We start from the raw sequence: 189297 nt of genomic DNA, 5'->3' as shown, positions 1-189297 counted from the left end.
CAACCTCTCCAACTACCGCCTCCGCATGCTCCTCGTCGCAGGCGGACTCAACACGTGATCCCCACCGGAAGTCCGAAGAGCCCGTAAACGTTACACAGCCGTCAAAAAGACCGGGCGAAATGCGTGCAATAATCCTGCCTATCGTTCATACGTGACCGAGGCCACATCTGCTCGTTCACAGCCGAGATGGAAGGCGCAATTGTGAAGCAATTGACCGCGCAGTTCAGTGCGGCCCGGCGGTGGAGAGCGGGCGTGATCCTCGCTTTTCTCGCCGCGTTCGCACTGCTCACCGCGGCCCCCGCGGCCTCCGCCGTGCTCGCTCAGGGCACGGAGGACGAGGGCGGCTCGTACAGCATCCGGGGTACGCTCCGGGCCGACGGGGAACCGGTGGAGGGCGTCCGGCTGACCGCGGAGGGCGAGGGCGGCTCGGGCGAGACCGTCAGCGACGAGGACGGCCGCTGGCAGATCTCCCTTCCCGTCGGCGGCGTCTACACGCTGGAGCTGGACGAGTCCACCCTGCCCGAGGGCGTCTCGCTGGCTCCCGGCCAGGAGAACCCCCGCGAGGTGGACTTCGGCACCACCAGCAACGCCGGCGTGATCTTCCAGTTCGGCGACGGAGCGGCGAGCCCCGCACCCAGCCCGCAGGACGAGGGCACGGACACCGGCGCGGCGAGCGAGTCCTCCGAGCAGGCGGTCGACGAGGTCACCGGCACCCCGGAGCGGCCCGGCCGCAACTTCGGCGTGGTGCTGGGCGAACGCGCGCTGGCCGGCCTGACCTTCGGGCTCATCCTCGGTCTCGCCGCCGTCGGACTCTCCCTGGTCTACGGCACGACCGGTCTGAACAACTTCTCCCACGGCGAGACGGTGACCCTGGGCGCCGTGCTCGCCTTCTTCTTCGTCGCGGCGGGCGTGCCGTTCTGGGTGGCGCTGGCGCTGGCGGTCCTGGGCGGCGCCGTGTACGGCTATCTCAACGACACCGTCATCTGGAAGCCGTTGCGCGACCGGCGTGCCGGCCTCGTGCCGATGATGATCGTCTCGATCGGCTTCGCGCTCACGATGCGCTACATCCTGCAGTTCTTCTTCGGCGGCCAGACCAGGCATCTGCCGTTCGCGCAGAGCTCCGTCATCAGCGTCGGGCCGTTCTCGATCACGACGAACAACCTCACTTCGATGGTGATCGCCCTGGTCATCATCCTGGGCGTCTCCGCACTGCTGATGTACTCCCGGCTGGGCAAGGCGACCCGCGCGGTGGCCGACAACCCCGCGCTCGCGGCGGCCTCCGGCATCGATGTGGACCGGGTGATCCGGCTGGTGTGGATCCTCGGCGCGGCGCTGGCGGCGCTCGCCGGCATCCTCTACGCGTACTACCGCCCCGGCGTGACCTTCAATATGGGCCAGCAGATCCTGCTGATGATCTTCGCCGCCGTCACGGTCGGCGGGCTCGGCACGATATTCGGCGCCTTCATCGGCGCGCTGTTCGTCGGCCTGCTCACCGAGATCTCGACCATCTGGCTCGCCGCGGACCTGAAGTACGTGGGCGCGCTGTTCATGATGATCCTCGTGCTGATCTTCCGACCGCAGGGGCTCCTGGGCAGAAAGGAAAGAATCGGCTGAGGCCGGATTCGAAGAGGAAACCATGGACTTCTCAAGCATTCTGACCAACGCCCTCTGGGAGATCATCAACCCCAATACGGCCGCCTACGCGCTGGCCGCGCTCGGGCTGGCACTGCACTTCGGCTTCTCCGGGCTGCTCAACTTCGGCCAGGCCGGCTTCATGGCCGTCGGCGCCTACGGTTTCGCCATCTCGGTGCTGACCTTCGATGCGCCGCTGCTGGTCGCCGTCGCGGTGGCGCTGTGCTGCTCACTCGTGCTGGCACTGATACTGGGCCTGCCGACCCTGCGGCTGCGGGCGGACTACCTGGCCATCGTGACGATCGCGGCGGCGGAGATCATCCGGTACGTGGTCACCACGCACCAGCTGACCCATATCACCGGTGCCGCCAACGGCCTGTCCGCCTTCGAGCGTGACTTCTACGCGCTCAACCCCTTTGAGGCGGGCCAGTACGCCATCGGCCCGCTCACCGTCTCCGCCCGCTCCCTGTGGATGATCGTGGTCTCCTGGAGCATCGTCATCATCGTGGCGGCCATCGTGTTCGTCATGGTCCGCAGCCCCTGGGGCCGGGTGCTCAAGGGCATCCGCGAGGACGAGGACGCGGTCCGCTCGCTGGGCAAGAACGTGTACGCCTACAAGATGCAGGCGCTCATCTTCGGCGGCCTGCTCGGCACCACGGCCGGCATGATCTTCGTGCTCGCCACCGGCTCCGTCCAGCCCGCCCGCTTCGGCACCGAGCTGACGTTCTTCCTGTGGACCTGCCTCCTGCTGGGCGGCATGACCACGGTCCTGGGACCGGTGATCGGCGCCATGATCTTCTGGGTGGTCCTCTCGCTCACGCAGGGCGTCCTGGTCGGGCTCGTGGAGTCTGGCACCGTGACCTTCATCTCGACCGTCCAGGCGGGCCAGCTGCGTTACATCATGGTCGGCCTGGCGCTCATGCTGCTGATGATCTATCGGCCGCAGGGAATCCTCGGCAACAGGAAGGAGCTGGCGTTCTCATGACCACCGGCCCGCACGCCCAGAACGACGCCGCTCAGCCGACAGGCACCGCCACCGCGGGAGAGACCGCCGACTACGCGCACTGGGCGGACAACCCGTATATGACCGATGTACGTCCCATCGTCTCCGACGGCGCCGCGCCGACGCCCGGCTGCGCCAAACGCGACCCGATCATCGTCGCCGACGGGGTCACCCGGCAGTTCGGGGCGCTCAAAGCCGTGGATGTGGCGCATCTGGAGATCCCGCGTCACAAGATCACCGCGCTGATCGGCCCGAACGGCGCTGGCAAGACGACGCTGTTCAACCTGCTGACCGGGTTCGACACGCCCCAGAGCGGCCGCTGGTCCTTCGACGGGCACTCCCTGGCCGGCGTCGCCCCGCACAAGGTGGCCCGGCTCGGCATGGTCCGCACCTTCCAGCTGACCAAGGTGCTGGGCAAGCTGCCGGTGATCGAGAACATGCGGCTCGGCGGCGCCGCGCAGCCCGGGGAACGCATCTACATGGCACTGTTCCCCTGGCTGTGGAAGGCCCGGGAGAAGGAGCTCACCGAGAAGGCCGACCGGCTGCTGGCGCGTTTCAAGCTCGACGCCAAGCGCGAGGACTACGCCGCGAGCATGTCCGGCGGGCAGCGCAAGCTGCTGGAGATGGCCAGGGCACTCATGACGGAGCCCTCGCTGGTCATGCTCGATGAGCCGATGGCGGGCGTCAACCCCGCGCTCAAGCAGTCCCTCCTGGACCACATCAAGGACCTCAAATCCGAGGGCGTGACCGTGCTCTTCGTGGAGCACGACATGCACATGGTCCGGCACATCGCCGACTGGGTGGTGGTCATGGCCGAGGGCCGGGTGGTCGCGGAGGGACCACCCGACGAGGTGATGAAGGACAAGGCCGTCGTCGACGCCTATCTGGGGGCCCACCACGACGTCGACCTGGGTGACTCCGCGGGCGTGGCGGAGCTGGAGGCTGAGCTGGCCGAAGACGAGGAGTCCGTCGTCGGCACGCAGGACGCCGGGCTCCTGGGCGAGGAAGAACACGAACGCGAGGAGAAGGCATGAGCCCGACAGCACCCGCATCCGCCCCGCAGCAAGCCGGCGGCCCCGGCGGCCCGGAGGCCGTGGTCACCGTCACGGATCTGGTGGCCGGCTACCTGCCGGGCGTGAACATCCTCAACGGCTGCAGCATCGAGGCCCGCGCCGGGGAGCTGATCGGCATCATCGGCCCCAACGGCGCGGGCAAGTCGACCCTGCTGAAGGCCATGTTCGGCCTCGTCAAGGTGCACTCCGGGACGGTCGTGGTCAAGGGCGAGGACCTCACGGGGCTGAAGGCCAATAAGCTCGTCTCCCGCGGGCTGGGCTTCGTGCCCCAGACGGAGAACGTCTTCGCGGCGCTGACCATCGAGGAGAACCTGCAGATGGGCCTCTTCCAGCGGCCCAAGGTCTTCGCGGAGCGCTTCGACTACGTCACCGGCCTGTTCCCGGAGCTCGGCCGGCGCCGCTCCCAGCGGGCCGGCTCGCTCTCCGGCGGTGAACGGCAGATGGTCGCGATGGCCCGCGCCCTGATGATGGACCCCGCCGTGCTGCTGCTGGACGAGCCCTCGGCCGGCCTGTCCCCCGTGCGCCAGGACGAGACCTTCCTGCGCGTGCACGAGATCAACCGCGCCGGGGTGTGCGTCATCATGGTGGAGCAGAACGCGCGCCGCTGCCTGCAGATCTGCGACCGGGGCTATGTCCTGGACCAGGGCCGGGACTCCTACACCGGCACCGGCCGCGAGCTGCTGGACGATCCCAAGGTGATCCAGCTCTACCTCGGCGACCTCGCCGAGCAGGTGGAGGGCAAGGACAACCGGAAGGACGGCGGCACCGCCTGAGGCTCGCTCAGGCGCCGCCGGGCAGCAGAGAGCACAGAGAACAGCACGAAGGCCGCTTCGCACCCGCGAGGCGGCCTTCACGCTGTGCTGGGGGCATCCAGTGTGCGCTGGTCCCGCTGGTCCTGGGGGTCCTTGGGGGTCGTCCTGACGGCATGACGGCATGACGGGCAGGGCAAAGGCCCCGCCTCCCGGTGCGGGAGACGGGGCCTCGTGTCCGGCCGTGGCCGAAGTGGATCAGAGTTCGCCGAACTCCTCGAACTCCGGGTGCGGCACATTGTCGCCGTCGTAGACGTAGATGCCGATGGTCGCGGCCGTCACATCGCCCACATCGGAGAACTCGATCGGGCCGGAGTAGCCCTCGTAGTCGATGTCCGCGTCCGGATCGGCTTCGAGCAGTTCCCGGCACTCGGTGAACAGGAAGCACTGCTCGCCGCCGCTGGAGATGCCCTGCATCTCGTCCCGGATGGCCGTCGGATCGGTCGAGCCGGCCTTGATCGCCGCCAGCGCGACCAGTGCCGCCGCATCGTAGGACTCCGCCGCGTAGCTGAAGGAGTCCAAATCCGGATCGATCTCCAGCAGCCGCTCCTGCATCTCGCCGTCGGCGAAGGCGCCGGGCTGCGAACCGGAGGCGCCCTCCAGGGTGCCCGGATCCAGATCGCCGCTGTAATCGGCGGTATTGCCGTCCACCATGAACAGATTGGTCGGCTCGACACCACGTGCCGTCAACAGCGGGATGATCGAGGTGGCCTGATCGAAGCTGATCAGCACGACCGCGTCAGGATCGGCCGCCACGACCTCGTCCACCTGGGAGGTGAACTGAGAATCGCCCTCGTTGAACAGCGACTCGGCGACGATCTCGCCGCCGGCGCCCTCCACGGCCTCGGTGATGTTCTCCGCCAGGCCGGTGCCGTAGGCGTCGTTGAGCACGATCATGCCGACCGTCTGGTGCCCCTCGGAGACGATGTAGTTGCCGAGCACGCGGCCCTGCAGCACGTCCGAGGGCGCGGTGCGCCAGTAGAAGCCGTCGTCGTCCCACTCGCTGAACTCCGGCGAGGTGTTGGCCGGGGAGATCTGGAGGACGCCGGCGCCCGTGATCTGGTTGATCACGGTCTGGGAGACACCGGAGGAGGCGGCGCCGATGATGGCGGCCACTCCCTCGTTGAGCAGATCCGTGGTGGACTGGCTGGCCAGGTCCGTGGTGGTGTCGCCGGAGTCGCGGTGCAGCACCTCGACGTCCTCGCCGTTCACGCCACCGGTCTCGTTGATCTCCTGGATGGCCAGGTCGACGCCGGCGATCTCCGGCGGGCCGAGGAAGGCCAGGGCACCGGTCTGCGGCAGCAGGGTGCCGATGCGCAGGGCGCCGCCTTCGCCGCCGCCCTCTCCGCCACCGTCACCGCTGTCGTCGCCGCCGCCCGTCGCGCAGGCGGAGACGCCCAGCAGGAGCGCCGCCGCGATTCCCGCGGCTTTCACGCCCGCGCCGAAGCGGCCGTTATTTTTCCGAATGAGCATATTCTGCCTCCCTGAATTCACGGGCACCGCGCCCGCGAGATTATCGGCTAGTGACCGAGATCACTGCGCCAAGATTAATCCAGATTAGAGGGAGGCGACGTTTCGTGGAGGAAAAATCGGGATGCGGTTCCGTCACGAATCCATAACGCGGGTATACCGCACGGCGCGGCCGCCACCGCCGGGCCGGCCTTGGGCCCGCCACCAGCGGGCGAGTAGGCTGACGGTGCACAACCCAATCACGAGGAGGAACGCCATGGCACTCATCAGCAAGGCTCAGACCGTCTGGCAGGGAACGCTCCAGGAGGGCAGCGGCCGCGTCAGCCTCGACACCTCGGGCGCGGGAACCTTCGACCTGGCGTGGGCCTCGCGCGCGGAATCGCATCAGGGCAAGACCAACCCGGAGGAGCTGATCGCCGCAGCGCACTCGGCCTGCTACTCCATGGCGCTGTCGAACATCCTGGCCGGCAACGGGACCCCGCCGGAGGAGATCAACACCGGCGCCGATGTCACCTTCGACCTGGAGAAGGGCGGGATCGCCGGGATCCACCTCGTCGTGGTCGGCAAGGTCCCGGGGCTGTCGTCCAGCGAGTTCGAGGAGCTCGCGGAGAAGGCCAAGAAGGAATGCCCCGTGAGCAAGGCCCTCAAGGCCGTCGACATCACGCTGAGCGCCTCGCTGGGCTAGAGGTCTCCCCTAGGTCCGGCGGCGCGCTGCAAGGCGGCGCCGCCGGGCCGCCAAGACGGCGGCGCCGGTACGGATCCGCCCGCGCACCAGGGCGTCCACCTGCCGCTCGAGATCTTGACGGCTGCCGGAATTGTCGAGGATGACGTCGGCGGTCGCCATTCGCTCCGCGTCCGTGGCCTGCGCGGCGATCCGCTGCCGGGCCTGTTCCTCGTCCATCCCCCGGTCCTCCACCAGCCTGCGCAGCCGCTCGCCGGCCGGCGCATGCACCACGACCACCAGGTGATAGTCCCCCTGCATCCGGTTCTCCACCAGCAGGGGGACGTCATGCACCACGACCGCGCCGGGATCCTCCGCGCGGATCTCCGCCAGCCGCTCAAGGAAGAGCCGCCGCACCTCGGGGTGGACGATCCGCCCCAGCGCCTCACGTTCTTCCTGGTCCGCGAAAACCCGCGCCCCCAGCGCGGGGCGGTCCAGGCTCCCGTCGGCGGTCAGCACCCCGGGGCCGAAGTGCCGGGCGATGCCGGCGAGCCCCGCGCTGCCGGGCTCGACCGCCTCGCGGGCCAGCACATCGGCGTCGATCAGATGCAGGCCGTGCGCGGCCAGCCGCGCCGAGACCGTCGACTTACCCGCGGCGATCCCGCCCGTCAGTCCGATCAGCATGGTCACCATGCTACGAGACGCACGAAGGGGGACCCCGTCACGGGATCCCCCTTCGTCATGCGGCCGCGCGCCTTTCAGGCGCTGACGACCAGGCCGTCAGTTGCCGGCGAGCTTCTCACGCAGCGCGGCGAGCGCCTCGTCGCTGGCCAGCGTGCCGGCATCGCTCGGAGCGGGCTCCGAGCCGTAGCTCGACTGCGACGACGACGAGGAGGAGCCGGAGCCCTCCACGGCAGCCTCCGCAGCGGAAGCGGCATCGGCGGCCAGAGCCGCGGCAACCTGCTTCTTGTGCTCTTCCCAGCGGGCCTGGGCCTCGGCGTACTGCCGCTCCCACTCCTCGCGCTGGGCCTCGTAGCCCTCGAGCCACTCCTCGGTCTCCGGATCGAAGCCCTCGGGGTACTTGTAGTTGCCCTCTTCGTCGTACTCCTGGACCATGCCGTACAGCGCCGGGTCGAGGAACTCCTCGGCGTCCGGGTCCACGCCCTCGTTCGCCTGCTTGAGCGAGAGGGAGATGCGGCGGCGGTCCAGGTCGATGTCGATGACCTTGACGAAGATCCGGTCGTCCACGGACACGACCTGCTCGGGCAGGTCGATGTGGCGCACGGCGAGCTCGGAGATGTGCACCAGGCCCTCGATGCCGTCCTCGACGCGGACGAAGGCGCCGAAGGGGACGAGCTTGGTGACCTTGCCCGGCACGATCTGCCCGATGGCGTGCGTGCGGGCGAACTGCTGCCAGGGATCCTCCTGGGTGGACTTCAGCGAGAGGGAGACCCGCTCGCGGTCCATGTCCACGTCGAGGACCTCGACGGTGACCTCGTCGCCCACCGAGACGACCTCGTTCGGGTGGTCGATGTGCTTCCAGGACAGCTCGGAGACGTGCACCAGGCCGTCCACGCCGCCCAGATCGACGAAGGCGCCGAAGTTGACGATCGAGGAGACCACGCCGGGGCGCACCTGGCCCTTCTGCAGGGTCTGCAGGAAGTCGTAGCGCACGGCCGACTGGGTCTGCTCCAGCCAGGCGCGGCGGGAAAGCACGACGTTGTTGCGGTTCTTGTCGAGCTCGATGATCTTCGCCTCGACCTGCTGGCCGATGTACGGCGCGAGATCCCGCACCCGGCGCATCTCCACGAGGGAGGCCGGCAGGAAGCCGCGCAGGCCGATGTCGACGATCAGGCCGCCCTTGACGACCTCGATGACAGTGCCGGTGACGACGCCGTCCTCTTCCTTGATCTTCTCGATGTCGCCCCAGGCGCGCTCGTACTGCGCGCGCTTCTTGGAGAGCATGAGACGCCCCTCTTTGTCCTCCTTCTGGAGGACGAGGGCCTCGATCTCGTCGCCGACGCTGACCACCTCGGCCGGGTCGACATCGTGCTTGATTGACAGCTCACGCGAGAGCACGACGCCCTCGGTCTTGTACCCGATGTCAACCAGGACTTCGTCGCGATCGACCTTGACGATGGTGCCCTGCACGATGTCGCCATCGTTGAAGTACTTGATCGTCTCGTCGACGGCGGCGAGGAAATCATCAGCAGATCCGATGTCGTTGATCGCGACCTGCTTGGGTTCGGCCGTGCCCGGCGTAGTGGTGGTCATAGAGATAGGGGCTCCGTGAATGGATGGTCTCGTAGTGGACGTATGGACATTTCAGCTGCGTGCGGGCCTTCATGACGCCGTGCTTCCCGGGGCGGACACGAGCCGCTCATGATGTGGCACCATGGTGGAACAACGTGAGGCCCAGGCATGCAGGCACGACGGAAGCCGCGTGCAATGTCAAGCTTATCAGCAAAGAAGGCGGGTTGGGTACTTGCCATGACGCAGGAGGATCCAGTGGACCGAGTGGACGACGTGGACGATATCGTCGTCGGCGGCTATCTCGCCATCGGGGCCGAGGAGTCCGTGCGCGCCAACCGCAGCTACTGGGACGGCTCTGCCGAATCGTATCTGGCCGAGCACGGCAGCTTCCTGGGCGCGGCCGACTTCATCTGGTGTCCGGAGGGCATCCACGAACGCGATGTGCGGCTGCTGGGCAAGGTGCGCGGCCGCCGCGTGCTGGAGGTGGGCTGCGGCGCGGGCCAGTGCTCCCGGTGGTTGGCCGAGCAGGGCGCCCAGGCCACCGGCGTGGACTTCTCCTCCGCGATGCTCCAGCAGGCCAGGCGGCTGCAGCAGGAGCATCCGCTCACGCAGGGGGCGACGCCGCCGACGTTCGTCGAGGCCGATGCCCGGCATCTGCCCTTCGAGGCCGGCAGCTTCGACATCGCCTTCTCCGCCTACGGCGCGCTGCCGTTCGTCAAGGACGCGCAGAGCGTGCTGGCGGAGGTCGCGCGGGTGCTCAAGCCCTCCGGCCGCTGGGTGTTCTCCGTCACGCACCCCAATCGCTGGATGTTCCCGGACGTTCCCGGTGAGGCCGGGCTGACGGTGGAGTACTCCTATTTCGACCGCACCCCGTATGTGGAGCTCGACTCGCAGCAGCGTCCCATCTACGCCGAGCACCACCGCACGATGAGCGACTGGGTGGCCCTGATCAACGGCGCCGGCTTCACGCTGACCGGGCTGATGGAACCCGAGTGGCCCGCCGACAACGACAAGGCCTGGGGCGGCTGGTCCCCGCTGCGCGGCGCGCTGATGCCCGGTACCGTGATCTTCCAGTGCCAGCTCAAACCGGAACCGGACTACTCCATCTGAACCCGCCACTGCGCCGCCACCAGCGAGAGGCGCTGCGGGCCTGGCGCCGCGCCCACGACTCCGGCGCGCGCCGGAGCTGGATCGTCCTGCCGCCCGGCGCCGGCAAGACCCGGGTCGGAGTGGAGGCGGTGCGCGCCAGCGGGCGCAAAGGCGTGGTGTTCTCCCCCAACACCGCGATCCAGGCGCAGTGGGCGGCGGCGGACCCCGCACTGCGCTCGCTCACCTATCAGTCCCTCGCCGTCTTCGACGCCGAGCGTGAGGACCGGAACGGGGACGATGACGACGGTGGCGGCTCCGAACTGTCCAGGCTGCATCCCAACGGGCTGCGGCTCGTGGAGGAACTCGCCGCCGCGGGCGACCTCATGCTGGTGCTCGACGAGTGCCACCATCTGCTGCGCACCTGGGGACGGCTGCTGGCCGAGGTCCTGCAACGGCTACCGCAGGCGCACGTCCTGGGCCTGACCGCGACGCCGGCCGCGTCGATGACCGCGGCCGAGGCGGCGCTCGAGGCCGACCTCTTCGGCGGCGTGACGTATCAGGCCCAGATCCCCGAGGTGGTCCGGGAGGGCGATCTCGCGCCGTACCTCGAACTGCCGTGGCTCACCACGCCGACCCCCACCGAGCGCGACTGGCTGCGCCGGCACGATGCGCGCGTCCAGGAGTTCCTGGCGCACCTGGGCGACCCGGAGATCGCCAGCGTCCCGCTGCTGGAATCGCTCGACGCGCTCACCGCCGGCACCAGATGGGCGGATCTGGAAGCCGCTGAGCCCGAGCTGGCCGATGCCGTGGCGCGGCTGGCACACGCCGGGACGGCCAGGCTGCCCGAGGACGCCGTGCTGCGGGAACGGCACCGCCAGGATCCCGGCGTGGCGGACTGGATGCGCATCCTGGAGCACTGGCTGAAGCCCCTGAACGAGAGCGGTGACGGCGACGATCCGCGGGACCGGGCGCTCATCGACGAGGTCGCCGGGCTGCTGCCCTCCCTCGGCTACCGCTGGACCCGGCGGGGAATCGTCCGGTCCACGCCCACGGCCGACCGGGTGCTGGCGCGCAGCGGCGCCAAGGCGCGGGCCACGGCCGACATCCTCGGCCACGAGTCCGCCACCCTGGGCGAGGAGCTGCGCGGCCTGGTGCTGTGCGACTTCGAATCCGCTGCCACGCTGCCGCGGACGCTGCACGAGGTCGTAGACCCGGCCGGCGGCTCTGCCCGCGCGGTGCTCCGGGCGCTCCTGGATGACCCCGCGACCGCGGAGCTGCGCCCGCTGCTGGTCACCGCCAGGACGGTGGCCGGCGAGGAGCGCACCCTGCGCGCCCTGGCCGCTTTCGCGAAGGACCGGCTGCCGGAGCACACGGCCGCGGCGCTCGTGGTCGAGCATTCCGCTGGCTCCCCCACGCTGGAAGGCTGGAACGCCCGGCAATGGGTTCCGGTGATCACGGAGTTCTTCGCCCGGGGCGGCAGTCGCGTGCTGATCGGCACGCGCGGGCTGCTCGGCGAGGGCTGGGACGCCCGATGCGTGAACACGCTGATCGACCTCACCTCCGCCACCACGCCGACGGCGATCGTGCAGATGCGCGGCCGCGCGCTCCGCCTCGATCCCGCCCAGCCGGGAAAGGTCGCGGCGATCTGGACCGTGACCACCCTGGCGGAGGGCCTGCTCGCCGACGGGGACTGGCAGCGGCTGGTCCGCAAGCACGACGGGCACCTGGCCCCGGATTCCACCGGCGAGCTCGTGGACGGCGTGGCCCATCTGGACGATGGTTTCAGCGCACACCACCCGCCGGCCCCGGACCTGAACGACGAGGTCAACGCCCGTGCGGTGCGGCGCTCCCAGCGCCGGGAGGAAGCCGCTCGGCTGTGGCGCAGCGCCCTCGCGGCCGGCACGCATCAGGTCTCGGTGGTGCGGGCCCGGGAGCGGCACCGCGCCGCCCGCGCCGGCACCGACGGCGGCCGGCCCGTGCAGCCGGTACCGCGCACGGCCCCGTCGCCGATCTGGAGGGTGGCGCGGATCAGCGTACCCGTCCTGGCGGCGTTGGCGCTGATCCTCGTCCTGGCCGGTTTCCCCGCGGCGGGTGCGGGAGCGCTGGGCGCCTGCCTGGTGGCCGGCACGGCCGTCCTGGTGCAGGTCCGTCGCCGGCACCTGGAGCTGGCGCGCCCGCCCGGGATCGTCGCAGTGGCCGCGGCCGTGGCCGAGGCCATGCACGAGGCGGGACTGCTCTCCCGGGGCGCCGAGGCGATCAGCGCGCGATTCGGCGGATCCGAGGGCGAGTTGCGCTGCCGGATGACGGGCGTGCCGGCAGAGGAGTCGGCGCGGTTCGCCGCCGCCCTGGACGAGGCGGTGCAGCCGCTGAGCAGCCCCCGCTACATCGTCTCCCGGAGCACGGTCGCCGCCCCCACCGCCTGGGCCGCGATGCGCGCGACGCTCTCCGGCCGGGATGGCCAGGCGAGCACCTGGCATCCGGTGCCGGCCGAGCTGGCCGGCCGCCGCGAGACCGCCGAGCTGTATCTGCGCGCCTGGCGCCGCTGGGTGGGCGAGGGCGAGCTGCTCTACGCGAAGAGCCCCGAGGGCGCGGGCGTCGTCGCGGCCGCGCGCGGCGACGACCCGTGGCAGGTGTCCACGGCGATCCGCCTGCACTGGGCCTGACGACCGGGCGGCGGCCTCAGTGCGCTGCGGCGTGCCAGGAGGCGCCGGAGCCGATGTTGACGTCGAGCGGGACGTCGAGTTCGGCGGCCGAGCCCATCTGCTCGCGCACGATGGCCGCGGCCTGCTCGTACTCCCCGGGGGCGATCTCCAGGATGAGTTCGTCGTGCACCTGCAGCAGCACCCGGCTGCCGAGCCGCTGTCCGGTCAGCTCGCGGTCGACGCCGATCATGGCGCGCTTCATGATGTCCGCCGCCGAACCCTGGATCGGCGCGTTCAGCGCCGCCCGTTCGGCCATCTCGCGCCGCTGGCGGTTGTCGCTGCTCAGATCCGGCAGGTACCTGCGCCGCCCGAACAGCGTCTCGGTGTACCCGCTGCGCCGGGCCCGGTCGACCACCTCGTCGAGGTAGCGCTTCACCCCGCCGAACCGCTCGAAGTACCCGGTCATGAGGGCGCGGGCCTCGTCGACGCCGATGCCCAGCTGCTTGGACAGGCCGTAGGCGGACAACCCGTAGGCCAGGCCGTACGACATCGCCTTCACCCGGGCGCGCATCTCCAGCGTGACGTCCTCGGCGCCGACGCCGAACACCTGGGCGCCGACGTAGTTGTGCAGGTCTTCGCCTTCCCGGTAGGCCTCCTGCAAGCCCGCATCGCCGGACAGGTGCGCCATGATGCGCATCTCGATCTGCGAGTAGTCGGCGGTGAGCAGCCGCTCGTAACCGGGCCCGGCGATGAACAGCTCGCGGATCCGGCGGCCCGCCTCGGTCCGCACCGGGATGTTCTGCAGATTCGGGTCCGTCGAGGACAGCCGTCCGGTGGCGGCCACCGTCTGCTGATACGTCGTGTGGATCCGGCCGTCATCGGCGATGGAGCGGCCCAGGCCCTCCAGGATCTGCACCAGCTTGGTGGCGTCCCGGTAGGCCAGCACATGCTCCAGGAAGGGGTGCTGGGTCTCGGCGTAGAGCTCGGCGAGGGAGTCCGCGTCAGTGGTGTACCCGGTCTTGGTGCGCTTGGTCTTGCGCATGCCGAGGGTCTCGAACAGCACCACCTGGAGCTGCTTGGGCGAGCCCAGGTTGATCCGCTCCCCGATCGCCTCGAAGGCGGCCTCGGCGCTGCGCTCGCCGCGCGCCCGGTAGTCGGAGACGAGTTCGCCGAGCAGTTCCCGGTCGATCTGCACCCCGGCCAGCTCGGCCTTCGCCAGGATCGTGACGGTCGGCACCTCCAGTTCGCTGAACACCGCGCGGGTGCCCTCCTCCTGCTCCAGCCGCGCGGCCAGCTCGGTATGCAGGTCCAGGACGGCACGGGCGCGGCGCGCCAGGGCCAGCAGCTCGGCCTCGCCGCCGTCGAGGTCGAGGGCGAGCTGCTCGCCGTCCGCGGAGTCCGGCTCCAGGCTGCGGCCCAGATAGCGCGCCGCCAGATCGTCCAGGCCGTAGCCACGCAGTTCCGGCCGCAGGACATAGGCGGCTAGCTCGGTGTCCAGCGGCGCCTGCTCGGGGTTGAGCGCAGCCAGATCGATCAGGCCCCGCTCGTGGAACGCCTTCAGCTGCGTCTTGGCGCCGTGGAAGACCAGTCGGCGGGGGTTCTCGGTGAGCAGCCGTGCGAGCGCCTGTTCCGCCGCCGGGTCCAGATCCGCCAGCTCCACCGCACCGCCGGGATGTGACTCCTGATCCAGGGTCTCCTCGAGGGCGGCGCGGGCGATCGCCAGCCGGGTGACGTCCCCGTGCCCGAGCGCGTAGTGCCCGTCGCCGGCGAGAGCCACGATCTCCTCGGGGCCGATGCTCTCGATGAGTTCCCGGAAGCCGGCCGCGTCGAGCACGCGGGGCGGGATCTCCTCCTCCGGCTGCGAGGCGTCGCCGCCGGTGCGGTCCGGGGCGCCGAAGGCCCGCTCGAAGCGCTCTTTCAGGGCCCGGAACTCCAGAACGTCGAACAGCTCCTCGACGACGGCGAAATCCGCCTCCTGGCGCCGGGTCTCGGCGACGCCGACGGGCAGCGGCAGAGCCGTTTCCAGGCGGTTGAGCCGCTGGTTGCGGACCACCTGGTCCAGGTGCTCGCGCAGACGCTCGCCCGCCTTCCCGCCGATCTGATCCGCATGGGCGATGACCCCGTCCAGGTCGCCGTGCGCGGCGAGCCACTTCGCCGCCGTCTTCTCGCCCACGCCGGGAACGCCGGGAAGGTTGTCCGCGGTCTCGCCGACCAGCGCGGCCAGTCCCGGGTAGTTCTCCGGGCTGACACCGTACTTCTCCTCCACCGCCTCGGGCGTCATGCGGGCCAGATCGGAGACGCCGCGCTTGGGGTACAGCAGGGTGGTGGAGTCGTTCACCAGCTGCATGCAGTCGCGGTCGCCGCTGATGATCAGGCTCGATATGCCCGCCTCCCGCGCCTGCGCGGCGAGGGTGGCGATCACGTCGTCGGCCTCGTGTCCCTCCAGGGTGACGATCGGGACCCTGAGCGCCTTCAGCAGATCGATGAGCAGGTCCACCTGGCCGGCGAACTCGGGCGGCGTGGGTTTGCGACCGGCCTTGTACTCCGGGTACTGCGCCAGCCGCACGGTCGGCTTGCCCAGATCGAAGGAGACCGCCAGGTGCGTCGGCTCCTCGGCGGCCACGACGTTGAGCAGCATGGACATGAAGCCGTAGACGGCGTTGGTGTGCTGCCCGGTGCTGGTGGTGAAGTTCTCCACCGGTAGGGCGTAGAACGCACGGAAGGCCAGGGAGTGTCCGTCGATCAGCAGCAGGGTATCGGCGTTGGCGGTGCTCACGGGCCCAGCCTAGCCGAACTAAGCTGGGCGACTATGGACGACGCCTTCTCCATCCCCTCGGACCTCGAAGCGCTCACACCGGCCTGGTGCGAGGCCGCCGTGGCCAGGCTCAACGCCCTCAACGACGACCCGGCCGCAGCCCAGCTGGCGGGCCTGCTCGGCATCCGGTTCCTGGATCTGGACCGGGACTCGATCTCGGCGCGGATGCCGGTGGCCGGGAAGCTCCAGCCGGCCGGCCTGCTGCACGGCGGCGCCCATCTGGTGCTGGCCGAGACGCTGGGCTCGGTGCACGCCTGGCTGCTGGCCGGCGGAGCCGACGTGGTGGGGCTGGACATCAACGCGACGCATCTGCGTGCCGTGCGCTCCGGCACGGTGAGGGCACGCGCCGAGGTCGTGCACGCCGGCGGCACCGTGATCAGCCATGAGGTGCGCGTCCGGGACGAGTCCGGCGCGTTGCTGTCCACCGCGCGGATCACCAACCTGGTGCGCCGCCGCGCTGCCGGCGGCCGGGAGGAGCGGACGTGACGGCCGAACGCTGCCTGCTGCTCAAACACGGGGAGCTGTTCCTCAAGGGCGCCAACCGGCCGGCCTTCGCCAGGCGCCTGGTGCGCAACGTCCGGGCCGCGCTGCCGCCGGAGTGCGGGCGCGTCCGGGCGGAGGCGCGCAACGGTTTCACCGTGCTCTATCCCGAGCGGGGACCGGAGGCGCTCGCGGCCGGTATGCGGGACATCGCGGGGGTGAGCGTGATCGATGTGGCGCTGCGGGTGGACAAGACCGCCGAGGCGTTCGGCCCGGCCGCACTGGCCGAACTACGGCGGCGGTTCGGCCAGCGGCTTCGGGACACACCGCGGTCCTTCGCGGTCGTGGTGCGGCGGCGGGACAAGACCTTTCCGCTGACCTCCGCCCAGCTGGCGGCACGTCTCGGGGCGGAGCTCCAGGCCGCCACTGGCTGGCCGGTGAACCTGGGCGAACCCGAGGTGACGGTCTCGGTGGAGATCGACCGGCACGAGGCGTTCGTCTCCGCCGAGCGGCTGCGCGGGCTCGGCGGGCTCCCGGTGGGTTCCAGCGGCACGGCGCTGGTGCTGCTCTCCGGCGGATTCGACTCCCCCGTCGCCGCCCACCGGGCCATGCGGCGCGGCCTGCGCTGCGAGTTCATCCACTTCAGCGGCGCGCCCTACACCGATCCCAGTTCGACCTACAAGGCCTATGCGCTGGTGCGCGAGCTCACCCGGTTCCAGCCGCGGGCACGGCTGTGGGTCGCGCCGCTGGGACCGGCCCAGCGCACCCTCGCCTCCTCCGCCGATCCGGCACTGCGCACCATCGCCCAGCGCCGACTGATGGTGCGCATCGGCGAGGAGCTCGCCGGCAGGGTCGGCGCGGAGGCGCTCGTGATGGGCGACAGCCTGGGCCAGGTGGCCAGCCAGACGGTGAGCAATATCGCCAGCGTCGACGAGGCCTGCGCCCTGCCCGTGCTCCGCCCGCTGCTGGGCTGGGACAAGGAGGAGATCATCACCGAGGCGCGGCGGATCGGCACCGCCGAGATCTCCGCGCTGCCGGACGAGGACTGCTGCCGGCTGCTGGCGCCGCCGCGTCCGGCAGTGCGCTCTGATCCGCGCATCCTGGCGCGGGCTGAGCGCCGGGCCGGCGTGGACGAACTGGTCGGCCAGACGCTGGACCGGCTGCAGGAACACCTGGTCTCCATCGCGGACCGCCGGGCCGGCCTGGTGCCGCCGGCCGCTGGCTGACCGGGCGGCTGCCCGCTCAGCTGGAGGCGCGGCCCCGCTTCCAGTAGCCCATGAAGGAGACCTGCTTCCGGCTCAGCCCCAGGTCCTTGACCATATGGCGGCGCAGCGCAGTGATGACGCCGGCTTCGCCGGCGAGCCAGGCGTACTCGCGGAAGCCCTCCGGCTCGGAGACCTCCCAGAGCGGGTCCTCGGCGCCGATCTCGGCGAACTCCTCGCCGCCTCCGGCGGCGCCCTCGCTGCGGCGGCGGCCCCAGTCGCGCACCGCCGCGGTGAGCGGCTCGCCCAGGGCCGCCCCGTCCCGTGGCAGCCAGTGCACGGCGACGGCTGAGGCGGTGCGCACCGGCAGGACGTCCTGCTCCGAGGGCACCTCCAGATAGGCCTCGCCGGTGAAGGTCTCCGGCAGCGATTCGAGGATGGCGCAGATGGCGGGCACGGCGGTCTCGTCGCCGGCCAGGAGCACCTCGGTGGCGGTGCCGGGGCTCCATTCGATCCCGGCGCCCGCGTTCTCATGCCGGCCGTCCGGGCCGATGACGATCAGCTCGTCGCCAGGGGCGGCGCTCAGCGCCCAGGCGGAGGCCGGGCCTTCCGTGCCGTGCACGACGAAGTCGACGTCGATCTCGCGTTCGGCCGGGCGGATGTCCCGGACGGTGTAGGTCCGGATCGGATTGCGCTCGGATTCGGCCAGCGCCCGCCAGGCGTTGTACCACTCCATCAGGCTCGGCTGAGGCTCCCGCCACAGGCCGAGATCGGGGAAGGTCCCGTCCGGGCGCGGCAGGAACAGCTTGATGCGCTGATCGAGCCCGCCGGTGTGGAAGTGGCGCAGCTCCTCATCGGCCAGGGTGAAGCGGACGAAATGCGGGCTCATGCGCCGCACGGCAGCGACCCGCGTGGCATAGGCCCGGCTCATGCCTGACCGCCCAGGGAGTCTTCGATGAGCGGGACGAGCTGGTCCAGTGCATAGCCGCGGGCCTCGGGGGTGCCGAGGGAGAACGCCCGGGACAGCTCACCGGTGATGACGAGGGCCCGTCCCTCGGCGACGGCGGGAATCGCGTTCCAGCTCGGATCCTCGGTGATCTCCTCCTCCCCGATGAAGATGGGGAAGGCGACGATGAGATCCGCATCGACCGTGCTCAGCTGTTCGTCGGAGAGGCTGACGCTCCACTCGCCCTCGGCGCCGAGCGCCTCGATCTCCGGGTTCAGGGTGAAGCCGAGTTCCTGCATGAACTCCACCCGACCGTCCTGGGTGTAGGCGCCCCAGCCCTCCGAGGTGCGGGTCACCACGCTCACAGTGAGGTCCTGCCATTCGGGATGCTGGCCGGCCGCCTCGGCGAACGCCTCTTCCTGTTCCTGCAGGATCTCCTCGGCGCGTTCGGCCTGCCCCAGCGCCGTGCCGATCATCCGGACCTGCTCCTCGCCGGTGGTCAGGTAGTTGGCGCCTCCCGGCCCCACGCCGACGGTGTCGGCGATCGCCGCCAGCCGCTCGTAGCGCTCCTGCTCCCCGGAGCTGTTCACGTCGAGGATCAGATCCGGTTCCAGCGCGGCCACGGCCTCGTAGTCCAGCTCCATGGTGCCGAGGATCTCCGGGGACTCGCTGTAGGTGTGCTCCACCCAGGGGCCGATGCCGTCGACGTCCTCCCCGAATCCGATCCAGTCGGCGGCGCCCACGGGTTCCACGCCGAGCTGCAGCGCGATCTCGGCGTCGCCCCAGCCCAGTGCGACGACCCGTTCCGGCCGTTCCTCGATGACGACCTCGCCGAACTCGGTCTCCACCGTCGCGAAGGCCTCGTCCTGGCCGCCGCCTTCGCGCCCGTCATCGCCCCCGCCGGCCGCGCAGCCGCTGAGCGCGAGGAAGCACGCGGCGAGCGCCGCGATGCCAGAGCGAGAGGGTGAGGGACGGGACATGGATATCTCCTGAGGTGACACGGGTCTAGGGACGCCGGCGCAGGACGCCGACAGTAAGTAAGGCTAGACTACCCCAACATGACGGCGCCGGCGGAGTGATCTTCACAGCTCGATCCGGCGGCCTGGGCCAAGGTCGTCGATGAACCTCTGGTCGTGGCTCACCACGAGGAGCGCACCCCGGAAAGCCGCCAGCGCCTCGGTCAGGTGCCGGACGCCGGCGAGGTCCAGGTTGTTGGTCGGTTCGTCGAGGACGAGCAGCTGCGGGGCAGGCTCGGCCAGCAGCAGGCAGGCGAGGGTGGCTCGCCACCGCTCGCCTCCCGAGAGCGTCCCGGCGGGCCGCCGCACGGCCTCCCCGCGCAGCAGGAACCGCGCCAGCCGGTGATGGATAGCGCCGGGGTCAGCCCCCGGGGCGAACCGGCGGACGTTGTCGATGACGTTCGCGTCCGGGTCGAGCAGATCCAGGCGCTGCGGCAGATACCGCATGGGCACCAGCACCTCGGCACTGCCTTCGGCGGGCTCGGTCTCGCCGGCCAGGCACCGCAGCAGGGACGTCTTGCCGATCCCGTTGGGGCCGGTGAGCGCGATCCGCTCGGGGCCGCACACGGACAGATCCAGCCGTCGCTCCTGCCAGGCGGTGCCGTGCGGCGCGCGCAGCCCGGCGGCGCGGAGCACCTCCCGCCGGCCCGGCACCTCGGTGCCGGGCAGGTCGATGCGGATGACATCGTCCTCGCGCAGGCGGGTCTCGGCCTCCTCGAGCGTCTCGCGTGCGGAGTCGAGCCGCTGCCGATGCACGGCCCTCAGCCGTCCCGCGCTCTCCTGTGCCCGGCGCTTACGCGTGCCGGCGAGGATCGGCGGCAGCGACTCGGCCTGCGTTCGGCCCTGCTTGTCCCGGCGCGCCTGCTTCGTCTGCTGCTCGGCGAGTTCGCGCTTCTGCCGCCGCACGCCGTTCCGGGCGCTCGCCACGGCCTGCGCCGCAGCCTCCTGTTCGGCGGCGACGGTTTCCCGGTAGTGGGTGAAGCCGCCCCCGTACCAGCGGACCGTCCCGCCGCGCAGCTCCCCGATGTCGTCCACCAGGTCGAGCAGCTCGCGGTCGTGGCTGACGACCAGCAGCGTGCCGGCGAACGCGGCGACGGCGTCGTAGAGCCGGTGACGGGCCGCACGATCGAGGTTGTTCGTCGGTTCGTCGAGCAGCAGCACGGCCGGCCGCCGGAGCAGCAGGGCGGTCAGCGACAGCAGTGTGAGCTCCCCGCCGGAGAGCGTCCCGGCCGGCCGGTCCAGTGCCAGGCCCGAGAGCCCGAGACGCGACAGGTGCGCGTCGAGCCGCTCGGGAAGATCCCAGTCATCGCCGACCGTCTCGAAGTCCTGCTCGCGCACCGAGCCGGCCTCGATCGCGGCCAGGGCGCGCATCGTCGCCTGGACGCCGAGGAGCGCAGCGACCGGGCGGTCCGGTGCGGCGGCCGGGTCCTGCGGCAGATAGCCGAGCTCCCCGTGCGCCCGGACCGCGCCGGAGTCCGGGCGGAGCAGGCCGGCGACGATCTTCAGCAGGGTCGATTTGCCGGTGCCGTTGGCGCCGATGAGCGCGTGCCGGCCGGGGCCGAGCCCGAAGGACACGCCGTCGAGGACGGCGGGGCCGTGCGGGAGGCGGAAGGTGATCTCGCTCAGGATCAGGGATGCGGGGGTCTGCGGCATGATGGTCTCCATGGTGCTGGCGGTATGGAATCACGTATGGAGACGCTGCGCGGTGCGCATGGAACATAGAGCATGTGCCGACGGGGTCGGCCGGCGGAGGATATCCGGGCCATCAGGTGCGTACGCTCGATGAGGTCGTCACACGGCGGGCGACCGGGCAGAAGCCGGCGGCGCGCTGCGCAGGTCTACGGACCTCAGAGCTTCAACGGGCACCTCGTGGTAGGCGGCAGGACCAGCCCAGTCTAACCCGCGCGCACGTCCGCGACTACCTCGTCACTGAGCGCGGCGCGGACGCAGGCGGCGGCGAAGCGAGGCAGGTTATCGCGCTCGACCAGCCGGCTCAGCCGGTCAGGATCGTCCGGCAGCCCGAGCTTCCGTGCCCCGTCGAGTACTTTCTGATCCAGGCAGGGCGCCAGCTCCGGCCAGACTCCCTGCGCCTCGCGGCAGAAGATCGTGGCCCCCAGCGGCCCGATCCCCGGGAACTCCTGCAGGGCGGCGTGGATGCCGTCCGGCTCGCCGGCCTGATCCCGCAGGCGCCGCAGGTCCCCGCGATAGCGGTCCAGGAGCAGCACGGCGCCATCGCCCAGCATGGTCGCGGTGCGCTCGTCGTATCGGCGGTAGCCGCCCTGGCCGAGCGCGTCCACGCGCTGCTGCCAGCTCGCCTCCGCCATCCGGGCGGGCGTGCGGTACCCGGCCGAGGAAAGCGCCCGGGCCGCGCGAACGGCGATGTCGCCGCTGATCCGGGCGGAGAGCAGCAGGCTGAGCACCAGCAGCCGGTAGAGCGGGGACGGGGTGTCCTTCAGAGTGATGCCCGCCTGCTCGGCATAGCTGCGTCCGTGCCGGTGAAGAAGGATCCGGGCGGTCTGCTGCTGCGTCATGGTGCTCACCTGCCTTCGCAGGTCGAGGTTACTGCGCGTACTCCTCCCAGTCGAACTCCTCCCCCGCGTCCCGGGCGTTGAGGGCGTAGGCGATCTGACCGTCGAGGGTCTCGCGGATCAGATCGGCGTGCCCGGCGTGCCGCGCGACCTCGGCGATCAGGTGATGCGCGACCCAGCGGACGCTCCAGGAGCCGATGTCCGCGGGGAACCACGGCGCATCCGGCACCGGCACGCGGGCGTCGAAATCAGCGTGCGCGAGCACTGGCCGCACCAGGGCAGCGGCCCGCTGCAGGCGCTCGCGGAGCTGCGCACCGTCATCCGGCGGGATCTCGGCACCGGAGAAGAAGCCCGCCAGCTCCATGTCGAAGTCCTGCGCGCTCAGGCCGGAGGTCTCCGCTCCGCCGCCGTGCGCGTGGATATAGGAGAGCCAGTTCGCGGTGGTCTGGGCGATATGGGCGAGCAGGCCTGCCAGGCTCAGCGCGGACGTGGTGGGCACGGCGCGCAGCTGGTCCTCGTCGAGGTCGAGGGCGGCGATGCGCACCTGCTCGAGTTGCTGGGCGAGGAAAACGATATGGGCGTCGCGTTCGTCGGTGACTCCGGGGGCGAGGAATGGCATCACGGCTCCTTGGGTGCCTCGGCGGGCCGTCGCCGGGTCCGGCGACACCTCCAGCCTGGCAGCCCCGGCGGACACGATCTGTCCGCGACCGGATCTAGGCTGGTGTCATGACCGACACCGAACCGCTCGGCCGGTGCCTGCGCCTCCTGGGCATCCTGCAGGCACGTGCGGCCATCGGCGCGCAGGACCTCGCCCGCCGGCTGGGCGTGACGACGCGGACCGTCCGCCGGGACGTCGAGCGCCTGCGCGCCCTCGGCTACCGCATCGACTCCGCTGCCGGCTCCGGCGGCGGATACCGCCTGGCCTCCGGCCCGCAGACGCCGATGCTGGTGCTCGAGCCCGATGAGGCCGAGGCAGTGGCGCTCGCGCTGGCCCAGGCCGCGGACTCGGGCCTGTCGGGCATGGATGAGCCGGCGCTGAGCGCCCTGCTGAAGATCCGGCGGACCATGCCGCCGGAGCTCGCCGCGCGCGCCGAGCGCATCCATCGCAGCACCGCCGTGGCGCAGGCCGACGGGGATCCGCCCTCCTATGCGGATGTCGCGCTGCTGGCCGAAGCCGCCGCCACCGGCCGGAGCGTGCGCTTCAGGCATCACGGCAGAGAGGGAGCGGACCAGGAGCGGCGGGTGGACCCCTATCGCGTGGTGGTCTTCGCCAGGCGCTGGTATCTGTTCGGCTGGTGCCTGCTGCGCCAGGACTGGCGGACGTTCCGGATCGACCGGATCACCGGACTGCACGTCACCACGTTCCCGGTGGGCGAGCGGCCGGTGCCCGATCCGGTGGCGCGGGTGCGCGAGGCGGTGCTGCGAGCGCCCTACCCGGTGCTGGCCCGCGTCGTCGTCGCGGCCTCCCCCGGGCGGCTCCGCGAGCTCATCCCGCCGAACGCGGCGCAGGTGGAGCCATGGGAGGCGGACGGCACCGGGGACCACGCGCTCGTCACGACCGGCGCCGAGGACGCCTCGCTCCTCGCTCTTCACCTGGCCCGGCTGGGCCTGCCGATGCAGGTGATCGACCCGCCGGAACTGCTCGGCGAGCTGCAGCGCCTCGGCGAGCAGCTGCGCGGCACCGGCATGGCCTGAGCGCCCGGACCGGGCTTAGGGCGCGATCAGCTCTTCTGCTTCTCGCCGATCTGCTTGATGACGGTCTCAGCCACCTCGCGCATGGTGAGCCGGCGGTCCATGGAGGTCTTCTGGATCCAGCGGAACGCCTCCGGCTCGGTCAGTCCCATGGAGGAGATGAGCAGGCTCTTGGCGCGGTCCACGAGCTTGCGGGTCTCGAACCGCTCCTGGAGGTCCGTCACCTCGGCCTCCAGCGCGGAGATCTCCGTGTGGCGGGACAGCGCGATCTCCAGCGCCGGCACCAGGTCATTGGCGGTGAAGGGCTTCACCACATAGGCCATCGCACCGGCGTCCCTGGCGCGCTCGACGAGTTCCCGCTGGGAGAACGCGGTCAGCAGCACCACCGGGGCGATCCGCGCCGAGGTGATCCGCTCGGCGGCCGAGATGCCGTCGAGCACGGGCATCTTGATGTCCATCACCACCAGGTCCGGGCGCAGCTCCTCCGCCAGGCGGATGGCCGACTCGCCGTCGGCTGCCTCGCCCACGACGTCGTAGCCAACCTCGCGCAGCATCTCCACGATGTCCAGGCGGATGACCGCCTCGTCCTCGGCGACGACGACCCGGCGGACGGGACGCCCCGCCGTAAGCGTCTCTTCGCCGTTCTGATTCTCTTCGCTCACGCGCACCATCCTAGTAGTCCCGTCACCGCTGTCCTCCCAGCCGGTTTGGCGCCGGCCGGTCCGTCAAGGATATGCTTGGCCCCAGTCATCCTGTGAGCCGGATTGGCGGAATTGGCAGACGCGGTGCACTCAAAATGCATTGTCGAAAGACGTAAGGGTTCGAGTCCCTTATCCGGCACCAGACCCTCGTACGGCCCTCATGCCAGCCGGCCGGTCTCCGGCAGATATCCCCTGGTCGCCTCATCGGCGTCCGAATCGTCTCGATAGGCCGGCGCCGCACCCTTGATGGCATCGCCGAGCCGGTGCACCCGCAGGGCGTTCGTCGAGCCGACGATGCCCGGAGGGGACCCCGCCACGATCACCACGAGCTCGCCCTCCTGAGCGCGGCCCTCCCCCAGCAGCACGGTGTCCACCTGGCGTGCCATCTGGTCGGTGTGCTTGACCGTGTCCACCAGATAGGTCTCCACGCCCCAGGTGAGGGCCAGCTGATTCCGGACGTCCTCCTCGGGCGTGAAGGCCAGCTGCGTCTCCTTGGCGCGGAGCCTGGACATCCGGCGCACGGAGTCGCCGGACTGGCTGAACGTGCACAGCAGGCTGATGTCGAGCTGCTGCGCGACGCGCAGCGCCGCCGCCGTGATGGCTCCGCCGCGGGTGTGCGGCTGGGTGCCGAGCGGCGGGATCCGGTCCATGCCATGCTCTTCGGTGGACTCGATGATGCGGGCCATGGTCCGGACCGCCTCCACCGGGTACTCGCCGACCGAGGTCTCCCCGGAGAGCATCAGCGCATCGGCGCCGTCGAGGACCGCGTTGGCGCAGTCACTCGCCTCGGCGCGGGTGGGCCGGGGGTTGGAGATCATCGACTCCAGCATCTGGGTGGCGACGATGACCGGCTTCGCCTGCCGGCGGCACAGCTCGACGGCGCGCTTCTGCACGATCGGCACCTGCTCCAGCGGGAGCTCGACGCCGAGGTCGCCGCGGGCGACCATGATGCCGTTGAAGGCGTCGACGATGGCCCGGAGGTTCTCCACCGCCTGCGGCTTCTCCAGTTTGGCGATGACGGGGACCCGGCGGTCCTCCTCCGCCATGATCTCGCGGACGCGGTCCACATCGGAGGCGTCCCGGACGAAGGAGAGCGCCACCCAGTCGAAGCCCATCTTCAGGCCCCAGCGCAGGTCCCGCTCGTCCTTCTCCGACAGCGCCGGCACGGTCACCGCGACGCCGGGCAGGTTCAGGCCCTTGTGGTTCGACAGGGTGCCGGGCACCTCCACCGTGCAGACCACGTCGGTGTCGGTGACCTCGATGGCGCGCAGGCGCACCCGCCCGTCGTCCAGCAGCAGGGGGTCGCCGACGTTGACGTCCTGGGGCAGCAGCCGGTGCGTGGTGCCGACCTCCTCGGGCCCGCCGGGAACGTCGCGCGTGGTGATGGTGAAGGTCTGGCCCTCGGACAGCTCCACCGGCCCGGAGGCGAAGGTGCCCAGCCGGATCTTCGGTCCCTGCAGGTCCAGCAGCACGCCCACGGCCCTGCCGGTGTCGGCGGCGGCCTGGCGCACCCAGCGGTAGGCGCGCTCATGCGCCTCGTAGTCACCGTGGCTGAGGTTGAAGCGGGCCACGTTCAGGCCCTCATCGATCAGCGCGCGGATGTCGTCGTAGCTTTTCTGGGCGGGGCCGAGCGTGGCGACGATCTTCGCTTTCCTCATGGCTTCATCCTATCCGGGTTCGAAGGACCTGGGGCGGCCACTCGACTTAGTTGTCCGTACTTTTGGGGCGATCCTCCGTAGGACTGTCATCGCCGACGGAGTCCGGCTCGGCAGTCCCCGGCTCATCGGTCCCCGGATCATCGGTCCCCGGCTCGGGCCGGTCAGCGGCCCCGGCCGTTGTCTCCGGCACGATCCGGATGTTCGAGGTCATCGCACCGTGCGCGCCGAAGCGGTGCTCCGGATCGTCCTCGCGCTCGGGATCCTCCGGCGGCGACGCCTCCAGGGAGGACTTCTCGGCGGTCTGCTCGCCGTCGGGAGATCCAGTCGCCGGCTCCTGGGAGGCGGCATCCGCCTCGGTGGCGGCGGCATCGGACGGGGCATCAGATGAGGCCTCGGACGCGGCATCGCCGGACGGGACATCGCCGGACGCGGCATCGCCGGCCGTCTCCCGGCCCGGCAGGTAGATCTCGTCGCCGGCGCCCCGGTGCTTGCGCCAGGACAGCGCGAAGACCACTGCGGCCGCGAGGAACACCAGGATGGACACCCACACATTGAGGCGCACGCCCAGGATCAGCTCGGCGGTGTCGATCCGCAGCGCCTCGATCCACACCCGGCCGAGGGTGTAGTAGCAGATGTAGAGCAGGAACACCTGACCGTGCGCGAGCTTGAGCCGGCGATGCAGCCAGATCAGCAGCAGCGCGCCGGCGACGTTCCACAGTGACTCGTACAGGAACGTCGGGTGGAAGACGGTGCCCTCGGGCACCCCGGCCGGCCAGTTGGGGTGGGTGTAGTCGATCTGCAGGCCCCACGGCAGCGTGGTGGGCGCGCCGAAGAGCTCCTGGTTGAACCAGTTGCCCCAGCGTCCGATCGCCTGCGCCAGGATGAGGCCCGGCGCGGCAGCGTCCAGGAAGGCGCCGATGCTGATCTTGTGCCGTCTCGCCGCCCACCAGGCCGCCAGCGCGCCCAGCACCACGGCGCCCCAGATGCCCAGGCCGCCGTTCCAGACGTACAGCACGGCCATCGGATCGCCGTCCGCGCCGAAGTACGGCCGCGGCGTGGAGATGACGTGGTACAGCCGGCCGCCGATGATGCCCGCCGGGATCGCCCACATGGCGATCACCCAGAGATCGTCCTCGCTGCCGCCCCGGGCCTGCCAGCGCCGGTTGGTCAGCCACAGCGCGGCGATGATCCCCAGGATGAGGCACAGCGCATAGGCGTGGATCGTGATGGGCCCGAGCGAGAAGCCGCTCCAGCCGGGTGAGGGGATCATGCCGTCGCCTTTCCGCGTACGCCCGCCGCGAGGGCGCCGGCGAGTTCCTCCACCGCTTCCACGCCGCCTTCGCCGAGCGCGCGCACGAGCGCCGAGCCGACGATCACGCCATCGGCGTATCCGGCGACCTCGGCCGCCTGGGCCGGGGTGGAGACGCCCAGGCCGACGCAGACGTTCTGCGCGCCGGCCGCGCGGGTGTCCGCCACCAGCTGCGCGGCGGCCTGGTCCACCTCGGCACGAGCGCCGGTGACGCCCATCGTGGAGGCGGCGTAGACGAAGCCGCGGCTGTGCTCTGCGGTGTAGGCGAGCCGCTCGGGCGTGGAGGAGGGCGCGACCAGGTAGATCCGGTCCAGGCCGTACGCGTCGGAGGCGGCCTCCCATTCGGCGGCCTCGTCGGGGATGAGGTCCGGGGTGATGAGGCCCGATCCCCCGGCGGCGGCCAGATCGCGGGCGAACCGCTCGACGCCGTACTGGTAGACGATGTTCCAGTAGCTCATCACCACCGCCCGGGCGCCGGCGTCGGCGACGGCCTCCACCATCGGGAAGAGGTCACGGGTGCGCACGCCCTCGGCCAGGGCCGTGGTGCCGGCGTGCTGGATGATCCCGCCGTCCATGCCCGGATCGGAGTACGGCATGCCGACCTCGACGATGTCCGCGCCACCGCGCACCAGCGCGCGGGCGGCCTCGATCGACGTGGCCACGTCCGGGTAGCCCACCGGCAGGTAGCCGATGAACGCGGCGCGGCCCTCCTGGCGGACCCGGGTGAAGACCTCAGCCGTGCTGTGCGTGCCGCTCACCTGTCTCCGCCTTCCTGACCGTCCAGCAGACCGAACCAGCGCGCCGCGGTGTCCACGTCCTTGTCGCCGCGGCCGGAGAGGCACACGCCGATCACGGCGTCCGGGCCGAGCTCGCGGCTCAGGTCCAGGGCACCGGCCAGCGCGTGGGAGGACTCGATCGCCGGGATGATGCCCTCGGTGCGGCACAGCAACCGGAACGCCTCCATCGCCTGCGCGTCCGTCACCGGACGGTACTCGCCGCGCCCCGAGGTGTGCAGCCAGGCGTGCTCGGGCCCGACGCCCGGGTAGTCCAGGCCCGCGGAGATCGAGTGGCTCTCGATGGTCTGGCCGTCCTCGTCCTGCAGCATGAGCGAGCGGGCGCCGTGCAGCATCCCGGGAGTGCCCCGGGTGATGCTCGCAGCGTGCCGCGGGGTGTCCACGCCCTCGCCGGCGGCTTCGCAGCCGATCAGGCGGACATCGGCGTCCGGGATGAAGGCATGGAACATGCCGATGGCGTTGGAGCCGCCGCCGACACAGGCGACGACGGCGTCCGGCAGCCGGCCCAGCTGCGCCAGGAACTGCTCGCGGGCCTCGACGCCGATGATCCGCTGCAGCTCGCGCACCAGCCCCGGGAAGGGGTGCGGACCGGCGACGGTGCCGAACACGTAGTGCGTGCGGCCGACGCTGGCGACCCAGTCGCGGAACGCCTCGTTGATGGCGTCCTTGAGGGTGCGCGAACCGGACTCGACGCCGATCACCTCGGCGCCGAGAAGCCGCATCCGGGCCACGTTGAGCGCCTGCCGGCGGGTGTCCTCGGCGCCCATGTAGACCGTGCACTCCAGGTCCAGCAGGGCCGCGGCGGTGGCCGTGGCCACGCCGTGCTGCCCGGCACCGGTCTCGGCGATCAGGCGGGTCTTGCCCATGTGCTTGGCCAGCAGTGCCTGCCCCAGCACGTTGTTGATCTTGTGCGAGCCGGTGTGGTTCAGGTCCTCCCGCTTGAGGAAGATCCGGGCCCCGCCGGCCGCCTGCGCGAACCTCGGCGCCTCGCTCAGCAGGCTCGGCCGCCCGGTGTACTCGCGGTGCAGTCGCCTGAGCTCCTCCGTGTAGGAGGGGTTCTTGAGCGCCTTGGCGAAGGCGTCCTCGATCTCGTCCAGGGCGGCGATGAGCGCCTCCGGGACGAAACGGCCGCCGAACTGCCCGAAATAGGGCCCGGCGTTGCGGCTCTCCACATCGAAGAGCTCGGCATCGGTCATGGTGATCCTGTCTTCTTCGCGAACGGGCTTCCGGCCGCCTCGCGGCCAGCCTGGGTGAACTGCGCGAGAGCGCGCTCCGGCTCGCCGTCGGTGACGAGTGCCTCGCCGACCAGCACCAGGTCCGCGCCGTCGGCGGCGTAGGCGGCCACATCGGCGGCCGAGGCCACACCCGATTCGGCGACGAGCCTGGGCTGCGGGATGCCCGCGGCGGCGGCCCGGTCCCGGATGTAGGGGGCCAGCCGGCCGAAGGCCGAGGTATCGACCTGGAGGGTCTTCAGATCCCGGGTGTTGACGCCCAGCAGCGACGGGGACAGCGCTAGGGCCCGGTCGGCCTCCTGCTCGGTGTGCACCTCCACCAGCGGGGTCATGCCGAGCTCGGTGATCAGGCCGTACAGCCGGGCGAGGACCTCGTCGTCGAGGGCGGCGACGATCAGCAGCACGAGATCCGCGCCGTGGGCGCGGGCCTCGAACACCTGGTACTCGCTGACGATGAAGTCCTTGCGCAGCAGCGGGGCCGCCACGCGCGCCCGGACGGCGTCGAGGTCGGCCAGCGAGCCGCGGAAGCGCCGCTGCTCGGTGAGCACGCTGATCGCGGCGGCGCCGCCGGCCTCATAGGAGGCGGCGAGTTCCGCGGGATCGGGGATCTCCGCCAGCTCGCCCTTGGACGGCGAGGACCGCTTGACCTCAGCGATCAGGCCGAAGCCGGCAGCGGGAAGCGGCCGGGCGGCCGGGGCGGCGTCTGCGTGCCGGATCAGCTCCGTCAGGCGCAGCGCCGCCTCCCGCGCCGCGAGGTCCTCCCGGACCCCGGCCACGATGGAGTCGAGCACCGTCATCGCGTGCTACAGCGTGCGGTGGCGGCCCTTGCCGGCCCGCCGCAGGAGGTAGCCGACCACCAGGCCCACGGCAGCGACGCCGAAGCCCGCGAAGAACACCGGCCAGGAGTCGAGGATATTGCCGATCAGCGAGATGATGCCACCGAAGAGCATGATGAAGACGCCGGTCCAGGCGGCCACGGTGTTGCCGTGCCCGGGGTCCGCGATCGCCTCGTAGTCGATCTTGTCCTTATCGAGGTCGGTGGCGGGCTGACTGGACGATGCTGACATGTCACTCCTTCTTGGCCTTGGCAGGTCGTGTCTTCTTCTAGGGACCATTCTCGCATGAGACGCCTCGCGCGCGCTCACGGACCGGTGGGGTCCTCCCCGCGGCTGAGGGCGTCCCACGAGTCCACCGCGTCATCGGCGCCGGTGCGGTCCGTGCCGCCCCCGCCGACGCCGGAATCCCCGTCCTTGCCGCGGGACTTCTGCCGTTCGAAGCGCCGTCCCGCACTCGACCAGGCGCGGCCGCCGACCGCCGCCAGCACGGCGAAGACGATGAGCAGCGCCGCGGCTGCCATGCCCAGCCAGGGCCAGGCGGTCAACTGAGCGGACTCGGCGGTGCGGATCAGCCCGGTGGCCTCGCTCAGGGCGCTGCCCCCGACGGCCCGCGGTTCCCGGATCACCTGGAGGGCCGAGGCGATGTAGCCGATCCCGGCGAGCACCAGGACGATGCTGGCGGCCCAGCGGCCGATCCGGCCGGCAAGGCTCAGGAACAGCGCGGCGGCACCGGCGGTGGCCGCCATCGCGGTGAGGACTGGCTGGGCGTCGGCGCCGCTGATGGCCGCCCCCTCCCCCGCCAGCTGGGCATGCACCCAGGTCTGGGACGCGGCGAGATAGAGCGCCGCCGCGATAAGCAGCAGGGCGGTGACGGTCAGGCCTTTGGGGACGGCGGGCCCCTTGGCGGCGGAGGTCATGACGGCTCCGGCGGGCGCAGGGTCGCGGCGGCCCGGGCGGCGCGCAGCACCGCCGCCGCCTTGTTCTCCGACTCCTGGATCTCCAGCTCCGGCACCGAGTCGGCGACGATGCCGCCGCCGGCCTGCACCGTCATCCGCCCGTCCTTGAGCACGCCGGTGCGGATGGCGATGGCCAGGTCGAGGTCCCCGGAGAACGAGAGGTAGCCCACGACGCCGCCGTAGATGCCCCGGCCGACCGGCTCGAGCTCGTCGATCAGCTGCAGGGCCCGTGGCTTGGGCGCACCGGAGAGGGTGCCTGCCGGGAACGTCGCCTTGAGCACGTCGATCCCGGTCACGCCGCGCGCCAGCCGGCCGGTCACGGTCGAGGACAGATGCATGATGTGGCTGAAGCGCTCGATCTCCATGAACTCCACGACGTCGACCGTGCCGGGCACGCTGACCTTGGCCAGGTCGTTGCGGGCCAGATCGACGAGCATCAGATGCTCGGCCCGCTCCTTCGGATCGTCCAGCAGCTCCTTCGCCAGCAGCGCATCGTCCTCCGGGTGGGCGCCGCGGGGCCGGGAGCCGGCGATCGGGTGGGTGTAGACCTCGTTCTCCTTGACGGTGACGAGGGCCTCCGGGGATGAGCCGATGACGGCGAACCCGGTTTCCTCCGTGCCCTGCAGGTTCAGCAGGTACATATAGGGACTCGGATTGGTCCGGCGCAGGGCCCGGTAGACCTCCAGCGGCGCGGCCTCGCAGGCGGTGGTGAACCGCTGGGCGAGCACCACCTGGAAGGCCTCGCCGTCGACGATCGCCCGCTTCGCGGCATGGATCGCCTCCGTGTAATCCGCCCGCTCGGAATAGTGCTGCACCTCGGGCACCGCGCTGAAGTCCCCGGCGACCACCGTGGCCGGGGCCGGGGCGAGCAGCGCGCGGGTCATCCGGTCCAGCCGGGCGGCGGCATCGGCGTGCGCGGCGTCCACCCGCTCGGCCGAGCCGTCCATGTTGATGGCGTTGGCGACCAGCACGACCTCGGCGGTGTAGTGGTCGTAGATGGCCAGGTCGCCCGGGATCATGAGCGCCAGCTCGGGCACGCCGAGCTCGTCGTCGGCGCCCGGGCCCAGCTTCTCCCAGCGGCGCACCGCGTCCCAGCCGATGTAGCCCACCAGCCCGCAGGCCAGCGGCGGCAGGTCCCCGTGGAGGCCGCCCAGCGGGCTGGCCAGCTGCCGCAGCACGCTCTCCGCGGTCGCCAGCGGGTCCCCGTCCACGGGCAGGCCGGCCGGCGGGGTGCCCAGCCAGTGCGTCTGGCCCTCGCGTTCGCTCAGGGTGGCCACGGCCGAGGCGCCGATGAAGGAGTACCGGGCCCAGGCGCCGCCCTGCGCGGACTCCAGCAGGAAGGTGCCGGGCCGGGCCGAACCGTCGGCATCCAGCGCCAGCTTTCGGTACAGGCCGACGGGGGTCTCGCCGTCGGCGATCAGGCGCCGGGTGACGGGGATGACCCGTGTGCCGCGCGCCAGGACCCGGAACTCGGCCAGGCCCGGGCTGATGGCGGCATGGTCCCGGCTGTGCGGTGCGGCGCTCACGTGCTCGGCTCCTGGAGAGATGTCTCGGCCGGCAGCTCCCGGCCGGTGAAGCAGGTGCGGGTGCCGGTGTGGCATGCCGGGCCGATCTGCTCGACCCGCACCAGCAGGGCGTCGCCGTCGCAGTCCAGGCTGACCCCGCGCACGTACTGCACATGACCGGAGGTGTCGCCCTTGCGCCAGTACTCCTGCCGGGACCGGGACCAGTAGGTGGCCCGCCCGGTGGTCAGGGTGCGCCGCAGCGCCTCGTCGTCCATCCAGCCCAGCATGAGCACCTCGCCGGTGTCGTGCTGCTGGACGATGGCCGCGACGAGCCCGTCGCCGGTGCGCCTCAGGCGGGCGGCGATGTCCGGATCGAGCGCAGGGGCGTTCACCGCACGCTCACCCCTTCCGCACGCAGGGCGTCCTTGACCTCGGCGATGGTGACCTCGCCGAAGTGGAAGATCCCAGCGGCCAGGAGTGCATCCGCCCCGGCCTTGACCGCCGGCGGGAAGTGCTCGGGCCGTCCCGCGCCGCCGGAGCCGATCAGCGGCACCGTGACGGCGGCACGGACCGCGGCGATCATCTCCAGATCGAATCCCGCCTTGGTGCCGTCGGCATCGATGCTGTTGAGCAGGATCTCCCCCGCGCCGAGGGCTTGCGCCCGGCTGGCCCAATCGACCGCGTCGATGCCGGTGCCGCGGCGGCCGCCGTGCGTGGTGACCTCGTAGCCGCTGGGCGTCTGCGCCTCGCCGGGCAGGCAGCGGCGGGCGTCCAGGGAGAGGACGAGCACCTGGTTGCCGAAGCGCTCGGCGATCTCGCGGATGAGCTCGGGCCGCGCGACGGCCGCCGTGTTGATGCTGACCTTGTCCGCGCCGGCGCGCAGCAACCGGTCCACATGCGCGACCTCGCGCACGCCGCCGCCGACGGTCAGCGGGATGAATACCTGCTCGGCGGTGGCGGAGACGACGTCGAAGACGGTGTCGCGCTCCGAGCTGGAGGCGGTCACGTCCAGGAAGGTGAGCTCGTCGGCGCCGGCGGCGTCATAGGCGCGGGCCAGCTCCAGGGGGTCGCCGGCGTCCCGCAGCCCGGTGAACTTCACGCCCTTGACCACCCGGCCGGCGTCGACGTCCAGGCAGGGGATGATGCGCACTGCCAGGCTCATGCACTCTCCTTGTGAATTGCGTCGCTGCGAAGGCTGTGAAGGCGGCGCGCTCGCGCGCGTCCTAGAGCCCCAGCCGGCGATACTTGGCCAGCCGCCCATGATAGCGGACCGTGGCCGGCTGGCGCATGAGGCGGATCACCTCGTACTCCAGCCAGTGCCCCACCCGGCGGCTGAACTCCACCGGCTCGTCGGCGGCGTCGCCCTCCCCGCCCGGGTGCTCCTCGATGATGTGATCGACGATCCCGGCGTCCTTCAGGTCCATCGCCTTGACCCCCTGCCGGCGGGCCAGCTCGGGAGCGTGGTCCGTGTCGCGGTGCACGATGGCCGAGGCGCCCTCGGGCGGCAGCGGGGAGAGCCAGCCGTTCTCGGCGCTGAGGACCACATCGGCGGGGATCAGGGCCAGCGCCCCGCCGCCGGAGCCCTCACCGAGGATGAGGGAGACGGTGGGCGCGTTGATCGTGACCAGATCGGAGAGCGAGCGCGCGATCTCCCCGGCCAGCCCGCCCTCCTCGGCTTCCTTCGACAGCGCCGCGCCGGGCGTGTCGATCACGGTGACCAGCGGCAGTCCCAGCTCGCTTGCCAGCCGCATGCCGCGGCGGCCCTCGCGCAGCGCGGCCGGGCCCATCGGATGGTGCCGGGCCTGCGAGCGGCGGTCCTGGCCGAGCACGATGCAGGGGGCGTCGCCGAAGCGCGCCAGGGCGAGCAGCAGGCCCGGGTCCTTCTCCCCCTGGCCGGTGCCGTTGAGCGGGAGCACATCGCGCGCGGCGTGGCGCAGCAGTTCCCGCACCCCGGGCCGTTCGGCCTTGCGGGAACGCTGGATGGCCTCCCAGGCGTCCTGGTCCGCCACCGGGCGGTAGTCGGGCCGGACCGGGAGGGAGGGAAGCTCGCGGGCGCCCAGGAGCACATTGAGCGCCCGGTCCACGATGGCCGGGATCCGCTCCGGCGGGATGACCGCGTCGATCAGCCCCCTGCGGTGCAGGTTCTCCCCCGTCTGGACGTTCTCGGGGAAGCTCGAGTGGTACAGCGCCTCATAGACGCGCGGGCCCAGGAAGCCGATCAGCGCACCCGGCTCGGCCACCGTCAGGTGCCCCTGCGATCCCCAGGAGGCGAACACGCCACCGGTGGTCGGATGCCGCAGGTACACCAGGAAGGGCAGGCCCGCCTCGCGGTGCGCGGCGACGGCCGCGGAGATCTTGACCATCGACAGGAACGCCGTGGTGCCCTCCTGCATCCGGGTACCGCCGGAGGCCGTGCCGGCCAGCAGTGGCAGGCCCTCGACGGTGGCCCGTTCGATCGCCTGCACCAGGCGCTCGGCCGCGGCGACGCCGATGGAACCGGCCAGGAACTTGAACTCGCAGGCGACAACCGCCACCCGGCGCCCCTTCACGGTGCCCTCGCCGGTGAGCACGGCCTCGTCGACGCCGCTGCTCTCCCGGGCCCGGGCCAGGTCCGCCGCGTATGCCTCGTCGATGCCGGCCGCCGGCACCACGGGCTCGGTGTCCCAGGAACGCCAGGAGCCCTCGTCGACGACGATCTCGATCAGTTCGCGGGCGTTGAGCCGTTTCACCTTACGGTCCCCTCGTCAGGAGCTCTGGCCGAGCCACTCGCGGATGCTCTGCTCGTGCTCGCTGAGCAGCGGCGGCGCGGTGTGCTCGGTGCGGGTGGTCTCGCGGTCCCCGTCGAAGAACCGCAGCGGGGAGCCGGGGAGGTCGAACTCGCCGAGCACCGGGTGTTCCACCGTGATCTTCAGCCGCTGGGAGAGCGCCTGCTCCCAGGAGTAGACCTCCTGCAGGGTGCGGACCTTGCCGGAGGGGATGCCCGCCTCGGCTAGGCGTTCCAGCAGGGCGGGCGCCTCGTAGTCGGCGAACGCCTCCTCGATCGCGGCGATGACGCGTTCCCGGTTGGCGACGCGCTCGGCGTTGGTGCTCATGCCCTCGCCCTGCGGGTCCAAGCCGAATGCCTGGCAGAACCGCTCCCACAGCCGGTCGCTGCCGACCGCGATCTGCACCGCGCCGTCCTTGCAGCGGAACAGCCCGTAGGGCACGAGCGAGGGATGGTGGTTGCCGCCGGGACGGGGATCCTGCCCGGCGACGGTGGCCCGGGTGCCCTGGAAGGCGTGCACGCCGACGATCCCGGCGATGAGCGAGGTGCGCACCACTTTGCCCTTGCCGGTGCGCTCGCGTTCCAGCAGCGCCGCGAGCACGCCGTAGGCGCCGTTCATGCCGGCCAGCAGATCCGCGATCGGCACGCCCACGCGCTGGTAGTCCTCCGGCCCGGAACCGGTGAGCGACATCAGGCCGGCCTCGCCCTGGGCGATCTGGTCGTAGCCGGCGCGGCTGGCCTCGGGGCCGTCGTGGCCGAAACCGGTGATGGAGAGGATGACCAGCCGGGGGTTGAGCTCGTGCAGGCGCTCCACCGTGAAGCCCAGCCGGTCCAGGACGCCGCCGCGGAAGTTCTCGATCAGCACATCGGCGCGCTCGACCATCGCGGTCAGGGTGTCCCGGCCATCGTCCGACTTCAGGTCGAGGGCGATGGACTCCTTGTTGCGGTTGCAGGACAGGTAGTAGGTGGCCTGCGGATCGTCGTCGGGCCCGATGAAGGGCGGCCCCCAGGACCGGGTGTCGTCGCCGCGGCCGGGGCTCTCCACCTTGATGACGCGCGCCCCCAGATCGCCGAGCATCATGCCGGCGTGCGGGCCGGCCAGCGCACGGGACAGATCGACTACGGTGTAGCCGCTCAGGGGGAAACTGTCAGGGGCGGTCATAGGAGAGCCTTCCTTCGACGACGTCGGTGTCCGTCGTCATCCTAGCTCAGCCCTCGCCGCCGGCCTCGGGCCCCGGTCAGCCGTAGCGGGCGATGAGCTCCCGGAGCCGGCGCACCTCCGCCTGGGCCCGGGCGCCATCGGCGGCCTGGATGCCCATCACCTGGACGGTGGTCCCGTCGGTGAGGTCCAGGCTGACCCAGGGGTCCCCCGCGGGGAGGTTGAAGCTGGCACCGATGATCTGCGGCCAGGCCAGGCGACGGCTGCGCAGGACGTTGCGCACCGTGAGACCCTCGGCGTCCGGGACTGCCTGCACGAAGCCGAAGCGCAGGCCGATCCCGCCCAGCAGCACGCCGATGCCGATCATCCAGATCATGTCCCAGGCGTGCCAGGGCTGCCAGCCGACGCCGGTGACGGCGACCGCGAGGACCACGAACGCGATCACGATGCCGGCGGACAGGGGGATGCAGACCAGCCGCATCAGCGTCGGCCGGAAGGGACGCAGGTCCGGATCAGATGCGGCAGTAGCCAATGCGGGTCACCAGGATCGCGCGGGCGCCCTTCTCGTAGACGGTGTCCATGACGGTGTTGACGTCGTCGGCGGGCACCATCGTGCGGACCGCCACCCAGGCGGGATCCTTCAGATCGGAGACGGTGGGCGATTCCATGCCGGGAGTGACGGCGAGGCACTCGTCGAGGTGCTGCCGCTGCACGTCGTAGTCCATGATCACGTAGCGGCGGGCCACGAGGACGTTCTTCAGCCTCCGGCCGAGCACCTCGGCGGCCGGGCTCAGCTCCGCGCCGGAGCGGGCGATGAGCACTCCCTCACTGTGCATGAGCGGTTCCCCGAAGGTCTCCAGGCCGGCGGCGCGCAGGGTGCTGCCGGTCTCCACGACGTCCGCGATGGCATCGGCGACGCCCAGTTCGACCGAGACCTCGACGGCGCCGTCGAGTTTGACGGTGCGCGCTTCGATGCCGCGCGCGGCGAGGTCCCTGTCCACCAGGTTCGGGTAGCTGGTGGCGATGCGCTTGCCGCGCAGGTCCTCGATCCTGGTCATGGTGCCGGCCGGGGCGGCGTAGCGGAAGGTGGAGCGGCCGAAGCCCAGCGCCAGGGTCTCCTCGGCGGTGGTGACGGAGTCGCCGAGCAGATCACGGCCCGTGATGCCCAGGTCCAGGATGCCCTCGCCGACGTAGACGGCGATGTCGCGGGGGCGCAGATAGAAGAACTCGACCTCGTTGCGCTGGTCGCGGTGGACGAGGGACTTGGGCTCACGCCGCATGGCGTAGCCGGCTTCCTTGAGCATGGAGATGGCGGACTCGGACAGGGAGCCCTTGTTGGGGACGGCGACGCGGAGCATGGGGTCCTTTTTCTAGAGTTCGGTGTAGACGTCCTCGAGGCTCAGGCCCTTGGCGACCATGAGCACCTGGAGGTGGTAGAGCAGCTGGGAGATCTCCTCGGCGAGGGCACGGTCGGATTCGTACTCCGCAGCCATCCAGACCTCGGCCGCCTCCTCGACGACTTTCTTGCCGATGGCATGCACGCCGGCGTCCAGCTGGGCGACGGTGCCCGATCCCTCGGGGCGGGTGGCGGCCTTGTGCTGGAGCTCGGCGAAGAGCTGCTCGAATGTCTTCACCCGACAAGCATAGGACACCGCGAGGGGCGCTTCAGGCGCCGAGGTCGCGGGCCGGTCCCTGCGGGAACGCGGCTCTGCGGGTGCTGCGCCGGGCCCAGTCGCGCAGGCCGATGAGGACCATGATGAGGAAGATGAAGTACACCACACCGGAGAACACGAGCCCGCCGGCGATCGCCAGCGGGATGCCCACCAGATCCACCGCCAGCCAGACGAACCAGAACTCCACGATGGCTTTGCCCTGGGCGTACATGGCGACCACGCTGCCGACGAAGATGTAGGCGTCCGGGATCGGGTTCCACGACCAGTCTCCGGCATGCAGGATCGCGGCGAACGCAGCCGTACCCAGCAGCAGCGCGGCCAGCAGGATCAGCCGCTCCTTCCAGGTCGCCCAGCGGACCACCACTTCCCCGTCGTTCTGCGCCTTGGCCTTGCGCCACTGGGTCCAGCCCCAGATGGCCGCAGCGATGATGACCACCTGGCGGGAGGCGTTGCCGCCCAGATGCGCGGAGACGCTGGCGGCGAACAGCAGCACCGAGCCGAGGATCTGCACGGGCCAGGCCCAGATGCTCCGGCGCAGTGCGAGCACCACGGTGCCCAGAGCGCAGATGTTGCCGAACAGATCGGAGTAGGGCACCGGCCGCCCGGCCAGTTCGAAGGCCGGATGGTTCAGCCAGGACAGCAGCTCGATCATCGCTGCTCGGCGCGGGTGCGCAACTCGGCGATGGCGGCGGCCGGGTCCTCGGCGCCGTAGACCGCGGAACCGGCGACGAGCACGGTCGCCCCGGCATCGGCGGCCTGGCCCGCGGTTTCGGTGGAGATGCCACCGTCCACCTGGAGGGCGGTGCTCAGCCCCGCGGCGTCGATGGCGGTGCGGAGCCGGCGGACCTTGGCCATCATCGACGGCAGGAACGCCTGTCCGCCGAAGCCGGGCTCGACGGTCATCACGAGGATCTGGTCGAACTCGTCGAGGATGTCGAGCAGCCCGTCCACCGGGGTGGCCGGGCGGATGGCGACGGAGGCGCGGGCGCCGCGGCGCCGCAGCTCCCGGGCGGTTCGGATGGGCGCGGCGGAGGCCTCCAGGTGGAAGGTGACGGAGGCGCAGCCGAGGTCCGCATAGGCCGGGGCGTGGCGGTCGGCGTCGTTGATCATCAGATGCGCGTCCACCGGGATCGGCGAAGCCTGCACGATGCGCTCCACCACCGGGGGGCCGAAGGTGAGGTTCGGCACGAAGGCGTTGTCCATCACATCGGCGTGGACGGCATCGGCGGTGCTGATGCGCTGCACCTCCTCGGCGAGCCGGCCGAAGTCGGCGGACAGGATGCTGGGGTTGATCGCGATAGCCACGAGCGAAAGTCTAGTGGCCGCCGGACGCCGGCCGGTCCTCAGCGCTTGCGCAGCAGAGCCAGGAACATCCCGTCGGTGCCGTGACGGTGGGGCCACAGCTGGGCGAGCCGGCCGGTGGCGGGTGCGCCATCGGGGCCCGGCTCCTGACCCGGGGCGGTTTTGGCCACGGAGGCGAAGGATTCCGGCTCCGATCCGGTGACGTCGGCGAGGACGGCCGGGGCGTCGAGGACCTCCAGGACGGCGGGGCCGGTCTGCGTCCCGGCCTGTTCACCCCCTTGTCTGCCGAGGACGTCGTCGACGACGGCGATGGTCTCGGCGGGATGGGGCGAGCAGGTGGCATAGGCGAGCACCCCGCCGGGTGCCAGCGCGTTCAGGCCGGCGGCGAGGAGCTCCCGCTGGAGTGGCGCCAGCTGCGGCAGGTCCTTAGGCGAGCGGCGCCATCTGGATTCGGGCCGGCGGCGCAGCGCCCCGAGTCCGGTGCACGGGACGTCGACGAGCACGCGGGAGAAGCGGCCGGTGTTGGCGGCGCCGAACTCGCGCCCATCGGCCTCATGCACTTCCCAGCCCTCCAGCGCGCGGAGCGAGTCCCGGACCAGCCGGGCACGATGCTCGGACGGCTCCACCGCGGTCAGGGTGACGCTCCGGCCGGCGCCGATCGCGGCGAGCAGCGCGGATTTGCCGCCGGGGCCGGCGCAGAGATCGAGCCATTCGCGCTCCTCGTCCAGGGCCGAGGAGGCGTGTGCCAGGGCCAGGGCGACGAGCTGGGAACCCTCGTCCTGGACGCGGGCCCGGCCGGCGGCGACGGCGGGAAGATCGGCGGGGGCCTGCCCGCGCAGCCGCTTGGCGACCGGGGAGAGCCCGGTGGTCTCCCCCGGCAGCTCGGCGGGGTCGATCAGGCCGGGCAGCGCGGCGAGGACGGGGTCCGGCGCGGCGTTGTCAGCCTCCACCAGGGCGGCGAGTTCGCTCGGGTCGCTGCCGTGAGCCACCAGCGCCTGCCGGAAGGCGCGCAGGATCCAGGCGGGGTGCGAACCGGTGATGGCGAGGGCATCGAGGGCGCTCTTGCCCTCCGTGACGCGCTGCCGCCACTCCTCGGCGGAGCGCTCGGCGATGCGGCGCAGCACGGCGTTGGCGAACCGGGCCGGGCCGGCGGAGACCTCGTAGCGGACCAGGCCGACGGTGGAGTCGACGGCCGCGTGGGCGGCGACCCGCATACCCAGCAGCTGGTGGGCGCCCAGGCGGAGCGCGTCGCGCACCTCGGGGTCGATGCGGCTGCCGGGTGTCGCCGCCGCGTCGATGACGGCGTCGTAGAACCCCTGCCCGCGGAGTGTGCCGTAGGTGAGTTCGGTGGCGAAGGCCGCGTCGCGGCCGTGCAGACCGGCGCGGCGCAGGCGGGCGGGGAGGATGAGATTGGCGTAGGCGTCGTCGGCGCTCACGGAACGCAGCACGCCGTAGGCAAGGGAGCGGGCCGGATCCGCCGGCCTGCGCCGCGGAGGACGGGAGTTCATGCGGGGTCTCCTGTTTGTGTCTCGGTGCCGGTTCCGGCGCTGGGACCAGTGCCGGAACCGGCACCGGTCTCGAAGCGCGCGCCGGGACGGCCGCGGAGGAAGTCGGCGGCGGGCATGGCACGTTTACCGGGCGGCGCGATGAGGCGCAGTTCAAGGGCGCCGTCGGCGGCCCCGGCGAGCACCCGCCCGTCGTGGACCAGCAGGGAACCGGCAGGCACCTCGGGAGACCCGGACGGCGCGGGCATGAGCTCGATGAGCTTGGCGCGGCGCTGCGGTTCCGGTTCGCCCCCGGCCAGCAGGGTCCATGCGCCGGGGGCAGGCGTGACGCCCCGGTAGCGGTTGTAGACCTCCGCGGCGGGATCGCCGAAGTCGAGGCGGGCATCGGCGCTGCCGAGTTTGGGTGCGTGGCTGCCGGTCACCGGTTGAGGCTGTTCCTCCAGACCGCCGGAGGCGAGCAGATCGACGGTGCGGAGCAGGTCGCCGGCGCCCTCGGCGGCGAGCCTGGCCAGGAGCTGCCCGGCGGTCTCGTCGGGGCCGATGGGGGTGGCGCGCTGATGCAGGATGGGGCCGGTGTCCATACCCGAGTCGAGTCGGAAGACCGTCACTCCCGTGGTCTCGCGGCCGTCGATCACGGCGTGCTGCACCGGTGCGGCTCCACGGTAGTCCGGCAGCAGGGAGAAGTGGAGGTTGAGCCAGGGGGCGATGGCCAGGGCGCGGGGACCGGCCAGGGCACCGTAGGCGACGACGGCGATGAGATCCGGGGCGAGCTCTTCGAGCGTGGTGAGGACGTCTCCGCGTAGACGGTCGGCTTCGAGCACCGGGATGCCGAGTTCCAGGGCGGCCCGTTTCACCGGGCTAGGCGTCAGGACGCGCTTGCGGCCGAGAGGGGCGTCGGGCCGGGTCAGCACGGACACCACCTGATGGGAGCTGCCGGCCAGTGCGCGCAGCGAGGGCACGGCCGGCTCGGGGGTTCCGGCGAAGACGATTTTCACGCGGTCCAGCTTAGAGGGTCATCGGTTCCGCTCAGCAGTCTGGACCACCGGGGTTCTGCACGCAGTCCTCGTCGACGAGATACCGGTGGTAACGGTAGATGGTCATCTGCACCGGTTCGGAGGCGATGGCGGCGCGGCCGGCAATCGGCATCCAGCCTCCGCCGTCAACGGAGAACTCACCGCGATAGACGGTGGTGAGGCGAACCGTGTACGTGCCGGCTTTGCGGTAGACATGGGCGAATGCCGGATCCTCGCCTTCGCGCGGCCGCGCCCCAGCGGAGTTCGTCGTCTCGCTCTGGCCGTCGCCGAAGTCCCAGCGGTACTCCACCGGAGTCGCCCGGACACGCACCGGCACCCCCAGCAGCGTCATGTCGAATTCGCGGGTCGAAGAATCCGCCCAGAATCCGGTCTTGCGCTGAGAGACGCCCCACCCGTCGGGTGACGAGTGGATGACCGACGGCGGGATATCGAAGTTCTGGAATTCCTCACGGACGATGTCCGGAAGGCTGATCTGCACTTGTTCCCCGCCGGAGGGGCCGCCGCCACCCGGTTCCGCATCGGGACACCGGAAAGTCGCGTCGCCGTATTCCTGGTTGCACTGCAGCTGCGGGCCACCATCCCCAGCCGGGGAACTCCCTGGCCCGCGCCCGCTCTCCCGCCCCGTACCACCACCAGCCTGACGGCCCGATTCCCGACCGGATTCCCCGCTGCCCGAGCGGTCAGGGTTGGGGCGGGGGATGCGGTCTTTATTGTGGCACTGTCCGATATGAGTAATCCGGCACTGTGGACTGAACGCTACCGCCGGGGTTACCGCCTCAAAGAGCGCGCCCAAAAGTGCCACGGACAGGAAAACCTCGAAAACCCATAACAAAAGTCGCCTGCACTTACTGACATGCATCCGACATCTCAACAATCTCAGTGAGTTTCCACGCACCTCTCGCAGATGTCAAGCTGACTTCCGCATAGACTTCGTCGCCACTTTCCCCAGCGTCCACCTCGGAGTCAAGTTCGTCAAGAACCAAGAGATCACTCATGTCGAAGCAATAAGAAGCACGAACACTTACGTCGTTATCCACGTCGCTTGAGATCCCCTCAAGACGCAAGAATTCATACGACAACTGACCCGTACGCTTATATCCCTCCTCCTGGTAGGTGCGTGAAAACAACTCAAACTCAGCCAACGCTTCCCCCGAATAAACATCACGCGGATCACCAGGGGGAACGCCACCATTCCGTAACGCGGCGTCCTCAAAGTTGAGTGCCGCTCGTAACGCCTCAACCGCTTCCTCCGCGGCCGCTCGCTCTTCCGGCGTGAGTTCCAACCCCTCGGCAACGGTCATCTCCACGCCATCGGCCGGCCCCGGTAGAACCTCCGGTTCCGCAGACGTGCTCGACTGCTCGGTGACAGGGGGTACGTCTGCCGGCTCTTCGGCAGCACAGCCAGCAGCAAGACCCAGCACGAGCACAGCGGACATCGCAGCCGCCGCTCTGCTGTGGAAGCAACCCGGCCTGCGCACCGAATGGGGATCGTTGCGCGCAGGCCGGGTTGCCCGTGGGGACCAGTTCGGGGAGAACATACCCGAAAAAGTAATCGACTTTCGTCCCGAACGGAAGACCCTGTTGTCACCTGTGGACACCAGACTCCCGCGGATCATCCCCCGCCCTTGCAACGAATCGAGTAGCCGTCACATTTTCATGGGCACCCGTATTCCCAGGTCGGAGCCCATATCTACTGCGCGCTACCGACCGAGCATCCGTCAGCAGTCGTCCTGACCGGTCAGATGATTGACGAGCAGCTGGCGCAAAGCTTCCTCAGCGCAGCTAGCCGACGCCCCTGCTCGTAGCTCGCCACGTTGGACCTGATCGTCTGGTCGGGTCAGATCCTGTCGCAGGATCTGATGTTCTTCCGGCTTCACCGGCGCCGTCCCGCCGGAGGGTAGCGTCCACCCCCATCGGCGGTCCGGACCGGACAAGCGCACCGGACGGATGACTCCCATGGTCTTCCATCGATGATGTTTCCGGCACAGCGCCCAGAGGTTGCTGCCCGACGTAGCGCCGTGCGGCCATGCCGACCGGTGGTCAAGATCGCAGACCGCAGCCGCTGCAGGGCATCCGGGCACGCTGCAGGTGCCATCGCGGAAACCGATCGCCACGCGCAAGGTCTCCGGCGGGAACCGGCCGGCGTACTCATGAGCGAGGACATCACCGCTGCGTCCCAACAGGATCCGATGCCAGAAGACACGTGGATCACTCCGTCCCGCGCTCTCCCTTCCTGCCAGTTCCCGCAGCTGGGACAGGGGGACCACCCAGCTTCCGTCCTCGCTGACCACCGGCGCCTCAGCGTCCCCGGCCAGCGCTTCGGCCGGCACGGTCACCCCGATGTGCACGCGCACATCCCTCAACGCCTCGATGCCGCATCCGGGACGACGGTGCTCCACGGTGCCCCGCGCGTGCGCCGGACCGAACGAAGCATGACCGTCATGACACACCTCGTCGCTCTGCCGGCGGCCTTCACGGTCTGACTGTTTCAACGCCTGTGGCGGAACCGTGGGCCGATCACCGGGCTTGGCGAATGGAGGCTCCACCACCGGACGCCCATGACAGGCACACACCGGGATGCTCTCGCTACCGCGCTTCGCTTCTGGCTCCGGTCTCTCTGGCTCCGGCCCCGGACCTCTACGCTCTGCCACCTCCGGCCCCGGACCTCTACGCTCCGGACCCACTGTCCGCTGCACGGCGGCCGGCAACGGCACCGTTCCGCCGGTCAGCGCATCGGCTAGCACGTCCGCCCGCGCCTGCGCTACCGTCACACCCCCGCCGGCCAGCTTCCGGCCGGCTTTCGTGAGTGCCTGATCGATCATCGCCGCGTGCATCGTCGGCAGCAGCGCCCACAGCTCGCTCACCCCGTCATCGCGGTGCTCGACGCACACGCGCCGTTCGGCAAGGGCCATGCGGGCGCGCTCTTCGCCCTGGTCCGACTCGAGTTCGGCGATCAGGCGGCGAGCCCATGCGCGCAACTCGCCCACCGTGTGCCGCGGCGCGTACTCCACCGCACGGCGGTCGAGGACGTCACGAGAGTCCTCGCGAAGCAAGCGGCCGGCGGCATCGGCCAGGACATAGATCCGGGCGGCGTCCACTCCCCCGTCCAGAAACAGCTCCCAGACAACGGGCAGAGATTCGCGTGCGCGCACCGCGCGCGACAAGCGCAACGACGCCTGGGCTGGGCTCCATCCCAGCGCGCGGCCGATCTCATAGAGCACCGCACCCCGCTCTGCCTCGGCGATCTCCCAGCGGCCGCACCGCTCGGCTCCGGCTGCCCGGTGACCGTCGCGATCAGTCCGCGCCCCGCGCTCGATCCGGGCGCATTCCGCATCCAGGTGCTCCAGCGCCGCCGAGAGTTCCCTTGCCTCCGCCGCGGCACGATCCCGGCCGCGAGCAGACAGGCCCGCCAGGCGTCCCGCCGCGTCACGACGCAGAGGACCGCCCTCCCCCGCCGGCGGGTGATGACCCGCGACGGGAGGCGTCTGGTTCCCTCTCCGGCTCTCCATGCGATCACTCTACGAGCCGGCACGGACAACGCTCTGTGCACCGCTCATGCCCGCGCCGATGACCAGGCGCATACGACGCTTCCCGGCACCTCAGCCGTCCCGTGCGTCCACGCGCACGTAGACCGGCTCCCCCGCCCGGCGTGCCGATCGCTCCGCGGTGATCTCCGCGAGCCTGCGGGTGATCCCCGGCGCCGCCCGATGCGGGAACCGCAGGGTGAGCGACGGCGGCTCCCCGACCGGGCCGCGCACCAGCACCTCGGCGGGAGGATCCAGCCGAGCAAGAACGTCATCCAGGTCGCGTTTCTCCCCGGTCAGCACTGCCTGGCGTCCTGCCGGCGGCAGCAGCAGCTCCGCCCGCTCTGCCAGTTCCGCGCCCGCGAAGCCCTCAGGGTCCCAGCGGGTCATGACCCGGGCGATGAGCGGGTTCTGTCCCACCAGCAGCAGCCGGCCTCCCTCCGCGGCCCCGGCGACCAGACCCCCGATGCGAAACCAGGCGGAAACCGTCTCCTCGACCGCCCGCAAGCCCGGTCTGGCCAGGGCGGAGTCGGCGTCCAGGACGACGGCGGCGCGGTAGCCGCCGTCGACGAGCGGTTCCGCACCGGTGGTCGCCACCACGATGCCCGGGCCCGGATCGATGCGGTGCAGGATGTGGTCGCCCCAGGAACGGAGCACCCGTGTCCCCGGGAACGCGCGGCCCAGCTCCTCATGCGTGCGATCGACCCCGATCACGGCCGAGCGCACCCGCCGGCTCCCGCACTCCGGGCAGCTGAACCGCCTGAGCTCGTGCCCCGCCGGGCACTTCATCGGTGCGTGCGGGCTGCGCTGCGACACCGGCTCCCCGCAGTCGGGGCACAGGATGCGAGTACGGCACCGCGCGCAGCTGAGCACCGGGATGTATCCCGCCCGCGGCACACTGATGAGCACCGGCCCCGGCGATGGCGGTTCCTGCCCGGCGCGGGGCTTCTCCCGCCCCAGCGCCGCGCGGATGGCGCGGAAAACGTCCTCGGGGATGCGGCCGACCTGACCGGGCCGGTCCACGGGAGCAGCCAGCGGAGCCGCCTGACGCAGCAGATCACGGGGCGCCCGGACGTCACCGGCCCAACCGGACTCCACCAGCCGCTGCGCCTCCGGACTGCGTGAGTAGGACAGCATCAGCAACGCGCAGCCGCTCAGCGCCGTGCGGGTCAGCGCCACCTCCCGGGCATGCGGATAGGGCGCGCGCTGCTCCTGATACGAATCGTGGGCATCGTCGAAGACGATGATCATCCCGAGGTCCTTCATCGGCTGGAACGCCGCGGCGCGCGTGCCCACGATGAGCCGCGCGGTACCGTACAGCCCCGAGAGGAACGCCGTGCAGCGGGCCTGCGGTCCCTGCTCGGCCGCCACCGAGGTGCCGGCGCCGTCCAGCGCTGAGAACACCCGCTCGGCTTCCAGCAGATCCCTGTGGTCGGGCACCAGCACCAGCACCGATCGGCCGTGGCGCAGCACCGCCGCGGCCGCAGCGCTCGCATAGCCGGCCCAGCCGCTACCCGGCTGCCCGGCCGGCAACACCGTCATCACCGCCCGCGGCCCCGGGAGCCCGCCCTCGGCCGGGCCCAGCCAGTCCTGCAGTGCCCGCGTGAACTCGTCGAACGCCGGCAGCACCGGCTCGGGTCGCGTATCCGGTAGCGGTGCGGTCGCCGCGAAGTCCCTGGCCGTGGTCGCCTCGGATTCCAGATCATGGGACAGCATGCGCTTCTCGGCCGCGGCATGCCTGGCCGGGATCGCCAGCCGCACCACATCCGGGAGGGTGCCTGCATAGCGGTCCGCAACCGCACGGCACAGCTGCAGCGTCTCCGGGCCGAGCACCGGCACCGGTGAGACGACCCGCTGGACCGGCGAAAGCTCGCCAAGGAAATCGGTGTCCGGTTTGCGCGCGATGACGTACCCGGTCGTCAGCTTGCCGGCGAAACGCACCCGGGCGCGCACGCCGGGACGGCAGTGGGCATCGAGTTCCGCGGGCACCGCGTAGTCGAACTCGCGCGCCAGATGGGGTACCGCCGACTCCACCAGGACCGATGCCACCGGATCCGTCTCCGCCGGCGTGACCCCGCCGCTGAGCCGCAGCTCGCCCGGTTGCGGGACGAGAGCCGGTTCAGCAGCGAAGAGCGGTTCGGACATGGGCCGATCCTCTCACGCGGCACGGACAGGACGGGCGCCGTGCGAGGCTGCGCTCAGAGACCGAGCTGCCGGGCGAGCTCAGCAGCGCGATCGGTGCGCTCCCAGGTGAACTCCTCGAGCTCCCGGCCGAAATGCCCGTAGGTGGAGGTCTTGCGGTAGATGGGCCGCAGCAGGTCCAGATCGGCGATGATGCTGGCCGGCCTCAGGTCGAAGGTCTCCCGGACCGCGGCGGCGATCTTGACCGGATCGGTCTTCTCCGTGCCGAAGGTCTCCACGTACAGGCCCACCGGCTCCGCCGATCCGATGGCGTAGGCCACCTGGATCTCCGCCCGGTCAGCCGCACCGGAGGCGACCACGTTCTTCGCCACCCAGCGCATCGCGTAGGCCGCGGAGCGGTCCACCTTCGAGGGGTCCTTCCCGGAGAAGGCGCCGCCCCCGTGGCGGGCGAACCCGCCGTAAGTGTCGACGATGATCTTCCTGCCGGTCAGCCCGGCATCACCCTTGGGGCCGCCGATGACGAACGGCCCGGCCGGGTTGATGTAGGTGGTGTAGGCGGAGACGTCCAGGCCGGTCCCGGACAGCACCGGGTCCAGCACGGCCTCCCTGATATCCGCCGCGAGCTGTCCCTGATCCACGCCCGGCGCGTGCTGGGTGGAGAGCACGACGGCTTCGAGACGTACGGCGGTGTCGCCGTCGTAACCGATCGTGACCTGCGTCTTCCCGTCCGGGCGGAGATAGTCGAGCGTCCCGTCCTTGCGCACCTCGGTGAGGCGCTCCGAGAGCCGGTGGGCCAGCCAGATCGGCAGCGGCAGCAGCACCGGGGTGGAGGTGTCGGCGTAACCGAACATGAGTCCCTGGTCGCCGGCGCCCAGGGACAGCCCCGGGTCGTCGGCGTCCCCGCCGTCACGCACCTGGAGCGAGGAATCCACCCCGGAGGCGATATCGGAGGACTGCGAGCCGATCGACACCGAGACCCCGCAGGAGTCCCCGTCGAAGCCCTTCGCGGAGCTGTCGTAGCCGATCCTGGTGATGACGTCACGGACGATCCCGGCGACGTCGGCGTACGCCTCGCTGCGCACCTCGCCGGCCACATGGACCAGCCCGGTGGTGACCAGGGTCTCGACCGCCACCCGCGACTGGCTGTCCTGAGCCAGGAGGTCGTCCAGGACCGCATCGCTGATCTGGTCGCAGATCTTGTCCGGGTGACCCTCGGTGACGGATTCGGAGGTGAACTGACGCAGATGAGGCATGCCGGGGACTGTCATGGGGCTCAGTCTAACGGGAGGGTCCGGAGGTCACGACGCGGGACAGGACCCACTGCGACACATCCGCTTTGCTGCCCCGGCGCTCCCCGATCACTTCCGCGGAACCGTCCCGCGCCGCCACCAGCGTGACGGAGTTCTCCGCGGTGCCGAAGCCGCGCCCGGCACCGACCTCATTGACCACCAGGAAGTCCGCGCCCTTGCGCAGCAGCTTGGCTGAACCGTACTCCAGGACGGTGCCGTGCTCGTCGCCGGTCTCCGCGGCGAAGCCGACGATACGCTGCCCGGCAGGTGCCGTGCCGGCGGCGCGCTGAGCCACCAGATCGCGGAGGATGTCGGGATTCTGGACCAGCTGCAGCGTCAGGCCGTCGTCGCCCTGCTTCTTCAGTTTCGTCTCAGCCAGCGAGGCAGGCCGGTAGTCGGCGACGGCCGCGGCCATCACGACGATGTCGGCCTCCGCGGCCAGCTGGAGCATCGTCTCGCGCAACTCCAGCGCGGACTCCACGCCCACGACCTCCAGACCGGCTGCGCTGCCGGGGGCGCCGAGCCCGGCCTCACACAGCACATCGCGCTCGACATTGGCGGCGACCAGGGTGACCCTCGCCCCGGCAGCCAGCGCGGCGGCGGCCATGGCGGTGCCCTGCCGGCCGGAGGAACGATTGCCGAGGAACCGCACCGGGTCGAGCGGCTCGCGGGTGCCTCCCGCGCTGACCAGGACGCGCTTACCCTGCAGCAGTCCCGGGGCGGGCTCGCCCGGCGACGCCAGCAACTGCTGCACGGCGGCGAAGATCTCCTCCGGCTCGGGCAGCCGGCCGGGCCCGGAGTCGCTCCCGGTCAAGCGGCCTTCGGCGGGATCGAGCACATGCACGCCGCGATCACGCAGCACCCGGACATTCTCCCGGGTGGCGGCGTGATGCCACATCTCGGTGTGCATCGCCGGAGCCATCAGCACCGGGGCGGCCGTGGTCAGCAGGGTCGCGGTGAGCAGATCGCCGGCCAGCCCGGCCCGGGCGGAGGCCAGGACATCGGCGGTCGCCGGTGCCACCACGACGAGATCGGCTTCATGGCCGATCCGGACATGGGCCACCTCGTCGACCTGCTCGAAGACGCTGGTGGTGACCGGCTCCCCGGAGAGCGCCTCCCAGGTGGCCTTGCCGACGAACTGCAGGGCCGCGCCGGTGGGCACGACCCTGACGCTGTGCCCGTGCTCGCGCAGCAGCCGCAGCAGCACGGCGGACTTGTAGGCCGCGATGCCGCCGGCCACGCCGAGCACGATGCGTGCCATAGGGCGAGGCGGACTAGGCCTGTTCGCCGGTGTCGAAGGTCGGCTCGCCGAACGGGTTCGGCTCGGCCGGCGCAGCGGGGCCGCCGAAGCCCTCGGCCTCGGCTTCCCGGGCGGCCAGGGCCGCGGCGAGGTCTTCCTCGGTGGGCTGGCGGCCGACGACCTTGCCCTCGTTGATCTCGCGCAGCGCGGTGGACAGCGACTTCTCGTTCGGCTTCGGCGTGACGAGCGGTCCCACGTTCTCCAGCAGGCCCTCCTGCAGCTGCGAGTAGTACGCGTTGATCTGCCGGGCGCGCTTGGCCGCCTGGATCACGAGCTCGTACTTGGAATCCGTGACCGCGAGGAGATCGTCGATCGGCGGGTTCGTGATGCCTTCAGGCGTGACGGACACTGAATATGCTCCCTAGGAAGTCCGGGTTGAAGAGATACCCATCAATGATACGAGTTCTTGCGCGGCTTCGCGAACGTCGTGGTTGACGACGCTGACGTCGAACTCCGATTTCGCCGCCAGCTCGGTCCGGGCGGTGGCCAGCCGGCGTTCCCGTTCCTCCGGCCCCTCGGTCCCCCGGCCGACGAGCCGGCGCACCAGCTCCTCCCAGCTGGGCGGCTCCAGGAAGACGAAGAGCGCCTCCGGCATGGTCTGCTTCACCTGCCGGGCGCCTTGCAGGTCGATCTCCAGCAACGGCGCCTTGCCCGCGGCGAGCGCGTCGAGCACCGGCCCGCGCGGGGTGCCGTAGCGGTGGCGGCCGTGGACGACCGCCCATTCGAGGAGCTCCCCCTCACGTTCCAGGCGGTCGAACTCCTCTTCGCTCACGAAGTGGTAGTGCACGCCGTCGACCTCGCCAGGGCGCCGCGGACGGGTCGTCGCGGAGACCGACAGCCACACATGGGGATAGTGCTCGCGGATATAGGAACTCACAGTGCCCTTGCCCACCGCGGTGGGACCGGCCAGGACGGTCAGGCGTGCCACGTGGACTATGAGAACCTCGCTTCGAGCGCGGCGCGCTGGTGGACTCCCAGACCCCTGATCCGGCGGGACTCGGCGATGCCCAGATCCTTCATCACGGCAGTGGCACGGCGCTCGCCGATGCCCGGGATGGCCCGGAGCAGATCCACCACGCGCATCTTCCCGAGCGCCTCACTCTTCTCGGCCGCGGCGATCACCTCCGCGACCGTCTTGGTGCCTGCCCGTAGATCCGCCTTGGCCGCGGCGCGTTCCTGCCTCGCACGGAAAGCCTTGTCGAGGGCAGCCGAACGCTCTTCCGGAGTCAACGGTGATAGCGCCACGATTATCTCCTCTATTGACCGGAGCCGGTGTATCCGCCGGTCCCAGCCGCAATCTAGTGAGTGTTGTCGACGGGAAGTGAGCCCAGTCTACTCAATCACCGCGCAAATGCCGTAGCGAGTTCGCGCGCGCTATCACGGGCGGCCTGCCGCAGCGCATCCGGGTCCGGCCCGGCGGCAAGGATCCCGCGGGAGCTGGGTACCAGGACGCGGCCAGCCGCGGCCAGCGGTCCGAACAGGGCGGCGATGTCCCCGGCCGAGGCGCCCTGCGCGCCGTAGCCCGGTGCCAGCACGGTGCCCGTGAAACCGGTCAGATCGATGCCGAGCCGGTCCAGCGCCGCGCCGACGGTCGCGCCGATGACCACCCCGTGGCTGCCCGGGACGTCCCGGGCACCGGCCGGCACGTCCTGATTCCGGTCGGAGACCTGGCTGATCATCTCCCCGCCCAGGCTACCGCCGGCGGGGACCGCCGCGTGCTGTACCCCGGCGGCCTCCGGATTCGAGGTCAGCGCCAGGACGTACAGCCCCCGGCCGGTGGCGTCGGCCAGCTCGAACGCCGGATCCAGGCTGCCCAGGCCGAGGTAGGGCGACACCGTCAGCGCATCCGCGCGCAGTGGTGCATCGTCCGCCAGGTAGGCCTCGGCATACGCGCCCATCGTGGAGCCGATATCGCCGCGCTTGGCGTCCAGGATGGCCAGGACGCCGGCATCCCGGGCAGCGGCGAGCACCGCCTCCAGGGCCCCCACGCCCGCGGCCCCGAAACGCTCGAAGAACGCGGACTGGATCTTCACCGCCGCCACCTCCCCGGCCAGGGCGCCGATGGTCGCCGTGCCCAGCCGCTGCGCGCCGGAGGCCGAGTCCGGCAGCCCCCAGGCGGCCAGCAGCCCGGCATGCGGGTCGATGCCCGCACACAGCGGGCCGCGCGCGGCGATGGCGGCGGCCAGCCGGGCGCCGAACGGGGCATGGTTGCCGGCACCGGTCACAGCAGCGCCGCCCACTCCTGCAGCGGGGTGACCTCGAATCGGCCGGCCCGGACCACCTCGATCGCGGTGACCGCCGCGGAGAACTCCTGCAACGTCGTGATCAGCGGGATGTTCGCGCTGGTCGCGGCGGCGCGGATCTCGTAGCCGTCGGCCCGGGAGTAACGACCCGAGGGGACGTTGACGACCATCTGCACCTGGCCCTCGGCGATCTCGTCGAGAACGGTGCGCTCCTGCTCACCGGCTTCGAAGTGCTTGCTCTGGCGGGTCACGGCGATGCCGTGGCGGGCCAGGACATCGGCGGTGCCGGAGGTCGCGACCACCTCGAAGCCGAGGTCCACGAGCCGCTTGACCGGCAGCACCAGGGCACGCTTCTCGCGGTCGGCGACCGAGACGAAGATGCGTCCTTCAGTGGGCAGACCGGCGCCGGCGGCGAGCTGGCCCTTGGCGAACGCCGTCGGGTAGTCCCGGTCGATGCCCATCACCTCGCCGGTGGAGCGCATCTCCGGGCCCAGCACGCTGTCGACCACCTTGCCCTCCGGGGTGCGGAACCGGCGGAAGGGCAGCACGGCCTCCTTCACCGCCACGGGTGCGTCCAGCCCGATCCGCGAGCCGTCGCCGGCGGCCGGAAGGATCCCGCCCTCGCCGCGCAGCTCGCCGATCGACCGGCCGAGGGCGATGAGCGCGGCCGCCTTGGCCAGCGGGGTGCCGGTCGCCTTGGAGACGAACGGCACGGTGCGCGAGGCGCGGGGATTGGCCTCGATGACGTAGAGCACGCCGGCGGCGACGGCGAACTGGATGTTCAGCAGGCCGCGCACGCCGGTGCCCGCGGCGATCGCCTCCGTCGCCCGGCGGACCTCCTCCAGGACGGCTTCGCCCAGGGTCACGGACGGCAGCACGCAGCCGGAGTCGCCGGAGTGCACGCCGGCTTCCTCGATGTGCTCCATGATGCCGCCGATGTACACCTCCTGGCCGTCGTACAGCGCATCGACGTCGATCTCCACCGCCTCGTCCAGGAACCGGTCGACCAGGACCGGCCGGGTTGGCGAGACCTCGGTGGCGGACTCCATGTAGGCCAGCAGCTGCTCGGTGTCGTAGACGATCTGCATGCCACGCCCGCCCAGCACGTAGGAGGGCCGGACCAGCACGGGGAAGCCGATCTCCTGGGCGATCTTCGCGGCGCCCTCGTAGGAGATGGCGGTGCCGTGCTTGGGGGCGGTCAGCCCGGCGGTGTCGAGCACCTCGCCGAAGGCGCCGCGGTCCTCGGCCAGGTCGATCGCCTCCGGCTGGGTGCCCAGCACCGGAACGCCGGCGGCCTTCAGGTCCGCGGCCAGGCCCAGCGGCGTCTGCCCGCCCAGCGTGCAGATCACGCCCAGCAGCGGGCCCGCCTGCGACTCGGCGTGGTAGACCTCCAGCACGTCCTCCAGCGTGAGCGGCTCGAAGTAGAGCCGGTCGGCGGTGTCGTAGTCGGTGGAGACCGTCTCGGGATTGCAGTTGACCATGATGGTCTCCACCCCGGCCGAGCGCAGCGCGAGGGTGGCGTGCACGCAGGAGTAGTCGAACTCGATGCCCTGGCCGATCCGGTTGGGACCCGAGCCGAGGATCATCACGGCGGGACGCTCGCGCGGGCGCACCTCGGACTCCAGGTCGTAGCTGGAGTAGTGATACGGCGTGTGCGCCTCGAACTCGCCGGCGCAGGTGTCGACCGTCTTGTAGACCGGGCGGACCCCGAGGGCGTGCCGCACACCGGTCACGACCTCGGTGCTCAGGCCCCGCAGCGCGCCGATCTGCCCGTCGGAGAAGCCGTGGCGCTTGGCCAGGCGCAGCGTGCTCACGTCTAGGGTGGGGGCGGCGGCGAGAGTCTCGGCGGTCTCGTTGATGAGCTGGATCTGGTCCAGGAACCACGGATCGATATCGCAGATCTCGTGCACCTCGTCGATGCTCATCCCGGCGCGCAGCGCCTGCTGCACCGCGAGCAGGCGCTGCTGGGTGGGCCGTCGCACGGCCTCCTCCAGACGCGCCCTGGCCTCGTCGTCGGAGAGGTCGACCGGCTCGCCGTCCCAGTGGAAGGTGGTGTCCTTCTGCTCCAGGGACCGCATCGCCTTCTGCAGCGCCTCGGTGAAGCTGCGGCCCAGCGCCATCACCTCGCCGACGGATTTCATCGTCGTGGTGAGGGTGTCGTCGGCGGCCGGGAACTTCTCGAACGCGAACCGCGGGATCTTCGCCACGATGTAGTCCAGCGTCGGCTCGAAGGACGCCGGGGTGACCTTCGTGATGTCGTTGGGGATCTCGTCCAGGGTGTAGCCCACGGCGAGCTTCGCGGCGATCTTGGCGATCGGGAAACCGGTCGCCTTGGACGCCAGCGCCGAGGACCGGGACACCCGCGGGTTCATCTCAATCACGACGATCCGCCCGGTGTCCGGATCGACCGCGTACTGGATATTGCAGCCGCCGGTGTCCACGCCGACCTCGCGGATGATCGCGATGCCGATGTTCCGCAGCTCCTGGTACTCCCGGTCGGTGAGGGTCAGGGCCGGGGCGACGGTGATCGAGTCGCCGGTGTGCACGCCGACGGGATCGACGTTCTCGATCGAGCAGACCACGACGACGTTGTCGGCGCGGTCGCGCATCAGTTCGAGCTCGTACTCCTTCCAGCCCAGGATGGACTCCTCCAGCAGCACCTCGTGCGTGAGGGAGTCCTGCAGGCCGGCGCCGGCAATGCGGCGCAGATCGCGCTCGTCGTACGCCATGCCCGAGCCCAGGCCGCCCATCGTGAAGGAGGGCCGCACCACGAGGGGGTAGCCGAGGTCCTCAGCGGCGGCGAGCGCCTCGTCCATGGTGTGCGCGATGTGCGAGCGCGCCACCTCGGCGCCGCAGCGCTCCACCACGTCCTTGAACTTCTGCCGGTCCTCACCGCGCTGGATCGCCTCGACATTGGCACCGATGAGCTCCACGCCCAGGCGTTCCAGGACCCCCGCCTCGTACAGGGCGATGGCCGCGTTGAGCGCGGTCTGACCACCCAGCGTCGGCAGCAGCGCATCCGGCCGCTCCTTCTCCAGGATGGTGGTCAGCACGGCAGGGTCGATGGGCTCGACGTAGGTGGCGTCGGCGATCTCCGGGTCCGTCATGATGGTGGCCGGATTGGAGTTCACCAGGATGACGCGCAGCCCCTCCTCTCGCAGCACCCGGCACGCCTGGGTCCCGGAGTAGTCGAACTCGCAGGCCTGCCCGATGACGATGGGCCCCGACCCGATCACCAGGACGGATCGGATGTCCTCACGAAGCGGCAACGTTAGTCTCCTTCGCTCATCAGCGTGGTGAAGCGGTCGAACAGATAACGCGAGTCGTGCGGCCCGGCCGCGGACTCGGGGTGGAACTGCACGGAGAACGCCGGCAGGTCCAGGCAGCGCAGGCCCTCGACGACATCGTCGTTGAGGCTGATGTGGCTGACCTCCACGCGCCCGTAGCGGCCGTCGCCATGGGGGGCCGTGGAGACCTCGTCGATCGGCGCGTCGACGGCGAAGCCGTGATTCTGGGAGGTCACCTCGACCTTGCCGGTGGTGCGGTCGAGCACCGGCTGGTTGATGCCGCGATGGCCGAAGGGCAGCTTGTAGGTGCCGTAGCCCAGGGCGCGGCCGAGCAGCTGGTTGCCGAAGCAGATGCCGAAGAACGGGATCTTCTCGTCCAGCACCCGCCGCAGCAGCTCCACCTGGTGGTCCGCGGTCTCCGGGTCGCCGGGGCCGTTGGAGAAGAACACGCCGTCGGGCTCCACCGCCGCCACCTCCTCGAAGGTCGCGGTGGCCGGCAGGACATGCACCTCAATGCCGCGTTCGGCGAGCATCCGCGGGGTGTTCGCCTTGATGCCGAGGTCCACCGCGGCGACCCGCCAGCGGGCCTCGCCCTCGGGGCGGACGACGTACGCCTCCTTGGTGCTGACCTCCTCGGCCAGCTGGGCGCCCTTCATCGGCGCCTGAGCCCGCACCTCGGCCAGCAGTTCGGCGGCAGGGCGCTCTGCCGCCTCGGCGGAGAAGACGCCCATCCGCATGGCGCCCTTGTCCCGCAGGTGCAGGGTCAGCGCTCGGGTGTCCACGTCCTGGATGCCGACGATGCCCAGCCGGTCCAGGCGCTCGCCGAGCGACTCGGTGGCCCGCCAGCTGGAGACCCGGCGCGCGGCGTCACGCACGACGTAGCCGGCGATCCAGTAGCCCAGTGACTCGTCGTCCTCGTCGTTGACGCCGGTGTTGCCGATGTGCGGCGCGGTCTGGATCACGATCTGGCGGTGGTAGGAGGGGTCCGTGAGGGTCTCCTGGTACCCGGTCATGCCGGTGACGAACACCGCCTCGCCGAGTGCGGTGCCGGTGGCACCGTAGGGCCGCCCCTCGAAGACCCGTCCGTCCTCCAGGACGAGGACGGCCGTCTGCGTATCAGCCACGGGCTGGTTCTCCTTCGTGCTACATGCTGCTGTCAGTGTCATGATGCGGCCAGCGTCCTGATCTCCTCGATCAGCCGCGGCCGGTCGGCGGCCGCGCGGGGCCGGAATCCGGTGTCCACGCTGGTCTCCCCCAGCGTCCAGGTGACGACCACGAGGCCGTCCTTCTCCACGAACTTCCCAGCCATCCCGGATTCGGCGCGCACTCCCGTGATCGCCTCCCGGGGGATGAAGAAGTCCGGCACCCCGGCGCGTTCGACGATCACGCCGCGCTCACAGGGGAACACAGCGCCCTGCGTGCGGATTCCCAGTGTGTGCACCGCCACGCGTTCGAGCCGCTGGCGCTCCAGCGTGGTGGCCACGTACATCGCCGGGATGCGGTCGCCGGCGCCGTCGAGCTCGGCCGGGACCTGCGGCGGCGCCGGGATGTGGCTCTGCCCTCGCTTGCGGGAGCGCCAGCCGTACCAGGCCAGGGCGAACAGGCCGACGGTGAGGACGACGGCGATGATGGCGCCGATCAGATAGGCGGTGGTCACAGCGGCCATGTGTCCTCCTTGGAGGCCGGGTGGGGGGCTTGCAGCTCGCCGTCCAGGACCACGGGATGCCCGTAGAGGAAGGTCGAGTGGACGGCGGTGTCGACCTCGGTCCCGGCGAACGGATTGTTCCGGCCCAGACTGGCGGAGTCCGCCGGGTCGATGGTGTGCGGGGCGCCCGGGTCCACCAGCACGATATTGGCGTGCGCACCGGGCTCGAAGCCGTGTCCCTGGCCCGGCAGTCCCGCGATCCGGGCCGGGTTTCGGCTCATCAGCCGCGCCACCTGGTCCCAGCCGAAGCCCTCCTCCTCGCGCATCGCCAGGCGGACCACGGCCAGCGCTGTCTCCATGCCGACCATCCCCATGGCCGCGGCGGTCCACTCGCAGCACTTGTGCTCGGCCGGGTGCGGGGCGTGGTCGGTGGCGATGACGTCGATGGTGCCGTCCAGAACGGCCTGCCGCAGGGCGGCGGCGTCCTCGGCGGTCCGCAGTGGCGGGTTGACCTTGTAGACCGGATCGTAGCTGCGCACCAGGTCATCGGTGAGGATCAGGTGGTGCGGGGTGACCTCCGCGGTGATCCGTGCCCCGCGGGATTTGGCCCAGCGGATGATCTCCACGCTGCCGGCGGTGGACACATGGCAGATGTGCAGGCGGGCGCCCACGTGCTGGGCCAGCAGCACGTCCCGGGCGATGATGGCCTCCTCCGCCGCCGCGGGCCAGCCGGGCAGACCCAGTTCGGCGGAGACCACGCCCTCGTTCATCTGCGCGCCCTCCGTCAGCCGCGGCTCCTGGGCGTGCTGGGCGATCATCCCGTCGAAGCCCTTGACGTACTCCAGGGCACGGCGCATCAGCAGCGGATCGGACACGCAGTGCCCGTCGTCGGAGAAGATCCGCACGCCCGCCGCGGAGCGGGCCATCGCGCCGAGTTCGGCCAGCCGGGTACCCTCCAGGCCGGCGGTGACGGCGCCGATGGGCTGCACCTGCGTCCAGCCGGACTCCCGGCCGAGCCGCCACACCTGTTCCACCACGCCCGCGGTATCGGCCGTGGGCTGCGTGTTCGCCATCGCCAGCACCGCGGTGAAACCGCCCCGGGCGGCGGCGCGGGAACCGGTCTCGACCGTCTCGGCGTCCTCCCGGCCGGGCTCGCGCAGGTGCACGTGCATGTCCACCAGGCCCGGCAGCGCGATCAGGCCGTCGGCGTCGACCGTGAGGTCGGGCCGGCCCGCCGAGCCCGGCTCGGCCAGACGGCCGTCGGCGATCTCGATGTCCTGCGCCTGTCCGCCGAGCACGCGCGCGCCGGCGATCCTGATCCGCATCAGTGGCTGTCCTCTCCGGTGAGCAGATGGTAGAGCGTGGCCATCCGTACCGCCACGCCGTTGGCGACCTGATCGAGCACCAGGGCGCGGGGCGAGTCGGCCGCCGCCGCGGAGATCTCGACGCCGCGGTTCATCGGCCCCGGATGCATCACCCAGGCATCGGCCGGCAGCGCATGCAGCCGGGCGGCGCTGAGGCCCCATAGCCGGGTGTACTCGCGGGCATTGGGGAAGAAGGCCTGATGCATCCGCTCCAGCTGAATCCGCAGCATCATGACGGCATCCGGAGCGAACTCGGCGATGGCCTCGTCCAGGTCGTAGCGCACCTGGCAGGGCCAGCTCTCCACCCCCCAGGGCAGCAGCGTGGCCGGGGCGACCAGGACGACCGAGGCGCCCAGCGTGTGCAGCGTCCTCACATTCGAGCGGGCCACCCGGGAGTGCAGCACATCGCCGACGATCATCACGGTGGCCCCGGCCAGGTCCTTGCCGTCGGCTCCGGTGCCGGCGGCGCCGCTGGCCGGCTCCCCGTGCAGCACCCGGCGCAGGGTGAAGGCGTCCAGCAGCGCCTGGGTGGGGTGCTCATGGGTGCCGTCGCCGGCGTTGATGATGGGCGCCTCCAACCAGCCGGCCTGCGCCAGCCGGTGCGGTGCGCCCGAGCCGGGATGCCGCACCACCACGCCGTCGACGCCCATCGCCGCGAGGGTCTGCGCGGTGTCCTGCAGGCTCTCGCCCTTGGAGACGCTGGAACCTTTGGCGGCGAAGTTGATCACATCGGCCGAGAGCCGCTTGGCGGCCGCTTCGAAGGAGATCCGGGTGCGAGTGGAGTCCTCGAAGAACAGGTTCACCACGGTGCGCCCGCGCAGGGCGGGGAGCTTCTTGACCTCGCGGCCGGCCACCGTGGCCATCTCCTCGGCCAGGTCCAGCAGCTCGACCGCGGTGCGGCGGTCCAGATCGGAGGCGGAGAGCAGGGAGGTCAGCGCCATCACTCCTCCCCGCCGGTGATCAGGACCTCGTCCCCGGTGAAACCGTCCGCGGCGTCCGTCTCGCGCAGGCGCACGTCGACGCGCTCGCTGGCGGCGGTGGGGAGGTTCTTGCCGACGTGGTCGGCGCGGATCGGGTACTGCCGGTGCCCGCGGTCCACCAGCACCGCCAGGCGCACCGCGCGCGGCCGGCCGAGCGCTGCGAGGGCGTCCAGGGCCGCCCGGATGGAGCGGCCGGAGAACAGCACGTCGTCCACCAGCACGACCGTCTTGTCGTCGATGCCGGCGGCAGGGATGCTGGTGGCGTGCACCTTGCGGCGACCGCTGCGACGCAGGTCGTCACGGTACATGGTGATGTCGAGGCTGCCGGTGAGCTCCTCGGCGTCGACGCCCGGCTCGATGCCGGCGATGCGCTCGGCCAGCCGCCGGGCCAGGGGCACCCCGCGGGTGGGGATGCCGAGCAGCACCAGATCCTGCGGCCCCTTGTTGTGCTCGAGGATCTCGTGGGCGATACGGGTCACGGCGCGCGTGATCTCGTGCTCGTCGAGCACGGTGCGCTGGCGCATGGGCCCCCCTTTCCCGCCTCACGGGACGGTGATTAAAGGTGGTACGGGTATGACTCTACTATCCCCCGAGAGCCGGTTTCACCTCGAGGACCCGGCTGAGCAGTCCCGAGACGAACTTGGGGCTGTCATCGGTGGAGAACTCGCGGGCCAGTTCGGTGGCCTCGCTGATCGCGACCTTGTCCGGGATGTCGTCGTTGTGCAGCAACTCCCAGACGCCGATCCGCAGCAGCGCGCGGTCCACGGCGGGCATCCGGTCCAGCTCCCAGCCCAGGGAGTAGCTGGTGATGACCTCGTCGATCTCTTCCTGCAGCGCGGCCGTGCCGGAGACGATCTCCCGGGAGTAGGGCCGCATCGGGTATTCCGGATCGCCGCTGCGCTCCTGCAGCAGGGTCAGCGGGTCGATGCCGCGCTGCTCGGCCTCGAACAGGATCTCCAGGGCCCGGCGACGGGCACGACGGCGGGCGCTCACTCCTTGACGCGGCCCAGGTAGTCGCCGTTGCGGGTGTCGACCTTGACCTTGGTGCCGGTCTCCAGGAACAGCGGGACCTGGATCTCGTACCCGGTCTCCAGGGTGGCCGGCTTGGTGCCGCCGGAGGAGCGGTCGCCCTGCAGGCCGGGCTCGGTGTGGGAGATCTCCAGCACCACCGAGGCGGGCATCTCCACGTACAGCGGGGTGCCCTCGTGGAAGGCGACCTGCAGGCTCTGGTTCTCCAGCAGGAAGTTCGCGGCCTGGCCGACGATCTCCTCGCTCAGGGAGACCTGGTCGTAGTCGGACTCGTCCATGAAGACGTAGTCGTTGCCGTCGTGGTAGAGGTACTGCATGTCCCGGCGGTCGACGGTGGCGGTCTCCACCTTGGTGCCGGCGTTGAAGGTCTTGTCGATGATCTTCCCGGACAGGACGTTCTTGATCTTCGTCCGCACGAAGGCCGGGCCCTTGCCGGGCTTGACGTGCTGGAACTCCAGCACCTGCCACAGCTGGCCCTCCAGGTTGAGCACCATGCCGTTCTTCAGATCGTTCGTGGTTGCCACGCGCGCACGCCTTTCGTCGTCTCGTTCGCGGCCGCTCGCGCGGCCCGCACAATGGTATCAGCGTCCCAGGGATATCGTCGGCGAGTCCACGCCGATCTCCTGGTAGGCGGTGTAGAGCAGCGAGGTGTCGATGCCCTCGGCGATGACCGGCCGGGCGGTGTCCTCCAGGACGACGAAGCGCATGAGCGAGCCGCGGGACTTCTTGTCCCGGCGCATGGTCTCCAGCAGCTGCGGCCATTTGTCGCCACGGTAGCCGGTGGGCAGGCCCAGCTTCTGCAGGATGCTCCGATGCCGCTCGACGACCGCGTCGTCGAGGTTCCGGGTCATCCGGGACAGCTCGGCGGCGAACATCATGCCGACCGCCACCGCGGCGCCGTGACGCCACTGGTACCGCTCGGTGCGCTCGATCGCGTGCCCCAGGGTGTGCCCGTAGTTCAGATGCTCCCGCCTGCCGGACTCCTTGAAGTCGTCGGAGACGATGTCCGCCTTGACCTTGACCGCGCGCTCGATCAGCTCCGGCAGCACCGGCCCGGCGGCGTCCTTGATCTCCTCCAGGCTGTGCGCCTCCAGCAGGTCCAGGATGACCGGATCGGCGATGAAGCCCGCCTTGACCACCTCCGCCATGCCGGTGAAGAGCTCGTTGTCCGGCAGCGTCGCCAGACTGCCCAGGTCCGCCAGCACGCCGGCCGGGGCGTGGAAGGCGCCGACGAGGTTCTTGCCCTCGGCGGTGTTGATGCCCGTCTTGCCGCCGACGGCCGCATCGACCATCCCCAGCAGCGTCGTGGGCATGTGCACGACCTTGATCCCGCGCAGCCAGGTGGCGGCGACGAAACCGCCCAGGTCGCTCACCGCTCCCCCGCCGACGGTGACGATGGCGTCCGAGCGGGTGAAGTCCGACTGCCCCAGCACCTGCCAGCAGAAGGAGGCCACGGTGACGTGCTTGGCCTCCTCGGCGTCGGGGATCTCCGCGGCGATGCCCTCGTAGCCGGCGGCGACGAGGTCCTCCCGCACCAGGTCCCCCGCGGTGCGCAGCGCCCGGGGGTAGATCACCAGCACCTTGGCGACCTCACGGCCCAGCAGCTCCGGCAGCCCGCTCAGCAGGCCGGTGCCGATCCGCACCGGGTACCCGGTGCCGCCGCCCACGGCGACCTCTCGTGTGTCTGTCATGGCTCTTCGTTCCCCTCGTACCGGTACTTGGCGTATTCGTGGGCCCGGGCGTCTTTGCTCAGCCGGTCGACGATCCGGTTGACGGCCGTCACCGGTGAGGAGTCGGAGCCGTGCACCGTGACGTCGGCGACCTGCTCGTACAGCGGCCGGCGCTCGTCGACCAGCGCCCGCCAGCGGGCGACGGCCGCCTCCGGGTCCCCCGCCAGCAGCGGCCGGGACGGATTCCCCAGTCGCTGGGCCACGGTCTGCTCGTCGATCATGATGAGCACGACGGTGAGCGCCGGATGCCGCAGCTGGGCCCGGGTGCCCTGGTTGAGCACCGCGCCGCCGCCGAGCGAGACGACGCCGGGCCGGTCCAGCAGCTTGCGCAGGGCCCGCCGGACCGCTTCGCGCTCGATCTCGCGGAACGCCGCCTCGCCGCGGTCGCGGAAGATGTCCGGAATGGGCCCGTAGCGGTCCACGATCATCTGGTCCGTGTCGAGCATCGGCATGTGCAGCCGCTCGGCGAGGATCCGTCCGATGGTGGACTTGCCCGCCGCCGGCGGCCCGACGAGCACCACCCGGGCGGTCTCGGCCGGAGCGGGGTTGAGTCTGGGAGCCGGGCGTGGCGTCGGCGCGCCCGGGATCTCCGGGGTCACTGGTCCACGGTGCCGGGCGCGCTGCGCAGGGTCTCGGGCAGGGCCTGGCGGTAGCTCTCGAGGTTGCGGGCCAGCTCCGCGACCGAGTCGCCGCCGAACTTCTCCACCACCGCGTCGGCCAGCACCAGCGCGACCATGGCTTCGGCGACGACACCGGCGGCGGGGACGGCGCACACATCGGAGCGCTGGTGGTGCGCGGTGGCGGCCTCCCCGGTGCTGGTGTCGACCGTGCCCAGGGCGCGCGGCACCGTGGCGATGGGCTTCATCCCGGCGCGCACGCGCAGGGGCTCTCCGGTGGACATGCCGCCCTCCGTGCCGCCGGAGCGGTTGGAGGCGCGGACGACGCCGTCGGGACCCGGGCGGATCTCGTCGTGGGCGGCTGAGCCGCGGCGGCGCGTAGTGAGGAACCCGTCGCCGATCTCGACGCCCTTGATCGCCTGGATCCCCATCAGGGCACCGGCGAGACGGGAGTCCAGGCGCCGGTCGAAATGGACGTGGGAGCCCAGCCCCGGGGGCAGGCCGTAGGCGAGGACTTCCACGACGCCGCCGAGGGTGTCGCCGGACTTCCGGGCGTCGTCGACCTCGGCGACCATCCGGGCGGAGAGCTCCGGATCGAAGCAGCGCATGGGATCCGCGTCCAGCCGCTCCACGTCGTCCGGTGCCGGCAGCGGGCCCGGCGCCTCCGGGTCGCCGCTGACCGGTCCGATCGCGACGGTGTGGGAGACCAGGCCGATGCCGAGTTCGCGCAGCAGGCCGGCGGCGACCGAGCCGAGCGCCACCCGGGCGGCGGTCTCACGCGCGGAGGCGCGCTCCAGGATGGGCCGGGCCTCGTCGAAGCCGTACTTCTGCATGCCCACGAAGTCCGCGTGCCCGGGCCGGGGGCGGGTCAGCGGGGCATTGCGGGCCTGGGCGGCGAGCACCTCCGGATCGACCGGGTCGGCGGACATCACCGTCTCCCACTTGGGCCACTCGGTGTTACCGATCTCGATGGCCACGGGACCGCCCTGGGTGAGCCCGTGGCGGACGCCGCCGATGATGCGGACCTGGTCCTTCTCGAATTTCATCCGGGCGCCGCGGCCGTAGCCCAGGCGGCGCCGGGCCAGGGCGTCCTGGATCCTTTCCGTCGTGACGGGAATGAAGGCGGGAAGTCCCTCGATGATTCCGACCAGGGCAGGGCCATGCGATTCCCCTGCAGTCAACCAGCGCACCATTCGGCCCATTCTACAAAACGCCAGAGGCGGCGCCCGCCCACATCCCCAATATGAGATGCGGGCCATAGGCGATCCGGCTGCGCAGTCCCAGCCGGCCACGCAGCAGACCTGCGGCCACGACGACCCCGGCGCTGAGCGCCGTCACCGCCAGCGCCACCAGCGCCCCGCCCCAGTGCAGACTCACGGCGACCTGAGCGACCACGGGCATGAACTTCACATCGCCCAGGCCCACTCCGGCAGCGCCGGTGAGCATCAGCGGCAGCGCCCAGAGCACGAGCGCCACTGCCGTGGCCACCAGCGCGGCGGTGAGCATCCGGCGGGCCGCGCCCTGCTCGGCCGGTGCCAGCGGGAGCATCGCCGCGAGGGCCAGGAGGCCGGTGAGCGTGCCGGCGGCGGGCAGCACGATGCGATCCGGCAGCCGGTGCAGCACGAGGTCGATCCGCAGCAGCCAGACAGAGAGCCCGGCGGCCACGGCGAGCACGATCCAGGCGGCCGCGGTGATGCGGTGCGGGCCCTCGGCGGCGGTGAGGGCGCCCAGCAGAAGCGGCGGGACGGCGGCAGCCACGGGCGTGAGCGCGGCGCCTGCGCCGCGCCGGGCGCGCCTGGCATAGGCGCTCGCGACGAGGTCGCCTGCCCGGTCCGGTGAGCGCAGCAGCGGCTCCAGCAGGAACAGGATCAGCGTGGCCAGGCCCGCGGCGCCGGCCGCGGCCAGCAGGGGCTCGAGCCATGCCTGCCCGGTCATGGCTGGGCGCGGATGGTGTCCGTCATGGCGGCGGCGACCCGCTCGCGCAGATCCGCCGGCAGCGGCACGGGATGCTGCCCGGCGTCGACGGCGGCGCGGGCGAACAGCGCGAACTGCTCCACCGCCTGCCCGACCAGCATCTGCTCGCCCCGGGCGGCACGTCCGCCGGCGCGCTCCCAGGCCGCCGCCAGCGCGGAGGGGCCGTGCGAGTAGGCCGCGTTGAGGAGCGCCGCGCCGGCCGGGACCTCGCGCACGGCCCCGGCGTAGGCATCGGCGGCGTCCCCGGGAAGCGTGCTGACGACGATGCGGCTCTCCGCCGGGTTCCACTCCTGGAGCCGGTGCACCTCCACCTCGACGCCCATGCCCTCGGCGGCCGCGCGCACCGCTGAAGCCCGTGCGGGCTCGCGCACGAAGGCGCGCAGCAGCCCGACTCCGCGCCCGGCGCAGGCCGCCAGCGCGGAGGCCGCCGTGGCACCCCCGCCGAGCACATCGGCGAAGGCCGCCGTGTCCCAGTCGGCGCCGGCCAGGCCGAGGGCCGCGTCGATGCCGGCAACGTCCGTATTGGCGATCAGCACGCCATCGGGGAACCGCACGAGGGTGTTCCCGGCGCCGGTGCGGGCAGCCGTCCGCTCCGCGCGCCAGCCGCGGGCCGCCGCGAGGCGGAGCACTTCGGCTTTGAGCGGCATGGTCAGGGAGAATCCGATCCGGCTCCTCTCCCGCTCCAGGACGCCGGCCAGCTCGGCCTCGCCCGCCTCGATCCGGTCGTACGACCAGCCGTCCCAGCCCAGCGCCCGGTACGCGGCGGCGTGGAGCGCCGGTGAGAGCGAATGGGCGACGGGGCGCCCCAGTACGGCGGCGGAGGGCACCGGCTCAGCCCTCCCCGTCGTCCTGGCCGGAACGGTGCTCGCGCAGCCACTGCTGGTAGAGCTCGACGTTGCGCTGATGCTCCGGGTAGGTCTCGGCGAACCGCGTCTCCCCCGTGTCGGGGTTGACCGCGACGAAGTACTGCCAGGGGCCGTCGGCGGGGTTCAGAGCGGCCTCGACCGAGGCCCGCCCGGGTGAGTTGATCGGGCCCGGAGGCAGGCCCGGATGCCGGTAGGTGTTGTACGGATCGTCGCTCTGCCGCTCCTCGGCGGTGGTCGACGCGTCGGAGCGCGAACCGTAGATGTAGTGCACGGTCGCATCGGACTGCAGCAGCCCGTTCGTGTCGCTGTGCTCGCCCATCCGGTTGAGGAAGACCCGGGCGACCTGGGAACGGACCTCATCGTCGCCCGGGGACTCGATCTCCACCAGGCTGGCCAGCGTCAGGACCTCCAGCGCCTCGTCGTCGGCGATGCCCAGATCGTCGAGTTCCTGCCTGGTGCGGTCGGCCATCTGCTGCACCATGTCGTCGGGCGTCAGGCCGGGACGGATCTCGTAGGAGGCCGGGAACAGCAGGCCCTCCAGGCTGGGGAAATCCTCCGGCAGGCCGAGTTCGGCGGGGCTCTGTTCCAGGGCCGCGTCCACTGAGGCCGGCTCGAATCCCTGCTCGACCATCCGGTGATTGATCTGGGAGAGCATGAAGCCCTCGGGGACTACCAGGAGCCGTGGCGCTTCCGGGTTGAGCAGCAGTTCCAGCGCCGCCTCCCCGCTCATCCGGGTGCGCATCGTGTAGGTGCCCGCCTGCAGCGAGGCGCCGGAGTCCTCGAGCGCGTCCAGGAACGGGGTGGTGGAGGCGATCACATCGTGCTCGACGAGGATCGAGGCCGCCTCCCGGCCGGAGGCGCCCGGCGGGATGGTCACGATGACCTCTTCCTCACCCGTGCCCTCGTAGTCCTCCGAGCCGAAGAGATCGGTGCCGAGCGAGCGCAGCGGCCCGATGGCCAGGACCGTGCCGCCGCCCAGGAGCAGCAGCGCCGTGAGAATCACCGCCACGGCCCTGCGGCGGCGCGCTTTCATGCGCTGCTGCCTGGCACGGCGTTCGGCGCGGGTCTCCCCGGTACGGTCGAGTGCGATCAGGTCGTGCTCCCGCTCGGGTGTCATGGACTCCCTTCCTGCCCGAACAGCTCACCGGCCGGGCGTCCCGTGGTCTTCTCCGCGTCGAGGGCCTGCTGAAGGATGAGAACGGCGGCCTGCGAGTCGACGACGCCGCGCTGCTTCCGGCTGTTCATCCCGGCCTGCTGCAGCTGACGGGCGGCCCCTGCCGTGCTCAGCCGTTCGTCCACCAGCCGGATGGGCAGCGCGAGTCGCTGGGCCAGCAGGGCAGTGAACTCCCGCGCCGTCCGCGCCGAGGCGCGGTCCTGGCCGTCGAGGGACTTCGGCCGCCCGACCACGAGCTCGAGCGGCTCGTGCTCGTGGACGTAGGCGGAGATCTCCGCCACAGCGGCTGCGTCGTCCACCCGCTGCACGGTGCCCAGCGGGGTGGCCAGGATCCCGTCCGGATCGCATAGCGCGAGCCCGATCCGCACGGATCCCACGTCCACGCCGATGCGCCTGCCGCGGCGGAAACTCATGCCTCGGCTCCTCTCAGGACCCGCCAATGGCGTGCCGGACGGCTGCCAGCGCCTGCCCGGTGGCCTGCGGGTCGGTGCCGCCGCCCTGTGCGAGATCGGGCTTTCCGCCGCCCCCGCCGCCGAGTTCCTTGGAGGCGAGCCGGACCAGATCGCCGGCCTTGTGGCCCTTCTCGCGCGCCTCCTGGGAGGTGGCGACCACGACGACCGGCCTGCCCTTGGCCACGCCGGTGAGCGCGACCACCGCGGCGCCCGAACCGGCCTGCGCCAGCCGTTCGCGCAGATCCTGGGCGATGGCACGGACGTCGTCGGCGCCGCTCACCTGGCCGAGGTCCTCGGCGATGAGCGTGACCCCGCCGAGCTGCGCGGCCTTCGAGACCAGGCGGCCGGCCTGGGCGAGGGCCTGCTCGCGGCGCAGCTGGGCGATCTCGCGTTCAGCCTGCCGGACGCGTTCCATCAGGCCGGCGACCCGGTCGGGCACATCGCCGGAGGGCACCTTGAGCAGTTCCGAGAGCTGCTGCATGAGCGCGCGTTCCTTGGCCAGCGAGGTGAAGGCCTCGAAGCCGACGCTCGCCTCGATCCGGCGCACGCCGGATCCGATGGAGCTCTCGGAGAGCAGGGAGATCGGCCCGACCTCGGCGCTGGCGCGCACATGCGTCCCACCGCACAACTCCCGGGACCAGGGGCCGCCGATGTCCACGACCCGCACCACGGAGCCGTACTTCTCCCCGAACAGCGCCATCGCGCCGGACTTCCGCGCCTCGTCCAGGGGAAGGTACTCGGTGCCGACCTCGATGTTCTTGCGCACGGCCAGGTTCGCGATCTCCTCGATCTCCTGCCGGGCGGCCTCGGAGAGCACGTCCGGGTAGGAGTAGTCGAAGCGCATGTAGCCGGCCTGGTTCATCGAGCCGGCCTGCACCGCACCCGGGCCGAGGGTCTCGCGCAGCGCCGCGTGCACCAGGTGGGTCGCGGTGTGGGCCTGCTCGGCGGAGAGCCTGCGGTCCGCATCCACGCGGGCCAGCGCCTCGGTGCCGGCGCGCAGTTCGCCCTCGACGATCTCCACGCGGTGAGCGGCCAGGCCCTTGACCGGATTCTGCACGTCCAGGACCCGGGCGGTGAAGCCTTCTCCCGAGATCAGGCCGGTGTCCGCCTTCTGTCCACCGGATTCGGCGTAGAACGGGGTCACGTCCAGGACGAGGCTGACCTGGTCGCCCGCGGTGGCGATCTCCGCCTGCTGACCGTCCTTGACGATCCCGCGGACGGTGGCGCCGGCCTCCAGGGTGTCGTAGCCGATGAACTCGGTGGTGCCGCCCTCCAGCAGCCGGCTGTAGGCGGAGACGTCGGTACGGCCGCCAGCCTTCTTTGCCTTGGCGTCGGCCTTCGCGCGGTCGCGCTGCTCGGCCATGAGTGAACGGAACCCGGCCTCGTCCACCTCGATGCCGTGCTCGGCGGCCATCTCCAAGGTCAGGTCGATCGGGAAGCCGTGGGTGTCGTGCAGTTCGAAGGCGACCTCGCCGCCGAGCTTCTGCCCCGGCGCGAGTTCCTTCACGGCGGTGGAGAGCAGGTTCGTCCCGGCGCCGAGCGTGCGCAGGAACGCGTTCTCCTCCGCATAGGCGATCCGGGAGATCCGCTCGAAGTCCGTCCCCAGTTCCGGGTAGGAGGCCTTCATGGCGTCGCGGGAGACCGGCAGCAGGACCGGGAGCACCGGCTCGGTGACGCCGAGCAGGCGCATCGACCGCACCGCGCGGCGCAGCAGGCGGCGCAGGATGTACCCGCGGCCCTCGTTGCCGGGGCTGACGCCGTCGCCGATGATGATGAGCGCGCTGCGTACGTGGTCGGCGACGACGCGAAGGCGGACGTCGTCCTCCTCTTTCTCGCCGTAGCGCTTGCCGGCGAGCTCCGCCGCGGCCTGAAGGACCGGGAAGACCTCGTCGATCTCGTACATGTTCTCTTTGCCCTGGAGCAGGAAGGCGACCCGCTCCAGGCCCATGCCGGTGTCGATGTTCTTGGCCGGGAGCTCGCCGGCGATGTCGAAGTCGGTCTTGGAGCGCACCGCGGAGAGGGCGAACTCCATGAACACCAGGTTCCAGATCTCCAGGTACCGGTCCTCATCGGCCTCCGGGCCGCCTTCGACGCCGTAGGCCGGGCCCCGGTCGAAGTAGATCTCGGAGCAGTAGCCGCCTGGACCGGGCTGGCCGGTGTGCCAGAAGTTGTCCGCATTGCCGCGGGACTGGATGCGCTCGCGCGGGATGGAGGTCTCCTGGAGCCAGAGATCGATGGAGGCCTCGTCCTCGTGGTGGACCGTGGCCCACAGCCGCTCGGGATCGAACCCCAGGCCACCGGACTCCTGGGAGCCGGTGAGGAACTGCCAGGCGTAGCGGATCGCCTCGCGCTTGAAGTAGTCCCCGAAGGAGAAGTTGCCGTTCATCTGGAAGAACGTGCCGTGCCGGGTGGTCTTGCCGACCTCCTCGATGTCCTGGGTGCGGACGCACTTCTGCACGCTCGTCGCCCGCGGGTAGGGGGCGGGCTCGCGGCCGGTCAGGTACGGGATGAACTGGACCATCCCGGCGACGTTGAACAACAGCGTCGGATCGTCGCTGATGACGGAGGCCGAGGGGACGACCGTGTGCCCCCGCTCCTCGAAGAACGCCAGCCAGCGCCGCTTGATCTCCGCTGTCTTCATCGATTCCCTTCCAGCTGGACAGATGGGGTGGTTTTCCCGGTCTACCATATCGGTTCTTGCCCGCGGACGGCGCGCAGACGGCGGCTCCCTGCGGACGCCCGGGAGTCCACCGCGAGGACGACGACGCCCCTCGTCGCGCAAGGCGGCGAGGGGCGTCGGAACGCTGGGCGAGGCGATCGCCTCGAGATCAGCGCGAGTAGTGCTCGACGACCAGCTGGACGTCGCAGGTCACGGGGACCTCGGCACGCTTGGGCCGGCGGACCAGGCGGGCCTGCAGCCGCTCCAGGTCCACGTCCAGGTAACCGGGCAGCGCGGGCAGCACATCGCGGTGCGCACCGGCAGCGGCGACCTGGAAGGGATCCATCTTCTGGCTCTTCTCGTGCACGTGGATGAGCTGGCCCTCCTTCACGCGGAAGGACGGGCGGTCCACGCGCTGGCCGTCGACCAGGATGTGGCGGTGCACCACGAGCTGGCGGGCTTGTGCGATGGTCCGGGCGAAGCCGGCGCGCAGCACGAGGGCGTCCAGGCGCTGCTCCAACAGCTCGACCAGGTTCTCACCGGTCAGGCCGGGCTGGCGGCGCGCTTCCTTGTAGACCTTGAGCAGCTGCGCCTCGCGGATGCCGTACTGGGCGCGCAGACGCTGCTTCTCCTTCAGCCGGACCGAGTAGTCGCTATCGTTGCGACGGCGGGCACGGCCGTGTTCACCTGGCGGGTACGGGCGACGCTCGAAGTACTTGGCTGCCTTAGGTGTGAGAGGCAGGCCAAGCGCCCGGGACAGCCGGGCCTGACGCCGCGTACGAGATGGTGCGGACAAGTTGGTTCCTTCCGGATCTTCGTTCCTGGACCCTTCCGGCGGTCCGGCCCCTGATGGGCCTCGCCTCAGCCGCTGCCGGAAGAGAAAGAGGTGTGCGAGCACACCGACTCACTACTTTAACAGGTTCTCGCGCCCGCGGCTTTCGCCGCTCAGCCGCCGCGGGTGATGCGGCGCAGGCGTTCCAGGCGTTCGGCCACCTGGCGTTCCATGCCGTTCTCGGTGGGCCGGTAGTAGTCCTTGCCGGCCAGCTCGTCCGGGGCGTGCTGCTGCGGCGCCACGCCGTGCGGGAAATCGTGCGCGTACTTGTAGCCCTCCCCGTGTCCGAGCGCCTTCGCTCCCGGGTAGTGCGCGTCGCGCAGCGGCGGCGGCACCGGTCCCGCCTTGCCGGCGCGGACATCGGCGATCGCCTCGTTGATCCCCATATAGGCGGCGTTCGACTTCGGCGCGCAGGCCAGATAGACCACGGCCTCGGCCAGCGGGATGCGTCCCTCGGGCATTCCGATCATCTGCACCGCCTCGGCGGCGGCCACCGCCAGCGGCAGCGCCTGCGGATCGGCCATGCCGATGTCCTCAGCCGCGGAGATGATCATCCGCCGGGCGATGAACCTGGGGTCCTCCCCCGCCTCGATCATCCGGGCCAGGTAGTGCAGCGCGGCATCGGGGTCCGAGCCGCGGATGGACTTGATGAACGCGGAGATCACATCGTAGTGCTGATCGCCGTCCTTGTCGTAGCGGACCAGGGCGTGGTCGATGGCCTGCTCCGCATCGGCGGTCTCCACCGTCTCCTTGCCCTGCGCCAGCGCCACCCCGGCCGCGGCCTCCAGGGTGGTCAGCGCCCGCCGGGCGTCACCGCCGGCGACCGCCACCAGGTGCTTCTTGGCGTCTTCGTCGAGCTCCACGCTGCCGGCCAGTCCGCGCGGCGACTCCACCGCCCGGTCCAGCAGGGCCGCGATGTCCTCGTCCTCCAGGGGTTGCAGGGTCAGCAGGATCGACCGGGACAGCAACGGCGCGATCACGGAGAACGACGGATTCTCCGTGGTGGCGGCCACCAGCACCACCAGGCGGTTCTCCACCGCCGGCAGCAGCGCGTCCTGCTGGGCCTTGGTGAAGCGGTGGATCTCGTCCAGGAACAGCACCGTGACGACGCCGTTGAGATCCCGGTCGTTGCGGGCGTTCTCGATCACCCGGCGCACGTCCTTCACACCTGCCGTGATGGCGGAGAGCTCCACGAAACGCCGGCCCGGGGCATGCGAGATCACATGGGCCAGGGTCGTCTTGCCCACTCCGGGCGGGCCGTAGAGGATGAGCGAGGTGGGGCCGACACGGTCCCCCTCCTGCGCCTCCACCAGCTGCCGCAGCGGGGAGCCGGGGAACGTCAGGTGCTGCTGGCCAACGAGCTCGTCCAGGCTGCGCGGGCGCATCCGCACCGCCAGCGGCGCGCCAGAGGGCGTGCCAAACCCGGCGGCGCCGGCGGTGCTGCCAGGCTCGCCGGCGCCGGACTGGTCGAAGAGGTCAGCCATCGCGCATCAGGAGTCGCCGTCGTCCTCGGGCTCGTAGTCCACGCCGGCCTCCGCGCGCTGCTCGGGCGTGATCGGCGCGGGCGCGGCCGTGAGCGGATCGAAGCCGCCGCCGGACTTCGGGAAGGCGATCACCTCGCGGATGGAGGACTCCCCCGCCAGCAGTGCCACGATCCGGTCCCAGCCGAAGGCGATGCCGCCGTGCGGCGGCGCGCCGTACTTGAACGCCTCCAGCAGGAAGCCGAACTTCTCCTCGGCCTCTTCCGGCGCGATCCCCATCACGGAGAACACGCGCTCCTGGACGGACCGGTCGTGGATGCGGATCGAACCGCCGCCGATCTCATTGCCGTTGCAGACGATGTCGTAGGCGTAGGCGAGCGCGCTGCCGGGATCCTGATCGAAGCTGTCCAGGTATTCCGGTTTCGGCGCGGTGAAGGCGTGGTGCACGGCGGTCCAGGCACCCGAGCCGACCGCCACATCGCCGGCGGCGGTGGCATCCTCGGCCGGCTCGAACATCGGCGCGTCCACCACCCAGACGAAGGACCAGGCGTCCTCGTCGATGAGGCCCGTGCGATGTGCGATCTCCTTGCGCGCCGCGCCCAGCAGGGCGCGGGCGGCCGCGGGCTTGTCCGCCGCGAAGAAGATGGCGTCCCCGGGAGCGGCGCCGGCGGCCTCGGCCAGCCCGGCGCGCTCAGATTCGCTGAGGTTCTTGGCCACCGGCCCGCCCAGGGTACCGTCCTCGCCGACGAGCACATAGGCCAAGCCCTTGGCGCCGCGCTGCTTGGCCCACTCCTGCCAGCCGTCCAGCTGACGCCTGGGCAACGAACCACCGCCGGGGTAGACCACCGCGCCGACGTAGGGGGCCTGGAAGACCCGGAACGGGGTGTCGGAAAAGTAGCCGGTCAGCTCGGTCAGCTCCAGGCCGAAGCGCAGGTCCGGCTTGTCCGTGCCGTACTTCGCCATCGCCTCGGCGTAGGTGATCCTTGGGATCGGCCGATCGATCTCATGCCCGATGAGTTTCCACAGCGCGGCGAGGATCTCCTCGGCCAGGAGGATGACGTCCTCCTGGTCCACGAAGCTGGCCTCGATGTCCAGCTGCGTGAACTCCGGCTGCCGGTCGGCCCGGAAGTCCTCGTCCCGGTAGCAGCGGGCGATCTGGTAGTACCGCTCCATGCCGGCCACCTGGAGCAGCTGCTTGAACAGCTGCGGCGACTGCGGCAGGGCATACCAGCTGCCGGGCTTGAGCCGGGCCGGGACCAGGAAGTCGCGTGCGCCCTCGGGCGTGGACCGGGTCAGCGTCGGGGTCTCGATCTCCAGGAAGCGGTGCTGCTGCAGCACCTCGCGGGCGGCGCGGTTGACCTCCGAGCGCAGCCGGATGGCCCGGGCCGGACCCGAACGGCGCAGATCCAGGTAGCGATGGCGCAGTCGGGCCTCCTCGCCCACTGTGCCGGAGTCTTCCGCGTGATCGGAGACCTGGAACGGCAACGGCGCGGCCTGCGAGAGGACCGTCACCTCGGTCTCGGTGATCTCCACCTCGCCGGTGGGCAGCTGCGGGTTCTCGTTCCCCGCGGGACGGCGGCTGACCGTGCCGGTCACCTGGACGACGGTCTCGCTGCGGAGCGCATCGGCGTCCTCGTCCCGCACCACCACCTGGACGATGCCGCTGGAGTCGCGCAGATCGATGAACGCCACGCCGCCGTGGTCGCGCCGCCGGTCCACCCAGCCGGCCAGTCGCACCCGGGTTCCGGCCTGGCCGGCACGCAGCTCTCCTGCCTCATGGCTTCGCAGCACGCAGTGACTCCTTCACAAGTTCGTCCGCCGTATGGCACGTAAAAAGGCGCGAACGCGCCAGGGCACTATGATAACTCTCCATGATGGCAGAGCAGTCGGCCGAGCAGCCCACCGATGCGCAGGTGCAGGTGGCTGCCGAGACATTCCGGCTGCTGGCCTCACCCACGCGGTTGCGGATCATCTGGCACCTGGTCGGCGCCGAGCACGACGTCTCGCAGCTGGCGACTGCGGCGGAGGCCTCCGTGCCGACCGTCTCCCAGCACCTGGGCAAGATGCGCCTGGCGGGGCTCGTCTCGGCCCGGCGCGAGGGCCGCCGGATCTTCTACTCCGTCACCGATCCGCATGTGGTCACGATGGTCCAGCAGATCTTCGCGCACATCAGCCCGGACGGCTCACTGGCGCCCGACGGGGTGTGACGGCGCGCCGCCGACCACGCGCGGCCAGAGGTCCTCGGCCGGCGGCTCCCAGCTGCCGGCATCGGCGCCGGACTGCTCACCGGAGCGGATGTCCTTCACCTCACCGGCGAGACCCGTGCCCGGGAACCAGACGAACGGGATGCCGCGGCGGTCGGCGTACTTGATCTGCTTGCCGAACTTCGCCGCGTCCGGGGACACCTCCGCCGGGATGCCGCGGGCCCGCAGCGCGTCGGCGGCGCGGTCCGCGGCCGGGCGGGACTCCTCGTCGGTGACGGCGACCAGCACCGCGGCGGGCACCTTGCGGCTGGCGCGCAGCCCCTCGGGACCGATCAGCCGGCTGAGCAGCCGGGACAGGCCCAGGGAGAAACCGACCCCGGGGAACGTGCGGGAGCCGAGGCTGGCGAGGCTGTCGTAGCGGCCGCCGGAGGCCACCGAGCCTAGATCCTCGTGCCCGTGCAGCACGGTCTCGTAGACCGTGCCGGTGTAGTAGTCGAGCCCGCGAGCGATCTTCAGCTGCGCGCGGACCGTCCCCGGCGCGCGCTCGGCAGCGGCACGCACCAGCCGGGCCAGCTGCTCCAGGCCCTCGTCGAGCATCGGGTGGCTCACGCCGAGGGCGCGCACCTGCTCGACGAAGCCGTCGTCCTCGCTCTCGATGGCGGCCAGGGCCAGGCACAGCCGGGCCTGGCGGTCATCGGCGCCGGCCTCGGCGAGCAGAAGCTCGTGGACGCGGTCCGGGCCGATCTTGTCCAGTTTGTCGAGGCTGCGCAGCACCGCCGGCACGTCCTCCAGGCCGGCTCCCCGGGCGAAACCCTCGATCAGCCGGCGGTTGTTCACCAGGATCGTCGCCGGCGGCAGCCCCAGCGGCCGCAGCGCCTCGAACGCCTTGGCGATCACCAGCGCCACCTCGGTCTCGTAGTGCTCCGGGAGGGCGCCATCGCCGATGACGTCGATATCGGCCTGGATGAACTCCCGGAACCGGCCGTCCTGGGGCCGCTCCCCGCGCCACACCGGCTGGATCTGATACCGCTTGAACGGAAAGTCCAGCCGGCCGGCGTTCTCGGTCACGAACCGGGCCAGCGGCACGGTGAGGTCGAAGTGCAGGCCCAGCGGGTTCTTCGACTCGGCCTCGCCTGCGCTCAGCCGCCCGACGGTGAAGATCTCCTTGTCGATCTCACCGTTCTTGGCCAGCCGGCTCAGCGGCTCCACGGCGCGGGTGTGCAGGGGCGCGTAGCCGTGGAGTTCGAAGGTCCGCCGCAGGATGTCGATCACATGGTTCTCCACGAGGCGCTCGGCGGGGAGCCACTCGGGGAAACCGGACAGGCGGGCGGGCTTGGACATTCTTCTCCTCGGTCGGCGGTGAACACGCACAGCCATACTAGTCCTTCCGCACGCGCGCTCGCCGGCCCATATCCGGTCCGTGATCAGGCCCCTGCACGCGGGTCTCTTGGATATGCTGGTCCGTGACCCGACCCGCCTTTCTCTAGTGATGGTGAGACCATGGACACCCCGTCCAAGAAGCCAGTGCCCAAGCCGGGCCCGCCCCGTCCCGAGGGACGCGTGGCCGTTCCCAAGCCGACCGCCCTGCGCCCCGCCAGGCCGGGCCAGGCCGTTCCCGTCCCGGCCGCGCCCGCCGCCCCCGTGCAGCCGGACGGCGACTTCCCCGAGGCCGCCATCACGGAGGCCGTCGGCTTCGGCCGCGCCGAAGAGGACGGCACCGTCTACGTCCGCGGCGAGGAGGGCGAGCGCCGGGTCGGTCAGCTCGCGAACGCCACACCGGAGGAGGCGCTGCGCTACTTCGCCCGGAAGTACCTGGAACTGGCGGCCGCCATCGACGTGCTCGAGCAGCGGATCGCCGGCGGCGCCCCCGCTGCCGATGTCCGCAAGACCGCGAAGGAGCGTCTCCAGGCCCTGCCCGAGGCGGCCGTCGTCGGCGACACCGCGGCACTCACCGCTCGCCTGGAGGCGATCATCGAATCGACCGCCGAGCTGGAGGCGGAGCAGCGCCGCCGCGCCGAGGAGGCCAAGGCGGAGGCGAAGGCCGAGCGGGAGAAGCTCGTGATCCGGGCGGAAGAGCTCGCCGCCACGGACCCCGAGCGGATCCAGTGGAAGAACGCCACCCGCGAGATGAACCAGCTCTTCGAGGACTGGAAGGCCATGCAGGCCTCCGGGCCCCGGCTGCCCCGTTCGGAGGACCAGGCGCTGTGGAAGCGGTTCAGCCACGCACGCAGCACCCTGGACAAGCATCGCCGGGAGTTCTTCGCCAAACTCAGCGAGCGCAATCAGGAGGGCAAGCGCGTCAAGGAGCAGCTGATCGCCGAGGCCGAGCAGCTCTCCGTCTCCACCGAGTGGCGCGAGACCGCGCAGGCCTACCGGGCGCTGATGGACCGCTGGAAGGCGGCGCCGCGGGCCGAGCCGAAAGAGGACGACCGGCTGTGGGCCCGGTTCCGGGCCGCGCAGGACGCCTTCTTCGCGGCCCGCGACGCCTACAACGCCGAGCTCGACTCCGCCTACGCGGAGAACTTGAAGGTGAAGGAGCAGCTGCTCGCCGAGGCGGAGTCGCTGTTGCCGGTGAAGGACCTTGCCGCGGCCAAGCAGCGCCTGCGCGATATCCAGGAGCGCTGGGAGGAAGCGGGCAAGGTGCCGCGGGCCGATGTCCGCCGGGTCGAGGACGGCCTGCGCCGGGTGGAACGCGCCGTCGCCGATGCGGAAACGGCCGAGTGGGAACGCACCAACCCGGAGGCACGCGCCCGCGCGAACAGCGCGCTGGCCCAGGTGGACGAATCCATCGCCCAGCTGGAGAAAGAACTGCAGGCGGCACGTGACGGCGGCGACAGCCGGAAGATCGAGCGCGCCGAGGAGGCGCTTGCGGCGCGGCGCGCCTGGCGGGAGCAGATCGAGAAGGCGGCCAGCGACTTCTCCTGACCACCCGGGCCACACTGTTCGTCCACAGCCGGGCGCGGGCCCTTGAACAACGGGGTCCTCGCCCGTCATCGTGGTGGGCATGCCCCCGACCACGCCGGCGACCGCACCAGCCACCGGGCCCGCCGTCGCGCCGGTGATCCTCAGGCCCGGTCCTCAGCCCGATGGCACCGGCGGGCTCGACACGCTCCAGCTGGAGAGCCTCCGCCTGGACGGCCTGCTGCGCCGGATAGCGCCGCGCTGCTGGGCCGGGCGGGAGGCGGTACTCACGCCGGCGCTGAAGGCCGGGGTCGTTGAGTTCCCGCCGTTGCGGGACCTGGCCGTCTCACACGCATCGGCGGCATGGGTCTGGTGGGGCGAGGACGAGGCTCCCGCGCCGTGGGAGTTCTCCACCCTGAACCGGCGCCGGGTCCGCGGGCAGCGGGAATGCACCGTGCACGAAGCCACCGTGGCGCCCGACGACCTCGCCCATCCCGGGGGCGTGCCGGTGACGGGGCCGGTGCGCACCCTCGTCGACCTGCTGCACGCCACGGCCGCTGACGGCGATGGCGACGCCGGCCTGCCCCGGGCCGCCGAAGAGGCTCCCGCGGTGGCGCGCAGAGCGGCCCGGGACGCTATCGACCGGATGAGCCGACGGCCGCATCTGCGAGCCATGCGCGCCCTCGCCGGGCGACTCGCCTCCGGCTGAGCGCGCCAGCCGGCACAGCCGCCGCTGCAGCCCTCGCTGATTCAGCCGCCGTTGATGCGGTACACGTCGAAGACGCCGTCCACCTTGCGCACCGCGGCCAGGACCGAGCCCAGATGCGAGGGGTCGCCGATCTCGAAGACGAACCGGGACTGCGCCACCCGCGCCTTCGAGGTGGCCACCGTCGCCGAGAGGATGTTGACGTGGTTCTCCGAGAGAACGCGGGTGATGTCGAACAGCAGCGCCGGGCGGTCCAGCGCCTCCACCTGGATCTGCACCAGGTACACGCCGGCCGCTCGATCGTTCCAGGACACCTCGATCTGCCGCTCGGGTTCCTTCATCAGGCCCTTGACGTTGCTGCAGTCCGAACGGTGCACGGACACACCCGAACCGCGCGTCACGAAGCCGACGATCTCATCGCCGGGCACAGGCGTGCAGCAGCGTGCCAGCTTGACCAGGACGTCATCGGCGCCGGCGACCATGACGCCGCCGGTGTCGGAGTGATGACCGGAGGACTTGCCGCGGTAGTTGTTCGGCTGCGGGAGCTCGATCTCCTCCTGCTCCTCCGCCACCTCCTTGGCGAGCATCTCCACCACGTGCTGCGCGGACATGTGCCCGTTGCCGATGGCGGCGTAGAGCGCCGTCACGTCCGCCAGCCGGGCCTCGTTCGCCACCACCACGAGCGCTTCCTGGCTCATCAGCTTCTTGGCCGGCAGGGACTGCCGGCGCATCGCGCGGGCCAGCTGGTCGCGGCCGTTCTCCACCGCCTCCTCGCGGCGCTCCTTGGAGAACCACTGCCGGATCTTGTTCCGGGCGCGGGCGCTCTTGACGAACGCGAGCCAGTCGCGGCTGGGGCCGGCGTTCTCGTCCTTGGAGGTGAAGATCTCGACCACGTCGCCGTTCGCGAGCGGCTGCTCCAGGGACACCAGGCGGCCGTTCACGCGGGCTCCCATGGTCCGGTGTCCCACCTCGGTGTGCACCGCGTAGGCGAAGTCCACCGGGGTCGAGCCGGCCGGCAGGGAGAGCAGATCGCCCTTGGGGGTGAAGGCGAAGACCTCCTTGGCGCCGACCTCGAAGCGCAGCGAGTCGAGGAACTCGTCCGGATCCTGGGTCTCCCGCTGCCAGTCCAGCAGCTGCCGCAGCCAGGCGACGTCGTCCAGCTCCCCGGTGTCGCGCACCCGCAGCGTCGCCCCGCCCCCGGCGCCGCTTCCGTTCGTACGCTGGGCGTCCTTGTACTTCCAGTGCGCCGCGACGCCGTACTCGGCACGGCGGTGCATATCGTGGGTGCGGATCTGGATCTCCACCGGCTTGCCGCCCGGGCCGATCACCGTGGTGTGCAGCGACTGGTACATATTGAACTTCGGCATGGCGATGTAGTCCTTGAACCGCCCCGCCACCGGGTTCCAGCGGGCGTGCACGGCGCCGAGCACCGCATAGCACTCGCGCACGGAGTCCACCAGCACGCGCACGCCCACCAGATCGTGGATCTCCGCGAAGTCGTGCCCGCGCACCACCATCTTCTGGTAGATCGAGTAGTAGTGCTTGGGCCGGCCGGTGATCGTCGCGCGGATCTTGGCGTCCTTCAGATCGGCGGTGATCTGGTCGCTGACGACCTTGAGGAACTTCTCGCGCTCCGGCGTCCGCTCGGCCACCAGCCGGACGATCTCGTCGTACACCTTGGGGTGGAGCACGCCGAAGGCCAGGTCCTCCAGCTCCCATTTGATCGTGTTCATGCCCAGCCGGTGGGCCAGCGGGGCGTAGATCTCCAGCGTCTCCTTGGCTTTGCGCGCCGAGGACGAGGGGTTGACGTACTTCCAGGTGCGGGCATTGTGCAGCCGGTCCGCCAGTTTGATGACCAGCACCCGGACGTCCTTGGCCATCGCCAGGACCATCTTCCGGACCGTCTCGGCCTGGGCGGCGGCGCCGTACTCGATCTTGTCCAGCTTGGTCACGCCGTCGACGAGCATGGCGATCTCGCGGCCGAACTCACCCTCCAGCTGCTGCAGGGTGTAATCGGTGTCCTCGACCACATCGTGCAGCAGCGCCGCCGCCAGCGTCGGCGGCATCATGCCCAGCTCGGCCAGGATGGTGGCCACCGCGATGGGATGGGTGATGTAGGGCTCGCCGCTCTTGCGGCGCTGCCCGGCGTGCGCGGCGCGGGCGACGTCATAGGCGCGGCGGATAATCGCCACGTCCGCCTTCGGGTGATTCGCGCGCACCGCCCGCAACAGCGGCTCGAGCATGGGCGAAGAAGACGACTGCGAGCGGCCCGTCAGCCAGGCCAGGCTCGCCAGCCCGAGCCCGCGGCGCGAGGACGTGCCGGTGGCCCCTTTACTGGTGCGTGCCTGCTTGTCCTCGACGGCCATCGGGCGTCCTCCCCTCCGCTGTGTGCTCCGCTACCCCTTCAATGGTGGTTCATGTTACAAGAACAACACCCCGCGGCCGGATTTCTTCCCCGCCAGTGGCGCGGCGGGCCTAGCCGGCCAGGGCCCCGCGTTCCTTCAGCTGCTCCTCGGTCTCGAACAGCACCGGCGGGATGTCCGGCAGACCACGCCGCTCACGTGCCTCCTTCACCCGCTGCTCCTGCTCGCGCACCGCCGGCTCGCGGGAGCGCAGCAGCGCGTACAGCGGCGAGGCCACGAAGAGGGAGGAGATGAACGCGACGACCTGGCCGATGAACAGGGCCAGGGCGATGTCCATCAGCGTGGCCGCGCCGAAGACGAACACGCCGATGAACAGCACCGCGGCGACCGGGAGGGTGGAGACGACCGAGGTGTTGATCGAGCGCACGGTGGTCTGGTTCACCGCCAGGTTCACCAGCTCGGAGAACTTCATCCGGGTGTTCTCCTGGAAGTCCTGGGTGTTCTCCCGGACCTTGTCGAAGACCACCACGGTGTCGTAGAGGCTCAGCGCCAGCACCGTCAGGAACGCGATGACCGCCGCCGGGGTGATGTTCAGCCCGGTGATCGAATAGATGCCGACGGTGATGATCATCACGCTGAACAGCCCGCCGATGGCTGCCGCGGACATCTTCCAGGTGCGGAAGTACAGCGCCAGCACGAGTGCCGCCAGGGCGATGAAGACCACCAGGCCGGTGAACATCCGCTCGGCGATGTCCTGGCCGAAGGTCGGGCCGATGTAGGTGAAAGTCACGTCGTCCGTGGCCACGCCGTAGGCCGCCACCAGGTTGTCGGCGATGGACTGCATCTGGTCATTGGAGAGCTGACGGGTCTGGATCCGCACCGAGGTGTCGGAGGTCGGGACCAGCTGGGCCTCGGCCTCGGGAGCCACCTCGGAGACGGCCTCCTCGCCGATGGCGGCGGAGGTGTCCTGCACATTGGAGACCGCGAAGGACGAGCCGCCGGTGAACTCGATGCCCAGGTTGAACCCGCCGCGGAAGAACGGCAGCACCGCGGAGAGCACGAGCACGCCGGCGGCGATGCTCAGCCACAGCCGCGCCTTGGGCACGAACGGCAGCGAGGTCTCACCGCTGTGCAGGCGGTTGCCCCAGGAGAAGAACCTGTCCATCATGACTCGTCCTCGTTCCCGCTCGTGCCGTCCTTCTTACCGCTGCCGGTGCCACCGCCGGACCGCGCCGCGGCGGCCGCGGCCTCACGCCGCTCCACGATGGTCTGGCGGCGCCTGGCCTCCTTGGCGGAGCCGCCCCGGCCGCGCTTCTCGCTCACCGTGCGGGCCTTGTCCAGGTCGATGTTGAGCGCGCCGCGGTAGGCGGCCTTCTTCACCCCGAGCTTGCGCGGATCCATGCCCGACCAGGGGTGCCCGTCGCCGAAGAAGCGGGTGCGGGCGAGCACCTGGAACATCGGGTGGGTGAAGAGGATCATGATCAGCACGTCGACGATCACCGTCAGGCCCATCGTGAACGCGAAGCCGCGCACGCTGCCCACCGCCAGGAAGTACAGGATCACCGCCGCGAGCATGTTGACGGCTTTGGAGGCGTAGATGGTCCGGCGTGCGCGCTCCCAGCCGACCTCGACCGCGGACCGCAGCGCTCTGCCGGACCGCAGTTCGTCGCGGACGCGTTCGAAGTAGACGATGAACGAGTCGGCGGCGGCGCCCAGGCCGATGATCAGGCCGGCCATGCCCGCCAGCGAGAGCCGGTAGCCGTAGCGCCAGCTGACCAGGAGCAGCAGCAGATACGTCAGCGCCGCGACGACGCCGATGCTGGAGACCGTCAGCAGGCCCAGGGTGCGGTACTGCAGCAGGGCGTAGCCGATCACCAGCACCAGGCCGATGCCGCCGGCGATCAGCGCGCTGCGCAGGTAATCCGCGCCCAGCGTCGGGGAGATCTGCTCCTCGGACTGCACCTGGAAGCTGATCGGCAGGGAGCCGTTCTTGAGCTGGTTCGCCAGGGTCTCGGCGGAGTCGCGGGTGAAGCTGCCGCTGATCTGCGCCCGGCCGTCGGTGATGATCGCCTGCGAGACCGGGGCGGAGACCACGAGCCCGTCGAGCACGATCGCGAACTGGTTGTACGGCGGCTGCATATTCGTGATCCGCTGGGTGACCTCGCGGAACTGCTCCGTGCCCTCGCGGTTGAACTCCAGGTTCACCACCGGCTCGTTGGTCTGCGCGCCGGTGGAGGTGACCCGGTAGCCGAAGCTGGCGTCGGCGATGGTGGCACCCGAGACCTCCATCGGGCCCAGGATGAACTTCGTGCTGCCGTCCTGCGAGCACGCCACGAGCGGGGCGTGCGGATCGTCCGTGCTGCCGCCGATGAGGTTCTCCGGATCGGAGCAGTCCAGCGCCTCGTACTCGGCGTAGAGCTCCTCGGTGATCTGGGAGGGATCGGAGGGGTTCTCCATCGGCGCCGGCTGGTCCTCGCCGGGGCTGCCTTCCGGGTTCTGACCGGCCGGGCCGGGCACATCGGCGGGCGGCGCCTCGCCCTCGCCGGCACCCTCCTCCGGCTGCGGAGCGGCGACCTGCGTGGCGGCGCCGCCAGCCTCGGGATCGCTCTCCTCGGCGGGGGCATCCTCCGTCCCGTCCGCCTCCTGGGAGCCTTCCGCGTCCTGGCCGCCTGTGAGCTCCTCCAGATAGCGCTGCCCCTCTTCGGAGAGCCCCTCGCTGGGATCGGGCTGCTCCTGGGCCGGGTCCTCCTGCTGCACCACGGCCGGCTGCCCGGGCCCGGTCATGAGGACCGGCCGGAACCGCAGCTGCGCGGAGGCGCGCACCAGCTCACGGGTGCGGTCGTCCGGGTAGACCGGCAGGTTGACGACGATGTTCCGGCCGCCCTGCGTGTTGATCTCCGCCTCGGAGACACCGGTGGAGTCGATGCGCTGGCGGATGATCGCCACCGCCTCGTTGAGCTGCTCGGGGGTGACGTTCTCCCCCTCGTCCAGCTGCGGCTCCAGGATGATGGAAGTGCCGCCGCGCAGGTCCAGCGCGAGTTCCGGGGTGGGCGTCGCGGTGGACCAGACGATGCCGGAGCCGACGATACCGCTCAGCAGTACGAAGATGAATCCGAGCCAGAGGAAGCGGGGTCCGGGCCGGGATTCCGACCCCTTGTACCCGGCCTTCGGCCGGTCGTCCGGCTGGGTTTCAGGCATGGGAGATGACACGGGCTGGTCGTTTCCTACTTCTTGTCTGTGCTGTCTGTGGGCTCGTCGCCGGCCGGACCCTCGTCCGGCCGGTTCTCCCCGGCCGCGGTGCCCGGCTCTGCCGGCTCCACAGCGTCCCCGGCGTCGGGGGCCGCGGCCTCATCGGCCTCGTCGACGGCGACCTCGTCGGCGGCCGGCTCTTCCACCGGGGTGATCTGGCTGATCGCCTGGCGGTGCACCACCAGGCGGGTGCCCGGGGTCGGCTCGATGACGACCTTGTTGTTCTCGGAGTCCACCTCGACGACGGTGCCGAACAGGCCCGCGGAGGTCATGACCTCACGTCCCGGGACGAGGTTGGAGGCGAGATTCGCCTGCTGTTCCTTCTGCTTCCGGCGCGTGTTCATGATCATGAAGATCAGCAGGGCGCCGAGACCGAGAACGAGAATGAGTGAGGGGTCCAAGAAACGTCAGCCTTTCGAAGTCTGTTCGCGTGCCAGCGCCGCGTCAGGTAGTCCAGCACACCACTGTACTGGGTGCGGCGAGTCCTGAGCCACTTCCCGGAACGGTCCTGTGCGCGAGCTGGTCCCCATCCGGATCTCATCCGGGCGCGGTGAGCCCCAGATGGGCCCACGCCGCGGCGGTGGCGACCCGTCCGCGCGGGGTGCGGGCGATGAGTCCCTCCCGCACCAGATAGGGCTCGGCGACGGTCTCCACCGTGTCCGGTTCCTCCCCCACGGACACCGCCAGGGTTCCCAGTCCGACCGGTCCTCCGCCGAACCTGGTGCACAGCATGGTCAGCACGGCGCGGTCGAGGCGGTCCAGCCCGAGCTCGTCCACCTCGTAGATACCCAGCGCCGTGCGCGCCGCAGCCAGATCGATCCGGCCGTCGCCGCGGACCTGGGCGTAGTCGCGCACACGACGCAGCAGCCGGTTGGCCACCCGGGGCGTGCCCCGGGAGCGGCCGGCGATCTCGGTGAGACCCTCCTCCGCGGCGGTCACGCCCAGCAGCGCGGCCGAGCGGCGCAGCACCACGGCCAGGTCCTCGTCGGAGTAGAAGTCCAGATGGCCGGTGAAGCCGAAGCGGTCCCGCAGCGGCGCCGGCAGCAGGCCCGAGCGGGTGGTGGCCCCGACCAGCGTGAACGGCGGGATGTCCAGCGGGATCGCGGTGGCGCCGGGCCCCTTGCCGACGATCACGTCCACCCGGAAGTCCTCCATCGCCACGTACAGCATCTCCTCGGCCGCGCGCGCCATCCGGTGGATCTCGTCGATGAACAGCACCTCGCCCTCCTCCAGGGAGGACAGGATCGCGGCCAGATCGCCGGCGTGCTGGATGGCCGGCCCCGAGGTCACCCGCAGGCCGGTGCCGAGCTCATGGGCGATGATCATCGCCAGGGTGGTCTTGCCCAGCCCGGGCGGGCCGGACAGCAGCACATGGTCGGGGGCCCGCCCGCGTGCCTGCGCGGCGCGGAGCACGAGGGAGAGCTGATCGCGGACCTTGGGCTGGCCCACGAACTCATCGAGCCCCTTGGGCCGCAGCGCGGCCTCGGCGGCGCGCTCGTCCTGGTCGGCGGTGTCGATGCGGGCGTCGATCAGGCGCTGGGCCTCCGCGCCGGCCGTGCCCTCGCCGAAGTCGACCTCGTAGGACTCCTCGCTCATCCGCGCACTCCCCTCGTGGCCGTCATGAGGCGCGGTTCATCCGCTTGAGCGACTCGCGCAGGAGGTCCTGGGTGCTGGCCTCCCCCAGGTCCTGCTGCGCGGCGGCGACGACCTCCGCGGCCTTCGCCTGCGGCCAGCCGAGCCCGGTGAGCGCCTCCACCACCGAATCCGCCGCCCCCGCCGGCGCGATGCCGGGAAGGCCCGCGGGGGCCGCCGCCTGCAGCGCGCCCAGTTTGGTCCCCAGTTCCAGCACCAGCCGCTGCGCGGACTTCTTGCCCACTCCGGGCACCCGCTGCAGCGCGGTCAGATCGGCATCCGCGACGGCCCGGTGGATCTCCTGCGGCGTGAGCACCGAGAGCATCGCCAGGGCCAGCCGGGGGCCGATGCCGGAGATGGTCTGCAGTGTCTCGAACACGCCCCGGGACGCCTCGTCCATGAACCCGTAGAGGGTCATCGAGTCCTCGCGCACCACCAGCGAGGTGTGCAGCTGGAGCTCCTGGCCGCCGCGGACCTCGGCCAGCTGCGAGGCGGGCAAGTAGACCAGATGCCCCACGCTGCCGCCGAGCAGGATGAGGGAGTCGGCCCGCACGGCCTGCACCGTGCCGGAGAGGAAGGCGATCACGTGAAGTCCTTTGCGCGAGCGTGCCGGTTCCGTACCGGGCGGATCCGGCATAGAACGTCCGTACGATTATCAAGCATAGCCGTCGCGCGGACGGATGCCGGGCATATCGGCCTGTGTCAGGACGATGCGGCCCGGATGGCCTCGGCCCAGGCCTGCTGCGCCTTGGTCAGGCCGGCCCCGGCCGGGCGGGCGGCCAGGCGCGCGTCCACGTCCTTGGCCGCGCCCGGGGTGGAGCCGCTGCTGGCGGCGCCGCGCCACAGATGGCAGATCGCCAGTGCCAGCGCATCGGCGGCGTCGGCGGGCTTGGGCGGGCTCTCCAGTTTGAGGATGCGGGTGACCATCCGCGTCATCTGCTTCTTGTCCGCCCGGCCCGAGCCGGTCACAGCGGCCTTCACCTCGCTCGGCGTGTGCATCGCGACCGGGATCCCCCGGCGCGCCGCCAGGCCCATCGTCAGGCCGGAGGCCTGCGCCGTGCCCATGATGGTGGAGACGTCGTTGCGGGCGAAGACCCGCTCGACCGCGACGACATCCGGGCGGTGCTCGTCCAGCCAGCGGTCGAACGCGTCCGCGAGCAGGCCCAGCCGGACGTCGACATCGGCGTGCGACGGCGTGCGGACCACGTCGACGGCGACCAGGGCCGCCTGCCGGGCCGGACGCGAGTCGATCACGCCCAGCCCGCAGCGGGTCAGGCCCGGGTCGACGCCCAGGATCCGCATCGGAAGCCTCCTGCCTGTGCCGGCTCGTCCTTCAGTCCTCGTCGGACTCCAGCTGGGCCATGACCTCATCGGTCACGTCCGCGTTGGAGTACACGTTCTGCACGTCGTCGCTGTCTTCGAGGGCGTCGATGAGCTTGAACACCTTCTTCGCCTGCTCCGCGTCGAGCTGGACCTCCAGATTGGGCACGAAAGCCGCCTCGGCGGAGTCGTAATCGATCCCGGCGTCCTGCAGGGCGGTGCGGACCGCCACCAGATCGGTGGCCTCGGAGATCACCTCGAAGGTGTCGCCGTTGTCCTTGACCTCCTCGGCACCGGCGTCCAGCGTGGCTTCGAGGATGGCGTCCTCATCGGTGCCCTCCGCCGGGACCGTCACGACGCCCTTGCGGGAGAAGTTGTAGGACACCGAGCCGGGATCCGCCATGCTTCCGCCGCCGCGGGTGACCGCCACGCGCACCTCCGAGGCAGCCCGGTTGCGGTTGTCCGTGAGGCACTCGATCAGCAGCGCGACGCCGCCGGGGGCGTAGCCCTCATACATGATGGTCTGGTAGTCGACCCCGCCGCCGTCCAGCCCCGCGCCGCGCTTGATCGCGCGGTCGATGTTGTCATTGGGCACACTGGACTTCTTGGCCTTCTGCACCGCGTCGAAGAGCGTCGGGTTGCCCTGCAGGTCCGCTCCGCCGTTGCGGGCCGCCACCTCGATGTTCTTGATCAGCTTGGCGAAGAGCTTGCCGCGCTTGGCATCGATGGCCGCCTTCTTATGCTTGGTCGTCGCCCATTTGGAGTGACCTGACATGTACGTCATGTTCCTTTCGTGTGTGCGTTCCCCGCGACGAGTCTACTCGCGGCTACTGGCCGGGCTCGCGCAGCAGCGCCCGGCGCACCGAGACCATGCGCTGCCCGATCGTCACCAGGCAGGCCGCGACGAGTGCCGCCAGGCCGATGCTCAGCACCAGCGGAGGCAGCCCCAGGCCCACCAGCCCGGTCAGCACCAGCGCGACCAGCAGCCGGTCCGCGCGCTCGGCGATGCCGCCCTTGGCCTCCACCCCCAGTCCCTCCGCCCGAGCCCGGACGTAGGACACCACCGAGCCGGTGACCAGGCAGAACAGGGCGATGACAGCGGAGAGGCCGTCCTGCTGGTGGGCGACGAACCAGATGGCGATGCCGATGAAGACGCAGGAGTCCGCGATGCGGTCCATGGTGGAGTCCAGGAACGCCCCCCAGCGGCTGCTCCGGCCCGTCTGGCGGGCCATGATGCCGTCGAGCATATCGCCGATCACGAAGAAGGTGATCACGAGCGTGCCGGCCAGCAGCTGGTCCAGCGGGAAGAAGACGAGCGCCCCGGCGCACACCCCCAGCGTGCCGATGACGGTGACGGCGTCCGGCGAGAGCCCGAGCCTCAGCAGCAGCCTGGCCACCGGGGTGAACAGGCGGGTGAAGAACGCCCGCGCCAGCGCGTTCAGCATGGCCCGGTAGTCTCCCGCTCCTGGCGCGACCACTCGCGGCTGAGCGCCTCCTGCACCTGGGCATGAACCTGAGGCAGTGCCTTGGTGCGGGCGACGATGGGCAGGAAGTTCGCATCCCCGCCCCAGCGCGGCACGATGTGCTGATGCAGGTGCGCGGCGATCCCGGCCCCCGCCACGGCGCCCTGGTTCATGCCGAGGTTGAAGCCGTGGGGCGAGGACACCGCCCGTACCACCCGCATGGCGCGCTGGCTCATGGTGGCGATCTCCACCGTCTCCTCCGGCGTGAGGTCGGTGTAGTCGGCCACGTGCCGGTACGGGCACACCAGCAGATGCCCGGGGTTGTACGGATAGAGGTTCAGCACGACGTAGGCGTGATCGCCGCGGGCCACGATGAGGCCTTCCTCATCGGGCTTCTCCGGTGCCCGGCAGAACGGGCACTCGGTGTCCTCAGCGCCGGGTGCCGGCCGGGACTCCCCACCGATGTACACCATCCGGTGCGGAGTCCACAGCCGCTGGAAACCGTCGGGCTCGCCCGGGAATCCCGCCGCCGCCTCAGGTTCCGGCACGCCGGCGGGACCGGCGTCCCCTGTGCCGCCTGTACCGCTCATGCCGTTACACCTGCGCCTTGTCCTCGATGGCCTGGAGGATCCGCGCGACGGCCTCGTCCACCGGCACGCCGTTGTCCTGGCTGCCGTCCCGGAACCGGAAGGACACCGCCCCGGCGGCCTGGTCCTCGGCGCCGGCGATCAGCTGGTACGGGATCTTCCGCTTGGTGTGGGTGCGGATCTTCTTCTGCATCCGGTCGTCGGAGTCGTCCACCTCGACGCGCACGCCGTGGCGCCGCAGCCGCTCGGCCACCTCGTGCAGGTGGGGCGCGTACTCCGCGGCCACCGGGATTCCCACCACCTGTACCGGCGCCAGCCACACCGGGAAGGCACCGGCGTAGTGCTCCAGCAGGATGGCGAAGAACCGCTCGATGGAGCCGAACAGCGCCCGGTGGATCATGATGGGCCGTTTGCGGCTGCCGTCCCGGTCGGTGTACTCCAGGTCGAACCGCTCGGGCAGGTTGAAGTCCAGCTGCACGGTGGACAGCTGCCAGGAGCGGCCGATGGCGTCGGTGACCTTCAGATCGATCTTGGGGCCGTAGAACGCCGCCTCGCCGGGTTCCTCGGTGAGCTGGAGCCCGGTGGCGCGGGCGACCCGGCGCAGCGCCTCCGTGGCCACCTCCCAGACCTCCTCCTCGCCGATCCACTTGGACTTCTCCTCGTCCCGCATGGACAGCTCGAGCCGGAAGTCGCTCAGGCCGAAGTCCTTGAGCAGGGACAGCACGAACTCCAGGACCTTGGCGGTCTCCTCCTCCAGCTGCTCGCGGGTGACGAAGAGGTGCGCGTCGTCCTGGGTGAAGCCGCGGACCCGGGTGAGGCCGTGCAGGGCGCCGGAGAGCTCGTTGCGGTAGACCGTGCCGTTCTCAGCCAGCCGCAGGGGCAGATCGCGGTAGCTGCGGGCCCGCTCCCGGTAGATCAGGATGTGCATCGGGCAGTTCATCGGCTTGAGGTAGTAGTCCACCCCGGGCTTGGTGACGTTGCCCTCGGCGTCGCGTTCCTCGTCCATCGTGATGGGCGGCCAGATGCCGTCGGCGTAGGTCACCAGGTGGTTGCTCGTGACGAACAGGTCCTTCTTGGTGATGTGCGGGGTGTAGACGTAGCTGTAGCCGTTCTCGATGTGCCGGCGACGGGCGTGCTGCTCCATCTCACCGCGGGCGATGGCGCCATGCGGGTGCCACACCGAGAGCCCGGAGCCGATCTCCTCGGGGAAGGAGAACAGATCCAGTTCGCGGCCGAGCCGCCGGTGGTCGCGCCGCTCGGCTTCAGCCAGCCGGTCCTGGTAGGCCTTGAGATCCTCCTTGGACTTCCAGGCGGTGCCGTAGACGCGCTGCAGCGCCGCCTTGGCCTGATCCCCCCGCCAGTAGGCGGCCGAGGACCTGGTCACGGCGAAGCCGCCGCGGATCGGCTTGGTGTCCGGCAGATGCGGGCCCCGGCACAGGTCCTGCCAGACGACCTCGCCGCGGCGGTCGAGGTTCTCGTAAACGGTGAGTTCGCCGGCGCCGACCTCCACGCCGGCCTCCCCCGTGTCCCCCGTGCTGGCGCGGTCGTGGATGAGTTCCAGCTTGTAGGGCTCATCGGCCATCCGCCGGCGCGCCTCCTCCTCGGAGACCACGACACGGCGGAACCGCTGACCGGACTTGATCAGCTGCTGGGCCTTCTTCTCGATGGCCTTCAGATCCTCCGGGGTGAAGGGCTCCGCGGTGTCGAAGTCGAAGTAGAAGCCGTCCTTGATGTACGGCCCGATGCCCAGCTTGGTGCCGGGGAAGAGCTCCTGCACGGCCTGGGCCACGATGTGGGCTGCCGAGTGCCGGAGGATGTCCAGCCCCTCGGGCTCGTCCAGCGTGATCGGCTCGACGGCGTCGCCGTCGCTCAGCTCGCGGTGCAGATCGGCCGGGACCCCGTTGAGCCGGATGGCGATCGCCTCGGGCGTGTCCGTGAACACCTCGGCTCCCGTGGTGCCCGCAGGCACCTCTCGCCGGGTACCGCCGATGGTCAGCTCGATTACGGACACGTGCGGGTGCTCCTTCTTCTCATGCGAAATCGTTCACAACCGTCCACAACCGTTCAGGGACGAGGGAAAGTCTAGCGGTCTTCGCGCGCTCACCAGGTGAAGCGGTAGTCGTCCTGGGAGCTGAAGTCCGGCGCGCTCATCGTGATCGTCAGCTCGCTGCTCTCGGCGGCATCGTGCGGCACGGCGAACGCCAGCTCGACCGTGGCGGTCTCCCCGGCCGGGACGGCCGACCAGCTGAGGATGCCGCTCCAGCCGTCCGCGGCGGAGAAGACCTCCTCGGCCTGCTCGCCCCCGGAGTGCGTCATCGCCGCCAGCGGCAGGCCGGGCTCGAACTCCTCGCCGCTGGTGTTCTCGATGACGACCTCCGCCACGACGACCTCTCCTCCGGTGGAGTCCGCCCCCACCGAGGTGTCAGCGGCGGTATCGGTGCGCATGGTGACCGTCATCGTGACCCCGTCGGCGACCTCCTCGGTCTGCCCGCCGGAGGCCTCGCCGCCGGAGCCGCTGCCCTGCTCGTTCCCCTCGGTGGCTTCTCCGCCGCTGCCCTGTTCCGTCGCCTCTCCCTGGCCGGAGCCCTCGTCCTGCTGTTCCGGTGCGGTGCTCTCCTGCGAGGACGACGGGCTGTTCTGCTCGGCCTCGCGGGCGAGCATATTGAATCCCGCCACCGCCAGGATCGTCATGGCGATCGCCAGCAGCACCGAGATACCGCCGGTGATGATGCCGGTCAGGCTCATGCCCTTGTTGGTGGCCTTGCCGGCACCGACCGCGCGGAAGCCCAGGATGCCCAGCACGACCGCTGCCCCGCCGGTCAGCAGAGCCAGCAGCCCGATGAAGGGGATCCAGGCGAACAGCAGGGTCGCGATGCCGGCGATGAGGGCGATCACGCCCAGGAAGTTCTTGGAGGTGTCCGGCGGCTGCTGACCCTGCTGCCATGCCGGGTCGCCGTAGGGCGCCTGGCCGTACTGACCGTAGGCCTGCTGCCCATAGGGATCCGGCTGGCCCTGGCTGCCGTACTGCCCGTACTGCTGGCCCTGCTGGGCGTACTGCTGGCCCTGCTGATAGGGGTCGTACTGCCCGCCGCCCTGGCTGCCGTACTGCTGCTGACCCTGCTGATACGGGTCGTACGATCCGGGCTGGCCCTGCTGGCCGTAGGGATCAGGCTGGTACTGGCCATGCTGACCGTGCTGGCCGTAGGGATCGGGCTGCTGGCCGTAGGGGGGCTGCTGAGGCGGGACGGACATGATGCTTCCTTGAGGGGCGAGAAAGAACGACGTGCGGACCCCCTTAGCCTACGCGTCTTCTCCGTCCATCAGGCCCCCGGCACGGCCCCGGTGCCAGGACCGCTACGTACCGGACGGCCACATGCTGCGGCCCCGGGGTTACCGCCGGGCTCACAGGCAGAGTTCGTCTCCGGCGCCGCGAAGGCAGATCGGCAGGCTGGTCGTCTCGGTGAGCTCGAAGCCGTCCCCGGCCTCGGCGATCACGACGGTGTACCGGTGCCCGGCCACGCTGTCGTCCCCCATGCCGCCGGTGACGTCCACGGTGTACTCACCGCCGCCGTGCCCCTCCGGCACGGCCGCCACCACCCACTCCGCCTCTCCGGGCGTGCCGCCGTCCTGCTGCCGCTCGGCGGCGCGGATGCCCACCCCAGAGGCGATCTCGAGCGGGTCCTCGGCGGGAGGCACATCGGAGAAGTCGGCGGTCTCGCCCTGACCGGCCTCGGGAAGATAGCCGAGGAACTGCGTGCTCACCCAGCCAACGCCGTCGCCGAGGCGGATCTCGGCCCAGGACCCGCCTTGGCCCTCGTCGTCCAGCACCCGCTCGCGACCGGCCAGGGTGACCTCCGCGGTGGGCGGGAGCGCGCCGAGCTCCTCGCCGTCCGCGCCTGGCACGCCACGGACCACGAGACCGCCGTCCGGGTCGTCGTGCGCGACGCCCACGACGTGGGCCACGCCATCCGCCTCGGAGAAGTACGCGGACAGCTCCTCGCCCGGCAGCTCGGCATCGGGCACCGGCTCGGTTCCCTCCAGCGGTCCGGCACCGGTGCCGTCTCCGTTGGACTCGCCGTTCTCCGCGGTCTCGGTCACCGCCTCGGGGACGGTGGGCTCATCGCCGGACGGTTCCACGGAGCCGCCGCAGGCCGAGAGCATCAGGACGGCGGCCAGGGTCAGGGCGGGCAGCGGGCGTGCGATGCGGTGCACGGGACCTCCAGGCATTCCGGTGACGGGCGACACATCCAGGCTGTCACACCCGGGTTCACGGCGCATATCCGCCCCCGGGCCGAAGCCGCCGGTCCGGGGCCAAGGCACAGCGAAGGCCCGGAGCCGAGGGCTTCCGGGCCTTGTGTGCTGGTGCGCGATACTGGGATCGAACCAGTGACCTCTTCCGTGTCAGGGAAGCGCGCTACCGCTGCGCCAATCGCGCTCGAAGGGTTCGAGCACCCTTATGCAGCGGGCCCGTACGAGTACGCACCCGCGTTTTCCTTGTCCTGCCGGGGAACCCCCGGCCTGTGCGCGATACTGGGATCGAACCAGTGACCTCTTCCGTGTGAAGGAAGCGCGCTACCGCTGCGCCAATCGCGCTGGTGCCTCAAGTCGCCGACACGAGGACTTCGAGGTGGAGATGGGATTCGAACCCACGTATACGGCTTTGCAGGCCGCTGCCTCGCCTCTCGGCCACTCCACCGCGAGACGATAGTACACCTGTCTTGCGAGCGGACGACGGGACTCGAACCCGCGACCCTCACCTTGGCAAGGTGATGCTCTACCAACTGAGCCACGTCCGCATGCTTCGAGGAGATTTTCCCGGGCTTTCCCCGGTGCTTTCCTCGCTGCAACGAGTCTTAACTGTACACGCCATCCAAGGGAATGCAAAATCCGCCGGTGACCTCGGAACTCGCTCGTGGCGCGGGCACAGGATTCCATAGGATGAAGGCCGATGGAAGCGCATCCCCGGCCCCGCCGCAGACCGCCCCGGCTCTACCGACTGAGCCGGCTCCAGGCGTTGCGCGCACGCGAGCGGGTGCGCGCCAACCGGCACGTGGACCGGGGTTACCGGGCCCTCATCGGCGTGCTCGGGGGCTGCATCGTCGTCCTGGGGCTCATCATGGTCCCGCTGCCGGGGCCGGGGTGGCTGGTGGTGATCGCCGGCATCGCGCTCATCTCCACCGAGTTCCACTGGGCCCGCAGGCTGTTGCGGTTCACCCGGCGCAAGGTCCTCGCCTGGGGACGATGGGTGGCCGCACAGCCGCTGTGGGTGCGCGGCGTCCTCGGCCTGGGCACCTTCCTGTTCGTCAGCGCCGTGGTCTACGGCCTCCTGCTGGTCACGCGGTTGCACGAGTCCTTCCTCCCGGCGGGACTCCTACCGGAGTGGACCGGTCTGTAGACCTGCCCCTCCCGGTCACGGCGCGACCGAGCAGCGGGGAGTGCGCTAGCCGCGCTCCCCGCCCTCGCGCGCCAGGGCCGTGAGGCGGGAGAGGCAGCGGAGGTATTTCTTCCGGTAGCCGCCGGTCACCATCTCCTCGGTGAAGAGGTCGTCCAGGGGAACCCCGGAGGTCACGAGCGGCAGGTTCCGGTCGTACATGCGGTCCACCAGGGCGACGAGCCGCAGGGCCACGCTCTGGTTGCTCACCGGGGCCACGCCCGTCCAGTACACCTCGGCGACGCCGTCGAGCAGCTTGCCGTAACGCGAGGGATGCACCTTCTCCAGGTGCGTCGTGATGCCCTCGAAGGAGTCCAGCGCCACCTGGTGCTGCGCTGCCCGGCGGTGCGCCCGGGCCGCGACCTCGTCATCGCTGAGCGGCTCGGGGGGCGTCGGCAGGCCGCGGTGCCGGTAGTCCTCGCCGTCGATCCGGTAGACGGTGAACTGCGCGGCCAGCGCCTGGATCTCCCGGAGGAAGTCCTGGGCCGCGAACCGGCCCTCCCCGAGGGCGCCGGGCAGCGTATTGGACGTCGCGATGATCTTCACCCCGGCGTCGGTGAGCTCCCGCATCAGCCGGGACATCAGCACCGTGTCGCCCGGATCGTCGAGCTCGAACTCGTCGATGCACACCAGCTTCATCTCCGAGAGCCGCTCACGCGCCTGGGCGAAGCCGAGCGCGCCGACCAGATTGGTGTACTCCACGAAGGTGCCGAAGGCGGCCGGCTTGGCGTGCGCGTGCCAGGAGCTGGCCAGCAGGTGGGTCTTGCCGACGCCGTAGCCGCCGTCCAGGTAGATGCCCCCGCCGGACGGCGAACGCCCGGAGCCGAAGAGCTTGGCGAGGAAGCCGCCGGACTCGCCGCCCTTGCGGTCGACGAACGCCTGCAGCTGGTCCCTGGCCTGCGCCTGGGACGGCTGCGCCGGGTCCGGCCGGTAGCTGTCGAAGGAGACGTTCGCGAAATGCGGAGGAGGCACCAGTCCGGTGAGAAGCTCCTCGGGCTGCATCTGCGGGATCCGGTCCACCAGATGCATGGGCTCTGCGGTCGTCTGCTCAGTCACGATCCATGATTCTACGTGACCGGGCTCGCACGGCTAGAAGCCGAGGCGCCCTAGCTGCTTGGGATCGCGCTGCCAGTCCTTGGCGACCTTCACGTGCAGGTCCAGGTAGACCGGGGTGCCCAGCAGCGCCTCGATGCCGGTGCGGGCCTGGCTGCCGATCTCGCGCAGCCGCGAACCGCCCCGGCCGATGATGATGGCCTTCTGGCTGGGCCGCTCGACGAAGACGTTCACCCGGACGTCCCACAGCGGCCGGTCCGCCGGGCGGTCCTCCCGCGGGAGCATCTCCTCGACCACGACGGCCAGCGAATGCGGCAGTTCGTCGCGCACGCCCTCCAGGGCGGCCTCGCGCACCAGCTCGGCCACCATCCGCTGCTCCGGCTCGTCGGTCAGCTCGCCCTCCGGGTACAGCGGCGGCGAAAGCGGCATCTGCTCGGCGAGCACGCCCTCGAGCACGTCCACCTGTTCCTCGGCCACCGCCGAGACCGGGACCAGCGCGGCGAAGTCCATGAGCTCCTGAGCGGCGAGCAGCGCCTCGGCCACCCGCTCGCGGGAGACCCGGTCGGTCTTCGTCACGATGCCCACCACGGGAGTCCGCGCGATCCCGGCGAGCTTCTGCGCGATGAACCGGTCGCCCGGCCCGATCTTCTCATCGGCAGGCAGGCAGAACCCGATCGCGTCGACCTCCGCCAGGGTCGCCATCACCAGCTCGTTGAGCCGCTCGCCCAGCAGAGTGCGCGGCCGGTGCAGCCCCGGCGTGTCCACCAGCACGAGCTGATGGCTCTGCCGGTGCACGATGCCGCGGATGGTGTGCCGCGTGGTCTGCGGTTTGGACGAGGTGATCGCGACCTTCGTGCCCACCAGGGCGTTCGTCAGGGTCGATTTGCCCGCGTTGGGACGGCCGACGAAGCAGGCGAAACCCGCCCGGTAGTCCTCAGGCACGTCCGTGCGGAAGATGGGTGAGGTCATCGCGGTGCTTCTTCCTGCTGGTGTTCCTCGCGGCGGACGATGAGGCTGGTGACGCGATGGCGGCGCCCGGTGCCCGGCAGCGCCTCGATCCGCAGCCCGTGGGTGACGGCCGTGGAGCCGGCGATCGGCACCCGGCCGAGCGCCTTGGCCAGCAGGCCGCCGAGGGTGGTGACGTCCTCGTCCTCCAGCCGCATGTCCCACAGCTCGGCGAGCTCGTGCAGGTGCATCCGGGTGGAGATCCGGTAGGAGCCGTCGCCGAGGTCGACGATGTCCTCGTCGACCGCGTCGTGCTCGTCGTCGATGTCGCCGACGATCTCCTCCACGATGTCCTCGATCGTGATCAGTCCGGCGGTGCCGCCGTACTCGTCGACCACGATGCACACATGCGTGGCCTCGCGCTGCATGTACCGCAGCAGGTCGTCGATGGGCTTGGTCTCGGGGACGAAGGAGACCTTGCGGGCGAGCTCGGCGGCGGTCACGGTCTCCCCCTGCTCGGGGTGCAGGTGCAGGCGCCGGGCCACGTCCTTCAGGTAGAGCACCCCGAGCACATCGTCCTCGCTCTCGCCCACCACCGGCACGCGGGAGAACCCCGAGCGGTGGAACAGCGAGACCGAGTCGTGCAGCGAGGTGTCCGCGCCGACGGTGACCAGATCGGGCCGGGGCACCATCACCTGCCGTGCCGTGGTGTCGCCGAGCTGGAAGACGGACTGGATCATCTCCCGTTCCTCGTCCTCGATCACGTCCGAGGCCGAGGCCCGCTCCACCAGGTCCCGCAGCTGCTCCTCGGTGACGAACGGCCCGTCCTTGAGCACCTTGCCCGGCGCGAGCATATTGCCCAGCCAGACCAGGATGCGCGCCAGCGGTCCGAGGCCGCGGCGCAGGCCGTGCGCGAGCCAGCTCAGCAGCAGCGCCACTTCCAGGGGACGGCCGCGGCCGATGGTGCGCGGGGAGACGCCCGCGACGGTGAAGACGAGCACCGCGGAGACGCCGAGCGCCAGGAAGAAACCGCGCCAGCCCATGTCGACCAGTTCCACCAGGATCATGGTGATGGACACCGTGGCGCCGGTCTCGCAGAGGGTGCGCATGAAGACCAGGACGTTGATGTGCGTCGGCAGGTCTTCCAGCACGGCTTTCAGGGATCGCACGCCCCGGCGGCCCTCCTCCTCGCTCTCCCGGACCCGCTGGTGCGGGACCGAGGTCACGGCGGCCTCCTCCGCGGCCAGCACGGCGGCGAATCCGAGCAGGCCCAGCGCCAGGAGGATCAGGGCGAGGACCAGCGGGTCAGGCATCGGCGGCCTGCCCGCGGCCGGCCAGGAAGGTCAGCAGGAGGGTCCGCTGCAGGCCGAACATGACCTTCTCCTCCTCCGGCTCGGCGTGATCGTAGCCGAGCAGGTGCAGGATGCCGTGGACGATCAGCAGCAGCATCTCCTCCTCGGCCGAGTGCCCGGCGCGCTGCGCCTGGGCGGCGGCGACCGGAGGGCATAGCACGATGTCCCCGAGGATGCCCTCGCTGGGGCGTTCCGGGGAACCGGGCCGCAGCTCGTCCATCGGGAAGGAGAGCACATCGGTGGGCCCGGGCAGGTCCATCCATTCGATGTGCAGCCGCTCCATCTCGGCCTCGTCCACGTAGGTGAGGGTCAGCTCGGCGGCCGGATGCACGTGCATCTCGGCGAACACGTGCTCGGCCAGCGCGACGGCCTCCTCCATCGGGGCCTCGTGCTCGGTCTCGTTGTGCACCTCGACGCTCATCTGCTCAGCCCCTCGCTCCACTGGCCGTAGGCATCCACGATCTGGGAGACGAGCTTGTGGCGCACCACGTCCCGGCTGCCCAGCTGCGCGAAGTGCACGTCATCGAGGCCGCCGAGGATGTCCTGTACCACGCGCAGTCCGCTGGCCGCCCCGCCGGGCAGGTCGACCTGGGTGGTGTCGCCCGTGATCACCATGGTGGAGCCGAAGCCCAGGCGGGTCAGGAACATCTTCATCTGCTCCGGCGTGGTGTTCTGCGCCTCGTCCAGGATGATGAAGGCGTCGTTGAGGGTCCGCCCGCGCATGTACGCCAGCGGGGCCACCTCGATGGTGCCGGCCTCCATCAGCCGCGGGATGGTGTCCGGGTCGAGCATGTCGTGCAGCGCGTCGTACAGCGGCCGGACGTAGGGGTCGATCTTCTCGTTCAGGGTGCCCGGCAGGAAGCCCAGGCGCTCGCCCGCCTCCACCGCCGGCCTGGTCAGGATGATCCGGGTGACCTCCCTGCGCTGCAGCGCCTGGACCGCCTTGGCCATCGCCAGATAGGTCTTGCCGGTACCGGCCGGGCCGATGCCGAAGGTGATGGTGTGCCGGTCGATGGCGCGCACGTACTCGTGCTGGCCAAGCGTCTTGGGCCGGATCGATTTGCCGCGGGAGGAGAGGATATTGGCGCTGAGCACATCCGAGGCGCGGGTGCCGCCGGCGGCCTGCGCCTGGACCGCCGCGGCGCGCTCGACCGTCTCCGGTCCCAGCGTCAGGCCCTCGTCCAGCAGCCGCCGCAGCTCCCCGATGAGCGCGACGACCTCTTCGACGGCCGGTTCGGCGCCGCGGATCTCGATCTCGTGGCCCCGGCTGAACACCTCGATGCCCGGGTACAGGCGTTCGATGGTGCGGATGGTGCTGTCATGGGCGCCCAGCAGGGCCAGCATGTCGATGGATGCGGGAATGGCGAGCCGCGCCGTGCTGTCGGTGCTCAGCAGAAGGTCCTCTCGTCGATGTGCTCTTGGCCCATTCTATGCCGTCCTGTCCCGCGCCGGCCGGGCACGCCGGCCGGAGCGGATCAGCCCCAGCGTCCCAGCCGCTCCTGCAGCAGAGCGCACGCCACCGGGCCCGCGGTCGAGGCGCGCAGCACGGTGGGGCCCAGCTTGACGATGCGGGCCCCGGGCACGGCGGAGAAGACCTCCAGCTCATCCGGGTGCAGGCCGCCCTCGGGACCCACGACGAACACGATCCGGCGTGCCTGCCCCAGCTCTGCCGGGTCCAGCGAGGTGAGCGGCTCCGTGGCGGATTCGTGCAGGACCAGCAGCAACGCTCCCTCCTCGGCGGCACGGGACGCGATCTCCCCGGCGGTGGAGAGCCCGGCCAGCCGGGGGATGCGGGTCCTGCGGGACTGCATCCCGGCGGCATGCAGGCGCTGGCTCCACTTCGCGGCTGCCTTGTCCCGCCGCTGCGCCGGCCAGCGCACGATGGACCGCTGCGCCTGGAACGGGATCACCTCGTCGACGCCGACCTCGGTGGCCGCCTCGATGCCCTGCAGGTCCCGGTCGCCCTTGGCCAGGGCCTGGGCCAGGACCAGCGCGGGCGTGGGGGCGGGCTCATGCTCCAGCCGGCTGAGCCGCACGATGCCCCCGGCTTCGAGCACGCCGTGCGCGCGCAGGCCGTTCCCGTCGGAGAGCTCGATCGGCTCGCCCTCCCCGTGACGGCGGACCCGCAGCGCGTGGTGCGCGACGTCCTCGCTCAGGACGATCCGCTCGTCCACCGGGCCGTCGCCCGCACCGGCATGCTGGGCGCACTGCCCCAGGGCGGCGGGATCGTAGTAGAGCGGGTGGGTCACCGGCCCGCGAACCTCTCCCGCAGCCGGGAGAACGGGCCCCGCGCGGTATTGCCCATGGATGCCTGGGGCACGGCCTCGCCGCGGAGCTCGGCCAGCTTCTCCAGCAGCTCGCGCTGCTTGCCGTCGAGCTTGCCGGGCGTGGCCACCTGCAGCCGCACCTTCAGATCGCCGCGGCCCTGCCCGCGCAGATGGGTCACGCCCAGACCCGGAAGCACGATGGTCTCGCCCGACTGGGCGCCGGCCTCGATGTCCAGAGCCTGCTCACCGTCGAAGGTCTCGATCGGCATGGAGGCGCCCAGCGCGGCGGCGGTCATCGGCACGGTCACGGTGCAGTGCAGGTCGTCGCCCTTGCGGCTGAACACCTCATGCGGCTCGATGTCGAACTCGACGTAGATATCGCCTGGGGGCCCTCCGGCCATGCCGACCTCGCCCTGCCCGGAGAGCCGTATCCGGTTGCCGCTGTCCACGCCGGCGGGAATCCGGATGCTCAGCTCGCGGCGCTGGCGCACCCGGCCCTCACCCTGGCAGGAGTGGCAGGGCGAGGGGATCACGGTGCCGAAGCCCTGGCAGTGGTTGCACGGGGCGTTGGTGACCATCTGGCCCAGCAGGGTGCGGGCGACGCGCTGCACCTGCCCGGTGCCGTGGCACAGCGGGCAGGTCTCGATCGAGGTGCCCGGCTCGGTGCACTCGCCGCGGCACGTCTCGCAGAGCACCGCGGTCTCCACCGTGACTTTCTCGGTGCCGCCGAAGACGGCCGTGCGCAACGGGATCCGCACGTGCAGCAGCGCGTCCTGGCCGCGCTGCGTGCGGGACGGCGGGCCGGACGGGGCACCGCCCCCGCCGCCGAAGAAGGTCTCGAACAGGTCGCTGAAGCCGCCGAACCCCGCGCCCGGGCCAGCGGTGCCGTTGGCGCTGCCGCCGAGGTCGTAGTTGCGCCGCTTCTCGGGGTCGCTGAGCACGTCGTAGGCGTGCGAGACGCGCTTGAACTCGTCCTCCTTGCCCGGGCTGACGTCCGGGTGGAGCTTCCGGGCGAGTTTCCGGTACGCCTTCTTGATCTCGTCGGCAGTCGCGTCCCGGCTCACACCGAGGGTTTCGTAGTGATCGCTCACGAGGAGTGATTCGTCCTTCCCTTGAGGGGCGATGATGTCATGGAGAAGAGGATGTCAGCGGCGGCGCTCCAGCGCATCCGTGACGTACTTGGCCACCGAACGCACCGCCGCGATGGTGCCGGGGTAGTCCATCCGGGTGGGGCCGAGCACCGCGATCCGGGCACCGCTGTCGGTATCACTGCCGTAGCCGGTGGAGATGACGGAGGAGGTGGCGAAGGAGCGGTGGGCGTTCTCTTCGCCGATCCGCACCGACACCTCCTGGGCGTCATCGGCCATCGAGGCCAGCAGCCGCAGCAGCACCACCTGTTCCTCGAAGGCTTCCAGCAGCGGGCCGATGGACTCGCCGAAGTCGCGCCCGGCGCGGGCCAGGTTCGCGGTTCCCGCCATCACCACGCGTTCCTCGCGGCTGCCGCGGGCGATGTCCTCCAGCACGAGCGCCACGGAACGGGCGAGTTCGGCGTCGGCCGCCGGCAGGGTACGTTCCAGTCCCCGCAGCTGACGGCCCACATGGTTCACCAGGGCGCCGTCGAGCAGTTCGTTCACCCGATGCTTCACCCGGGCGATACCGTCGAGGAACTCGCGTTCGGGCGCCCGCTCGGCGCCCGGCGGAGGCGAGACGTCCACGATGCGCTGCTCCACCCGGCCCTCGTCCGTGATGAGCACGGCCAGGCAGCGGCTGGGCCCCAGCTCCACCAGCTCGACGTGCCGCACCCGGGCGGAACTGAGCGCCGGGTACTGCATGACCGCGACCTGATGAGTCAGCTGTGCCAGCAACCGCACCGAACGGTCCACGATGGAGTCCAGGTCGATGGGCCCCTCCAGCACGGTGGCGATGGCCCGCCGTTCCGCCGGCGAGAGCGGGTTCAGCTCCTCGATGTGATCGACGAACTCCCGGTACCCCTTGTCCGTGGGCACCCGCCCGGCGGAGGCGTGGGGCTGCACGATCAGCCCTTCGCGCTCCAGCTGCGCCATGTCGTTGCGCACCGTGGCGGGCGAGACGTCCAGTTTGTGGCGCTCCACGAGCGCCTTGGAGCCAACCGGGTCCTGCGTGCTGACATAGTCCTCCACGATGGCCCTCAGGACACGCGCCCTGCGCTCCGCGCTCATCACCGTCACCCCCTCATGCAGATTGGCACTCGGCCTTTCTGAGTGCCAATTCTACGCCTCCCCGGCCTGTCCCGTCAGGTTCGCCCCGCCCGGGCCCTACCCTGGTGCACTGTGTCCGGCTTCAATGATCGCTACGGCCCCGATGTCCTCGCCTCCGGTATGCACCGGCGCGCCTCCCTGCCGAAGGTCCCGGCCGAACGCGGCCTGGTCGTGGAGGAGACCGCGACCGGCTGGGTCGGCGCGGTGGTCCGCGTCGAGCGGATCGGACCTGAGCGGATGGCGGTCCTGCAGGACCGCCACGGGCGCGAGCGCGCCTTCCCGCTGGGGCACGGCTTCATGGTCGACGGCAGGAACGTCGAGCTCACCCGGCCGCAGACGCCGCCTGGTGCCGCTGCCCGGACGCCGCGCCGCACCGCCTCCGGCTCGATCGCGGTGCCGGGCGCCAAGGCGCGCACCGCACGCGCCTCCCGCATCTGGGTGGAGGGCAGGCACGACGCCGAGCTGATCGAGAAGGTCTGGGGCGACGATCTGCGGATCGAGGGGATCGTGGTGGAGCCGCTGGGCGGCATCGACGACCTCGCCGAGGCCATCGCCGCCTTCTCCCCCGGCCCAACCCGCCGCCTGGGCATCCTGGTCGACCATCTCGTCGAGGGCTCAAAGGAGTCCCGCATCGTCGCCCGGGCCATCGCCGATGCGGGTCCCGCAGGCGAGGCGGTGCTCGCCCTGGGCCATCCCTTCGTCGACGTCTGGGAGGCGGTCCGGCCCGAACGCGTGGGCTTGCGCGCCTGGCCGCAGATCCCCAAGGGGCAGGATTACAAGCGCGGCATCCTGGCCGCACTCGGCTGGCCGGCCGAATCGGCCGCAGATGTCGCCTCCGGATGGCAGCGCATCCTCGGCACCGTGCGCACCATCGCCGACCTCGATCCGGAGCTCTCCGGGCGGGTGGAGCATCTGATCGACTTCGTCACCCAGCCCGCCGGGCCCGGGTGATGCGTAGACTGGGCAGCAGCACGACCCGTCCATCGAATCCCCCTTCACACGTCGAGGAGGCGTCATGACACAGCCCCCCACCCCGGATCCCCAGCAGCCCGACCCGCACGCCGGCGGTCAGCCCGGCCAGCACACCGGCGGTCAGCCCGGCGGCTGGGCGCAGCAGGAACCCGCACCGCAGCAGCCGCATCAGTACGGACAGTCAGGGCAGCAGGATCAGCCCGGCCAGTACGGCTACCAGCAGCCCGCAGGCCAGCCGGGACATCCCGGGCAGCCGGGCGCACCGGCCGGCGGGATCGACGAGAACGCCAAGCTCGCGGTCATCGCGGCGCACCTGGGCGCCCTGCTGACGAGCGTCGTGCTGCCGCTGATCATCTTCCTGGTGTTCAAGGACAAGAACCCCCGCGTCCGCGAGGAGGCCCGTCAGGCCCTCAACTTCAACATCACCATGCTGATCGCCGCGATCGGCCTGGGCATCGCCACCGGGATCCTGGGAGCGGTCACCTTCGGCATGCTCGGCTTCCTCGTCATCCTGGCCTACGCGCCCACCATCATGGTCTGGATCTTCGGCATCATCGCGACCGTGACCTTCCTGAAGGAGCCTGCGGGCGGGCGCGAGCCGTACAAGTACCCGCTGAGCTTCGAACTGGTGAAGTGATCCAGCGTGAGCGTTCCGCCGCAGGGGCCGCCTAACGGTCCTCCGCCCCAGCCGGGACAGCAACCCTACGGACCGCAGCAGCCGCACCAGGGGTTCGGGTTCGCACCCGGCTATCCGCCGCAGGGGTTCCCGCCGGGCCAGCCGCAGACGGGCTATCCGCAGCCGCAGCATCCGCAGGGCTTCGCGCCGGGTTATCCGCCGGCGCCCACGCCGGACGAGCGGCAGACGGCCATGTGGTGCCATCTGGGCCTGGCGCTCTTCGGGCTGCTGGTCCCGCTGATCTTCTTCCTGACCAACCCGAGCTCCCCCTTCGTCCGGGAGAACGTCCGGAACGCACTGAACTTCGGGCTCACCTGCTTCGGCGCGAACCTCATCATCACGATCGTCTCCATCCCGCTCATGTTCGTGCTGGTGGGCATGTTCACGATCTTCCTCGTGTTCGTCGTCGTGATCGCCGCACTCGTCCTCGGCATCATGGCCGCCATGGCGGCCAACCGCGGCGAGGTCTACCGCTACCCGATGGCCATCGAACTGGTGAAGTGACCCGGCGCCGCTGGCGGGGCCGGGCCTCCCGGTCAGCCCGCCAGCGCCCGCACGACGGTGTCGGCCAGGAGCCGCCCCTTGCCCGTCAGCACGATCCGCCCGCCGGCGGCCGCGTCCCTCTCGATCAGGCCATCGGCCAGCACCGTCTCCAGGGCGCCGGCCGCCTCGCCCGCCTCGCGCATATCCAGGCCCTCCGCCGTGCGGATACCCAACATGACCGTTTCCAGACGGCGGGCCTGGGCGTCCAGCAGCTCCCGGCCGTGTGCCGGGGATTGGCCAGCCATCAGCCGGGCCGCCCAGGGCCGGGGATGCTTGACGTTCCACCAGCGCACGCCGCCGATGTGGCTGTGCGCTCCGGGCCCCACGCCCCACCAGTCGCCGCTGCGCCAGTAGAGCCGGTTGTGCTCGCAGCGGGCCTGCGGGCCGCGGGCCCAGTTGCTCACCTCGTACCAGCGGTAGCCGGCCGCGTGCAGGGCAGCATCGGCGATCTCGTATTTCCGGGCCAGATCGTCCTCGTCCGGTGCCGGGAGCTCGCCCCGGGCCACCTGCCGGCCCATCCGGGTGCCCGGCTCGACGATCAGCGAGTACGCCGAGACGTGATCCGGCTCCAGCTCCAGGACCGTCTGAAGGCTGCGCTGCCAGTCCTGCACCGTCTCCCCCGGCGCGCCGTAGATGAGGTCGAGGCTCACCTGCATGCCCGCATCGCGGACGGCGGCCACGGCCTGCGGGACGCGCGCCGGGTCGTGGGTACGGTCGAGGACCGCCAGGACATGCCCGACCGCGGATTGCATGCCGATCGAGACCCGGGTGACACCGGCGCGGGCAAGCGCCCGCGCATAGGCGGCATCGAGAGTGTCCGGATTGGCCTCGGTCGTGATCTCCGCGCCAGGCGCCAGCCCGAAGGCCTCCCGCGCCGCGTCGACGACGGCGGCCAGATCCTCCGCCGGCAGCAGCGTCGGCGTGCCCCCGCCGAAGAACACCGTCCGCAGGGGACGCGGCGGCAGCCCCGAGTCCGCGAGCACCCGAGCGGCGAAACCGATCTCCCGCGACGCCATGGCGGCGTAGTCCTGCCGTGAGGCGTTCTCCCCGAGCTCCTCGGCGGTGTAGGTGTTGAAGTCGCAGTACCCGCAGCGCACCCGGCAGTACGGCACGTGCACGTACAGGCCCAGCGGCCGCCCGCCGGCGCAGGCGGCCGCGGAGGACGGGAGCAGTCCGTCGGCGGGCGCAGGAAGTCCTTCGGGCTGGGCGGGCATGGCACCATCCTAGTCCGGCGCGCGGTATAGAGTCGGCTGCATGGCGCCTGGCACCCCCTCCCCCGCTCGCGTGGAATTCCGCAAGTTCGACGGCTCGCCGCACTGGGCGTTCGACTGCTTGCATCTGGGCCAGGACAGCCACGGCGAGTGGTTCGGGGCGCCTCCCGGGACCATCGCGCACCGGCCAGGCGGGCGGGAGAAGAGCGCCCGCACCGTGGAGTGGGACCGGCCCGTGCTGTTCCTGGCGCCACCGGAGGCCTGGTGGACGCTGACCTTCAACCTGGATTCCTCGCCGCCGCTGCTCTCCTCCGTGCCCCGGCTGGGCGAGCTCTACGGCGATGTGGGCACCCCGATCGAGCTGAGCCGGCAGCACGCCGACGGGGAGTCAGGCGGCCGGCTCCTGGTCCGGCTCATCGACCTGGACCTGGACATCCGCCGCAAACCCGGCGAGGAGCCCTACGTCGACGACGAGGACGAGTTCGCCGCGCGGCAGGAGAGCATGCACTACCCCGAGCACATCGTGCACGGGGCACGCGCCGGCGCGCACGAGCTGTTCGCCATCGTCGCCGCCAACGACGAGCCGATCCGCAGCCGCTACCTCCGCTGGGCCAAGCTGCTCATTTCTTCTTCTCGTCCCCGCCGTCCGAGGACAGCGCCGCGATGAACGCCTCCTGAGGCACCTCCACGCGGCCGACCATCTTCATTCGCTTCTTGCCTTCCTTCTGCTTCTCCAGCAGCTTCCGCTTGCGCGAGATGTCGCCGCCGTAGCACTTGGAGAGCACGTCCTTGCGAATGGCGCGGATGGTCTCGCGGGCGATGATCCGCGAACCGATCGCCGCCTGCACGGGCACCTCGAACTGCTGCCGGGGGATGAGCTCCCGGAGCTTGCCGGCCATCAGCACGCCGTAGGCGTAGGCCTTGTCCTTGTGCACGATCGCGGAGAAGGCGTCGACCTTCTCCCCCTGCAGCAGGATGTCCACCTTGACCAGATCGCTGACGGCGTCGCCGTCGTTGTCGTAGTCGAGCGAGGCGTACCCCTTGGTGCGTGACTTGAGCTGGTCGAAGAAATCGAACACGATCTCTGCCAGCGGCAGGCGGTAGCGCAGTTCCACCCGGTCCTCGGAGAGGTAGTCCATCCCCTGCATCTGACCGCGGCGGGTCTGGCACAGCTCCATCACGGCACCGACGTACTCGCTGGGCGTCAGGACGGTGGCGCGCACCATCGGCTCGCGGACCTCGCGGATCTTGCCCTCCGGGTACTCGGAGGGGTTCGTCACGCGGTGCTCCGTGCCGTCCTCCATGGTGACGTCGTAGACCACAGAGGGCGCGGTGGAGATGAGATCCAGGTCGAACTCGCGTTCCAGCCGCTCGCGCACGATCTCCAGGTGCAGCAGCCCCAGGAACCCGCAGCGGAAACCGAAGCCGAGCGCCGCGGAGGTCTCCGGCTCGTAGGCCAGGGCGGCGTCGTTGAGCTTGAGTTTGTCCAGCGCCTCCCGCAGCGCCGGGTAGTCCGAGCCGTCGATGGGGAACAGCCCGGAGAACACCATCGGCTTGGGATCCCGGTACCCCGCGAGCGCCTCCGTGGCGGGGGTCTTGGCGTTCGTGACGGTGTCGCCGACCTTGGACTGGCGGACGTCCTTCACACCCGTGATGAGATAGCCCACCTCGCCCACGCCCAGGCCCCGGGTGGGGGTCGGCTCCGGGGCGCTCACGCCGATCTCCAGCAGCTCGTGGGTGGCGCCGGTGGAGAGCATCTCGATGCGCTCGCGCGGGGACAGCTGACCGTCGATCACCCGTACGTAGGTGACCACGCCGCGGTACGTGTCGTAGACCGAGTCGAAGATCATCGCCCTCGCCGGTGCCGAAGCGTCTCCGACCGGGGCGGGAACCTCCCGCACGATGCGGTCCAGCACCGCCTCGACGCCTTCTCCGGTCTTCCCGGAGACACGCAGGCAGTCCTCCGGCTCGCAGCCGATCAGCCCGGCCAGCTCCTCGGCGTATTTGTCCGGCTGCGCCGCCGGCAGGTCGATCTTGTTGAGCACGGGGATGATGGTCAGGTCGTTCTCGAGCGCCAGATAGAGATTGGCGAGGGTCTGCGCCTCGATGCCCTGCGCGGCGTCCACCAGCAGCAGCGTGCCCTCGCAGGCGGCCAGGGACCGGGAGACCTCGTAGGTGAAGTCGACGTGGCCGGGCGTGTCGATCATATTGAGCGCGTACGGGGTCTCGCCCACCTGCCAGGGCATGCGTACCGCCTGGGACTTGATGGTGATGCCCCGTTCGCGTTCGATGTCCATCCGGTCCAGGTACTGGTTCTTCATGTCCCGCGGCTGGACCACTCCGGTGAGCTGCAGCATACGGTCGGCCAGGGTCGATTTGCCGTGGTCGATGTGGGCGATGATGCAGAAGTTCCGGATCAGCCCGGGATCCGTGGCGGCCGGGCGGATGCGGGCGTCATCGGCGCTCACCTGTGGCGACATAGGGGGCTTTCATCCTTGCGGGTCTGTTGGCGGTTACTCGTGGCTAACCGGTCCATTGTTTCATGTTTCGACCGGCGCGTTTCGCCGATAGCATCCAGGCATGGCCACCGATCAGGCCGTGCCGGCCGCGCTCACCGTGATGAGCTTCAATCTGCGGTATCCGGCCGCCGATGCGCACCCGTGGCGGCGCCGCCGGGCGGCGGCGCAGGCGGTGATCAATCAGGAGCTGCCGGCACTCATCGCCACCCAGGAAGGCGTGTACGACCAGCTTCAGGAGCTCGTCTCCGGCCTGGACGACCGCTACGCCTGGACCGGTGAGGGACGGGACGGCGGCGATGCCGGGGAGTTCTGCGCCGTCCTCTACGACCGCCGGCGGATCCGCTTCGAGGCGGGGGCGACGCGGTGGCTCTCCCCCACCCCGGAGGAGCGGAGCCGCGGCTGGGGCTCCTCGCACCGGAGGATCGCGACCCTCGTCGACGTCACCGACCTGCGGGCCGGCCGGCAGCTTCGGTTCATCAGCACGCATCTGGATCATCGCTCGGCGCAGGCACGCAGCGAATCCGCCCGCCTGCTGCGGCGGTGGGCGGCGGAGGGCGGCGCCGCCGTCGTGGCGGGAGACTTCAACGAGCCGCCGGACGGGCCGGCGCACCGGCTCCTCTGCGCCGCCGGATCGGACGAGGCCGCTCCCCCGCTCCGCGACGCCTTCGCTGCGGACGTGCCGCGAGCGGGCGATGACGTGGGGAGCTTCCACGGCTACCGGGACCGGCACCTGGGCGGGCCGCGCATCGACTGGATCCTGCACAGCGCGGCGCTGACCGCGCTCTCCTCGGGTGTGAGCCAGTTCCGCCTGGACGGCCAGGCGCCGTCGGATCACTGGCCGGTGCAGGCGCAGCTGCGCTGGCTGGGGCCCGACGCCGGCGCTCGGGGAACCTAGGATGGCGGGTATGTGGAGGAATCTGGCCAGAAGGGCGCTGCGGATCGCCGAGCGGAGCGCGCGGCAGGCGTGGCGCGAGCAGCAGCGGCAGTCCCGCCGGCACGACACATCGCCGCCCACGCCGTCGCGGCGCACTCCGCCGTCCCGGACCGGCACCGTCCCGGAGCCCGGCGCCGATGGCCGTCCGCCGTATCCGGGCGACTTCCGCGGGACCGTGCGGCCGGTGTACGCGCCGCAGCCGGACGGTGAGCCGGATCCCGGGGAGATCGTCTGGGGCTGGGTGCCCTTCGAGGAGGACCACAGCCGCGGCAAGGACCGTCCCGTGCTGGTCATCGGGCACGACGGGCCCTGGCTCCTGGGCCTGCTGCTGAGCAGCCGGGATCGGGCGCCGCACGGCCGGTTCTCCGTTCACGAGGAGCACGGACAGCGCTGGATGAACCTCGGGCACGGCGGCTGGGATTCCCAGGGCCGCGAGTCAGAGGTGCGGCTGGACCGCGTGGTGCGGCTACCGGAGTCGTATCTGCGGCGAGAAGGCGCCGTGCTCGAGCGCGAGGCTTTCGAGGCGGTCACACGAGCCCTGGCGTGAGCGCCCTGGACCGGCCTCGCGCCAGGACCCGCACGAGGTGCCCGCGTAGCTGGCGAGGACTCGCGGCGGCGGCAAGAAGCCCCGGCACGTCTGCGTGACGTGCCGGGGCTTCTTCCACATATGCCTGACGTCTGAGGCGACGTCAGGCGGGCTCAGGCCTGCAGGCTGCTGAGCCGCTTGGCCATCGCGGACTTGCGGTTAGCCGCGTTGTTCTTGTGCAGCACGCCCTTGGAGACGGCCTTGTCCAGCTTGCGAGCGGCGCTGCGGTAGGCCTCCTGGGCCTGCTCCGCCTCGCCGGTCTCCGCGGACTCACGGAACGCGCGGACCGCGCTGCGGACCTCGGCCCGCACCGCCTGGTTGCGCAGACGCGCCTTCTCGTTGGTGAGATTGCGCTTCATCTGGGACTTGATGTTTGCCAAAGTGGGACACTCTTTCGAATCAGGTCTTGCACTGGTCGCGAGGGCTTCCCGCGTCCGGCATCCGCCCGGCGCGGGGAAACACGCTGGAAGGATCTACCGTGCGGGCGTGCTCCGTCCCGACCCAGGGTGAGACACACACCCCAAGACGGCGCACAACGGATTATCCTAGCAGCTCCCACGGCCACTCGGCCACATATGCCGGCCCCGCCGTGCGCCCGGCGGGCGTGAGCTTCAGCGGCGCCGGGCGGAGCGGCACACCGTGAGCACCATCGTCTCCACGGCGTACACCGGATCCCGGCTGCCGCCCTTGACGGCGGCATCGGCCTCCGCCACCGCGATGAGCGCCTCACCGAGTGCCTCCTGATCCCAGCGGCCGGCGTCCTTGCGGGCTCGCTCGACCTGCCAGGGCGCCATGCCGAGGGAACCGGCGAGCTGGGCGGCCGAGCCACGCAGCCCGCTGACTTTGGCCATCGCCCGCAGCTTGGTCGCCATCGCCGCCACCAGCGGGACCGGGTCGACGCCGGTGGCCAGGGCATGGCGCAGCAACGTCAGCGCCTCGCCGGAACGGCCGGCGATGGCGGTCTCGGCCACCTTGAACCCGGTGGCCTCCACTCTCCCGCCGTAGTAGGTGGAGACGACATCGGCGTCGATGGTGCCGGTGGTGTCGGCCATCAGCTGCTGGCAGCCGGCCGCCAGCTCGGCGATGTCCTGCCCGAGCGCGTCCATCAGTGCGGCCAGCCCCTCGCGGGTGATGCGCCGCCCGGCACGGTTGAACTCGGCAGCCGCGAATTCCTGCCGGTCCGCGTCCCGTTTGAGCGGCTGGGCGTCGATGATGGACGCGCCGGCCTTCTTCAGCGCGTCCAGCAGCTTCTTACCGCGCTGGCCGCCACCGTGGCGGAACACCATCGAGGTGCCCTCCTCGATCTGGTCCAGATAGCTCAGCGCGTCCTTCAGGAAGGCGTCGTTGCAGGCCTCCACGCCGTTGAAGATCACCAGCTTGGCCTCGCCGAACAACGAGGGCGAAGCGAGCGTGAAGATCTCACCGGCCGCGTAGGCCCCCGCTTCCCGCTCGGTCAGCTCCACCTCCGGATCGGCCTGGCGGGCAGCCTCGATCAGCACCGAACGGGCCCGGCGGGAGAGGAAGTCCTCGGATCCGGAGATCAGCACCAGTGGCGCGGGCCTGGCCTCGTGCCAGGGCAGCCCCGTCGGCGCGGTGCGGCCGCTGCTGCGGCGAGTGCGAGGCGGTGTCACGAGAGCCCAATCTAGCAGCGCGCGCGGACACGTCGCAGAGCGGCCAGAGCACGCTGCGCGAGTTTCAGATCGCCTGCGGGGCGCTCAGCAACGAGCCCTCGCTGAGCCGGTGCCAGCTGCGGTGGTGGTAGACCAGGGGCGCGTCTTCGCCGGTCGCCTGCGCCGTGCTGCCGCTCTGAAGCGCTTCGACCACGGTGAGCGTCGCGGTCCCGGCGCGCAGCCGCTCGGTCACCCGGCCGCGGATCCAGGCCCGCGCGCCGTGATAGAGCGGCTCGCCGCCGGGCAGCCGGGTCCAGGCGTCGCGGTCCGCGAAACGGTCGATGCCGCTGGTCGCGCCGAGCTTGGCCACCGGAAGGCCTTCCTCGCCCAGGAAGTGCACCACCACGGTGGCCGCGCTGGTCAGCACCGGCGCGGAAGACGAGGCGTCAGAGACGGAGAAGACCAGCAGGGGCGGATCCACGCTCACCGAGGCCACGCTCGTCACCGTCATCGCCACCGGCCCGGAACCGGCATCGGCCGTCACGACGCAGACTCCGCCGGGGTGGTCCCGGAACACCCGGGTGAAGTCCTCCGTGGGAAGCGGCCCCTGGCTCGACATACTGCTCCTGTCCTGGCTCTCACCGTGCTGTCACCGTGAACTCTTGCGTCCACGATTCTCCTGAAGCACGCCGCGCGGCAAGCTGTGTGTCGAAGTGTTACCGGAAGCGCGGCTCCGTGACGGGAGGAACGGGCCGCTGGGGACGGACGGACGGGCCGCGGATCACGGGTGGCAGCGTCGTTCAGTGGCGGCGGCCATCGGCGGCGATGCGGCTGGGACCGCCTGCCGCTGCGGCAGGTAGAGGGCAATGGACCCGCAGGTGTCCGTGCGCAGGATGCTGGCGGTACCGAGCGCATCGAGGGCGCGCTGGGTGGGATGCCCGTAACGGTTGCCCTCTCCCGCTGAGACGATCCCGGTGCCTGCGTCCGCGGCCCGGTAGAATCCCTCATCCAGGTCACCGGAGCCGTGATGCGGCGCGAGCAGGACGTCCACCGGGGCCACCTCGGCGGCCAGCCGGGCCTGTTCCGCTGCCGTGATGTCTCCGGGCGCCATCAGGGTGGCCCCCGGCAGCGCGACGCGCAGCACGAGCGAGTCCGGGTTGTTCGCCTGCTCGTCATGCCTGCCCGCGGGTGCGCCGGGGCGGGACTCCGCGCTCCCTGGAGCCGTCGTCCGCGAGACGGCCGGGTCCTGAGGATCGTGAAAGATGCTCTCCGGCGGCACCGCGGCCGAGCGCCGGGGCCAGAGCGCCTCGACCGTGACGGCTCCGTGCTGCCAGCTCGCCCCCGCCAGGCCTACCTGGGGCACGACGCCCGCCTCACGCGCCAGGCGGCCGATCTCCAGGGTCTCAGGCCGTGGCGCTCCGGCCGGCCCGGTGCGCAGCGCCAGCAGCTCCCGTCCGCGCAGCACCCCCTCCAGGCCGCCGATGTGGTCCTGATCAAAATGCGAGAGGTACACCGCCACCCGGTCCACCCCGGCCTGCCGGAGGCACGCATCGACCGCGAGGGGGTCTGGGCCGGCGTCCAGGAGCAGCGCCTCCCGCCGGCCGGTGGCGACCAGGGCAGCGGAACCCTGGCCCACATCGCACACCACCATGCTCCACCCCGGAGCGAGCCAGCGCGCCGGCCACACCAGATCGGCCGTGATCGAGGCGCCCAGCAGGCCGCCGACCAGGAGAACCACCGCCAGCAGCCGCCAGCGTGTCATCGCGGCGAGCAGGGCGGTCACGAGAACCGCCACGAGCCCGAGGGCAAGGCCGGCCCCCGGCGCTCCCTCCGGCCACGGCACCGCAGCCAGGGGAAGCCCGGCGAAGAGATGCGCGCATCCGGCGATCCAGGCCGCGCACCATGCCGCCGGGCATGCCGCGACGACCGCGAGGACCGCCCCTGCGCCGGGGATCAGGCCGGCGATCACCGCGACCACGCCGAGCACGGTCGCCGGGGCCACCGCCGCTGAGGCCGCGATGTTCGCCGGCACCGCCCACAGGCTCAGCTGAGGCTGGAGCAGGACCAGGACCGGCGTGCAGGCCAGCTGCGCCGTCAGCGGGACCGCGAGCGCGAGCGCCACCGGTTCCGGCAGCCAGGCGGGCCTGCGGCGGGCCAACGGGAGCGCCAGAGTCATGATCCCGGCGCAGGCCAGTACGGACAGGGTGAAGGCGTACTCACCGGCGAGCCCCGGGGCCACGAGCAGCAGCACCACGATCGCGCCGAAGAGCAGCGGCAGGCCGGTGCCGCCGCTGCCCCGCAGGATTCCCGCCAGCACCGCGGTGGCCATCGCAGACGCCCTGAGGACGCTCGGCTCCGGCCCCACCAGATAGCAGTACGCGCCCATGGCCACGAGCGCAGCGGCCACCCGGAGACGACGGCCGAGGGCGAGCCAGGCCCCTGCGTACCATGCGGCGCCGGTCACGATCGCCAGATTAGAGCCAGAGACAGCGGTCAAGTGGGTCATGGAGACCATCCGCATGTCATCGGTCAGCCCCGGCGGCTGGGCGCTCGTGTCGCCGAGCACCAGGCCAGGCAGGAGGCCTGCACCGGTCTCCGGCACGGGTCCGGCGGAGGCTGCGGCGCGCAGGCCGGCACGGATCCGTTCCCGTGCCGCCGACCATGCCGGTGCTGCGCGCACCAGTTCAGCGTCCCGTGGCGCTCCCAGGTAGGTGCCGGTGTCGGTATGGGAGGGGCTGAGCACGGCCGCCCAGCGCGAGCCCTGCGGCGGTGGCGAGGCATCGGCGGGGAGGACCAGACGGGCCCCGGCGCCGCGACCGGGGACCGCGTCCGGTACGGCCACCGGCACCAGCAGGAAGTCTCCCGATCTGCTGGGGACCGCCGGCCCGGTCACCGTGTAGGCGTAGCGGCCGGCCTCCTCCGGGATCGTGGCAGGGGAATGGAACCACAGCGCGGCCGCCGCCAGCGTGGTGAGCGCGCCCAGGACGGCCAGCTGCCCGGGTACCGCCGCGGACGGTCCCACCCGGGGGCGCGGCCCCGGTGCCCCGCGCCGCAGCAGCCACAGCAGGGTGCCGGTGGCGATCACCGCCCCGGCGGCGCCCAGCAGGGCCAGGACGATGCCCGGGGCGTCCTGGCCCAGGACGGTGAGCAGCCACACCAGGCACGCCGAGGGCAGCAGCCTCAGATCCCGAAGGGCGCGCATCGGCTCAGACGGTCGCCAGGGCGCGCAGGTCCTCGACCGTCTTGGGTCCGATCCCGGAGACGTCCTGCAGATCGTCGACGGTCCTGAACGGTCCGTGCTCCTGCCGGTGGGCGACGATCTTGGCGGCGGTGCTGGGGCCCACGCCGGGAAGCTGCTGCAGGGCGGTCTCATCCGCGGTGTTGATGTTCACCGTCCCCGCGGCGCCGCCGGTGCCCGCGGTCCCCTGCCGCTCCTCGCCGGCGCTGCCGTCCTCGTCCCGGGACGGCACGAGGATCTGCTCGCCGTCGACGACCTCACGGGCCAGGTTCACGCCCGCCGGGTCCGCGTCCTCACGGAGGCCGCCCGCCGCCTCGATCGCCTCAGCGACGCGCGCCCCGGACGGCAGCTCCACCAGGCGAGGATCCTCCACCGCTCCGGCGACATGCACCACGAGGACGGCCGCCGCGCCGCCATGACCGTCCTGCCGGCCTCCGGCCTCCTGCCCGGCCGGGTCGTCCTGCACCTCGGCGGTCCCCTGCGCGGGCGCGGGCAACGGCAGCACCTCCGGTGCCGGGCGGAACAGCATCAGGTAGACCACCGTCCCGAGCAGGGCCAGGACCAGCACGCCCAGCGCCGCGGCCACCCCGATCAGCACCCGCGGGCGGAGGGCTGGCGTCTCCTCCGCCTCGTCGTCCTCGGGGCCGGCGTCGTCGTCGATGGCCTGCGAGGCCGCCGGTTCCGGCGACCGCGTCCCGTCCGGCACCCACCCGCCGTACCGTCCCGGTCTGCCGGTGCCACCGATGCCACCGGGGGCTGCCGGGCCATGCGCGCCTTCCAGGCCGGAGCTTCCGCCGGTGGTGCCCGGAACAGTTCCGTCCTGCGGCATCCGGCGCGGTCGTTCTCCGGCCAGCACGCGGGCGATCCGTTCCTGCGGGGAGTCCCCGGCTCCGGGATGGCCACGGCGGGCGGGCCGCCGGGCGGAACTGGTGTGGTCCATGGCCGCGAGCTTAGGGATCCAGGCACGCGCGCGAGGCTCGCTGGCTACGCCTGTGGACGCCCCCTGAGCCGGTGGCGCTCCTGTGCCCCACGGTGTCCGGTGGCTGTGACACCGTGCCGGACACAGCGCGCCCGGCGGTGTCAGTCCTCCGGCCAGAGAGAGACACCGAGCACGCCGGGGCCGGTGTGGGCGGCCACCACCGCGGAGAGTTCCTCGACCCTGGTCGTGAGCGGCAGACCCGCGGCGGCAGCGTGCGCCCGGAGCATGCCCTCCAGCTCCACCGCCTGTGACCCGGCGTCCAGATGCTGCACGCTCGCGCACCATCTCTGCGCCGCCTCGTCCGCGCCGGTGCTTGCTGTGCCTCCGGCGTCTCCTGAGCCTTCCAGACCCGCCGCCACCACGAGGGCGCACAGTCTCTCCAGCGCCTTCGAGCGCGTGCGCACCTTGGCCAGGGCACCGACGGTCCCCTCCTCGAATCCGAGCAGGGGGTGGACCTGCAACATCTGCCCCAGCAGGTGCGCCGCCCGGCCGATCCGCCCGCCGCGGCGCAGATACTCCAGCGTCTCCGGTACGAACACCGTGAGCGTGGACTCCCTGGCCCAGCGTCCGGTCTCCGCGGCGACCCGGGCAGCGGGTGCGCCGCCGGCGGCCAGGCGCGCCGCGTATCCGACTGCGGCTCCCAGACCTGCCGCGGTGATGCCCGCATCGGCGATGTGCACCGGCACGGCAGCCGCGGCAGCAGCCTGGCGCGCGGCGTCCACCGTGCCGGACATCGCAGCGGAGATATGCACCGAGACGATCGCGGACGCACCCGCGGCGGCCAGCCGCTCGTAGACCTCGGCGAACGCGCCGGGCTGCGGCATGGAGGTGCTCACCTCACCGCCGGCGCGCATATGCGCGGCCAGCCGGGCGCCCGCGGCCGAGGTCAGCGTTCCGGTGCCAGCCGGCTCGTCGGCGCGATCTTCCTCGCCGAGCAGGATCCGCAGCGGGACCATCTGGGCCGGGACCGGCAGGGCGGCCAGATCGGCGGCGCCCAGGCCGGCGGTGCTGTCATAGCACAGCGCGATCATCGCTCCTCGTCCCTTTCGGCGGCGGTATCGTGGTGGTTGCTCTCAAGTATGCCCGTGCCGTATCCGCGATGGAGGACGACGATACTCTCGTGAACCGCTTCCTTGACTTCCTCAACAACTCGCTGGCCGCCGCGGTGCTGGCCGGCAGCGTGCTCGTCTTCCTGCCTCTGCACCTGATCCCCGCCCTGCATCCGATCTCCTGGATCCTGGGAGTGCTCCAGGTGGCGGTCGCCGCGCTCGCGGTGTGGCTCATCCTCCGCCGCTACCAGCGCGATCAGGCGCGGATCGATCAGCTGGGCGCCGAACTGGGCGCCGAACGGGAGAAGATGCGGACGATCACGCGTGAGCTCGGAGAGTTCCGGCCCCTCGCCGACGAAGCCTCCCAGGACGTGCAGGCCTCCCGGCGGATCGTCGAACAGCTGTCCTCCGCCGAGGGCCTGATCCCCTGGCTGCGCGTGCGCACCGACCTCACCTCCTGGGCCCCGGAACAGCTCGATCCGCTGGAGGAGTTCCTGCACGCCAACCGCCAGCTCAGCTTCGAGGACTCTGCCGTGCACACCGCGTTCATGGAGCTCTACCGGGCGGCGCAGCAGCTGCGCGACTGGTTCTCCCTGGAGGGCTCCCGGCACGGCGACGACGGCTGGGAGCTGCTGCCGGCCGATCAGCGCGAGGGCGGCTGGCGCGAGTTCACCGAGGCGAAGGCCCGCGGCGAGGAGCTCGCCGATACGCTGCTGAGCGCCCGGGCCGGCTTCGAGCGGGTGGCACTGGAACGCGGGACCTTGCCGGTCTGAACCAGACCGAACCGGGCTCAGCCGACTCGGCGGGTCCGGCGGGGATCAGCCGACGAGCGCGGCGATGGCGGCGAGGATCAGCAGGAACAGCCCGGCCGGGATGCCCAGTCCCGCCGCGATGGCGCAGCGGGTGGCGACCGTCGTGACCGGTTTCAGGAAGGGCCGCAGCTGAGGGTACTCGCGCCAGCGGCCGGGCAGCTGACCCAGCGCGGTGAACAGCGCCCGGGTGTTGCGCACCCGGCCGCCGCCGGGCATGCCCGGGAACAGCGTCTCCCCGATGAGATCCCGCTCGAACGAGCCCCCGGAGCCCGGCGGCTGCTGGTTCCGCCGTTCCTGCAGCGCCATGGTGAAGGCCCGCCGGATGGTCTCCGGCTCGCGCACCGCGCGGCGCGCGGCCAAGCCTGTGGCGATCAGGTAGCCGCCGCACAGCAGCAGGAGGACGGCGACGAGGCAGGAGAGCACCGAGACGAAACGGCTGCCGTCCCAGGCCGGGAAGGACGCCGCGCCCAGGATCAGTCCGAGCCCGGCAGCGATGCCGCCCAGCGCCACGCCGGGCGTGTACAGCCCGCGGGCGGCCAGCTGTGCCAGGGTGGCCAGCTCGGCCGCGGCGGCCTCGCTCTCGGTGGAGGCCCCGGCGGGACCGTCGACGACCTCGCCCTCGACTGGTTCCTCGTCCCCGCCGGCAGCGCCGTGACCATCGCCGCCGGGAGGGACGATGCTCATGCCTGCCACCAGGAGTCGAACAGGGTCGCCGGCAGCTCGCGCTTGTGCCGGGTGGCCACATACCGGGTCTCGATGGCCTCGGCGACCTCTGCCGGGACCTCCTTGCCCTCCAGGTAGTCGTCGATGTCGGCGTAGCCGATGCCCAGTTCCGTCTCATCCGACTGCCCCGGGGTGGCATCCAGCAGATCGGCGGTCGGCGGCTTGGTCCACAGTCGCTCCGGTGCCCCCAGGGCCTGCAGCAGCGCGCCGCCCTGCCGTTTGGTCAGACCCGAAAGCGGCAGCACATCGGCGCCGCCGTCGCCGTACTTGGTGAAGAAGCCGGTGACCGCCTCCGCGGCGTGGTCGGTGCCGATCACCAGGCTCTTGTGCTCCCCCGCGATGGCGTACTGCGCCATCATCCGCGAACGCGCCTTGGCGTTGCCCTTGTTGAAATCCGTGATCGGCTCGTTCATGGCGCGGGCGTACTCGGACTCCAGCCCGTCGACGGCACCGGCGACGTTGAACACGATCGACTCGTCGGGCTGGATGAACGTCAGGGCCAGCTGAGCGTCGTCCTCGTCGTGCTGCGTGCCGTACGGCAGCCGCACGGCGCGGAACCGCGCCTGAACGCCCTCGGCGCGCAGTTCCTCGGCCGCCAGCTGCGCCAGCCGGCCGGCCAGGGAGGAGTCCTGGCCGCCGGAGATGCCCAGCACGAAACCGGCGGTGCCGGAGGCGCGCGTGTAGGACTTCAGGAAGTCGATCCGCCTGCGGATCTCCTGCTCCGGGTCGATCCGGGGCGAGACGTTCAGTGCCTGGATGATCTCTTCACGCAGCGATGTCGTCATGGCACCAGCGTAGCGCGCGCCGTGTATCGCGGACGTGAACAGCCCTGCCGGCGCCGGTACGCCGGTCAGCCCTCGGGGACGATGTTCACCAGCTTGGGGGCGCGCACGATCACCTTGCGAACCCCGGCGCCGGCCAGGGTCCGCTGCGCGCCGGTGCTGGCCAGTGCCAGGCGCTCCAGCTCAGCCGGATCGATGTCCGGGCTCACCTCCAGCCGGTCCCTGACCTTGCCCTTGACCTGGACCACGCAGGTGACGGTCTCGGCGACCAGATAGGACTCATCGGCGGCCGGCAGTGGCTGGTAGGTGATCGTCCCGGCGTGGCCCAGCCGCTCCCACAGCTCCTCCGCGATGTGCGGGGCGAAGGGGCTCAGCAGCTGCACCAGCGGCTCGACGGCGGCACGGGCGGTGATGCCCTCCTTCGTCAGGTGGTTCACCAGGACGATGAGCTTGGCGATGGCGGTGTTGAACCGCATCGCCTCCATGTCCTCGTGCACCCCGGCGATGGTGGCGTGCAGCACCCGCAGGGTCGCCTCGTCCAGTTCCCCGCCGGTGACGACGGTCTCGCCGGTCTCCTCGTCCACCACCAGGCGCCACACCCGCTGCAGGAACCGCTGGGCGCCGACGACGGCCCGGGTCTCCCAGGCGCGGGACAGCTCCAGCGGCCCCATCGACATCTCGTACACCCGGAAGGTGTCCGCGCCGTACTCGGCGTACATGTCGTCGGGGGTAACGATGTTCTTGAGCGATTTGCCCATCTTCCCGTACTCGCGGCGCACCTGTGCGCCCTGGTACCAGAAGGTGGACTCCCCGCTCTCGTCCACGCGCTCGGCCACCTCGGCGGCCGGCACATAGGCACCGCGCTCGTCGGTGTAGGCGTAGGCCTGGATGTAGCCCTGGTTGACCAGCTTGTGGAACGGCTCGAACGAGCTGATATGCCCCAGGTCGTACAGCACCTTATGCCAGAACCGGGCGTAGAGCAGGTGCAGCACGGCGTGCTCCACCCCGCCGATGTACAGATCGGCGCCGCCGGAATGGCCCTGCCCGCGGGGACCGAGCCAGTAGGCCTCGTTGACGGTATCGACCGGCGCCTGGTCGTTGGCGGGATCGGCGTACCGAAGCTGGTACCAGGAGGAACCGGCCCAGTTGGGCATCGTATTGGTCTCCCGCCGGTACCGCTTGGGCCCGTCGCCCAGATCCAGGGTCACGTGCACCCAGTCCGCGGCGCGTCCCAGCGGCGGCTCGGGCTCGCTGGTCAGATCGTCCTCCGGGAAGGTCCGCGGGGAGAAGTCGTCCACCTCCGGCAGGTCCACCGGCAGCTGATCCTCGGGCAGCGCGATGGCGGTGCCGTCCTCGTCGTAGACGATGGGGAACGGCTCCCCCCAGTACCGCTGCCGGGAGAACAGCCAGTCCCGCAGCCGGTACGTCGTGGTGCCCTCGCCGCTGCCGGACCGCTCCAGCCAGGCGATGATTGCCTCCTTGGCCTCCGCGACGGACATGCCGTTGAGGTCGATGCGCTCATTGGCGGAGTTGATCACCTCGCCATCGCCGGTCCACACGCCCTCGTGGCCTTCCGGCGCGGCGACGGTGGGCACGATGGGCAGGCCGAACGCCAGGGCGAACTCGTGGTCCCGCTCGTCCCCGCCGGGCACCGCCATGATGGCACCGGTGCCGTACCCCATCAGCACGTAGTCGGCGATGAAGACCGGCAGCCGGTCCCCCGTGACCGGGTTGATCGCGTAACCGCCGGTGAAGACACCCGTCTTCTCCTTGTCCTCCTGGCGTTCGGCGGGAGTCTTGGCGGCCGCGGCGGCGCGGTAGGACCGCACCGCCTCGGCCGGTGTGGCCGCGCCGCCCCGCCATGCTTCGGGGACGCCAGGCTCCCAGCCCGCTGCGGAGGGCTCTGCCAGCAGCCGGTCCACCAGCGGATGCTCCGGGGCAAGGACGACGTAGGTGGCGCCGAACAGGGTGTCCGGGCGCGTGGTGAAGACCGTGATGTCCTCAGGTGCGCTCTCGGTGCCTCCGCTGCCGGTCAGGGCGAACCGGACGTGCGCGCCGGTGGAGCGGCCGATCCAGTTCCGCTGCATGGACTTGACCGCCTCGGGCCAGTCCACGTGGTCCAGATCGTCGATCAGCCGGTCGGCGTAGGCGGTGATCCGCATGTTCCACTGCTTCAGATTGCGCTGGAACACCGGGAAGTTGCCGCGCTCGGAGCGACCCTCCGGGGTGACCTCCTCATTGGCCAGGACCGTGCCCAGGCCAGGGCACCAGTTGACCGGGGACTCGGAGACGTAGGCCAGCCGGTAGCCGTGCAGCACGTCCTCGCGCTCGCGCGCGCTCAGCTCCTCCCAGCTCCGGCCGGCGTAGTCCCCGGGCAGGGCACGGGAGCCATCGGCGAACTGGGCCACCAGCTCGGCGATGGGACGTGCCTTGCCGGCCCCGCCGTCGGCGTCCGCGTCGTACCAGGAGTTGAAGATCTGCAGGAAGATCCACTGCGTCCACTTCACGAACTCCGGATCCGTCGTCGCGAAGGTCCGGCGGGCGTCGTGGCCCAGGCCCAGGCGGCGCAGCTGGCGCCGCATATTGGCGATGTTCTCCTCGGTCGTGACGCGCGGATGCTGGCCGGTCTGGACGGCGTACTGCTCCGCGGGAAGGCCGAAGGCGTCATAGGCCAGGGCGTGCATGACGTTCTTGCCGCGCATCCGGTTGTACCGGGCCAGCACGTCCGTGGCCAGATAGCCCAGCGGATGGCCCACATGCAGGCCCTTGCCGGACGGGTACGGGAACATGTCCATCACGTAGAGCTTCTCCCCCGCGGCCCCGGGTCCCGGGGAGACCGTGGCGCCGCGCCGGGTGGTAGCCAGCGGCCCGGTGGGGTTGGGGGCCTCGAAGGTGCCCTCGGCCTCCCAGCGATCCTGCCACTTGAGCTCGATCCGGCCCGCGAGCGCAGCATCGTACTTCCAGGTGCCGCTTGCGTCCTGTGCGGGGGCCTGGGGGGCCGGGTGAGCCTGAGCGCTCATGGTGATGGTGTCCTCCTGCGGTCCGAACCTCGAAGCGGGCATGCGACGGTACGGCGCACACCACCCCCTAAGCTTAGCGCCGAGCGGTACCGGATTCTTGGGCTCGTCCCTCGTCCACCGACTAAGGTAGAGGGAACCACAACGCAGTGGCCCCGCGCGATGAGAGGAGCCCGCCAGTGCCCGCATCAGTGAAATCGCACATCGCCACCCCCATCGATTACCCGCTCGATGACCGGATCACGCTCGGAGAGCTGATCGTCCGGATCGCGGCGGAGGAACCCGAACGGGTGCTGTTCGAACGCAAGGACTCCGGCGGAGACTGGTCCGCCGTGAGCGCCGCGCGGTTCCGCGATCAGGTACTGGGCGTGGCCAAGGGGCTCATTGCGGCCGGCGTGCGCGCCGGTGACCGGGTGGGCCTGCTGGGCCGGACCTCCTACGAGTGGACGGTCGCCGATTTCGCCATCTGGTGCGCCGGGGCGGTCACCGTCCCGTTCTACGAGACCTCCTCCAAGGCCCAGCTGGCCTGGATGATCGAGGACTCCGGCGTCGAGGTCGCCTTCGCCGAGAGCGCCGCCCACGCCGGCCGGCTGGACGAGGCGCTGCGGCACGCCAGGGACGAGTCCGGTTCCGGCTCTGGGGGTTCGCTGCCGGAGACGCTACGCAGCTGGGTCTACCAGGAGGGCGGCTTCGAGGAGCTCGCCCGCTCCGGCGAGGCGGTCGGCGACGAGGACGCCGCCGCCCAGCGCGCGCAGGTCTCCCCGGAGGATCCGGCCACGCTCATCTACACCTCCGGGACCACCGGGCCCTCGAAGGGCTGCGAGCTGAGCCACCACAACTTCGTGCTCACGGCGCAGGCGGCGCTGCACACCATTCCCGAGGTCTTCGCCGGGACTCCCCGCTGCCTGCTTTTCCTCCCCCTGGCGCACGTCTTCGCCCGGTTCGTGCAGGTGCTGGCGGTGTACACCCGCAGCACCCTGGCCCATACCGCGGACCTGGCGGACCTGCCGGCCGATCTGGCGTCCTTCCGGCCCAGCTACATCCTGGCGGTGCCGCGCGTGTTCGAGAAGGTGTTCAACTCCGCCCTGTCGAAGGCGCAGGCCGGCGGCAAGGCGAAGGTCGCGATCTTCCGCCGGGCCGAGCGAGTGGCGGTGGCGTACTCCCGCGCCCTCGACGCCGGCCGGGTGCCGGCCGGGCTGCGGCTCCAGCACCGCCTGTTCGACCGGCTGGTGTACTCCAAGCTGCGCCAGGCGATGGGCAACAACGTGGAGTACGCCGTCTCCGGCGGCGGTCCGCTCGGCGCCCATCTGGGCCACTTCTACCGGGGTCTCGGGGTGACCATCCTGGAGGGGTACGGGCTCACCGAGACCACCGCCCCGGTGACGGTGAACCTGCCGGTCAAGAGCAAGATCGGCACCGTGGGGGTGCCGCTGCCGGGCTGTGAGATCCGCATCGGCGAGGGCGAGGAGGTGCAGGCCAAGGGGCTGTGCGTCTTCCAGGGATACTGGCGCAACGAGGAGGCCACGGCGGAGAGCTTCACCGAGGACGGCTGGTTCCGCACCGGCGATCTGGGCAGCATGGACACCGACGGCTATCTGACCATCACCGGCCGCAGCAAGGAGATCCTGGTGACCTCGGCCGGCAAGAACGTGGCCCCTGCGGTGCTGGAGGACCAGCTACGCCGCCACCCCGTGGTGGGCCAGCCGGTCGTCATCGGCGACAACCGGCACTTCATCGCCGCGCTGTTCACCCTGGATCCGGAGATGCTGCCGGCCTGGCTGAAGAACCACGGCCTGCCGGAGATGGACGTGGCCGAAGCCGCTGCGCATCCGGCGGTACGCAGCGCCATCCAGGACCTCGTGGACCGGGTCAACGAGAGCGTCTCGCGTGCCGAGCAGATCAAGAAGTTCACCATCCTGCCCGATGTGTTCTCCGAGGCCTCCGGTCATCTTTCGGCCAAGCAGTCGGTCAAGCGCCATGTGGTGTACGAGGACTACGCCGAGCAGATCGAGGAGATCTACGCCTGAGGCCTGCCTTCAGTTCAGTGCCGCTTCACTCCAGCGCGATGTGGTGGGTGCAGCGCTGAAGCAGCTCGGTGCGGTGCAGGATGTGCACGATGGTGGTCTCCGGCAGGCGTGACTCGATCACGTCCATGACCCGGTCCTGCGTGGCCGCGTCCAGCTGGCTGGTGGCCTCGTCGAGGATCAGGACCGGCGGCCGCTTCAGCAGGGCGCGGGCCAGCCCGATCCGCTGCGCCTGCCCGCCGGAGACGGGCTGGCGCTGACCTCCGATGCGAGTGCCGAGTCCGCGGTCGACGAGCGCGTCCAGGCCGAGGGCGCGCAGGGTCTCGGCGACCTCCTCCTCGCCGGCGTCGCTGCCCAGCCGGGCGTTGTCCAGCAGGCTCGCGGCGAAGATATGGGGATTCTGCTCCACCAGGACGACCTGGGCTCGTACCTGCTCGGGCGGGATGCCGCGCAGATCGGCGCCGCCGATGCGTACCTGCCCGGCCTCGGGATCGTAGGTGCGGGTCAGCAATGCCGCGACCGTGCTCTTGCCGCTTCCGGTGCCGCCGGTCAGTGCGGCCCGGGCGCCGGCCGGGAGCCAGAAGCTGAGGCCGTCCAGGACCGGCCGCGCGCCGGGTTGTCCGGGGTAGCCGAACCGCACGCCTTCGAGCGCCACGTCCAGAGGACCCTCCGGGAGCCTGGGGGTGCTGCCCCTCACCGGCTGCGGGGCCGGTTGGGGAGCCAGCAGCGCAGGGACGGCCGGCGGGGCATCGCACCGTTCCAGGTACCGCGCGGCCGCCGCCTGCGCCGCGGCCAGCGCCGTGAGACTGCCGTCCACCGCCGCCACCGGCAGGTGCGCGGCGAAGAACAGGCCGGCGACCAGCAGGCCTGTCTGCTGGTCCAGGCTCAACCCGCCCGGCCACACGACCGGCAGCAGGACGCCGGTCAGCAGCAACGCGCGGGTGAGGCCGCGTCGCAGCGCCTGGATCCGGGCGCCGCGCCGCTCGACGGCGGCGACCTCCTCGTCCAGCGCCGCGACCTGTGCCTGGATCCGGTCCGGGGCGCCGGCCAGGACGATGTCGTCGCGGGCGGCGACCGCATCGGCGACCAGGGCGCTGGCCCGGGCTCGCACCGCCCCCTGTTTCCCGGCTGCGGCGAGCAGCAGCCGGGCTCCGATCGCCGGGACCAGCAGCAGCTGAGCACCGAGCAGGAGCGCCACCAGCAGCGCCGCCGGGCCGGAGCCGAGCAGCAGCACCGCTGTGGCCGTGCCGGCCAGCACCGCCACCGCCGAGACGACGGGGGCGAGGGTGTGGGCGTAGAAGGTCTCGATCCGGTCGATGTCCCGGGTGGCGGCTTCGAGCTGGTCGCCGCTGCGCTGGGCCGCCACGACGGCGGGGGCCTGCGGAATCAGGCTCTCGTAGTAGTCCAGCCGCAGCCGCGCCAGCGCGGAGAACGCCACCTGATGCCCCAGGTACTGCTCCAGGTAGCGGGCCGCGCCCCGCAGCACGGACAGGCCCAGGAGCACGCCCAGCACCGGCAGCGCGCCCCCGCCGGAACCGGCAGCGGCGGAGAGCACGGCGTGCATGGCCAGGCCGACGATCAACACTCCCAGCGCGTGACGGAGCACGCCGGACAGGCAGGATCCGAGCACGGGCCACAGCGGCAGCCGGCGGGCCAGCCGGAGCAGGACGGTCATCGGCGCACCAGCCTCCCCTCACGCAGCTCGTAGACATCGGTGACGCCGGCCAGCGCGGCCGGCCGGTGGCTGACGATGACGGCCGTGCGCCCGGCCACGGCGGTGCGGATCGCCGCGGTGACCCGGGCCTCGGCCTGCGGATCCAGATGGGCGGTGGGTTCGTCCAGCAGCAGCACGGGGGCGTCGCGCAGCAGCGCCCGGGCGATCGCCAGGCGGGAACGCTGTCCCCCGGAGAGCAGCCGACCGGCCTCACCGGTGCGGGTCTCCAGGCCCGCGGGCATGGCCCGTACCTCATCCGCCAGCTGGGCCTGTTCCAGCACCGCCCACAGCTCGGCGTCCGAGGCGCCGGGCGCGGCCAGGCGCAGGTTCGCAGCGATGCTGGCGTCGATCACCCCGGCCTCCTGGGAGACCGCGGCCACGGCGGCGCGCACGGCATCGGGGGCGGAGGCGGCCTGGGCGCCGGCGACGACGATCCGGCCGGAGTCGGGGGCGCGCAGGCCGGCGAGCAGCCGCAGCAGGGTCGTCTTGCCCGCGCCCGACTCCCCCACGACGCCGACAGTGCTCCCGGCCGGGACGTTCAGGTCGAGGTCGTTCAGGACGAGGGTGCCGTCCGGACCGGAGACGGTGACGTTCTCGGCGCGCAGTCCGCCGCCAAGGCCGGCCGTACCGCCGGGATCGACCGGATCGTCTGCCACCGAGACGCCCGGTGCATCCGGGTACGGCGGCCGGAGCGACTCCAGTTCCCGCACGCGTGCCTCCGCCGCCCGCCCGGAGGCGCCCTGGTAGAAGAACTGACCGACCCGGTCGATGGGTTCGCTGAGCACGAGCGAGAGCAGCACGAGCGCCGCCGCCTGCGCCGGGCCGATATGGCCGTCCTCCAGCCGCCACAGCGCCAGGGCCGCCGCTCCCAGCGTGAAGAACAGAACGAAGACGAGATCGATCACCAGGATGATCGACTGGCTGACCGCGAGCACCCGCAGCACGCTGCGCCGCAGCGCCTCCGCCCGGCGGGCCAGGCTCCGCCCGAAAGCGCGTTCCGCACCCAGGTAGCTCAGCGTGGCCAGGCCGCGGAGCGCGTCGAGCAGCAGCGCCGCTAGCTGCGCCGAGGACCGCCGGTAGGCGCCGGAGCTCTTCTTGGTGAGCGCCAGGAAGCCGCGGATCGCGAACGGGATGACGGCGGCGGCCAGGGCCAGCACCGCCGCGGACACCGGGTCGATCCACACCCCGATGGCCAGCAGCACCAGCAGCGGCGCAGTCAGGCTGCCGAGCATCGGCCCCAGGAAGGTCCCGCGGTAGACGGCGGCCCGGTCCACGTCATCGCCGAGCACCGCGACGGCGCGGCCCGCATCGGGGAGATCCTGGGCCCGCAGCACGCGGCCCAGGGCCGCCCGGCGCAGGCCGGCGCGGCGAGTGCCGGTAGCTGCGGCGATCCGCCCGGGCAGCAGCGCCGTCGCGGCGACGCTCACCGCAGTGCAGCCGAGCACCACCGCCAGATGCACTCCGTCCCGGCTCCCCAGGTCCGCCATCCGGGCCGCGGCGATGATCGCGCCGGCAAGACCCAGCGAGGACAGCACGGAGAAGAGGAACTGGAGGGGCACGGTTCCTAAGCATAGGCCGCCGGCCCTGGCGGAGGCCGCCGCGGCACCGATAGGCTCGAGCCATGGCCGATGACGATCACAGCACCCGTGGCAGCTATGTGAAGGGCAAGGGCGAGTTCGCCCGGGACACCCGGTACATCGAGGACAGGATCCTGGACGACCCGCAAGCCGAATGGCCGGTCGAGCCCGGACGCTACCGGCTCGTCGCCGCCCGGGCCTGCCCCTGGGCGCACCGGAGCATCATCGTCCGGCGGCTGCTGGGCCTGGAGGAGGTCATCTCCCTGGGCCTGGCCGGACCGACCCACGATGCGCGCTCCTGGACCTTCGACCTCGACCCCGGCGGCGTGGACCCGGTGCTGGGCATCCCCCGGCTGCAGGACGCCTACTTCGCCCGGTTCCCCGGCTACGAGCGCGGCATCACCGTCCCGGCGATCGTCGACGTCCCCTCCGGGAAGGTCGTGACGAACGACTTCCCGCAGATCACCCACGACCTCTCCTCCGAGTGGCGGCGATACCACCGGCCCGGGGCGCCGGATCTGTGGCCGCAGGATCTCCGGGAGGAGATGGAGGACGTCATGCAGCGGATCTACACCGAGGTGAACAACGGGGTGTACCGCTGCGGGTTCGCCGGCTCGCAAGACGCCTACGAGAAGGCCTATCACCGCCTGTTCACGGCGCTGGACTGGCTGGAGGAACGGCTCGCGGACCGGCGCTATCTGATGGGCGCGAGCATCACCGAGGCCGATGTCCGGCTGTTCACGACGCTGGCCCGCTTCGATGCGGTCTACTACTCGCATTTCAAGACCAACCGTCAGCAGCTGCGTGACTTCCCGCATCTGTGGGCTTACGCCAGGGATCTGTACCAGACTCCCGGTTTCGGCGATACGACCGATTTCGTGCAGATCAAGCAGCACTACTACATCGTGCAGACGGACATCAATCCCACCCAGGTGGTGCCGCTGGGCCCGGATCTCTCGGGCTGGCTGAGCCCCCACGGGCGAGAGTCCCTCGGCGGCGCGCCGTTCGGCGAGGGAACGCCTCCGGGTCCCGTCCGGCCGGGCGAGGAAGTCCCGGCGGAGCACCGGATCGGCTGAGCTGCGAGTGCGTGGCCGGCGAGCTCAGGCTCGCCGGCGCACCCGGTTCACGATCCACCAGGCCAGCGCCGCCGCGACCGCCACGATCACGATCCACTGGAAGACGCCGGCGTAGCGCTCGACCACGTGCCAGCTCTCCCCCAGCCAGTAGCCGGCACCGATGAACACGGTGTTCCAGATGCCGCTTCCGGCGGCGGTCAAGAGGACGAAGGGGAGCATCGGCATCCGGTCCACGCCGGCCGGGATGGAGATGAAGCTGCGGAACAGCGGGACCATCCGGCCGAAGAACACCGCCTTGCGGCCGTGCCGGTGGAACCAGTCCACCGTGCGGTCGATGTCGGTGCCCTCCACCAGCGGGAGCCGCACCGCGATGGCCCGCACCCGCTCCAGGCCGATGCCCCGCCCGAGCCAGTAGAGGATCGCCGCGCCGATGACGGAGCCGGCGGTGGTGCACAGGATCGCCGCGAGGAGGTCGATGTCACCGCGGCTGGCGGCGAACCCGGCCAGCGGCAGGACCACCTCGCTGGGAATGGGCGGGAACAGGTTCTCGATCAGGACCAGGAGACCGGCGCCGATGCTGCCCAGGCGCTCCATGACGGCTACCGCCCACTCCGCGATCTGCATGCGCACCATAGTATGGCTCTCAAGACCTCCGCTCTCGATGCGAAGGGGGCGAGAGGGATGTGAGAATGCACAGACCGGTCGGCTGACGACAGGAGCACGGCATGAATCTGCTCACCGCCACACACCGGGTGAACAGGCTGCAGAGACTGAAACGACGCCCCGCCGTCGCGCACGCGCTGCGGGCCGCGAGCCGCTTCGGGGAACGGCTGGGCAACCAGTTCGGGGCGGCCATCACCTACTTCTCGGTCCTGGCCATCATCCCCACCATCATGTTCGCCTTCGCCGGCCTCGGCTTCACCCTGGACGTGCTGCGACCCGAGCTGCTGGGCACCGTGCGCGGATGGATCGAGAACGCCACCGGCGGCAACGAGCAGGTGCACGGGCTGCTGGACAACTACCTGGCCAATTGGCGCGCGGTCGGCATCGTCGCCGTCATCTCCGCGCTCTACACCGCCCAGGGATGGATCGGGAACCTCAAGGACGCGGTGCGCACCATGGTGCGCGACGATGTCGCCGACCGGCAGAAGCAGAGTTTCCCGGTGCGCGTGGTCACCAATGTGGTCACGCTGCTGGGCGTTCTCATCGGCGTCCTGGTGGCCGTGGCGCTCAGCGTCCTTGGCACCTCGATGCAGAGCTGGGCTGTGGAAGTCCTGCAGCTGCCGTCCTGGGTGACGCCGCTGATGGTCATCATCCCGCTGCTGGCGGCGGTGGGGGCGCTGTGGCTGATCTTCATGTGGTTGTTCACGCTGTTGCCAGCCGAGCCGATCCCGGGGACCGCCAAGGTCCGCGGCTCGCTGCTGGGAGCGGTTCCGGCGGCGATCCTGCTGCACGTGGCCACGCTGCTGATCGACGCGTTCTCCGGCTCTCCGACGGCCGCCCTGTTCGGGCCGGTGATCGCGATCATGCTGGCGATGAACCTGTTCGCCCGGTTGACCCTGTTCGTCGCGGCTTGGCTGGGCACCTACGAGCGGCGGTCCGTGCTCGACCCGGTGCCGAGGGCGGAGCTGGAGGAGGACAACGGCGCGCCGCGCGCGAACGAGACCCGCGACGCCGTCGTCACCCTCGTCGTCACGGCGGGGATCATCGGCGGGACCCTGCTGGGCGTGCGCCGCTGGGAGGAGCGCAAGGGAGACCTCTGAGCCCCTGTCTCAGCGTCGGCGGCGGCTGCCTGAGGACCGTGGACCGCGGCGTGGCGGGCGCGGTTTCCGGCCATGACCACCGCGCGCCCCGTGGGCGCCGACGGGGCGGGAAGTGGCCCGCGCGGTTCCATCCGCCCTGCCCGTACCGGTCTCTGGCGGCGTGTCGTGCGCGTTCCGCGTGCTGCCGGGTCGGCGGCCCTTGAGCACGCCGATGAGGTCCTGCAGCAGGGGCCCGTCGTCGGCGCGGCGGAAGACGAACGCCACCTGAAGGCCCAGACGCGCCGCCAGCTCCGCGGTGCAGGCGGACTCGGCGAGCGGGACGATCGCGAGGTCCTTGCGACCGAACTGCCGGGCCACGGAGGCCGGCACCAGATCGTAGCCCGTCCCGGCGGCGAGCAGCTCGAAACGTTGCGGGACGCTCAGCGGCCCGGATCCCGGGTCCGAGCGGTCCAGGACCTCGTCGAGGTCCTCGAATTCCGCCAGGTCCTCGAGGCCGGCCTCGCTGCCCTCCAACGCGGCAAGGGCGTGATCCTGCGCAGCGACCGCCACCGCGGCCTCGGTGTACAGCGGCACCCGCTGCCACGCCTCGTCCTCCGGCAGCAGGCTCGGCCGGCACAGCACGCCGTCCAGGAGGGGGCCGTCCTGTCCGTCTTCGCTCCCCGGCCGCGTCCAGTGCCGCGCCCCGGCGTCCTCCAGGGCGACCGGTTCCAGCGACGTGCCCGGATGCGCGGTGCGCCAGCGCTGCCACCATTTGTCCGGTCGCACCCCGGGCACGAACCCGATGCGCAGCGCCTCCATCCCTCACTCCTCACCTCGGACCGACGTCGCCTGACGTGCCGGGCAGTCCAGGCACAGCTCACGCTGCCCTTCTCGCCAGGTATACCGCGGATTCATATCGTAGGCGTGCAGCGCCGCGGGCAGCCAGCGCACGGGACCGTCCACCGCTCGGGATAGAATCGCCACGGACACCAGCCCTACGATGAAGTGGAAAGCGAGCGCCCCTAGTGAGCGATGTCACGACCAGCATGGAGGAATGGAACTCCCGCGAGGCCGTCGCAGAAGCCCTGGTTCCCGTGGTGGGACGACTGCACCGCCAGAACCACGTCCTGTTCACCGTCTACGGGCGCAGCCTGCTGAACAAGTCCGTCCGCGGCATCCTCAAGGCGCACCGCTACGCTCGTCATTTCCGCGAGGGCCGCGGTCTCGAACCCGCCCGCAGCCTGGAGCTCGCTGAGGCCGTCGCGGCGCTCAATCCCGGCACCGCGAGCATCGACCTCGGCCGGCTCTCCGACGCCCATGAGGCCTCGGGCATGAGCCTCGAAGCCTTCCTCGCCGAGGAGCTGGCCCAGATCGCGGGTCAGGGCGGCGTGCAGGAGGATGCCCCGCAGGACGTGGTGCTGTACGGCTTCGGCCGCATCGGGCGTCTGGTGGCCCGGATCCTGATCGACCACGCCGGCGGCGGCTCCCGGCTGCGGCTGCGCGCGGTGGTGGTGCGCAAAGGCAGCGAGAACGACCTGATCAAGCGCGCCTCCCTGCTGCGCCGGGACTCGGTGCACGGGAAGTTCGACGGCACCATCACGGTGGATGAGGAGGCCGGCACGATCACCGCCAACGGCGTGCGGATCCAGTTCATCTACTCCTCCAGTCCGGCTGAGGTGGACTACACCACCTACGGCATCAACGACGCGATCGTCGTCGACAACACCGGACGCTGGCGGGACCGCGAGGGCCTGGGACAGCATCTGCTCAGCCGTGGCGTCTCCCGGGTGCTGCTCACCGCGCCGGGCAAGGGCGATATCCCGAACATCGTGTACGGCATCAACCACGAGCAGATCGGCGAGGACACCATCGTCTCAGCCGCTTCCTGCACCACGAACGCCATCACCCCGGTGCTGAAGGTGCTCAATGACCGGTTCGGCGTGCGCAACGGGCACGTCGAGACGGTGCACTCCTACACCAACGACCAGAACCTCATCGACAACTTCCACAAGGGCTCACGCCGGGGCCGCGCCGCGGGCCTGAACATGGTGCTCACCGAGACCGGTGCCGCCAAGGCCGTCGCCAAGGCCCTGCCGGAGCTGTCCGGGAAGCTCTCCGGCAACGCCATCAGGGTGCCCACGCCGGACGTGTCGATGGCGATCCTGAACTTGAACCTGGACACCGCCACCTCCAAGGACGAGCTGAACGGCTTCCTGCGGCAGACGTCGATGGATTCGCCGCTGCGGAACCAGATCGACTACATCGCCTCCCCGGAGGTGGTCTCCACGGACTTCATCGGGTCCAAGCGCGCCGGGGTCGTCGACGGCCTGGCCACCATCGTCAACGACGACCGCGCCGTGGTCTACGTCTGGTACGACAACGAGTTCGGCTACAGCTGCCAGGTGGTGCGCGTGGTGGAGCAGATGGCGGGCGTGCACGCGCCGAAGTTCCCCAGGGTCTGAGCGCGCCTCAGCGCTTAGCCGGCTGAGGCGCCGCTTCCACCTGCTGCAGCGAGCCGGTGTCCATGACCGAACGCTGCCGGTCGATCTTTGTCGCCAGGGGCTTGTGCGGCAGGAAGACCAGCAGCGCCACCCCGAGCACGCCCAGCGGGGCCAGGTAGAGGTAGAGCGGCATGAGCGCTTCCGTGTACGCCGCCATCACCGCGTCCCGGACGTTCGCCGGGAGCTGGGCGATCATCCCGGGCGTGAGCGCCTGCACGCTGGAACCGGCGACGTCGCCGCCCGGTACCGCGTCCCCCAGCCGGTTCAGCAGCCGGGTGGTGAAGATGCTCCCGACCAGGCCCATGCCGAGCGTGGCGCCCACCTGCCGGAAATAGTTGTTCGAGGCCGTCGCGGTGCCGACCATGCTGCTGGGGAACGCGTTCTGCACCACGAGTACCAGCAGCTGCATGGACATGCCCAGTCCGATGCCCATCACGCCCAGGTACGCACCGACCACCAGATCGCTGCTGTGCTCGTCCACGGTGGACAGCAGCACCGCGGCGGCGGTGATCAGGATGACACCGACGAGCGGGAACGCCTTGTACCGTCCCGTCCGCGAGACCAGGAAGCCCACGGCCGAGGAGACCACGAGCATGCCGCCCATCAGCGGCACCATGTGCAGGCCCGCGGCGGTGGCGGAGAGCTCCATGGCCATCTGCAGGTAGGTCGGCAGATAGCCGACGACGCCGAACATCAGGATGCCGATGCACAGGCCGGCCGCGGTGGCCAGCAGGAAGGTCCGGTCCCGGAACAGGCGCGGCGGCAGGATGGGCTCGCTGGCGCGGCGCTCCACGACCACCAGCAGGGCGATCACCAGCACCAGGCCGGCGGCCATCGCGGCGATCTGCCAGGACAGCCAGGGGAACCGGTTGCCGCCCCAGACGCCGATCAGAGTGATCAGCACCGTCATGAGGCTGGTGCACATGGCGCCGCCGATGTCGAAGCGCATCTTCTCGCGCCGCGCGGTGCGTGGCACCTTGAGGAAGAAGATCGCCGCGATGAGGGCCATGGCTCCCAGCGGGAAGTTCATCCAGAACGTCCAGCGCCAGCCCGGCCCCTCCGTGAACCAGCCACCCAGCAAGGGCCCGGCCACCGAGGAGACGGCGAACACCGAGCCGAGCACGCCCATGTACTTGCCGCGCTCCCTGGCGGGCACCACATCGGCGATCAGCGCCTGGGAGAGGATCAGCAAACCGCCTCCCCCGATGCCCTGCACCACCCGGCCGATGATGAGGGTGTTCATGTCCTGAGCCAGGACGCCCACCAGGGAACCGCACATGAACGCGCTGATGGCGAAGATGAACAGCGGCTTGCGGCCGATCATGTCGCCGAGCTTGCCGTACACCGGCATCATGATGGTCGCCGCCAGCATGAACGCGGTCGAGACCCAGAGCATGCTGCCCACTCCGTGCAGCTCGCCGGCCACGGTGGGCAGGGCGGTGGCCAGGATGGTCTGGTTCAGGGAGAACATCAGCAGGGCCATCATCAGCCCCACGAACAGCGGCAGCACCTTCGCCGGGGGTGCCTCCGCGGCCGGCGTGCTCACGGCACGCGACGCGGGGTCCTGGCCGCCTCCGGTGCGGAGGGCTTCGGCGTTCTCATTGCGTCTCATCCGATCACCTCCCGGTGCACGCGCAGCATGAGCGCGGTCGAGCGGGCACATTCTGCTTCCGGGTCGAAGTCACGGTCCGGATGGCGGAGCATATGGCGGGCGGCGTGCCGGAACGGCGCCGAGCCGATCTGCACCAGCATCTCGGCGTAGTCCCGCAGGTCCTCGTGGTCCTCGAAGCCCAGGTCGCGGCGTTCCAGCCGCTCCACGACGACTTCGGTCACGAGTTCCTCGATCTGGCGGATGCGATCCATCTGGCGGCCGAGCAGCGCGGGGTACCGCCGGAGCACTTCGCGGCGGCGCATGGCGACCTCGCTCTGGTTGAAGGAGAGCAGGTAGACGCCGTTGATCAGCGTGGCGATGTCCTCCAGGAGGTGGTCGCCATCGGCGCCGGCCGTCAGGAACGCCTGGATCTCGCCGGCCTGGAGGGTGTCGTCGTAGGCGCCGACGATCGCGTCCTCCTTCGAGGCGAAGTAGTTGAAGAAGGTCCGCTGGGAGATGTTCGCGTCCTTGGCGATGGCCGCCACCGTGGCCTGTTCCAGGCCGTCGGCCAGGACGCGGTCCACGGCGGCCACATGGATGGCGATGCGGGTGGCGCGCTGCTTGCGCTCACGCAGCGAGTCGCCCTCCTGGGCAGCAGGAGTCGTAAGAGTATTCACACTGTGCAATTTTGCACGGTGTGCAACTTTTCCTCAAGCCGGCCGGTGGTGTCCTTGCTCACATGCCGGCACGGGACCTCGCTCGTGCAGGCGGCCTCACTCCCCCTGGGCGACCAGATCCTGGTAGTGCGGGAACCGTTCCAGATAGCTCTGGACGTAGGTGCAGGTCGGCACGATGCGCTCGCCGCGCTCGCGCAGGCGGTCGAGCAGGTTAGTCACCAGCAGCCGCGCGAACCCCTGCCGGGAGAAGCGCTCGGAGATCACGGTGTGCTGCAGCTCCACCACCCCGGTCTCCTGAAGGCGATAGCCGACGAAACCGATGAAGGTCCGGCCGCCGTCGGAGTCCACCCGCCACAGCTCGTACCGGCCACGGCCCAGGTTGTCGACGATCTCGACCGGGATGTCCGGGGTCTGGGGCGCCGCACCGGGCCCGCGAGGCGACTCGCTCACTTCGACCTCCTGAAAGTCGTGTCCGCCCGCATCCGCGCGGGCGATTGCCACCAGCCTAGGCCAGCACATGCGCGTAGGGCTATGGTGGCATCTGGCCTGGGCGTATGTCGGGGGTGTTACCGGCATGCTACGGCGGTGTAACCTCATGTGGATAAAAAAATCGCATCGCGAACTCGCAGCCGCGCCGTGCGCGGACGACCAGGCAGCGACGAGATGCGGACTCGAAGACCGGCGCAGGGAGGCACCATGACGTCAGGGACGGCGGGCAGCGCAGCCCCGGCTGCGGCACAGCGCGAACGCTGGGGCGGACGGACGATCTTCATCGTCGCGGCGATCAGCTCCGCGATCGGACTGGGCAATATCTGGCGCTTCCCGGGAGTCGCCTACGACAACGGCGGCGGCGCCTTCCTCATCCCGTACCTGGCGGCCTTCCTGACCGCCGGCATCCCCGTGCTGTTCCTCGACTACGCCATCGGCCACCGCTACCGCGCAGCGCCCCCGCTGGCGTTCCGGCGCCTGAACAAGAAACTCGAGCCCCTGGGCTGGTGGCAGGTACTGGTCTGCTACGTGATCATCACCTACTACGCGGTGGTGGTCGCCTGGGCCGGCGCCTACGTCTTCTTCTCCGGCAACCTCGCCTGGGGCGACGACGCCGCAGGCTTCTTCACCGCGGACTTCCTGCGCGCCGGCGACCCGGGCTTCACCCTGTCCTTCTCCCCCGGTGTGCTGCTGGCGCTGCTCGTGGTGTGGGTCGTCGCCACCGTCGTGCTGGCCCTTGGCCTGCGACGTGGCCTGGAGGTAGCCAACCGGGTGACCCTGCCGGCGCTCGTCGTGCTCTTCGTCATCATCGTGATCTACTCCCTCACCTTGGACGGCGCGGTCGACGGCCTCAACGCGTTCTTCACTCCCGACTGGGCCGCGCTGGCCCAGCCCGGCGTCTGGATCGCCGCCTACGGGCACATCTTCTTCTCCTTCTCGGTGGCGTTCGGCATCATGCTGACCTACTCCTCGTATCTGAAGCGCAAGTCCGATCTGGCCGGCTCCGGTCTGGTGGTGGCCTTCGCCAACTGCTCCTTCGAGATCCTGGCCGGCATCGGCGTCTTCGCCACGCTCGGCTTCCTGGCGTTCACCGCCGGCAGCACCGTCGGCGAGCTCGAGGGCCTGTCCGGCGTGCTCCTGGCCTTCGTCACCTTCCCGACCCTGCTGGCCGAGATGCCCGGCGGCAACGTCATCGGCGTCCTGTTCTTCCTCTCGCTGGTGTTCGCCGGCTTCACCTCCCTGCTGTCCCTGATGCAGGTCGTCACCGGCGCCATCCAGGACAAGACCGGCCTGAAGCCGGCCCCCGCCGGGATCCTGGTCGGGCTGGCCGCCGGCATCCCCTCGATCCTGCTGTACGCCACCACCAACGGCCTCAACGCGCTCGACGTGGTCGACGCGTTCATCAACAATGTCGGAGTGGTGGCCTCCGCCGTGCTGATGCTCGTGCTGGTGTGCTTGGTCGGCCGCAAGGCGCCCGAGCTGAGCGCCCACCTCTCGGCCGTGTCCTCGTTCACCGTCGGCCGGCTCTGGCGGCTGTTCGTCACCTGGATCACGCCGGCCGTGCTGCTGGTGATCCTGGCCCGCGGAGCATGGGATTACGCCGTCAACGGCTACGACGAGTACCCGGCATGGTTCCTGGGCGTGGCCGGCTGGGGCATGCTCGCGCTCATCGCCGTGCTGGCCTTCGCCCTGAGCTACCAGCGCTACCGGCGGCCCGGCGCCGATGACTTCACCCCGGACGACGCCCGCGAACTGGCTGCGGAACTGGCCAGCGAACGGGCCGCTCAGAACGGGCACACGCGCCCGGCCGACGAGGAAGGAGACCGCCGATGACCCCGCTGGCGATCGTGACGATGATCCTGTCCATCGTGATCTTCTGGGGCGGGCTGGCCTACAGCGTGCTGCGCCTGCGCCGGCATCCCGAATCGCAGGACGACAGCTGAGCGCCTAGGCGCCGAGTCCTCAGGCAAGCACCATCCAGTTGCGCCGCACCAGATCGGCGCACAGGTCCGCCTCGCCGTTCCCGGCGGCGGCGATGATCCGCTCGTGCAGTTCGGCGGAGGCGCTGGCCTCCGCCGAGTCGAAGTGCAGGTACTCCGCCCGCCGCAGCAAGGGCATCGCCTGTTCCAGCTGCGCCGCCAGCACGGCATTGCCGCTGCGGTCAACGAAGACCGCGTGGAAATCGTCGTCGGCGGCCACGGCGCGTCCGGCGTCGCCCGCGCCGATGCCCGCGCGCAGACCCTCGTTCGCCCGGCTCAGCGCGGTCAGATCATCCTCGCCGAGCCGGGGGACGGCCAATCGCGTGGCCAGTGCGTGCAACTCGGCCGCCACCACCCTGCTCTCCTCCACGACGGCCGGGTCGTAGGGGGTGGCCATCGTGGCCCGGCCTGGGATCGCCGTCACCAGCCCGGTCCGCTCCAGGCGCAGCAGCGCCTCGCGGATCGGCGTGCGGGAGACACCGAGCCAGGCCTGCAGGTCCGCGTCGACCAGGCGCTCCCCGGGCTCGATCTCGCCGCGGACGATGGCATCACGGATGCTGCGGTAGACGTCGTCGCGCAGCAGGGAACGACGGTGCACGGAACGGGTCGCAGGAACGGGCATGCCATGAATCCTAACCCTCACCCATTGACATTGCGGCAGTTGCGGTATGCAATATATTGCAACCCTGCGGCGGACGGACCGCCGCTCATGAGCCCGGGAGGCCCGCATGCCGCTGTCCGACTTCGATCGCTATCCGCTCACCTTCGGCCCGAGCCCGGTCCACCGGCTGGAGCGCCTGAGCGCGCATCTGGGCGGGGCCACGATCTGGGCCAAGCGGGAGGACGTCAATTCCGGGCTCGCCTTCGGCGGCAACAAGACCCGCAAGCTGGAGTACATCGTCCCGGACATCCTCGCCTCTGGCGCGGACACCCTGGTGAGCATCGGCGGCGTGCAGTCGAACCACACCCGGCAGGTCGCGGCCGTCGCCGCCAAGCTGGGCCTGAAAGCCCGCCTGGTCCAGGAGAAGTGGGTGGACTGGCCGGACGCGGTCAACGACAAGGTCGGCAACATCCTGCTCTCCCGGATCATGGGCGCCGAGGTCCGGCTGGACTCCGCCGGGTTCGACATCGGCATCCGATCCAGCTGGCAGCAGGCCATCGCCGAGGTGGAGGAGTCCGGCGGGGTGCCCTACCCGATCCCGGCCGGCGCCTCCGAGCACCGGCTCGGCGGCCTGGGCTTCGCCAACTGGGCCTATGAGGTTCAGCAGCAGGAACGCGAGCTCGGGGTCTTCTTCGACACCATCGTGGTGTGCACCGTCACCGGCTCGACCCACGCGGGCATGATCGCTGGTTTCGCCGGCCAGGACCGCCCCCGCCGGGTGATCGGCATCGACGCCTCGGCCACCATCGAGAAGACCCGGGACCAGGTGGCGCGGATCGCGCGGCACACCGCGGAGCTGATCGGCCTGGGCCGGGAGCTGCGCGAGGACGAGATCACCGTGCTGGAGGGCTGGGCCGGGGACCTGTACGGCATCCCGGTCGACTCCACCGTCGAGGCGATCCGCACCTCCGCGCAGCTGGAGGGCATGATCATCGACCCCGTCTACGAGGGCAAGTCGATGGCCGGCCTGATCGACCTGGTCCGCGACGGCGAGATCGGCAAGGGCTCCAACGTGCTCTACGCCCACCTCGGCGGCCAGCCGGCCCTGAACGCCTACTCCGGTATCTTCTAGAAGAGGGGCGGCACACGATGAGCGACGACGGACGTCAGTTCGAGACGAGCACGCAGCAGACCCCCGCGCCGACCGTCAACGAACGACCGCTCACGGCGGCGTCCTCGTTGCGCGGCTCCACCCTGGACGCCATCGCCCAGCGCGTCCTGTGGCTCTCCACCGCCATCATCGACGCCGCCAACCGCGGCCGGGCGAACCCCGACGGCGTGAAGGTCGGCGGGCACCAGTCCTCCTCCGCCTCCATGGTGGGCATCATGACCGCGCTGTGGTTCGCCGAGCTCGGCCCGCACGACCGGGTATCGGTCAAGCCGCACGCCTCTCCCGTGCTGCACGCCATCGCGTACCTGCTCGGGGAGCTGGAGGAGGGGCAGCTGGGCACCCTGCGGGCCCGCGGCGGGCTGCAGGCCTATCCGAGCCGGTCGAAGGACCCGCATACGGTGGATTTCTCCACCGGGTCCGTCGGCATCGGCGCGACCGCTCCGCTGTGGGCGGCGCTGTCCCGGCGCTACCTGCGCGACCACTTCGGCCTGCCGCCAGGGGGCCGGTTCATCAGTCTCCTGGGCGACGCGGAGATGGACGAGGGCGCCGTGTGGGAGGCGATCATCGACCCGGAGGTGCGGCAGCTCGGCGAGGCCGTGTGGATCGTCGACCTGAACCGGCAGTCCCTGGACCGGGTGATCCCGGACGTGCAGATCGCGCGGCTGCAGGGCATGTTCGCGGCGGCCGACTGGCAGGTGCTCACCTGCAAGTGGGGCCGTCGCCTGCAGGCGCTCTTCGCCAGGCCGGGCGGCGACGCGCTCCGGCGCCGACTGGAGGAGATGCCGAACGAGGAGTATCAGCGGCTGCTGCGCTCCCATCCTCGCGATGTCCCCGCGCGGCTACTCGGCGACTCCCCCGGCCCGGCACTGGCCGAGCTGGTGGCGGGTCTGGGCGACGTCGAGGTGGCGGAGGCCGTGCGTGACCTGGGCGGGCACGACATCCAGGAGCTGCTGGCCACCTACGCGCAGATCGACGACAGCCGGCCGACCGTGATCTTCGCGTACACCATCAAGGGGCGGGGGCTCGCCACGGAGGGGCATCCGAGCAACCACGCCGCACAGCTGACCGAGGAGCAGATGCACGAGCTCGCCTCACTCTCCGGCACGGACCTCGAGGACCCGTGGCAGCGGTTCCCCGCGGGCTCCGAGGAGGCCGAGCTGTGCGCGCGGACCGCGGAACGACTGCGCCGCCCGCCGCTGCCATCCGCCACGCCGCCGGCGGTCCCGGTGGAACTGAAGTGGCCGCACAAGCAGGTCACCTCGACCCAGGCCACGCTCGGTCGGCTGCTCTCGGATCTCAAGCGCGCCGAGCCGGAGGTGGCCCGGCGGGTCGTCACCGTCAGCCCCGATGTGGCCTCCTCCACGAACCTGGGCGGCTGGATCAACAAGACCGGGATCTGGTCCGCCAGCGACCGGCGCGACTGGTTCGCCGACGACGCCGACCGGGTGCTGCGCTGGCAGGAGGATCCCGGCGGGCAGCACATGCAGCTGGGCATCGCGGAGGTCAATCTGGTCGGCCTGATCGGCGAGCTGGGTGCGACCTGGTCGCGCTGGGGCGAGCCGCTCATCCCCATCGGCACCATCTATGATCCCTTCGTGGGCCGGGCGCTCGAGCCCTGGATGTTCGGGATCTACGCGGGCGGGCAGTCGATCCTGGTGGGGACGCCCTCCGGGGTGACCCTGGCGCCGGAGGGAGGCGCTCATCAGTCGGTGAACACGCCGTCCATCGGGGTCTCCACCCCGGGCATCGACAGCTGGGAGCCGGCGTTCGCCCAGGATCTGGAGTGGACCCTGCTGCACGCCATGTCACAGCTGGGACGCCCCGGCGGCACCTCCGCCTACTTCCGGCTCTCCACCCGCCCGGTGGAGCAGTCGCTGGCGAATCTGCCCGGCGACCCTGCCGTGCGCGAGCGCCGGCGGCGGCAGGTGATCGCCGGGGGCTACCGGCTCTCCTCCCACCGGGCCGCGGAGGACGAGGTGCTCCTGGTGGGCACGGGGGCCGTCATGCCCAATGTCTGCGCGGCCGCCCGGACGCTGGCCGAACAGGGCGTGCGCGCCGGCATCGTGTGCGTCACGAGCGCCTCGAAGCTGTTCGCCGCGCTGATGGCCCGGGACGACCCCGGCGCGCAGGGGTCCCCGGCGATCCTGGAGCAGCTCTTCCCGGCCGCCCACCCGGTTCCGCTGGTCACCGTGCTGGACGGGCACCCGCACGCGCTCTCGTTCCTGTCCGGCGTGCGGGGCGACCGGATGCGCATGCTGGGCGTGCGGGAGTTCGGGCAGTCGGCCTCGCTCTCGGAGGCCTACGCGCTGCACAACCTGGACGCCGGCTCGATCGCCGCTGCCGCACTGGACCAGCTGGGGCGGTAAGGCATCGCGGAGTCAGGACGCGGCCGGCTCACTGGAAGGACCACTGGCCGGCCCGCTCGCCACCGCCGCCAGCTCGTCGCTCATGATCTCCAGGAAGTCCATCTGGGCCGGGCTCAGCTGCCGCCACGGTGAGGTCTGAAGCTGCGCGCTGCGCTGGCGGAGTTCGGGATCGGTCAGCTCCGCCAGCGCCAGGCCGCGCCGTGCCGCGTCCGGCACCGTCAAGGTCGAGCCGAAGGCGACGCCGCCACCGAGCCTGGCGAACTCGATGAGCGCCTCGTGCTGATCGCATTCGAGGACCGGTTCCAGCTCACGCCCTGCATTGCGTGCGGCCTGCACCAGCAGCTCGCGTTGCGAACTCTGCCCCCGCAGCAGCGCGCAAGGATGGTCGAGCGCCTCGGCGATGCCCAGTTGGCCGCGCCCGGCCAGGTGGTGGCCGGCTGCCACGATCGCGTACGTGGGCAGGTAGACCGCGTGCTCGATCCTGACGCCCTCGGCTGGCCTGGTCGAGAAGGTCGCCGCCAGGTCCACCCGTTCCTCGGCCACCAGCCGGGTGGCCTCTTCGTTGCTGACGGTGACCGATCGCAGCCGGACAGCCGGGTACCGGGTGCGCAGGCGCACGGCGACACGGGCCATGAGGGTGGTGGAGAACGCGCTGGAGCACGCCACATCGAGGACTTCGGCGACGTCGTGGACCGCTTCGCCGAGGCGATCGGCAGCATGAAGTTCTTCCTCGTGGTCATCTTCTTCATCGCGCAGTTCAGCGCCTACTTCTCCTGGACCAACATCGGGCTGTGGATCTCCGTCAACGGCGCGGACTTCCTGCTGTCCATCGACGCCACGGGCTTCGGAGTGCTCTTCGGCGTGATCGTGGTCTCCGCGCTGCTGACGCTGTTGATCACGAGCGGTTCGGGACTGTGGGCCATCCTGGCGCCGATCTTCGTGCCCATGCTCATGCAGGTGGGCTTCCATCCCGCGGCTATCCAGATGGCATACCGCATCGGCGACGGCTCGACGTCGATGATCACCCCGCTCATGCCTTACATGATCGTGATCCTGGGGTTCATGCGCGAATGGGACAAGGACAAGAAGCTCGGGCATCTCATCTCGAACACCCTCCCCTATGCCATTGCCGTGTTCGTGACGCAGACGCTCGTGTTCCTCGGGTTCTACTATCTGGACATCCCCCTAGGACCGGGCATCGGCTTCCACCTGGAATGACCGCCACGCATCACCAGCCGCGTAGAAACACCATCCGAACAGAGAGGTTCACCGTGACCCGACAGGCCGCCATCGACGCCGCCCACGCCTACGCCGACTCCGGCCGGCTGCTGGCCGATGTGACCGAGGGGGTGCGTTACCGCACCGTCAGCGCCGCACCCGCGGACAGCGCCGAGATACGCCGCTACCTGGACGAATATCTCGTTCCCCGACTGCGGCGGATGGGCTTTGCCACCCGGATCGAGCCCAACCCCGCCTCCCCCGCCCACCCGTTCCTGCTGGCCGTGCGGGAGGAGAAGGACGCGCCGTTCACTGTGCTGACCTACGGTCACGCTGATGTGCAGCCGGCTCAGGAGGGCCAGTGGCGCGGGGGCCTGGACCCCTGGGAGCTCGTGGTCGAGGGCGACCGCTGGTACGGCCGCGGCACCGCCGACAACAAGGGACAGCACAGCATCAACCTGGCGGCGCTCGAACAGGTGATCGCGGCGCGCGGGGGGCGGCTGGGCTACACGGTCAAGGCGATCTTCGAAACCGGGGAGGAATCCGGTTCGCCGGGACTCTCAGAAGCCTGCCAGCGGCACGCGGACGAACTCGCCGCCGATGTGCTGATCGCCTCCGACGGTCCGCGCATCTCCGCACCAACCCCCACCATGTTCCTGGGCTCTCGCGGCATGAGCATGCTGCGGCTCGAGGTGCCGCTGCGTGAGGGCTCCTACCACTCCGGCAACTGGGGCGGGCTGCTGGCCAATCCCGCGACGATCCTCGCCAACGCCATCGCCGCCCTCGTCAACGGCCGTGGCCGGCTCCTGGTGGGCGAGCTGAAGCCGGAGGACATCCCCGCGTCCGTGCGGCGCGCGGTGGCCCGGCTCACCGTCGGCGGAGAACCGGGCGATCCCGAGCTCAGTGAGAACTGGGGCGAACCCGGTCTCACGCCGGAAGAACGGGTTCTCGCCTGGAACACCCTCGAAGTGCTGGACCTCCTGGCCGGGGACCCGCACCAGCCGGTGGGCGCCATTCCCGGCACCGCCGCCGCGACCGTGCAGCTGCGGTTCGTGGTGGGCACGGACGAGGAGCGGATCGCCGAGCACGTCCGCGCGCACCTGGACCGTGCCGGATTCGGCAGCGTGCAGGTGACGGAGCTGGCGCGGATGTCCGCCACGCGCCTGGACCCGGAGGACGCCTGGGTGAAGCTGACCGAGAGCTCTCTGCGGCGCACCACCGGCGCGGAAGTGGCGATCCTGCCGAATCTCGGCGGGAGCCTGCCCAACCGCGCCTTCGCCGCCGGTCTCGGCCTACCGACCGTCTGGGTTCCGCACTCCTACCCGGGATGCGCCCAGCACGCCCCGAACGAGCACCAGCTGGCTTCCCTGAGCCGGGAAGCGATGGGGCTCATGGCGGGGTTGTTCTGGGACCTGGGCGAGGAGGGCGCGCAGGCCGCCGGCCGGTCCTGACGTCAGCCGCGCCGGGCCAGCCCCGCAGCCTCGGTGAACTCCTGCTCGATCTCGTCCAGCTGCTCGCGGCGGGCCGGCAGCAGCAGGCTGACGATGACGGCGATCAGCAGCCCGGCGGCGAATCCCGGGATGATCTCGTACAGGTCCGTGCCCCAGGCCTCCCAGGCGAACACCGTCACGGTTCCGGCGACCATGCCCGCCAGCGCGCCCCAGGTGCTCAGCCGGCGCCAGAACAGGGCCAGCAGGATGACCGGGCCGAACGAGGCACCGAAGCCGGCCCAGGCGAAGGAGACCAGGCCCAGGATGGTGTCGCTGGGGTCGATGGCCAGCAGCGCGGCGATCACGGCGATGGCCAGGACGCATCCGCGGCCCATCAGCAGCAGGACCCGCTGCGGGGGCCGCGAGCCGGCCAGCGCGCCGTAGAGGTCCTCCACGAGCGCCGAGGAGCACACGATGAGCTGGCTGGACACGGTGCTCATGATCGCCGCGAGAACCGCCGCCAGGACGAAACCGGCCAGGAGCGGGTGCAGGAGCAGCTGCGAAAGGGCCAGCATGACGGTCTCGGGATCGCTCAGCTCGGCTCCGGTCGTCGTGACGTACGCCAGGCCGATGAGGCCACCCGCCACGGCGCCGGTCAGGGAGATCAGCATCCAGCCGATCCCCATCCGCCGGGCGGGCCTGGCGGCCGCCGGGTCGGTCAGGGCCATGAAGCGGATGATGATGTGCGGCTGGCCGAAGTAGCCCAGTCCCCAGGCCACGGCGGAGACGATGCTCAGCACGGTGGCACCGGTCAGCGCCGATCCGGCCGTCAGGGACAGGCGCCCGGGGCCGGCCTCTGCGATGGCTGCCAGCGTCTCAGCCGGACCGCCGAGCGCGATGACGGCGATGACCGGCACCACGATGAGGGCCACCATCATCATCAGCCCCTGGACCACATCGGTCAGGGATGCTCCCAGGAATCCGCCGAACATGGTGTAGAGCAGCGTGACCGCGCCGACGACCACCATGCCGGTCACGTACCCGGTGCCGAAGGTGCTCTCGAAGAACACGCCGCCGGCGACCATGCCGGAGGAGACGTAGAAGGTGAAGAAGATCAGGATGATCGCCCCGGAGACGATGCGCAACGCCCGGGAGGAGTCCCTGAGGCGGTTGCCCAGGAAGCTCGGGACGGTGATCGAGTTGCGCGAGACCTGGCTGTACGCCCGTAGCCGCGGCGCCACGAAACGCCAGTTCAGATAGGCGCCGATGGTCAGGCCGACGGCGATCCACGCCTCGATGAGGCCGGCGAGGTAGATCGCGCCGGGCAGTCCCATCATGAGCCAGCCGGACATGTCCGAGGCGCCGGCGCTCAGCGCCGCCGCCCAGGAGGGAAGGCGCCGGCCCGCCAGCATGTAGTCCTCGTGCCCGGCGGTGCGGCGATAGGCGTAGAAGCCGATGGCGAGCATGGCGGCGAAGTAGATCGCAATGGCCGCCAGCTGATACGACTGGTCGCTCACAGTGGGTCCTCGATTCGTGGTCAGAGCCACTACACCCTGCCACAGCCGGATGCCGCCGGCAAACCTCTCCTCACGCCGGCACGCGGGGTTGTGCCGGAAGCACATCCGCCGGATCCGAAACTCAGCCAGAAGCCCCGCAGGAAGTCAAGGGTCGTATTCGCGACCGCGCACCTTTATCGTGGGCAGTACGGCGTCCCCGCGCCGGGCCGGCGGTGCCGATCGGCCTTCCCTGGGCGATCACGGCCACCGGCAGGTCCCCTCATCCCCATCCCCTCATGGAGGTTCCCATGTCCGAACTGCCCGACTCCCCCGCTCCCCTGTCCTCCGGCCCGAGCCGCCGCCTCGTCCTGATCACCGCCGCCGGCGCGGCCTCCGTCCTGGGGGCCGGCCTCATCGGCGGCGGCCTCGACGTGCCACCGGCGCTCGCGGCCACCCTGAAGAACGGCCGCTGGTGCAATCCGGCCATCGGCACTCTCACCTCCGGTTACGGCGACACCGCCGGCCGCCAGTACCCGCATGCCGGCTGGGACATCGCCAATCCCACCGGCACGCCGATCTACGCCGCCGCCGCGGGCACCGTGGTGCGCCGCGGCTGGAACGTCATCACGGGCCGGACCGGCAACGGCCTGGTCGTCTCCCATGGAAGCAACGTCTACACCTACTACGGGCACCTCTCGGCGTTCCGGGTCTCGCAGGGCGCCAGCGTCAAGGCCGGGCAGCGCATCGGCGATATGGGCGCCACCGGCAATGTGACCGGGCCGCATCTGCACTTCGAGGTGCAGACGGGCTCGATCGGCTCGGACACGAATCCGCGGACGTACCTGTCCAACCGGGGCTCGCAGATCGGCGGCAGTCAGTGGCCGGCGCTCGATCCGGAGGCACGTGGCGAACGGGCCCGGGCGATCCAGTACCTGTTGCGGCAGCGGGGCCGGTCCGTCACCATCGACGGTTATATGGGCCCGCAGACCACCTCTGCGGTGAAGTCCTGGCAGTCCTCTCAGGGACTGGTCGCCGACGGGCAGATCGGCCCGAAGAGCTGGCCCAAGCTGATCTACACGCTCACCCGCAGCAACGCCGACGGCAATCATGTGCGTGCCCTGCAGACCGTCATGAACAAGCGCAGCGCGGGATTGCTGGTGGACGGCAACTTCGGCCCGGTGATGGACACCGCGCTGAAGAACTGGCAGCGCGCCAACCGCCTGGCCGCGGATGGGCAAGCAGGCCCCGTCACCTGGCGCGCGCTGGTGAGCTGAGCTTCCAGTAGCCGCAGAAGGTCACCCGCCCCTTGTCCACTTCGCGGTCGCGCACCAGATGGCGCCGCACCCCGGTGGCAAGAGCCGATTCGCCCGCCGCGAAGGCATAGGGATCGCCCGGCGGGAACCGGAGCGCCGCCAGAGCCGGGAGCAGCACCGACCCGGGTGCTGCTCCCGGCTCCCGGACGAGCCAGTGCACCGTGAAGCCCGGGGGCGGTTCCACCGGCTGCGCGTCCCGCTCATCGAAGAGTTCGATCAGCGCGTGTCCCGTCGCCTCGCGCGGCAGATCCCGCAGGATTCCCGCAGCGGCGGGCAGACCGCTCTCGTCCGCGGCAATCAGGTGCCACCCGGCGGGGACGGGCTTCCAGCCGCAGCCCTGGTCGATCAGCGCGGCTTCGTCCCCAGGTTCTGCGCGCTCAGCCCAGGGACCGGCGATGCCGTCGCTGCCGTGAACCAGGAAGTCCACATCGAGCTCCGGACCGGCGGCGCGGAAGTCCCGCACGGTGTAGTTGCGCACGACCGGCCGCATCCCCTTCGGCACGGTCAGGTACCGCAGGTAGCCGCGCATGCCGAACCGGTCCGGCATGCGGTCCAGGCCCAGGTCATCGCGGATCGGCAGGGCCAGGCGGAACCACTGGTCGAATCCCCGGAACTCGAAACGTTCCAGGTCCGCACCCCCGAAGGTCACCCGGGTCATATGCGGAGTGACCCGCTGCCGGCGAAGCACCTGCACCCGCAGCAACCCCGACTCGGCGTGGGTGACGGTGACATTGCTCATGGTCGTCCTCGACGTCTGCGCCCGCGCCCTCGGCAGGCTCCAGACATTGAGGCTACCACTTGCTTAGCCTTACCTAAATGGCCCCGGCTCGGGCGAGGGGCCTGCCCGCGGCCAGCCACATCGGATTGCAGCGGTCCAGCTCCGTCAGGCGGTGAGCTGGCGTTCGACGGCGGCGATGCGTTCGTTGAGCACCCGCTGGAGGCGCAGGCTCTCCGCGGATGCGCTGGTCACGGTGGCGGCCACGGCACGGGTGCTCGCATTGACCTCGCCCACGGCGGCGCTCACCGCAGATTCCGCGTGCTCCAGGGTTCCCGCAAGGTCGTGCACCGACGCGGCGATGGCGCCGCCCATGCGCCCCACGGCGTGTTCCAGGCTGGCGAAACCCGCGACCACCGCGGCAGTCGTGCGGCGCTGCTCCCAGATCTGCGCAAAGACCGGATCGCGCTGAGCCTCGTACACCAGGCTTCCCAGCCGGCGCAGAAGCGTACCGGCCGCGGCACCGAGGACCGCGGTGTCGACGGACGAGGGAAACGGCGGCAGCGGCGTCTCCCCGCCCCCGCGGCGGTACTCGCCGGCATGACCCGCGTATGCCCCGGGCAGCGCCTGGAGTGCCTGGATGGCGCGGTGATATCCGCCCAGCGCGGCATAGGCCCCCTCGATGGCGGACCAGAACGGCGAGTAGGCGCCGTTGCGGAAGTGGGCTCCGGCATCGGCGGCATGTCCGCGCGCGGTGGCGAGCCAACCCTGCAGCGACTCAATCGTGTCGATGGCGTCGGCGGCGGCCCGGCTGGCACCATCGTAGGCGCGGGCGAGCTCGTCGCGCCGAGCTTGCTCCTTCCGTTCGCGCTCGTGCCGCCGGGCCGAGCGGCCAGCGCGGAACGCCGAGGAGGCGCCCAGCAGCATACCGAGGGCGACGACTGCGCCCACCAGTCCCAGGTAGACCTGCCAGAAAGGCGCGGCGGAGTCGAGCACCACGAAATATGCCACTGTCCAGCCGAAGAGCAGCGGGAGGGCGCTGTAGAAACCGAGACCGAGGCCGAGCGTGAGCCCGGCGCCCACCGGATTGTCCTTCTGTGCCACGAGCCGATGATCCCAGCCCCGGCCGGCGGGCCGGTAGCTCCAGTTTCATAGCATCCGGTCCGTCAACGTCGCCGGCGCCGGCCTGTTCAGCCCTTCAGGTGCCCGTGCGTGTGCAGGTACAGGTCGCGGAGCAGGCAGACCTCCGCGAGGTGGTGGATGAGTTCGCGGTGGATGTGGAGCACCAGACGCGCCATCGGATCCTGCTCGAATCCATGCTCGCCGCACGGTTCAGCCAGACGTTCCGCGCTCAGCGACCTCACGCCGGCCAGCCAGGCGGCGTACTCGGCGTCAAGCTGGGTGAGCGCCTCAGCAGCGGTCGGAGCGTAGTCGAAGGACTCATAGTCGGTGGCGGCACGGCCGAAGTGGCTGGCGTTGCGCATCGCCAGGACTCCGACGATCACATGACCCAGGCGCCATGCGATGGTGGTCACCGGCGCCGGCTCCGGCGGAGGAAAGGCGAAGTCGATGGTCATCGCACCCGAGCCGCCCTGCACCGGGGCGGTGCCGGAGCCGCGGGGACGGACGCTCCAGGAGCCGGGCGCCGGCTCCCAGAAGTACTCCTCATCGCTCAGGCCTTCCAGTCGCGGCCGTAACTGGTGCGTCCAATGCCAATCGAACTGGTCGCGGAGCAGGTGGCCCCAGTCCAGGGCTTGCGGTGTCTGTGCGTTCATCTCTGTGGTCATGTGTCCACTATGGCGGCATCCGCGGACAGGATCGTTCCGTGGAGTTCTTGTGCTGCTGTGTTGTGCCGGCTCCGTGGTCTCAGCCCGGGGGTGCGGGCCTTCGCCGGGGCCTCATTCCGCCTCTGGGGCTGCTCTGCGTGAAGACCCTGCCGGCGCCGGGCCGGTGACCGCTTCCATGAAGCTGCGCATGAGCGGGCTACGGCGTCGCGGCAGCCATGCGAGTTTCAAGGGGACGGGTGGGGCGCCGGTGAGCGCGATGTAGACGATGCCGGTGTGCAGATAGCTGCCCGCGGCCGAGGCCGCAGTCGCGCCGACGCCGCGGCCGGCCGCGATCAGGGCGATCCACTCGTCGTAGTTGCGGCATTCCACCGTGCGCGGCGGGCGCTTGCCCGGCGGCCAGAGCCCGGGGCGGGTATTGCCGTTGAGGGTGTTGACCACGACCGGATGCGTGCCCAGTTCAAGCCAGTCGATCCGGTCGAGAGCCGCCAGCGGCGAACGGCTGCTCACCGCCGCCACCCGTGGCTCGTTGAGCAACGTCCGCACGGCCACCCCGTCGGGGACGGTCTCGTGCCGGATCAGCGCCACATCCACCTCACCGCTGAGGAGCGCGGCGTCGATGTCGTCCCGGCGCAGCAAATCCGCCTGCGCCCCGGTGGCCGCCTCGAACGAAGCCACCTTCTCCGCAGCCCAGGGGTCCGGCAGCACCCAGGAGAAGCCGACTCTCAGGATCCGCTCGCGCCGCACATCGGCCACGGCGTGGTCGAGGTCGTGCAGAACCGCACGGACGCGGAGCAGGAAGTCGCGGCCGGCGGCGGTCAGCTCGACCGTGCGCGACGTCCGCTCGAACAGCTGGACGCCCAGAGACGATTCGAGCTGCTGCACGGTACGGGACAGAGCGGGCTGAGTGATCCTCAGCCGGGCACTCGCGGCGGTGAAGGAACCGGCATCGGCGACCGCGCTGAACGCCCGCAGGTGCCGCAGCTGAAGATCCATAACTCCCAAGCATAGATGCTCCGGCACCGGCAATTCCGCGTGCGGTCCCGGCTGCGTAGGGTCGTTCGTAGCGCGCAGGACCGGTCTGTCCCGGCAGGAGTCCCCGCCGCGCGCCACCGTTCGTCACCAGGAGGCCACGTCATGACAGGATCCCGTCTGCTCGATTCCCGGTTGCCGATCGTGGCCGCGCCCATGGCCGGCGGACCGACGACTACCGCCCTCGCGGCAGCCGTCAGCAGAGCGGGCGGGTTCCCGTTCCTCGCCGGCGGCTACAAGAGCGTCGACGCCCTGCGTTCGGAGATCGAAGAGATGCGCGGGCTCGATGCCCCCTTCGGCGTCAACCTGTTCGTACCGGAAGGCCGCAGCCCGGATCTGAGCGCTTTCACCGGCTATGCGGGGCGGTTGCAGCCGGAGGCCGACGAGTTCGGTCTGCAGCTGGACCCCGCGCCGGTCTGGGACGACGATTCCTGGGACGCCAAGCTCGAACTGCTGCTGTCGCTGCAAGTGCCCGTGGTGTCACTGACCTTCGGACTGCCCGATCAGAGCGACATCGCCGCTCTGCAACTGTCCGGCGCACGCGTGCTCGCCACTGTCACGACGCCCGAGGAGGCACGGGCCGCGCAGCAGGCGGGCGCCGATGGGCTCGTCGTCCAGGGCCCGGGAGCGGGCGGCCACAGCGCGATTCACGATCCTGGCTGCCTGCCGGCAGAGGTCCCGACCGCCGAGCTGGTCGGGCAGATCAGCGTTGCCACCGGGCTTCCGGTGGTGGGGGCAGGGGGCGTCGACGGGCCGGTGTCGTTCCGGGCGGTTCTCGATGCGGGAGCCGAGGCCGTCGCCGTGGGCACGCTGCTCCTGCGGACCGACGAGGCCGGCACCTCCCCCACGCACCGCGCGGCCCTGGCGGAAGGGACGAGGGAGACGGTTCTCACCCGCGCGTTCACCGGCAGGCCCGCCCGGGCACTGCGCAACGGGTTCATCGACCGGCACCAGGACGCCGCACCGGTCGGTTACCCGGCCGTCCACCACCTCACGCGCGCACTGCGTCAGGCGGCAGGAGCGGCGGGCGATGCCGAGCGGCTGCACCTCTGGGCCGGCACCGGATACCGGCAGGCGCGGACCGGTCCGGCAGGCGAGGTGATCCGGTGGCTGGCACAGGACCTGTGACGGCGCTCATCGATTTTGCGTCCGCCCCGGGGTCCGCTACTATTGATCAGGTCGCCGGGAAGCCGGCACGGGGGTATGGCGCAGTTGGTAGCGCGTCTGCATGGCATGCAGAAGGTCACGGGTTCGAATCCCGTTACCTCCACCCCGCGCACAAGGCTCGAACCCTTGCCAATGGAATCGTTGGCTGGGGTTCGGGCCTTGTTGCCGTTCTGGGTCCAGTTGAGGGCATTGGCGTTGACCTCGGGGTCGAGGAGCATCTCGAAGGGTCGGTTGTTCTCGACGCGGAGTTCGTTGTCTTCGTCGATGTAGACCTTGGTGAAGAAGGCTTGGTTGCACAGGCGCCGGTTGGCGTCGTCGCACCGTTGGTAGATGTCGGCGCAGTTGGCCAGGAGTCCGAGGGCGTCGTCGAGGTGAGCGCGGGCGTCGGCGTAGTCGCCGTGGTGGGCGTCGATACGCCGGTTGAGGCGGTCGAGTTCGCCCAGGACGCGGTCTTGTTCTCGTTTGAGGACGGGCAGCGGGATGGCGTCGGCGTAGTGGGCTTGCATGAGCCGGTCTTGTTCGTGTTCGAGCCGGTCTCGGTGAGTGGTGAGGCGTTCGAGTTCGTCGGTCTCGGCGGCCATGAGTCGGTCGAACTCGTGGTGGAGCATCCCGGAGAGTGCGTCGCGCTGGGCGGGGCTGATCTGTACGCGGGTGTAGTAGTCCTCGATCAGCTTCTCGACGTCTTCGATCAGGATCGCGCCGCGGGTGCAGTCGGTGCGTTTGGAGTGCCGGCCGGAGCACACGAAGTAGCAGTAGACGTTGCCGTGTCGGTTCTTGGCGTTGGAGACGATCAGCCGGGACCCGCATTGTCCGCAGTGGATGGTGCCTTTGAGGTAGTGGTCGTGGACCTGGGTGGCTTCGGCGGCGGTCTTGTGAGCGGTGAGCACGGACTGGACCTGGTACCAGACCTCGGGTGGGACGAGGGCGGGGTGGGTGCCCTTGTAGCGCGTGCCGCGGTAGACGACATCGCCCTTGTAGTAGGGATTGGTCAGCAGGCGATGTACCGAGGAGACCGCCAGCGGCTTCGACGGCCGCTTCGGGGTGGGCAGACTGACCAGTCCGCGGGAGGTGAGTTCGTCGTGGAGCTGGCTGACGGTCCAGTTCCCCGAGGCGTAGGCCTTGAACGCCCACTCGATCAGGGGCGCTCGCTCGGGGTCGAGTTCGACGGTGCGGACCTCGCGGCCTTGGTCGTCGCGGGTGCGGACGTTGAGGTAGCCGATCGGTGCCTTGCCGAGGGTGCCACCGCTGATGGCCTTCTGGGTCATGCCCTTGGTGACCTCGGTGGCGAGGTTGCGGGAGTAGAACTCCGCGATGGTGGACATGATCCCGTGTAGCAGCATCCCCGAGGGGGTCTCGTCGATGTTCTCCGTCGCCGAGACGAGCATGACTCCGGCCTGTTGGAGGGCGAGGTGGATGGTCACGTCGTCGGCGCGGTTGCGGGCGAGCCGGTCGACCTTGTGGACGATGCAGTAGGCGACCTTGTTGGTCTTGACGTACTGGATCATCCGCATTAGGTCGGGCCGGTCGGCGGACTTGGCCGAGGCTCCGGCGTCGACGAATTCCTCCACGATCGCCGCGCCGAGCTGGTCGGCTTTGCGGCGCACCGCGTCGCGTTGAGCGGGGATGGAGAAGCCTTCGTCGGTGCCGCCCTTGGAAGCCTGTTCACGGGTGGAGACCCGCAGGTAGGAGATCGCGACCGCGGTGCTGGTGGGCGGGTCGATCAGGCTGCCGGCTGGATCGGTAGCAGTCGTTGTGGTGGTCATCGGGTCCTTGCCTCTCACGCGATTCGACCCTCGCGCTCCCAGACGCCTGGGAGGAGTGTTGATCGTGAGAGCAGCCATCGGTGTGGCTGTAGGACGAGACCCGACCGGGTCACGGTGCGTGTTGCCCACCCGTGCGGGTGAGGTTTGGGACCACAACACCCCGCGTACGCGAGGCTTGCTGGTGTCATTCTACCAACGGGCCTGCGACACTCGCCGCTGAGCGGAGGGCTGCGGCTGGGTCGCGGTAGGTCTCAGGTGGTTCGGCGGCGCGGCGGTCGGCGCGGCTGCGGCCAGTCTCCTGCAAGGTCAACCGGATCAGCACCTCGGCGAGCTTGTGCAGATCGGCCGGGTCCCGGTGCACGGCCCGGACGGAGAAGGAGCGGTCTTCGTAGCGGCGCCGGTCGGTCTTCTTCATGTAGCCGCCCATCACTCCCGCACCTCCCCGGTGACCGGGTCAACATCGAGGTCGTCGTCGAGGCTGGCGTAGAACTCGTCCTCGGCCTCCTGGCGTCTGCGGACCTGAGCGTGGACGAACTCCACGAACTCGGCGTCGCGGTCGGCGATCACCACATCCTCCACCGGCGGTCCGGGTTCTTCGCCCGGCCAGGTGGTCTGCCGGGTGGGCCGGTCACGATCGATCCGGGTGCCCGAGGCGGCCACCCAGTCCCGGAGGCGGGCGCGGGCGTCGGCGAAGTCGCGGTGCCAGCCGATCGCCGCGGAAGCATTCTGCTCGGGGTCGTAGGCACCCAGCCAGTGCAGGTGCAGCGCGGACAGTTCCCAGACCAGTTCGGGGTGGTGGTGCCAGAACGGCGGCAGCACGCTGACGGGAAGTCCGTAGGTGTGGCGCAACCAGTCCACCCACCGGTTCAGCGCGAGCCATTCGGTTTCCAGGTCATGCGCGGACAGCAGGTTCCAGTTCACCGGGTGCGGCATCTCGGGCACATCGGCGTCGCTGACGCGCGGCGGACCGTCGAACACATCCGGCTCATCCAACTCCGGCCCCTCACCGTTGGTCGGGTCGGCGCCGGGTGGATCGGCCTCGGGGGTGTCAGTCATGATGCTCGGCTCCCGGCGTTCACAGGCCGATGGCCGTGGATTGCGGTGCCTGGGCGGGCCGGGACGGTGGCTCGAACGCGGCCGCGTCCCGCTCCGCCGCTGCGCGGCGTGGGGTGCGGTCAACCTCATAACGGGTGCGGGCGGTGTCGTGACCGATCTTCTTGGCCACGAACTCCTCGCTCTCGACTGCCTGGCCGTCGCGTTCGTAGTTGACCTCGCGGGTGTAGCCCTCGGCGATGAAGTTGTCGCCCTTGGTGAACCGGTCATGCGCGTGTTCGGCCGGCCGGCCGAACATCACCAGATGGTGATAGGTCGTCTCGGTCTGGGTGAACGATCCGTCGTCCTCGCGGCGGAAGTGCTCCTTGCCGACCCGGGCGTAGAACCGAGGATCACCCTTCGAGGTCTGGCTGAGTTGGGGGTCCGAGGCGATGAACCCGGAGAACGACTCCTGGGTGCGGATAGCCATCTGACTCTCCTCCTGACACTCACGCGACCCCGCCGATCGGAGCCGCTGATGTCAGGCAGGTGCACAGGCAACCCCAGGCCCCGGTTACGAGCCGGGGCCGCGCAGCAGCGCCTCGACCTCGGCCCGATCGGCCGTCAACTGAGCCGCGTCAGGACGTGAGGGCCAAGGGCGCAGGTCGGTGACGATCGGGGGTGCTGAGCGCAGCAGGGTCACCCCGGTGCCGAACGGCAGTGTCCTGATTCGGTCTGGCGGCAGGATCGGCACCCGGCGGATGGAGCGTTGGTTGGAGCGGGTGCCGTGATCGCCCAGGGTCACCGAGTCGGTGTACTCGTCGCGTTCGCCGATGAGGGTGGAGAGGTCTTGGAGGTCGCGGGAGTTGGAGGCGCCACCGAGGATGATCTTGACGATGGAGGCGTCCCAGATGGCTCCGGCGGCGTTGTCGGACCATTTCTCTCGCGCCTGAGCCAATGACTGGAGCACTGGCAGGGTGGTGATGCCGGTGCCGCCGCCTTCGGCCATGAGCGTTGGCAGGGAGGGCAAGGGGGCGAGGTTGCCGATCTCATCCAGCGCCAGCAGCAGCGGCGGGTCCAGACGTGCGCCGGGCGAGCGTGCGGCGATGCGGCGTGCGGTCTCGACGAGGTCTTCGACGAACGCCGCCACCAGCGCAGCGGAGGCGCCGGCGCCGGCGCCGGTGGCGAGGAGGTAGAGGGTCCCTCGGGCTTGGAGGAAGGCTTCGGGGTCGAAGTCCTCACCAGCCCGCGGTGAGACCGCATCAAGCACCCGAGGGTCGGCCAGGGCTCCGAGGGCCAGTGCGACGCCTTGCCAGATGGAGTCGCGGGTCTTGGGGTCAGAGTCGATCATCGCCCCGAGGGAGTCGGCCCACCCTGTCGCTGCGTGGGTTGTGTTGGTGAGGACGGCGACGGCTTCTGCGGCGGCGGTGGGGTCGAGAGTCCAGCGGAACAGCTCTGAGGGTGGTCGTCCGTCGAGGGCGGCGGCGTGCAGGAGGGCTTGCAGGGCGGTGCGGGTCTTGCCTTCCCAGAACCCGCCGGACTCAACCCCACCGGCGGAGAGCCCGGTGGCGGCGGCCAGTCCGGTGGCGCGGATCATCGCCGTGAGCGGGTCGTGGCAGCCGCGGATGGGTGACCAGCGCATCCCTGCGGGGATGCCCTCGGCGAGATGTTGGGGGTCAAAGACCGCCACTGGCCTGCCGTCGCGTTGGCGGGCGCGGAGGGTGACGGTGAGGTTGTCCGGCCGCGTGGAGGTGGTGACGACGGCGCCGGGGGCGTCGAGGATGGCGTTGATGACCACATGGAGGCCTTTGCCCGATCGGGGCGGGCCGATGAGCAGGATCGAGTCCTCCACGCTGGCCCACACCGGCTTCCCGCGTGAGCGGCCCAGCAGATATCCGACCTCGGTTGGAGCCGGGCCCTTCAGCGAAGGGCGCAGCGTCGAGGCGCGCTTCAAGAGCGCCTTGGCCGAGGCGGTCTGGGTTACCTCGTGGGCGGTGGCGGTCCCGGCCAGGCGTCGCGGGTTGGTCTCGGCTTTCCTGGAATGGCGCCTGAGTCGCACCCATATCCACGCCCCGGCAGCGGTGAGGGTCGCAAGCATGAGCCCGGTGATGATCCAGTAGGCGACCGGGTTCAGTCCGTCGGCGTCGAGCGCGGTGGCGGGGTCGGTGGGGTTGAACAGCACACCGAGCCCGGAAGCTGGTCCGGCGGTGGGTTGGGGCGTGCCGGTCAGGAACGCCGCCACCGATCCTGCCGCGCGCAGGACGAGCGCGAAGCCGAACGCACCGATCAGGGCAACGATGGCGGCGTTGGTCAGCTCATCGCCCATGCCCCCGGTCTGCCGCTGCCCGCTCATCATGACAGCCGCCGGACGTGCAGGGTTCCGGAGACCCGGCCCAACAGCACGACCTCACCGGTGCCCTTGTCGAGCAGATCAGCGAGGTGGCTGGTGTCGATCAGGGCGCGAGCGCGGCCGGTGCCGGTGGCGTCGGTGTGAGCGACGATCAGCGCGACCGCGACATCCTCACCGGGCACGAACCCCTCGTAGGCAACTTCCACCCGTCCAAGCCGCCTGGTGTGGTTACGGCGGGTTTTCGGCAGCCGGGGGGCTGGCGGTTCTGACTGTTTGGGCGCGTTGGCCTGAATGAGGTCGGTGAACACGGAGCCGTCGGTTTCGCGGACCTCGATTCGTACCGTGACGGTGCGGTCATTCGTGATGGCGTCGAGCAGGCGCCCGAGAGTGCTGCGTGTCCATTGAGGAGCGTCTGGCGGTGGCGGGAACGGGGTCCCGTCGACGGTGACGTCCAGGCCGCCGTCCCCGGTCACCGTGATGATCACGTGCGGCACGACGACTGGCGCCTCATCGGCGATGCGTTCTGGCATGCGGCGGCGACCCTTCATCAGGCGTGCCGTATCCGTGAAATCTCGGTCGTCTCAAACGGCTCCATGCCGCTGAGGTGCACACCGTCACCCAGGTCGCGACCTGGGATTGCCGCAAGACGGCATACCAAACCACTCCAGTAGTATTAGTATCTGCGTATGAACGCGGATAGTAAGCAATGTGGAATGGACCCGTCGTCGGAGTTCGTGGACCTGGCGGCCGAGGTGCTGGGCATCCTGTCTGATCCGACCAGGATTAGAATCGTGCTCGCTTTGCGGCAGACCGATGAGCTGCCGGTGAACGCGCTGGCCGAGATCGTCGGCAAGAAGCCCTCCGGGGTCTCCCAGCATCTTGCCCGGTTGCGGATGGCGCGGATGGTCACCACCCGGCAGGAAGGCACCCGTGTGCTGTACCGCCTCGCCGATGAGCACGCCCTTGCCGTGGTCACCGAGGCGATCAAGCAGGCCGAACACGCTGTCGCGGGCGGACAGATCCCCCCGCACCACCACGGGCCGAGCTCGTGACGACACTGTTCTTCGCGGGCGAGTCGTGAGGCACTGATGATCGACGTCCTTCGGCACCCGACCTACGCCAAGCTGTTCAGTGCGCAGGTCATCGCCCTGCTTGGCACCGGAGTGCTCACCATCGCGCTCGGCCTGCTCGCCTTCGATATCGCCGGCGGTGACGCCGGGATCGTGTTGGGGGTGGCGATGAGCATCAAGATGATCGCCTACGTCGCCGTCGCCCCGCTCACCACCGCTGTGCTGGCACGCCTTCCTCGCAAGCCGGTGCTCGTCGGCGCCGATCTGATCCGGGCCGGTGTCGCGATGTCTTTGCCGTTCGTGACCGAGGCATGGCACATCTACGTTCTGATCTTTCTGCTGCAGTCCGCCTCCGCGACGTTCACGCCCACGTTCCAGGCGGTCATCCCCTCGGTGCTGCCCGATGAGGGCGAGTACACCCGGGCGTTGTCGCTGTCGCGTCTGGCCTATGACCTGGAATCGCTGCTCAGCCCGATGCTCGCCGCCGCGCTGCTGACCGTGGTCGGCTACCACCAGCTCTTCGTCGGAACCGTGGCCGGGTTCTGCGTCTCGGCGGTCCTGGTGATCGCCTGCCGGTTCCCGCACATCGAGACCCCGCCGCCGACGAGATTCCTCGACCGGCTCACCCGCGGGGCACGCGCTTTCTGGGCCAGCACCGAGCTGCGCGGACTGATGGGCCTGAACCTCGTCGTGGCCACCACCACGGCCATGGTGATCGTCAACACCGTCGTCCTGGTCCAGGGACACCTCGACCGCCCCCAGCCCGACGTCGCCCTCATGCTCGGCGCCTATGGCGCCGGTTCCATGCTCGTCGCGCTCGTCGTGCCCAAGCTCCTCGACACCGTGGCCGACCGGGGCGTGATGCTCACCGGCGGCATCGCCCTGCCCATCCTGCTGCTGGCCGCGGCCGCCGTCATGGCCTGGATGGAGCACACCGGGCAATGGACTGTCCTGCTGATCATGTGGTTCCTGCTCGGAACGGCGACCTCCGCCGTTCTGACCCCCTCGGCCAGACTCCTGCGCCGCAACAGCTCCGCGCACAACCGGCCGGCGGTGTTCGCCGCCCAGTTCTCCCTCTCCCACGCCTGCTTCCTCATCACCTACCCCCTGGCCGGGATCCTCGGCGCAGCGATCGGGCTTCCTCCCATCGCGCTCGTGCTCGTCGGTCTTGGCATCCTCGGCGCGCTCTTCACCGCTCTCACCTGGCGCACGAGCGCGGACTCCTCAAAGACCGCCGAGCAGCGAGGTTCATGACTGAGACTCACCCAGACCGCACGCGACGGCAGTAGACAACACGCGTGTGCGCTCGCTCAGCGAGCCCATACCCTCACCGCACAGCACTGCGTCACAGCCCTCATGTTCACTCGCTCGTGTCAACACGATTCCTGAACCTGTGGGCTTCCCCGAGGTAGCGGGCGTCGGTCCGGAAGAGTTCCAGCTCAGCCGGATGCAACTGGTGCTGCGTGACGAAGCTCCTGGACTTGATCTTCCACAACCCCTGACCCACCCCCAGCGCCGGAAGGAGGTTCTGTTCGGTGCCGGTGAGTCCCAGGGCGGTGGCGGTGGGGCCGAGCTGGTCGGATTCTTGCCGGTACACGATCCGCGTCTCCGCGTTGGCCAGGAGGGAGTTGGCGAGGGAACGCATGGCTGATCCGGCGTCGCCGACGTTGTCGAGGTCGGAGAGCTTGTGGAAGATCAGCATGTTCGCGATCCCGTAATGACGAGCGAGCCGCCAGTGCGCGTCCATCCGCTTGAGCAGGGCGGGGTGGGACATGAGCCGCCAGGCCTCGTCGTAGATCACCCACCGCTGCCCACCGTTCGGGTCGAGCAAGGCGGACTCCATCCACGCGCTGGAGCAGGTCATCAACACACTGATGAGCGTTGAGTTCTCGGTGACCCGCGACAGGTCGAGGCTGATCATCGGCAGTGACGGGTCGAAAGTGACGGTGGAGGGTCCGTCGAAGAGCCCTTGGAGGTCTCCGGCCACGAGCCTGCGTAGGGCGTGGCCGACGAGTCGGCCGTCCTCAGCCAACCTGTCGTCAGCGTCCGCCCTTGAGGCGCTGGGGTTGAGGATGTGGTCGACGACGGTGGGCAGGATCGGCACGTCGTTCTCCCGCACCGTGACAGTCAACGCGAGGTCCATGGCGGTGTGCTCCAACGGCGTCAACCCCCGCGCCAGCACCGTCTCGGCCAGCGCACCGATCAGGTCGCGGCGACGGGCGGCCACGGTCGTCCTCCACTGCTCATCGCTGAGGCCGCCCGGTCGGTGGCCCTCGTCGAGAGGGTTGAGCCGAGTGTTCAGGCCGTGGCCCAGCACGATCGCCCGGCCTCCGACTGCCTCGGCGACCGCGGTGTGCTCTCCTTTGGGGTCACCGGGAACGTAGACGCGGCGCCCGAACGGCAGGGACCGGGTGTACAGGGACTTGGCGAGGGAGGACTTGCCGGAGCCGACGATCCCGGCGAGCACCACGTTGGGTGCGGTGATGATCCCGCGGGCATACAAGACCCAGGGGTCGTAGACGAACGATCCGCCGGAGTAGAGGTCTTGGCCGACGAACACCCCGTCGGAGCCCAGGCCGCCTTCGGCGATGAAAGGATACGCCCCGGCGAGGGTCGCGGAGGTGTCTTGATGGCGCGGGAGCCGGAACCGGCCCGGCGATCTGAGAGCGGCGGGTCCGGGTTCACCGGCGGCGGGCAGGTAGCGGGTGGCGCGACGTTCGGCCCGCTCAGCCACGGCCTTCGCGCGTGCGGCGGCCTTCTCGGCGGCGTGCTGTTCGGCCTGGAGCCTCGCCGCTGCCTGCCTGCGCTGCTTGCGCAGCCGGCGGCGCTCCTTGGCGGGGGCGACGAGGACCGAGGTGTGCAGCCGCTCCCGTTCGGCGCCGGTCACAGCGACAACCCCCGCGGGGAACCGGTGGGAGCACTGGCTGGACTGGCGTACCAGTCACGGTCCGCGCCGAGGGCAGAGCGCCGGGCGGCCGACGCCTCCCGAGCCGGTACGGGCGCGTGGTGTGGCTGCTCGTGGACGACCGCCGAGGCCGGCTGCTCGGCCTCGTGCAGTGCGGGATCGGGTGGCGTGTCGAACTCCCGGTATAGGCCCACATGCCCAAGGCCGTGGTTGTAGGTCAGCGCATACCGGCCGTCCTGGACGGTCCGGTCGGCGCTGCCGGTAGGTGGCTGGTCGTCGTAGACGTACCCGTTCTCCAGGGCCGCCTGAGTGGTCTCCTCGCCATAGTCGTACCCGCTCAGGTGCGCGATGGCCGCTTCGGCGCCGTCGCGGTCGATCAGATCGCGTACCGCATCGGCCTCCTCGCCCTGGAGGAAAGCAACGTTCAGCCAGCGCCGCCCCACCGCCTGTTCGGGCTCGGAGTGGTCGTGCTCGCTCAGCTCGGCCAGGGCGTCAGTGTTGGTGCGGGCGGCCTCGGCAACCCACACCGGGAACAGGCCCTCGTGCTCCGGGCTGCTCCCGGACTGGTCGAGCGCGTACTGGCGGGCCTGACCGGCGGCGCTCAGAAAGGTCGCGAGATCACGGAGGGCGTGGCGGGGGTCGACGGGGGTGCCGGCGCCGGTGAACAGGTCCCGGCCCTCCACCGTCTGGCCGGTGGTGGTGTCGGTGATCCGGTAGGCGTAGCGCTGGTGTTCACCCACCGGCGCATCGGGCCACACCGTCAACGTGAGCGTCCCGGCCTGCACGGTCGTGATCGTCGGGTCGCCGCCGAGCCGGGCGGCCAACCGCTCCCGCGCGGCTTCTCGATCGATGACCGGTTCGGGGTGCCAGGCGATCCTTCCGGAGTGGGAGAACGCCGCGTCGAGCCGGTCGTAGGCCCGATCGAGCAGGGTGCCGGCCTGGTGCAACTCGTCGGCCGCGGCCAGCGCGGACGCCGCGCCGGCCGCGGCGTTGCCGTTGTCGTCGAACGCGCGATCCCGCGCGTTCAGGTGAGTGGCGGCGAGCTGGTCGAGGACTTGGCGCAGCGAGCGGACACCGGCCACGAGGTCACCGAACACGGTGTAGGTGTCGGCCGGGTCATCGAACACGCGGGAGGCGTGGGCCAGGCCCCGCAGTGCCTCGGAGGCTTCGGCCGCATCGGCGAGCGGGTCGCGGAAGGTGGGCATCGCAGCCTCCAAGACGGTGAGCGAACAGAGAGGGGTGAGCCCAGTGGTTCGGGCTCACCCCTCAGGTGCGCGCAGCACTCCACCGCCATGACTGGACCGGGGCCGGCGGCTGTGTGCGGTCAGACGCGGCGGCACAGCGGCAGTGCGGCGGCGGTGAACGCCGCGGCCTGCTGGCCCACCAGGAGCCGGGTTTCGCAGGAGGCTTGGATGGCGGCCTGCTCGATCGCCGCGACCCCGGCTTCCAGTTCCTCCACTGTCGGGGCGGAGACGGAGATGAGGCCGGTGTATCTGAGGATTCCGTGTCCTGCGGTGAGGTCGGCTTCCTGCTGGAGCACGTCCTGGTACTCGGCGGTCTGGGCGGCGTCTTCGATCTGCCCGATCTTTGCCCGCTGCGCCTGATCGGAGATGTGCTCGACCTTCTTCTTGCGAATATCTCTGGCGGCTTGGTCGGAGCGCATCGGGGTGCAGATCAGCGAGAACGACCGCTGAATGCCCGTGGAGAGGAGAACCGGTGACAGGAAGCCGGGATAGACCAGCGACCTGGGCCACTCACTGATCCAGAGCACTGCGTGGTGGGCGGAATCGGTGCGCAGCCGGGTCCAGGACTCGTTGACCGCGACCGGCCCGGCGGTGGCGAGGGATTGGCCGAGTTCGCCGTGACGTTCCAGCGTGGCGGCGATCGCCGGGTCATACGCGCTGCGGAGGATGACGGCGATCTCGCCCGGTGACAGCCACCCGGTGGTGGTGAGGTCGGCTGAGCGGAGTGCGGCGAGGAGGGTGGACATCTCTTGCCGCAGGACGGCGGCGGCGCCTCGGATGCCGCCGCCGGCGGTCCTGACCTGGCGGGCGGCGTTCTTCATGTCCAGCGACAGCGACAGGGTGGTGGCGTGGCGTTCTCCGGCAGGCCGGGCGCGGTCGATCAGCTCGGCGTAGGTGGTCGCGGCCCAGGTGTCGTCGGCGGTGCCGTGAGCGGCCCACCATTCCGCGAGGCCGGTCCCCGAATCGGGCAGAGTGCGCTCCAAGACCTGCAAGGTGGCGATGCGTCCGGAGCGGCAGACGGTGGCCAGGACGCGGCCCCAGGAGGTGACCCGGCGTTCCTGCTCGCCGGGGTCGAGGAGGACGAACGCCGGGTGGGTCACCTCGCAGACGACGGTGAGGGTCTGGGCGTGGGGGTCGTGGATCATGCCCGCGCCGGTGTCGGGGTCGGTGTATTCGCGCAGCCTGGCCATGTCGCCGGGCAGGGCGAGGGTGCCGACGGGGCGGGGTGTGACGATGCGGCGGCGATACAGGAGTTGTCCGCCGGTGGAGCGCCAGAGCCACCAGAACGCGACTGGCAGCCATTCGACCGCGGGCCGTCCGGCGATGGGTGTCCATGTCAAGGCGGCGGCGATGACCCAGATGGGTGCGGTGTAGGCGAGGAGGATGCCGCCACCGGCGTAGAGCGCCCCCACGACCGAGAGGATGCCGGTGGCGAGGGTGATGAGCTGCGACAACGATAGCCCCAACAACACCCCGCGGCGGGTGAGGCGGGAGAACTTCACCGGCTCCAATTCCGACGACGTGGCGCGATCGTTCTGCTTCGTGGGCACAGTGCTTCACTCCTTCCCGGTCGGCTTCGGTGCCGGCGGCGGGGGTTGCTTTGGCGGACGCCCCTCTGACGGCCCGCTGGTGGGTGCCTGGGGGTGTGGCGTCGAGGGCGGGGGTGCCTGCGTGGCCGGTGGGGTGTTGCCGGTTTGGCCGGCGGCACCGGCGGCGGCCTCACCTTGCCCGCCGAGGGCCGTGCCGACTTTGGGTCCGGCGGTCGAGGCGTCTTTGGCGACCTTCGCCGCCACGACGGCCGCGGCTGCGGGGCCAGCCGCCGCGGCACCGGCCCCGGCACCGGCGCCCGCACCTGCTCCGGCGGAACCACTTGCTGCGGTCTTGCCGCCAGCGGCGCCGGCCGTCCCGCTGCCTGCGGGCGCGGGGTTCTTCGGCTCCGGTGGCTTCTTCCCACCACCGCCGCCACCGCCGTTGTCCCCGCCGCCGGTGTTGTCGTCGAGGATCTTCTTGGGCTCGTTCCCGTTGCTTCCGGGCTTGGCGGGGGTGGGGATGGGCCGGTTGAGGGCGTTCTTGGCGTCCTGTTCGGACCCGATCGCGTGGTACATGTCGAACCCGACGAACGACAGGAACTTGTAGGTGAGATAGGGGGCGAAGGCGGCCATCGCCATGAGGACGATCCCGGCGATCGGGTCCGCCACGGAGGCCAGGTCGCCGTCGATGGGTGCGGAGACTTGGGTGATGGCGACGAGGAACATCACGACCAGGACGAGTTTGGAGACGATGAGGGCGATGACGAACATCGCCCACTTGCTGATCCACCCCTTGGTGGCGTCCCACGACGCCCCGGAGAACGCGAGCGGCGCGAGGACGATCGCGACCAGCAGCAGCGCTTTGCGCACGAGAAGACTGAGCCAGACGATCGCAGCGGCACTGATGGCCAGCCCGGCGAGGAAGATGGTGATGATCGCCCCGACGCCGGGGGCTGCGATGTTGATCCCGACCAGCCCGGCGGCGAGGAGGGTGATCTTGTCGCCCATGGATTCGGTGGTCTCGCCGGCGGCTTGGATGATGCCGATGCAGAGCTGGTCGACGATCTCCAACAACAGCGCGGTCAGGGTGATGACCACGAACGACCCCAGCACCGACTTCGCCAACCCGAGGGCGGCGCGGGACAAGGCGGTGGGGTCGCGGCGGATGAGGCCGGTGATGAGTTGGAGGCAGAAGAAGATCAGCATCACGAACACGGCGATGCCGAACAGGATGTTGTAGACCGCCACGTACTCCGGCGACGTGACGTCGACCAGGGTGGTGGTGTCGAAGACCGTCCAGACGGCCTCGAACAGCCACCCGGCGGCGGCGCCCATGGCTCCTGCGAGCCAGTCGAACGGCGCCGAGACTAGGGAGGCGGCGGCTTCGCCGGCGGTATCGCAGACGGTCGAGACGAGGGGGATATCGCACACACCCACCGCAGATCACTTCCTTACGCAGGATCGAGAAGGTTTGGTGGGTGGGGGTCAGACCTGCTGGCCGACGTCCCAGAAGAAGTTGATCAATGTGACGGACGCACCGCAGATCACGGCGGCGCCGCAGGAGACGAGGACGCCGATCTTCCCCCGACCGGCCAGGTGCGGGTTGCTGCTGTTGGCGCCGAAGCCCCACACGATCGCCGAGACGATCAGCGCCAAGACGCTGAGGATGAGGCCGATGGTCATGACGGCGCCGACGATGGTGCGCAGCTGGGCGATGCCGGGAAGGCCGGAGTCGTTGGGGTTGATGTCGACCTGCATCGGCAGCAGTGGGCCGAGGGCGGTGGCGGTTTCGGCGGCGAGGATCAGGGTGCTCATCGTGGGGGTGCTCCTTCATCGCGAGGCAGAGGGTTCTCGCCGATCAGGTGCACCACCCGCCCCACGCGGTCGGAGCCGATGAGAGGTCCGCTGGTGGGGTGTGGTTCAGAGTTGTTGGCCGAGGTCGATCAGCCAGTTCAGCCAGGCCACCCCGCCGCCGGCCAGGGCCGCGGCGCCCAGGGCGGTCCAGGCGCCGGTCCTTGCTTTGGTGGCGGCACTGTGGTGGCCGTTCGCGGTCGACAGCGCCCAGGCGATGGCGCAGACGATCAGCATCAGCACCGCGATGATGAGCACGAAGGTCAGCAGCGCACCGATGACCTCGCGCAGATCACCGATGCCGTCCAGGCTGTCGAAGTCGGGGAACACATCCATGCCGGTCAGCTCAACCGGCGCTAGCGATTGTTCGAGGCGTTCGAGATGTTCATGCTGGCCAGGTGCGCTGGCGGTGTCGCTGGTGGGGAGGTCAGCAGCTAGCGTCGAGGTGTGGGGCGTGGACCGACGAGCCAGGTGCGGTGGAGCTGCCCGATGGGCGGCGCATTCGTGACAACGGCACCCGCAAGGCTGCGGGGACGTACCCGCTGCTGAGTTCGCGGTCTATCTCCTCGGCTGCCGCCGGGCACTGACACGGCTATCGCTCTGCTGGCCACATGAGCGAAGTCGCGTCGGCGGATGCGGTGACGTGGGTCCGTCCACTATCACCGGCGTGCTGTCGAGACTCATCGGCGGGTTCCGGGGTCACCCCTCGCCTGGAGCGATGGTCGAACGGATGTCGTGCCGCAAGAGTATGGCCCCGGCCGGTACAGGCCAGGGCCATCTCGGGTCGGACCGCAATGGTCAGGAACTACTGATGGCGATGCGGCGTGGTCTGGCGATCTCGGTCTTGGGGACGCGGATGCTGAGCACCCCCTCCTCCAGCTTCGCCTCCACGCTGTCGGCGTCCACGCTGTCGGGCAGCTGGACACGGTAGTGGAACTGGCCCACGCGGCGAGTGCGGTGTCGTAGCAGCCCTTGGCGTTCCTTCTCCTTGAGCTCTCCGGCGACGACCAGATCGGTGCCGATCAGATCGATGGTGATGTCGTCGCGTTTGACGCCGGGGAGCTCGACCTCGACCAGGTAGGCGTCGTCGGTCTCGGTCACATCGGCCAACGGCGACCAGCCACCAGTGCTCTGGTCCACGCGACCGAAGGCTGAGTCCATCAACCGTCCCATCTGGGTGTAGAGGTCCTCGAACTCACGAAACGGGTCCCACCGATCCGCAGTGCTGTTCGATCGCAGTACGGGCAGTGCCATGACTTCTTCACCTCCACTGTCGTGCCGTTGTGTCTGCGATGACGTCTCGACGGTGCGGTGGTCCGCGCCGTCACCCTCCACAACGCACGAAGGCGCCACACCATTCCGAAGTTGAGTCACATCGGCTCAGCTTTCGGGAATGTGGGCTGAGCCGTACGTGTTGTCAGTGGTGAGCGTGGGGCGCGCCGCCCACTCGTACACATCGACAGGACATGAGGAAGAGGGGAACAGGGAGGTAATTCAGCGATGCGCCGCTACTACAACGGACTGAAGACAGCCGTGCTGCTCGGTCTGCTGACCGGTCTGATCCTGACTGTCGGTTACGGGCTCGGTGGCAGCACTGGCCTACTCGTGGCGACGGTGCTGTCGCTGGCGATGAACGGCGTGGCCTACTTCGCCTCGGACCGGATCGCCCTGGCCGCCATGGCCGCCGAGCCGGTCACCGAGCGCCAGGCGCCGCAGCTGTACACGATGGTGCGCGAATTGGCAGCCGCCGCAGGGCAGCCGATGCCCCGGCTGTACGTCAGCCGGATGCCGCAGCCAAATGCGTTCGCCACCGGCCGCAACCCCGAGAACGCCGCAGTGTGCGTCACCGAGGGCATTCTGCGGATGCTGAGCCCGCGGGAGCTGCGTGCGGTGCTGGCCCATGAGCTGTCCCACGTCGGCAACCGGGACATCCTGATCTCCAGTGTCGCCGCCGCGTTGGCCGGCATCCTTACCTCGCTGGCGAACCTTGCCCTGCTGCTGCCTTTCGGCTCCGATGAGGAGGATGCGCCAAACCCGCTGGCCGCGCTGCTGATGCTGCTGCTGGCCCCTATCGCGGCGGGGCTGATCCAGCTCGCGATCAGCCGCAGCCGCGAGTACCAGGCCGACGCCGACGGCGCGCGCCTGTCCGGCGACCCGCTCGCCCTGGCCAGCGCCCTGGAGAAGATCGAACACGGCACCCGGGCGATGCCCATGGCGCAGAATGGCTCATCCGCCGCTCAGGCCCACCTCATGATCGCCAACCCGCTGGCCGGTGACGGCATGACCGCGCTGTTCCGCACCCACCCGCCCACCAGCGACCGGGTCCAGCGGCTCCGCGAACTCGCCGGACATCACAGCCGCCGGACGTCGGCGGCGTCGCCGGCGCGGATCTCCCACCTCATGAGGTGACATCGGCAGACCCGCTTCTCAGACACCATGACCCGGCGCCCCCGGTCAGCTCCCGGGCCGGACGGTGACGTGGAGGTGGTCGTCGTGGCGGGTGGTGACGTCGGTGCCGCGTTCGTAGGGCCGCCAGCCCTCACCGGCGCGGGCGGTGGACCAGATCTGGTTCTGCCAGATCAGGTACTCCACCCCGAGGGTCTGGGCGTGGTCTTTCATCCAGTTCGTGACGTTCCAGCCGAGGTCGAGCGCGGGTCCGGTCGCTGCCTCCCCGATGGTGTTGCCGAAGGTCAGGTCACAGGCGCGCCCGAGGGGGTGTTCGGAGACGGTGCCGGGTCGGGGTGAATAGCAGGCCCAGCTCGTGTCGGGGAACGCGGCAATCGTCTGGGTGTAGAGGTGCAGCGTCCGCGCGGTGATCTGCCCGGTGGTGGTCGGGTCGTCCACGAGACGATCGGGGTCGCCGTCGAGGGGGTCCGGCTCGCCACCTGGTGTGCCGCCGCTGGGGTCGCAGGCGCCGCCGGGTGCTCCGGTCTCGGGTTCGGGCAGATTGGCCGCGTCATGGGTGTTCAGCCAGGCGGCGGGGTCGGTGTGTTCACCGTTTGTGCCGCCGGATCGGACCTCGAAGTGCAGATGCGGCCCCGTGGAGTTGCCGGAGGAGCCGACATCGCCGATGTGCTGGCCCGCGGCCACGCGGTCCCCGACTGTGGCGTGGATGCCGTGTTCCCACATGTGCGCATACGCCGTCGCCACCGTCTGGCTGTTGATGGCATGTTCGATGACAATGAGGCCGCCGTAGCCGCCGGAGAACTCCGCCACGGTGACCGTGCCGTCGGCGGCGGCGAGGATCGGGGTGCCGTCGGGGGCTGCGAAGTCGGTGCCGGTGTGAAAGCTCTGCTCGCCGGTGATCGGATGCACGCGTGGGCCGTAGTCGCTGGTGAGCACCCAGGTGTCTGCGGGGAGCGGGAACACCACCCGGGCCGACTGCGGCCCCGGTCCTGCCGCCACGCCGCGAGAAGAGGGGCCGGCCTGGCCGATACCACCGGCGCCGGTGAGGGTGGTCAGGATGCTCTCGGCGACCGGCTGATAGTTGCGGTACCGGTCCGGGTAGGCGGAGACTTCGACGGCTTGAGCGGCCTCGCCCTTGTCCATCTGCTCCCACCCGGGAATGTCCAGCAAACCTCTGGGGCTCGGGTGGTTGGGTCCGGTGGGGCCGCCGAAGAACGCCCGCGCCTGGTAGACGGGGTCCATCAGCTCGGCGACCGTGCCCCACCCAGACTGCGGCCGCATCTGAAACAGGCCCAGGGAGTCGTGGTCGGAGCCGTCCCCGTCGTTCGGATGGTCCGCGGACCCGGGGTAGGCGCTGGTGTTGGCGAGCATCCGCAGCGTCGATTCGGTCAGCGCCGCCATCAACGCGATCTGAAGGCCGTCACGGGTGATCCCGTCGATCTGACTGCCGGTCTCGATGATCGTCGCGGCGTGGGTGAGCTGGGTCCGGTTGAGCGTGAACGTCTCACCATTGGCCGTCGTCACAGTCAGTTCGTCAGGGACGTCGCCGACGGTGACGTTGGAACCGCTGGGGATGGTGCAGGAGGCGGTCGCGGTCAGGGCGGGGTTCATCACCACGCCGATCCCGACCAGCACCAGCGATGGCGCAATGAACACCAAGACCCCGGCGGCGATGGCGAGCTTCTTCAACACGACGACGACCTCCGGTCCTATCGGAGGGGGTTGTCGAGCTGGGACAGCCGCAGCAGATGACAGGTGTCGTAGGTCGGCGCGCAGACCACGAACACCGTGAACGCCACCGCATACTCAGACGTGACCGGTTCGTCGTTCCACAGGCCCTCGCGGTGGCGGGTGCCCTCGATCGTGACCGCGACTGTGCCCCCAGCGAGCTGGCCGGGCTGGGCCTGCTCTTCGGCGGTCGCCCAGGTGTCGGGGATGTAGGTGTTGTCGATGGTGAGGTGCTGGGTGGTGGCGTACTGCCGCAGCTCCAGCCAGGCATCCCGGGACGGAAGGTAGGCGGCGATGTCCGAAGCGAGCCCCGCCTGCTCTTGGCCGGTGGGGTCGCCGACGTCGAGGATCACGCTGGTGTAGTCCAAGGGCATGAACCCCGAGGCGGTGTCCCACTCGAACAACGCGGTGGCGACGTTGCGGGCGAAGGCCTGCGGTTCGTCCGAGGACCGCACCACCGGCAGCCGCGGCGTCGTGGTGGGGACTGGATCGGACGGCGCGGTGACGCCCGGCCCGGGGCGCTCGCCGTCATCGTCCCGGCCCGGGCTGGGTGGTCCGGCCAGGAGGCCGTAGACGCCGACACCGGCGAGCACGAGCACGATGACCACCGCGGTGAGGGCGGTGATGAGTCGGCGGCGGGTCCGCTGGTCGGAGAGGTCGGGAGTCTTCATACCCACCAGGTGCACACGCGCCACCAAGCACTCAGCGGGAAGGCTGCTGTCAGAGGGCGCGTAGATGACCCCGGACCGGGACCGGCTCGTCGCCGGTGGTGTGGTGGTCGCGGGCGGTGCGCAGTTCCTCGGCGAACCGGCTGGTGCCCTCGACGGTGGCAAGGAAGGACTCGATCTGCTCATCGGTCAGCTCGGCGGCGAGCTGTTCGGCGTCGTAATGAGTCCACCACCGCTCCAGCTCGGTCCAGGTGAGCACGAATGCCCGCACTGGATACCGGACCGGCTCGCCGTCGTCGTCGGGAACAGGGCGGGGCCGAGGCGCGCGCTTACCGGTCTTTGTCTGCTTGGCGCGGGCGAGGGCGTCGGCGGCGAGCTGATGCAGATCGGCCTCCCGCTGCTCTCGGGCAGTCTCGACCGCGCGCCGGACCGCCTCATAGACCGGATGCACCGGAGCCCCGGCGTCGATGCGCGCCAACTCCGCGACGACCTGTGCCCGCAGGGACGCGGGTTGGGCGGGGTCCTCGGCGATCTGCTGGAGCCAGCCGACCTGTTCGAGTCGCTTGTAGGAGGCGGTGCCGGTGACCATGCGGGCGGCCTGTTCACGCGCCTCACCGAGTGCGCCTGACGGTCCCGGCGATTCGCCGGGACCGTCGCTTCCTGGCTGTCGCTCCCGGCTGAACTGCGTCGCGGCCCTCCTGCGCTCAGCGTCCTCGGCCATCAGCGCCTTCAGCTCCCGATACAGGGCGGCCGCCTCGGTCTGGGTCAGCGGCTTGTGGAGCACGTTGTCGTCCTGCTCGGCCAACAGATGCCCGAGCCGGTCAGAGATCCCGCTCCGGACCCACACGTTGACCTTGCGCCAGCCGAGCTGTTTGATCGCCGCCAACCTCCTGGCCCCGCACACCAGCACCCCGTCGGGGGTGATGGTGATGGGCTGCAGCAGCCCATCCCGCTCGATCGAGGCAGCGAGTGCGTCGATGTCGCCCAGGTCGCCGCGATGCCGGCGCCCCACAGAGATCGAGTCCACGGTGCGCTCCAGCTCGATGTATCCGGCTGGTGCGGTCACGACCGATCACCACCAGGGCGGCCGTCGTGGCCACCGGGCGCGGCCAGCGAGATGGTCAAGATGAGGTCGTCGTCGCGTAGCAGCACGCCCAGGGTTTCGCCGATCAGCAGCCGCAGCAGCACACCCCGCCCCGCGGTCGTGGCGGCGTAGGCGGGGTGGGGGTTGCCCAGCAAGGCGCGCAGCAGCGCGGTCCAGGAGGAGCGGGGGAGGTCCAGCAGGGCGCGTGCGTGCTTGTCCCGCCGCAACGTCTCGTAGGCGGCCTGGCGGGTGCCGGTCTTGGTCAGCGCGGCGCAGACATGCTCCACCCCGGCCCGGGCGGTGGCCGGGTCCCAGCCCAGCAGCGTGAACAAGGCGATCGCGTCCTCGGCTGCCGACCCGGCCGTCATGCACGCCTGATCCGACCCGCGCCCGCCACCATCGGAGCCCGCCCCGTCGGCATCCGTCTCGGCGTCGGCGTGATCGTGAGGGTCGGTGATGTGGAAGGCGGGGTGGTAGTCGGTCAGGGGGTTCTCGCGGTCGGAGAACCGTTCGGGGTCGTGGAACGCCGAGACATGAGGGCGGCGAGCCTGGTGCACCGAGCAGAGCAGTCCTTGGGCGCGTTCTTCGAAGATGCAGGTGATCCGCACCGCATGCGTGATCACCGCCCACGGGTCGCGTGCTTCGCGGGCGGCGCGGGTGATCATCACCTTGAACGCCGCCGACGCGGCCTCCCACGGGTCCAGGCCGTGCTTGCGGGCGAGGGGTTCGTACTTGGTCGCGGTGTAGGCCATCAGCTCCGCGGCGACCGGGTCATGGCTCCATGCCCCTGGCCCGGCGTCGTGGAGCCGGAGTAGCAGCGTCCGCAGCCCGTCGCTGGTCGTGAAGTCCTCACCGCCCTCGCCATCGGTGGTGTGCGGATGGGTGGGTGTTGTCGTGGTCATGGTCGGGCACCTCCTGACAGACAGGTGCACACGCGCCCCCACACCACCGGCCGCGACGGCGAAGTGCTGGTGGGGGCGCGCATGTCAGGTCACCCCAGCCCGATCCCCGAACGAGACACCCACGACTGGTGCCGACTGCCACGGCCGAACTCCGACACATCCGGCAGCCGCCGCGCACGCTCACTAATCGCTTTGCCGACCTCGCCGGCACCGCGGCCGCCGGACCGCGTCATCTGGCCGGTGAACTGACGGGCGCGACGAGCGAGCTCGACCTCGAAGTCGATACCCCGCCCCGCCACCGCCGCCGACTGCCGGGCGAGCAGATCGGTCGGCCGCACCCACTCCACACCCCGCAACCGCCTCGCGGCATCCGCCGCCGTCGCTTTGTCGGCACGATCGCGTTGGGCTACACGGGCCGCGCGTACCGCCTCCGGCGCCGTCTCCTCAGCTGGGTCCGGGACCCTACGGCCGGTGTCCTGAACGGTCACCTGATCTTGACGCTCGCGGGGGTCCTTGCGGTGGTCCCGTTCGCGGGCCCGGTCGGTGGTCGTGCTCATGGTGTCCTCGCCTCGCTGCCGGTGTCGTCGATGGTTTGCTCGCCGGGGAGGTGCGCGGGCGTGAACCAGCGGCCTACCGTGGACGGGTGCACGTCGAGGTGGCGGGCGATGCGCTTGTTCGACCAGCCCTGCCCGCGCAGTCCGGCGGCGACTTCACGCCGATCCCGCACGCCCGGCCGGTCCGCGTCGGCCTGGGTCAGTTCCTCATCGCGGGGCGACTCGGCCGGCGGCTGGGGCTCGTCTTCCGCGACGACGAGTGCTGGTGGTCCGGTCGTCTCCGTGACGGGCCGGGTGAGGATCACCGTCAGGTGGGCGATCGCCAGCAGCACCAGCGGTGGGACCGCCGCCACCGACGCGGCCAGCACACCGGGCACGTCAGCGTCCGCGGCCACGACGGCGTGCAGCGCGTTCGCGGTCACCGACACGATCGCCCCGGCCGCCAGCAGCACCCATGGATACCAGGCCGATCTCTGGCCTGCCAGCGCGACGACGGAGACGGTCGCGACGACGATGATGCCGTCCACGATCAGAGGCCACGCCCACGCCTGCCCCTCCTCGATACCCGAGCGGCGGGCCAGATCGGCCAACGCGGTGAAGGACAGCCAGAACGCACCCAAGGCGATCAGCACCGTCCCGGCCACGGCGGTGATCACCGCGAGGCGCCGGCCACGACGCCGCACCCCCAGCGTGTCCGTCGCCGTCATGACAGCAACCGTCCTGATGCCTGCTGCACGCTCCGACGTGGTTCCTCGGACGGTGAGCCGGCGGGTGTTCGCGGTGCCGGGCCGGTGGTGCGGTAGGCGGAGCGGATCGTCGCTGACACCTCCCGCGCCGTGAGCCCCGCATGCTCAGCAGCCGGGGCAAGGGCGGCGTACGTATCGACCGGTGGGATGCCGTTCTCGGCCAGGCGGCACGCCGCCCAGAACAGACCACGATTCCGCTCACCCTCCGGTCGTCCGGCGACCCAGCCGGCCAGCCGCTCCGCGTTCACCTCGCGCACGTGGCCGGTCGGGCGCGTTGCTGGTGTGGGGCGGGGGTCGAGGAAGTCCCGCAACCGCCGGTCATCCAGCGGCTTGACGGGGTCAGTGTTGATCCGCCGCACCCGATAGGGGGCGCGACCTCGCTCACCGGCCACTACCGAGGGCGGGGCGACGATGTAGCCGCCCTCGCCACGGCAGTCGATCCCGGCACGAGCGGCCTGCCACGACCGCTGCCCGCCCCCGGGCGTCGCTGGGTAGTAGGCGTGCATCCCACCGGTGGGCGTGGAGACCAGGAGCTGCCAGCCATCCACTAGCCCCGCCTCCTGCGCGCGGCCGAACGCAGTGAACCCGTCGATGGGGCCGTGGACATCGACATCGACCACGACCACCCCCGAGGCCACGCCGGTCGGGACACCGATGTTGGCCTGCGGATGCTGACGCCACCACGCCGACACCTGCCCGCCGTCGGTGGTGGCGTCGCGGAAGCCATGCCCGGTCAACGGGCGCTTGCCGCCCGGTACGCACGGGAAGACCGGCACCCCCGCGTCGGCGAACTCCCTCGCCGCCCCCGAGAATGACGACGCATCCGCAGCCCGTGCCCACACACCTGTCAGCACATCCGGGGTGACCATCACAGCTCCCGCCCCGCCGGCGCCACCGAGACCCTGACAGGACGCACCCCCGGCTCAGGCACCAACGCCGCCGGACGCCTGGGCGTGTTGCGTTCGTGCGCCGGCTCACCGCGCTGCGGCTCGCTGCGCTGGGGTTTCTCGCGGTCCAGACCTGGTGGAGTGCCGTCACCGACCTGCGCGGTGTCGAGCTGATCCAGGATCGCCAGCGCGGTCTTGCGGACCCGCTCCCCGGTGGCCTTGACCACCTCGACCGGCTCCTTGTCATCCACCCGCGCCGCCCAGGTCGAGACGTACGGGATCGTGTAACCGGACGTGTCCATCCCGTGGGCGGCGCCGACCATCAGCGCCACCGACTCCGCCTCGACCTCACCGATGCCGCGATGCTGACGGGCCTCCTCGGCATCGGGGCCATGCAGGAGCACGTGGCCGAGTTCATGGGCGAGAGTCTTGACCTGCGCGGCCGGGTCCATGTTCTCCCGCACCGCCACGGTGTTCGCGGTGTAGTCGGTCATCCCGTTGGCGCCGCGGATCATGCCCTCGTGCGGCACCCGCACCACCGAGAACCCGGCCGCCTCGACCTGCCCCGCGAGTCCGTCCCACAGCCCGACGGGGGCTTCGCCTTCGAGTAGCTTCGGTGCCGGTGGTTCGGGGATCGGATCACCGGCAGTCTGGCTCACGTCCCACACATAGGCGGGCCGGACACCGACCATCCGCGTGCGCACGACCTCACCGGCCCGGGGCTTCTCACCCTTGCCCAGACGCCGCCAGGAGTCCACGTCCGAGGTGTTGGCCGAGGCGAACCGGCCCGTTACGGGAGCGAGAATCTGATAGCCGGGTTGGCCCTTCTCCACCTGCCGCCCGAACTGCTGCCACTGGCGATACCCGGCCACACACGAGGGGAACGGGTCGGGCACCAGGCCGGTCTCGAACGCCGCCTGGTGCTGTGTCCAGATCAGCAGCGTGTTGGAAAACGATCTGGTCCTGAACCGTGCCGCGAACGCGAGCGCCCGCGCCCAGTCCTCACCCGAGACGAGCCGTTCGACCGCACCAGTCAGGCGCTCGTGCAACTCATCGAGCTTGGCCTCGCGCGTGGCCTGGGTCTGCTTCCGTGTCGTCGCCATCGTCGTGTCCTCCCGATACGGTGAGCACCGGGCCGAACTGGGCCTCGGTGACCACCAGGTACGCCGGGAAGACCAGCAACGAGAGACGGACAACGGACGATGTGACCGTCAGGCGTAATGGTGAACCCGACGAGTCCGTACCGGACTACCAGCTCGGAGCGCGCAGTGGACCCCGGAACCGGTTGCGATGCAGATGTGTGTATCGCGAATGCGGCGATCTGTATCGCCGGGCGCTACTCAGGCTGCAATTTTTTGCTGTGCCAGCTCGCGGTAACGGGCCGGTGTGACTCCGACTGCTTGGCGGAACAGTCGAGCGGCATGGCCGCGGCTGTTCCAGCCAACCTCACGCATTGCGGCTTCGATCGGCAGGTCGGTTTCCCGAAGCAGTCGGGCAAGCTGCTCGGCGCGCACGGTCATCAGGTACGCCATTGGTGACTTGCCGTAGGCGTCGACGAACACTCGGCCAAGCTGGGATGGGGACAGGTGCACGGTCTCAGCGAGGGCACCGAGCGTCCACCTTCGCGCCGGCACTCTACGCAGAAGTTCTGCCACCTCACGCGCCTCGCCCCGCAACGGTGCGCACGGCCGCAGCCGTAGTGGTCCGGGATGGGTGGTCTTGCGCTGGGTTGCTGACCGACGCACGAGGGTGGTCTTTACGTAAGGCATGACCACGTCAAGCACGGCGAACAGCAGCGCTTGCATTCGGTAGAAGTATTCCGGCGACTGGCCGTCGAGACTGAGGGTGGCCAGCTCGTCGAGCCATGGCATGAGCATCCCTGCGCGGTTCTCGCCGAGACGGAGTATCTGCGCGGGCTCGGAGTACAGCTCCTCAGCGAAGTCTCGCGCATGAAATCTGTCGGTCAACATGGGTGTGTGTTGCCAGAACACTTGGTCGATGACGTAATCGCGATCGAGATAGAGCGTGGTGACCGTAATGGAGCCCTCTGGCTCAATCCCGCAGAGAGTGTTCGCGCCGAGTGCCACGACGTCACCGATAGAGACGGGCTTCTCACCGAACTCGCTCAGCAGGATTGCCGACCCATGACGGACGAAGATCAGCTTCACCCAGTCATAGGCCACAGGCGGGATCGGTGTGTAGATGCTCCGGCTACGAGCAAGGACCGGTCCGGCCAGGTTCTCGGTGTCGCGCCGCATCTACTCAGGCCACGGTCACCCGCATGCGACCGGGCAGCGTCTTTCCGCGGATCGTGGGTGACAATGACCAGTTCGACCTGGGACGACGTCGCTCACGGGCCACTCGTTTCGCGGGTAAGGCGCACGGTGACGCGCCAGCGCATTGCCTGACAGCAGCGTTGGACGGAGACGTCGATCTCGCGGATCGCGACGGCCGAGGTGACGGCGCGCATTAGGAGGGTCAGCATCGCAGGCCCTACGACTTCACAAGACGAGCGATCGCATCGGAGGCTTCCTTGATCTTCGCCTCGGCGCTTGTGTCGCCGTCGTGGATCGCGGATGCGACGCAGTGTTTGAGGTGGTCCTCGAGCAGGCCCAAAGCGACGTTCTCCAGTGCTGCGGTGGCGGCGCTGATCTGGGTGAGGATGTCGATGCAGTACGTGTTCTCGTCGATCATGCGGTGGATGCCGCGGGCCTGACCTTCGATGCGCTTGAGGCGGGCGAGGTAGCGGTCTTTGTCGCTGATGTAGCCGTGCCCGGCAGGAGCCTGTGGTGTTGGGGCTGCGCTTGTCATGGCGAGACTGTGTCCTTTCTGATCTCGGTGGTGCCCCGATCAGCGCTGGTTGGGTGGTTCGGCACGGTGCGGTTTAGGAACGTGCCGGTGCTTGTCTCAGGCCGGAGGTCGAGGCGGCGCAGCAGCTGAGCGTTGAGCGCGACGACGACGGTAGAGGCCGACATCAGGATTGCGCCGATGCTCATCGGCAGCACGAATCCGATCGGCGCCAGGACGCCGGCGGCCAGGGGTACGGAGATGAGGTTGTAGCCGGCTGCCCACCACAGGTTCTGCTTCATCTTGCGGTAGCTGGCGCGGGAGAGGTCAATGACCGAGAGCACCGAACGCGGGTCGGAAGAGGCGAGGATGACCCCGGCCGAGCCGATCGCGACATCGGTGCCGGCGCCAATCGCGATGCCGACATCGGCTTGGGCGAGGGCCGGGGCGTCGTTGACGCCGTCACCGACCATCGCGACCTTGCGCCCCTCACCCTGGAGTTCGGCGACCTTGGCGGCCTTGTCCTCGGGCCGGACTCCGGCGAAGACCCGGTCGATGCCGAGCTCGGCAGCGACGGTGTCGGCGACGGCCTGGGCATCGCCGGTGATCATCACGACCTGCGCGCCGGCAGCGTGGAGCGCATCGACAGCGTCCCTGGACTCCGGGCGGATCTCATCGGCCAGCCGCAGGGCGCCGATGACCTCGCCGTCGGCGAGGACATGCAGGATGATCGCCCCCTCGGATCGCCACTGCTCGGCCACCGGCAGCTCGCCGAGGTGGCGCTGTTCGAGCAGGTAGGGACCCCCGACCTCGACCACCGTGCCGCCCACGGTCGCTTTCACTCCCACGGCCGGGGAAGAGGAGAAGTCACGAGCTGATGGGACGTCGAGGTTGCGTTCCTTCGCGGCCCCGATGATGGCACGGGCGAGCGGATGCTCGCTATCGGCCTCTGCTGCGGCGGCCAACGCCAGCACCTCGTCGTCGGTCCGGCCGCCGACCGGTTCGATGCCGGTGACGGTGGGCTCGCCCTTGGTGAGGGTGCCGGTCTTGTCGAACAGCACCGCATCGACCGTGCGCATCGACTCCAGCGCGAGGCGGTCCTTGATGAGTACTCCGCCGCGGGCGGCGCGTTCGGTGGCGATGGAGACCACCAGCGGGATCGCCAGGCCCAGCGCGTGGGGGCAGGCGATGACCAGCACGGTGATGGTGCGCACCACCGCGGTGTCGGGCAGGCCGAGGACGGACCAGACCACGGCGGTGATCGCGGCCGCGCCGAGCGCGAACCAGAACAGCCACGCCGCGGCGACATCTGCGATCCGCTGCGCGCGGGAGGAGGATGCCTGCGCATCGGAGACCAGCTTCTGAATTCCCGCCAGCGCGGTGTCCTCACCGGTCGCGGTGACCTCGACCCGCAGTCCCGAGTCGGTCGCAACAGTGCCGGCGACCACCGAGTCACCCACCTGACGGCGCACGGTCTTGGACTCCCCGGTGACCATCGACTCGTCCATCGAGGCCGACCCGTCGACGATCCGTCCATCGGCGGGCACTGCCGATCCGGGGCGCACGATGACGAGATCGCCGACCGCGAGATCGGCGGGGGCGACCTTCACGACCTGGCCGCCGTCGATCTTCTCGGCCTCATCGGGCAGCAGCGCGGCCAGGGAATCCAGGGCGGAGGTGGTCTGGGCCAGGGAGCGCATCTCGATCCAGTGACCGAGCAGCATGATGACCACTAGCAGGGCCAGTTCCCACCAGAAGTTCAACTCGTGGTCGATCAGGTGCAGCGTGGCGCCCCAGGAGGCGACGAAGGCGACCGTGATCGCCAGCCCGATCAGCAGCATCATGCCCGGTTTTCGGGAGCGGACCTCCGAGAGGGCACCGGTCAGGAACGGCCAGCCGCCCCAGGCGTAGATGACGGTGCCGAGCACGGGCGAGACCCACCACACCCACTCGGCGTCGGGGAGGTGATAGCCGAGCAGATGGGCGAACATCTCATTGAACCCGACCACCGGCACCGCCAAGGCGAGCATGATCCAGAACAGCCGCCGGAACTGCCCGACGTGATCACCGTGACCCGCATGGCCACCATGGCCACCGTGGTGGTCGTGACCGTGAGGTGCCCCCGCGGCGCCGCGGTGACCCGCGTGATCGTCGTGGCCGGTGTGGTGACCGCGGTGCTGGTGTTCGGCGTCCGGGGCGTGCTCGTGATGGTCAGCGTGTTCCGCCTGGCCCTGCGTGGCTGGGGCGTGGCCGGTGTGGTCCTCGCCGTGGTGGGTGGTGTGTTCGTTCATGTTCGTCTCTCCGATGTGTCGCCGCTTCGTGGCGCCCCTGGTAGCGGCGCTGGTGGCGTGGCCGCCGCGTCTCAGGGCGCGGGCTGTATCTCGCTCTCGACGACCCACTTGTGGTTGGTCATGGTCATGCCGCCGGCTTCGACGTCGACGACGTAGACGGTCTCCTCGGTCGAGGAGACGATCGTGGCCCTCGCCCCGTCCATGCCCTCCATGTGCGCGGCGGCAAGGGTGACCTCGCTGCCGTCGGGCAGACGCTCGTCGCCGGCGTCGGCGACTTCTTCCTGGACGACCCAGCGATGATCGGTGATGGGGTCGCCGCCGGTGGTGGGGGTGTAGTCGACCGCGTAGGTGTAGGTGTCGTAAGCGCCCACGATCGTCGCCGCCGCCCCGTCCATGCCCGCCATGTGGTCCGCGGTCAGGGTGACCTCGGTGCCGACCGGGTAGGTGGGGTCTGTGGCCTCGGTCATCCCCTCGGGTACCGGGCCGCCGTCGGCCGGGTGATCCATCCCGCCATGCTCGCCATGATCCTGCGAGGCGCCTGCGGGCGGATCCTCGTCGGTGTCCTCAGCGGCACAGCCGGTGAGCAGAACGGCGACGCTCAGCAGCCCGGCGCCAACGATGGCACCCAGACGCCTGGCCGGGAGCTGGTCAGTGTGTCGTGTCATCATGTGTGTCCTTCCTTGCGACCAAGCGCCGCTGGCTGTGTCTCGGCCTCAGGCGGCGTTCGCGTAGCGGTCCGGATCGGCATCGAACAGGGGCCCGCAGGACGCGCAGCACAGCCAGTACCGCTGCCCGTTGTGGTCGCGGACCAGGCCGGCGGCTTCCGCTTCGGCCTTGACGACCGGGGTGCCGACCATGACCGGGCACTCGGCCATCTCGGCCGCGGGCGTCTGGGCGATGGCCTCGGCGCTGGGGCCGTGGCCGCTGCATCCACTTCCGGACGCGGCGGTGCTCCCGGTGTCGGTGTGGTGGTGGTCGTGTGCGGTCATCGGAGGTGTCCTTTCGGTAGTGGTGATGACAATGGAGAGGATGGTTCAGGCGTTCACGGGTTCGCGTGCCGGTGCAGGAGCACCGCCGGGGGGCGCGGTCTGGTCGTCGGTCTTGGCCTTGAATGTGCGCAGCCTGAGGCTGTTGGAGACGACGAACACGCTGGACAGGGCCATCGCCGCCCCGGCGAGCATCGGGTTGAGCAGTCCGAACGCGGCCAGCGGGATGGCGGCGGTGTTGTAGGCGAAGGCCCAGAACAGGTTCGTCTTGATGGTGCGCAGGGTGCGGCGGGCGAGCCGGATGGCGTCGGCTGCGGCGCGCAGGTCGCCGCGGACCAGGGTGATGTCGGCGGCTTCGATCGCCACATCGGTGCCGGTGCCCATGGCCAGGCCGAGGTCGGCCTGGGCCAGGGCCGGGGCGTCGTTGACGCCGTCACCGACCATCGCGACGACCTTGCCCTCGTCCTGGAGGCGGGCGACGACGTCGACCTTGTCCTTCGGGAGCACCTCGGCGATCACTTCCGTGATGCCGACCTCGGCGGCGACCTGCTCGGCCACGGCCTGGTTGTCGCCGGTCAGCAGCACCGGCGTCAGTCCCAGCTCGGTGAACTGGCGGATCGCTTCGGCGGAGGTGGGCTTGATCTGGTCGGAGACCACGAGCACGCCACGTGCGGCACCGTCCCAGCCGACCGTGATCGCGGTCTTGCCCTCGGCCTCGGCGGCCTGCTTGGCGGTCTTGAGGTCGTCGTCGAGGTGCTGGGACCACTCGGCCAGCAGCGACTCGCGTCCGGCGAGCACGGCGTGACCGTCGACGACGCCCTGAACGCCCTTGCCCTCGACGTTCTCGAACGACTCCGGGGTGGGCAGGTCGCCGACCTCGGCGGTGGCTCCGGTGGCGATGGCTTGGGCGATGGGGTGCTCGGAGTAGTCCTCCAGGCCCCCTGCCAGGCGCAGCAGCTCAGCCCGGTCGGTGCCGTCGGCGGGGATCACGTCGGTGAGGGTCATCTTGCCGGTGGTGACGGTGCCGGTCTTGTCCAGCACGATCGTGTCGACGCGCTTGGTGGACTCCAGCACCTCCGGGCCCTTGATGAGCACGCCCATCTGCGCGCCGCGGCCTGTGCCGACCAGCAGCGCCGTCGGGGTGGCCAGGCCTAGGGCGCAGGGGCAGGCGATGATCAGCACCGCGACCGCCGCGGTGAACCCGGCCGAGAGCGGGAATCCTGCGCCGATCCACGCACCGAGCGTGGCGACGGCGATGGCGATCGCGATCGGCACGAACACCCCGGAGACCCGGTCGGCGAGGCGTTGGATCTCAGCCTTGCCCGACTGGGCGTCCTCAACAAGCCTGGCCATCTGCGCCAGCTGGGTATCCGAACCGACCCGGGTCGCCTTGACGACGAGACGTCCGCCGGCGTTCACGGTCGCTCCGGTCACCGTGTCACCCTCGCCGACCTCGACCGGCACGGATTCGCCGGTGAGCATCGACGCGTCGATCGCGGAACTGCCGGAGACGATGACGCCATCGGTGGCGATCTTCTCGCCGGGCCGGACCACGAACTCGTCCCCGACGCTCAGCTCCTCGATGGAGATCCGTTCTTCTGTGCCGTTCCGCAGGACGGAGACCTCTTTCGCGCCGAGTTCGAGCAGGGCACGCAGGGCGGCTCCGGCGCGGCGCTTGGAGCGCTTCTCGAAGTAGCGACCCAGCAGGATGAACGTGATCACCCCGGCGGCGACCTCCAGGTAGATGTGCCCGAGGCCGTCGGAGCGGGAGATGGTCAGCTCGAACGGGTGGACCACGCCGCGGTCGCCGGCGGTGCCGAAGAACAGCGCGATGATCGACCAGATCATCGCCGCGCTCGTGCCCACGGAGATGAGGGTGTCCATCGTGGCGGCGCCGTGCTTGAGGTTCATCCAGGCGGCCTTGTGGAACGGCCACCCGGCCCAGATCACCACGGGAGCGGCCAGGGCCAGGGAGGCGAAGCCCCAGTAGTCGAACTGCAGCGCCGGGATCATCGCCATCGCGATCACCGGGACCGCGAGTACGGCTGAGCCGATGAGTCGCTGGCGCAGGGCGCGCAGCTCGGCGTCCTCACGGGACTCGCCCTCGTTCCCGTCGCCGGGCGCGGCGGCGCCCTTGGGGGTGGGGAGCTCGGCGGTGTAGCCGGTCTTCTCGACTTCCGCGATCAGCAGCTGCGGGTCATAGCCTGCAGGGGCGGTGACGCTGGCCTTCTCGGTGGCGTAGTTCACGCTCGCGGTGATGCCGTCGAGCTTGTTCAGCTTCTTCTCGATCCGGTTCGCGCACGACGCGCAGGTCATGCCGCCGATCTGCAGTTCGACGCCGGCCAGGTTGGTACCGGTGGACTGGTCAGTGCTCATGGTCCTCTCCTTCCTCGTGCTCGCCCTGCCCGTCGCCGGTGCTCGTCGAGCCGCCATCACTGCCGCCGCCGCTGCTGGTGCCGCTGGTATCGATCACCAGCGGCGCGGTGTGCACCTGCCCGTCGACCTGGAAGTCCAGGAACAGCAGGTAGCGGCCCGGCGTGGGGGCGGTGGCCTCGAACACGATCTCCGGTCCCGACGTCTGCCCGGCGGCAGGTGCGTCGCCGTGGGGGTGGACGTGCAGGTAGGCCAGGTCCCCGTCGCGCAGCGCGACCAGGTGCCCGAACGCGCCCAGGTACGGCTCCAGCGTCGTGACCGGTTGCCCGTCGCGGGTGATGGTCATGGTCAGCGCCGAGGACTCGCCCGCGACCAGGTCACCGGCCACCGCGACGTCGAACCCGTCTACGGTGGTCTCCGCGGTCGGCTCGGCCGCCACGGTCGCGTAGTCGCCGGGCACCTGCACCGTGGTCGAGAGCGTGATGCCCTCACCGGTCTCGGCAGGGACGAAGTCGGCGAACACCCGGTAGCTGCCGGCCGCGTCCCACTGCCACGGGATCGACCAGGTGCCGCCTGCGTCCATCTCGGGGTGCACGTGGCGGAACTGCTGCCCGTCGGCGCGCACGACGATCAGGTGCAGCTCCTTCTCGTGCTCAGTCTCGAAGTCGGTCACCGCCTGGCCGTCAGGCCCGGTGATCGTCAGCGACAGCTCACCGTCGGCGCCGATCGCACTCGGGGCGCCCAGGTCGGTGAGCTGGTAGCCGTCCTGCGCCACGCCCAGCCCCAGCGACGACGCGGCCGCGTCGTGGCCGGCGTGTCCGCCCTGCCCATTCATGTCCTCTCCTTCCCCGTCGTTGTGGGCGGCGTGCTCGCCGCTGTCCTCTGCCCATGCCTGCACGGCGCTCTCGGGGACGACCGCGCCCGCCGTGGCGAACGCCACGGCGAACACGGTCACCAGCCCGGCGCCGTACAGGCCGAGCCGCGCAGGCGCCTTCATCTCAGCTCCTGACCGCGGCGTAGCCGGCCTCGTCGACGGCCGCGAGCACCGCGGCGTCGTCGACCGGCTGCTCACTGGTCACGGCCAGCTGCCCGGTCTGGGCGCTGACCTCGATCCCGGTGACGCCCGGGACCTGCGAGACCTCGGCTCGCACCGATCCCTCGCAGTGTCCGCAGGTCATCCCGGTCACCTGGTACTCGGTCGTGGTTGCCATGATGCTGAACTCCTTCACTTATGTACGACTTGGATGTCTTGACTGTATACCCCATAGGGGTATCAATCAATCGGCGTCTACTTCCGCCGAGGCCGGCTGCGTCTCGCCGGTGGGGCGCAGGTGGCGCAGTCGGGTGGCGGAGATGATCGCGGCCACGCCGGCGATGGCGGCGGAGACGATCGCGGCGGTGTTGAGGCCACCGGAGAACGCGTCTTGTGCTGCGTCGACGAGCTGCTGGCCGAGTGCTCCGGGGAGCTCGGCGGCTGAGAGCAACGCACCGTCGATGCTGTCGGAGGCCGCTGCGGCGGCCTCCGGCGGCAGGCCGTCGGGCAGCGTGCTCTCGATGTTGCTGCGGTAGGCGGCGATCCCGACGCTGCCGATGACCGCGACGCCGAGCGAGATGCCCAGATCGTTCGCGGTGGTCGCCAGACCCGAGGCGCCGCCGGCCTTCTCCGGAGGCACCGAGCTGACCACCAGGTCGGTGGTCAGCGCCATCGAGGGGGCGACGCCGGGGTAGGTGATCACGAAGCTCGCGATCACCAGCGCCAGGCCGGTGTCCGCGTCGAGCTGGGTGAACAGCAGGTAGCCCACGACCTGGGTGAGCAGGCCGATCGCGATCACGTTCCCGGGCCGGAACTTCCGCGCGAACACCGGAGAGAGCGTCGAGACGACGATCAGCACCGCGGCCGCCGGCAGGATCGACAGGCCCGCCTGCAGCGGCGAGAGATCCTGGACCTGCTGGAGGTACTGGGTGAACAGCGAGTACACCCCGCCGAGCGCTGCGGCCGACAGCAGGAACACCGCCAGCGCCCCGGACACGGTGCGGTTGGCGAACAGCCGCACGTCCAGCAGGGGCCGCTCCGCGCGCAGCTGCCGGATCACGAACCACATGCCGATCAGCACGCCGGCGACGAGCAGGCCGATCGAGGGGCCGGCCGGCTCCTGGGCGGCGAAGCGCTTGATGCTGTAGATGATCGCCAGTAGCCCGCCGACCAGCAGCAGGGCGCTGAACAGGTCGATCCGCGCGGTCGGGTCCTTGTGCTCGGGCAGCAGCAGCGGCGCGCCGATCGCCACCAGGGCCATGATCGGCACCGCGACCAGGAAGGCGGCCTGCCACCCGAAGCCCTCCAGCAGCAGCCCGGACAGCAACGGACCGAGCGCGACACCGGCGGAGATGCCGCCGGCCCACACCCCGATCGCCATCCCGCGCTGCTTCGCGTCGGCGAAGAGCACGAAGATCAGCCCCAGCGTGGCCGGGATCATCATCGCCGCCGCCAGCCCCAGGATCGCGCGCCAGACGATCATCAGCTCCGGGATCGTGGTCAGCGACGCCGCGATCGACACCGCGGCGAACAGGATCGCGCCGAGGACCATCAGTAGGCGCTTGCCCACCCGATCGCCCAGCACGCCCATCGCGACCAGGAACCCGGCCATCACGAACCCGTAGATGTCCAGGATCCACAGCAGCTGCGTGCTCGACGGGTTCAGGTCCGCAGCCATGTTCGGCGCGGCCAGGAACAGGATCGTCAGCATCATGAACAGCAGCGTCGAGGGGGTCACCAGGACCGCCAGACCCCACCACTGCTTCGCGCCGGCCTTGGGCGCCTGACTGTGTGCGCCGCTCATGTCGCACCTCCGGCGCGTGTGCGTGTCGGTCTCATGGTCGTGCCGCTCCTCTCGCGTCCCTTCCTTGCCACCGGGACTGGTGACCACACCAAAACTCGTGCATCGGTGTACAGGATGTAACGGCTACACTATCTCATACATTCCGATACGAGTTGTGAGGTGGAGCATGCCGACCAAGAAGGGCACCCAGGCCAGCGGCACACGGCGGGCACCGGCGTCCGGGCCGACGTCAGGGGGTCGGGCGGCGAATCAGCGGGCGGACGCGCAGCGGAACCGGGCCAAGATGTTGGCCGCGACCGTAACCGCGATCCGCAAGAACCCCGACGCCTCGGTCGCCGACATCGCCGCCGAGGCCGGCGTGGGCCGGATGACGCTGTACGGGCACTTCCAGAACCGGGCCGAGCTGATCGACGCCGCCCTGGCCGAGAGCATCGAGCGCGGCGAGGAGGTGCTGCGCGAGGTACCCCTCGACGGAGAGGCGACCGAGGCGTTCCGAGGACTGGTCGCCTCCAGCTGGGTGCTGGTCGATCAGTCCCGTGCCCTGCTCGCGGCCGCGCAGAAGGAGCTGCCCGCCGCGCGCATCCGCGAGATGCACGAGAAGGCCGAGGCCCGCATGCGGGGCCTGCTGCTGCGCGGTCAGCGCGAGGGTGCCTTCCGCAGCGACTTGCCGGTGACCTGGCTGCTCACCACCACCCACGTCGTGATGAACGGCGCCGCAGAAGAGGTCCGGGTCGGACGCCTCGACCCCGACGACGCGCCCTGGTTCATCGAGGCGATCCTGATCCCGGCGTTCACCGTCACCGGCGAGACAGACCCGCGATGAGCACCCGCACGGTCGCCGTCGTCGGTGCCGGTGCCGCCGGGACCGCCGCCACCACGGCCCTGCGCACGCGCATCGCCGACAGCGGTATCGAGGTCGACGTCGAGCTGTTCGCCCGGACCGGCGAACAGCCCCACAACCGGACCCTGGTCAACAAGGGTGTCGCGATCGGGCTGCTCGAACCGCACCAGACCGCCCTGCCCGAGACCGGTGTCCGACTCACCGCCGACACCGTGCGCGGCATCGAGCCCCGCGCCCGACGGGTTCACCTCGACTCCGGCCGGAGCGAGACCTTCGACGCGCTGATCATCGCCAGCGGCAGCCGGCCCCGCCACCTGGACGAGGACGTCATCGGCCGCGACCAAGCCATCGCCACCGGACGCCTCACCACGCTGCACTCCCTCGCCGACGCCGTCCGGGTCCGCGACCGCATCGCCAACCATCGGGCGCGAGTGATCATGCTCGGCGGCGGCGTCCTCGGCTCCGAGACCGCGTCCCTGCTCACCGACGCCGGGCACGACGTCGCCCTCATCACCCGCTCAGCACTGCCAGGGGCCAGCGCTCTCGGCGAAGCCGTCGCCCAGCAGCTGCTCGACCTGCACCGGCGCCAGCACGCCGCCTACCTCGGATGCAGCCCGCGCGCCATCCGCACCGCCGCCGACCGCATCACCGTCGTCCTCGACGACGACACTCAGGTCGACGGCGACCTCATCGTCCTCGCCCACGGCACCCTGCCCGCCGCCCCAGCCCCCTGGAGCGGACCCGACGGCATCCCCGTCGACAGCCGGCTGCGAGCCCTGCAAGCCCCCGACCAGCGCATCTACGCCGCCGGAGGCGTCGCGGTGCACCACTATCCCGGCCATGCCTCCTACCGAATCGACCACTGGGACGACTCCGCCGCCCAAGGCACCCACGCCGCCCGGGCACTCCTCCACGACCTCGGCCACGACGACGACCCCGGCCCCTACCTCCCGACCTCCACCTTCTCCGCACGCATCCACGGCCACACCCTCACCGGAGCTGGCCACCCGGCACCCGCCACCAGCACACGGCTCCTCTCCAGCGAACCCCTGCTCGCCGGCCACTACCTCGGCGATGCCCTCGTCGCGCTCACCGGGATCGACGCCGTCGGCCAAGTCCGTGAACGCCTGTCTGACCTGCATCCTCAGACATCGGTGCCATCGTGAGCAGAACGCTGTAGCGACAAACTCTCCTCCCCCTTTCAGGTCGGTCCAGCATGGAGGGCGTCGAGTGCGCCTATGGCTTGCAGCGGAAGGACTCCGTTCCCGAGAGCAGCGAGCTGCTGGTTATCGGTGAGGCCGTGAGCCGGATCGGTGACCCAGCCCCCAGCGGCGAAGATGTCCCCGATCAGGGACCACAGCGTCTCCGACTCGGCGTTCTGCCTCGGTGAGCCATGCGGTCCGTGCAGGGCCAGGTCGATGATCTGATGCGACAGTGCGATCGTGCCCTGACGGGCTCGGACCTGTTCCAGGCTCTCGCCGCCGCGGGAGGAGTCCGAGGCCAGCGGGGTCCGGAACAGGGTGGTGGGCGAGGACGAAGATGCGGAACCGCTGGTGGGGAGCGCCGATGGCGGCTGCCAGTAGGCCGATCCATCGCGCATCGCGCCGCAGGTCGGCCAGGTCTCCAGCCACGGCGCCAAACGCCCGGAGAGGTCGGGCTGGCTCGTCTCCCAGACCCCACGGGTCGGGTTCCACCTCGCGAAGGGTTGCGGTCGCATCGCCACCGGGAGTTGCGTTGTCGGGGTTGCATCGGTCATCGGGGGCTCCTTCCGGGAGGTTGCGGACTGCCGGTGCGGAGAGCAGACCGCGCACGTTCTCGATCACCACGAACTCCGGTTGCAGTGCCTCGATCGCGGTCGCCATGTGCGACCAGAGTCCCGAGCGTGTGCCGGGCGCGAGGCCGGCCTGCTTGCCGACGGTCGAGACGTCCTGACAAGGGAAGCCGCCGCAGAGGATGTCCACCGGCGGCACGTCGCTCCAGTCGATGGTGGTGACGTCGCCCAGGTTTGGTGCGTCGGGCCAGTGATGGGCGAAGACGCGGGCGACGGGTTCGTTGATCTCGGAGAACCAGATGGTCTCGGCGTCGAAGACGTGCTCGACAGCCAGGTCGAGGCCGCCGTATCCGGAGAACAGCGACCCGACCCGCAGACGACGGTCCCCGGAAGGGGTGTGGGCGTGCATGAGGGCTCCGGCAGTTCGGCGACCCCGGACCCGAACCCCTCACGGAGCCCATCGCCGGGCTGATCACCTGCCAGGTGCGCGACACCGCTCACCCGCCGCTGACGCCTCGCTGACGTCACGACGAGGCACCAAGGCTTCCGCCCGTCACACCAGCCCCCGTCCGCTTATCGCTCAGCCCCCCATCGGAGCTGCCACGCCTCTTGCAGGTCGAGGCTTGTCAACCAGAGTTGACGGCGCTTCGCGCGGTCGAGGTCTGCTCACCTGACCGCCGAAGGGCGGTGAACGCGGTGACGGTTTCGATGCGCGTGATGTCGGCAGGTGACGGCTGCAAGTACCTGCTGCGCACCGTTGCGGCCGGCGATGGTGATCGGTGGCTGTCGACGCCTCTGACGAGGTACTACGTGGAGGCGGGAACACCACCGGGCCAATGGCTCGGGTCCGGTGTCGTCTCGCTCGGCAAGGGTCAGCTCGCGATGGGAGATCGGGTGTCGGAGGCCCAGCTCCAGCTCTTGATGGGGATGGGTCGTGACCCGATCACCGGTGACCCGCTCGGGCACGCGTTCCCTGCATACAGGTCTGTGCCGGAGCGGATCGAGGCCCGTATCGCGGACCTCGACCCTGGCCTGAGTCCGGGTGCGAAGGGTGAGGCGGTCGCGCAGATCGAGGCCGAGGAGACCGAGCGCGGCAGACGCCGGGCCGTGGCGGGATTCGACTTTACGTTCAGCGTCCCGAAGTCCGCCTCCGCGCTCTGGGCGGTCGCCGACGCCGGCACCCAGGCGCTGATCGGTGAGGCGCATCATCGGGCGGTTGCGGAGGTGGTTGCGTTCATGGAGCGTGAGGTTGCAGCCACCGGGACTGCCGCACCGATAGGTGACATCTGATCTGGCTTGCCCACTGGGCGGCCTGGAAGGATGTGTACCATGCCCGCTCCC

172 protein-coding genes, 6 tRNA genes and 4 pseudogenes are annotated in these 189297 nt (G+C 70.5%); 41 read left to right on the top strand and 141 right to left on the bottom strand.

Features of this window, described 5'->3' with window-relative positions; translation table 11 throughout:
* Positions 1-252: 252 nt before the first annotated feature.
* The 4 genes from IEW13_RS10650 (at position 253) to IEW13_RS10635 (ending at position 4481) form a co-directional block, all read left to right on the top strand.
* A complete protein-coding gene (locus IEW13_RS10650; protein ID WP_373283569.1) occupies positions 253-1614 on the top strand; it encodes a branched-chain amino acid ABC transporter permease in 1362 nt (453 codons plus the stop codon).
* 22 nt (positions 1615-1636) lie between these two features.
* The gene (locus IEW13_RS10645) at positions 1637-2617 is read left to right on the top strand and encodes a branched-chain amino acid ABC transporter permease (protein ID WP_188550888.1); all 981 of its coding nucleotides are present in this window, start codon (positions 1637-1639) and stop codon (positions 2615-2617) included.
* A gap of 98 nt (positions 2618-2715) precedes the next feature.
* On the top strand, positions 2716-3669 hold the full coding sequence (locus IEW13_RS10640; protein ID WP_229745085.1) for an ABC transporter ATP-binding protein: 954 nt from the start codon (positions 2716-2718) through the stop codon (positions 3667-3669).
* Positions 3666-4481: an ABC transporter ATP-binding protein gene (locus IEW13_RS10635; protein WP_188550886.1), complete on the top strand. Its 816-nt coding sequence runs from the start codon at positions 3666-3668 to the stop codon at positions 4479-4481. The genes IEW13_RS10640 and IEW13_RS10635 overlap by 4 nt, the downstream gene beginning before the upstream one ends.
* 234 nt (positions 4482-4715) lie before the next feature.
* Here IEW13_RS10635 and IEW13_RS10630 read toward each other — a convergent pair whose 3' ends face one another.
* Positions 4716-5990: an ABC transporter substrate-binding protein gene (locus tag IEW13_RS10630; RefSeq protein ID WP_188550885.1), complete on the bottom strand. Its 1275-nt coding sequence runs from the start codon at positions 5988-5990 to the stop codon at positions 4716-4718.
* Between the two features lie 253 nt (positions 5991-6243).
* Between IEW13_RS10630 and IEW13_RS10625 the strand changes: the two genes are divergently transcribed.
* Complete coding sequence (locus IEW13_RS10625) at positions 6244-6672, top strand: OsmC family protein (protein WP_188550884.1); 429 nt, start codon at positions 6244-6246, stop codon at positions 6670-6672.
* A gap of 9 nt (positions 6673-6681) precedes the next feature.
* Here the strand turns inward: IEW13_RS10625 and coaE are convergent, their stop codons facing one another.
* The gene (coaE, locus tag IEW13_RS10620; protein ID WP_188550883.1) at positions 6682-7332 is read right to left on the bottom strand and encodes a dephospho-CoA kinase; all 651 of its coding nucleotides are present in this window, start codon (positions 7330-7332) and stop codon (positions 6682-6684) included.
* Positions 7333-7428: 96 nt separating this feature from the next.
* Complete coding sequence (gene rpsA / locus IEW13_RS10615) at positions 7429-8922, bottom strand: 30S ribosomal protein S1 (RefSeq protein ID WP_188550882.1); 1494 nt, start codon at positions 8920-8922, stop codon at positions 7429-7431.
* A 216-nt stretch (positions 8923-9138) separates the two neighbouring features.
* On the opposite strand from rpsA, the gene IEW13_RS10610 reads away from it, so the two are divergent.
* Positions 9139-10011, top strand: coding sequence for a class I SAM-dependent methyltransferase (locus IEW13_RS10610; protein ID WP_188550881.1), 873 nt, complete (start codon positions 9139-9141; stop codon positions 10009-10011).
* The gene (locus tag IEW13_RS10605; protein WP_188550880.1) at positions 9975-12653 is read left to right on the top strand and encodes a DEAD/DEAH box helicase family protein; all 2679 of its coding nucleotides are present in this window, start codon (positions 9975-9977) and stop codon (positions 12651-12653) included. Before IEW13_RS10610 ends, IEW13_RS10605 begins: the two co-directional genes overlap by 37 nt.
* Positions 12654-12669: 16 nt before the next feature.
* Here IEW13_RS10605 and polA read toward each other — a convergent pair whose 3' ends face one another.
* Positions 12670-15408: a DNA polymerase I gene (gene polA / locus IEW13_RS10600; RefSeq protein WP_188550879.1), complete on the bottom strand. Its 2739-nt coding sequence runs from the start codon at positions 15406-15408 to the stop codon at positions 12670-12672.
* Between the two features lie 33 nt (positions 15409-15441).
* On the opposite strand from polA, the gene IEW13_RS10595 reads away from it, so the two are divergent.
* Positions 15442-15933, top strand: coding sequence for a PaaI family thioesterase (locus tag IEW13_RS10595; protein WP_188550878.1), 492 nt, complete (start codon positions 15442-15444; stop codon positions 15931-15933).
* Positions 15930-17153, top strand: a complete 1224-nt coding sequence (gene thiI / locus IEW13_RS10590; RefSeq protein WP_229745080.1) for a tRNA uracil 4-sulfurtransferase ThiI — start codon at positions 15930-15932, stop codon at positions 17151-17153. Before IEW13_RS10595 ends, thiI begins: the two co-directional genes overlap by 4 nt.
* A gap of 16 nt (positions 17154-17169) precedes the next feature.
* On the opposite strand, the gene IEW13_RS10585 is transcribed toward thiI, so the two are convergent.
* The 5 genes from IEW13_RS10585 to IEW13_RS10565 all read right to left on the bottom strand — a co-directional run bounded on the left by IEW13_RS10585 (position 17170) and on the right by IEW13_RS10565 (position 22238).
* Entirely contained in the window at positions 17170-18060 is an 891-nt protein-coding gene (locus IEW13_RS10585; protein ID WP_188550877.1) for a siderophore-interacting protein, read from the bottom strand.
* Positions 18057-19055, bottom strand: coding sequence for an iron-siderophore ABC transporter substrate-binding protein (locus IEW13_RS10580; RefSeq protein WP_188550876.1), 999 nt, complete (start codon positions 19053-19055; stop codon positions 18057-18059). The genes IEW13_RS10585 and IEW13_RS10580 overlap by 4 nt, the downstream gene beginning before the upstream one ends.
* 102 nt (positions 19056-19157) lie before the next feature.
* Positions 19158-20744 carry an ABC-F family ATP-binding cassette domain-containing protein gene (locus IEW13_RS10575; protein WP_188550875.1) on the bottom strand — a complete coding sequence of 529 codons (1587 nt, stop codon included), beginning with the start codon at positions 20742-20744 and terminating at the stop codon, positions 19158-19160.
* 242 nt (positions 20745-20986) lie between these two features.
* Positions 20987-21622 carry an HhH-GDP family DNA glycosylase gene (locus IEW13_RS10570; protein ID WP_188550874.1) on the bottom strand — a complete coding sequence of 212 codons (636 nt, stop codon included), beginning with the start codon at positions 21620-21622 and terminating at the stop codon, positions 20987-20989.
* Positions 21623-21650: 28 nt separating this feature from the next.
* Positions 21651-22238, bottom strand: coding sequence for a mycothiol transferase (locus tag IEW13_RS10565; protein WP_188550873.1), 588 nt, complete (start codon positions 22236-22238; stop codon positions 21651-21653).
* Between the two features lie 107 nt (positions 22239-22345).
* Here IEW13_RS10565 and IEW13_RS10560 point away from each other — a divergent pair, with 107 nt between their 5' ends.
* Positions 22346-23314: a helix-turn-helix transcriptional regulator gene (locus IEW13_RS10560; RefSeq protein ID WP_188550872.1), complete on the top strand. Its 969-nt coding sequence runs from the start codon at positions 22346-22348 to the stop codon at positions 23312-23314.
* 26 nt (positions 23315-23340) lie between these two features.
* Here IEW13_RS10560 and IEW13_RS10555 read toward each other — a convergent pair whose 3' ends face one another.
* On the bottom strand, positions 23341-23982 hold the full coding sequence (locus IEW13_RS10555; protein WP_188550871.1) for an ANTAR domain-containing response regulator: 642 nt from the start codon (positions 23980-23982) through the stop codon (positions 23341-23343).
* 87 nt (positions 23983-24069) lie between these two features.
* Here IEW13_RS10555 and IEW13_RS10550 point away from each other — a divergent pair.
* Positions 24070-24154 (top strand) — tRNA-Leu (locus IEW13_RS10550).
* Between the two features lie 16 nt (positions 24155-24170).
* Here IEW13_RS10550 and pyk read toward each other — a convergent pair.
* The 48 genes from pyk to aspS all read right to left on the bottom strand — a co-directional run bounded on the left by pyk (position 24171) and on the right by aspS (position 74118).
* A complete protein-coding gene (pyk, locus tag IEW13_RS10545; RefSeq protein ID WP_188550870.1) occupies positions 24171-25670 on the bottom strand; it encodes a pyruvate kinase in 1500 nt (499 codons plus the stop codon).
* A gap of 46 nt (positions 25671-25716) precedes the next feature.
* The gene (lgt, locus tag IEW13_RS10540) at positions 25717-26940 is read right to left on the bottom strand and encodes a prolipoprotein diacylglyceryl transferase (protein ID WP_188550869.1); all 1224 of its coding nucleotides are present in this window, start codon (positions 26938-26940) and stop codon (positions 25717-25719) included.
* Positions 26937-27737, bottom strand: coding sequence for a tryptophan synthase subunit alpha (gene trpA / locus IEW13_RS10535; RefSeq protein WP_188550868.1), 801 nt, complete (start codon positions 27735-27737; stop codon positions 26937-26939). The genes lgt and trpA overlap by 4 nt, the downstream gene beginning before the upstream one ends.
* Positions 27734-28969, bottom strand: a complete 1236-nt coding sequence (gene trpB, locus IEW13_RS10530) for a tryptophan synthase subunit beta (RefSeq protein WP_188550867.1) — start codon at positions 28967-28969, stop codon at positions 27734-27736. The genes trpA and trpB overlap by 4 nt, the downstream gene beginning before the upstream one ends.
* A complete protein-coding gene (gene trpC, locus IEW13_RS10525; protein WP_188550866.1) occupies positions 28966-29802 on the bottom strand; it encodes an indole-3-glycerol phosphate synthase TrpC in 837 nt (278 codons plus the stop codon). The genes trpB and trpC overlap by 4 nt, the downstream gene beginning before the upstream one ends.
* Before the next feature lie 6 nt (positions 29803-29808).
* Positions 29809-30072, bottom strand: a complete 264-nt coding sequence (locus tag IEW13_RS10520; RefSeq protein WP_188550865.1) for an HGxxPAAW family protein — start codon at positions 30070-30072, stop codon at positions 29809-29811.
* 74 nt (positions 30073-30146) lie between these two features.
* Positions 30147-30758, bottom strand: a complete 612-nt coding sequence (locus IEW13_RS10515) for a Trp biosynthesis-associated membrane protein (RefSeq protein ID WP_188550864.1) — start codon at positions 30756-30758, stop codon at positions 30147-30149.
* Positions 30755-32323 carry an anthranilate synthase component I gene (locus IEW13_RS10510; RefSeq protein WP_229745077.1) on the bottom strand — a complete coding sequence of 523 codons (1569 nt, stop codon included), beginning with the start codon at positions 32321-32323 and terminating at the stop codon, positions 30755-30757. The genes IEW13_RS10515 and IEW13_RS10510 overlap by 4 nt, the downstream gene beginning before the upstream one ends.
* Positions 32320-32694, bottom strand: a complete 375-nt coding sequence (gene hisI / locus IEW13_RS10505; protein ID WP_188550862.1) for a phosphoribosyl-AMP cyclohydrolase — start codon at positions 32692-32694, stop codon at positions 32320-32322. Before hisI ends, IEW13_RS10510 begins: the two co-directional genes overlap by 4 nt.
* Positions 32691-33464, bottom strand: a complete 774-nt coding sequence (gene hisF / locus IEW13_RS10500) for an imidazole glycerol phosphate synthase subunit HisF (protein WP_188550861.1) — start codon at positions 33462-33464, stop codon at positions 32691-32693. The genes hisI and hisF overlap by 4 nt, the downstream gene beginning before the upstream one ends.
* A 61-nt stretch (positions 33465-33525) precedes the next feature.
* Positions 33526-35031: a carboxyl transferase domain-containing protein gene (locus IEW13_RS10495; RefSeq protein WP_188550860.1), complete on the bottom strand. Its 1506-nt coding sequence runs from the start codon at positions 35029-35031 to the stop codon at positions 33526-33528.
* Positions 35032-35046: 15 nt separating this feature from the next.
* Entirely contained in the window at positions 35047-36228 is a 1182-nt protein-coding gene (locus IEW13_RS10490; RefSeq protein WP_188550859.1) for a CaiB/BaiF CoA transferase family protein, read from the bottom strand.
* A 76-nt stretch (positions 36229-36304) separates the two neighbouring features.
* The gene (locus IEW13_RS10485; RefSeq protein WP_188550858.1) at positions 36305-36757 is read right to left on the bottom strand and encodes a PH domain-containing protein; all 453 of its coding nucleotides are present in this window, start codon (positions 36755-36757) and stop codon (positions 36305-36307) included.
* On the bottom strand, positions 36738-37583 hold the full coding sequence (gene hisG / locus IEW13_RS10480) for an ATP phosphoribosyltransferase (RefSeq protein ID WP_188550857.1): 846 nt from the start codon (positions 37581-37583) through the stop codon (positions 36738-36740). The genes IEW13_RS10485 and hisG overlap by 20 nt, the downstream gene beginning before the upstream one ends.
* A gap of 12 nt (positions 37584-37595) precedes the next feature.
* Entirely contained in the window at positions 37596-37859 is a 264-nt protein-coding gene (locus IEW13_RS10475) for a phosphoribosyl-ATP diphosphatase (RefSeq protein WP_188550856.1), read from the bottom strand.
* Between the two features lie 31 nt (positions 37860-37890).
* Positions 37891-38550 carry a nicotinamide riboside transporter PnuC gene (pnuC, locus tag IEW13_RS10470; RefSeq protein WP_229745076.1) on the bottom strand — a complete coding sequence of 220 codons (660 nt, stop codon included), beginning with the start codon at positions 38548-38550 and terminating at the stop codon, positions 37891-37893.
* Positions 38547-39203 (bottom strand): ribulose-phosphate 3-epimerase, encoded by a 657-nt coding sequence (gene rpe, locus IEW13_RS10465; protein WP_188550855.1) that lies wholly within the window; start codon positions 39201-39203, stop codon positions 38547-38549. The genes pnuC and rpe overlap by 4 nt, the downstream gene beginning before the upstream one ends.
* A 38-nt stretch (positions 39204-39241) precedes the next feature.
* Positions 39242-40708 carry an RsmB/NOP family class I SAM-dependent RNA methyltransferase gene (locus IEW13_RS10460; RefSeq protein ID WP_188550854.1) on the bottom strand — a complete coding sequence of 489 codons (1467 nt, stop codon included), beginning with the start codon at positions 40706-40708 and terminating at the stop codon, positions 39242-39244.
* Positions 40705-41700, bottom strand: coding sequence for a methionyl-tRNA formyltransferase (gene fmt, locus IEW13_RS10455; RefSeq protein ID WP_188550853.1), 996 nt, complete (start codon positions 41698-41700; stop codon positions 40705-40707). Before fmt ends, IEW13_RS10460 begins: the two co-directional genes overlap by 4 nt.
* 31 nt (positions 41701-41731) lie before the next feature.
* A complete protein-coding gene (locus IEW13_RS10450) occupies positions 41732-42217 on the bottom strand; it encodes a PKD domain-containing protein (RefSeq protein ID WP_188550852.1) in 486 nt (161 codons plus the stop codon).
* 367 nt (positions 42218-42584) lie between these two features.
* Complete coding sequence (locus IEW13_RS10445; RefSeq protein ID WP_188550851.1) at positions 42585-43175, bottom strand: hypothetical protein; 591 nt, start codon at positions 43173-43175, stop codon at positions 42585-42587.
* Between the two features lie 282 nt (positions 43176-43457).
* Positions 43458-45248, bottom strand: a complete 1791-nt coding sequence (locus IEW13_RS10440; protein ID WP_188550850.1) for an HNH endonuclease signature motif containing protein — start codon at positions 45246-45248, stop codon at positions 43458-43460.
* A gap of 90 nt (positions 45249-45338) precedes the next feature.
* Complete coding sequence (locus IEW13_RS10435) at positions 45339-47408, bottom strand: primosomal protein N' family DNA-binding protein (RefSeq protein ID WP_188550849.1); 2070 nt, start codon at positions 47406-47408, stop codon at positions 45339-45341.
* Positions 47409-47461: 53 nt separating this feature from the next.
* Positions 47462-48658, bottom strand: a complete 1197-nt coding sequence (metK, locus tag IEW13_RS10430) for a methionine adenosyltransferase (RefSeq protein WP_188550902.1) — start codon at positions 48656-48658, stop codon at positions 47462-47464.
* 25 nt (positions 48659-48683) lie between these two features.
* Positions 48684-49955 carry a bifunctional phosphopantothenoylcysteine decarboxylase/phosphopantothenate--cysteine ligase CoaBC gene (gene coaBC / locus IEW13_RS10425; protein ID WP_188550848.1) on the bottom strand — a complete coding sequence of 424 codons (1272 nt, stop codon included), beginning with the start codon at positions 49953-49955 and terminating at the stop codon, positions 48684-48686.
* 13 nt (positions 49956-49968) lie between these two features.
* Positions 49969-50343, bottom strand: a complete 375-nt coding sequence (rpoZ, locus tag IEW13_RS10420) for a DNA-directed RNA polymerase subunit omega (RefSeq protein ID WP_188550847.1) — start codon at positions 50341-50343, stop codon at positions 49969-49971.
* Positions 50344-50355: 12 nt separating this feature from the next.
* The gene (gene gmk / locus IEW13_RS10415) at positions 50356-50931 is read right to left on the bottom strand and encodes a guanylate kinase (RefSeq protein WP_188550901.1); all 576 of its coding nucleotides are present in this window, start codon (positions 50929-50931) and stop codon (positions 50356-50358) included.
* Positions 50928-51239, bottom strand: a complete 312-nt coding sequence (mihF, locus tag IEW13_RS10410; RefSeq protein WP_188550846.1) for an integration host factor, actinobacterial type — start codon at positions 51237-51239, stop codon at positions 50928-50930. The genes gmk and mihF overlap by 4 nt, the downstream gene beginning before the upstream one ends.
* A gap of 95 nt (positions 51240-51334) precedes the next feature.
* Positions 51335-52219, bottom strand: a complete 885-nt coding sequence (gene pyrF / locus IEW13_RS10405; RefSeq protein WP_188550845.1) for an orotidine-5'-phosphate decarboxylase — start codon at positions 52217-52219, stop codon at positions 51335-51337.
* A complete protein-coding gene (carB, locus tag IEW13_RS10400; protein WP_188550844.1) occupies positions 52216-55506 on the bottom strand; it encodes a carbamoyl-phosphate synthase large subunit in 3291 nt (1096 codons plus the stop codon). The genes pyrF and carB overlap by 4 nt, the downstream gene beginning before the upstream one ends.
* A 2-nt stretch (positions 55507-55508) precedes the next feature.
* Positions 55509-56690 carry a glutamine-hydrolyzing carbamoyl-phosphate synthase small subunit gene (carA, locus tag IEW13_RS10395; RefSeq protein WP_188550843.1) on the bottom strand — a complete coding sequence of 394 codons (1182 nt, stop codon included), beginning with the start codon at positions 56688-56690 and terminating at the stop codon, positions 55509-55511.
* Complete coding sequence (locus IEW13_RS10390; protein ID WP_188550842.1) at positions 56687-57190, bottom strand: PH-like domain-containing protein; 504 nt, start codon at positions 57188-57190, stop codon at positions 56687-56689. Before IEW13_RS10390 ends, carA begins: the two co-directional genes overlap by 4 nt.
* On the bottom strand, positions 57178-58494 hold the full coding sequence (locus tag IEW13_RS10385) for a dihydroorotase (protein WP_188550841.1): 1317 nt from the start codon (positions 58492-58494) through the stop codon (positions 57178-57180). The genes IEW13_RS10390 and IEW13_RS10385 overlap by 13 nt, the downstream gene beginning before the upstream one ends.
* The gene (locus IEW13_RS10380) at positions 58494-59468 is read right to left on the bottom strand and encodes an aspartate carbamoyltransferase catalytic subunit (protein ID WP_188550900.1); all 975 of its coding nucleotides are present in this window, start codon (positions 59466-59468) and stop codon (positions 58494-58496) included. Before IEW13_RS10380 ends, IEW13_RS10385 begins: the two co-directional genes overlap by 1 nt.
* Positions 59469-59473: 5 nt before the next feature.
* Positions 59474-60037 carry a bifunctional pyr operon transcriptional regulator/uracil phosphoribosyltransferase PyrR gene (pyrR, locus tag IEW13_RS10375; protein ID WP_188550840.1) on the bottom strand — a complete coding sequence of 188 codons (564 nt, stop codon included), beginning with the start codon at positions 60035-60037 and terminating at the stop codon, positions 59474-59476.
* A gap of 58 nt (positions 60038-60095) precedes the next feature.
* Positions 60096-60506 carry a transcription antitermination factor NusB gene (nusB, locus tag IEW13_RS10370; protein WP_188550839.1) on the bottom strand — a complete coding sequence of 137 codons (411 nt, stop codon included), beginning with the start codon at positions 60504-60506 and terminating at the stop codon, positions 60096-60098.
* Positions 60503-61066 carry an elongation factor P gene (gene efp, locus IEW13_RS10365; RefSeq protein WP_188550838.1) on the bottom strand — a complete coding sequence of 188 codons (564 nt, stop codon included), beginning with the start codon at positions 61064-61066 and terminating at the stop codon, positions 60503-60505. Before efp ends, nusB begins: the two co-directional genes overlap by 4 nt.
* 57 nt (positions 61067-61123) lie before the next feature.
* Positions 61124-62233 (bottom strand): 3-dehydroquinate synthase, encoded by a 1110-nt coding sequence (gene aroB, locus IEW13_RS10360; protein ID WP_188550837.1) that lies wholly within the window; start codon positions 62231-62233, stop codon positions 61124-61126.
* A complete protein-coding gene (locus IEW13_RS10355) occupies positions 62230-62871 on the bottom strand; it encodes a shikimate kinase (protein WP_229745074.1) in 642 nt (213 codons plus the stop codon). The genes aroB and IEW13_RS10355 overlap by 4 nt, the downstream gene beginning before the upstream one ends.
* Entirely contained in the window at positions 62868-64082 is a 1215-nt protein-coding gene (gene aroC / locus IEW13_RS10350) for a chorismate synthase (RefSeq protein WP_188550836.1), read from the bottom strand. The genes IEW13_RS10355 and aroC overlap by 4 nt, the downstream gene beginning before the upstream one ends.
* Positions 64083-64092: 10 nt before the next feature.
* Entirely contained in the window at positions 64093-64824 is a 732-nt protein-coding gene (locus IEW13_RS10345) for an A24 family peptidase (protein WP_188550835.1), read from the bottom strand.
* Positions 64821-65690, bottom strand: coding sequence for a shikimate dehydrogenase (locus IEW13_RS10340; RefSeq protein WP_188550834.1), 870 nt, complete (start codon positions 65688-65690; stop codon positions 64821-64823). Before IEW13_RS10340 ends, IEW13_RS10345 begins: the two co-directional genes overlap by 4 nt.
* Before the next feature lie 4 nt (positions 65691-65694).
* Positions 65695-66846 carry an endolytic transglycosylase MltG gene (gene mltG / locus IEW13_RS10335; protein WP_188550833.1) on the bottom strand — a complete coding sequence of 384 codons (1152 nt, stop codon included), beginning with the start codon at positions 66844-66846 and terminating at the stop codon, positions 65695-65697.
* The gene (gene ruvX / locus IEW13_RS10330; protein ID WP_188550832.1) at positions 66843-67316 is read right to left on the bottom strand and encodes a Holliday junction resolvase RuvX; all 474 of its coding nucleotides are present in this window, start codon (positions 67314-67316) and stop codon (positions 66843-66845) included. The genes mltG and ruvX overlap by 4 nt, the downstream gene beginning before the upstream one ends.
* A 13-nt stretch (positions 67317-67329) precedes the next feature.
* Complete coding sequence (alaS, locus tag IEW13_RS10325) at positions 67330-69996, bottom strand: alanine--tRNA ligase (RefSeq protein WP_188550831.1); 2667 nt, start codon at positions 69994-69996, stop codon at positions 67330-67332.
* Between the two features lie 187 nt (positions 69997-70183).
* The gene (rpsD, locus tag IEW13_RS10320; RefSeq protein WP_188550830.1) at positions 70184-70810 is read right to left on the bottom strand and encodes a 30S ribosomal protein S4; all 627 of its coding nucleotides are present in this window, start codon (positions 70808-70810) and stop codon (positions 70184-70186) included.
* Between the two features lie 149 nt (positions 70811-70959).
* Positions 70960-72330 carry a replication-associated recombination protein A gene (locus IEW13_RS10315; RefSeq protein ID WP_188550829.1) on the bottom strand — a complete coding sequence of 457 codons (1371 nt, stop codon included), beginning with the start codon at positions 72328-72330 and terminating at the stop codon, positions 70960-70962.
* A gap of 6 nt (positions 72331-72336) precedes the next feature.
* The gene (gene aspS / locus IEW13_RS10310) at positions 72337-74118 is read right to left on the bottom strand and encodes an aspartate--tRNA ligase (protein ID WP_188550828.1); all 1782 of its coding nucleotides are present in this window, start codon (positions 74116-74118) and stop codon (positions 72337-72339) included.
* Positions 74119-74198: 80 nt separating this feature from the next.
* Between aspS and IEW13_RS10305 the strand changes: the two genes are divergently transcribed.
* Complete coding sequence (locus IEW13_RS10305) at positions 74199-74534, top strand: ArsR/SmtB family transcription factor (RefSeq protein WP_188550827.1); 336 nt, start codon at positions 74199-74201, stop codon at positions 74532-74534.
* Here the strand turns inward: IEW13_RS10305 and hisS are convergent.
* The gene (gene hisS / locus IEW13_RS10300) at positions 74511-75872 is read right to left on the bottom strand and encodes a histidine--tRNA ligase (RefSeq protein WP_188550826.1); all 1362 of its coding nucleotides are present in this window, start codon (positions 75870-75872) and stop codon (positions 74511-74513) included. The genes IEW13_RS10305 and hisS overlap by 24 nt on opposite strands.
* 159 nt (positions 75873-76031) lie before the next feature.
* Between hisS and IEW13_RS10295 the strand changes: the two genes are divergently transcribed.
* Entirely contained in the window at positions 76032-77456 is a 1425-nt protein-coding gene (locus IEW13_RS10295; RefSeq protein WP_188550825.1) for a DUF349 domain-containing protein, read from the top strand.
* Between the two features lie 79 nt (positions 77457-77535).
* Positions 77536-78141 carry a hypothetical protein gene (locus IEW13_RS10290; protein WP_188550824.1) on the top strand — a complete coding sequence of 202 codons (606 nt, stop codon included), beginning with the start codon at positions 77536-77538 and terminating at the stop codon, positions 78139-78141.
* A 41-nt stretch (positions 78142-78182) separates the two neighbouring features.
* On the opposite strand, the gene IEW13_RS10285 is transcribed toward IEW13_RS10290, so the two are convergent.
* The 17 genes from IEW13_RS10285 to IEW13_RS10205 all read right to left on the bottom strand — a co-directional run bounded on the left by IEW13_RS10285 (position 78183) and on the right by IEW13_RS10205 (position 93548).
* A complete protein-coding gene (locus tag IEW13_RS10285) occupies positions 78183-80504 on the bottom strand; it encodes a RelA/SpoT family protein (protein WP_188550823.1) in 2322 nt (773 codons plus the stop codon).
* A gap of 109 nt (positions 80505-80613) precedes the next feature.
* Entirely contained in the window at positions 80614-81669 is a 1056-nt protein-coding gene (secF, locus tag IEW13_RS10280) for a protein translocase subunit SecF (RefSeq protein WP_308420812.1), read from the bottom strand.
* Positions 81666-83699: a protein translocase subunit SecD gene (gene secD, locus IEW13_RS10275; RefSeq protein WP_188550822.1), complete on the bottom strand. Its 2034-nt coding sequence runs from the start codon at positions 83697-83699 to the stop codon at positions 81666-81668. The genes secF and secD overlap by 4 nt, the downstream gene beginning before the upstream one ends.
* Before the next feature lie 26 nt (positions 83700-83725).
* Complete coding sequence (gene yajC, locus IEW13_RS10270; RefSeq protein WP_188550821.1) at positions 83726-84151, bottom strand: preprotein translocase subunit YajC; 426 nt, start codon at positions 84149-84151, stop codon at positions 83726-83728.
* Positions 84152-84287: 136 nt separating this feature from the next.
* On the bottom strand, positions 84288-85346 hold the full coding sequence (gene ruvB, locus IEW13_RS10265; RefSeq protein ID WP_188550820.1) for a Holliday junction branch migration DNA helicase RuvB: 1059 nt from the start codon (positions 85344-85346) through the stop codon (positions 84288-84290).
* A gap of 22 nt (positions 85347-85368) precedes the next feature.
* A complete protein-coding gene (ruvA, locus tag IEW13_RS10260; RefSeq protein ID WP_188550819.1) occupies positions 85369-85968 on the bottom strand; it encodes a Holliday junction branch migration protein RuvA in 600 nt (199 codons plus the stop codon).
* Positions 85969-86084: 116 nt separating this feature from the next.
* Complete coding sequence (gene ruvC / locus IEW13_RS10255; RefSeq protein WP_188550818.1) at positions 86085-86684, bottom strand: crossover junction endodeoxyribonuclease RuvC; 600 nt, start codon at positions 86682-86684, stop codon at positions 86085-86087.
* A gap of 31 nt (positions 86685-86715) precedes the next feature.
* Positions 86716-87477 carry a YebC/PmpR family DNA-binding transcriptional regulator gene (locus IEW13_RS10250; protein WP_188550897.1) on the bottom strand — a complete coding sequence of 254 codons (762 nt, stop codon included), beginning with the start codon at positions 87475-87477 and terminating at the stop codon, positions 86716-86718.
* 52 nt (positions 87478-87529) lie between these two features.
* Positions 87530-88147: a phosphatidylinositol phosphate synthase gene (gene pgsA / locus IEW13_RS10245; protein ID WP_188550817.1), complete on the bottom strand. Its 618-nt coding sequence runs from the start codon at positions 88145-88147 to the stop codon at positions 87530-87532.
* Positions 88141-88755: an HIT family protein gene (locus tag IEW13_RS10240; protein ID WP_188550816.1), complete on the bottom strand. Its 615-nt coding sequence runs from the start codon at positions 88753-88755 to the stop codon at positions 88141-88143. The genes pgsA and IEW13_RS10240 overlap by 7 nt, the downstream gene beginning before the upstream one ends.
* Positions 88756-88759: 4 nt before the next feature.
* Positions 88760-90763, bottom strand: a complete 2004-nt coding sequence (gene thrS / locus IEW13_RS10235; protein ID WP_188550815.1) for a threonine--tRNA ligase — start codon at positions 90761-90763, stop codon at positions 88760-88762.
* An 89-nt stretch (positions 90764-90852) separates the two neighbouring features.
* The gene (locus IEW13_RS10230; protein ID WP_188550814.1) at positions 90853-92004 is read right to left on the bottom strand and encodes a DUF4190 domain-containing protein; all 1152 of its coding nucleotides are present in this window, start codon (positions 92002-92004) and stop codon (positions 90853-90855) included.
* A 150-nt stretch (positions 92005-92154) separates the two neighbouring features.
* Positions 92155-92964 (bottom strand): SH3 domain-containing protein, encoded by an 810-nt coding sequence (locus tag IEW13_RS10225; protein ID WP_188550813.1) that lies wholly within the window; start codon positions 92962-92964, stop codon positions 92155-92157.
* 148 nt (positions 92965-93112) lie between these two features.
* Positions 93113-93187 (bottom strand) — tRNA-Val (locus IEW13_RS10220).
* 86 nt (positions 93188-93273) lie between these two features.
* Positions 93274-93345, bottom strand: a tRNA-Val gene (locus IEW13_RS10215).
* A gap of 32 nt (positions 93346-93377) precedes the next feature.
* Positions 93378-93448: transfer RNA gene (locus tag IEW13_RS10210), tRNA-Cys, on the bottom strand.
* Positions 93449-93475: 27 nt separating this feature from the next.
* Positions 93476-93548, bottom strand: a tRNA-Gly gene (locus IEW13_RS10205).
* Positions 93549-93700: 152 nt separating this feature from the next.
* On the opposite strand from IEW13_RS10205, the gene IEW13_RS10200 reads away from it, so the two are divergent.
* A complete protein-coding gene (locus IEW13_RS10200) occupies positions 93701-94147 on the top strand; it encodes a TIGR02611 family protein (RefSeq protein ID WP_188550812.1) in 447 nt (148 codons plus the stop codon).
* Between the two features lie 45 nt (positions 94148-94192).
* Here the strand turns inward: IEW13_RS10200 and zapE are convergent, their stop codons facing one another.
* From zapE to hrcA, 8 genes are all read right to left on the bottom strand, one after another.
* On the bottom strand, positions 94193-95212 hold the full coding sequence (gene zapE, locus IEW13_RS10195; RefSeq protein WP_188550896.1) for a cell division protein ZapE: 1020 nt from the start codon (positions 95210-95212) through the stop codon (positions 94193-94195).
* A gap of 60 nt (positions 95213-95272) precedes the next feature.
* Positions 95273-96205 (bottom strand): GTPase Era, encoded by a 933-nt coding sequence (gene era / locus IEW13_RS10190; protein ID WP_188550811.1) that lies wholly within the window; start codon positions 96203-96205, stop codon positions 95273-95275.
* Positions 96202-97494, bottom strand: coding sequence for a hemolysin family protein (locus IEW13_RS10185; RefSeq protein ID WP_188550810.1), 1293 nt, complete (start codon positions 97492-97494; stop codon positions 96202-96204). Before IEW13_RS10185 ends, era begins: the two co-directional genes overlap by 4 nt.
* Positions 97487-97954, bottom strand: a complete 468-nt coding sequence (gene ybeY / locus IEW13_RS10180; RefSeq protein ID WP_188550809.1) for an rRNA maturation RNase YbeY — start codon at positions 97952-97954, stop codon at positions 97487-97489. Before ybeY ends, IEW13_RS10185 begins: the two co-directional genes overlap by 8 nt.
* Positions 97951-98877 (bottom strand): PhoH family protein, encoded by a 927-nt coding sequence (locus IEW13_RS10175; protein WP_188550808.1) that lies wholly within the window; start codon positions 98875-98877, stop codon positions 97951-97953. Before IEW13_RS10175 ends, ybeY begins: the two co-directional genes overlap by 4 nt.
* Before the next feature lie 131 nt (positions 98878-99008).
* Positions 99009-99782 carry a 16S rRNA (uracil(1498)-N(3))-methyltransferase gene (locus tag IEW13_RS10170; RefSeq protein WP_229745073.1) on the bottom strand — a complete coding sequence of 258 codons (774 nt, stop codon included), beginning with the start codon at positions 99780-99782 and terminating at the stop codon, positions 99009-99011.
* A complete protein-coding gene (gene dnaJ / locus IEW13_RS10165; RefSeq protein ID WP_188550807.1) occupies positions 99779-100891 on the bottom strand; it encodes a molecular chaperone DnaJ in 1113 nt (370 codons plus the stop codon). Before dnaJ ends, IEW13_RS10170 begins: the two co-directional genes overlap by 4 nt.
* A 54-nt stretch (positions 100892-100945) precedes the next feature.
* Positions 100946-101998 (bottom strand): heat-inducible transcriptional repressor HrcA, encoded by a 1053-nt coding sequence (hrcA, locus tag IEW13_RS10160; RefSeq protein WP_188550806.1) that lies wholly within the window; start codon positions 101996-101998, stop codon positions 100946-100948.
* 159 nt (positions 101999-102157) lie between these two features.
* On the opposite strand from hrcA, the gene IEW13_RS10155 reads away from it, so the two are divergent.
* The 3 genes from IEW13_RS10155 (at position 102158) to IEW13_RS10145 (ending at position 104189) form a co-directional block, all read left to right on the top strand.
* Positions 102158-102988 (top strand): DUF3097 domain-containing protein, encoded by an 831-nt coding sequence (locus tag IEW13_RS10155; RefSeq protein ID WP_188550894.1) that lies wholly within the window; start codon positions 102158-102160, stop codon positions 102986-102988.
* A gap of 64 nt (positions 102989-103052) precedes the next feature.
* Positions 103053-103646: a magnetosome magnetite crystal formation protein family gene (locus IEW13_RS10150; RefSeq protein WP_188550805.1), complete on the top strand. Its 594-nt coding sequence runs from the start codon at positions 103053-103055 to the stop codon at positions 103644-103646.
* A 6-nt stretch (positions 103647-103652) separates the two neighbouring features.
* Positions 103653-104189 (top strand): DUF4870 domain-containing protein, encoded by a 537-nt coding sequence (locus IEW13_RS10145; RefSeq protein WP_188550804.1) that lies wholly within the window; start codon positions 103653-103655, stop codon positions 104187-104189.
* 32 nt (positions 104190-104221) lie between these two features.
* Here IEW13_RS10145 and hemW read toward each other — a convergent pair whose 3' ends face one another.
* Positions 104222-105442: a radical SAM family heme chaperone HemW gene (gene hemW, locus IEW13_RS10140; protein ID WP_188550803.1), complete on the bottom strand. Its 1221-nt coding sequence runs from the start codon at positions 105440-105442 to the stop codon at positions 104222-104224.
* Between the two features lie 40 nt (positions 105443-105482).
* Between hemW and IEW13_RS10135 the strand changes: the two genes are divergently transcribed.
* Positions 105483-106106, top strand: a complete 624-nt coding sequence (locus IEW13_RS10135; protein WP_188550802.1) for a DUF402 domain-containing protein — start codon at positions 105483-105485, stop codon at positions 106104-106106.
* Here IEW13_RS10135 and lepA read toward each other — a convergent pair.
* Positions 106060-107919 carry a translation elongation factor 4 gene (gene lepA, locus IEW13_RS10130; protein ID WP_188550801.1) on the bottom strand — a complete coding sequence of 620 codons (1860 nt, stop codon included), beginning with the start codon at positions 107917-107919 and terminating at the stop codon, positions 106060-106062. The two genes, IEW13_RS10135 and lepA, sit on opposite strands and share 47 nt — an antisense overlap.
* Before the next feature lie 100 nt (positions 107920-108019).
* On the opposite strand from lepA, the gene IEW13_RS10125 reads away from it, so the two are divergent.
* Both IEW13_RS10125 and IEW13_RS10120 read left to right on the top strand, forming a co-directional pair.
* Complete coding sequence (locus tag IEW13_RS10125; RefSeq protein WP_188550800.1) at positions 108020-108853, top strand: endonuclease/exonuclease/phosphatase family protein; 834 nt, start codon at positions 108020-108022, stop codon at positions 108851-108853.
* 10 nt (positions 108854-108863) lie between these two features.
* Positions 108864-109439, top strand: coding sequence for a type II toxin-antitoxin system PemK/MazF family toxin (locus IEW13_RS10120; RefSeq protein WP_188550799.1), 576 nt, complete (start codon positions 108864-108866; stop codon positions 109437-109439).
* A 152-nt stretch (positions 109440-109591) separates the two neighbouring features.
* Here IEW13_RS10120 and rpsT read toward each other — a convergent pair whose 3' ends face one another.
* The 6 genes from rpsT to IEW13_RS10090 all read right to left on the bottom strand — a co-directional run bounded on the left by rpsT (position 109592) and on the right by IEW13_RS10090 (position 116336).
* The gene (rpsT, locus tag IEW13_RS10115; RefSeq protein ID WP_188550798.1) at positions 109592-109858 is read right to left on the bottom strand and encodes a 30S ribosomal protein S20; all 267 of its coding nucleotides are present in this window, start codon (positions 109856-109858) and stop codon (positions 109592-109594) included.
* A 231-nt stretch (positions 109859-110089) separates the two neighbouring features.
* Positions 110090-111109: a DNA polymerase III subunit delta gene (gene holA, locus IEW13_RS10110; protein ID WP_188550797.1), complete on the bottom strand. Its 1020-nt coding sequence runs from the start codon at positions 111107-111109 to the stop codon at positions 110090-110092.
* 64 nt (positions 111110-111173) lie between these two features.
* Positions 111174-111707: a flavin reductase family protein gene (locus IEW13_RS10105; RefSeq protein ID WP_188550796.1), complete on the bottom strand. Its 534-nt coding sequence runs from the start codon at positions 111705-111707 to the stop codon at positions 111174-111176.
* A 162-nt stretch (positions 111708-111869) separates the two neighbouring features.
* On the bottom strand, positions 111870-114290 hold the full coding sequence (locus IEW13_RS10100; protein WP_188550795.1) for a ComEC/Rec2 family competence protein: 2421 nt from the start codon (positions 114288-114290) through the stop codon (positions 111870-111872).
* A gap of 4 nt (positions 114291-114294) precedes the next feature.
* Positions 114295-115266 carry a ComEA family DNA-binding protein gene (locus IEW13_RS10095; RefSeq protein ID WP_188550794.1) on the bottom strand — a complete coding sequence of 324 codons (972 nt, stop codon included), beginning with the start codon at positions 115264-115266 and terminating at the stop codon, positions 114295-114297.
* 140 nt (positions 115267-115406) lie between these two features.
* Positions 115407-116336, bottom strand: coding sequence for a DegV family protein (locus IEW13_RS10090; RefSeq protein WP_188550793.1), 930 nt, complete (start codon positions 116334-116336; stop codon positions 115407-115409).
* Positions 116337-116425: 89 nt separating this feature from the next.
* On the opposite strand from IEW13_RS10090, the gene IEW13_RS10085 reads away from it, so the two are divergent.
* Positions 116426-117127 carry a hypothetical protein gene (locus IEW13_RS10085; protein ID WP_188550792.1) on the top strand — a complete coding sequence of 234 codons (702 nt, stop codon included), beginning with the start codon at positions 116426-116428 and terminating at the stop codon, positions 117125-117127.
* 45 nt (positions 117128-117172) lie between these two features.
* Here the strand turns inward: IEW13_RS10085 and IEW13_RS10080 are convergent, their stop codons facing one another.
* The 3 genes from IEW13_RS10080 to leuS form a co-directional block, all read right to left on the bottom strand.
* The gene (locus IEW13_RS10080; protein ID WP_188550791.1) at positions 117173-117850 is read right to left on the bottom strand and encodes a hypothetical protein; all 678 of its coding nucleotides are present in this window, start codon (positions 117848-117850) and stop codon (positions 117173-117175) included.
* The gene (gene nadE, locus IEW13_RS10075) at positions 117847-118674 is read right to left on the bottom strand and encodes an NAD(+) synthase (RefSeq protein ID WP_188550790.1); all 828 of its coding nucleotides are present in this window, start codon (positions 118672-118674) and stop codon (positions 117847-117849) included. The genes IEW13_RS10080 and nadE overlap by 4 nt, the downstream gene beginning before the upstream one ends.
* Before the next feature lie 65 nt (positions 118675-118739).
* Positions 118740-121691, bottom strand: coding sequence for a leucine--tRNA ligase (gene leuS / locus IEW13_RS10070; protein ID WP_188550789.1), 2952 nt, complete (start codon positions 121689-121691; stop codon positions 118740-118742).
* 176 nt (positions 121692-121867) lie between these two features.
* On the opposite strand from leuS, the gene IEW13_RS10065 reads away from it, so the two are divergent.
* On the top strand, positions 121868-123715 hold the full coding sequence (locus tag IEW13_RS10065; protein WP_229745072.1) for an AMP-dependent synthetase/ligase: 1848 nt from the start codon (positions 121868-121870) through the stop codon (positions 123713-123715).
* Between the two features lie 25 nt (positions 123716-123740).
* Here the strand turns inward: IEW13_RS10065 and IEW13_RS10060 are convergent, their stop codons facing one another.
* On the bottom strand, positions 123741-125387 hold the full coding sequence (locus tag IEW13_RS10060) for an amino acid ABC transporter ATP-binding/permease protein (protein WP_188550788.1): 1647 nt from the start codon (positions 125385-125387) through the stop codon (positions 123741-123743).
* On the bottom strand, positions 125384-126985 hold the full coding sequence (locus IEW13_RS10055) for an ATP-binding cassette domain-containing protein (RefSeq protein WP_188550787.1): 1602 nt from the start codon (positions 126983-126985) through the stop codon (positions 125384-125386). Before IEW13_RS10055 ends, IEW13_RS10060 begins: the two co-directional genes overlap by 4 nt.
* A 62-nt stretch (positions 126986-127047) precedes the next feature.
* On the opposite strand from IEW13_RS10055, the gene IEW13_RS10050 reads away from it, so the two are divergent.
* Positions 127048-128079 carry a glutathione S-transferase family protein gene (locus tag IEW13_RS10050; protein ID WP_188550786.1) on the top strand — a complete coding sequence of 344 codons (1032 nt, stop codon included), beginning with the start codon at positions 127048-127050 and terminating at the stop codon, positions 128077-128079.
* Between the two features lie 24 nt (positions 128080-128103).
* Here the strand turns inward: IEW13_RS10050 and IEW13_RS10045 are convergent, their stop codons facing one another.
* Positions 128104-128703 (bottom strand): DedA family protein, encoded by a 600-nt coding sequence (locus IEW13_RS10045; protein WP_229745071.1) that lies wholly within the window; start codon positions 128701-128703, stop codon positions 128104-128106.
* 101 nt (positions 128704-128804) lie between these two features.
* Between IEW13_RS10045 and IEW13_RS10040 the strand changes: the two genes are divergently transcribed.
* Positions 128805-129842 carry a YhjD/YihY/BrkB family envelope integrity protein gene (locus IEW13_RS10040; RefSeq protein WP_188550784.1) on the top strand — a complete coding sequence of 346 codons (1038 nt, stop codon included), beginning with the start codon at positions 128805-128807 and terminating at the stop codon, positions 129840-129842.
* Between the two features lie 9 nt (positions 129843-129851).
* On the opposite strand, the gene IEW13_RS10035 is transcribed toward IEW13_RS10040, so the two are convergent.
* Positions 129852-130640, bottom strand: coding sequence for a type 2 periplasmic-binding domain-containing protein (locus IEW13_RS10035; protein ID WP_188550783.1), 789 nt, complete (start codon positions 130638-130640; stop codon positions 129852-129854).
* A 227-nt stretch (positions 130641-130867) separates the two neighbouring features.
* Between IEW13_RS10035 and IEW13_RS10030 the strand changes: the two genes are divergently transcribed.
* Complete coding sequence (locus IEW13_RS10030) at positions 130868-132283, top strand: glyceraldehyde-3-phosphate dehydrogenase (protein WP_188550892.1); 1416 nt, start codon at positions 130868-130870, stop codon at positions 132281-132283.
* Between the two features lie 7 nt (positions 132284-132290).
* Here the strand turns inward: IEW13_RS10030 and IEW13_RS10025 are convergent, their stop codons facing one another.
* From IEW13_RS10025 to IEW13_RS10015, 3 genes are all read right to left on the bottom strand, one after another.
* A complete protein-coding gene (locus tag IEW13_RS10025; protein ID WP_188550782.1) occupies positions 132291-133934 on the bottom strand; it encodes an MDR family MFS transporter in 1644 nt (547 codons plus the stop codon).
* A complete protein-coding gene (locus tag IEW13_RS10020; protein WP_188550781.1) occupies positions 133931-134590 on the bottom strand; it encodes a TetR/AcrR family transcriptional regulator in 660 nt (219 codons plus the stop codon). Before IEW13_RS10020 ends, IEW13_RS10025 begins: the two co-directional genes overlap by 4 nt.
* Before the next feature lie 96 nt (positions 134591-134686).
* Positions 134687-135040 (bottom strand): GNAT family N-acetyltransferase, encoded by a 354-nt coding sequence (locus IEW13_RS10015; protein WP_229745069.1) that lies wholly within the window; start codon positions 135038-135040, stop codon positions 134687-134689.
* 246 nt (positions 135041-135286) lie between these two features.
* Between IEW13_RS10015 and IEW13_RS10010 the strand changes: the two genes are divergently transcribed.
* Together IEW13_RS10010 and IEW13_RS10005 are read left to right on the top strand one after the other, a co-directional pair.
* Positions 135287-136912 carry a sodium-dependent transporter gene (locus IEW13_RS10010; RefSeq protein ID WP_188550779.1) on the top strand — a complete coding sequence of 542 codons (1626 nt, stop codon included), beginning with the start codon at positions 135287-135289 and terminating at the stop codon, positions 136910-136912.
* Positions 136909-137022, top strand: a complete 114-nt coding sequence (locus IEW13_RS10005; protein ID WP_188550778.1) for a methionine/alanine import family NSS transporter small subunit — start codon at positions 136909-136911, stop codon at positions 137020-137022. The genes IEW13_RS10010 and IEW13_RS10005 overlap by 4 nt, the downstream gene beginning before the upstream one ends.
* Before the next feature lie 19 nt (positions 137023-137041).
* Here the strand turns inward: IEW13_RS10005 and IEW13_RS10000 are convergent, their stop codons facing one another.
* Positions 137042-137680 (bottom strand): GntR family transcriptional regulator, encoded by a 639-nt coding sequence (locus IEW13_RS10000; protein ID WP_188550777.1) that lies wholly within the window; start codon positions 137678-137680, stop codon positions 137042-137044.
* A gap of 106 nt (positions 137681-137786) precedes the next feature.
* Between IEW13_RS10000 and IEW13_RS09995 the strand changes: the two genes are divergently transcribed.
* Positions 137787-138791: a 1-aminocyclopropane-1-carboxylate deaminase gene (locus IEW13_RS09995; RefSeq protein WP_188550776.1), complete on the top strand. Its 1005-nt coding sequence runs from the start codon at positions 137787-137789 to the stop codon at positions 138789-138791.
* Positions 138792-138808: 17 nt separating this feature from the next.
* A complete protein-coding gene (locus IEW13_RS09990; RefSeq protein ID WP_188550775.1) occupies positions 138809-141196 on the top strand; it encodes a transketolase-like TK C-terminal-containing protein in 2388 nt (795 codons plus the stop codon).
* 12 nt (positions 141197-141208) lie between these two features.
* On the opposite strand, the gene IEW13_RS09985 is transcribed toward IEW13_RS09990, so the two are convergent.
* Positions 141209-141862 (bottom strand): LysR substrate-binding domain-containing protein, encoded by a 654-nt coding sequence (locus IEW13_RS09985; protein WP_268235189.1) that lies wholly within the window; start codon positions 141860-141862, stop codon positions 141209-141211.
* Here IEW13_RS09985 and IEW13_RS09980 point away from each other — a divergent pair, their 5' ends adjacent.
* Together IEW13_RS09980 and IEW13_RS09975 are read left to right on the top strand one after the other, a co-directional pair.
* A complete protein-coding gene (locus IEW13_RS09980) occupies positions 141863-142414 on the top strand; it encodes an AbgT family transporter (protein ID WP_268235193.1) in 552 nt (183 codons plus the stop codon).
* Between the two features lie 53 nt (positions 142415-142467).
* Positions 142468-143865, top strand: coding sequence for a M20 family metallopeptidase (locus IEW13_RS09975; RefSeq protein ID WP_188550772.1), 1398 nt, complete (start codon positions 142468-142470; stop codon positions 143863-143865).
* A 2-nt stretch (positions 143866-143867) separates the two neighbouring features.
* On the opposite strand, the gene putP is transcribed toward IEW13_RS09975, so the two are convergent.
* A complete protein-coding gene (gene putP / locus IEW13_RS09970; protein WP_268235188.1) occupies positions 143868-145361 on the bottom strand; it encodes a sodium/proline symporter PutP in 1494 nt (497 codons plus the stop codon).
* A gap of 287 nt (positions 145362-145648) precedes the next feature.
* Between putP and IEW13_RS09965 the strand changes: the two genes are divergently transcribed.
* Positions 145649-146614, top strand: coding sequence for a peptidoglycan DD-metalloendopeptidase family protein (locus IEW13_RS09965; RefSeq protein ID WP_188550770.1), 966 nt, complete (start codon positions 145649-145651; stop codon positions 146612-146614).
* Here the strand turns inward: IEW13_RS09965 and IEW13_RS09960 are convergent.
* The 4 genes from IEW13_RS09960 to IEW13_RS09945 all read right to left on the bottom strand — a co-directional run bounded on the left by IEW13_RS09960 (position 146589) and on the right by IEW13_RS09945 (position 150148).
* Positions 146589-147392: a siderophore-interacting protein gene (locus IEW13_RS09960; protein WP_188550769.1), complete on the bottom strand. Its 804-nt coding sequence runs from the start codon at positions 147390-147392 to the stop codon at positions 146589-146591. The two genes, IEW13_RS09965 and IEW13_RS09960, sit on opposite strands and share 26 nt — an antisense overlap.
* Before the next feature lie 144 nt (positions 147393-147536).
* Complete coding sequence (locus tag IEW13_RS09955; protein WP_188550768.1) at positions 147537-148472, bottom strand: hypothetical protein; 936 nt, start codon at positions 148470-148472, stop codon at positions 147537-147539.
* An 86-nt stretch (positions 148473-148558) separates the two neighbouring features.
* A complete protein-coding gene (locus tag IEW13_RS09950) occupies positions 148559-149155 on the bottom strand; it encodes a DinB family protein (protein WP_229745068.1) in 597 nt (198 codons plus the stop codon).
* Between the two features lie 111 nt (positions 149156-149266).
* Positions 149267-150148, bottom strand: coding sequence for a LysR family transcriptional regulator (locus IEW13_RS09945; protein WP_188550767.1), 882 nt, complete (start codon positions 150146-150148; stop codon positions 149267-149269).
* 141 nt (positions 150149-150289) lie between these two features.
* Between IEW13_RS09945 and IEW13_RS09940 the strand changes: the two genes are divergently transcribed.
* Positions 150290-151312, top strand: a complete 1023-nt coding sequence (locus IEW13_RS09940) for an NAD(P)H-dependent flavin oxidoreductase (RefSeq protein ID WP_188550766.1) — start codon at positions 150290-150292, stop codon at positions 151310-151312.
* Between the two features lie 69 nt (positions 151313-151381).
* Positions 151382-151454 (top strand) — tRNA-Ala (locus IEW13_RS09935).
* A gap of 613 nt (positions 151455-152067) precedes the next feature.
* Here IEW13_RS09935 and IEW13_RS09930 read toward each other — a convergent pair.
* The 6 genes and pseudogenes from IEW13_RS09930 to IEW13_RS09905 form a co-directional block, all read right to left on the bottom strand.
* Positions 152068-153114: pseudogene (locus IEW13_RS09930) on the bottom strand (recombinase family protein); the annotation flags it as partial.
* 184 nt (positions 153115-153298) lie between these two features.
* Positions 153299-153541, bottom strand: coding sequence for a hypothetical protein (locus tag IEW13_RS09925; protein WP_005053517.1), 243 nt, complete (start codon positions 153539-153541; stop codon positions 153299-153301).
* Positions 153541-154170, bottom strand: a complete 630-nt coding sequence (locus IEW13_RS09920) for a hypothetical protein (RefSeq protein WP_005053518.1) — start codon at positions 154168-154170, stop codon at positions 153541-153543. Before IEW13_RS09920 ends, IEW13_RS09925 begins: the two co-directional genes overlap by 1 nt.
* Positions 154171-154189: 19 nt before the next feature.
* Positions 154190-154636 (bottom strand): single-stranded DNA-binding protein, encoded by a 447-nt coding sequence (locus tag IEW13_RS09915; protein WP_005053520.1) that lies wholly within the window; start codon positions 154634-154636, stop codon positions 154190-154192.
* An 84-nt stretch (positions 154637-154720) separates the two neighbouring features.
* Positions 154721-156502: a type IV secretory system conjugative DNA transfer family protein gene (locus tag IEW13_RS09910; protein WP_005053522.1), complete on the bottom strand. Its 1782-nt coding sequence runs from the start codon at positions 156500-156502 to the stop codon at positions 154721-154723.
* Complete coding sequence (locus tag IEW13_RS09905; RefSeq protein ID WP_043341441.1) at positions 156499-157026, bottom strand: hypothetical protein; 528 nt, start codon at positions 157024-157026, stop codon at positions 156499-156501. Before IEW13_RS09905 ends, IEW13_RS09910 begins: the two co-directional genes overlap by 4 nt.
* A gap of 183 nt (positions 157027-157209) precedes the next feature.
* On the opposite strand from IEW13_RS09905, the gene IEW13_RS09900 reads away from it, so the two are divergent.
* Together IEW13_RS09900 and IEW13_RS09895 are read left to right on the top strand one after the other, a co-directional pair.
* The gene (locus IEW13_RS09900; RefSeq protein WP_005053526.1) at positions 157210-157548 is read left to right on the top strand and encodes an ArsR/SmtB family transcription factor; all 339 of its coding nucleotides are present in this window, start codon (positions 157210-157212) and stop codon (positions 157546-157548) included.
* A gap of 36 nt (positions 157549-157584) precedes the next feature.
* Positions 157585-158820, top strand: coding sequence for an MFS transporter (locus tag IEW13_RS09895; RefSeq protein WP_188550763.1), 1236 nt, complete (start codon positions 157585-157587; stop codon positions 158818-158820).
* Between the two features lie 106 nt (positions 158821-158926).
* Here the strand turns inward: IEW13_RS09895 and IEW13_RS09890 are convergent, their stop codons facing one another.
* The 7 genes and pseudogenes from IEW13_RS09890 to IEW13_RS09860 all read right to left on the bottom strand — a co-directional run bounded on the left by IEW13_RS09890 (position 158927) and on the right by IEW13_RS09860 (position 166349).
* A complete protein-coding gene (locus IEW13_RS09890) occupies positions 158927-160453 on the bottom strand; it encodes a putative type IV secretion/conjugal transfer ATPase (protein ID WP_188550762.1) in 1527 nt (508 codons plus the stop codon).
* Between the two features lie 854 nt (positions 160454-161307).
* A pseudogene (locus IEW13_RS09885) lies at positions 161308-161676 on the bottom strand (hypothetical protein); the annotation flags it as partial.
* A gap of 119 nt (positions 161677-161795) precedes the next feature.
* On the bottom strand, positions 161796-163265 hold the full coding sequence (locus IEW13_RS09880; protein WP_188550761.1) for an SCO6880 family protein: 1470 nt from the start codon (positions 163263-163265) through the stop codon (positions 161796-161798).
* Between the two features lie 6 nt (positions 163266-163271).
* Positions 163272-164681, bottom strand: a complete 1410-nt coding sequence (locus IEW13_RS09875; RefSeq protein WP_188550760.1) for a TrbL/VirB6 family protein — start codon at positions 164679-164681, stop codon at positions 163272-163274.
* A gap of 48 nt (positions 164682-164729) precedes the next feature.
* Positions 164730-165059 (bottom strand): DUF6112 family protein, encoded by a 330-nt coding sequence (locus tag IEW13_RS09870; RefSeq protein ID WP_005053539.1) that lies wholly within the window; start codon positions 165057-165059, stop codon positions 164730-164732.
* A 105-nt stretch (positions 165060-165164) separates the two neighbouring features.
* Complete coding sequence (locus tag IEW13_RS09865; RefSeq protein ID WP_005053541.1) at positions 165165-165431, bottom strand: DUF6112 family protein; 267 nt, start codon at positions 165429-165431, stop codon at positions 165165-165167.
* A gap of 462 nt (positions 165432-165893) precedes the next feature.
* On the bottom strand, positions 165894-166349 hold the full coding sequence (locus tag IEW13_RS09860) for an Hsp20/alpha crystallin family protein (protein WP_005053543.1): 456 nt from the start codon (positions 166347-166349) through the stop codon (positions 165894-165896).
* 246 nt (positions 166350-166595) lie between these two features.
* On the opposite strand from IEW13_RS09860, the gene IEW13_RS09855 reads away from it, so the two are divergent.
* Complete coding sequence (locus IEW13_RS09855) at positions 166596-167504, top strand: M48 family metalloprotease (protein ID WP_188550759.1); 909 nt, start codon at positions 166596-166598, stop codon at positions 167502-167504.
* A gap of 45 nt (positions 167505-167549) precedes the next feature.
* Here IEW13_RS09855 and IEW13_RS09850 read toward each other — a convergent pair whose 3' ends face one another.
* The 17 genes from IEW13_RS09850 to IEW13_RS09770 form a co-directional block, all read right to left on the bottom strand.
* Complete coding sequence (locus IEW13_RS09850) at positions 167550-169193, bottom strand: M23 family metallopeptidase (protein ID WP_005053547.1); 1644 nt, start codon at positions 169191-169193, stop codon at positions 167550-167552.
* A 17-nt stretch (positions 169194-169210) separates the two neighbouring features.
* Complete coding sequence (locus tag IEW13_RS09845; RefSeq protein ID WP_043341434.1) at positions 169211-169900, bottom strand: hypothetical protein; 690 nt, start codon at positions 169898-169900, stop codon at positions 169211-169213.
* Positions 169901-169949: 49 nt separating this feature from the next.
* Entirely contained in the window at positions 169950-170963 is a 1014-nt protein-coding gene (locus IEW13_RS09840; protein WP_005053554.1) for a ParB N-terminal domain-containing protein, read from the bottom strand.
* Positions 170960-171883 carry a hypothetical protein gene (locus IEW13_RS09835; protein ID WP_005053556.1) on the bottom strand — a complete coding sequence of 308 codons (924 nt, stop codon included), beginning with the start codon at positions 171881-171883 and terminating at the stop codon, positions 170960-170962. Before IEW13_RS09835 ends, IEW13_RS09840 begins: the two co-directional genes overlap by 4 nt.
* A gap of 89 nt (positions 171884-171972) precedes the next feature.
* Complete coding sequence (locus IEW13_RS09830) at positions 171973-172440, bottom strand: hypothetical protein (RefSeq protein WP_005053559.1); 468 nt, start codon at positions 172438-172440, stop codon at positions 171973-171975.
* Positions 172437-173144 carry a DUF2637 domain-containing protein gene (locus IEW13_RS09825; protein ID WP_005053561.1) on the bottom strand — a complete coding sequence of 236 codons (708 nt, stop codon included), beginning with the start codon at positions 173142-173144 and terminating at the stop codon, positions 172437-172439. Before IEW13_RS09825 ends, IEW13_RS09830 begins: the two co-directional genes overlap by 4 nt.
* Positions 173141-174052 (bottom strand): bifunctional DNA primase/polymerase, encoded by a 912-nt coding sequence (locus IEW13_RS09820; protein ID WP_188550758.1) that lies wholly within the window; start codon positions 174050-174052, stop codon positions 173141-173143. The genes IEW13_RS09825 and IEW13_RS09820 overlap by 4 nt, the downstream gene beginning before the upstream one ends.
* Entirely contained in the window at positions 174052-175173 is a 1122-nt protein-coding gene (locus IEW13_RS09815) for an ArdC-like ssDNA-binding domain-containing protein (protein WP_188550757.1), read from the bottom strand. The genes IEW13_RS09820 and IEW13_RS09815 overlap by 1 nt, the downstream gene beginning before the upstream one ends.
* Before the next feature lie 237 nt (positions 175174-175410).
* On the bottom strand, positions 175411-176328 hold the full coding sequence (locus IEW13_RS09810; protein ID WP_188550756.1) for an AraC family transcriptional regulator: 918 nt from the start codon (positions 176326-176328) through the stop codon (positions 175411-175413).
* Between the two features lie 235 nt (positions 176329-176563).
* A complete protein-coding gene (locus tag IEW13_RS09805) occupies positions 176564-176881 on the bottom strand; it encodes a metal-sensitive transcriptional regulator (RefSeq protein WP_005053926.1) in 318 nt (105 codons plus the stop codon).
* On the bottom strand, positions 176878-179148 hold the full coding sequence (locus IEW13_RS09800; protein WP_188550755.1) for a heavy metal translocating P-type ATPase: 2271 nt from the start codon (positions 179146-179148) through the stop codon (positions 176878-176880). Before IEW13_RS09800 ends, IEW13_RS09805 begins: the two co-directional genes overlap by 4 nt.
* Before the next feature lie 71 nt (positions 179149-179219).
* Complete coding sequence (locus tag IEW13_RS09795) at positions 179220-179816, bottom strand: YdhK family protein (RefSeq protein WP_188550754.1); 597 nt, start codon at positions 179814-179816, stop codon at positions 179220-179222.
* A gap of 45 nt (positions 179817-179861) precedes the next feature.
* Positions 179862-180137, bottom strand: a complete 276-nt coding sequence (locus IEW13_RS09790; RefSeq protein WP_005055313.1) for a hypothetical protein — start codon at positions 180135-180137, stop codon at positions 179862-179864.
* A gap of 45 nt (positions 180138-180182) precedes the next feature.
* Positions 180183-182510, bottom strand: coding sequence for a heavy metal translocating P-type ATPase (locus IEW13_RS09785; protein WP_188550753.1), 2328 nt, complete (start codon positions 182508-182510; stop codon positions 180183-180185).
* Positions 182500-183504 carry a DUF8832 domain-containing protein gene (locus IEW13_RS09780; protein WP_005049373.1) on the bottom strand — a complete coding sequence of 335 codons (1005 nt, stop codon included), beginning with the start codon at positions 183502-183504 and terminating at the stop codon, positions 182500-182502. Before IEW13_RS09780 ends, IEW13_RS09785 begins: the two co-directional genes overlap by 11 nt.
* A gap of 1 nt (position 183505) precedes the next feature.
* A complete protein-coding gene (locus IEW13_RS09775; protein ID WP_005049374.1) occupies positions 183506-183718 on the bottom strand; it encodes a heavy-metal-associated domain-containing protein in 213 nt (70 codons plus the stop codon).
* Positions 183719-183784: 66 nt separating this feature from the next.
* A complete protein-coding gene (locus IEW13_RS09770) occupies positions 183785-185218 on the bottom strand; it encodes an MFS transporter (RefSeq protein ID WP_229745081.1) in 1434 nt (477 codons plus the stop codon).
* Between the two features lie 292 nt (positions 185219-185510).
* Here IEW13_RS09770 and IEW13_RS09765 point away from each other — a divergent pair, with 292 nt between their 5' ends.
* Positions 185511-186167 (top strand): TetR/AcrR family transcriptional regulator, encoded by a 657-nt coding sequence (locus tag IEW13_RS09765; RefSeq protein WP_005049377.1) that lies wholly within the window; start codon positions 185511-185513, stop codon positions 186165-186167.
* Complete coding sequence (locus IEW13_RS09760) at positions 186164-187351, top strand: NAD(P)/FAD-dependent oxidoreductase (protein ID WP_005049378.1); 1188 nt, start codon at positions 186164-186166, stop codon at positions 187349-187351. The genes IEW13_RS09765 and IEW13_RS09760 overlap by 4 nt, the downstream gene beginning before the upstream one ends.
* 35 nt (positions 187352-187386) lie before the next feature.
* On the opposite strand, the gene IEW13_RS17455 is transcribed toward IEW13_RS09760, so the two are convergent.
* Together IEW13_RS17455 and IEW13_RS17450 are read right to left on the bottom strand one after the other, a co-directional pair.
* Entirely contained in the window at positions 187387-187941 is a 555-nt protein-coding gene (locus tag IEW13_RS17455) for a hypothetical protein (RefSeq protein ID WP_005049379.1), read from the bottom strand.
* A gap of 79 nt (positions 187942-188020) precedes the next feature.
* Positions 188021-188365: pseudogene (locus tag IEW13_RS17450) on the bottom strand (DNA cytosine methyltransferase); the annotation flags it as partial.
* A 299-nt stretch (positions 188366-188664) separates the two neighbouring features.
* On the opposite strand from IEW13_RS17450, the pseudogene IEW13_RS09750 reads away from it, so the two are divergent.
* Positions 188665-189240, top strand: a pseudogene (locus tag IEW13_RS09750) (relaxase domain-containing protein); the annotation flags it as partial.
* Positions 189241-189297: the final 57 nt, after the last annotated feature.

It is taken from the genome of Sediminivirga luteola (assembly GCF_014639315.1).
GTDB classification, from domain to species: Bacteria; Actinomycetota; Actinomycetes; order Actinomycetales; family Brevibacteriaceae; genus Sediminivirga; species Sediminivirga luteola.
Note: the sequence above shows the minus strand (reverse complement) of the source record. Positions and strands in the feature narration are given on the sequence as shown.

What these genes read in the sequence shown, in the direction of transcription:
- IEW13_RS10645 (WP_188550888.1), top strand. Translation starts at nt 1,637, where the DNA reads ATGGACTTCTCAAGCATTCTGACCAACGCCCTCTGGGAGATCATCAAC.
- IEW13_RS10640 (WP_229745085.1), top strand. Translation starts at nt 2,716, where the DNA reads ATGACCGATGTACGTCCCATCGTCTCCGACGGCGCCGCGCCGACGCCC.
- IEW13_RS10635 (WP_188550886.1), top strand. Translation starts at nt 3,666, where the DNA reads ATGAGCCCGACAGCACCCGCATCCGCCCCGCAGCAAGCCGGCGGCCCC.
- IEW13_RS10630 (WP_188550885.1), bottom strand. Translation starts at nt 5,990, where the DNA reads ATGCTCATTCGGAAAAATAACGGCCGCTTCGGCGCGGGCGTGAAAGCC.
- IEW13_RS10625 (WP_188550884.1), top strand. Translation starts at nt 6,244, where the DNA reads ATGGCACTCATCAGCAAGGCTCAGACCGTCTGGCAGGGAACGCTCCAG.
- coaE (WP_188550883.1), bottom strand. Translation starts at nt 7,332, where the DNA reads ATGCTGATCGGACTGACGGGCGGGATCGCCGCGGGTAAGTCGACGGTC.
- rpsA (WP_188550882.1), bottom strand. Translation starts at nt 8,922, where the DNA reads ATGACCACCACTACGCCGGGCACGGCCGAACCCAAGCAGGTCGCGATC.
- IEW13_RS10610 (WP_188550881.1), top strand. Translation starts at nt 9,139, where the DNA reads ATGACGCAGGAGGATCCAGTGGACCGAGTGGACGACGTGGACGATATC.
- IEW13_RS10595 (WP_188550878.1), top strand. Translation starts at nt 15,442, where the DNA reads ATGGACGACGCCTTCTCCATCCCCTCGGACCTCGAAGCGCTCACACCG.
- IEW13_RS10585 (WP_188550877.1), bottom strand. Translation starts at nt 18,060, where the DNA reads ATGAGCCGGGCCTATGCCACGCGGGTCGCTGCCGTGCGGCGCATGAGC.
- IEW13_RS10580 (WP_188550876.1), bottom strand. Translation starts at nt 19,055, where the DNA reads ATGTCCCGTCCCTCACCCTCTCGCTCTGGCATCGCGGCGCTCGCCGCG.
- IEW13_RS10575 (WP_188550875.1), bottom strand. Translation starts at nt 20,744, where the DNA reads ATGCCGCAGACCCCCGCATCCCTGATCCTGAGCGAGATCACCTTCCGC.
- IEW13_RS10570 (WP_188550874.1), bottom strand. Translation starts at nt 21,622, where the DNA reads ATGACGCAGCAGCAGACCGCCCGGATCCTTCTTCACCGGCACGGACGC.
- IEW13_RS10565 (WP_188550873.1), bottom strand. Translation starts at nt 22,238, where the DNA reads ATGCCATTCCTCGCCCCCGGAGTCACCGACGAACGCGACGCCCATATC.
- IEW13_RS10560 (WP_188550872.1), top strand. Translation starts at nt 22,346, where the DNA reads ATGACCGACACCGAACCGCTCGGCCGGTGCCTGCGCCTCCTGGGCATC.
- IEW13_RS10555 (WP_188550871.1), bottom strand. Translation starts at nt 23,982, where the DNA reads ATGGTGCGCGTGAGCGAAGAGAATCAGAACGGCGAAGAGACGCTTACG.
- pyk (WP_188550870.1), bottom strand. Translation starts at nt 25,670, where the DNA reads ATGAGGAAAGCGAAGATCGTCGCCACGCTCGGCCCCGCCCAGAAAAGC.
- lgt (WP_188550869.1), bottom strand. Translation starts at nt 26,940, where the DNA reads ATGATCCCCTCACCCGGCTGGAGCGGCTTCTCGCTCGGGCCCATCACG.
- trpB (WP_188550867.1), bottom strand. Translation starts at nt 28,969, where the DNA reads ATGACCGATGCCGAGCTCTTCGATGTGGAGAGCCGCAACGCCGGGCCC.
- trpC (WP_188550866.1), bottom strand. Translation starts at nt 29,802, where the DNA reads ATGACGGTGCTCGACTCCATCGTGGCCGGGGTCCGGGAGGACCTCGCG.
- IEW13_RS10520 (WP_188550865.1), bottom strand. Translation starts at nt 30,072, where the DNA reads ATGTCAGCATCGTCCAGTCAGCCCGCCACCGACCTCGATAAGGACAAG.
- IEW13_RS10515 (WP_188550864.1), bottom strand. Translation starts at nt 30,758, where the DNA reads ATGACCTCCGCCGCCAAGGGGCCCGCCGTCCCCAAAGGCCTGACCGTC.
- hisF (WP_188550861.1), bottom strand. Translation starts at nt 33,464, where the DNA reads ATGAGCCTGGCAGTGCGCATCATCCCCTGCCTGGACGTCGACGCCGGC.
- IEW13_RS10490 (WP_188550859.1), bottom strand. Translation starts at nt 36,228, where the DNA reads ATGACCGCCCCTGACAGTTTCCCCCTGAGCGGCTACACCGTAGTCGAT.
- hisG (WP_188550857.1), bottom strand. Translation starts at nt 37,583, where the DNA reads ATGCTCCGCGTCGCCGTCCCCAACAAGGGCTCCCTGTCCGAGTCCGCC.
- pnuC (WP_229745076.1), bottom strand. Translation starts at nt 38,550, where the DNA reads ATGATCGAGCTGCTGTCCTGGCTGAACCATCCGGCCTTCGAACTGGCC.
- IEW13_RS10460 (WP_188550854.1), bottom strand. Translation starts at nt 40,708, where the DNA reads ATGAACTCCCGTCCTCCGCGGCGCAGGCCGGCGGATCCGGCCCGCTCC.
- IEW13_RS10445 (WP_188550851.1), bottom strand. Translation starts at nt 43,175, where the DNA reads ATGTCCGCTGTGCTCGTGCTGGGTCTTGCTGCTGGCTGTGCTGCCGAA.
- IEW13_RS10440 (WP_188550850.1), bottom strand. Translation starts at nt 45,248, where the DNA reads ATGGAGAGCCGGAGAGGGAACCAGACGCCTCCCGTCGCGGGTCATCAC.
- IEW13_RS10435 (WP_188550849.1), bottom strand. Translation starts at nt 47,408, where the DNA reads ATGTCCGAACCGCTCTTCGCTGCTGAACCGGCTCTCGTCCCGCAACCG.
- metK (WP_188550902.1), bottom strand. Translation starts at nt 48,658, where the DNA reads ATGCCTCATCTGCGTCAGTTCACCTCCGAATCCGTCACCGAGGGTCAC.
- coaBC (WP_188550848.1), bottom strand. Translation starts at nt 49,955, where the DNA reads ATGGCACGCATCGTGCTCGGCGTGGCCGGCGGCATCGCGGCCTACAAG.
- carA (WP_188550843.1), bottom strand. Translation starts at nt 56,690, where the DNA reads ATGACACTGACAGCAGCATGTAGCACGAAGGAGAACCAGCCCGTGGCT.
- IEW13_RS10390 (WP_188550842.1), bottom strand. Translation starts at nt 57,190, where the DNA reads ATGGCCGCTGTGACCACCGCCTATCTGATCGGCGCCATCATCGCCGTC.
- IEW13_RS10385 (WP_188550841.1), bottom strand. Translation starts at nt 58,494, where the DNA reads ATGCGGATCAGGATCGCCGGCGCGCGCGTGCTCGGCGGACAGGCGCAG.
- pyrR (WP_188550840.1), bottom strand. Translation starts at nt 60,037, where the DNA reads ATGCGCCAGCGCACCGTGCTCGACGAGCACGAGATCACGCGCGCCGTG.
- aroB (WP_188550837.1), bottom strand. Translation starts at nt 62,233, where the DNA reads ATGACAGACACACGAGAGGTCGCCGTGGGCGGCGGCACCGGGTACCCG.
- aroC (WP_188550836.1), bottom strand. Translation starts at nt 64,082, where the DNA reads ATGGTGCGCTGGTTGACTGCAGGGGAATCGCATGGCCCTGCCCTGGTC.
- IEW13_RS10345 (WP_188550835.1), bottom strand. Translation starts at nt 64,824, where the DNA reads ATGACCGGGCAGGCATGGCTCGAGCCCCTGCTGGCCGCGGCCGGCGCC.
- mltG (WP_188550833.1), bottom strand. Translation starts at nt 66,846, where the DNA reads ATGACACCCGAGCGGGAGCACGACCTGATCGCACTCGACCGTACCGGG.
- ruvX (WP_188550832.1), bottom strand. Translation starts at nt 67,316, where the DNA reads ATGAGTTTCCGCCGCGGCAGGCGCATCGGCGTGGACGTGGGATCCGTG.
- alaS (WP_188550831.1), bottom strand. Translation starts at nt 69,996, where the DNA reads ATGAAGACAGCGGAGATCAAGCGGCGCTGGCTGGCGTTCTTCGAGGAG.
- IEW13_RS10315 (WP_188550829.1), bottom strand. Translation starts at nt 72,330, where the DNA reads ATGGCTGACCTCTTCGACCAGTCCGGCGCCGGCGAGCCTGGCAGCACC.
- IEW13_RS10305 (WP_188550827.1), top strand. Translation starts at nt 74,199, where the DNA reads ATGATGGCAGAGCAGTCGGCCGAGCAGCCCACCGATGCGCAGGTGCAG.
- hisS (WP_188550826.1), bottom strand. Translation starts at nt 75,872, where the DNA reads ATGTCCAAGCCCGCCCGCCTGTCCGGTTTCCCCGAGTGGCTCCCCGCC.
- IEW13_RS10295 (WP_188550825.1), top strand. Translation starts at nt 76,032, where the DNA reads ATGGACACCCCGTCCAAGAAGCCAGTGCCCAAGCCGGGCCCGCCCCGT.
- IEW13_RS10290 (WP_188550824.1), top strand. Translation starts at nt 77,536, where the DNA reads ATGCCCCCGACCACGCCGGCGACCGCACCAGCCACCGGGCCCGCCGTC.
- IEW13_RS10285 (WP_188550823.1), bottom strand. Translation starts at nt 80,504, where the DNA reads ATGGCCGTCGAGGACAAGCAGGCACGCACCAGTAAAGGGGCCACCGGC.
- secF (WP_308420812.1), bottom strand. Translation starts at nt 81,669, where the DNA reads ATGATGGACAGGTTCTTCTCCTGGGGCAACCGCCTGCACAGCGGTGAG.
- secD (WP_188550822.1), bottom strand. Translation starts at nt 83,699, where the DNA reads ATGCCTGAAACCCAGCCGGACGACCGGCCGAAGGCCGGGTACAAGGGG.
- ruvB (WP_188550820.1), bottom strand. Translation starts at nt 85,346, where the DNA reads ATGAGCGAGGAGTCCTACGAGGTCGACTTCGGCGAGGGCACGGCCGGC.
- ruvC (WP_188550818.1), bottom strand. Translation starts at nt 86,684, where the DNA reads ATGCGGATCCTGGGCGTCGACCCGGGCCTGACCCGCTGCGGGCTGGGC.
- IEW13_RS10250 (WP_188550897.1), bottom strand. Translation starts at nt 87,477, where the DNA reads ATGTCAGGTCACTCCAAATGGGCGACGACCAAGCATAAGAAGGCGGCC.
- pgsA (WP_188550817.1), bottom strand. Translation starts at nt 88,147, where the DNA reads ATGCTGAACGCGCTGGCGCGGGCGTTCTTCACCCGCCTGTTCACCCCG.
- IEW13_RS10240 (WP_188550816.1), bottom strand. Translation starts at nt 88,755, where the DNA reads ATGAGCGGTACAGGCGGCACAGGGGACGCCGGTCCCGCCGGCGTGCCG.
- IEW13_RS10230 (WP_188550814.1), bottom strand. Translation starts at nt 92,004, where the DNA reads ATGTCCGTCCCGCCTCAGCAGCCCCCCTACGGCCAGCAGCCCGATCCC.
- IEW13_RS10200 (WP_188550812.1), top strand. Translation starts at nt 93,701, where the DNA reads ATGGAAGCGCATCCCCGGCCCCGCCGCAGACCGCCCCGGCTCTACCGA.
- zapE (WP_188550896.1), bottom strand. Translation starts at nt 95,212, where the DNA reads ATGCATCTGGTGGACCGGATCCCGCAGATGCAGCCCGAGGAGCTTCTC.
- era (WP_188550811.1), bottom strand. Translation starts at nt 96,205, where the DNA reads ATGACCTCACCCATCTTCCGCACGGACGTGCCTGAGGACTACCGGGCG.
- IEW13_RS10185 (WP_188550810.1), bottom strand. Translation starts at nt 97,494, where the DNA reads ATGCCTGACCCGCTGGTCCTCGCCCTGATCCTCCTGGCGCTGGGCCTG.
- ybeY (WP_188550809.1), bottom strand. Translation starts at nt 97,954, where the DNA reads ATGAGCGTCGAGGTGCACAACGAGACCGAGCACGAGGCCCCGATGGAG.
- IEW13_RS10175 (WP_188550808.1), bottom strand. Translation starts at nt 98,877, where the DNA reads ATGCTGGCCCTGCTGGGCGCCCATGACAGCACCATCCGCACCATCGAA.
- hrcA (WP_188550806.1), bottom strand. Translation starts at nt 101,998, where the DNA reads ATGAGCGCGGAGCGCAGGGCGCGTGTCCTGAGGGCCATCGTGGAGGAC.
- IEW13_RS10155 (WP_188550894.1), top strand. Translation starts at nt 102,158, where the DNA reads ATGCACCGGCGCGCCTCCCTGCCGAAGGTCCCGGCCGAACGCGGCCTG.
- IEW13_RS10150 (WP_188550805.1), top strand. Translation starts at nt 103,053, where the DNA reads ATGACACAGCCCCCCACCCCGGATCCCCAGCAGCCCGACCCGCACGCC.
- hemW (WP_188550803.1), bottom strand. Translation starts at nt 105,442, where the DNA reads ATGCCCGCCCAGCCCGAAGGACTTCCTGCGCCCGCCGACGGACTGCTC.
- IEW13_RS10135 (WP_188550802.1), top strand. Translation starts at nt 105,483, where the DNA reads ATGGCGCCTGGCACCCCCTCCCCCGCTCGCGTGGAATTCCGCAAGTTC.
- lepA (WP_188550801.1), bottom strand. Translation starts at nt 107,919, where the DNA reads ATGTCGCCACAGGTGAGCGCCGATGACGCCCGCATCCGCCCGGCCGCC.
- IEW13_RS10125 (WP_188550800.1), top strand. Translation starts at nt 108,020, where the DNA reads ATGGCCACCGATCAGGCCGTGCCGGCCGCGCTCACCGTGATGAGCTTC.
- IEW13_RS10120 (WP_188550799.1), top strand. Translation starts at nt 108,864, where the DNA reads ATGTGGAGGAATCTGGCCAGAAGGGCGCTGCGGATCGCCGAGCGGAGC.
- IEW13_RS10105 (WP_188550796.1), bottom strand. Translation starts at nt 111,707, where the DNA reads ATGTCGAGCCAGGGGCCGCTTCCCACGGAGGACTTCACCCGGGTGTTC.
- IEW13_RS10100 (WP_188550795.1), bottom strand. Translation starts at nt 114,290, where the DNA reads ATGCGCGCCCTTCGGGATCTGAGGCTGCTGCCCTCGGCGTGCCTGGTG.
- IEW13_RS10095 (WP_188550794.1), bottom strand. Translation starts at nt 115,266, where the DNA reads ATGGACCACACCAGTTCCGCCCGGCGGCCCGCCCGCCGTGGCCATCCC.
- IEW13_RS10090 (WP_188550793.1), bottom strand. Translation starts at nt 116,336, where the DNA reads ATGATCGCGCTGTGCTATGACAGCACCGCCGGCCTGGGCGCCGCCGAT.
- IEW13_RS10080 (WP_188550791.1), bottom strand. Translation starts at nt 117,850, where the DNA reads ATGAGCATCGTCCCTCCCGGCGGCGATGGTCACGGCGCTGCCGGCGGG.
- nadE (WP_188550790.1), bottom strand. Translation starts at nt 118,674, where the DNA reads ATGACGACATCGCTGCGTGAAGAGATCATCCAGGCACTGAACGTCTCG.
- leuS (WP_188550789.1), bottom strand. Translation starts at nt 121,691, where the DNA reads ATGAGCGCTCAGGCTCACCCGGCCCCCCAGGCCCCCGCACAGGACGCA.
- IEW13_RS10060 (WP_188550788.1), bottom strand. Translation starts at nt 125,387, where the DNA reads ATGACCGTCCTGCTCCGGCTGGCCCGCCGGCTGCCGCTGTGGCCCGTG.
- IEW13_RS10050 (WP_188550786.1), top strand. Translation starts at nt 127,048, where the DNA reads ATGGCCGATGACGATCACAGCACCCGTGGCAGCTATGTGAAGGGCAAG.
- IEW13_RS10045 (WP_229745071.1), bottom strand. Translation starts at nt 128,703, where the DNA reads ATGCAGATCGCGGAGTGGGCGGTAGCCGTCATGGAGCGCCTGGGCAGC.
- IEW13_RS10040 (WP_188550784.1), top strand. Translation starts at nt 128,805, where the DNA reads ATGAATCTGCTCACCGCCACACACCGGGTGAACAGGCTGCAGAGACTG.
- IEW13_RS10035 (WP_188550783.1), bottom strand. Translation starts at nt 130,640, where the DNA reads ATGGAGGCGCTGCGCATCGGGTTCGTGCCCGGGGTGCGACCGGACAAA.
- IEW13_RS10030 (WP_188550892.1), top strand. Translation starts at nt 130,868, where the DNA reads ATGGAGGAATGGAACTCCCGCGAGGCCGTCGCAGAAGCCCTGGTTCCC.
- IEW13_RS10025 (WP_188550782.1), bottom strand. Translation starts at nt 133,934, where the DNA reads ATGAGACGCAATGAGAACGCCGAAGCCCTCCGCACCGGAGGCGGCCAG.
- IEW13_RS10010 (WP_188550779.1), top strand. Translation starts at nt 135,287, where the DNA reads ATGACGTCAGGGACGGCGGGCAGCGCAGCCCCGGCTGCGGCACAGCGC.
- IEW13_RS10005 (WP_188550778.1), top strand. Translation starts at nt 136,909, where the DNA reads ATGACCCCGCTGGCGATCGTGACGATGATCCTGTCCATCGTGATCTTC.
- IEW13_RS10000 (WP_188550777.1), bottom strand. Translation starts at nt 137,680, where the DNA reads ATGCCCGTTCCTGCGACCCGTTCCGTGCACCGTCGTTCCCTGCTGCGC.
- IEW13_RS09995 (WP_188550776.1), top strand. Translation starts at nt 137,787, where the DNA reads ATGCCGCTGTCCGACTTCGATCGCTATCCGCTCACCTTCGGCCCGAGC.
- IEW13_RS09990 (WP_188550775.1), top strand. Translation starts at nt 138,809, where the DNA reads ATGAGCGACGACGGACGTCAGTTCGAGACGAGCACGCAGCAGACCCCC.
- IEW13_RS09965 (WP_188550770.1), top strand. Translation starts at nt 145,649, where the DNA reads ATGTCCGAACTGCCCGACTCCCCCGCTCCCCTGTCCTCCGGCCCGAGC.
- IEW13_RS09960 (WP_188550769.1), bottom strand. Translation starts at nt 147,392, where the DNA reads ATGAGCAATGTCACCGTCACCCACGCCGAGTCGGGGTTGCTGCGGGTG.
- IEW13_RS09950 (WP_229745068.1), bottom strand. Translation starts at nt 149,155, where the DNA reads ATGACCACAGAGATGAACGCACAGACACCGCAAGCCCTGGACTGGGGC.
- IEW13_RS09945 (WP_188550767.1), bottom strand. Translation starts at nt 150,148, where the DNA reads ATGGATCTTCAGCTGCGGCACCTGCGGGCGTTCAGCGCGGTCGCCGAT.
- IEW13_RS09940 (WP_188550766.1), top strand. Translation starts at nt 150,290, where the DNA reads ATGACAGGATCCCGTCTGCTCGATTCCCGGTTGCCGATCGTGGCCGCG.
- IEW13_RS09925 (WP_005053517.1), bottom strand. Translation starts at nt 153,541, where the DNA reads ATGGGCGGCTACATGAAGAAGACCGACCGGCGCCGCTACGAAGACCGC.
- IEW13_RS09920 (WP_005053518.1), bottom strand. Translation starts at nt 154,170, where the DNA reads ATGACTGACACCCCCGAGGCCGATCCACCCGGCGCCGACCCGACCAAC.
- IEW13_RS09915 (WP_005053520.1), bottom strand. Translation starts at nt 154,636, where the DNA reads ATGGCTATCCGCACCCAGGAGTCGTTCTCCGGGTTCATCGCCTCGGAC.
- IEW13_RS09910 (WP_005053522.1), bottom strand. Translation starts at nt 156,502, where the DNA reads ATGATGAGCGGGCAGCGGCAGACCGGGGGCATGGGCGATGAGCTGACC.
- IEW13_RS09905 (WP_043341441.1), bottom strand. Translation starts at nt 157,026, where the DNA reads ATGCCAGAACGCATCGCCGATGAGGCGCCAGTCGTCGTGCCGCACGTG.
- IEW13_RS09900 (WP_005053526.1), top strand. Translation starts at nt 157,210, where the DNA reads ATGGACCCGTCGTCGGAGTTCGTGGACCTGGCGGCCGAGGTGCTGGGC.
- IEW13_RS09895 (WP_188550763.1), top strand. Translation starts at nt 157,585, where the DNA reads ATGATCGACGTCCTTCGGCACCCGACCTACGCCAAGCTGTTCAGTGCG.
- IEW13_RS09870 (WP_005053539.1), bottom strand. Translation starts at nt 165,059, where the DNA reads ATGAGCACCCTGATCCTCGCCGCCGAAACCGCCACCGCCCTCGGCCCA.
- IEW13_RS09865 (WP_005053541.1), bottom strand. Translation starts at nt 165,431, where the DNA reads ATGGATGTGTTCCCCGACTTCGACAGCCTGGACGGCATCGGTGATCTG.
- IEW13_RS09860 (WP_005053543.1), bottom strand. Translation starts at nt 166,349, where the DNA reads ATGGCACTGCCCGTACTGCGATCGAACAGCACTGCGGATCGGTGGGAC.
- IEW13_RS09855 (WP_188550759.1), top strand. Translation starts at nt 166,596, where the DNA reads ATGCGCCGCTACTACAACGGACTGAAGACAGCCGTGCTGCTCGGTCTG.
- IEW13_RS09845 (WP_043341434.1), bottom strand. Translation starts at nt 169,900, where the DNA reads ATGAAGACTCCCGACCTCTCCGACCAGCGGACCCGCCGCCGACTCATC.
- IEW13_RS09835 (WP_005053556.1), bottom strand. Translation starts at nt 171,883, where the DNA reads ATGACCACGACAACACCCACCCATCCGCACACCACCGATGGCGAGGGC.
- IEW13_RS09830 (WP_005053559.1), bottom strand. Translation starts at nt 172,440, where the DNA reads ATGAGCACGACCACCGACCGGGCCCGCGAACGGGACCACCGCAAGGAC.
- IEW13_RS09825 (WP_005053561.1), bottom strand. Translation starts at nt 173,144, where the DNA reads ATGACGGCGACGGACACGCTGGGGGTGCGGCGTCGTGGCCGGCGCCTC.
- IEW13_RS09820 (WP_188550758.1), bottom strand. Translation starts at nt 174,052, where the DNA reads ATGGTCACCCCGGATGTGCTGACAGGTGTGTGGGCACGGGCTGCGGAT.
- IEW13_RS09815 (WP_188550757.1), bottom strand. Translation starts at nt 175,173, where the DNA reads ATGGCGACGACACGGAAGCAGACCCAGGCCACGCGCGAGGCCAAGCTC.
- IEW13_RS09810 (WP_188550756.1), bottom strand. Translation starts at nt 176,328, where the DNA reads ATGCGGCGCGACACCGAGAACCTGGCCGGACCGGTCCTTGCTCGTAGC.
- IEW13_RS09805 (WP_005053926.1), bottom strand. Translation starts at nt 176,881, where the DNA reads ATGACAAGCGCAGCCCCAACACCACAGGCTCCTGCCGGGCACGGCTAC.
- IEW13_RS09800 (WP_188550755.1), bottom strand. Translation starts at nt 179,148, where the DNA reads ATGAACGAACACACCACCCACCACGGCGAGGACCACACCGGCCACGCC.
- IEW13_RS09795 (WP_188550754.1), bottom strand. Translation starts at nt 179,816, where the DNA reads ATGATGACACGACACACTGACCAGCTCCCGGCCAGGCGTCTGGGTGCC.
- IEW13_RS09790 (WP_005055313.1), bottom strand. Translation starts at nt 180,137, where the DNA reads ATGACCGCACACGACCACCACCACACCGACACCGGGAGCACCGCCGCG.
- IEW13_RS09785 (WP_188550753.1), bottom strand. Translation starts at nt 182,510, where the DNA reads ATGAGCACTGACCAGTCCACCGGTACCAACCTGGCCGGCGTCGAACTG.
- IEW13_RS09780 (WP_005049373.1), bottom strand. Translation starts at nt 183,504, where the DNA reads ATGAAGGCGCCTGCGCGGCTCGGCCTGTACGGCGCCGGGCTGGTGACC.
- IEW13_RS09775 (WP_005049374.1), bottom strand. Translation starts at nt 183,718, where the DNA reads ATGGCAACCACGACCGAGTACCAGGTGACCGGGATGACCTGCGGACAC.
- IEW13_RS09770 (WP_229745081.1), bottom strand. Translation starts at nt 185,218, where the DNA reads ATGGCTGCGGACCTGAACCCGTCGAGCACGCAGCTGCTGTGGATCCTG.
- IEW13_RS09765 (WP_005049377.1), top strand. Translation starts at nt 185,511, where the DNA reads ATGCCGACCAAGAAGGGCACCCAGGCCAGCGGCACACGGCGGGCACCG.
- IEW13_RS09760 (WP_005049378.1), top strand. Translation starts at nt 186,164, where the DNA reads ATGAGCACCCGCACGGTCGCCGTCGTCGGTGCCGGTGCCGCCGGGACC.
- IEW13_RS17455 (WP_005049379.1), bottom strand. Translation starts at nt 187,941, where the DNA reads ATGACCGATGCAACCCCGACAACGCAACTCCCGGTGGCGATGCGACCG.